161 protein-coding genes, 1 tRNA gene, 6 pseudogenes and 2 riboswitches (2 of these 170 cut by a window edge) are annotated in these 230,686 nt (G+C 71.3%); of the genes and pseudogenes, 92 read left to right on the top strand and 76 right to left on the bottom strand.

Going from position 1 to position 230,686, the window contains the following annotated elements:
* On the bottom strand, positions 1-3,588 hold the 5' portion of the coding sequence (locus ACQP1S_RS12845) for an SDR family NAD(P)-dependent oxidoreductase (protein ID WP_432906561.1). It extends 2,706 nt beyond the left edge of the window; only the first 3,588 of its 6,294 coding nucleotides appear in the window; its start codon is at positions 3,586-3,588; its stop codon lies off the left edge, out of view.
* Positions 3,589-3,807: 219 nt separating this feature from the next.
* Here ACQP1S_RS12845 and ACQP1S_RS12840 point away from each other — a divergent pair, with 219 nt between their 5' ends.
* From ACQP1S_RS12840 to ACQP1S_RS12815, 6 genes are all read left to right on the top strand, one after another.
* Positions 3,808-4,623 (top strand): AfsR/SARP family transcriptional regulator, encoded by an 816-nt coding sequence (locus tag ACQP1S_RS12840; RefSeq protein ID WP_432906559.1) that lies wholly within the window; start codon positions 3,808-3,810, stop codon positions 4,621-4,623.
* 176 nt (positions 4,624-4,799) lie between these two features.
* Complete coding sequence (locus ACQP1S_RS12835; protein WP_432906557.1) at positions 4,800-5,621, top strand: glycosyltransferase domain-containing protein; 822 nt, start codon at positions 4,800-4,802, stop codon at positions 5,619-5,621.
* Positions 5,618-6,316 carry a class I SAM-dependent methyltransferase gene (locus ACQP1S_RS12830; protein WP_218108228.1) on the top strand — a complete coding sequence of 233 codons (699 nt, stop codon included), beginning with the start codon at positions 5,618-5,620 and terminating at the stop codon, positions 6,314-6,316. Before ACQP1S_RS12835 ends, ACQP1S_RS12830 begins: the two co-directional genes overlap by 4 nt.
* A gap of 136 nt (positions 6,317-6,452) precedes the next feature.
* Positions 6,453-7,307, top strand: coding sequence for a serine hydrolase domain-containing protein (locus tag ACQP1S_RS12825; protein ID WP_432907989.1), 855 nt, complete (start codon positions 6,453-6,455; stop codon positions 7,305-7,307).
* Positions 7,308-7,428: 121 nt separating this feature from the next.
* Positions 7,429-8,379 (top strand): hypothetical protein, encoded by a 951-nt coding sequence (locus tag ACQP1S_RS12820; RefSeq protein WP_432906555.1) that lies wholly within the window; start codon positions 7,429-7,431, stop codon positions 8,377-8,379.
* Between the two features lie 121 nt (positions 8,380-8,500).
* Entirely contained in the window at positions 8,501-9,370 is an 870-nt protein-coding gene (locus ACQP1S_RS12815) for an NAD(P)-dependent oxidoreductase (RefSeq protein ID WP_432906553.1), read from the top strand.
* A gap of 79 nt (positions 9,371-9,449) precedes the next feature.
* Here the strand turns inward: ACQP1S_RS12815 and ACQP1S_RS12810 are convergent, their stop codons facing one another.
* The 5 genes from ACQP1S_RS12810 to ACQP1S_RS12790 all read right to left on the bottom strand — a co-directional run bounded on the left by ACQP1S_RS12810 (position 9,450) and on the right by ACQP1S_RS12790 (position 14,106).
* Complete coding sequence (locus tag ACQP1S_RS12810) at positions 9,450-10,124, bottom strand: hypothetical protein (protein WP_432906551.1); 675 nt, start codon at positions 10,122-10,124, stop codon at positions 9,450-9,452.
* 169 nt (positions 10,125-10,293) lie between these two features.
* Positions 10,294-10,713, bottom strand: coding sequence for a hypothetical protein (locus tag ACQP1S_RS12805; protein WP_432906549.1), 420 nt, complete (start codon positions 10,711-10,713; stop codon positions 10,294-10,296).
* 300 nt (positions 10,714-11,013) lie between these two features.
* Complete coding sequence (locus ACQP1S_RS12800) at positions 11,014-11,826, bottom strand: fructosamine kinase family protein (RefSeq protein WP_432906547.1); 813 nt, start codon at positions 11,824-11,826, stop codon at positions 11,014-11,016.
* A 176-nt stretch (positions 11,827-12,002) separates the two neighbouring features.
* On the bottom strand, positions 12,003-12,584 hold the full coding sequence (locus ACQP1S_RS12795) for a TetR/AcrR family transcriptional regulator (protein WP_432906545.1): 582 nt from the start codon (positions 12,582-12,584) through the stop codon (positions 12,003-12,005).
* A 13-nt stretch (positions 12,585-12,597) separates the two neighbouring features.
* Positions 12,598-14,106, bottom strand: coding sequence for an MFS transporter (locus tag ACQP1S_RS12790; protein WP_432906544.1), 1,509 nt, complete (start codon positions 14,104-14,106; stop codon positions 12,598-12,600).
* Positions 14,107-14,237: 131 nt separating this feature from the next.
* Between ACQP1S_RS12790 and ACQP1S_RS12785 the strand changes: the two genes are divergently transcribed.
* Complete coding sequence (locus ACQP1S_RS12785) at positions 14,238-14,630, top strand: YybH family protein (RefSeq protein ID WP_432906543.1); 393 nt, start codon at positions 14,238-14,240, stop codon at positions 14,628-14,630.
* Positions 14,631-14,751: 121 nt separating this feature from the next.
* Here the strand turns inward: ACQP1S_RS12785 and ACQP1S_RS12780 are convergent, their stop codons facing one another.
* Positions 14,752-15,441 carry a FadR/GntR family transcriptional regulator gene (locus ACQP1S_RS12780; protein ID WP_432906541.1) on the bottom strand — a complete coding sequence of 230 codons (690 nt, stop codon included), beginning with the start codon at positions 15,439-15,441 and terminating at the stop codon, positions 14,752-14,754.
* A 290-nt stretch (positions 15,442-15,731) separates the two neighbouring features.
* On the opposite strand from ACQP1S_RS12780, the gene leuA reads away from it, so the two are divergent.
* Both leuA and ACQP1S_RS12770 read left to right on the top strand, forming a co-directional pair.
* Positions 15,732-17,429 carry a 2-isopropylmalate synthase gene (leuA, locus tag ACQP1S_RS12775; protein WP_432907986.1) on the top strand — a complete coding sequence of 566 codons (1,698 nt, stop codon included), beginning with the start codon at positions 15,732-15,734 and terminating at the stop codon, positions 17,427-17,429.
* A 20-nt stretch (positions 17,430-17,449) separates the two neighbouring features.
* Positions 17,450-18,226 carry an ABC transporter ATP-binding protein gene (locus ACQP1S_RS12770; RefSeq protein ID WP_218108229.1) on the top strand — a complete coding sequence of 259 codons (777 nt, stop codon included), beginning with the start codon at positions 17,450-17,452 and terminating at the stop codon, positions 18,224-18,226.
* Between the two features lie 326 nt (positions 18,227-18,552).
* Here the strand turns inward: ACQP1S_RS12770 and rpsD are convergent, their stop codons facing one another.
* Positions 18,553-19,161, bottom strand: coding sequence for a 30S ribosomal protein S4 (rpsD, locus tag ACQP1S_RS12765; protein WP_091247159.1), 609 nt, complete (start codon positions 19,159-19,161; stop codon positions 18,553-18,555).
* A 72-nt stretch (positions 19,162-19,233) separates the two neighbouring features.
* On the opposite strand from rpsD, the gene ACQP1S_RS12760 reads away from it, so the two are divergent.
* Positions 19,234-19,968: a DUF2470 domain-containing protein gene (locus ACQP1S_RS12760; protein ID WP_432906539.1), complete on the top strand. Its 735-nt coding sequence runs from the start codon at positions 19,234-19,236 to the stop codon at positions 19,966-19,968.
* A gap of 153 nt (positions 19,969-20,121) precedes the next feature.
* Here the strand turns inward: ACQP1S_RS12760 and ACQP1S_RS12755 are convergent, their stop codons facing one another.
* The 10 genes from ACQP1S_RS12755 to idi are packed head-to-tail and all read right to left on the bottom strand — an operon-like array spanning position 20,122 to position 32,573.
* The gene (locus ACQP1S_RS12755) at positions 20,122-21,423 is read right to left on the bottom strand and encodes an FAD-binding oxidoreductase (RefSeq protein WP_432906537.1); all 1,302 of its coding nucleotides are present in this window, start codon (positions 21,421-21,423) and stop codon (positions 20,122-20,124) included.
* Positions 21,423-22,232 (bottom strand): hypothetical protein, encoded by an 810-nt coding sequence (locus ACQP1S_RS12750; protein ID WP_432906536.1) that lies wholly within the window; start codon positions 22,230-22,232, stop codon positions 21,423-21,425. The genes ACQP1S_RS12755 and ACQP1S_RS12750 overlap by 1 nt, the downstream gene beginning before the upstream one ends.
* Complete coding sequence (locus ACQP1S_RS12745; protein WP_432906534.1) at positions 22,216-23,031, bottom strand: class 1 isoprenoid biosynthesis enzyme; 816 nt, start codon at positions 23,029-23,031, stop codon at positions 22,216-22,218. Before ACQP1S_RS12745 ends, ACQP1S_RS12750 begins: the two co-directional genes overlap by 17 nt.
* Positions 23,016-24,281 (bottom strand): hypothetical protein, encoded by a 1,266-nt coding sequence (locus ACQP1S_RS12740; RefSeq protein WP_432906533.1) that lies wholly within the window; start codon positions 24,279-24,281, stop codon positions 23,016-23,018. Before ACQP1S_RS12740 ends, ACQP1S_RS12745 begins: the two co-directional genes overlap by 16 nt.
* 28 nt (positions 24,282-24,309) lie before the next feature.
* Positions 24,310-26,439, bottom strand: coding sequence for a geranylgeranylglyceryl/heptaprenylglyceryl phosphate synthase (locus ACQP1S_RS12735; protein WP_432906532.1), 2,130 nt, complete (start codon positions 26,437-26,439; stop codon positions 24,310-24,312).
* Positions 26,409-27,245, bottom strand: coding sequence for a radical SAM/SPASM domain-containing protein (locus tag ACQP1S_RS12730; RefSeq protein ID WP_091247173.1), 837 nt, complete (start codon positions 27,243-27,245; stop codon positions 26,409-26,411). Before ACQP1S_RS12730 ends, ACQP1S_RS12735 begins: the two co-directional genes overlap by 31 nt.
* Entirely contained in the window at positions 27,242-28,447 is a 1,206-nt protein-coding gene (locus tag ACQP1S_RS12725) for a hypothetical protein (RefSeq protein ID WP_432906530.1), read from the bottom strand. The genes ACQP1S_RS12730 and ACQP1S_RS12725 overlap by 4 nt, the downstream gene beginning before the upstream one ends.
* Positions 28,448-28,464: 17 nt before the next feature.
* Complete coding sequence (locus ACQP1S_RS12720; RefSeq protein WP_432906528.1) at positions 28,465-30,240, bottom strand: ATP-binding cassette domain-containing protein; 1,776 nt, start codon at positions 30,238-30,240, stop codon at positions 28,465-28,467.
* 1 nt (position 30,241) lies between these two features.
* Positions 30,242-31,981, bottom strand: a complete 1,740-nt coding sequence (locus ACQP1S_RS12715; protein ID WP_432906526.1) for an ABC transporter ATP-binding protein — start codon at positions 31,979-31,981, stop codon at positions 30,242-30,244.
* Between the two features lie 4 nt (positions 31,982-31,985).
* The gene (gene idi / locus ACQP1S_RS12710; RefSeq protein ID WP_432906524.1) at positions 31,986-32,573 is read right to left on the bottom strand and encodes an isopentenyl-diphosphate Delta-isomerase; all 588 of its coding nucleotides are present in this window, start codon (positions 32,571-32,573) and stop codon (positions 31,986-31,988) included.
* Between the two features lie 344 nt (positions 32,574-32,917).
* Between idi and ACQP1S_RS12705 the strand changes: the two genes are divergently transcribed.
* The 3 genes from ACQP1S_RS12705 to ACQP1S_RS12695 are packed head-to-tail and all read left to right on the top strand — an operon-like array spanning position 32,918 to position 35,792.
* A complete protein-coding gene (locus ACQP1S_RS12705) occupies positions 32,918-34,003 on the top strand; it encodes a polyprenyl synthetase family protein (protein WP_432906522.1) in 1,086 nt (361 codons plus the stop codon).
* A 44-nt stretch (positions 34,004-34,047) separates the two neighbouring features.
* A complete protein-coding gene (locus tag ACQP1S_RS12700) occupies positions 34,048-34,995 on the top strand; it encodes an NAD-dependent epimerase/dehydratase family protein (RefSeq protein ID WP_432906520.1) in 948 nt (315 codons plus the stop codon).
* Positions 34,995-35,792 (top strand): glycosyltransferase family 2 protein, encoded by a 798-nt coding sequence (locus ACQP1S_RS12695; RefSeq protein WP_091247189.1) that lies wholly within the window; start codon positions 34,995-34,997, stop codon positions 35,790-35,792. Before ACQP1S_RS12700 ends, ACQP1S_RS12695 begins: the two co-directional genes overlap by 1 nt.
* 41 nt (positions 35,793-35,833) lie before the next feature.
* On the opposite strand, the gene ACQP1S_RS12690 is transcribed toward ACQP1S_RS12695, so the two are convergent.
* Together ACQP1S_RS12690 and ACQP1S_RS12685 are read right to left on the bottom strand one after the other, a co-directional pair.
* The gene (locus ACQP1S_RS12690; protein WP_091247192.1) at positions 35,834-36,532 is read right to left on the bottom strand and encodes a hypothetical protein; all 699 of its coding nucleotides are present in this window, start codon (positions 36,530-36,532) and stop codon (positions 35,834-35,836) included.
* Positions 36,529-37,209 carry an ABC transporter ATP-binding protein gene (locus ACQP1S_RS12685; RefSeq protein WP_432906517.1) on the bottom strand — a complete coding sequence of 227 codons (681 nt, stop codon included), beginning with the start codon at positions 37,207-37,209 and terminating at the stop codon, positions 36,529-36,531. Before ACQP1S_RS12685 ends, ACQP1S_RS12690 begins: the two co-directional genes overlap by 4 nt.
* Before the next feature lie 203 nt (positions 37,210-37,412).
* Between ACQP1S_RS12685 and ACQP1S_RS12680 the strand changes: the two genes are divergently transcribed.
* The 5 genes from ACQP1S_RS12680 to ACQP1S_RS12660 all read left to right on the top strand — a co-directional run bounded on the left by ACQP1S_RS12680 (position 37,413) and on the right by ACQP1S_RS12660 (position 41,007).
* Entirely contained in the window at positions 37,413-37,976 is a 564-nt protein-coding gene (locus tag ACQP1S_RS12680) for a hypothetical protein (protein ID WP_432906515.1), read from the top strand.
* Positions 37,977-38,056: 80 nt separating this feature from the next.
* Complete coding sequence (locus ACQP1S_RS12675) at positions 38,057-38,452, top strand: Imm7 family immunity protein (protein WP_432906514.1); 396 nt, start codon at positions 38,057-38,059, stop codon at positions 38,450-38,452.
* A 94-nt stretch (positions 38,453-38,546) separates the two neighbouring features.
* Positions 38,547-39,083 carry an ATP-binding protein gene (locus ACQP1S_RS12670; protein ID WP_432906512.1) on the top strand — a complete coding sequence of 179 codons (537 nt, stop codon included), beginning with the start codon at positions 38,547-38,549 and terminating at the stop codon, positions 39,081-39,083.
* Positions 39,084-39,473: 390 nt separating this feature from the next.
* Entirely contained in the window at positions 39,474-40,052 is a 579-nt protein-coding gene (locus ACQP1S_RS12665; RefSeq protein WP_432906510.1) for a hypothetical protein, read from the top strand.
* 274 nt (positions 40,053-40,326) lie between these two features.
* Positions 40,327-41,007, top strand: coding sequence for a lytic polysaccharide monooxygenase auxiliary activity family 9 protein (locus tag ACQP1S_RS12660; protein ID WP_176739015.1), 681 nt, complete (start codon positions 40,327-40,329; stop codon positions 41,005-41,007).
* Positions 41,008-41,283: 276 nt separating this feature from the next.
* On the opposite strand, the gene ACQP1S_RS12655 is transcribed toward ACQP1S_RS12660, so the two are convergent.
* The gene (locus ACQP1S_RS12655) at positions 41,284-41,814 is read right to left on the bottom strand and encodes a cellulose binding domain-containing protein (protein ID WP_432906508.1); all 531 of its coding nucleotides are present in this window, start codon (positions 41,812-41,814) and stop codon (positions 41,284-41,286) included.
* 313 nt (positions 41,815-42,127) lie between these two features.
* Here ACQP1S_RS12655 and ACQP1S_RS12650 point away from each other — a divergent pair, with 313 nt between their 5' ends.
* Positions 42,128-43,156, top strand: a complete 1,029-nt coding sequence (locus tag ACQP1S_RS12650; RefSeq protein ID WP_432906506.1) for a hypothetical protein — start codon at positions 42,128-42,130, stop codon at positions 43,154-43,156.
* A gap of 115 nt (positions 43,157-43,271) precedes the next feature.
* Here ACQP1S_RS12650 and ACQP1S_RS12645 read toward each other — a convergent pair whose 3' ends face one another.
* The 3 genes from ACQP1S_RS12645 to ACQP1S_RS12635 are packed head-to-tail and all read right to left on the bottom strand — an operon-like array spanning position 43,272 to position 45,694.
* Positions 43,272-43,736 (bottom strand): hypothetical protein, encoded by a 465-nt coding sequence (locus ACQP1S_RS12645; RefSeq protein WP_432906504.1) that lies wholly within the window; start codon positions 43,734-43,736, stop codon positions 43,272-43,274.
* Positions 43,711-44,352 (bottom strand): RNA polymerase sigma factor, encoded by a 642-nt coding sequence (locus ACQP1S_RS12640; protein ID WP_432906502.1) that lies wholly within the window; start codon positions 44,350-44,352, stop codon positions 43,711-43,713. Before ACQP1S_RS12640 ends, ACQP1S_RS12645 begins: the two co-directional genes overlap by 26 nt.
* A 28-nt stretch (positions 44,353-44,380) precedes the next feature.
* Positions 44,381-45,694 carry a S8 family peptidase gene (locus ACQP1S_RS12635; RefSeq protein WP_432906500.1) on the bottom strand — a complete coding sequence of 438 codons (1,314 nt, stop codon included), beginning with the start codon at positions 45,692-45,694 and terminating at the stop codon, positions 44,381-44,383.
* A 185-nt stretch (positions 45,695-45,879) separates the two neighbouring features.
* Between ACQP1S_RS12635 and ACQP1S_RS12630 the strand changes: the two genes are divergently transcribed.
* Complete coding sequence (locus tag ACQP1S_RS12630) at positions 45,880-48,492, top strand: CHAT domain-containing protein (RefSeq protein WP_432906498.1); 2,613 nt, start codon at positions 45,880-45,882, stop codon at positions 48,490-48,492.
* 53 nt (positions 48,493-48,545) lie between these two features.
* Here the strand turns inward: ACQP1S_RS12630 and ACQP1S_RS12625 are convergent, their stop codons facing one another.
* Positions 48,546-49,328: an inositol monophosphatase family protein gene (locus tag ACQP1S_RS12625; protein WP_432906496.1), complete on the bottom strand. Its 783-nt coding sequence runs from the start codon at positions 49,326-49,328 to the stop codon at positions 48,546-48,548.
* Positions 49,329-49,588: 260 nt separating this feature from the next.
* Between ACQP1S_RS12625 and ACQP1S_RS12620 the strand changes: the two genes are divergently transcribed.
* From ACQP1S_RS12620 to ACQP1S_RS12605, 4 genes are all read left to right on the top strand, one after another.
* Positions 49,589-51,298, top strand: coding sequence for an aminotransferase class V-fold PLP-dependent enzyme (locus ACQP1S_RS12620; protein WP_432906494.1), 1,710 nt, complete (start codon positions 49,589-49,591; stop codon positions 51,296-51,298).
* A gap of 61 nt (positions 51,299-51,359) precedes the next feature.
* Positions 51,360-51,530 carry a hypothetical protein gene (locus ACQP1S_RS12615; protein WP_432906492.1) on the top strand — a complete coding sequence of 57 codons (171 nt, stop codon included), beginning with the start codon at positions 51,360-51,362 and terminating at the stop codon, positions 51,528-51,530.
* Positions 51,531-51,802: 272 nt separating this feature from the next.
* Entirely contained in the window at positions 51,803-52,171 is a 369-nt protein-coding gene (locus ACQP1S_RS12610) for an MmcQ/YjbR family DNA-binding protein (RefSeq protein WP_432906490.1), read from the top strand.
* 104 nt (positions 52,172-52,275) lie between these two features.
* On the top strand, positions 52,276-52,917 hold the full coding sequence (locus tag ACQP1S_RS12605; protein ID WP_432906489.1) for a DUF4291 domain-containing protein: 642 nt from the start codon (positions 52,276-52,278) through the stop codon (positions 52,915-52,917).
* A gap of 190 nt (positions 52,918-53,107) precedes the next feature.
* Here ACQP1S_RS12605 and ACQP1S_RS12600 read toward each other — a convergent pair whose 3' ends face one another.
* Positions 53,108-54,475 carry a hypothetical protein gene (locus tag ACQP1S_RS12600; protein ID WP_432906487.1) on the bottom strand — a complete coding sequence of 456 codons (1,368 nt, stop codon included), beginning with the start codon at positions 54,473-54,475 and terminating at the stop codon, positions 53,108-53,110.
* Positions 54,472-55,026: a hypothetical protein gene (locus ACQP1S_RS12595; RefSeq protein ID WP_363670281.1), complete on the bottom strand. Its 555-nt coding sequence runs from the start codon at positions 55,024-55,026 to the stop codon at positions 54,472-54,474. The genes ACQP1S_RS12600 and ACQP1S_RS12595 overlap by 4 nt, the downstream gene beginning before the upstream one ends.
* Positions 55,027-55,206: 180 nt before the next feature.
* Between ACQP1S_RS12595 and ACQP1S_RS12590 the strand changes: the two genes are divergently transcribed.
* From ACQP1S_RS12590 to ACQP1S_RS12545, 10 genes are all read left to right on the top strand, one after another.
* Positions 55,207-55,542: a hypothetical protein gene (locus tag ACQP1S_RS12590; RefSeq protein WP_432906485.1), complete on the top strand. Its 336-nt coding sequence runs from the start codon at positions 55,207-55,209 to the stop codon at positions 55,540-55,542.
* A 1-nt stretch (position 55,543) separates the two neighbouring features.
* The gene (locus tag ACQP1S_RS12585) at positions 55,544-57,976 is read left to right on the top strand and encodes a DUF4132 domain-containing protein (RefSeq protein WP_432906483.1); all 2,433 of its coding nucleotides are present in this window, start codon (positions 55,544-55,546) and stop codon (positions 57,974-57,976) included.
* A complete protein-coding gene (locus tag ACQP1S_RS12580) occupies positions 57,973-58,113 on the top strand; it encodes a hypothetical protein (RefSeq protein WP_432906481.1) in 141 nt (46 codons plus the stop codon). The genes ACQP1S_RS12585 and ACQP1S_RS12580 overlap by 4 nt, the downstream gene beginning before the upstream one ends.
* 299 nt (positions 58,114-58,412) lie before the next feature.
* Complete coding sequence (locus ACQP1S_RS12575) at positions 58,413-59,441, top strand: LacI family DNA-binding transcriptional regulator (RefSeq protein WP_245722579.1); 1,029 nt, start codon at positions 58,413-58,415, stop codon at positions 59,439-59,441.
* A gap of 86 nt (positions 59,442-59,527) precedes the next feature.
* Positions 59,528-60,832, top strand: coding sequence for an ABC transporter substrate-binding protein (locus ACQP1S_RS12570; RefSeq protein ID WP_432906479.1), 1,305 nt, complete (start codon positions 59,528-59,530; stop codon positions 60,830-60,832).
* Between the two features lie 71 nt (positions 60,833-60,903).
* On the top strand, positions 60,904-61,875 hold the full coding sequence (locus ACQP1S_RS12565) for a carbohydrate ABC transporter permease (RefSeq protein ID WP_432906476.1): 972 nt from the start codon (positions 60,904-60,906) through the stop codon (positions 61,873-61,875).
* 1 nt (position 61,876) lies between these two features.
* Positions 61,877-62,752, top strand: a complete 876-nt coding sequence (locus ACQP1S_RS12560) for a carbohydrate ABC transporter permease (RefSeq protein ID WP_432906474.1) — start codon at positions 61,877-61,879, stop codon at positions 62,750-62,752.
* Positions 62,749-64,989: an alpha-xylosidase gene (yicI, locus tag ACQP1S_RS12555; RefSeq protein WP_432906471.1), complete on the top strand. Its 2,241-nt coding sequence runs from the start codon at positions 62,749-62,751 to the stop codon at positions 64,987-64,989. Before ACQP1S_RS12560 ends, yicI begins: the two co-directional genes overlap by 4 nt.
* Positions 64,986-66,386 (top strand): GH1 family beta-glucosidase, encoded by a 1,401-nt coding sequence (locus tag ACQP1S_RS12550; protein WP_091247246.1) that lies wholly within the window; start codon positions 64,986-64,988, stop codon positions 66,384-66,386. The genes yicI and ACQP1S_RS12550 overlap by 4 nt, the downstream gene beginning before the upstream one ends.
* An 87-nt stretch (positions 66,387-66,473) precedes the next feature.
* A complete protein-coding gene (locus ACQP1S_RS12545) occupies positions 66,474-66,776 on the top strand; it encodes a hypothetical protein (protein WP_432906468.1) in 303 nt (100 codons plus the stop codon).
* A gap of 82 nt (positions 66,777-66,858) precedes the next feature.
* On the opposite strand, the gene ACQP1S_RS12540 is transcribed toward ACQP1S_RS12545, so the two are convergent.
* The gene (locus tag ACQP1S_RS12540; RefSeq protein WP_432906465.1) at positions 66,859-67,182 is read right to left on the bottom strand and encodes a nuclear transport factor 2 family protein; all 324 of its coding nucleotides are present in this window, start codon (positions 67,180-67,182) and stop codon (positions 66,859-66,861) included.
* Between the two features lie 119 nt (positions 67,183-67,301).
* The gene (locus ACQP1S_RS12535) at positions 67,302-68,168 is read right to left on the bottom strand and encodes an SDR family NAD(P)-dependent oxidoreductase (protein ID WP_432906462.1); all 867 of its coding nucleotides are present in this window, start codon (positions 68,166-68,168) and stop codon (positions 67,302-67,304) included.
* A 58-nt stretch (positions 68,169-68,226) separates the two neighbouring features.
* Between ACQP1S_RS12535 and ACQP1S_RS12530 the strand changes: the two genes are divergently transcribed.
* Positions 68,227-68,883: a TetR/AcrR family transcriptional regulator gene (locus ACQP1S_RS12530; RefSeq protein WP_432906459.1), complete on the top strand. Its 657-nt coding sequence runs from the start codon at positions 68,227-68,229 to the stop codon at positions 68,881-68,883.
* Between the two features lie 212 nt (positions 68,884-69,095).
* On the opposite strand, the gene ACQP1S_RS12525 is transcribed toward ACQP1S_RS12530, so the two are convergent.
* Positions 69,096-71,255 carry a hypothetical protein gene (locus ACQP1S_RS12525; RefSeq protein WP_432906456.1) on the bottom strand — a complete coding sequence of 720 codons (2,160 nt, stop codon included), beginning with the start codon at positions 71,253-71,255 and terminating at the stop codon, positions 69,096-69,098.
* A 52-nt stretch (positions 71,256-71,307) separates the two neighbouring features.
* Positions 71,308-71,436, bottom strand: a tRNA-OTHER gene (locus ACQP1S_RS12520).
* Positions 71,437-71,906: 470 nt separating this feature from the next.
* Here ACQP1S_RS12520 and ACQP1S_RS12515 point away from each other — a divergent pair.
* From ACQP1S_RS12515 to ACQP1S_RS12480, 8 genes are all read left to right on the top strand, one after another.
* The gene (locus ACQP1S_RS12515) at positions 71,907-72,332 is read left to right on the top strand and encodes a hypothetical protein (protein ID WP_432906453.1); all 426 of its coding nucleotides are present in this window, start codon (positions 71,907-71,909) and stop codon (positions 72,330-72,332) included.
* Positions 72,333-72,761: 429 nt separating this feature from the next.
* Entirely contained in the window at positions 72,762-73,919 is a 1,158-nt protein-coding gene (locus ACQP1S_RS12510; RefSeq protein ID WP_432906450.1) for an acyltransferase family protein, read from the top strand.
* The gene (locus ACQP1S_RS12505) at positions 73,916-74,485 is read left to right on the top strand and encodes an RNA polymerase sigma factor (protein ID WP_432906448.1); all 570 of its coding nucleotides are present in this window, start codon (positions 73,916-73,918) and stop codon (positions 74,483-74,485) included. The genes ACQP1S_RS12510 and ACQP1S_RS12505 overlap by 4 nt, the downstream gene beginning before the upstream one ends.
* The gene (locus ACQP1S_RS12500) at positions 74,482-75,261 is read left to right on the top strand and encodes a hypothetical protein (RefSeq protein WP_432906445.1); all 780 of its coding nucleotides are present in this window, start codon (positions 74,482-74,484) and stop codon (positions 75,259-75,261) included. The genes ACQP1S_RS12505 and ACQP1S_RS12500 overlap by 4 nt, the downstream gene beginning before the upstream one ends.
* Positions 75,262-75,677: 416 nt before the next feature.
* Positions 75,678-75,881, top strand: coding sequence for a transcription antiterminator/RNA stability regulator CspE (cspE, locus tag ACQP1S_RS12495; RefSeq protein ID WP_013283833.1), 204 nt, complete (start codon positions 75,678-75,680; stop codon positions 75,879-75,881).
* Positions 75,882-76,225: 344 nt separating this feature from the next.
* Positions 76,226-76,507 carry a hypothetical protein gene (locus tag ACQP1S_RS12490; protein ID WP_432906439.1) on the top strand — a complete coding sequence of 94 codons (282 nt, stop codon included), beginning with the start codon at positions 76,226-76,228 and terminating at the stop codon, positions 76,505-76,507.
* A gap of 545 nt (positions 76,508-77,052) precedes the next feature.
* On the top strand, positions 77,053-77,580 hold the full coding sequence (locus ACQP1S_RS12485; RefSeq protein ID WP_091247274.1) for a DUF6244 family protein: 528 nt from the start codon (positions 77,053-77,055) through the stop codon (positions 77,578-77,580).
* Between the two features lie 294 nt (positions 77,581-77,874).
* Positions 77,875-78,096 (top strand): SitI3 family protein, encoded by a 222-nt coding sequence (locus tag ACQP1S_RS12480; RefSeq protein ID WP_432906436.1) that lies wholly within the window; start codon positions 77,875-77,877, stop codon positions 78,094-78,096.
* Positions 78,097-78,146: 50 nt separating this feature from the next.
* Here the strand turns inward: ACQP1S_RS12480 and ACQP1S_RS12475 are convergent.
* Both ACQP1S_RS12475 and ACQP1S_RS12470 read right to left on the bottom strand, forming a co-directional pair.
* A pseudogene (locus tag ACQP1S_RS12475) lies at positions 78,147-78,458 on the bottom strand (dihydrofolate reductase family protein); the annotation flags it as partial.
* Positions 78,459-78,771: 313 nt separating this feature from the next.
* A complete protein-coding gene (locus tag ACQP1S_RS12470) occupies positions 78,772-79,740 on the bottom strand; it encodes a hypothetical protein (protein WP_432906433.1) in 969 nt (322 codons plus the stop codon).
* Between the two features lie 223 nt (positions 79,741-79,963).
* Here ACQP1S_RS12470 and ACQP1S_RS12465 point away from each other — a divergent pair, with 223 nt between their 5' ends.
* Positions 79,964-83,092, top strand: a complete 3,129-nt coding sequence (locus tag ACQP1S_RS12465; protein ID WP_432906430.1) for a BTAD domain-containing putative transcriptional regulator — start codon at positions 79,964-79,966, stop codon at positions 83,090-83,092.
* A 245-nt stretch (positions 83,093-83,337) separates the two neighbouring features.
* Positions 83,338-83,787 (top strand): annotated as a pseudogene (locus ACQP1S_RS12460) (IS6 family transposase); the annotation flags it as partial.
* Positions 83,788-83,830: 43 nt separating this feature from the next.
* On the opposite strand, the gene ACQP1S_RS12455 reads toward ACQP1S_RS12460, so the two are convergent.
* Entirely contained in the window at positions 83,831-85,099 is a 1,269-nt protein-coding gene (locus tag ACQP1S_RS12455) for an amidohydrolase (RefSeq protein WP_432906427.1), read from the bottom strand.
* A gap of 152 nt (positions 85,100-85,251) precedes the next feature.
* Between ACQP1S_RS12455 and ACQP1S_RS12450 the strand changes: the two genes are divergently transcribed.
* The 11 genes from ACQP1S_RS12450 (at position 85,252) to ACQP1S_RS12400 (ending at position 101,970) form a co-directional block, all read left to right on the top strand.
* A complete protein-coding gene (locus tag ACQP1S_RS12450) occupies positions 85,252-85,446 on the top strand; it encodes a thiazolylpeptide-type bacteriocin (RefSeq protein ID WP_091247400.1) in 195 nt (64 codons plus the stop codon).
* 499 nt (positions 85,447-85,945) lie between these two features.
* Positions 85,946-87,718 (top strand): BTAD domain-containing putative transcriptional regulator, encoded by a 1,773-nt coding sequence (locus ACQP1S_RS12445; RefSeq protein WP_432906424.1) that lies wholly within the window; start codon positions 85,946-85,948, stop codon positions 87,716-87,718.
* Positions 87,718-89,823: a TOMM precursor leader peptide-binding protein gene (locus ACQP1S_RS12440; RefSeq protein WP_432906421.1), complete on the top strand. Its 2,106-nt coding sequence runs from the start codon at positions 87,718-87,720 to the stop codon at positions 89,821-89,823. The genes ACQP1S_RS12445 and ACQP1S_RS12440 overlap by 1 nt, the downstream gene beginning before the upstream one ends.
* Entirely contained in the window at positions 89,820-91,688 is a 1,869-nt protein-coding gene (locus ACQP1S_RS12435) for a TOMM precursor leader peptide-binding protein (protein WP_432906418.1), read from the top strand. The genes ACQP1S_RS12440 and ACQP1S_RS12435 overlap by 4 nt, the downstream gene beginning before the upstream one ends.
* Before the next feature lie 9 nt (positions 91,689-91,697).
* Positions 91,698-93,344, top strand: coding sequence for a nitroreductase family protein (locus ACQP1S_RS12430; RefSeq protein WP_432906415.1), 1,647 nt, complete (start codon positions 91,698-91,700; stop codon positions 93,342-93,344).
* A 7-nt stretch (positions 93,345-93,351) separates the two neighbouring features.
* A complete protein-coding gene (locus ACQP1S_RS12425) occupies positions 93,352-96,114 on the top strand; it encodes a lantibiotic dehydratase (RefSeq protein WP_432906412.1) in 2,763 nt (920 codons plus the stop codon).
* Positions 96,107-97,153, top strand: a complete 1,047-nt coding sequence (locus ACQP1S_RS12420) for a lantibiotic dehydratase C-terminal domain-containing protein (protein ID WP_432906409.1) — start codon at positions 96,107-96,109, stop codon at positions 97,151-97,153. Before ACQP1S_RS12425 ends, ACQP1S_RS12420 begins: the two co-directional genes overlap by 8 nt.
* Positions 97,150-98,385, top strand: coding sequence for a peptidase M50 (locus tag ACQP1S_RS12415; RefSeq protein ID WP_432906406.1), 1,236 nt, complete (start codon positions 97,150-97,152; stop codon positions 98,383-98,385). Before ACQP1S_RS12420 ends, ACQP1S_RS12415 begins: the two co-directional genes overlap by 4 nt.
* The gene (locus ACQP1S_RS12410) at positions 98,382-99,305 is read left to right on the top strand and encodes an ABC transporter ATP-binding protein (protein WP_176739024.1); all 924 of its coding nucleotides are present in this window, start codon (positions 98,382-98,384) and stop codon (positions 99,303-99,305) included. The genes ACQP1S_RS12415 and ACQP1S_RS12410 overlap by 4 nt, the downstream gene beginning before the upstream one ends.
* Positions 99,302-100,057 carry an ABC transporter permease gene (locus ACQP1S_RS12405; RefSeq protein ID WP_432906403.1) on the top strand — a complete coding sequence of 252 codons (756 nt, stop codon included), beginning with the start codon at positions 99,302-99,304 and terminating at the stop codon, positions 100,055-100,057. Before ACQP1S_RS12410 ends, ACQP1S_RS12405 begins: the two co-directional genes overlap by 4 nt.
* A complete protein-coding gene (locus tag ACQP1S_RS12400) occupies positions 100,054-101,970 on the top strand; it encodes a TOMM precursor leader peptide-binding protein (protein ID WP_432906400.1) in 1,917 nt (638 codons plus the stop codon). The genes ACQP1S_RS12405 and ACQP1S_RS12400 overlap by 4 nt, the downstream gene beginning before the upstream one ends.
* 10 nt (positions 101,971-101,980) lie before the next feature.
* On the opposite strand, the gene ACQP1S_RS12395 is transcribed toward ACQP1S_RS12400, so the two are convergent.
* From ACQP1S_RS12395 to ACQP1S_RS12380, 4 genes are all read right to left on the bottom strand, one after another.
* Positions 101,981-102,655 carry a LuxR C-terminal-related transcriptional regulator gene (locus tag ACQP1S_RS12395; RefSeq protein ID WP_432906397.1) on the bottom strand — a complete coding sequence of 225 codons (675 nt, stop codon included), beginning with the start codon at positions 102,653-102,655 and terminating at the stop codon, positions 101,981-101,983.
* A complete protein-coding gene (locus ACQP1S_RS12390) occupies positions 102,643-103,830 on the bottom strand; it encodes a sensor histidine kinase (RefSeq protein WP_432906395.1) in 1,188 nt (395 codons plus the stop codon). The genes ACQP1S_RS12395 and ACQP1S_RS12390 overlap by 13 nt, the downstream gene beginning before the upstream one ends.
* Positions 103,831-104,269: 439 nt before the next feature.
* A complete protein-coding gene (locus ACQP1S_RS12385; protein ID WP_432906393.1) occupies positions 104,270-104,977 on the bottom strand; it encodes a VOC family protein in 708 nt (235 codons plus the stop codon).
* 26 nt (positions 104,978-105,003) lie between these two features.
* Positions 105,004-106,791, bottom strand: coding sequence for a putative bifunctional diguanylate cyclase/phosphodiesterase (locus tag ACQP1S_RS12380; protein WP_432906390.1), 1,788 nt, complete (start codon positions 106,789-106,791; stop codon positions 105,004-105,006).
* Between the two features lie 621 nt (positions 106,792-107,412).
* On the opposite strand from ACQP1S_RS12380, the gene ACQP1S_RS12375 reads away from it, so the two are divergent.
* Positions 107,413-107,661, top strand: a complete 249-nt coding sequence (locus tag ACQP1S_RS12375; protein WP_432906387.1) for a hypothetical protein — start codon at positions 107,413-107,415, stop codon at positions 107,659-107,661.
* A 17-nt stretch (positions 107,662-107,678) separates the two neighbouring features.
* Here the strand turns inward: ACQP1S_RS12375 and ACQP1S_RS12370 are convergent, their stop codons facing one another.
* Together ACQP1S_RS12370 and ACQP1S_RS12365 are read right to left on the bottom strand one after the other, a co-directional pair.
* Entirely contained in the window at positions 107,679-107,909 is a 231-nt protein-coding gene (locus ACQP1S_RS12370) for a DDE-type integrase/transposase/recombinase (protein ID WP_432906384.1), read from the bottom strand.
* A 110-nt stretch (positions 107,910-108,019) separates the two neighbouring features.
* On the bottom strand, positions 108,020-108,499 hold the full coding sequence (locus tag ACQP1S_RS12365) for a phosphopantetheine-binding protein (protein WP_432906381.1): 480 nt from the start codon (positions 108,497-108,499) through the stop codon (positions 108,020-108,022).
* Positions 108,500-108,818: 319 nt separating this feature from the next.
* Here ACQP1S_RS12365 and ACQP1S_RS12360 point away from each other — a divergent pair, with 319 nt between their 5' ends.
* A complete protein-coding gene (locus ACQP1S_RS12360) occupies positions 108,819-109,127 on the top strand; it encodes a phosphopantetheine-binding protein (protein ID WP_091247348.1) in 309 nt (102 codons plus the stop codon).
* 851 nt (positions 109,128-109,978) lie between these two features.
* Positions 109,979-112,840, top strand: coding sequence for a BTAD domain-containing putative transcriptional regulator (locus tag ACQP1S_RS12355; RefSeq protein ID WP_432906378.1), 2,862 nt, complete (start codon positions 109,979-109,981; stop codon positions 112,838-112,840).
* Positions 112,841-112,856: 16 nt separating this feature from the next.
* Here ACQP1S_RS12355 and ACQP1S_RS12350 read toward each other — a convergent pair whose 3' ends face one another.
* Positions 112,857-114,314 (bottom strand): AMP-binding protein, encoded by a 1,458-nt coding sequence (locus ACQP1S_RS12350; protein ID WP_432906375.1) that lies wholly within the window; start codon positions 114,312-114,314, stop codon positions 112,857-112,859.
* A 379-nt stretch (positions 114,315-114,693) separates the two neighbouring features.
* Between ACQP1S_RS12350 and ACQP1S_RS12345 the strand changes: the two genes are divergently transcribed.
* The 3 genes from ACQP1S_RS12345 (at position 114,694) to ACQP1S_RS12335 (ending at position 118,585) form a co-directional block, all read left to right on the top strand.
* The gene (locus ACQP1S_RS12345; RefSeq protein ID WP_432906372.1) at positions 114,694-116,463 is read left to right on the top strand and encodes a condensation domain-containing protein; all 1,770 of its coding nucleotides are present in this window, start codon (positions 114,694-114,696) and stop codon (positions 116,461-116,463) included.
* A gap of 11 nt (positions 116,464-116,474) precedes the next feature.
* Positions 116,475-117,446 (top strand): TauD/TfdA family dioxygenase, encoded by a 972-nt coding sequence (locus ACQP1S_RS12340; RefSeq protein WP_432907984.1) that lies wholly within the window; start codon positions 116,475-116,477, stop codon positions 117,444-117,446.
* A gap of 419 nt (positions 117,447-117,865) precedes the next feature.
* Positions 117,866-118,585 (top strand): thioesterase II family protein, encoded by a 720-nt coding sequence (locus ACQP1S_RS12335; protein ID WP_432906369.1) that lies wholly within the window; start codon positions 117,866-117,868, stop codon positions 118,583-118,585.
* A gap of 95 nt (positions 118,586-118,680) precedes the next feature.
* Here the strand turns inward: ACQP1S_RS12335 and ACQP1S_RS12330 are convergent, their stop codons facing one another.
* Both ACQP1S_RS12330 and ACQP1S_RS12325 read right to left on the bottom strand, forming a co-directional pair.
* On the bottom strand, positions 118,681-119,319 hold the full coding sequence (locus ACQP1S_RS12330) for a helix-turn-helix transcriptional regulator (RefSeq protein WP_432906367.1): 639 nt from the start codon (positions 119,317-119,319) through the stop codon (positions 118,681-118,683).
* Positions 119,316-119,918 (bottom strand): response regulator transcription factor, encoded by a 603-nt coding sequence (locus ACQP1S_RS12325; RefSeq protein ID WP_432906364.1) that lies wholly within the window; start codon positions 119,916-119,918, stop codon positions 119,316-119,318. Before ACQP1S_RS12325 ends, ACQP1S_RS12330 begins: the two co-directional genes overlap by 4 nt.
* Before the next feature lie 681 nt (positions 119,919-120,599).
* On the opposite strand from ACQP1S_RS12325, the gene ACQP1S_RS12320 reads away from it, so the two are divergent.
* From ACQP1S_RS12320 to ACQP1S_RS12290, 7 genes are read left to right on the top strand one after another with little or no spacing between them, the layout of a single operon-like run.
* Positions 120,600-121,586 carry a class I SAM-dependent methyltransferase gene (locus tag ACQP1S_RS12320; RefSeq protein WP_432906361.1) on the top strand — a complete coding sequence of 329 codons (987 nt, stop codon included), beginning with the start codon at positions 120,600-120,602 and terminating at the stop codon, positions 121,584-121,586.
* On the top strand, positions 121,583-122,398 hold the full coding sequence (locus tag ACQP1S_RS12315) for a 2-keto-4-pentenoate hydratase (protein ID WP_432906358.1): 816 nt from the start codon (positions 121,583-121,585) through the stop codon (positions 122,396-122,398). The genes ACQP1S_RS12320 and ACQP1S_RS12315 overlap by 4 nt, the downstream gene beginning before the upstream one ends.
* Before the next feature lie 31 nt (positions 122,399-122,429).
* Complete coding sequence (locus tag ACQP1S_RS12310) at positions 122,430-123,329, top strand: acetaldehyde dehydrogenase (acetylating) (protein WP_432906355.1); 900 nt, start codon at positions 122,430-122,432, stop codon at positions 123,327-123,329.
* Positions 123,326-124,390, top strand: a complete 1,065-nt coding sequence (gene dmpG, locus ACQP1S_RS12305) for a 4-hydroxy-2-oxovalerate aldolase (RefSeq protein ID WP_432906352.1) — start codon at positions 123,326-123,328, stop codon at positions 124,388-124,390. Before ACQP1S_RS12310 ends, dmpG begins: the two co-directional genes overlap by 4 nt.
* Entirely contained in the window at positions 124,383-124,610 is a 228-nt protein-coding gene (locus ACQP1S_RS12300; protein ID WP_245722571.1) for an acyl carrier protein, read from the top strand. The genes dmpG and ACQP1S_RS12300 overlap by 8 nt, the downstream gene beginning before the upstream one ends.
* On the top strand, positions 124,603-125,130 hold the full coding sequence (locus ACQP1S_RS12295; protein ID WP_432906349.1) for an aminotransferase class I/II-fold pyridoxal phosphate-dependent enzyme: 528 nt from the start codon (positions 124,603-124,605) through the stop codon (positions 125,128-125,130). Before ACQP1S_RS12300 ends, ACQP1S_RS12295 begins: the two co-directional genes overlap by 8 nt.
* On the top strand, positions 125,127-126,059 hold the full coding sequence (locus tag ACQP1S_RS12290) for an LnmK family bifunctional acyltransferase/decarboxylase (protein WP_432906346.1): 933 nt from the start codon (positions 125,127-125,129) through the stop codon (positions 126,057-126,059). Before ACQP1S_RS12295 ends, ACQP1S_RS12290 begins: the two co-directional genes overlap by 4 nt.
* A 168-nt stretch (positions 126,060-126,227) precedes the next feature.
* On the opposite strand, the gene ACQP1S_RS12285 is transcribed toward ACQP1S_RS12290, so the two are convergent.
* From ACQP1S_RS12285 to ACQP1S_RS12250, 8 genes and pseudogenes are all read right to left on the bottom strand, one after another.
* Positions 126,228-127,508 carry an MFS transporter gene (locus ACQP1S_RS12285; RefSeq protein WP_432906343.1) on the bottom strand — a complete coding sequence of 427 codons (1,281 nt, stop codon included), beginning with the start codon at positions 127,506-127,508 and terminating at the stop codon, positions 126,228-126,230.
* Between the two features lie 5 nt (positions 127,509-127,513).
* Positions 127,514-134,668: an amino acid adenylation domain-containing protein gene (locus ACQP1S_RS12280; protein ID WP_432906340.1), complete on the bottom strand. Its 7,155-nt coding sequence runs from the start codon at positions 134,666-134,668 to the stop codon at positions 127,514-127,516.
* Positions 134,665-141,105 carry an amino acid adenylation domain-containing protein gene (locus ACQP1S_RS12275; protein ID WP_432906337.1) on the bottom strand — a complete coding sequence of 2,147 codons (6,441 nt, stop codon included), beginning with the start codon at positions 141,103-141,105 and terminating at the stop codon, positions 134,665-134,667. Before ACQP1S_RS12275 ends, ACQP1S_RS12280 begins: the two co-directional genes overlap by 4 nt.
* Positions 141,102-142,112 carry a 2,3-diaminopropionate biosynthesis protein SbnB gene (gene sbnB, locus ACQP1S_RS12270; protein WP_091247366.1) on the bottom strand — a complete coding sequence of 337 codons (1,011 nt, stop codon included), beginning with the start codon at positions 142,110-142,112 and terminating at the stop codon, positions 141,102-141,104. The genes ACQP1S_RS12275 and sbnB overlap by 4 nt, the downstream gene beginning before the upstream one ends.
* Positions 142,106-143,116 carry a 2,3-diaminopropionate biosynthesis protein SbnA gene (sbnA, locus tag ACQP1S_RS12265; RefSeq protein ID WP_432906333.1) on the bottom strand — a complete coding sequence of 337 codons (1,011 nt, stop codon included), beginning with the start codon at positions 143,114-143,116 and terminating at the stop codon, positions 142,106-142,108. The genes sbnB and sbnA overlap by 7 nt, the downstream gene beginning before the upstream one ends.
* A gap of 166 nt (positions 143,117-143,282) precedes the next feature.
* Positions 143,283-144,170: pseudogene (locus ACQP1S_RS12260) on the bottom strand (threonine ammonia-lyase); the annotation flags it as partial.
* The gene (locus ACQP1S_RS12255; RefSeq protein ID WP_432906330.1) at positions 144,167-145,639 is read right to left on the bottom strand and encodes an amino acid adenylation domain-containing protein; all 1,473 of its coding nucleotides are present in this window, start codon (positions 145,637-145,639) and stop codon (positions 144,167-144,169) included. The gene ACQP1S_RS12255 and the pseudogene ACQP1S_RS12260, both read right to left, overlap by 4 nt.
* Positions 145,636-146,583, bottom strand: a complete 948-nt coding sequence (locus ACQP1S_RS12250) for an ornithine carbamoyltransferase (RefSeq protein ID WP_432906327.1) — start codon at positions 146,581-146,583, stop codon at positions 145,636-145,638. Before ACQP1S_RS12250 ends, ACQP1S_RS12255 begins: the two co-directional genes overlap by 4 nt.
* 176 nt (positions 146,584-146,759) lie before the next feature.
* Here ACQP1S_RS12250 and ACQP1S_RS12245 point away from each other — a divergent pair, with 176 nt between their 5' ends.
* The 3 genes from ACQP1S_RS12245 (at position 146,760) to ACQP1S_RS12235 (ending at position 148,926) form a co-directional block, all read left to right on the top strand.
* Positions 146,760-146,957, top strand: coding sequence for an MbtH family protein (locus ACQP1S_RS12245; protein WP_302738941.1), 198 nt, complete (start codon positions 146,760-146,762; stop codon positions 146,955-146,957).
* A gap of 51 nt (positions 146,958-147,008) precedes the next feature.
* A complete protein-coding gene (gene ectB / locus ACQP1S_RS12240) occupies positions 147,009-148,259 on the top strand; it encodes a diaminobutyrate--2-oxoglutarate transaminase (protein WP_432906324.1) in 1,251 nt (416 codons plus the stop codon).
* A gap of 280 nt (positions 148,260-148,539) precedes the next feature.
* The gene (locus ACQP1S_RS12235) at positions 148,540-148,926 is read left to right on the top strand and encodes a hypothetical protein (protein ID WP_432906321.1); all 387 of its coding nucleotides are present in this window, start codon (positions 148,540-148,542) and stop codon (positions 148,924-148,926) included.
* Between the two features lie 91 nt (positions 148,927-149,017).
* On the opposite strand, the gene ACQP1S_RS12230 is transcribed toward ACQP1S_RS12235, so the two are convergent.
* Positions 149,018-149,176, bottom strand: a complete 159-nt coding sequence (locus tag ACQP1S_RS12230) for a hypothetical protein (protein WP_432906319.1) — start codon at positions 149,174-149,176, stop codon at positions 149,018-149,020.
* 372 nt (positions 149,177-149,548) lie between these two features.
* On the opposite strand from ACQP1S_RS12230, the gene ACQP1S_RS12225 reads away from it, so the two are divergent.
* On the top strand, positions 149,549-149,848 hold the full coding sequence (locus tag ACQP1S_RS12225; RefSeq protein ID WP_432906316.1) for a helix-turn-helix domain-containing protein: 300 nt from the start codon (positions 149,549-149,551) through the stop codon (positions 149,846-149,848).
* Between the two features lie 596 nt (positions 149,849-150,444).
* Here ACQP1S_RS12225 and ACQP1S_RS12220 read toward each other — a convergent pair.
* From ACQP1S_RS12220 to ACQP1S_RS12205, 4 genes and pseudogenes are all read right to left on the bottom strand, one after another.
* The gene (locus ACQP1S_RS12220; RefSeq protein ID WP_432906313.1) at positions 150,445-150,906 is read right to left on the bottom strand and encodes a cupin domain-containing protein; all 462 of its coding nucleotides are present in this window, start codon (positions 150,904-150,906) and stop codon (positions 150,445-150,447) included.
* Between the two features lie 14 nt (positions 150,907-150,920).
* Positions 150,921-151,874 (bottom strand): helix-turn-helix domain-containing protein, encoded by a 954-nt coding sequence (locus ACQP1S_RS12215; RefSeq protein WP_432906310.1) that lies wholly within the window; start codon positions 151,872-151,874, stop codon positions 150,921-150,923.
* A 119-nt stretch (positions 151,875-151,993) separates the two neighbouring features.
* Positions 151,994-152,191 (bottom strand): annotated as a pseudogene (locus ACQP1S_RS12210) (NAD(P)H-dependent oxidoreductase); the annotation flags it as partial.
* A gap of 506 nt (positions 152,192-152,697) precedes the next feature.
* The gene (locus tag ACQP1S_RS12205; RefSeq protein ID WP_432906307.1) at positions 152,698-153,621 is read right to left on the bottom strand and encodes an AEC family transporter; all 924 of its coding nucleotides are present in this window, start codon (positions 153,619-153,621) and stop codon (positions 152,698-152,700) included.
* A gap of 929 nt (positions 153,622-154,550) precedes the next feature.
* Here ACQP1S_RS12205 and ACQP1S_RS12200 point away from each other — a divergent pair.
* The 3 genes from ACQP1S_RS12200 to ACQP1S_RS12190 all read left to right on the top strand — a co-directional run bounded on the left by ACQP1S_RS12200 (position 154,551) and on the right by ACQP1S_RS12190 (position 156,360).
* Positions 154,551-155,060: an AAA family ATPase gene (locus ACQP1S_RS12200; RefSeq protein ID WP_091247375.1), complete on the top strand. Its 510-nt coding sequence runs from the start codon at positions 154,551-154,553 to the stop codon at positions 155,058-155,060.
* Positions 155,061-155,402: 342 nt separating this feature from the next.
* Positions 155,403-155,960 carry a dihydrofolate reductase family protein gene (locus ACQP1S_RS12195; protein ID WP_432906304.1) on the top strand — a complete coding sequence of 186 codons (558 nt, stop codon included), beginning with the start codon at positions 155,403-155,405 and terminating at the stop codon, positions 155,958-155,960.
* 37 nt (positions 155,961-155,997) lie between these two features.
* Positions 155,998-156,360 (top strand): hypothetical protein, encoded by a 363-nt coding sequence (locus tag ACQP1S_RS12190; RefSeq protein WP_176739029.1) that lies wholly within the window; start codon positions 155,998-156,000, stop codon positions 156,358-156,360.
* A gap of 316 nt (positions 156,361-156,676) precedes the next feature.
* Here ACQP1S_RS12190 and ACQP1S_RS12185 read toward each other — a convergent pair whose 3' ends face one another.
* On the bottom strand, positions 156,677-158,452 hold the full coding sequence (locus ACQP1S_RS12185; protein ID WP_432906300.1) for a BTAD domain-containing putative transcriptional regulator: 1,776 nt from the start codon (positions 158,450-158,452) through the stop codon (positions 156,677-156,679).
* Between the two features lie 263 nt (positions 158,453-158,715).
* Between ACQP1S_RS12185 and ACQP1S_RS12180 the strand changes: the two genes are divergently transcribed.
* Entirely contained in the window at positions 158,716-159,087 is a 372-nt protein-coding gene (locus ACQP1S_RS12180; RefSeq protein ID WP_432906297.1) for a peptidase inhibitor family I36 protein, read from the top strand.
* A gap of 95 nt (positions 159,088-159,182) precedes the next feature.
* The gene (locus ACQP1S_RS12175; protein WP_432906295.1) at positions 159,183-160,049 is read left to right on the top strand and encodes a hypothetical protein; all 867 of its coding nucleotides are present in this window, start codon (positions 159,183-159,185) and stop codon (positions 160,047-160,049) included.
* A 24-nt stretch (positions 160,050-160,073) separates the two neighbouring features.
* On the opposite strand, the gene ACQP1S_RS12170 is transcribed toward ACQP1S_RS12175, so the two are convergent.
* A complete protein-coding gene (locus tag ACQP1S_RS12170) occupies positions 160,074-160,283 on the bottom strand; it encodes a hypothetical protein (RefSeq protein WP_091254702.1) in 210 nt (69 codons plus the stop codon).
* A gap of 269 nt (positions 160,284-160,552) precedes the next feature.
* Here ACQP1S_RS12170 and ACQP1S_RS12165 point away from each other — a divergent pair, with 269 nt between their 5' ends.
* On the top strand, positions 160,553-163,807 hold the full coding sequence (locus ACQP1S_RS12165) for a fibronectin type III domain-containing protein (protein ID WP_432906292.1): 3,255 nt from the start codon (positions 160,553-160,555) through the stop codon (positions 163,805-163,807).
* Between the two features lie 213 nt (positions 163,808-164,020).
* Here the strand turns inward: ACQP1S_RS12165 and ACQP1S_RS12160 are convergent, their stop codons facing one another.
* Together ACQP1S_RS12160 and ACQP1S_RS12155 are read right to left on the bottom strand one after the other, a co-directional pair.
* Positions 164,021-164,860 (bottom strand): hypothetical protein, encoded by an 840-nt coding sequence (locus tag ACQP1S_RS12160; RefSeq protein ID WP_432906289.1) that lies wholly within the window; start codon positions 164,858-164,860, stop codon positions 164,021-164,023.
* A 193-nt stretch (positions 164,861-165,053) separates the two neighbouring features.
* A complete protein-coding gene (locus ACQP1S_RS12155; RefSeq protein ID WP_091254712.1) occupies positions 165,054-165,602 on the bottom strand; it encodes a hypothetical protein in 549 nt (182 codons plus the stop codon).
* A 416-nt stretch (positions 165,603-166,018) separates the two neighbouring features.
* Between ACQP1S_RS12155 and ACQP1S_RS12150 the strand changes: the two genes are divergently transcribed.
* The gene (locus ACQP1S_RS12150; protein WP_432906285.1) at positions 166,019-169,489 is read left to right on the top strand and encodes an AAA family ATPase; all 3,471 of its coding nucleotides are present in this window, start codon (positions 166,019-166,021) and stop codon (positions 169,487-169,489) included.
* 190 nt (positions 169,490-169,679) lie between these two features.
* Here the strand turns inward: ACQP1S_RS12150 and ACQP1S_RS12145 are convergent, their stop codons facing one another.
* From ACQP1S_RS12145 to ACQP1S_RS12100, 10 genes and pseudogenes are all read right to left on the bottom strand, one after another.
* Positions 169,680-170,276, bottom strand: a complete 597-nt coding sequence (locus tag ACQP1S_RS12145) for a hypothetical protein (RefSeq protein WP_432907982.1) — start codon at positions 170,274-170,276, stop codon at positions 169,680-169,682.
* Between the two features lie 198 nt (positions 170,277-170,474).
* Positions 170,475-170,885 (bottom strand): annotated as a pseudogene (locus ACQP1S_RS12140) (nitroreductase family protein); the annotation flags it as partial.
* A 37-nt stretch (positions 170,886-170,922) separates the two neighbouring features.
* Positions 170,923-171,121, bottom strand: a riboswitch (cobalamin riboswitch).
* Positions 171,122-171,161: 40 nt separating this feature from the next.
* Positions 171,162-171,326 (bottom strand): hypothetical protein, encoded by a 165-nt coding sequence (locus ACQP1S_RS12135; RefSeq protein WP_432906282.1) that lies wholly within the window; start codon positions 171,324-171,326, stop codon positions 171,162-171,164.
* A gap of 66 nt (positions 171,327-171,392) precedes the next feature.
* Positions 171,393-172,217: a 5-deoxy-glucuronate isomerase gene (gene iolB / locus ACQP1S_RS12130; RefSeq protein WP_432907980.1), complete on the bottom strand. Its 825-nt coding sequence runs from the start codon at positions 172,215-172,217 to the stop codon at positions 171,393-171,395.
* Positions 172,218-172,263: 46 nt separating this feature from the next.
* Positions 172,264-173,448: a glycoside hydrolase family 88 protein gene (locus tag ACQP1S_RS12125; protein ID WP_432906279.1), complete on the bottom strand. Its 1,185-nt coding sequence runs from the start codon at positions 173,446-173,448 to the stop codon at positions 172,264-172,266.
* Positions 173,449-173,532: 84 nt separating this feature from the next.
* A complete protein-coding gene (locus ACQP1S_RS12120; RefSeq protein WP_091254730.1) occupies positions 173,533-174,210 on the bottom strand; it encodes a hypothetical protein in 678 nt (225 codons plus the stop codon).
* 5 nt (positions 174,211-174,215) lie between these two features.
* Positions 174,216-175,112: a carbohydrate ABC transporter permease gene (locus tag ACQP1S_RS12115; protein ID WP_432906275.1), complete on the bottom strand. Its 897-nt coding sequence runs from the start codon at positions 175,110-175,112 to the stop codon at positions 174,216-174,218.
* Positions 175,112-175,975 (bottom strand): carbohydrate ABC transporter permease, encoded by an 864-nt coding sequence (locus tag ACQP1S_RS12110; RefSeq protein ID WP_432906273.1) that lies wholly within the window; start codon positions 175,973-175,975, stop codon positions 175,112-175,114. The genes ACQP1S_RS12115 and ACQP1S_RS12110 overlap by 1 nt, the downstream gene beginning before the upstream one ends.
* 117 nt (positions 175,976-176,092) lie before the next feature.
* Positions 176,093-177,397, bottom strand: coding sequence for an ABC transporter substrate-binding protein (locus ACQP1S_RS12105; protein ID WP_432906270.1), 1,305 nt, complete (start codon positions 177,395-177,397; stop codon positions 176,093-176,095).
* An 11-nt stretch (positions 177,398-177,408) separates the two neighbouring features.
* Positions 177,409-179,439, bottom strand: a complete 2,031-nt coding sequence (locus tag ACQP1S_RS12100; RefSeq protein ID WP_432906267.1) for a DUF2264 domain-containing protein — start codon at positions 179,437-179,439, stop codon at positions 177,409-177,411.
* Between the two features lie 654 nt (positions 179,440-180,093).
* Between ACQP1S_RS12100 and ACQP1S_RS12095 the strand changes: the two genes are divergently transcribed.
* Positions 180,094-181,233 carry a substrate-binding domain-containing protein gene (locus ACQP1S_RS12095; protein ID WP_432906264.1) on the top strand — a complete coding sequence of 380 codons (1,140 nt, stop codon included), beginning with the start codon at positions 180,094-180,096 and terminating at the stop codon, positions 181,231-181,233.
* Between the two features lie 380 nt (positions 181,234-181,613).
* Positions 181,614-182,816, top strand: coding sequence for a serine hydrolase domain-containing protein (locus ACQP1S_RS12090; protein WP_432906261.1), 1,203 nt, complete (start codon positions 181,614-181,616; stop codon positions 182,814-182,816).
* A 509-nt stretch (positions 182,817-183,325) separates the two neighbouring features.
* Here the strand turns inward: ACQP1S_RS12090 and ACQP1S_RS12085 are convergent.
* The 3 genes from ACQP1S_RS12085 to ACQP1S_RS12075 all read right to left on the bottom strand — a co-directional run bounded on the left by ACQP1S_RS12085 (position 183,326) and on the right by ACQP1S_RS12075 (position 192,278).
* Positions 183,326-186,184 carry a glycosyl hydrolase family 95 catalytic domain-containing protein gene (locus tag ACQP1S_RS12085; RefSeq protein WP_432907979.1) on the bottom strand — a complete coding sequence of 953 codons (2,859 nt, stop codon included), beginning with the start codon at positions 186,182-186,184 and terminating at the stop codon, positions 183,326-183,328.
* A gap of 234 nt (positions 186,185-186,418) precedes the next feature.
* Positions 186,419-189,292, bottom strand: a complete 2,874-nt coding sequence (locus tag ACQP1S_RS12080; RefSeq protein WP_432906258.1) for a glycosyl hydrolase family 95 catalytic domain-containing protein — start codon at positions 189,290-189,292, stop codon at positions 186,419-186,421.
* Between the two features lie 277 nt (positions 189,293-189,569).
* Positions 189,570-192,278 carry an RICIN domain-containing protein gene (locus ACQP1S_RS12075; protein ID WP_432906255.1) on the bottom strand — a complete coding sequence of 903 codons (2,709 nt, stop codon included), beginning with the start codon at positions 192,276-192,278 and terminating at the stop codon, positions 189,570-189,572.
* A 604-nt stretch (positions 192,279-192,882) separates the two neighbouring features.
* Between ACQP1S_RS12075 and ACQP1S_RS12070 the strand changes: the two genes are divergently transcribed.
* The gene (locus ACQP1S_RS12070; RefSeq protein WP_432906253.1) at positions 192,883-193,965 is read left to right on the top strand and encodes a LacI family DNA-binding transcriptional regulator; all 1,083 of its coding nucleotides are present in this window, start codon (positions 192,883-192,885) and stop codon (positions 193,963-193,965) included.
* Positions 193,966-194,197: 232 nt separating this feature from the next.
* Here ACQP1S_RS12070 and ACQP1S_RS12065 read toward each other — a convergent pair whose 3' ends face one another.
* Complete coding sequence (locus ACQP1S_RS12065; protein WP_432906250.1) at positions 194,198-194,587, bottom strand: hypothetical protein; 390 nt, start codon at positions 194,585-194,587, stop codon at positions 194,198-194,200.
* Between the two features lie 744 nt (positions 194,588-195,331).
* On the opposite strand from ACQP1S_RS12065, the gene ACQP1S_RS12060 reads away from it, so the two are divergent.
* Positions 195,332-196,534, top strand: a complete 1,203-nt coding sequence (locus ACQP1S_RS12060; RefSeq protein WP_432906247.1) for a bulb-type lectin domain-containing protein — start codon at positions 195,332-195,334, stop codon at positions 196,532-196,534.
* Positions 196,535-197,166: 632 nt separating this feature from the next.
* On the opposite strand, the gene ACQP1S_RS12055 is transcribed toward ACQP1S_RS12060, so the two are convergent.
* A complete protein-coding gene (locus ACQP1S_RS12055) occupies positions 197,167-197,832 on the bottom strand; it encodes a TetR/AcrR family transcriptional regulator C-terminal domain-containing protein (protein WP_432907977.1) in 666 nt (221 codons plus the stop codon).
* A 68-nt stretch (positions 197,833-197,900) separates the two neighbouring features.
* Here ACQP1S_RS12055 and ACQP1S_RS12050 point away from each other — a divergent pair, with 68 nt between their 5' ends.
* The 4 genes and pseudogenes from ACQP1S_RS12050 to ACQP1S_RS12035 all read left to right on the top strand — a co-directional run.
* Positions 197,901-199,388, top strand: a complete 1,488-nt coding sequence (locus ACQP1S_RS12050) for an FAD-dependent monooxygenase (RefSeq protein WP_432906244.1) — start codon at positions 197,901-197,903, stop codon at positions 199,386-199,388.
* 105 nt (positions 199,389-199,493) lie between these two features.
* Positions 199,494-199,706: riboswitch (cobalamin riboswitch) on the top strand.
* A 116-nt stretch (positions 199,707-199,822) separates the two neighbouring features.
* Positions 199,823-200,434 (top strand): hypothetical protein, encoded by a 612-nt coding sequence (locus ACQP1S_RS12045; protein WP_432906241.1) that lies wholly within the window; start codon positions 199,823-199,825, stop codon positions 200,432-200,434.
* 57 nt (positions 200,435-200,491) lie between these two features.
* Positions 200,492-202,129, top strand: a complete 1,638-nt coding sequence (locus ACQP1S_RS12040) for an ABC transporter ATP-binding protein (RefSeq protein WP_432906238.1) — start codon at positions 200,492-200,494, stop codon at positions 202,127-202,129.
* Positions 202,126-202,836: pseudogene (locus tag ACQP1S_RS12035) on the top strand (ECF transporter S component); the annotation flags it as partial. The gene ACQP1S_RS12040 and the pseudogene ACQP1S_RS12035, both read left to right, overlap by 4 nt.
* 105 nt (positions 202,837-202,941) lie before the next feature.
* Here ACQP1S_RS12035 and ACQP1S_RS12030 read toward each other — a convergent pair.
* Positions 202,942-204,291 carry a lysine N(6)-hydroxylase/L-ornithine N(5)-oxygenase family protein gene (locus ACQP1S_RS12030; protein ID WP_091253994.1) on the bottom strand — a complete coding sequence of 450 codons (1,350 nt, stop codon included), beginning with the start codon at positions 204,289-204,291 and terminating at the stop codon, positions 202,942-202,944.
* A gap of 127 nt (positions 204,292-204,418) precedes the next feature.
* Between ACQP1S_RS12030 and ACQP1S_RS12025 the strand changes: the two genes are divergently transcribed.
* The 4 genes from ACQP1S_RS12025 to ACQP1S_RS12010 all read left to right on the top strand — a co-directional run.
* Positions 204,419-205,363: a methionyl-tRNA formyltransferase gene (locus tag ACQP1S_RS12025; RefSeq protein ID WP_432906235.1), complete on the top strand. Its 945-nt coding sequence runs from the start codon at positions 204,419-204,421 to the stop codon at positions 205,361-205,363.
* A gap of 139 nt (positions 205,364-205,502) precedes the next feature.
* Positions 205,503-209,909, top strand: a complete 4,407-nt coding sequence (locus ACQP1S_RS12020; protein ID WP_432906233.1) for an amino acid adenylation domain-containing protein — start codon at positions 205,503-205,505, stop codon at positions 209,907-209,909.
* Positions 209,906-220,342 (top strand): amino acid adenylation domain-containing protein, encoded by a 10,437-nt coding sequence (locus tag ACQP1S_RS12015; protein WP_432906230.1) that lies wholly within the window; start codon positions 209,906-209,908, stop codon positions 220,340-220,342. The genes ACQP1S_RS12020 and ACQP1S_RS12015 overlap by 4 nt, the downstream gene beginning before the upstream one ends.
* Positions 220,339-230,686: the 5' portion of an amino acid adenylation domain-containing protein gene (locus ACQP1S_RS12010; protein WP_432906227.1), read on the top strand. The gene runs 422 nt beyond the window's last position; only the first 10,348 of its 10,770 coding nucleotides appear in the window; its start codon is at positions 220,339-220,341; its stop codon lies off the right edge, out of view. Before ACQP1S_RS12015 ends, ACQP1S_RS12010 begins: the two co-directional genes overlap by 4 nt.

The raw sequence follows: 230,686 nt of genomic DNA, 5'->3' as shown, positions 1-230,686 counted from the left end.
GCGGCGGTCGCCCGGCCGCGCCACGTCGGGCAGCGCCGGCAGTGGCTGCCACCGCAGCTCGTGGAACCAGCCGTCGGGGTCACGTACCGAGTCCGGCGGCTGGAGGTACTGCAGGCGCAGGCCGTTGATCTCCACGATCACCCGGCCGTCCGCGTCGGACACCACCAGGTCGCCGCAGACCGAGTCGGAGCGCCAGGCGGTGACCGCGACGGCGTGTGCCCACGCGGGCGTGCCGGGATCCGGGTGGATCGACAGCTCGTCGATGCCGCCCAGGACGAACGCCGACGACCGGTCGGCGGCCGGGATCAGCGACGCGAGCACCTGTCCGCACGCGTCCAGCAGCGCCGGGTGGCAGGTGTACCCGGTCGGGTCGACCCCGGCGGGCACCTGGATGCGGCCCAACGCCTGACCGTCGCCCACCCAGAGCTCCGCGATGCCCTGGAACGCGCCCCGCCACTCGTTGCCCCGCGCGGCGAAGCGCCGGTAGAAGTCCGCACCGGTGAGGTGGTCGGGGCAGGCCGCCCGGATGGTGTCCAGCGGCAGCGCGCGCCGCCCGGCGGGTGGGGTCCGGGTCACCGTGCCGGTGACGTGTGTCGCCTCCGCACCGGTCACCGCGAAGTCCCAGGTGTCCGGCCCGCGCGGGGTGAACGTCGTGGACAGGGTGGGTGCCGGCTGGTCCGGGCGCAGGAACAGCGCGTCGACGTACCGGATGTCGCGCAGGACGGGCGTCTGCCCGCCGCAGATCCCGTCGGCGGCGGCGTGCACCATCTCCGCGTACGCCGTGCCGGGCACGACCACGGTGCCCTGCACCTGATGGTCGAGCAGGTAACGCTCGCGGGTCAGGTCGACGACCCGCTCCACCCGGTGCGGGGCCGACCGGCCGGCTGCGGGCGGGACGAGCCAGTGCCGCTGGCGCTGCCAGGGATAGGACGGCAGCCGCACGTAGCGGGGCGGCGGCCCGCCGGACACCCGGTGCCAGTCGACGGGGCACCCGGCCCGGTGCAGGGCGCCGACGGTGTCGAGCAGGCTGGCCCGTTCCGGCTCGTCGCGGCGCAGGCAACCGACGGCGACACCGTCGGACCCGGCGAGCGCCAGGGCCTCCCGGATGGCCGGCAACAGGATGGGGTGCGGACTGATCTCCACGAACACCGTCCCGTCCCGCCCGGCCAGGTGCGCCACCGCGTCACCGAAGCGCACCGGTTCGCGCAGGTTGCGTACCCAGTAGGCCGCGTCCCACCCGGAGCCGTCGCACGGCGCGTCGTCCACGGTGGAGTGCAACGGGGTACGCCCCGCGCGGGGCGCGATGTCGCCGAGGCTGGCCAACAACTCCTCGCGCAACTGCTCCATCTGCGGGCTGTGCGAGGCGACGTCCACCTTGACCTGGCGGCAGAACACACCGCGTTCTTCGAGGCTCGCGACGATGGCGGCCAGGGCCTGCGGATCGCCGGAGAGGACCGTCGAGCCGGGGCTGTTGCTCACCGCCACGCCCACCAGGTGCTCGTGGCCGGCCAGCGCGGCCTGCGCGTCGGCGACGGACAGCTCCACCGAGTACATGGCGCCCTGCCCGGCGACCGTCTTGAGCAGCCGACTGCGCCGGCAGATCACCGCACCGGCGTCGGCGAGGCTGAGCGCGCCCGACGCGCACGCCGCGGCCACCTCGCCCATGCTGTGCCCCACCACATGGTCCGGCTCGACGCCCCAGTCGCGCAGCAGCGCGCACAGGGCGGTCTCCATCGCCCACAGGGTCGGCTGGATCGTGTCGATCGACGCCGGGGCGTCCGCCCCGCCGGTCAGCCGGTCCAGTAGGGACCAGCCGGTCTCGGCCCGGATCACCTCGTCGCAGCGGGTGAGCATGTCGCGGAAGACCGGCGAGCCGGCCAGCAACTCGCGACCCATGCCGTCCCACTGCGAGCCCTGGCCGGGGAAGACGAAGACGACCGCCGGCCGGCCGCCCTCCACCGGTGCCGACGCGGTGACGCCCAGCCGGGGCCGGGACTCACCGGCGGCGTACGCCCGCAGCCGCTCGGCCAGCTCGTCCGGCGACGTGCCGACGGCGGTCAGTCGGTGCTCATGGTGGTCGCGCCGGGTGGCCGCGCTGAAGCACACGTCGCGCAGCGGCAGTTCCCGCCCGGCACCGTCCGGTTCGAGAAAGCGCGCGTACCCGGTGGCGAGCGCGGCGAGCGCGGCGGGGTCGGGTGCGGAGAGCACCAGCAGCTGCGCCTCGTCCCCGTCGGCGCGGACCGGTGCGGGTGCGGCCGGTGGGTACTCACCGAGCACCACGTGCGCGTTGGTGCCGGAGATGCCGAACGAGCTGACCCCGGCCAGACCCGGCCGGTCGGCCTGCGGCCACGGGGTGCGCTCCCGCACCAGCCTAAGCCGCAGTCCCGCCCAGTCGACCGCGCCGGTCAGCTCCTCGGCGTGCAGGCTCGGCGGGATCTCCCGGTGCTGGAGGGCGAGCACCGCCTTGATGACCCCGGCCAGCCCGGCGGCCGCCTCGGTGTGGCCGATGTTCGTCTTGACCGAGCCGACCAGACACGGCGACCGCCCGTCGCGGCCCTCGCCGGTCACCACGCCGAGGGCACCCAGCTCCACCGGGTCACCGGCCGCGGTCCCGGTGCCGTGCGCCTCGATGTAGTCCACCAGCCCGGCCGACACGCCCGCGTTGGCGTACGCCGCACGCAGCGTCTCTTCCTGACCCGGCTGGGACGGCGTGAGCAGGTACCCGCCGGACTGGCCGTCGTTGCCGACCGCGGACCCGTAGATCACCGCGTGGATGGCGTCGCCGTCCGCCTCGGCCCGGTCCAGCGGTTTGAGCACCAGCACGGCGACACCCTCGCTGCGGACGAAACCGTCCCCGTGGGCGCTGCCGAACTTGCACCGGCCGTCGGCGGCGAGCATCCGGGCCGCGGAGAACGGGATGGTCTCCTCGGGTGCGAGGACCAGGTTCACCCCGCCGGCCAGCGCCAGTTGGGTCTCCCCGTTGCGGACGCTCTGGTAAGCCAGGTGCAGCGCCGCCAGGCTGGAGGAGCAGGCGCAGTCCACCGCCATGCTGGGGCCGCGCAGGTCGAAGGCGAACGACACCCGTCCGGCCAGGAAGCTGCGTGCGCCGCCGGTCGCCGCGTGCAGGTCCAGCACCGACGCATCGCTCAGCAGGTGCCCGTAGGCGGAGGACATGCCGCCGATGTAGACGCCGGTGCGGGTGGTGGACAGCCGGTCGCGGGTGAGGCCGGCGTCGGCGAGCGCCTCGGCCGCGGTCTCCAGCAGCAGGCGCTGCTGGGGGTCCATCCGCTCCGCCTCCCGGGGCGCCACCCCGAAGTAGCCGGCGTCGAACTGGTCGATCTGGTCGAGGAAGCCGCCCCGGCGGCTGATGATCCGGTTCGGCGTGCCCGGGCGCGGGTCGTGGTAGGCGTCGATGTCGTACCGGCTGGCCGGCACCTCGGTGATCGCGTCACCGCCGCCGCTGAGCAGTTGCCAGAGCTGCGCCAGCCCTTTTGCCCCCGGGAAGCGGCAGCCGATGCCGACCACGGCGACCGGAGTCCCGGTCGGTTTCCCGGCCTGCGACTGTGCCGACTCGCCCCGTCCGGTCATCCGGCCCGCCTCTCTCGGCGTCGTGTGATGGCTGCGTCCCGAGTCTTCCGGCCACCACTAGGAAGCGGCTTGAGAAACTGCGGACATCGATGGGCAGACACGCTAGCCTCTCGGTCGGGACCATCGGCGTGAGGTCCCATTTCCCCTTTTTTGCGGGTGGATATGGAAATTCGAATCCTCGGTCCACTGGTCCTCAGCCACGCCGGTCGCACCGTTGCGTTGACAGCACCCAAACCGCGCAGTGTGCTGGCACTGCTGCTGCTCAACGCGGACCAGGCGGTGCAGGCATCGACGCTGATCCAGGACCTCTGGGGTGCGAATCCGCCGGTCAGCGCGCGGACCACGCTGCAGACCTATGTCCTGCAGGTCCGCAAGTGTCTGGGCCGGCTGCTGGACGCCGCGGTGACCGAGGTCGCCCGACGCCTGCTGGTCACCGTGCCCGGCGGTTACCGGCTAGGGCTCGACGCCACCGATTTCGACCTGCGGACCTTCGAGCAGCTCGCCACGACCGGGCGGCGCTCCCTCGCGGCCGGCGAGCACGTCGAGGCGGCGGCGCTGCTGATGCGCGCCCGCGACCTGTGGCGGGGCCCCGCGCTGGCGGACATCCGGGCCGGTGCGGTCATCGGGCCGCGGATCAAGGCGCTGGAACAGGTCCGGCTGCACACCGTCGAACAGTGCATCGAGGCGCGGATGCGGCTCGGTCACCACCGGGACGTGCTGGCCGAACTCACCGCGCTGATGGCCGAGCACGAGCTGAACGAGAACCTGTGCGCGCAACTGATGGTGGCCCTGCACCGCAGCGGGCGACGGCAGGAGGCGCTGCTGGCGTTCCACCGGCTGCGGGTGACGATGGTCGACGAGTTGGGCCTGGAACCGTCCACCCGGCTGCGCCTGCTGCAGCGGGCGATCCTGGCCGACGATCCGGTGCTGGCGGTGACGCCGAGCGCCGACGGACCGGCCCGGATCCTCGACCACCTCGTCCGTCGAGCGGCCCACGGGCGGTGGCCCGGGAAGGCCGATGACCACCGCGCTTGAGAACGGCTCGACAACAGCTCTCGTGGGAGGCAGGGACGGGTGGTGCTGCTCGACAGCGACCACCATGGATCGATAGTTTGGCAGCCGGTCGACCCCCGCCACGGCTCGGGCACCTGTCCGGCGCGCATCCGGTGTGGTCCAACGGCACGAGCCGCCAGCACGATTGGACGCCGCACATGAGGGTCATCACCATCGCCACCGACCTCGACCATCCCTTCCTGCGCAGACTGCTGGCGCCGTCCTGCGAGGCGGCGGGACTCAGGCTGGACGTCCTGGAGGGGAACCAGAAGGGCTTCCGGCCGAGGGACAAGCGCGCGTTGCTGACCGAATACCTCGCCGCGCAGGTGGCACCGGACGAGCTGGTGATGTTCACCGACGCGTACGACACGCTCTTCCTGCGGGGGGCGGACTACATCCGCACCACGTACGCGGGCTTTGCGCAGCGTGTCGTGTTCAGCGCCGAGTCGAACTGCTGGCCGCTGGGCAACGTCGGCCTCGCTCTGCACGACGGCCCGCCCGTGCGGCCGTACCCCTATCTCAACAGCGGTGGCTTCATCGGGCCCGCCGGTGACATCGTGGCCCTCAACGCGAAGTATCCGACGCCCCCGAGCGAGCACTTTCCCCTCCTGGGTCGGCTGGGGACGCACGGCGTCGACACGGACCGGTTGCACGGAGCGAGTGACCAGTACCACTGGACGCTCGTCCAACTCCTGGAGCCGGACACCGTCGGGCTCGACCACGGCGCGGTCCTGTTCGAGAACTTCGCGCCGACGGTCGCGAACTTCTGTGAGCTGTCCCGCTGGACGAGCGACTTCCGCGCCCACGGCCGGCAGGCGGCCAGCTATCGACGGGAGCGTACGAGGCTCGAGTCGCGGTTGCAGTCACCCAGCGGGGCCGCCCAGGTGCACTTCGCCTCCGCCCTGGCCAAGACGGTGGTGCTCGACCTGCTCGACGAGGGGCAGCTGCCCTCCTGGTTGACGGAGGTGTTGCCGCGGTGAACGCACGGCCGGAATACGAGGAGCGGCACCGCCCGTCGCTGCAGCGCAACGAGCTCCAGCGCAACGACCTGCTGGCCATGCAGGCACTGGCCCCGCTGTCGCTGACGTACCTGCCGTGGAGCGCGAGCGCCATGCGGCCGAGCGGGGTCGTCGCGGTGCTCAACGAGATCCTGGTGCACCAGCGTCGGTCCGTCGTCGAGTTGGGCAGCGGCGTCTCCACCTTCTACATCGGCCGCCTGCTGCGCCAGCGCGGCGGGCACCTGTGGACCGTGGAGCACGACGAGCGCTGGGCGAAACTGCTCGGTCGGGAACTGGCGAACGAGGGCCTCGGCGACGTGGTGACCGTGGTGCACGCCCCCCTGACGCCCGCTCCGTCCCGCTGGCCGGGCGAGGAGTCGACCTGGTACGAGCAGCGCGGCCTGACGGAGATGACCGCGGGTCGGACCATCGATCTGCTCGTCGTCGACGGGCCCCCCGCCTACCAGGCCACCCATGCACACTCGCGGTACCCCGCCGGTCCCTTCTTCGCTCCGCTGTTCGCCGAGGACTTCGCCGTCGTGCTCGACGACATCGACCGGCGTGGCGAACAGGACATCATGCAGCGCTGGGAACACGAGCTCGGCGTGACGTTCGAACACCGCCCCACCAACGGCCGGATCGGCATCGGCCGGCCCGGCCCGGCGTTCACCGTGTAGAGACCCCGCACGCTGATCCTGGCCGCAGACGCAGGCGCAGGTGACGACCGGCGCCCACGCCGGACAGGCGTCCGGGCACTAGGGTCGGCCCATGGTGCGGACGGAGATTCTGGTGCGGCAGGGCGAGGACTTCATCGTGCACGACGCCACCCGGACGCGATACCAGCTGGCCTCGGTGAGCAAGCAGTTCACCGCGGCCGCCGTGCTCCTGCTCGTCCAGGACGGCAGGCTGCTCCTCGACGATGTCGTGGGCCGGTGGATCGACGGGTGCCCGGACGATTGGCGGGACATCACGCTGCACCAGTTGCTCACCCACACCTCGGGCCTCGGCCACTGGGACGACTATCCGATGATCGACCTGGCCCGGTGGGTCGAGCCCGACGAACTGCTGAAGACCTTCCACCGCGTGCCACTGCGCTGTCCGCCGGGCGGAGGCTGGCGCTACAGCAGCCCGGCGTACGTGCTGTTGGCGCACGTCGTCGAACGGGCCGCCGACACGCCCTACCGGGTCTTCCTTGCCGATCGCCTCTTCGGTCCGCTCGGCCTGACCAGGACGTTCGCGGGCACCGGCGCGGGACAGCCCGACCTGGCGCCCGGCCATGACGCCGAGGGCCGGCCGTTGCCGACCTGGGAACTGGACGTCGTGGGCATGGGGGCCGGAGACGTGTGGTCGACGGCCGAGGAGGTGTTGACCTGGACCGATGCCCTGCAGGACGGCCGGCTGCTGGGCGAACCGTACCGGACGCTGATGCTCACCGAACGGGCGCGGACCGGCAGGGGACCCGAGGAGAGTGGTTACGGCTACGGCGTCTTCGTCGGCGAGCACGACGGCCGACGGTGGTGGCACCACAGCGGCCACAACGCGGGTTTCAAGGCGTTCACCGTCAACATTCCCGACCTGGGCCGTCGCGTCGTGGTCCTCAGCAACACCGAAGCGACGGACGCCGGCACCGTGACGCCGCTGCTCACGGGCGGCAGGCAACGCGAGTGACCGGTCGTCGCGATCCGGCGGAGTCCGCCGAGGGCGGCGGGCGGGACAGTACCCACCTGCGGATGCCGGACGCCGACACACGCCGGGAAACACCGTCGGTCGGGTTGGTTAGCATCGCCCCATGATCGAGGAGCTGGTCCGGAAGGTGTCCGCCGGTGACGACGACGCGGTCGAGGAGTTGTCCCTGATCGCGGACACCGATCCGGGCAGGTTGACGCCCTACCTGGGCTCGCTGCTCGACCGGGACGTGCTGTGGCCGGGAAAGCTGTACCGGGCAGCGGACGCCGACGTGGTCCGTCGGATCGTCGAGCGCATCGACGGTGGCCGCACACCGGAGCAGCTCAACCATCTGCTGGTCGCTCTGGCGCACACCGCCCACCCGCTGGCCGAGAACGCCGTGCGGCGCTGGTCGGTCCAGCCCCCGGCCGGCGCGGACACGCTGCACGTCGGTGCCCTGGACTACGCGCGCGAAGGGGGCTGGACGGTCGACCCGCAGGGCCACCGACGGGACCTGTGCGGTGACACCGCGTACCGGTGGATCCTGCACGCGACGCCACGCCGGGCGGGCGCTCCCCCCTGTCCGTGGTGCGCCTCGCCGCAGTGGACCGCCGTGGACCTCGACACGGCGGACCCTGCCGTCGGCGTCGCGCTGGCGCACACCGGCTGGTCCGGCCGGCTGGTGATCGAGACCTGCCATTTCTGCGCCTGCTACACGACGCTGTACAGCCGGGTCACGCCGGCCGGCGGCACCGACTGGTGGAGCGGCAACACCCGCCCCGACCACCTCGGCCCCGCCGGGACGGAGGACCCGCCCGCGCTGGTGCCGGTCCCCGGGGAGGTCCGGCAGAGCCCCTACCAGGCCAGCGCGTGGGACCGGGGCGGCTCGACGTTGGGCGGCCGGCCCGACTGGATCCAGGATGCCGACCACCCCGACTGCCCCGGTTGCCGGCAACCGATGGACTACCTGGGTCTGCTCGGCGGCGCGGACCTGGACGACTACGGCGAGGGCGCGTACTACCTGCACCTGCACCAGCCGTGCGGGTTCGCCGCGGTCAACTACCAGCAGAGCTGACCGCGGTCGGGACGAGCATCGACTCGGGCCGCTGCCGGAACGTCTGACGCCCCGGCACACCGCCGGGGGCAGCCCGGTACGTCCGGTCCTGCGGGGGCCGACCGTGGGCGAGGATGGCCCCATGACCGATGAGTTGACAGTAGGCGTGCTGGGCGCGGGCATCATGGGTGCCGCCATGGCCCGCAATCTCGTCCGGGCGGGGCACGCCGTACGCGTGTGGAACCGGTCGCCGGACAAGGCGGCGGGGACCGGCGCGACCGTGGCGGACACCCCGGCCGACGCCGTACGCGACGCCGACGTGATCATCACGATGCTGTACGACGGTGCGACCGTTCGCGACGTGATCGGGCGGGCCGCACCCGGACTCAGGGCGGGCGCGGCCTGGCTGCAGACGACCACCGCGAGCCTGGCCGATGCGGCCGCGCTCGCCGAGGTCGCCGCCGAGCACGGGGTGGCGTTCTATGACGCGCCGGTGCTCGGCACCCGGCAGCCCGCCGAGGCCGGCCAGTTGACCGTGCTCGCCGCCGGGCCGCAGACCGGCCGGGAGAAGCTCGCTGCGGTGTTCGACGCGATCGCGGCCCGGGTGGTGTGGCTGGGTGAGGACGGCGCGGGGGGTGACGGCACCCGGTTGAAGCTGGTGGCGAACAGTTGGGTCCTGACGGTGACGCACGGCGCGGTGGAGTTGCTGGCGCTGGCCGAGGCGCTCGGCGTCGACCCGGACCGCTTCTTCGAGGTGATCAAGGATGGTCCGCTGGATCTGGGTTACCTGCACACCAAGACCGATCTTGTGCGGCAGGGCCGGTTGTCGCCGGCGAGTTTCGCGGTGGAGACCGCCGAGAAGGACGCCCGGCTGATCGTCGCGGCCGGTGCGGACCACGGGCTACGCCTCGATGTCCTGGCCGCCGGGGCGGAACGGTTCCGGCGCGCGACCGCGCAGGGTCACGGCGGCGAGGACATGGCGGCGTCCTACTACGCCAGTTTCGTCCCGTGACGCCGGCGGGATGGCGGGTCGTTGCGGTGGTCCCTGCGGGTGACGGACGGATGATCGGTGCTGCCCGGCCGGGCACCGGTCACCCGCCGGAGCCCTCCTCCGCACCGTCGGGGGTGAGGGCGCCATCGTCGTGGTCGCCCTCCAGGTAGACATGCTGGTGACCGTGGCCGGCATCGACGTTGATCTGATCAAGCTGGGTGGCGGCGACCGACCAGGCAGTGGCGGCCTCGGTGGCCTGCCGCTTGGCCAGTGCCGTCAGCGCGGCCCGCTGGGTGGGCGGCCCGGTGACGGCGAGCAGATACGACTCGACGGCCAGGGACGCCTGTTCCACGGCGCTGCGCAGCCCACCACGCGCCACATTGGTCGCGGTCGTGCCCGACGGCGGGTTGGCGAACGGCTCCGCCGCCCGCAGCAGGGTCTGCTGCCACTGGCGGACCTGCTGCGGGTCGGGTTGCCGGTCGGCGGGCGGGTCGGCCCGCAGGGCGGCGAGAACCGGGGCGACCTCCTCCCGGAGGCGGCGGGCCGTCGCCGTCAGCTCGGCGATCTGCTGGGTGTCCCGCTTCGCCTCGGCCTGGCGGATGTCGGCGATGGCCGACTCCGTGGCGTCCGGTCGACCGGCCGCGTACCCGACGATGCCACCCAGGAGAGCAGCCGCCAGCCCGACCGCCGCGACGACAACGGCGAGACGCGTCGGACGACGGCGTGGTTCGGGCGCGGACAGTTGGTACGAGGGCCTACCGGTGCGGCGCGACACGACATCTCCCTGCCTCTATGAAGCCTGGTCGAAGCCTAGCCTTCCGTTCCCACGCCGGTCGACACCCGCGCGCCGCCCACCGTCGCCTCGCGTCAGCGGCGCCGCCGCCGCGACCGGCCACCGGGCGCCCTGTCGCCCGGGGGCCGGCGTCGGTTCGGCCCCGGGCAAACTACCCGAGGTCCGGCCGGACGCCGACGTGGAAGTTGAAGACCGCACCGTTTCGGGTGAGGACGAGGTTCCACTTCCCGCCGTTCTTGAGCACCACCGGATTGGACGTCGGATACCGCTGGAGGAACCAGTCCTCCAACCGCTGCGCCTCCGCAGCGAAGAGCACCCCGATCTCCCCCACTTCCGCCGCGTGGTGCGGCTGCGGGTTGCAGCCGGCGTTGAACCGGTAGCTGGTGTCCCGGTTCCACCGGCCGCAGCCGAGCATCGCGACCGTGACCGGGCCGGACTGCTGGAAGGCCAGCTGCGGGACCGCAGGATCGGCGACGACCACGTCGGGTGGCGTCTCCAGGGACGGGAACGGCACCGCCACCGTCTCGATGACGGCCTGCGACGCCCAGTTGAAGTCGACCTCGAATGACATGCCCGTTCTCCTGCCCGCAGTGCCCCGCCCGCCGGTCTGTCGCGACGGCACGTCGACGTGACCCATCATCGGCCGGACCCGACGCCGGACAGCGCCGTTGTCCGCGCCCGGACACTGGCGGCCAACCGACAGCGCCCGGCGCGGAACCGGAACGGTGGGCCTGCCCGGGGCCGCCACACCGGCCCGCCCCGGGAGCGTCCGACGCGGGCTCGACAGCGACTCACCGCCGACCCCGGGTGGCCCGCCGTCCCGAGGGACCGGCCGGAGAGCCGTCGGTTCACCTGACCGACGACACCCCGGTCAGGCCCTCGCCCGGAACGGCCTCAGCGTGGCCCGGATCGTCTCGGCGGCGCCCCAGTCGTCGTCGAACTGGGCCAGCACCGCCAGGTGCTGTCGCAGCTGGATGACCGGCATACGGGCCGGCCAGTCGTCGTCGAGACCGGTCAGCTCGGCATAGACGTCGAAGAACCGGCGCGACTCCGGCGGCGCCGTGGTCCAGAGATGGGCCAGGTCCACCTCGGCCCACGTGTACGACACCGCCGGGTCGATCAGCGCCGCCCGCCCGTCCGCAGTGGCCAGCACGTTCTGGGCCCACAGGTCGCCGTGCGTCAGGCAGGCCGGCCGGTCCGGCAACAGTTCGGGGAGCCGGGCACACAACCGTTGCAACGCGGCCCGGTCGGCGGGTTCGAGCGCCGACTCGACCCGAGGCTCGGAGAGCCAGCGGAGCAACCGGTGCTCGGCGAAGAAGGCGAAACCGTCGTCGGCCCAGGCGTTGATCTGCCGGCAGCGTCCCAACCAGTTGTCACGGTGCCATCCGAAGCGGCGATGGACGGTGCTGGTGTGCAGGTGGGCGAGCGCGTGGGCGAACTGCTCCCAGAAGGTCCGGTCGGGTGGCCTCGGGTGCAGCACCGACAACACGAGCACCTCGTGGTTCGCCACGATCACCTCGGGTGTCGGCACCCCGGCGAGGTCCCGCAGGGCCGTCAGCCCCTCGGCCTCCGCGACGAAGGCGGCGTCGTCACCATCGGGCGCTTCGGCGAAGGATTTGACGAAGACCGGCGGCGCGTCCTGGCGGTGGGCTATTCCGGCGAGCGCGGCAAGTCCACCGCTCACCGGCACAACGGTGACGACGTCGCGAATCCCCGCCCGCGACAACCGCTGCGCCAGAAGCTCTGTCGGGGACGTCGACAGTGGCCTCCTCCGGCCCGGGGCGCCTGCCGGACCTTGCGGATCCATGGGACCATCCCAGCACATCGGCCCCGTCGGGAGCGCTCGTGGGTGGTGCGGCCTCACGGGACGACGGTCTCCCACAGGTGCGGGTGCCGGGTCAGGTGCACCAGCCGCTCTGCCAGCCGTCGATGGGCGAGCGTATGCGTCGGGGCACCCCACAGGGGCGCGGTGCTCATGCCGTCCGCCGCCGCCACCACGAGCGCCAGCACATCGGCAGGCAATCCGTCAGCGGCGAGTGCCGCTTCCAGCCGTTCCGCGTCGGCGCGGGCGAGTTCGGCGACCGCGGGCAGCGTCATGAGTTGAGTGACCAGCGCCAACGACTCGCGTACCGCGGCGTCGTCGTCGGCGGGCCCCACGGCCGCGCGGAGGTAGGCCCGGGTCAGCCTTCCTGGTGCGGTGTCCGCCGGGTCCAGCGCGGCGTCGATGCTGGCCTGGAAGGCGGCGAGTTGATCGCGGGCCAGTTCCAGGATCAGCTCCTCCTTGCTGGCGAAGTGGTAGATCAGCCCACCCTTCGACACGCCGGCGAAGCGGGCGATGTCGTCCAGCGAGGCGTGGATCCCCCGGGCGCGGACGGCGTCTGCGGCCGCGTCCAGCAGGGCGCGTCGGGTGTCCTGCGGCGACCGGCCGGCTGTGCGTCCCACGGCGACACCGTACCTACGGCCGCGGCGTGCGCGGCGACGGGATCAGTGCCCAGGCCAGCACCGCTGCGGCGAGGGTCAGCACCGCCGCGACCGACGAGGTGACCTGCATGCCGGTGATGAACGCGTCGCGCGCACCGGTAGCGGCCTGCGGCGGCAGCACCTGCAGCGCCGAGCCCAGCGAGTCACGGACCCGGGCCGCGTCCCCGGCGGGCAGTCCGGCCGGCACGCTCACGTGGTGGCGGTACACCAGCGACAGCAGGGAGCCCAGCACCGCGATGCCCAGCACCACTCCGAGTTCGTTGGCGGTCTCGGTGATCGCGGAGACGGAGCCGGCCTTGCGTGGTGGCGCGGCCGAGATGATGGCGTCGCCGGTCAGCGTCATCGCCAGCCCGATCCCGAGACCGATGGGCACGAGCGCCAGACCGAGCCACACGTACGGCGCGTGCGCGGCCGCCGCCACCGCTGCCAGCCCTGCGGCGGCCAGGACCAGGCCGAGCGCGATGGCCCGGCCCCGGCCGAGCCGGGCCACGACCAGCGCGATGATCACGACCACGACGATCGAGGCCAGGGTGGCGGGCAACTCGGCCAACCCCGCCTGCAACGGGCTGAACCCGCGGGCGAACTGGAGGTACTGCGAGAAGAAGAAGAGCAGCCCGACCAGCGCGAAGATGGCGATGACGTTGGCGACGACCGCCCCGAAGAACGCCGCGTTGCGGAACAACTCGACGTCGAGCATGGGCTGTGCCAGTCGCCGCTGGCGTCGTACGAACAGCACACCGGCGGCCAGGCCGGCCAGCAGGCACGACACGGTGACGCCGTCGATGCCGGCACCGACGACGTGCTTGATGGCGAACACCAGGGGCACGATCGCCGCCATGGACAGCAGCGCGGAGAGCACGTCGAAGCGACCCGGTTGCGGGTCGCGGGATTCCGGCAGCAGCAGCAGGCCGGAGACCACCACCAGGATCATCACGGGTACGTTGATGAGGAACACCGAGCCCCACCAGAAGTGCTCCAGCAGGAACCCGCCCACGAGCGGGCCGATCGCCGATCCCGCCCCGAAGGCGGTGGACCAGATCGCGATCGCCCGGGTCCGTTCGCCGCTGTCGGTGAAGATGTTGCGGATCAGGGACAGCGTGGACGGCATCAGCGTCGCGCCCGCCACACCGAGCAGCAGACGCGCCCCGATCAGCGCCTGGGCGCTGGGGGCGAACGCGGCCAGCAGCGACGCCGCGCCGAAGGCCACCGAGCCGATCAGCAGGACCCGTTTACGGCCGAACCGGTCGGCCAGGTTGCCCATCAGCACCAGCAGCCCCGCCAGGGTCAGCGAGTAGATGTCCCCGATCCAGAGGACCTGCTCCGCGGTCGGTGCCAGGCTCGCGGTCAGCGCCGGCACCGCCAGTGAGAGCACCGTCCCGTCGACGGCGAGCAGCAGCACCGCCGCGGCCAGCACCGCCAGGGCCGCCCACCGCCGTCGGGTCGACAACACCGGCCCTGCCGCCGCGGTGGGAACGGAGATCATGGCAGAACTGTACCGACCAGCCGGTACAGTTCGTCAGGGTGAGCTGCGGCACCACCTGCGCCGCAGAAAGGCCCGTCAGCACCGGGGGCGATCCGGCGACGCGCCCGCCGGGGGATGGCAGGGTGTGGGGCATGGACAGGACACACGTCGACCGTTGGCTCGCCGGCTACGAGCAGGCGTGGCGGACGCCGGGCACGGACGCGCTGGTCACTCTCTTCACCGAGGATGCGAGCTACCAGCAGGGGCCGTACTGGACGCCCGTCGTGGGCCTGCCGGCCATCGCCCGGATGTGGGAGAAACAGCGCGAAGGCCCCGACGAGGTCTTCCAGCTGACCGGCGAGATCGTCGCCGTCGACGGCGACACCGCCGTGTCGCGGCATGAGGTCCGCTACGGCGACCCGGTCGCGCAGGAGTACCGCGACCTGTGGGTCATGCGCTTCGCCGACGACGGACGCTGCCGGTCGTTCGAGGAGTGGCCGTTCTGGCCGGGACAGCAGCCGGCCAACCCGCCGGACGGGTCGTGACGCCTCCCCGCCGGGCGATCGAGCCGACGCGACGCGGCCCCACCCCGACAACCAGGTCCGGAACCACCCGCCGTGAGGCATGGTTCGCCGTCGCGTCCGCACCCGCGCTGCGGGGACGAGTTCAGAGGGAATGGAGCAGGGCGAGCGTCTGCATGAGCTCGTCCCGCAGCGCCCGACCGGCCGCCCCGGCATCCCCCTCCGCGATGGCGCCCACCAGCGCGGCGTGCCCCTCGTCGCCGTGGTTCGGGTCGTCGGAACGCAGGCTGAGCAGTTCCACCAGGTCGAGCAGCCGCCGCTGCAGCACCGGCACGAACTCGGTGAACAGGCCGGTGAGCACCGGGTTGTGCGCTGCGGCGACCACCGCCTCGTGCAGGGCGATGTCGGCCGCGACGAATTCGGCGTTGCCGGCGTTCGCGGCAGCACGACGACGGGCCAGGGCCTCGTGCAGGGCGGTGACGTCGTCGTCCGTCCGACGCTGTGCGGCCAGCTGCGCAGCTTCGACCTCGACGAGCATCCGGACCTCGTAGACATCGGTGATGGCCGCCTGGCGGAGCCGGGTGGACCAATCCTGCCGGGGTGTGGTCGCGATGACGAACACACCGGATCCCTGACGCGCCTGCACCAACCCTGCCCCGGAGAGGGCTCGCAGGGCCTCCCGGACGGTCGAACGCCCCACACCGAGGGACTCGGCCAGGGTGGTCTCGCCGGGGAGCTTCGTCCCCACGGCCCACGCACCACCGGTGATCTGCTCGCGTAGGCGGTCGGTGGCCTGCTCGACCAGCGGGGACGGCCGCAAGGCGCCTAGCGACATGTGAGATCCACCCTTCCATACCTCTCAGGTTGTCTGAGGACCTGAGCTGTTGCTACAGTACGGCACATGTTGCCGTACGAGCATCTCCTCCTCGGCTGCCGCTGCGGGGCCTGACACGACCGGCACCCCGTAGCGGGGCACCGGGCTGCGCCGGTCGCCGGATGGCCGACCGAAAGAAGTTTCGCATGACAACCTGCCACTCTCGGGGCGTGGCGTTCCCCACCCTGCGCACCCCCTCCGGTGACGTCCCGGCGGACGCGGCGCGCTGGAATCCCCAGCGCCCGAGCGCGATGCCACAGCACCGCTACCAGCCCGCGCACGAACGGGTCGCCCTGCCGCTCACGGACCGGACCTGGCCCTCGCGCCGGATCGGGCGGGCCCCGCTGTGGGTGCCCGTCGACCTGCGGGACGGCAACCAGGCGCTGGCCGAACCGATGGACACCGAGCGCAAGCGCCGGATGTTCGACCTCCTGGTCACCATGGGCTTCAAGGAGATCGAGGTGGGCTACCCCTCCGCCAGCCAGACCGACTTCGACTTCGTACGCCAGCTGGCCGACCACGGCGACGTCCCCCGGGACGTCACCATCTCCGTATTCACCGCGGCCCGCAGGGATCTGATCGACCGGACCATCGCCTCCGTCGAAGGGCTCCCCCGCACTCTCGTGCACCTTTACACCGCGACCGCACCCACGTGGCGCAACGTCGTGCTCGGCCGTTCCCGCGCCGAGGTCCACGAGTTGATCCGGGACGCCGCCACCCATCTGCTGCGTCGTGCCGAAGAGCGCCCCGGTGCCGACATCCGGTTCGAGTTCTCCCCGGAGGTCTTCAACCTCACGGAGCCGGACTTCGTCCTGGAGGTCTGCAACAGTCTGACCGCCCTGTGGGAGGCGAGCCCGGACCGGCCGGTGGTCCACAACCTGCCGGCGACGGTAGAGATCGCCACCCCCAACGTGTACGCGGATCAGATCGAGTACATGGACCGCCATCTGGCCCGCCGTGAGTCCGTGATCCTGTCGGTCCACCCGCACAACGACCGCGGCACCGGTGTGGCCTGCGCCGAACTCGCCGTCCTGGCCGGGGCGCAGCGGGTGGAAGGCTGCCTGTTCGGAAACGGGGAACGCACCGGAAACGTCGACCTGGTGACCCTGGCCCTCAACCTGTACGCGCAGGGCGTGAACCCGATGATCGACTTCTCCGACATCGACGCGGTGCGCGAGGTGGTGGAGTACTGCAACCGGCTGCCGGTCCACCCCCGTCATCCCTATGGCGGCGACCTCGTCCACACGGCCTTCTCGGGCACCCACCAGGACGCCATCGCCAAGGGCCTGGTCCAGCACGCCAAGCAGGCCGCCGAGCTGGGCGTCCCCGCCGAGGAGGCCCCGTGGGCGGTGCCGTACCTGCCCATCGACCCGGGCGACATCGGCCGCACCTACGAGGAGGTCATCCGGATCAACTCCCAGTCCGGCAAGGGAGGCATCGCGCATCTCCTGCGCACCCACCACGGCCTGGACCTCCCCCAGGCCCTGCGCCCGGACTTCTCCCGCGTCGTACAGCAGGTCACCGACGCCACCGGCCAGGAGCTCACCCACCAGGAACTGTTCGCGCTGTTCCGCACCACCTACCTCACCCCGGCCCTGGACGGCCCGGTCACCCTGGTTTCCTGGACCACCAGGGAAACCGCGCCCGGCACGCACCAGTTCACCTGCACGCTGCGGATCGACGGGCGGGAGCACTCCTGCCGGGGCACCGGCAACGGGCCGCTGTCCGCCCTGTCCGAAGCCCTCCGTACCGTCGGCTTCACGATCGACATCCTCGGCTTCACCGAGCACTCCACCACCCCGGGACCGGGCAGCCCCGCCGTCGCCTACGCCGAGTGCCGCGTGGACGGCGTCACGTGCTGGGGCGTCGGCGGGGACACCTCCGTCCTGACCGCGTCGGTGCACGCGGTCATGGCCGCCGTCAACCGCTGCACGCGGGCCACCTCGTGACCGCGCCCCCGGTACTGCGCGTGACGGATGCGGCTGTCGTCCGCGACGGCAAGCCGATCCTGTCCGAGGTGTCACTGACGGTACGGGCCGGCGAGCACTGGGCGCTGCTCGGCGCCAACGGGGCGGGCAAGAGCACGCTGCTCAGCCTTCTCGGCGCGGTCGCGCACCCTACCCGTGGCACCGTGGACGTGCTGGGCCACCGGTTGGGTCGGGTCGACATGCGGGAGTTGCGTTCCTACGTCGGCCACGTCAATCCGCGGCACGATCTGCGTTCGCCCCTCACGGTGCAGGACGTCGTGCTGACCGGGCTGACCAACACCAACGAACGCGTTCCCCGCTGGGAGCCGACACCGGAGCAGATCGCGACGGCCGATCGTCTGATCGGTCTGCTCGGCCTCGGCGAGCGCCATGCGGCACGGTGGCCGACCCTGTCACAGGGGGAACGGGGCCGTGCGCTGATCGCCCGGGCGCTGATGCCCAGTCCGCGACTTCTGCTGCTCGACGAGCCCGCGACCGGTCTTGACGTCGCGGGCCGGGAACAGCTCATCGAGCGGCTCGACACGCTGCAACACACCTACCCGGAGCTCGCGTCCGTCCTGGTCACTCACCACCTGGAGGAGCTTCCTCCCGGAACGACCGATGTGATGCTGCTACGTGACGGGCGCTGCCTGGCGTCGGGTCCCGCTGACGAGGTGCTCACCAGCGACCAGGTCAGCAAGTGTTTCGACCATCCCATCCGGCTCACCCGCGCGGACGGGCGGTGGAGCGTACGGGCGAACCGACCGGCCAGACCGTGAGTGGAGGTGGTGGTCGCGGTGGTGCGCGCCCGACCGGCGTGCACCACCGCGACCGGAACCTCAGGTCAGCGACTCCTCCGCCTTCTCGACGGCACCCTGGGCCTGATCCCAGTCCCCGTCGAAACGGAACAGGGCACGATCGTCGAGGGCGGCCCGCACGCCGACCTGGTCGACGCGGGTGGGAACTACGCCCGGCTGTGGACGGCGTGGGCCGACCGCGCCACCGCCGGCCCGGGGCCGACCCGCAGGGGGCGCACGGTGGACAGCGGCGGCCCGTCGACACCGCAACCGCGGCACGGGCGGTGGACCGGACCGCCGCTGACCGCTCAGCGGGAGTAGAACTCCACCACGAGCTGCTCGTCGCAGATCACCGGCACCTCGTGCCGGGCGGGCTCGCGCAGCAGCGTGGCGCTCAATCCGCTCAGCTCCACCGACAGGTACGGCCGGGGTCGGTCATCGGCGTGCGCGCCGGCGGCGGCGAGCTGGAACGGTGGCAGGGCGCGGCTGCGCTCGCGCACCGCGACCACCTGGCCGGGCCGCAGCCGGTACGAGGGCCGGTCGACCTTGCGGCCGTCCACGGTGAAGTGGCCGTGCCCGACGAGCTGGCGTGCCTGGTAGATGCTGCGGGCCAGCCCGGCCCGGAGCACCAGCGCGTCGAGTCGCCGTTCCAGGAGCGCGACCAGCGACTCGCCGGTCTTCCCGGCGCCCCGGGCGGCCTCGTCGAACGTCCGGCGCAGCTGGGCCTCGCTGACGTTGTACTGGTGGCGCAGCCGCTGCTTCTCCAGCAGCCGCACCTGGTAGTCGGAGGTCTTGCGACGGTTGCGGCCGTGCACGCCCGGCGGGTAGGGACGCCGCTCGAAGTACCGCACGCACTTGCGGGTCAAGGGGATGCCGAGCGCGCGGGAGAGCCGGGCCTTGGGTCGGGGGTGGTTCACGTCGACGTCTCCGATCGAATGGTCTAGCCTGCAACTTAGGCAAGGCTAACCTACATTGAGGAGTTCGGGATCATGCGACCCAGCCCGGCGGAGATCGTGCGTACCCTCGTCGCGGGCCGGCTGCCCGCCCTCGCCCACCTGGCCGGCAGCACCGGCCCGCACCAGGTCCGGCACGCCACCGACCCCGACGGCCGGGTGCTGCTGCTGGTGCCGGCGCTCAGCGACCTCGCCACGGCGCTCGCGCCGCCGGCCGGGGACACCGACGTCGCCACCGCCCTCGACGTGCTCGACCTGCCGCCCACCGCCGGCGCCCCCTCGCTCGGCCGGGCCTGGGTCTCCGGCTGGGCCGAACGTCTCGACGGCGACGAGGCACGTCAGGCCGCGATGGACTTCGCCACCACCCAGCCGACCGGCGACCTGCTCGACGTGGGCAGCCGGTTCCAGCTGCACCGGTTCGAGGTGGCCGAGGCCCGCTGGGAACACACCGGCGGGATGCGCCCGATCGACCCGCAGGCGTACGCGCAGGCCGAGCCCGACCCGCTGCACGCGGCCGAGGCGGGATTGCTGGCCGACCTCGCCGACCACCACGCCGAGCAGGTCGCGGGCCACCTGCGCCGGCAGTTGAAGCTCTCCGGTGCCGAGTCGCCACGGGTGGTCCGGATCGACCGGTACGGCCTGCTGGTCGCGTACGGCCGGCCCGGTGCGACCCGACGGGCGAGGGTGAGCTTCGCGGGCCCCGTCGCCGACGTCGCCGAGTTGTCCCGGCTGCTGCACCCGATGCTCTGCCCCCGGCAGGCGGCCGCCTGAACGCGCCACGACCGGCGGCCCGTCACGCCCGGCGGTCGGCACGGCCCTCGGGTCGTCGTTGTGCCGCACCGGCCCCCGCCACCCTGGGGTTCGATCCCGCGCCACACGGGCTTCCCGGCGGGCGGCCCGCACCCGTCCGGGCTGAGCGGCGGCTCAGATCGGGAGCTGCGGGCCGAGCACGGCGCCCGGGTCGTAGCGGCGCTTGACCTCCCGCCACCGCTCGACGGTGGGCCCACCGAACTGGGCCCGGTAGAAGTCCCGCTCCACCCGGTGATAGCCGTGCAGGTACTGCCGGCCGCCGAGCTCGTGACAGAGCGCGCCGGCGGCGTCGAAATGCTCCCGGTACTCGTCGACCCGCTCCGGCGGCACGATGCAGTAGAAGCCGAACGTGCGTACCCGGTCGGCGTCGGGCAGCGGACTCAACGGCAGCCGGGGCCGGTCCCCGGCGCGCAGGAACGCGCCGTTGACCACCGGGACCACGGCGGGATCGGCGAACCGGTCGCGGACCCCGGCGAAGAAGGCGTCGGCCTTCTCCATCGGCAGGAAGAAGTCGCTCCACAGCCGGCGCGCCTCGGTCTCGTCCGTCAGCAGACCCGCGGCGATCTGGCCGCGGGCGATGCCGACGGAGAAGCCCGCCTCCGCCTCGAACAGCCGCTGGTGATAGTCGGCGACCAGGGCCTCGTCCGACTCGGCCGCCGCGTCGCGCGCCGACCGGCCGACCTCGACCTTCCACCGGCGCGCGGCGGTGGAGTACACCGCGCGGCACAGACGCAGCCGCTCGTCAGCCCACACCTGCTCCGCCACCGTGGCGAGGTCGTCGCCGTCGAGCCGGCGGACCAGGACGGCCGGTTCCGCCGGGACCACCCGCAGCTCGGCCCGGACGATCAGACCCACCTGACCGAGGCCGCAGAGCGCGTACGAGAACAGCTCCCGGTGCGGGCCGTCGGCGGTCGCGTGCACGAGTGCGCCGTCACCCGTGACGACCTCCAGGGCCACCACCTGATCGACGACCGCGCCGACGAAGGGTGACGTCGGCCCGAAGCCGCCGACCGACAGCGTCCCGCCGACCGAGGCGTGCTCGTTGCTGGTCACGACCGGCAGCGCGAGGCCGTGCTCGTGCAGCCAGCGGTGCAGTGTTCCCCAGCGCACCCCGGCCTCGACGCGCACTGTCGCCGCCCCGACCAGTTCGATCCGGTCCAACGCGGCGGTGTCCAACTGCAGGCCGTCGGTGAGGCTCTGCCCGTTGCTGCTGCACCCGTTGCCCCGTGCGACGACCGCCAGGCCGCCGGCGAGCGCGTAGCGCACCGTCTCCTGCACGTCGGCGACCCTGGCGGCGAACACGACCGCCTGTGGCTCCTGGCAGCGGAGCCGGCCGAAGTCCCGCTGCCACCCCTCGGGTGCCGGATCGACCAGCTTCCCGGCCAGCAGCCGGGCGAGCGGTTGATGTGGCGTCATCAGACGATCGCCGCCGTCCGGCTGATCAGGCCCTTGAGCTTCGCCGCGAAGTGGTCGAAGAACGGCACCAGGTCGCAGACCGGGTCGCCCTGCCGCACCGCCGCGACGGCCCGGTCGCGCCACTCGTCGATCGCGGCGGCGACGTCGGCCAGGTCGGCCGCGCCCGAGGCGACCAGGTGGGCGAGGTTGCCGTCGCGCTCGCCGATCTCGTCGAAGTCGACCGCGTCGTCGCCGATCATGTACAGCACGCCCAGCGCCTCACCGAACTCCCGGGCCGGCGTCACCATCTCGGGAACCCCACCGGCCAGGCAGTTGACCGCGGCGTAGTTCGCGAGCATCACCCCGGCCTTGATCCGGGCCGCCGCGATCCAGGACTCGACAGTGGCCGGTCGGGGCGCGCTGACCTCCACGATCTCCTGCCGCCAGATGTCGCGGTAGTCGTCCTCGAGCGTCCTGAGCACCTCGACCGGCCGCTGCTGGCTGGCCAGCAGTGTGGTGCCGACCGAGAGCAGTTGGACCCCGAAGATCTGGTCGCGCGGCGAGAGCGGCTGGTCGTCGTCGATGAGGTCGTCGATCAGCTTCACGCCGACCGCGTGGATGGAGACCCCGGCGCCGAGATCGGCGCGCACCCGCGGGTCGCGCACCCACAGCGTCGTGTAGTACGGCGTACGCGGGTAGCCGGGGAGGTCACGCACGAAGTCCAGTCCCTGCCGGGACATGCCCAGACTGGTCAGCTCGGCGAGACACCGTTGGACCACCCGCGCCTGACTGTCGTCCATCTCGGCCTTGAACTCAGGAAACGTCAGCACGGTCGTCCTCCAGGAGAAAGGTGATCAGGCGGTCGGCGAAGTCGGCCATGAAGCCGGCGATCGGGAACTCCGGCGGGAACTCCGCCAGGGCACGCAGCGCCTCCGCGCGCCACCGGCGGGTCGCCGCGACGGCCGCGTCCCGGCTCACCTGCCCGGTCCGGATCAGGTGGCACAGGTTTCCGCCGGCCTCACCGAGGTCGCGGTGGTCACGGATGTCGTCGCCGATCATGAACAGGACACCGAACGCCTCGCAGAACGCGCGCGCGGCGGGCAGCCGCTCCACGACATCGGCGGCCAGGCAGGCGGCGGAGGCGTAACACATCATCATCCGGCCCGACTTGATGCGGGCGTAGTGGATCCAGCTGTCCAGGTCGTGGGCCGGACGTTCCGCCTCGTTGATCTGCTCCCGCCAGATCACCTCGTAGTCCTCGTCGAAGACGCGCAGCACCTCGGCCGGCCGGTGGTGGGCCCCGAAGGTCGCCGTGCTGCTCTGGGTGAGGAACATGCCGAGGATCTGGTCCCAGGGCCGGATCGGTTGGTCGCCGTCCATCAGGTCGTCGACCAGTTTGATCCCCATCGCGTGGGTGCAGATCGCGATCCCCAACTCCTGGCGCTGCACCGGGTCCGGCACCCAGAGCGAGGCGAAGTACGGAATCCGCGGATAGCCCTTCATCTGGCGGACGTACGCCACCCCGTCCGGGGTCATGCCGATCCCGGCGAGCCGGTCGGTGACCCGCTCCAGCAGGACGCGCTGCGCGACCGCCCACTCGTCGTCCAGACCACTCACTCCGGAGAGCACGTTTCCTCCTCGTCGATCCGCAGCGGCACCCCGTCGAGCACCGCGGCGACCGCGGCGACGGTCTGCCGCCGGGCCCGGTCCGGGTCGAGCAGCGTACGGGCGAGGGCCATCGCCCGGCGGCGGCGACGGGGCAGCTCATCCGGGTCACCCACCCAGCGGACGGCGACCTCGACCAACTCCTCCATCCGGTCGAAGCCCCGGCCGACGCCGTGTTCGGCGAGGAACGGGCCGACCCACTCCTCCATCGGCAGGCCAGAGCGCACCAGCAGTTGCGGGACGCCGAAGTAGAGCCCCTCCAACATGGAGTTCGGCCCGGTCTTGGAGATGAACAGCGGCGCGTCGGCGGCGTGAAGCCAGGCCAGGTACCGCAGGTAGTCCCCCTGCGCCAGCCGGTCGAAGGTCTGCCAGGCCGACCGGCCCAGCGCGGTCAGCAACTCGGCCGCCTCGGCGGCCAGCGCCGGGTTGTTGTACGCGATGAAGACCAGCGCCGCCTCGGGATGCGCGCGGGCGATCCGCTCCAGGGCGGCGAGATACTCCCGGCCGCCCCGGTTGGACAGGATCAGGATCCGGGTGCCGGCCGCCGTCAACGCCGGATCGGCGGCACCGACGGCGTCGGCGTCCCCGATGCCGGCGGCGGCGCCCTCGAAGACCTGGGCGGCCTGGGCCTGGGCGAGCAACCGGCCGACCGGCACGACCCGCTCGGGCCGGTAGCCGTGCTCGCGGACGAGATAGTCCTTGGCCCGGTCGAACTGCACCAGGTGGACCGGCAGGTGGGGCGCCCGGTGCACCGGCAGCCGCAGCAGCCCCTCGTTGGTCACGTAGTTGACCACCGGGGTCGGCAGGTCCGCGATCCGCAGCGCGGCGTGGCTCAGCCGGGAGATCACCCCCTTGGTGCCGATCACCAGGTCCGGTTTCGTCTGGGCGAAGTGGTCGGCGACGGGTGCCAGCCGATCGACGGTCGCCGCGGGCAGCGGGTCGTCGTCCAGGCCCGCCGGTAGCCGGTCGGTGAAGTCCGTCATGAGGCGCAGGTATCCGGCCCGCACCTCGTCGGCGGGCAGCCGGGCCGCCACCAGCTCACGAATGGCGGCACCGGCCTCGGCGAACTGCGGGAAGAGCGTCTCCGCCTCGACGACGGTGACCTCCGCATCGTCCAGACCGGCGGCCAGGGTCGCGGCGAGCGTCCGGCCGGCGAGGAGATTCCCCAGCTCACCCCAGGTGCGCATCGAGATGACCTGCACGCTGCGGGTCATGCCCACTCCCTCCGTCGCGCTCGTGGTGTCATGCCAGCAGTCCCGGGTTGAACAGGCCGTGCGGGTCGAGTTCCCGGCGCAACCGGCGTACGGCGGCGAGGTCGGCGCCGTACATCGACTGCAGGTCCGCCTCGTCCAGGTCGTACCAGCCGGCCAGGTAGGGCCGGCCGCCCAGCGCGAGGCACTCGGCCAGCACCTGACGGTGCAGCCCCTGCACCCGTGCGACGCCGGCCCCGTCCCCGCGCGGGACGCTGAAGTACAGCCCGAAGCCGACGGCCAGGCCCCGTAGTCCGGCCGCCGGGGTGAACGGCACCCCCGGGCGTTGCTCCGGGCGGTGCACGCCGAGCATGAGCAGCCGGCCCGCACCCTCGCGGTAGCCGGGGCTCGGCAGGATCTCCGCGTCGAGGAACCGGGCGAACTCGGCTGCCGCCGGCAGCGACAGGCAGTAGTCGGCCCAGATGAAGTGCACCGACGGGTCGGCCGGATTGCGCCGGGACTCCCGCATGGACCGCAACGGCCAGTCGGCCTCGACGCGGGTCTCGGTCTGTCGGCGCAGTTGCGGCGGCAGTGGGCCGTCGCCCCGCATCCCGTACGTGGCGATGAAGCCGCCCTCGTAGTGCTGGGCGGAGAAGAGGTCGACCGGCGACCGCTGCTCCTCGGCCAGCCACCCGATGCTGCCGACCAGGGCGGTCAGGGAGGGGTGCCGCCGCGTCGCGATGGTGGTGTGCCGCTGGTAGTCGACCGTACGCAGGACCACCCGGTCCAACACGCCCAACTGGCCGAGCGCGCCGATGCCGTACCGGAACAGCTCGGGCGACTCGACGGGCGAGCACCACCGGGCCTGCCCGTCGGGCAGGATCAGCCGGAACCGCTCGACCAGGTCGACCTGGCCGCCGTACCTGATCGTGCCCTCGCCGTACCCGCCGACCGACAGCGTGCCACCGATCGAGACGGTCAAATGGTTGGTCAGCACCGGAATGCTGCGCCCCCGGGCGTTCAGGGCCATCTCGGCGGCGTACCAGGGTGCCCGGGCGGACACCTCGGCGGTGCCTTCGTCGCGCAGCCGAACCGCGGGGTCCCCCGGCTCGCCGACGATCAGCACGCCACCGTCGGACAGGCCCTGCAGGCCGAAGGAGTGTCCGCTGCCGCGCACCGCGACGGGTGTCCCGGCCGTGCGGGTGGTCCGCAGGACGTGCGCGACCTCCTCCGCTGAGGTCACCGGGGCCACCACGGCCGGCAGCAGCTCGTGCAGACGGCCCACGTTCGTGGCGTACGCCTGCCGGCCGGGCAGATCGGTGCGCACGGGCCGGCGCAGCCCGCGCTGCAACTCGGCGGCGAGTGTCGGGTGGGCAGCGGGGTCACCGGCCCGGTCGCCCGGCCGGCCGGACAACCTGCGCAGGGTCTCCCGCCAGTCGGCGGTCTCCAGGCCGTTGCCGACGACGACCCAGTCGACGCCGCAGTCGTGATACTCGCGGACCTGGCGGTACGAGGTCACGCCACCGCCGACGAACAGCAACTGCTGGGGTGCCAGGCCACGCCGGTAGGTCCGTAGCACCGCCTCCGGGACCCGGCCGTGCCGGTAGAGCAGGTAGGCGAGGTCGAAGTCGGCGGCGGCGACCGCCGCCACCAGCCGGGGCAGTTCCGCGCCGTCCTGCACCGTCGGCGGCGCACCGACCGCCTCGTGGGTCTTGCCGTCGCTACCGAAGGCGAACGACGCCGATCGCAGCAGCTCGGGCCGGTCCTGCCCGAGCGCCGTCGCGGCGCGGACGGTCGCGGTCAGGCCGCCGGAGACGAAGAAGGACCGCACCGAGTTCGGTACCGCGTGCACCAGCGCCGCGTCGGCGCCCGGACACAGCGGAGCGCCCCGGCCGGGTATCGACGGGAAGTGCAGGACGAGGGGCAGGTCGGTCCGCTCGCGCAGTTCGGCGACGTAGGGGACCACCTGTCGGTCGAACGCGGCGTTGTCGGTGCTGCCGACGAGCAGCGCGGGGTGGCCGAGGTCGGCCACCGCCCGCGACTTCTCGACCGCCTCGGCCAACGGCACCTTGTACGGGTCCACGACGTGCAGCAGCCCGGGGGCCTGCGCCCGCAGCGCCGTGAGCACCGGGGCGGCCGTCGGGACCGTGCTCAGATTCCCGGGAAGTCGCACTTCGCGCATAGGTCGGTCCGTTCCTTTCGCAGCAGGCTCGCGCGGCGGGCGGTGTACTTGTCGTTGTTCCAGATCTCCTCGATGGTGTTGTCGTTGACGTTGCCCATGACCTCCTGCACGCTCCAGTCCTGGCAGCACAGGACCACCCGGCCGTCCTGGGTGATGTAGAACTCGTTGAACGGCCGTACGCAGAACTGGTTGAGCAGCACGGTGGGACGGCCCAGCACGTTGCCGGCGCGGTTGGTGAGGGTGGCGTCCGGATCGCGGTCGACCAGCACCAGCTCGGGCCGGGCCGGATACCGGCGGACCTTTTCCAGCACCGACAGGTCGGTGGTGTAGTCGTTGACGACGACGGTGGCGTACCGGGTCAGCTCGTCGGCCAGTTCCTCGGTGAGCTTGGAGCCATTGGTCTGGATGGAGATCGACGCCTTGGTGCGCTCCTTGGCCATCCGCACCATCGCGGGCAGCCGCCGGTCCAGCAGCGGCTCGTTGAACAGGTACGGGTGAATGACGCCGGTGAAGTCGGCGAGCTGGTCGAGCAGCGACTCGTAGAGTTCCATCGACATCTGGCCGGACGGCATCTTGAGGGTGCCGATGGGGCAGAACGAGCAGCGGTAGTTGCAGCCGCTCATCGTCTCGATCGCGATCATGCTGAACTGCGGTGGCGTACGGCTGGACTTCTGCTTGAGCCAGGCGGCGTCGCTGAGCGCCTTGGTTCCGGTGCCGTGGAAGTAGGTGCGGGACACTCCGCTGAGCACGTTGAGGACACCTTTGCCCTGCGCGCGTTGCTTGATGTACTTCGCGATGTCTGTCATGCGCGTTCCCCTCGGGAGATCTTGGGAGACAACGGGACCGACGAGGCCGTTGGTTTGGCGTGCCGGGTGTATGCCGACCACGGGATCTCACGTCGGGGCCGGCCGACGACGCCGCGTACCGCGAGCCCCAGTGCCACCCGTGAGAACCAGCCGAAGTGGATCGATTTGAGCAGCCACTTCTTGGCCGCGAAGTGGAGGCCCTGGCCGCGGGCTGCGGGCGCCAGCGGCCACAGCCCGTAGAAGTACATGCGCCAGTACCGGCCGGCGACGTCGGCGGGGAAGTCGGCCATCAGCACCGCCGCGGTCAGCAGCGAGCGGTTGACGCGGTGTCTGATCTCGCCGGCCGGTCCGCCGGTCAGGTGGTAACTCACGGCGTCCGCGACGATGTGCGTGCGGTGCAGCGGGTTGTCGTGCCGGGGGTCGAGCAGGGCGAAGCAGAAGTAGTCGTCCTCGCAGGTGTAGCGGTCCGGGATGCCACGGGCGGCGAGTTCGGCGTCGATCACCATGCAGCAGCCGTGCGGGTAGCCGAACTTCGGCGTCTTGGTGATCTGCTTGCCCCGGTGCAGCAACCGGGCCGCCGCGTACGGGTTGGGCTGGGGCACCTTGCTCGCCCCGGCCGAGCCCCGCGCGCCCCGGTCGAGAAAGTCCTCCAGCAGCCGTCCGATGCAGCCGGCGCTGAACGTCACGTCGTCGTCGACCCACGCCACGCCCGCCAGGCCGAGGCCGGTGGCCACCTCGAACGCGGCGTTGAGCATGCGGCTCTTCCCGGCCTGCGGCATCGCGATCCCGACGAAGGTCAGCCCGCCCCGGGAGGCGGCGATCTCGCTCAGCTGCCCCAGCCGCGCGATCGCCTCGTCGTGCTGGTCGTCGCGCCACTGCATGCCGACGACCAGCACCAGTGGGCGGGCGGCCACCGTCGGTGGGAGGTCGGTGAGCTGGGTGACGAGTTCCTCGACGGTCTCGCGGTGGCTCGACAGCGGCGCCCGGCCCACGTAGGTCGGCAGGACCAACGCCAGCCCGCCGCCGAAGCCGTCGCCGAGTTCCGCGGCGACCGCCGGGACCGCCGGGACCGCCGTCGCGGCCCGGACACCGGCCGGACCGGGACGAACCACGATGCACTCTGTGGGCGGTGGATCGCCGTCGGCGGGCTGGTAGCCGCGCCGGATCGCCCACCGGACGGGCCGGGTCAGAAGCTCGAGCATCGGTTCCTCCGCATGGGTCAGTCGGTGGCTACGGCGGACCAGAGCCGGCGTATCTCGTCGGAGCTCTCCAGCAGGTCGTCCAGGGCCCCGACCGCCTCCAGCCGGCCGTCGCGCAGGACCACGACGAGGGCGGCCCGGCGCAGTACCTCGGGCCGGTGGGACACCGCCAGCACCGTGCTCCCGCCGTCGCGCAGGATCCCGTCCCACAGGGCTTCGCTCGTCGGGGGATCGAGTGCGCTGGAGACGTCGTCGCACAGCACCAGCGGGGTGCGGCGGACGAGCATCCGTGCCACGGCCACCCGTTGCGCCTGGCCACCGGACAGGCGGAGCCCACGAGGCCCGATCACCGTGTCGAGCCCGTCGGCCATCGCCGTCAGGTCGGCGTCGAGGGCCGACCGGGACACCGCCTCGCCCAGCCGGTCGTCCGGCAGCCCGAGCAGGATGTTCTCCCGGATCGTGCCGGTGAACAGTCGAGGCACCTGCGGCGTGTACGCACACCGGGGCGGCACGAGCACCGCCCGACGGTCCGCGGGCAACGGGACGTCGTCCCAGCGCACCTCGCCGGTGGCAGCCGGCAGTTGGCCGAGCAGGGCGCGCAACAGTGTGGTCTTGCCCGAGCCGACCTGGCCCACCACGACGGTCAGCCGGCCGGCCGGCATCGTGAAACCGATGCCGGACACCCCGTTGGCGGCACCCTCGTGCCGGGCGGTGAGGTCGGTGACCGTGATCGTCGGCGGGTCGCCGGCGGGCGGCGGGGGCGAGCGGCGCGGCGAAAGGTTGATCATGGAACCGGGCCGGGCATGGTCGAGGTCCATCCCGTGCCGGGGGTGCAGGCGGCCACCCGTGATCGCGGTCATCCGGCGCAGCGCGACGAGCACCCGCTGCAACTGGACGGTGAGCACGCCGAGCGAGGCGAGCGTGTCGACGAGCAACTGCAGGTAGAAGGTGAACAGCACCATGTCGCCGATGGACAGCCGGTTGCTGCTGATGGCCGGTGCGGCGATCAGCAGCACGATGCCGGTGCCGAGCGGGGCGGCGTTCAGCAGGGTGCTGCGCTGCACCGCGACCGCGAGTTCCTCGGAGATGGCGACCCTGGCCCGAACGGCGTTGAGCGCGTCGAGACGCCGGCCGACCGCGTCCTCGGCGCGCGCGGCCTGCACGCCCAGCGCCACCCCCATCACCTCGCGCAGCGCCTCGCTGACCAGTGCGGTCTGGGCGCGGCTCTGCTCGCGGTAGGCCATCATCCGCCGGTGCACCAGGCGCATCACCGCCACGATCACGACGAACAGCCCGAGGATGCTCAGGGTGATGAGCACGTCGATGCGCAGCATGATGGTGATCGCGGCGACCGCGAACACCCAACGGGCGATGTTGATGGGCGACCACACCACGAAGAAGCCGGCGTCCGCGGCGTCGGCGCCGACGGTCGCGACCGCCTCGCCCGCGCTGGTGTGTCCGGCCTCCGGTGGGGGGTCGATCAGCGACTCGAAGAGCGACAGCCGCAACGCACCGACGGTGTGGTACTGCATCCGCGGTTCGAGCCACGGCACGACCGTGCTGAACTGCAGGGAGATGCGCGCGGCCTCGATGCCGGCGACGAGTGCGACGACAGTCCACAGGTTCAGGCCGGCGGCCGACTCGCCGCTGAGGGAGTCGAAGGCCATCTGCATCAGCAGCCCCAGGGCCAGCATGCCCAGCCGCAGCACCGCCCACACGGCGGCGAGCACGGCGTAACGCCGGCCACGGCCGGCCAACAGCAGGCGTGCCCGGGCGCCTCTGGTCGTCGTGGTCACGTCAGGACCGCCCGGCGGGGAACAGCCGGACGGCTGTCTCGTCACTGCCGCCCGTCAGCTCGGACCGGGGCGCCAGGCGGACGACCCGGCCGTCCTCGACCACCATCACGTCGTCGACGATGGAGAGCGTCTCGGGCCGGTGGGCGATGATGAGCGCGGTACGACCCTCGATGAACCTCTCCATCGTTCGGCGCAGCCGCCGCTCCGCGTGCGGGTCGAGCCGGGCCGACGGCTCGTCGAGCAGCACGATGTCGGGGTCGGTCAGCAGTGCCCGGGCCAGTGCGAGCAGCTGCTCCTCACCGGCGGACAACCCCGCTCCGCCTGGCCCGATCCGCGTGTCGAGGCCATCGGGCAGGGCGGCGTACCAGGTGTCCAGACCGACCTCCTCGACCGCCCGGCGCAGTTGCTCGTCGGGCCACCGGTCGTCGAAGAAGGTGAGGTTGTCCCGCAGGGTGGCCGCGATGACGTGCACGTCCTGGGTGACCAGCGTGATGCGGGAGCGCAGCGCGGCGACGTCCAACTGCCGGACGTCCACGCCGCCGATCGAGACCGAGCCGGCCTGCGGGTCGTACTGGCGGAACAGCATCCGCAGGATGGTCGACTTGCCGCCGCCGCTGCGTCCGACCAGCGCGACCCGCCGGCCCGCCGCGATCGTGAACGACACGTCCGACAGCACCGGGCGTTCGTCGTAGGCGAAGGTGACGCCGGTGAAGCTCACCGCGCCGCGGCCCGGCGGGAGGGTGCCACCGCCGTCGGGGACGATGTGGGCCTCGCCGAACAGTTCCTCGATGCGGCGGACGCTGCCCAGGACGTTCTCCATGTCCTGGAAGCGTGAGGTGATGCTGACCAGGGGCATCCGCAGCAGGATCGCGTACGACAGGCCGGCGAAGACGGTGCCGACGCTGGCGCCCCGGTGCTGGCTGAGCCACACACCGGTGGCCAGTGCCGCACAGAGGTTGACGGCGGTGAGCGCCTGGACCGCCGCCGGCCAGGTGACCGTGGCCCGGGCGGCGCGGCGGGCCAGCCGGTAGTGGTGCAGGATCCGTTGCCAGGCGCCCTCCAGGGCGTGCGCCGTCCCGCCGTTGGCGTTGAGGTCCTCCCGCCCGGTCAGGTTCTCCTCCAGATAGCCGAGCAGGCTCGCCTCCGCCCGCTGGCGGTCGGCGATGAGCGGCACCGCGCGGCCGAGCAGGCGTCGCAGCAGGAGCAGCATCACCACCGCGAGCGGGGTGAAGAGCACGCCGTAGCGCCAGTCGAGCAGAAACAGCGCCACGACGATGCCGATGATCAGCAGCAGTTGGACGGCGATGTCGAGCACCAGCTCGGACAGGAGCTTGGCCAACCGGGTGACGTCGCCGTCCATCCGGTCGACCAGTTCCCCGGGCGGGTGCCGAAGGAAGAACTTCGGCCCCTGCCGCAGGACGTGCGCGAGCAGGTCGCGGCGCACCCCGTTGGTCGTACGCCAGGCGACCCGGCCGGAGACCCAGCCGGTGCCGACCGACAGCACCTGCCGTACGACTGCGAGCACCACGAAGACCATGGCGTACCCGGCCAACTCGCCCTGTGGCCGGCCGCCCACCGCCGCATCGATGAACCGGCGTACGACCTGGGGCGCCACCAACTGGGTGCCGACGTCGAGCGGTATCAGCGCGGCCAGCAGCAGGAACCAGCGCCGGTGACTGCGGACGTAGCCCACATAGCGTGCCCAGTTCGTCGCGGCTGTCCGCGGCTCGGGGGACGCCATCTGGTCAGCCGTGCCCGGCGACTGCGACCCGGGCTGCGGGTGGCAGCTCGGCGGCGTCGCCGGTGGGCCACCGGCCCGGCACGGGTCCGATCCCGGCCAGCTCGTCGACCTGCAACCGGCACCACGGCGAGAGGGTCCCGTCGGTCCGGGTCCGGTCCCGGAACGACTCCCAGTCGACCCACTCGACCCGGTCCACCTCGTCCGGGTTCGGCACCGGTGCGTCCGCTGCCCGGGCCACGTAGACGGGGCACATCTCGTTCTCGACCACACCGTCGAGTTCGGCCCGGTAGCGGAAGCGGGGCAGCACCAGACGGAGGTCGCTCAGCGTGAGGCCCAGCTCGGCGGACGCCCGTCGGTGGACGGCGTCGGTCATCGGCTCACCTGGGCCGGGATGGCCGCAGAAGCTGTTGGTCCATATACCTGGCCACGTCTTTTTCCGCAACGAACGGCGCGACATTAGGAACTGCCCGCTATTGCTGAAGACGTAACAGGAGAATGCGAGATGCAGCGGCGTGTCGCCGTCGTGAACGATGCGTTTGTCCTGCTCACCGACGGCGTGGCCATCGTGGTCGAGTAGCACGACCAGCTCCATACCGCTCCCCCACCATCCGGATCGGCCAATTTCGCTCGCACAACAATCCACTGCGAATCGACTCCAGTCAACCCCCTAGAGGAACAAAACGCCCACACGGGAAATTGCGGATGCACGAAGTAGGGGGCGCCGGATCTCCACGGATCGGTTACAGTTGATGCGCAACCAGCCACGGGGGGTCACGTAAATGCGGGCCCATCCGGCCTTCGTTATTACTGACAGTGACCACTTTCCGTCGACGTCCGGCCGCGTTCTGCCGCATTCAGCCTGCGCGATCGTTCACCCGGCGGCACCGGACGCCGGTGACCTGCCGTCAAAGTCGCCCTCGATCGGACGGAGGACAGATGACCGCCACCAGCGAGACCACCCGAGGCGTGCCCGGCCTCGCCGGGCCCGCGCTCAGAGCCGAGGTGGAGCGCACGATCGACAGCTTCCTGACCGCCCGGCGGGACATGGACACCACCCCCGAGTGGCGCGACGGGGTCGACGCCCTCCGCGCCCTGGCACTCGCCGGAGGTAAGCGCACCCGACCGACGTTCTGCTGCCTGGGTTGGCGCGCGTTCGGCGGCGGGGATCACCCCGGCATCGTCGTGGCCGCCACGGCGCTGGAACTGTTCCACCTCTTCGCCCTGGTGCACGACGACATCATGGACGACAGCGATGTCCGGCGGGGGAACCCGACGTTGCACGTGACGATGGCCGAGGCACACCGCCGGCTCGGCTGGCGCGGCAACCCGGAACACTACGGCCGCAACACGGCGATCCTCTGGGGCGACCTCTGCCTGACCTGGTCAGACGAGGCTTTCCACGGCTGCGGTCTGGCACCGGAGCGGGTGTCGGCGGCCGCCGGGTTGCTCCATCGCATGCGCGTCGAGGTGCTGCTCGGGCAGTACCTCGACATCCGCGGCGAGGCTGTCCGGGCAGACCTGACCGACTGCCTGACGATCCTGCTCTACAAGTCGGCGAAATACACCGTGGAGCGCCCGCTGCAGATCGGCGCGATGCTGGCCGGCGCGGCCCGACCCGACGTGGAACGGCTCTCCGGCTTCGGCGTCCCGATCGGTGAGGCATTCCAGCTGCGCGACGACGTCCTCGGTGTCTTCGGCGACGACGCCGTCACCGGCAAGTCGATCCTGACCGACCTGCGCAGCGGGAAGTCCACCGTACTCATGGCGCTGACCCGGGAGCGGGCGAACGCCACCCAGGCCGCCGAGATATCCCGGTGGCACGGCAACCCGGGCCTCGGCGAGCGGGAAGCACAACGGCTGCGGCACATCGTGCGGGACACCGGCGCCCTGCGGACGGTCGAGGAGATGATCCACGCCCGCACCCAAGAGGCGGTGGCGGTGCTCGACTCCCTGCCCATCGTCGGGGAGGTGCGGGTGGCGCTGACCGAGCTGGCCCACACGCTGTCGGTCCGACGCAGCTGAGAGTCCACCCTGCACGCACGTCCCACGACCAGGAGGGCACGGGAATGACGGTTCACGACCCCCGGCGCACGGTGCTGGTGACCGGTGCCGCCGGGTTCATCGGGCGACACCTGGTCGAGCACCTGAGCAGCCGGGACCACACGGTGATCGGTGTCGACCTGCGCCAGGCGCCGCCCCGGCCGGCAAACGCGGCAGCCGGCCGGCACATCGTCGCCGACCTGCGCACCACGGACATCCGCCCGCTGCTCGACGGGGTCTCCTCGGTGGTCCATCTCGCCGCGCTGCCCGGGGTACGGCCGTCGTGGGATCGCTTCGACGACTACGTCGAATCCAACGTGCTCGTCACCCGGCGGCTCCTGGAGGCGGGTGCGCAGACCGGTCTACGACGGCTGGTCATCGCCTCCTCGTCCAGCGTCTACGGCAACCAGCGGGACGGGGCGATGAACGAGGACCAACCGCCCGCCCCGATCTCCCCGTACGCGGTCACCAAACTGGCTGCGGAACACCTCGCGCTGGCCTACGCGGCCCGCCCTGCCTCCGTGCTGACCACCATGGCCCTGCGGTTCTTCACCGTCTACGGCCCCCGGCAACGGCCCGACATGCTGATCTCGCGGATCATCTCGGCGGTCCAGGACGGCCGGGAGATCCGGGTGTTCGGCGACGGATCGCAGCGTCGCGACTTCGTCTTCGTCAAGGACGCGGTGCGCGCGGTGACGGCGGCCATCGACGCGCCGGGCCCGAGCCGCGTATGCAATGTCGGCACCGGTGAGCAGATATCGGTCACCGGGATCATCGCGCTGATCAGTGAGCTGATGGGCCGCCCGGCGAACGTCCGGACCGAACCCCACCGGGCAGGTGACGTGGTGTCCACGCGTGCCGACACCGCCCGCACGGCCGAGGCGCTCGGCTTCCGCGCGTCGGTCTCCCTGCGGGAAGGGCTCCGGGAGCACATCGACGCGGTACGCAGCGAGTCAATGCCCGTCGGCGCCTGATGGGCCGGGGACCCGTGCTGACCGTCATCGTGCCGCACTTCCGCTGCGCCACCTACCTGGCGGAGTCGGTCGCCTCCGTACTCGGGCAGACCCATCGGGACCTGCGGCTCGTGGTCGCCGACGATCACTCGCCGGACGACGACTGGATCACCGCCCTCGCACCGTGGCGGGACGATCCGCGGCTGACCCTGCTGCGTGCGTCGCGCAACGTCGGGCCGCTGCGGCTGAAGAACGCCGTGGTCGAGTCGGTCTCCACGCCGTACATCGGCTTCCAGGATGCCGACGACGTGAGCGAACCCGACCGCTTCGCCCGCCAGCTTGCCGTGCTGGAACGGGGCCGCGCCGATCTGGTCGGCTGCGGCTACCGCATCATCGATGCGCGGGGCAACCCGCAGGGGGTACGGCACATGCCGCGCAACGGCAACCTGGTGCACCGGTTCGGCCGCAAGACGGTCGCGCTGCATCCGGCGACGGTCGTGCGCCGCGAGGTCTTCACCCGACTCAACGGCTTCGACGGCACCGCGGCTTTCGGTTCCGACACCGACTTCCAGCTGCGGGTCGCCTGGCTCTACCGGATTCGCAACCTGCGCAGGCCGCTCTATCGCTACCGTGCCTGGGCAGCCTCGCTGACCGCAGCCCCGGAGACCGGCTTCGGATCACCCGCCCGGGACGAGTGCATGCGGCGGATGGCCGAGTTGGAGCAGCGCCGCCGGCAGGCGCGCAGCCGCGCGGATCGGCTCCCGTTGCTGGTGGCACCGCCCAACGACGTGTCGTTCGCGCTGCACGAGGTGGCGTGAGTCCGCTGCGGGCGTGGTGCGCCACGCCCGCAGCGTCGCCCCTACTGCACGGCCGCCCTGATCTGCATGTGCTTGCGCCGCCGTAGCCGCACACCCGCCAGCACCGCCGTGACCAGCATGAGGCCGATGCAGTACAGGGCACCGTGCAGCAGGCCCTTGCGCAGGAACTCCGGGTCGCCACCGTCGAGGCCGTAGAGCCCCACCTGCTGAGTCGACCAGAACGGCAGGGCCTTGCCGAGCTTCTGCTCCGGATCGACCAGGAACTGCAACCCGGTGATCGAGATCAGGACGAGCGTGCCCTCCAGATCGTGTGGGGCCACGGCGCTGATCAGCAGGCCCAGCGGGGCAGCAATCACGATCGTGAGCCCGAACTCGATGGCGACGGCGCCGGGCCGCTGCAACGTGTCCTGGTCGACGTAGATGAGCACCCAGTACACCGCGGCGAGCACGGCACCCAGCGTCAGCAGCGCGGTGAGCGTGCCGAGGTAGAGGTGCGCCGGCCGATAGCCGATTTGGCGTAGCCGCCGCTCCACCGCCTTTGTGGTGTTGCTCAGGAACAACCCGGCCGTGCTCACCGCCCAGGCCAGACCCAGGCCGGCGAAGCGAATCGCCTTTTCCGGATTGGCGTCGTGCCGGGCGATGTAGAACAGCAAGGGTACGAACGCGAGCAGCGCGAGGGCTACCCGCCGCCGGGCGAGGTCCCGACCCATCATCTCCGCAACGGTGAAGAGCTTGGTCATGAGTCGGCGGCCGCCTTCGCTCCGAGGTCGAGAACGGCGTCGACCCGATCGAGTGAATTCAACATGTGGGTGATGACGAGGGTCGACTTGCCGGCGTCGCGCCGCTGTAACACCCAGTCCCAGAAGTCGACGTAACTGCCCCGGTCGAAACCCTGATAGGGCTCGTCGAGGAGGAGGATGTCGGGGTCGGAAAGCGCCGCGAGAATGAGGTTGAGCTTCTGCTGGGTGCCACCGGACAGGTGCCGGGCCTGCGTCGACATGCCGCCGTCCCAGGCCAGGCTCTTCGCGAGCTGCCGGCCGGTCGCCTGGGCCTCGCCCCGGCTCATCCCGTGCCCGGCACCGAACAATGCGAAGTGTTCGTCGGCGGTCAGGAAGCCCATGAGCCCGGCCTGCTGGGGGCAGTAGGCCATGCTCTCGTCCACTTCCACCACACCGCCGGACGGGCTGACCAGACCCGCGCAGATCTTCATGAGCGTCGACTTGCCGCAACCGTTGGCGCCGATGATGGCGACCACCTCGCCGGCGCGTACGGTGAGGTCGACACCCTTCAGGACGTGATTCTTGCCGTACCGCTTGTGAATGTTCGAAGCATGGAGTCGAATCGGTGTCGACGAGTCACCCTCCGCTGGACCGGGCCTGGTAGCCGTCACTTCCGAAGCGGTGTCACTCAGATCCATAGGAGCACCCTAGTACACGGTCACGCTCTGCTGCGATCACGCTCACACGGGATCAACATGGTGATCCCACGGTGCCCTTCTCCCGTGAGCCGGCCAGGCGGCCCATCAGGTCGGGGGAGAACGCCCGCCACGCCACGGCCGATTCGGCGGATCGGACGACTGCGGGGTTTCGCCGGTTGCCGGTTGCGGGTAGCGAATGGACCGTGAACCGCAATCTCGTCACGGCGTTACAGGCCGCCTGGGGACTACCGGAGTTCCGCAACGGGCTGCGTCACATCATCGACCTCGACGAGGTGGCGGTGCTCCTGGCCACGCTCTCCGTCCCGGACCACGACCACGAGGTGGACCGCAGCCTGCTCAGACTGCTGCGGTCCAGCCTGGAGACGGGCGAGATCCGGGAGGCGGTGTTGCTGCTGCTGGAGCAGGACGAGGTACGCCGACCGCTCGTCGCCGCAGTGGTGCCACCCCGGGCCGACCGACCGGGCCAGGCTGCCGCCATCACCGCGGCGTCCGAGGACCCCGCAGTGCGGCGTGAGGTACGGACGGCACTGGACGACGCCCGGGTGCGCGCACTGCTCTGGCAGGCGATCGAGGCCCAGGTGAACAACGACCGGGGCGGCCTGGTCCGCCGCGCCGCGGTGCTGTTCATACGGCATCCGAGCGTGCCGCGCCTCGCCTGGGCCCTGCACCGCCACGGCGTGCTCCGCGAGCTACGCCGCCCCTCCACGTCGGCCCCGGCGGAGGGCAACGGACAGCCGCAGGCGTAGGTGAACTTCACGTTGCCCGACGACCGGCCGGCGCACGCGGGGCCGCAGCGGCCCCGACGATCTGGTCCTACACTCCTGCGATGTTCGAGTATCACGGGTGGATCACCCTCCGCTCGACAGCGGATGCGGTCGACGACGACCCACCCCTTCGCCTCGACGAGATCCAGGACCTGGTCAACGCGTTCACCGGGTACGGGCTGATGGACCTTCGCCCGGCCAACGGCGCACACCACGTACACCTCGGCGGTTTCCCCAACCACCGGGGCACCCGGGGGGCCGACGTTGTCGATCTGTTCACCAGGATCGGTCATCTCGCCCCCGGGTCCTACGGGCTGCTGTACGTCCACGACGACGAGGATCCCGAGCACGAACTGGCGTTCCGTGTCCACCGGCTGGTCCGCGGAACCGTCTCCGAACACACCGACCACCTGCTCTCGCCGGTGATCCCCACCCTCGAAGACGAGTACCTCGACTGACTGTGAGGCTGGCCTAGTCGGAGGGGTTTTCGCGCCACGCTCCGCCCGCGACGGCGGACGTACGCGATGATGGGGTGTCGTCCGGAGGGTGCTGATGGGAAGACCGACGCTGTTCCTGACCGTGGGACTCCCCTGCACCGGGAAGACCACGGCTGCTCGGCGCATCGAGATCGAGCGGAAAGCCCTTCGTCTGACGAAGGACGAGTGGGTGAAGGCGCTCTACGGTCCCGAGAATCCGCCGGTGGCGGGGGACGTGATCGAGGGGCGGCTCATCCAGATCGGGCTGCGCGCTCTCGCGCTCGGCACCAATGTCGTGATCGACTACGGCCTGTGGGACCGCAACGAGCGTTCCGCCCTGCGCCAGGCCGCGGTGGACCTCGGCGCGAGGGCGGAGTTGTGCTACTTCGCACTGACCCCTTCCGCGCAGCGGAGACGACGTGACCAGCGCCAGGCCGAGGCGCCACACACCACATGGCCCATGTCCGACGCGGAACTCGTCGAGTGGGCGACCCGCATGGACATCCCCACGCCGGGTGAACTCGACGGCAGCGAGCCCATCGACGGCCCACCTGCGGGCTTCACGACGTGGGACGAGTGGCGCAGCCATCGTTGGCCGCCGTCGGTCCACTGAGACCTTCTGGTCGGACACGCGCGGTACGGCGATCGGTACCGGCATCCCCACCAGCCCGCTGACCGGGCCGCACCTGCACTGACGCTCGCCAATGTTGCAGAGTGCATCCAGACGTGTTGGAATGGCTCATATCGCCGCAGCGCGGGGGCAACCGTGCTGAGAACGGCCAGCACGGGAGCACCACGGTGTCGGCAGCGCGCCGCCTTGACGGACGCCTGCACGCCGCGCCGCCGGGCCATCGCCCTGCTGGCGGGAACCCTGCCGGGCAGGCACTCCCGTCCGCCATACGCACCCCTGGCACGCGCCCCGACGGCCGACGCGCCGACGCCTGACAGCGGGCGTGCGATTCGGTCTGCCAGCGCACCACAACCGGCGACGAGGTGAGAAGCGATGATTTCCGGACGGAGTTTCGCGGGGTGGTACCGCCACCGCCTGGTGTGGGTGGCGGTGATCCTGCTGGCGGTGTCGGCCGGCACGGTCGTACTGGCCAACCGGGCCGGTCCGAAGGCGGAGCCGGCGGATCTGCAGGCGCAGATCGTGGCCCGGATGCGCACCACGCTCGAACAGGCGGACCCGGGGCAGCACCAGCACGCGGGCCACGGCACCCCGCAGGGTGCCGGCACGGAGAAGCCACCGGTGATCTGCGGGGTCCGCGTCTACGGCTTCGAGCCGGCGGGGGCCACCGCGTTCGCCGACGTCCGGAAGATCTACGGCTTTCACCTCTGCGGAATCGCCGAGCAGAAGCGCCCCTGGGACGTGGCGGTCAAGCTGGCCGGCCCATTGATCATGGACATGTCCACCGATCCCCCGGGCATCCAGGTCGTCGAGGCGACCGCCGAGGTCAGGTTCGTCGACCGGCTGCGGGAGATGTTCCCGCCCGCGTACGCGACGATGGCGCAGCAGGAGGCGTTGGGCGCCTCGGAGATGGCCGACCTGCGTCGCCGGTACGACACCGCGGCCAAGTCATGAGCCGGCCCGACGGCCGGCACGGCGTCGCACCCGGCCAGGCCGACCATCGGGCCGAATCCCCCGGCCAGCCGACCCGACCTGCGGCGATGCTGCGGCCGTGACCCCGCACGCGCGTTGTTGATCCGGCAATCTCGGACACCTCGCTCCACATCCGACAGCTCGATCCAATCCGACTAAATATCGATCAACATTGATATTTGTCCTCATCGGTGCCACAGTGGATTAGGGAGCATTGGCAACCCGATGTCCCGTACCGACGAATGGAGGATGAACAGTGCGTTCACACAGGTCCGACCAATCCGGCGGACGGCCCCGGTCGACCGCCCGCCGATCCCTCCAGGCGCTCGTCCTGATGTTCGCCATGGTGGTCGGCACGCTGCCCGTGACCGGCGCAGCCCAGGCGCACGGCACCATCATCAATCCGGCGACCCGCGCCTACCAGTGCTGGAATACCTGGGGCAGCCAACACACCAACCCCGCCATGCAGCAGCAGGACCCGATGTGCTGGCAGGCGTTCCAGGCCAACCCGGACACCATGTGGAACTGGATGAGCCAACTGCGCGACGGCCTCGCCGGCCAGTACCAGCCCAGCACCCCGGACGGGCAGCTGTGCAGCAACGCCCTGTCCCGGAACAACTCGCTGAACCAGCCCGGGGCGTGGAAGGCGACCACCGTCAGCCGCAACCTCACGGTCCAGATGTACGACCAGGCCAGCCACGGTGCTGACTTCTTCCGGGTCTACGTCACCAAGCAGGGGTTCAACCCCGCCACCCAGAAGGTCGGGTGGGGCAACCTCGACCTGATCACCACGACCGGACGGTACGCGCCGGCACAGAACATCTCGTTCAACGTCTCGATCCCGTCCTCGCGCAGCGGAAGCCACGTGCTGTTCTTCATCTGGAAGGCGTCCCACGCCGACCAGACCTACATGTGGTGCAGCGACATCAAGATCTGATCGGCGACACGGCACCACTCCGGCCCAGGACGTTGACGTCCTGGGCCGGATCTCACTCTCGCGGGACGTGGCTGGTCAACGCGCCCGGTGGTGGGTTCGACGCGGTCGTCGCCGCACGGAGAGCGCCTTGGCGGGGTCCGCGCGTCCGAACGGTGCTCCCGGAAGGCGGATGCTCCGGGCACCTCGTAGGCTTCTTCACCAGTCGGCCCCGGTGCGGGCGCGTCGGGCCTCCGGGCAGGTGCGCGGTGATCGTCCGGGCCCACGCCGATCGTCGGCTCAGCCCAGCGAGCAGGATGTCCCGTTCAGGGTGAACGAGGACGGGCTGCCGGTGCCTCCGGTGTGCTCGGCCACGAACCCGATGGCGATCGACGCGCCCGGCCCGATGATGACGTGGTCGTCCAGGCCACGCGCCGTGACGTTGCCACTGGATGGCGAGTACACCGCGTTCCAGCCGGCGGTGATGCGTTGTCCGGCGGGCAGCGGGAACGCCAGCCTCCACGAGGTGATCGTGGTGACGCCGGTGTTGGTGATGGTGATGCTGCTGGTCAGGCCGGTGTCCCAGGTGTAGACCGAGTACCGGACGGTGCACGCGGCCCCGGTCGGCGGCGGGCTGCTCGGTGTCGAGTCGCTCGGTGTCGGGCTGCTCGGTGTCGGGCTGCTGGGCAGGGCGGTGCCGGGCGGCGGGGCGGTGCTGGGGGACGGGGTCATGCCGGCCGGCGCCGTGGTCGACGCGCTGGCGCCGTCGATGGCGGCGGCCAGTGTCACGGCCGCCGCAGCGACACCGAGAAGGCTGCTCTTCAGTCTCATGGCGGCGGCGATTCCTCCGGAGGCGGGCGCACGGCGGTGCGGCGGAGCGGGGCCCGTCGGCACGGTGCGCCCTCGCGCACCCACATTAATTGATCACCGTCAATTGTCAAACGGCCGCCAACACCGCCCCGACCACGCCGACGCCCCAAACGCATCCACGCCTGCCTCTTTTGCCGGTCCTGGCGTCATCTGACGGCAGGCCCCCCGACGGTATTTCCCGGCGCATTCACGGCTCTTCCACTATGTCATCGCGCCGACACGGCATCGCAACACGCCGGACTCGGCGTCCCCCGCCGATGGGAGAAAACCTGTCATGGGCAAGGTAGGAATGCGCGTCCGCCGCTCGACGCTGGCCGTACTCACGGGCGCGGCGCTGGCCGGGCTGCTGGCGGTCACCGCAGCCGCCGCGGCACCCGGCGAGGCACCGCAGGGCAAGGCCGCTGCGGCGGCCCGGACCGACGTCTATCTCAAGGACGTCGCCGCCGACACCGGCGTCCAACCACACTCGTACGGCCCGTTGTGGGCCAGCCCCGACATCAAGGTCTGCCCGACGGCCGTGGAGTGCTCCGTCAGCCAGAACCCGAGGGTCGGGGTCACCAACTACCTGTTCGTGAAGCTGCGCAACGCCGGCCCGTACGGATCGGGCGTCGACAACGGAGTGCTTCGGGTCTACCGGACGACCCCGGGCGGCGGCGCCACCTGGCCGACGCACTGGACCCAGATCGGCGCGGTCAGCGTGCCCGTCTACGCGGGCGTCACCACCGTGACGATCCCGTGGACCGGGGTGCCCGGACCGGGTCACTTCTGCCTGCTGGCGCGCTGGGTGTCGCCCACCGACCCGATGACCTTCGAGGGCCCGAGCACCAGCGTCAACACGCAGTACAACAACAACGTCGCCTGGCGCAACGTCGACTCGGTCCGGCTCGTCTCGGGCGGGCCGCGGGTCGTCCGGCCGTTCGCCATCGGCAACGTGACCGCCGCGGAGACCAAGAACGAACTGGTCTTCACCCAGCCGGCGGAGCAGGCCCGCGGCGCCCGGGTCTTCGTCGACCTCGGTCCGACCCTGTTCGCGCGTTGGCAGTCCACCGGCATGGTCGGTACGGGAGTCCGCCAGGTCGGCAGGACCGAGCTGGAGATCGTGGAACCGACCAAGGCCAGCCTCAGCGGGCTGGTGTTGAAGCCCGGTGAGCGCCTCGAGTTCTCCCTGTCCTTCTCGGCCGACACCGCCCTGGCCAAGGAGACCGCGTTCAACGTGACCCAGTTCGGGCCGGACGCCGACGGCACTGCGCGCGCCGACCTCGGTGGGGTGCAGTACCTGCTGGCGGGCGAGCAGCGGGGGTAAACGCGGGTCGTCGCCACCTCCGGGTGGGGCGCGGGCCATCCGGCCCGCGCCCCACCTTCGTCGGTCGGGCCGAGGCCGGCCGCCGGGTGCGCGTCGCCGGGGGGCGGGCCGCCGGTCAGCGCAGACAGACCCAGGCGGTGGACACCGCAAACCCGACGGTACGCGCGCACAACTGGACCAGCCCCGGCGGCGGGACGCCCAACGAGAAGAACCCCACCGCGTCCACCGGCGCCTCGTCGTAGGTGCCGGAGGCCGTGCGGGCACTCACCCGTCCACCACCGGACGGGGAGAGCTGCCCGACGATCCCGGTGTCGCTGACCTCGATCTCCACCACCACCGACCCGCTGCGGAAGGACAGTGTCCGCACGGGCGCGGCGGACCGGGTCATCCCCACCAACTCGGCGTCGACGGCCGAGTCGAACGTCAGCTCGGCGACGGCCAGTTCCGCGTCCGCGGTACGCCAGGTGAACGCTGCCAACGCCGCGCTCAGGTACGCCTCCGAGACCGGCCCGGTGTCCCACAACGCCGCGCCCAGCTCCGTGGTCAGTGCATCGTCATCGACCGGCGGCCACGGCTCCATCCGGTTCACCCCCGTTCGTACCGATGGTGGACGCTCCGAGAAACTCGACGATCGCCGGACATGCCCGCAGCCTACGCAGGCAACGGGCCTGGGTGGGGCCGATGCTGCCGACTGGCATGCCCAACCGCTCGGCGACCTCCCGGTAGCGCACCGGCGGGTCGGCCGTCAGCAGCGCCAACAACGCCTGGCAGCGTGGCGGGAGCTGCACGAAACCCTCGCGCAACGCCTGTCGCCGCTCCGCGCGCAGCAACTCGTCGTCCGGGGCCGGAGCCATCGCGGCCAACTCCCGGGAGAACCCGTGGTACGGCTCAAGCGACTGGTCGTACGGGTCGACGGGTTGGGCCCGGCGGCTGAGGCGGGACAACCGGTAGCACTCGCGCCGGGTCGTGGTGGCCAGCCAGCCCGGCAGCGCCTCAGGCTCGCGTACCCGGCCCAACTGCTCGACCAGGCGGAGCCAGACGGTCTGGTTGACATCGGCCGCATCGGCCCTGCTGAGGTCGTACGCCCGGATGACCGAGTACACGATCGGGGTGTACCGGTGCACCAGTTCGGCCCAGGCCGACTCGTCCCCGCCGGCGGCGGCGGACAGCAGGGTGGTCACGCTGGCACCGGTCATCGGGTTACCGCCCGACTGCTGACCCGGCTCATCCGACGAGCACCCCGTAGTCGGGATGCCAGCGGGGAGCGGCGAGCAGGGTGGTGCGCGCCTGGTCCGCGTTGAGCCCTCCGGCGGTCATCAGAGCGGCGAGCCGCCCGGAGACGTGGGCGGTGGCGAACGAGGTGCCGGCCCAGATGGCGAACCCGTGGAACTGCCGTACCGGTCGCCCGGGCAGCGGCAGCTGTCCCTCGACGTAGGTGCTGTGCCGCTCACCCAGGGCGCAGGCGTCCACCCAGGGCCCGTAGCAACTGTCGATCGCCGGCACCAGACCGCCGGTCGTCTGGCTGACCGCCGCGACCGCCAGCACCCGGTCCAGGGCGGCGGGCCAGAGCGGACGACTGGTGCCGGCGTTGCCGGCCGCCGCGACCACGGCGCTCGTCGCCGGCAGCGCGGCCAGCGCGTTGGCCAGTGGCAGCGATGGTTGATCGTCCAGGGTGTATCCGCCCAGCGAGAGGTTGAACACGGAAACCTGCGGCGCGAGCCGGCTCAGGGCGGCCACCACCGTCGCCTCGTCCCCCACCCCGGTCGGGTCCAGGGCCTGCTCCGGGTCGACGCGTACGCCCGGCGCGGCCTGCCGGACCACTCCCGCGACGAAGGTGCCGTGCCCGCCCTGCGAGGCGAGCACGTCGGTGTGGACGTAGAGCGGGTCCTCGTCGTCGAGCTGCGGCAGATAGGTGCCGCCGAGCCACTGGGGGTGACAGCTGCCGGCCTGCCGCCAGATTCCGGTGTCGCAGATGCCGACGGTGACACCTGCGCCCTCGCCGAGGCGGGTCGGGTCGGGCGGCGGCAGCGCCGCGGCCGAGCGGGGTGGGGTGCCCGGGTTTCCCATGATGTTGCCCAGGCCGATCAGCACGTGGTGCGGCTGCACCGCCGGCACCGGCTGGCCGGGCCACTGTCGGGGGTCGCGCAGCTTTCCCACGACGACGGGGATGTCGGTTTCCCGATCGAAGAGCAGCCGGGTGACACCGGCGAAGCCGGCTCCGACGGTCACGGGATAATCGTGGTTACGCAACCAGGTGGCAACCCGTTTGACGTCGACGTCGGCGGCGAGCAGTTGCCGGGGCCGGTAGAGGATCTCCCGGCCCGGCGCGGTGTACCGCCGGACGTTCTGGTTGGCTGCCAGCGCCGCTTCGAACGCCTTCTGGTAGGCGTCGGCATCCGTGTCGCCACCGGCAGCCGGGGTGGGGCGTGGCACGACACCGAACGGGACCGCCGCTGCCAGTGCGGACAGCGCCAGGATCCGCCGTCGGGACAGCCGGCCGCCCGGACCCGGCACGGTGGGGTGGTCAGACGGCGGCACGGATCCTCCATGCTCTTGAGAGAAGCGCGCCCACCGATGGCGGGCGCGGCGAATTCCCCGACCGCCAATTATTCCGGACCATCGCCGGTTGTCAATTGCGCCACCAAGCAGGACACCCATTGGCAGTATTCCCGCGACGGATTTTCGACGTTGACTCGCGGCGGTCCGTCGTGGACTCTCTAGGCATGCCCGACAGCACCGGTTCCGGTGCCGCGGCGGCCCAGGCGGCGCTCGACGCCGTCCAGCGCTACCCACCCGAGGCGATCACGATCGCCCAGCAGGTGCTCGCCGGCCAGACCGCCGACGACGACGAGCGCTCCACCGCCGAGCGGGCCATCGGCCTGGCCCTGCGCGAGCTCAACGACCTGACCGGCGCACTGCGCCACCTCCGCCGGGCGGTACGGGCCGCCGGCACACCCCGTACCCAGGCACTGGCCCGGATGAGCCTCGGGTACGTGCTGGCCAATGCCGGTCGTACCGCTGCGGCGCTGCGGGCGGTGACCGCCGCGCTGCCCCAGCTCACCGGTGCCGACGCCGGCCGCGCCCGGATGCAGCGCGGGGTGGTGCTGCACTACCGCGGACGCTATGCCGAGGCGGTGCGCGACTACGGCATCGCCATCGACATCGCCCAACGCGAGGACGACCCGTTGCTGGAGGCCCGCGCCCGCAACAACCGGGGGCTGCTCAACGCACACCGGGGTGCCTCCGGCGGCACCGACGACGATCTCTCCCGGGCGGCGGCGGTCTTCCGCCGGCTCGGACTCGACCTCGCGGCGGCGGACGCCCGCTGGAACAGCGGCATCGCCGCCGGGCAACGCGGCGAGATCGCCGTGGCGCTGCGTTGCTTCGCCGACGTCGACGAGGAGTACCGGCGGCTCGCCGTTCCCCGTCCGGCGCTGCTGCTGGACCGGTTCGAGCTGCTGCTGTCGGTGCCGCTGCTCGACGAGGCGGTCGAGGTCGCCGCCGCCGCGGTGCGGGAGCTGCACCGCCGGGGAATGGCCTCGGACCTCGCCGAGGCGCTGCTCGCCCAGGCGCGAGCCGCGCTGCTGGCCAACGACCTGGACACCGCGACCGCGGCTGCCGTCCAGGCCCGGGTCAGGTTTCGGCGTCAGGGCCGCCGCATCTGGGCCGCGTTCGCCCGGCACGTCGAACTGCGCGCGGAGTTCCGCCGGGGCACCCGCACGGCGACCCTGCTCGCCGCGATGGTGCGCACGGCCGGCCAGCTCGACGCCACCGGGTGGGCGGGCCCGGCGCTGACCACCCGCATCGAAGCCGGTCTGCTGGCCGCCGCCTCGGGTCGCGTCGACCGGGCCGTGGCACTGCTCGACGTGGCCGCCCAGGCCCGCCGGCGGGGCACCGCCCCCCGCCGCGCCCAGGGTTGGTACGCCCTGGCCCGGTCGCGTCGGCTCACCGGTGACGACGCCGGTGCGGCCCGGGCACTGCGCCGGGGGCTGGCCGTACTCGACCGGCACCGCACCTCCCTCGGCGCCACGGAGTTGCGGGCCCACAGCGGGACGTACGGGCAGGAGCTGGCCGCCGAGGGCCTCGACATCGCGGTCCGTGCCGGTTCCCCGGCCCGGACCCTGGCCTGGGCCGAACGCTGGCGGGCCAACACCCTGCGGATGCGGCCGGCGCTGCCCCCCGACGACCCGGAGCTGTTCGCGGCGCTCACCGAGCTCCGGCTCGTCAGTAGCCTGCTGGAGGACACGGTGCTGGCGGGCCGGCCGGCCCACGCCCTGCGCAGCCGGCAGGCCCGGCTGGAACGGCGCATCCAGGACCTGGCCCGACGGGTGCCCGGCGGGATCGGCGTGCTGACCCCGCCCGGTGTGGGCGTGCTCGCCGGGCGGCTCGGCTCCCGCGTGCTGGTCGAGCTGGTCGCCCACGGCGACCGGCTCCGGGCGGTGCTGGTCCGCGACGGCCGGGCCAGCCTGCACGACCTCGGCCCGCTCGCCGAGGCGGTGCACCTGGCCCGGTGGCACCGGTTCGCCCTCCGCCGGCTGGTCACCACCGGTGACACGCCCACCGCCCGGGCCGGGGCCAGGCACGCCGCAGCCGCGCTGGACCACCAGCTCTTCGACCCGCTGCGGCCGCACCTCGGCGACCGCCCCCTGGTGATCGTGCCGGTCGGGGCCCTGCACGCCGTGCCGTGGTCGGGGCTGCCGACCTGCGCCGGACGCCCCGTGACGGTGGCCCCGTCGGCCACGGCCTGGCTCAGGGCGGACGGCCGGCAGCCCTCGGCCGGGCCCTCGGTGTTGGCCTGCGGGCCGCGCCTGCCGGCCGGCCGGGCCGAGGTACGCCGACTCGCGCAGGTGCTGCCCGGAGCCACGCTGCTCACCGGTGCGGACGCCACCGCCGACACGTTGACCGCGGCGCTGGACGGGGCCGGTCTGGTCCACATCGCCGCCCATGGCACCTTCCGGGCCGACAATCCGCAGTTCTCCACCCTGGAGCTGGCCGACGGACCGCTGTTCGCGTACGAGTGGGAACGGGTCCCCCGGCCGCCCGGCTGCGTGGTGCTCTCCGCGTGCGACTCGGGGCTGACCGGGGTGCGTCCCGGCGACGAGGTCATGGGCTTCACCGCCGTGCTGCTCGCCCTGGGCGCACGGTGCCTGATCGCCACCGTGCTGCCGGTGCCGGCCGACCCCACCACCGCGCTCATGCTGGACCTGCACCGCCGGATGCGGGCCGGTGTCCGCCCGGCGCAGGCTCTCGCCGACGCCCAGCATGCCTTCGTCACTACCGGTGACAGCACCGCCGGGGCCACGGCGGCGGCGTTCGTCTGCCTCGGTGCCGGCTGACGAACGCCGTCGGCTGCGGGTGGCCCGGGGCGTCACCTGCAGGACGGGCTTGGTCAGCCCAGCGCCGCGACCCGGGGACGCAGGCCGTCGATCAACTCCGGTGGGGCGGCGAGCACCCGGCTGCCGCTCACCTCGACCGCGGCGCCGGCCTCGACGGCGATCACCAGACCGGCCGCCCAGTCCCAGCGGAACGTGCGGTCCTCGACGTACGCGTCGCAACGGCCCGCGGCGATCCAGGCCAGGGCCAGCGCCGTCGAGCCCAGCATCCGCACCCCGCGCACGTCGCCGGCCAGGTCGGTGACCACGGCCGCCTGCACCTTGCGGTGGGCGACGTCGTAGGCGTACCCGGCGGCGAGGACGACCTCGCCGAGCGCGACGCCGGCGCGCCGGACCAGCGGCGCGTCGTTCAGGAACGCACCCCGACCCCGCACGCCGCAGAACGTCTCGTCGTGCACCGGATCGTGGACCACCCCGACGACGGGCCGCCAACCGTCCGGTGTCTGCTGCTCGCAGGCCACGCTGACGCACCAGAACGGCATCCCGGCGACGTAGTTGACGGTGCCGTCGAGGGGGTCGAGCACCCAGCGCAGCCCGGAGTCGCCGACGTGGTCGCTGCCCTCCTCGGCGAGGATGCCGTCGCCGGGCCGGCGGGCGCGCAGCAACTCGACGATGCGGGCCTCGCTGGCCCGGTCCGCCTCGCTGACCAGATCGGTGGAGGCGGTCTTGTAGTCGACGCGGCCGTGGTCGCCGAAGCGCCGCAGCAGCTCCCGACCGCCGAGGCGGGCCGCCTCCTCGGCGACCCGCCGGCAGTCGTCCAGCTCGGCACCGGTGGCCATCGCGCACTCCTCGGGTCGTCGGCAGGGCCGGTCGAGATCGTCGCACCCGGATGGGCGGGAACACCAGGTGCCGACCGAGGGTGCACCGCCACCGCCGCCCCGCGCGGGCGCGGGTGCCGACGTCGTCGTGCCGGACACCGGAGGGCAAGCGGCGTGGCCGGCCGGTCGGGCACACTGTGGACAGCGGTCGGGACACCGACGCTCGCCGACGCGCCGTCGACCTGCCCCGTCGCCTGGGGAGGCACTGCGGCATGGGTACGGTGGGTACGTCCAGGGTGGAGCGGCTGCTGGCACGGATTCGCGACGGGGTCATCGGCGAGGGTGAGGTGCTCGACGGCCCCTACGGGCCGCGCCGGATCACCTACGCCGACTACACCGCCTCCGGCCGGGCGCTGGACTTCGTGGAGGACACCGTCCGGGACCGGGTGCTGCCCCGTTACGCCAACACTCACACCGAGAGTTCCGCCACCGGCCGGGCGACGGGGCGGCTGCGCGAGGACGCCCGGCGGACCATCCTCGACGCCGTCGGTGGCACCGACGACCATGTGGTGATCTTCTGCGGTTCGGGGGCCACAGCGGCGATCGACAAGCTGATCGGGCTCCTCGAACTGCGGCTGCCCGCCGGGCCGGCACGCCGCCACGGCCTGCTGGACGGCATCCCCGCGCAGCAGCGCCCCGTGGTCTTCGTGGGCCCCTACGAGCACCACTCCAACGAGCTGCCGTGGCGGGAGACGTACGCCGACGTGGTCGTCATCGGCGCGGACGACGACGGGCACATCGACCGGGCCGAGCTGGCCACCCGGTTGGTCCGGTACGCGGACCGGCCGCTGCGTGTCGGCAGTTTCTCCGCCGCCTCCAACGTCACCGGCATCCTCTCCGACACCGACGCGATCGCGGCGCTGCTGCACACCCACGGGGCGCTGGCGTGCTGGGACTACGCCGCCGCCGGCCCGTACGTGCCGATCCGGATGGGTGAGTCGACGCCGGGAGCGGCGGACGACAAGGACGCGGTCTTCCTGTCCCCGCACAAGTTCGTCGGTGGCCCGCAGACCCCCGGGGTCCTGGTGGTGCGCCGGGACCTGATGCGCAACCGGGTCCCGACGGTGCCCGGTGGCGGCACCGTGGCGTTCGTCGACCCCGTGGGGCACCGGTACCTCGACGATCCGGTGGCCCGCGAGGAGGGCGGCACTCCGGCGATCGTCGAGTCGATCCGGGCGGGCCTGGTGTTCGCCCTCAAGCAGTCCGTCGGCGCGGACGTCATCCAGGCCCGCGAGGAGCGGCTGTGGTCGCGGGCGCTGCGCCGCTGGTCGGCGAACCCGGGGATCGTCGTCCTGGGCAACCCCCGGGCGCGGCGGCTGCCCATCGTGTCGGTGCAGATCCGCCACGGCAGCCGCCACCTGCACCACAACTTCGTCGTCGCGCTACTCAACGACCTGTTCGGCATCCAGGCCCGGGGCGGGTGTTCCTGCGCGGGCCCCTACGGGCATCGCCTGCTGGGCATCGACGAGGAGCACTCCCGGGCGTTCCGGGAGCAGATCGCCCTGGGCTGGGAGGGGATCAAGCCCGGTTGGACCCGGATCAGCTTCGGCTACTTCGTCTCCGACCTGGTCGCCGACCATCTGATCGACGCGGTCGACCTGGTCGCCCGCCTGGGGCACCGCCTGCTGCCCGACTACCGCTTCGACGCCCGCAGCGGTCTGTGGCGTCACCACCGGGGCCCGGGCCCGTCGCTGCGCCTGGCCGAGCTGGCCCGCCTGTTCACCGGCGACGACCAGCCGGCCCTGCCGCGGCGGTGGGCCGGCGAGGACGCCCTGGCCGGCCACCTGCACGAGGCACGGGAGATCCTGGCCGGGCGTGGGGACCACGTCGACGAGGGGCCCACCGGCCTGCCGGCCGGCGTGGAGGCGCTGCGCTGGTTCCACCTCCCGCCAGCCTGCGCAGTCGGCCTGGATGCGCCGTCGTCGCACTGACCGGCGACGAGTGGGCCGAGGTAGACGTGCGCGAGGTACGGCCGTGCCGGATAATTGCCCGATGACAAATCCTGACCTCGATCCCGATGTCTATCCGCCCCTCGACCCTCGTGAGCCCGTGCCGGACGACGTCGGCGAGCTTCTTCCCGACACACCCGACGAGTTGCCGGAGGCACCGGTCGAGCCGATGCCCGACGACGGCGAGCCGGGAGCCGTGCCCGAGCCGGCATGACTCCCGGCCTGGCGGAGGCGGCGATCAGCGGTCCTGGAAACGGGCGCTGGCGACGATGCGGGCACGGAGTTGTTCGGCGCGTCGCGCCGCATCCGCGCGCAGCGCCAGAGCCTCAGCAAACTTCATGGGCACCGGTATGACCAGCGAGGATCACCCGCCGCCGCCCCAGTTCGTCGGGCGACGAGCGGAGGCAGCAGCAGGCACGGTGCCCGGGAACGGAGCGCCGGCCGAGTCCCGGGCAGGAGGATCGGGCGCCGTTGTAGCCTCTGCGGATGGCTGATGCCGACGATGTACGCCGTCTGGCGCTCGCGTTGCCCCACGCGGTGGAGATTCCCAGCGACGGCTTCGACTTCCGCGTGGAGAACAAGGGTTTCGTCTGGTCTTATCCGGAACGCGTGCCGGGGAAACCGCGGGTGATCCGCACCGATGTCGCGGTGCTCCACGTCGGTGATGAGGGGGAGAAGCAGGCGCTGCTCCTCGGCGAGCCCGCCCTGTTCTTCACGACGGCCGGCTACGACGGGCTGCCCCTGGTGATGGTGCGCCTCCCCGAGGTGTCAGTCGAGCGGCTGGCCGAGCTGATCACCGATGCGTGGCGGATGCGGGCGCCCGCCGAACTGCAGGAGAGCCTGCAGGACGGATGATCCCCGCGCCGCCGTGGCCGCACGCCGCGTCCTGACGCCGTGACGATGGCGTGGCGGCGGAATCCGGGTGGACCGGCCGGGTCTTGATCGTCGAGGATCGACGGGTGTCCGTTCCCGTACGCCAGATCCGTGCTCGCTATTCGACCGCGACCATCACCATGTACCAGGCGTATCCGCCGGAGATTGCGCTGCCGGCGGTGTCGGCCGGTCGTTTCGTGGCCCCTTTCAAGCGGGACCGGATGACGTGGATCAAGCCGTCCTTCCTGTGGATGATGTACCGCTGCGGCTGGGCCACGAAGCCCGGGCAGGAGCGCGTGCTGTCCATCGACATCACCCGGGAGGGGTTCGAGTGGGCGTTGGCACGGGCGTGCCTGAGTCACTACCACCGGGGCCTGCACGGCGACGCGGCGAACTGGTCGCGGCAGTTGAAGGCCAGCCCGGTCCGGGTGCAGTGGGACCCCGAGCGGGCACTGCGCCTGCACGCGTTGCCGTACCGGTCGTTGCAGGTCGGCCTGTCCGGCGAGGCCGTCGACCGGTACGTCGACGACTGGATCGTCGCCGTCGCGGACATCACCCCCACCGTCGAGCGGGTGCGGGACCTGCTGCGCCGGGGCGACGAACAGGCAGCCGCAGCGCAGCTGCCTGTCGAGCACGTCTACCCGCTCCCGGATCGGATCGCCGCCCACCTGGATGCCAGCCCGGACACCGCTCCCACCGAGCACCCCGAGCGGCGGCACCGGCACTGACCGGCCGCCCCTGACCGCCGTGCCGCGGCAGACACCGCCGCGACGCGGCAGAACAAGGCCCGTCGCCGACCCGGATCTCGACGGCGCGTCGGGCACCGTCGGGCCGGGCGATCCGGCTCGGGGCGCACCGTGCCCTGCCCCGGGCCACCCGGCACCTGGTCAGGTGATCACCGGCGGTCACTCGGTGGGCTCAGGACGGGAAACCCGGTGGCCGGGGCCACTGCTGCGCCTCCGGATCGGGCTGGTAGCCCGGCGGGGGTGCCGGTGGCGTGGCGGGCCGCGACGACGCTGCGGTCACTGCGGGCGGCAGGTGGCCGGCGGGCTGCGGTCCCGGACCGGAGATCGCCGGTACGGTCGTCCTGGGTCGCCAGACCGGCTCGCCGCCGACCAGGCCACGGAAGTCGAACTGACACTTCGGGCAGGTACGCAGCGCGGTCTCGGCCCGGCGGTCACCGCACCGTTGGCAGTAGGTCACCACCGTCTCGTCGGCGTCCATCCCCTGGCAGCGGGGACAGGCGAACTTCGGGCCCTTGTTGTTGAGCTGCACCAGCCGACCGGCGAGCACGTAGGGCGTGACCAACCCGCCGATGCTGCTGGCCAGGTCCCGGGTGCGCCGGGTGCGCTCCTGCATGCGTTCCATCTCCGGGTTGGCGACCTTCTCCAGCCGGCAGGTGGTGCAGGTACGCAGCGTCCGCGCCGGCAGCAGGCCGCGCAGCCGCGCCTGCTGGTGCAGGAAGGTCACCGCAGGCACGTCCGCCGGCTCGACGGTGAGCCGGTCGGTCCCACCCGCCGCGAGGCGCTCCTCGACCCGGAACACCAGCGACTGCACCTGCGCGACCAGCTTCGGCGGCATACCGTCCGGCCGGCTGACGATCAGCGTGCCGACCATCAGCATGCCGTCGGCCAGTTCGGCGGGGACCTCGGCGACGGCGTCGGCCGTCTCGAAGGTGAAGGTCGCACCGCCGGTACGGGTGACCACCGCCTGCCGTTGCGCCTGCCCGTCGCCGTCGAGCAGCCGTCCGGCGTGCCGGGAGAGCGCGGCCTGCGCCCGGTTGGCCAGGCCGGCGGCGTGCTGCATCATCGCCACGTCGCCCGGGCCCGTCTGCCGCCACCAGGGGGCGAACGAGGCCGCCCCCGCCGGGTCGAGCCGACCGAGGACGGCGTCGACCGTACTCAGCACGGACTCGAAGAGGCCGACGTACACCGAGGTCACCCCCCAGTTCCGCCCCAGCTTGCCCGGCCAGCGGTCGACCAGCAGCACGCCCACCCGCACACCCGGGCCGTCGGCCTCCAGGGTGACCCGCAGCAGCACCGGCACCTGGGCCGGCGAGAGGGTGACGCCCCCGAAGCGGGAGCCGCGTACCGCCTCCAGGAGGCTGAGCTGCTCGACCTTCAGCTCGAACGCGAGTTCGCGGACACTGCGCAGCAGCTGCTGGCGGGCCACGCTCGGCGGGACGCCGAGCCGTCGTTCCACGCCGGCCGCCAGCCGGCCGGGCTCCAGCCCGGCCGCGGCGGCCGGCGGCACGGCACCGGGTCCACCGGCGTCAGCCCAACTCATTCCGCTACGTCGTACGAGGTGCTGGTGTCGAAGCTGGACGCCGTGGCGTCGTAGCCCCCGGCGTCGTACGACGTGCTCGTGTCGTACGAGGTGCTCGTGTCGTAGGAGGTGGTGTCGTAGGAGGTGCTGGTGTCGTACGAGGTGTCGGTCAGGGAGGTGTCGGTGCCGCTGGTGGCCCAGTCGACCTCGGCGGCGGCGGTCTCCACGTGGTCGACGACGGCGTCGGAGTAGTCGTCGGAGACCGTGTAGTTGTTCTCGGCGATGTTCGCGTGGTCGGCCGCCCGGGCCATGGCGCTCTCGGCGACCTCGGTGTTGCCGGCTGCGGCGTTCTCCACGGCGTAGTCGGCCCAGTCCTGGGCGGAGTCGGCCCAGTCGTCGCCGCTGTCCGCGTGCCAGTTCGACCAGTCCTGGTCGTCGACCGCGCCGCTGATCTCGCTCTCCACGATGGACGCCGCCGGCTCCGGCAGCGCCGCCACCGCCTCGGTCAGGGTGGTGTCCCCGATCGGCGTGTCGGTGGTCAGGAAGTCTCCCCAGTCCGAGTCGGCATTCATGCTGATTCCCCAGATTCTGCTGAACGTTGCGGTAAGCGGGTCGTCGTCCGAGCGATCCGGGCGAACGACCAGAACTGTCCCACGCCCGCGCCCGGGGGCGCGCGGTCGCCGCGGTGGGACCGGAGGCGCCGGCCGAGGTCACGGCAGGTCCCGGCCGGGAAGGGCGGCGATACTGTCGACATGTCGACAGCTACGGCCGGTGGCTGCGCCGGCGGTACACGGCTGCCGGCGCACTGCTGCGCGCGGCGGCACCGCTGCAACGCCGACCAGACGGACCTCTTCCGGGGTCTGGTGCGGCCGACCGACGCGGAGTCGACGTGGAACGGCTACCGGGTCGGTCAGGGTCGGCGGCTGGACTGGGAGCGCCAGGCGGACGCCGCCTGTGCCGCCTTCGCCCGTAACGGCTTCGTGCTGCTGGTGGGTGACCGCCAGGTCGAGGACTTGGACGAGGAGATCGACCTGCTCGCGGAGCCCGAGGTGGCCTTCGTGCGGCTCGTTGCCCTGGTGGGTGGCTGAGGTGGCCGACTGGACACGGCTGCTTCCCCCGCTGAGCGCGGCGGATCGCCAGCGGGTGGAGACCGGGGTCGCCGAAGCCGATGCCCAGGTTCGGCCACTGCTCCGGCGGGCCAGCACCTACCACCGGACGTCGTCGGTGACCCACACCCCCGAGTGGGCCGCCACCGGGTCGTGGCCGGCCGAGCTTCGCCGCTGTGCCGCGCTGGCCATGCACCTGGAGGTGGTGGCCAGTTCGATGCCGTCGGCGCTGAACGACGTCGTACGGAGTCTCGCCGACGGCGAGCATGACTGGACCCGGGCGGATCTTCTGTGGTGTCTGGAGGCTGTCGGACAGGGGCTCGACTACGACCTCGGCGTCCGCCTGGAGTTGCCGGCGACGATCGCCGCGCACCTGGCTCCCGCCGACCTGGCCGATCTCGCGCCGGCGATCTCGGGCCTGTTCGACGAACTCGCCGCGAGCAACGTCCCGACGGCCGGCCCTCGACGTCGGGTCGTCACGCTGATCGGGGAGGCGCTCGACCGTGCCACGGATCGCCGCGTGCCGTCCTGGTTGCTGCACCACGGGGATGAGTTCGGTCCGCTCGTCCGCGCCGGCCTGGGGGGCGTCCTCGCCGCGCCGGGCGTGCCCGAGTTGCTGGTGCACTGTGCCTCACTCGACAAGCCGGCGGCGTCGGCGACCTGGCTGCGCGGCCTGGACCAGCAGCTCACGACCGCGACCGACGGGAGGAAGGCGGTCCGTACGATCCTGGAGGTGTTCGCCGCCCACCGGCACCCGGTGCACGACGACTCGGACCGCCTCCTGCGTGGCCTGGTGTGGGCGCTGTCGCGGGAGTCGGACGAGGCAGCGACGGACCTGCTGACCCGGGTCACCGCCGCCGCCTCGGCAGCGCCCCGCCAGGCGGCGGGTTTCCCCCACGCCCAGCGCACCGCGATCGCGGCCGTGCAACTGCTCGCCGGGCGCGACGGTGAGGCGTCGGTGCGAACCCTGGCGCGGCTCGCGGTGACCGTGAAGAACAAGGCGGTACGCAGTCGGGTGCACACCGCGCTGACCCGCCTCGGCGCTCTGCGGGGGTGGTCACTGAGCGAGGTGCTGGAACTCGCCGTCGACGACCACGGGCTCGACCCGGCCGGGACCCGGCGGACCCCCGTCGGCCCGTACGAGGCGACGGTGCGGGTCGAGGGTGAGAAGGCCCGCCTGACCTTCGCCCGCGGCGACGTCGGGCTCAAGGGCGTTCCCGCGGTGCTCAAGGAGACACACGCCGGCGAGCTGAAACAGCTGCGCGACTCGGTGAAGGCCATCAACGCGACGCTGACCGCCGAGCGCCAACGGGTGGAGGCGTTGCTGTCCGAGGAGCGCACCTGGGCGTACCCGGACTGGGTGTCCCGCTTCCTGGACCACCCGGTCACCGGGACGTACGGGCGGCGGCTGCTCTGGGAGACCAGCGCCGACGGGTGCGACTGGTCGGCGGGCCTGCCCCGCGAGGACGCCGACGGGTGGGTGATCGTCGGTCTCGACGGGCGGCCGGTCCGCGGGGGCCGGGTCCGGCTGTGGCACCCCGTCCGCGCCGGGATGGACGAGGCCCTCGCCTGGCGTGACCAGGTGCTCGGCACGGGCCTGACGCAGCCGTTCAAGCAGGCATTCCGCGAGGTCTACCTGCTCACACCGGCCGAGGAGCGGACCGGTTCCTACTCCAACCGGTTCGCCGCGCACATCCTGCGCTACCGCCAGGCGAACGCGCTCATGCGCGCCCGCGGCTGGCAGGCCGGCTACCTGGGCACCTGGGACGGCGGGTACGACAGCGAAGCCACGAAGCTCTTCGGCGGCGGTGCGTGGCGGGCGTCCTTCCACCACCAACTGGTCGGCACGGACGATCCCCAGAGCTACGACGTCGACCACTGCGCCACCGATCAGGTGCGTTTCGCCCGATCCGACGGTGCGACCTGGCAACCCGTCCCGGTCGCGGACGTGCCACCGCTGGTGTTCACCGAGGCGATGCGGGACGTGGACCTGTTCGTCGGCGTCACCTCCATCGCCACCGACCCGCAGTGGGCCGACCGGGGCGAGGACCGGTTCCGGGACTACTGGCACCGCACCGTGGTCGGGGCACTGACCCCGTCGGCGGAGATACGCCGCGACGCCCTGGTCCGGCTGCTCCCCCGGATGGCCATCGCCGACCGGGTCACCCTCACGGACCGCTACCTGCACGTACGCGGGAACCTGCGCGGCTACCGGATCCACCTCGGCTCGGGCAACATCCTGATGGAGCCCCACGACGCCTACCTGTGCATCGTCCCCGCGCGCGGGGGCACCGGGCGGCTGCACCTGCCGTTCGAGGACGACCCCATGCTGTCGATGATCCTGTCGAAGGCGATCATGCTCGCCGCCGACGACACGATCACCGACCCCACGGTGGTGGCACAGTTCGCCCCGTGACCGGCGGGGCGCGACCGCACGTCCCGCTCCGTGGTGTCGACACGGCGTTCCACCTGGTCATGCGGGGCAACCGCCGCCTGCACCACCTCATCGGTGATCACGTGCTGGCCGCTTCGTCGCCGAAGGCGGCCGGTTGATCAGCCGCTTGCGCTGTTGCGTGGACGAGGAAGCCCAGCACGCGGCGCCCGCCTGACGGTTCGCCGGGCACGCACCTGACGGTTGGCTGACGTTCCCGGCCCCCACCGACATCCGGCCGGGTCGCCGCGCCCACCCGGCCGAGGGGCTCGGGCACGACTGACGTGACTTCCTTCGACATCGGCTATTGACGTCGATGTAACAGGGGGCTTAGCGTCTGTCGAACCGCTTCGTCGAACCGCTTCGACGACCACCCGGATGCGGTTGCCTGCCTGGCCGGAGGAGGTGCGCGGTGGCCACCATGCATGACGTCGCCCGCCTGGCGCAGGTCTCGGTCAGCACCGTGTCCTACGTCCTCACCGGTGCCCGGCCGATCTCCCAGGCCACCCGGGCCAAGGTGCTCACCGCCATGGCCGAACTCGACTACCAGCCCAACGCCATGGCCCGTGGCCTGGCCAGTCGGCGCAGCCGGATCCTGGGCCTGCTGCTGCCGATGGACGAGCGCGGCCTCGGCGCGACCGAGACGGCGTTCGTCACCGGGGCCGCCGCGGCGGCCAGCGCCGTCGGCTACCACCTGGTGTTGTCGCCCGTCGGTGGGGGCGGTGACCTCGACGGTCTGCGCCGGCTGGCCAGCCAGCGGATGTTCGACGGCGTCGTGCTGATGGAGGTGCAGCTCGCCGACGAGCGGGTCACCGCGCTCCAGCAGGCCGGTGTGCCGCTGGTGCTGATCGGGCGCACCGGGGACACCGACGGGCTCTCCTACGTCGACATCGACTTCGCGCAGACCGTGCGGGAGGCGGTGGCGCACCTGGTCGGCCTGGGGCACCGGCAGATCGTCTACGTCAACCACTCGGCCGAGACCCTGGCCAGCGGTTACGGGCCGGCGCTGCGTACCCGGGACGCCTTTGTCACGGCCATGACCGGCCACGGCCTGGAGCCGGTCATGATCCCGGCCCAGGACAGCGCCGCGGGCGGGCGGGCCGCGCTGGCCGCCGCCTTCGCGCGGACGCCGGACCTGACGGCGGTGCTGGCCATGAACGAGACGGCGGTCTTCGGCATCCTCGGCGAACTGACCGCGCGGGGGCTGGCCGTGCCCGACGACGTGTCGGTCGTCTCGATGGTCACCTCGCCGCAGGTCGCCGAGCTGGCCACCCCGGCGCTGACCACGATGACGTCGCCCGGGTCGGCGATGGGCCGGATCGCGATCGAGGCGCTGGTGCGCCATCTGGACGGGGCCGGTGACGAGCGCCACCAGCAACTGCTGCCGTGCGCGCTGGAGATCCGGGGATCGACCGCAGCACCACGAAGCCGCCACACCGATGGGGGCTGACCAGGAGAAACGGTCCGTCGCCGCGCGGCAACGCGACGACGGACCCAGTGAACTGCCGGGCTCGATACTCGACGAGGAGGATAGCAATGCAGCGATTCCGCCGGATCGTCGCCGCGATCGCCCTGGCGGCGACCGCGACGACCACCGTGGCCGCGTGCGGCGACGACGACAGCGGTGACGACAGCGGCGCCAAGACCCTCAAGCTCTGGCACTACGAGGGCGAGAGCAGCGCGATGGGGGTCGGCTGGGACCGGGCCATCGAGATCTTCAAGACCGAGCACCCGGGCGTCGAGGTGCGCTTCGAGCGCAAGGCCTTCGAGCAGATCCAGCAGAACGCCGGCATGATCATCAACTCGTCCGAGGGCCCGGACATCATGGAGTACAACAAGGGCAACGCGACGGCCGGCCTGCTGTCGTCCCAGGGTCTGCTCACCGACCTCAGCGACGAGGCGGCGAAGCGCGGTTGGGCCGACAAGCTCAGCCCCAGCCTGCAGACCACCGCGCGCTACAGCGACAAGGGCGTGATGGGGTCGGGCAACTGGTTCGGCGTGCCGAACTACGGCGAGTACGTCACGGTCTACTACAACAAGGACCTGTTCGACCGTAACGGCGTCACGGTGCCCACCACCATGGCGGAGCTGACCGCCGCGATGGACACCTTCGTCGGCAAGGGCATCACCCCGCTCGGCACGGCCGGTGCCGAGTACCCGGCCGGGCAGCTCTTCTACCAGCTGGCCCTGTCGAAGGCCGACCGGCAGTTCGTCGACAACTACCAGCTCTACAAGAACCCGGTCGACTTCCGTGCCGACCCGCTGAAGTACGGCGCGGACACCTTCGCCGACTGGGTGCGCAGGGGCTACGTGGCCAAGGACTCGGCGAGCCTCAAGGCCGAGGACATGGGCACCGCGTTCATCGCGGGCAAGACGCCGATGATCGTGTCGGGCAGCTGGTGGTACGGCCGATTCAAGGCCGAGATGAAGGCCAACTGGGACACCTTCCTGTTCCCGGGCAACACCCTCAACGCCGGCTCGTCGGGCAACCTCTGGGTCGTCCCGGCCAGCAGCAAGGCCAAGAGCCTGGCGTACGACTTCATCGACATCACCCTGCGTCCGGAGATCCAGGACCTGATCGGCAACAACGGTGGCATCCCGGTGGCCGGCGACCCCGCCAAGATCAGCGATCCGAAGGACCGCAAGCTGATCGGGGACTTCAACACGGTCAGCAAGCAGGACGGTCTGGCGTTCTACCCGGACTGGCCGGTGCCCGGCTACTACGACGTGCTGGTCGGCGGGTTCCAGAGCCTGATCAACGGGTCCAAGTCCCCCGACCAGGTGCTCGACACGATCGCCAAGCCGTACGCCGATGGCGTCAAGGAGATCACCGGCAAGTGACACGGCGAGCGGCGGGCGCGACCGGCAGCACGGCCGACGCGCCCGCCCACCCCCGCCGGGAAGGATCCTCCATGGCAGTCCCCGACACCGTCGCCGGCACACCCTCGGCGGCGACCCGCACCCCCGCGCCCGCGCCCCGCCGCCGACCGGGGGGCCGCGGCGCGGCGTACTGGCTCTACCTGCTCCCCGGAGCGGCGCTGTTCATCCTGGTCATCGGCGTGCCGCTGGTGGGTACCGGTTACCTGTCGCTGACCCGGTGGTCGGGCGTCGGTGACCCCACCTTCGTCGGGTGGGACAACTACCAGCGGTTGCTGTCCGACGAGGTGTTCTGGGCGTCGTTCCGCAACACCGTGGCGATGATCGTCGCGATGGTGGTGGTGCCGACCCTGCTCGGGCTGCTGCTCGCCTCGGTGCTCTTCGACGTCATCGGGCGTCGGTTCAGGCCGCGTACGGCGGCGGCGTTGCGGGCCGCGTTCTATCTGCCGCAGGTGCTGCCCGTGGTGGTGGCGGGCATCGTCTGGGGTTGGATCCTGCGCCCCGACGGCGCATTCAACAGTCTGCTCGACGCGGTCGGCCTCGGGGCGCTGCGCCACGACTGGTTGGGCGACCCGGACACCGCGCTGCCGGCGGTGATGGCGGTGATGATCTGGGTGCAGATCGGTTATCCGGTGGTCGTGTTCATGGCGGCGTTGCAGCGGGTCGACCCGGAGCTGTACGAGGCGGCCGAGGTCGACGGGGCGAGCTGGCGGCACCGGTTCCGGGCGATCACCCTCCCGCAGATCCGACCGGAGACCTTCGTGGTGGCACTGACCTGCACCATCGCCGCCCTGAAGGTGTTCGGGCCGATCTACGCGCTGACCCGGGGCGGCCCGGAGAACGCCACCAACGTGCCGTCGTACTTCGCGTACTACACGTTCTTCAAGAAGCTCCAGGTCGGGTACGGGTCCGCGATCTCCACCGTGCTCACGGTGATCATCGTGGTGGTGGCCGTGGCCTTCATCGCGGTGCAGGCCCGCAGCGAACGCCGGGACCGGGGGTTCTGAGATGGCCGTCACGATCACCGAGGTTCCCCTGCGCCGGCGGGTGCGCGACCGGCACCACCGGGGCGTGCGCCGTGGGGTGGTGCTCGCACTGGTCACCGTGGGCGCGCTGGTCATGCTGGTGCCGTTCGCGTTAATGCTGCTCAACGCCTTCAAGTCGCCCGGTGACTACTCGTCAGGCGGGCCGCTGAGCTGGCCGACGGAGTTCTACACGTGGGGCCTGCGGACGTACTGGTCCGAGGTGGACTTCCCGCTCAAGCTGTGGAACTCGGCGCTCATCGCCGGGTCCGTGGCGGTGCTCGGCGTCGTCGTGTCGCTGCTCAACGCGTACGCCCTGGGCATCGGCCGGGTCCGTGGCCGGCTGTGGATCGTCGGGTTGTTCCTGCTGGCCAACATGTTGCCGCAGGAGGCGTTGATCTACCCGCTGTACTACGTCGCCAAGGAGATCGGCCTCTACAACACCCGACTGTCGGTGATCATCATCTTCACCGTCATCCAGAGCGCGTTCGGCACGTACCTGCTCGCCTCGGTGCTGGGCACGTTCCCCCGCGCGCTGTTGGAGGCCGCGGCGCTCGACGGCGCCGGCACGTGGACGGTGCTGTGGCGGGTGGTCTTCCCCCACCTGCGGCCGACCCTGGCCGTCCTGCTCATCTTCTTCTTCATCTGGACCTGGAACGAGTTCCTCATCCCGCTGGTCATGCTGATCGACAACCAGACCCAGACCATCCCGGTCGCCCTCGCGTCGTTGCAGGGTGACCGGCTGATGGACGCCCCGACGACCAACGCCGGCGCGTTGATCAGCCTGGTGCCGGCCATCCTGTTCTTCCTCATCTTCCAGCGCACCCTGGCGCGCGGCATCACGGCAGGAGCCGAGAAGTGAAGTTCACCGACGGGTACTGGCAACTGCGCCCCGGGGTCAGCGTGCTGCGCCCCGGCACGGTCGAATCGGTCGAGCCGGACGACCGCGGCTTCACCGTCTTCGCGCCGGCCGGTCAGATCAACGGTCGCGGCGACACGCTCAACCGGCCCGTCGTCACCGTCCGCTTCTTCTCCCCCGCGCCCGGCGTGGTCGGGGTCACCATCGGGCACCACAGCGGCGGGCTGCCCCGCGAACCCCACTTCGGGTTGCACACCGACGACACCCACCCGGTCACCGTCGACATCACCGGGATCAGCGCGTCGCTGACCACCGGCGAGCTGACCGTGCGGGTCGCGCTGATCGACGGCTGGCGGGTCGAGTTCCGGCACGGCGACCGGCTGGTCACCGCGTCCACCGGGCGCAGCGTCGGCATCGTCACCGACGGCGAGGGCCGCCGGTACGTGCACGAACGGCTCGCGCTCGGCGTCGGCGAGACGGTGTACGGGTTGGGCGAGCGGTTCGGCCCGTTCGTCAAGAACGGTCAGACGGTCGACGTCTGGAACGCCGACGGCGGCACCGCCAGCGAGCAGGCGTACAAGAACGTGCCGTTCTATCTCAGCAGCGCCGGCTACGGGGTGTTCGTGGACCACCCGGAGCACGTGTCGTTCGAGGTCGGCTCGGAGGTCGTCGCGCAGACCCAGTTCAGCGTCGAGGGCCAGTCGCTCACCTACCACGTCATCGACGGGCCCACCCCGAAGGACGTGCTGCGTCGCTACACGGCGCTGACCGGCCGACCGGCCCGGGTGCCCGCCTGGTCGTACGGGCTGTGGCTGTCCACGTCGTTCACCACGTCGTACGACGAGAAGACGGTGACCGAGTTCGTCGACGGGATGGCCGAGCGGGACCTGCCGCTGTCGGTGTTCCACTTCGACTGCTTCTGGATGCGCCAGTTCCACTGGGTCGACTTCGTGTGGGACCCGGCGACCTTCCCCGACCCGGAGGGCATGCTGCGCCGGCTGCACGAGCGGGGCCTGAAGGTGTGCGTGTGGATCAACCCGTACATCGCGCAGCGCTCGTACCTGTTCGAGGAGGGCCGCCAGGCCGGTTACCTGGTGCGCAACCCGGACGGGTCGGTGTGGCAGTGGGACAAGTGGCAGGCCGGCATGGCGCTCGTCGACTTCACCAACCCGGACGCGACGGCCTGGTTCACCGGCAAACTCAAGGCGCTGCTGGACATGGGCGTCGACTGCTTCAAGACCGACTTCGGTGAGCGCATCCCGACCGACGTGGTGTGGCACGACGGGTCGGACCCGCAGCGGATGCACAACTACTACTCCCACCTCTACAACAAGGCGGTCTTCGCGCTGCTGGAGGCCGAGCGGGGCGAGGGCGAGGCGGTGCTGTTCGCCCGCTCGGCCACCGCCGGCGGCCAGCAGTTCCCGGTGCACTGGGGCGGCGACTGCGAGTCGACGTTCGTCGCGATGGCCGAGTCGCTGCGCGGCGGGCTGTCCCTGGCGTCGTCCGGTTTCGGCTACTGGAGCCACGACATCGGCGGCTTCGAGGGCACCCCCGACCCGGCGGTGTTCAAGCGGTGGATCGCGTTCGGCCTGCTCTCCTCGCACTCGCGGCTGCACGGCTCCGGCTCGTACCGGGTGCCGTGGGCGTACGACGAGGAGGCCGTGGACGTGCTGCGCCACTTCACCCGGCTCAAGCTCAGCCTGATGCCGTACCTGGCGGCGACGGCCGAGCAGGCGCACCGCGACGGTATCCCGATGATGCGTCCGATGATCGTGGAGTTCCCGGACGACCCGGCCGTGGCGCACCTCGACCGGCAGTACATGCTCGGCCCGGACGTGCTGGTCGCGCCGGTGCTCAGCGCCGACGGGCAGGTCACCTTCTACGTGCCCGCCGGCACCTGGACCCACCTGGTCACCGGCGCGCAGCTCACCGGCCCGAGGTGGGTGACCGAGAAGCACGGGTACGACAGCCTGCCGGTGCTCGCCCGGCCCGGCGCGGTCATCGGGTTCGGGGCGCGCTGCGACCGGCCCGACTACGACTGGGCCGACGGGGTGGAGCTGCGGCTCTACGCTCCGGCGGAGGGGCAACGGCAGCGGGTACGCATCCCGGCGCCCGGCGAGGGGCCGGGCGCGCAGTTCGAGGTGAGCTTCCGGGGCGGGGTGGCGACCGCCGAGCTGGTGGCGGGCGAGTCGTCGGGGTACCACTGCGTGGTGGCCGGCGCGGAGAGGGCGGGACGATGACGGCACGGAACTTCCCGGAGAGCTTCGTCTGGGGGTCGGCCACGGCGGCGTACCAGATCGAGGGCGCGGCCACCGAGGACGGTCGTGGTCGGTCCATCTGGGACACCTACAGCCACACCCCCGGGCGGACCCGCAACGGCGACACCGGTGACGTGGCCGCCGACCACTACCACCGGTGGCCGCAGGACCTGGACCACCTCGCCGAGCTGGGGCTGGGCGCGTACCGTTTCTCGATCTCCTGGCCCCGGGTGCAGCCGGGCGGCTCCGGGCGGTTCCACTCCGCCGGCCTGGACTTCTACTCGCGGCTGGTCGACGGCCTGCTGGAGCGCGGCATCCGACCGGTCGCGACCATGTACCACTGGGACCTGCCGCAGGAGCTGGAGGACGCCGGCGGGTGGCCGGCGCGGGAGACGGCGCTGCGCTTCGCGCAGTACGCCGCGGGGATCGTCGGCGCGCTCGGCGACCGGGTGCACACCTGGACCACGCTCAACGAGCCGTGGTGTTCGGCGTACCTGGGTTACGGCTCCGGTGTACACGCGCCCGGTCGGACCGAGCCGGCGGCCGCGCTGGCGGCGGTGCACCACCTGAACCTGGCGCACGGCCTGGCCGGGCGGGTGGTCCGGGAGCTGGTGCCGAGCGCCGAGCTGTCGGTGACGCTGAACCTGCACGTCGTGCGGGGCGCATCCGACTCGGCCGCCGACTGCGACGCGGTCCGGCGGATCGACGCGTTGGCGAACCGGGCGTTCCTCGGCCCGATGCTGGACGGGGCGTACCCGGCCGACCTGCTGGCCGACACCGCCGCCGTCACCGACTGGTCGTTCGTGCGTCAGGATGACGAGAAGCTGATCGCGGTGCCGCTGGACGTGCTCGGGGTCAACTACTACTCCAGCACCCTGGTCCGCGCCTGGGACGGACACTCGGCCCGCTCCGACGCCGACGGGCACGGCGCCTCGGCCCACTCGCCGTGGGTGGGCGCCGAGGACGTCGACTTCCTGCCGCAGCCCGGCCCGTACACGGCGATGGGGTGGAACATCGACCCGCCGGCCTTCACCGAGCTGCTGCTGCGGTTGCGTCGCGAGTACCCCGGCCAGCCGTTGATGATCACCGAGAACGGCGCGGCGTTCGACGACGTGGTGTCGGCCGACGGGCGGGTCCACGACGACCGGCGGATCGACTACCTGCGCCGGCACATCGGCGCGGTGGCCGAGGCCCGCGCGCAGGGCGCGGACGTCCGGGGCTACTTCGTCTGGTCGCTGCTGGACAACTTCGAGTGGGGCTACGGCTACGACCGCCGCTTCGGCATCATCCGCGTCGACTACGACACCCAGGAGCGCACCTGGAAGGACAGCGCCCACTGGTACCGCCACCTGGTCGCCAGCGGCCAGCTGGACGACTAGGTTCGCGGTGGGCCCGTCGTCGGCGGGCCCACCGCGGTCGAGGCGGCGCCGGACTTCGCGCTGCTGGCCCCGGCGACGCTCAATGTGGTGTGTTTCCGTTACCGGCCGCCGGGTGTCACCGACGAGGAGGCCGACCGGCTGAACACGGCGCTCGGGTCCGCCGTTCTCGACGACGGTGGCGTCCACCTGGGCACCACCCGGCATCGGGGCCGGGTCGCCTTCCGCCCGGCTCTCGTCACCTGGCGGACCACGGCGTCGGACGTGGCTCAGTTGCCGGCGTGCTGCGGCAGCTGGCCGGGCAACTCGATGATCTGCCGCCTGCGCCGTCAGGCCACCGCAACAGCGTCGCGGACGCTCGCCCCGCTGCGGCGAGGTCCGACCGAACATTGAGCCCTGACCGGGTGTCGGCTGCCGGCCACCGCGACCTTCGTGGGCTGGGGCGGCACCTCGGGCCGCCCCAGCCGGTGACGGATCAGACAGGGGCGATCGCGAGGTCGGTGACCTGGTCGTCCTTGATGCCGAACACGAACGAGAAGGACAGCGGCCCGCCGGGGAAGTCGCCGTCCCCGGAGGCCACCAGCCGGTCGTCCGCGAACGAGGTCGGCGTGAGCACGATCTTGGGGATGATCAGATGCCCCTGGATCCACTCGCGGATCTCGGTCTCGCCGGCCCAGGTCTTCCCGTCATCGCGCACGGTGGCCCCGTCGCCGAAGACCGCGGCCAGCGCGTTCGCGTCGTGCGCATTGGTGGCTGCGATGAAGTTCTCGACAGCGTCGGGCAGCGTGATGTCATTCATGTCTACTCTCCGGTTTCTCGGGTGCCAGGACGCGGGGGCGTGCTGGTAGATCTCTGCGGTTCCTCAGCAGCACGATGCCGATGAGGCGGCGGCCCGTCACGGGCTGCGCCGCGCGGTGATCAGCTCAAGGCGCCGACACCACTGTGGTGACAGGCGCAGAAGTCCGCACTGCGTGAGAGCTTCTCGTTCGCGCGCAGCTCCGCGAGTGCGTTCTCGTGCATCGCGACAACGACGTCGTAGCCGGAGTTGCCGAGCACGATCCGGTGCGGTGGAACGGGTGCGTTCATCGCGCTGATCACGGCCTGCACGCCACGAACAGGGTCACCTGCCTGCTTGCCGTTGGCGTCCACGAACGCCGCCTTGACGGCCTCGACCATCGGCACATAGGCGTCGACGGTCTCGTGGACGGGCTCGTTCTGGAAGTAGGAGAAGGCACTGGTACGGAAGGCTCCCGGCTCTACGGCGAGCACGCGTACACCGAACGGCTCGACTTCCTGGCGCAGCGTCTCGGTGAGTCCTTCGATCGCGAACTTCGCCGCCGCGTAGTAGCCGAACCCCTGTGCGCCGACGAGGCCGGCCACCGACGACATGTTCACGATCCAGCCGTCGCCGCGTGCCCGCATACCCGGGAGGACCGCGCGGATCACTTCGACGACGGCGAACAGGTTGAGGTCGAACGTGCGGCGGATCGTCTCGTCGGGGGCCCCCTCGATCGAGCCGTACCAGCCACGGCCCGCGCTGTTGACGAGCACGTCGATTCCGCCGAACCGTTCCTCTGCCGTCTTGACCGCCGCACGCACCTGGTCGGAATCGGTGACATCGAGCTGGAGAACCAGGACACGGTCGCCGTACGGTTCAGCCCATTCCTGCAGTTCATAGGGTCGACGCGCGGTCACCGCCACCTGGTCTCCCTGGGCCAGTGCAGCCTCGGCATAGACCAGGCCGAACCCTCCGGGCGTCCCACCAGTGACGAACCAAGTCCTCATGGGCTTCTCCTATCGCTATAGAGAGCAATGTAGCGCTACATGGGTTACCATAGCAAGCGTGAAGAACGCACGGGATCGCCTCCTGCTCGCCACGGCGGAGTTGCTGGAGAGCGGCGCTACGGTGTCCACGAGGGCGGTGTGCGAACGCGCCGGGGTGCAGGCCCCGACGCTGTACCACCACTTCGGCAGCAAGCAGGGCCTGATCGATGCCGTGGCAAACCACGGCTTCACCCAGTACACGGCCGTCGAGAACTCGGGCGACCCGCTGGACGACCTGCGCAAGGGCTGGGACCGGCACGTGCAGTTCGGGCTGGAGCACCCGTCGTTCTACGGGTTGCTCTACGGCCGCGCCGAGCCGGGAAAACCCTGCGCCGTCACCGCTCCCGCGCACGCCGCGTTGCGTGAGCGGTTCACCGCCGCAGCAACCCAGGGCAGGCTCAAGGTGCCGGCGGACGACGCCGCCGAACAGGTGTTCGCCGCCAACGTCGGCATTACGCTCACCTTGATCAGCCAGACGGAGCCGGACTTCGGGCTGTCCGGACGCGTGCGTGAGGCCGCGCTGGCCGGAGTCCTGCACGCACCCTCCGCCGCCGCCCCCGCGACCCGCGCAAGCGCTGCATTGACGTTGCGTGCGCTGGTCGACAACGACCCGGGCGACCTCACCCCCGGCGAACGCGGACTACTCGACGAGTTGCTGGAGCGCCTGGCACGCTAGTAGTTCTTCGTTCGGTTTGGTGGCTTTTGTTGCGTTATCGCGGTTTCACGGGTCAATGGCAGGTGATGCAGGCGCCGGTCCAGGTCGCGACGGTGAGAGTGACCGGACGTCGAGGAGAGCGCGGGGGCTGAATACCAGATCCTCCGCTTGCGCGGAGATCCCGAATCGAACGGAATAGCAGGAAGCACCCGCATGGCCTCGACTGCGGCCGGTTACTCAGGGATCAACTCGTGGAGTCGACCCAGTGTGAATGCCTCCGATCCGTCCGGCAGGTTCTCCGGCGCCTCGATGCCGACGAAGGTGACCGGCTCGTCCGGCAGCAGACCGTTCCACATCGTCACCTCGGTTCGCGCGCGCCACCGATCGACCAGGTAGGACACGGTGAGGTACCGCCGTTCCATCAGTGCGCGTACCCGGTCGGCCGTGGTGAACGTGTTCTCCTCCACCCGGTTGAACGACGGCCGGCCCCGCAGGTACAGGTGCAGCCACACCGCCTGCCAGCCACGCTCGTCCCTGGCGAACACCATCGGCAGCGCGACCCGACCCTGGCCACGCAGGTGCGACCGCGCCCGGACGGTCCGCGCGTCGAACGGCGCGCCGCCCTGGTCCCGCGCCCGGGTCTGGTAGCCGAACATCGACTCGGCGACCTCGTCGAACGACTCCCCCGCATAGATGTTGACCTGCGGAACCACGTAGTGCCCGCGGGCGGTCAGGGGCACGTCGACGAACTCCGTCGCACCGTTCGTCGCGTCGGTGATGTCGCCGGAGTGCACCACGCCGTCGTGCTGGTAGTTCGTCCATGACACCTGGCCCGCACTGTGGAAGTCGTCATCGAGCAGCAGCAGCGACAGGTCGTAGTCGGTGCGGCGGCTGGTCTGACGCCAGTAGGTGAAGAAGCGCAGCAACTCACCGGAGACTGACGCCCGCGAGCCCCTGGGCATGACCGCGAAACCGCCCTCGGTTGCCTTGCCGGACAGCGGCAGCGCGACGTCGAGCACCTCCGGATCCACCACCAGCGGTCGGTGCGACTGCGGCAGTCGAGCGCTGATCTCGGCGTCGAGTAGCGATGACAACTCGGCCACCAACCCGGCCGGCAGCGGTGGACGCTCGTCGGGACCGACCCACGCGGTGCGCGAGCGGCTCGCATACATCCGGGCCGACGCAGGGGTCAGCCGGTTGTCGACATGCTCCCGCAGCGACAGGAGCACCCGACCCGACGCCGAGCCGAGCGCGCCAGTGACCGCGTCGACGACCGTGGTGCGCTCCGGCGCTGACGCCAGCCGCAGCAGCCGGTCAGCAGACCGCAGGAGCAGGCCCGGCGCAGCCGACAGCACCGATGCGGCCGGACCGATGGCACCGGCGCGGATCGCCGCCTCCGCGCGGCCGGCGAGGTGGTGCACCCGCCGCTCGCCACGCGCCACCGTGAACACCTCCTGCGCGTGCGGCCACTGGTCGTACTCGTGCGGGTGCAGCCGTTCCCCGAGCCGCTTCCAGCGCTCCGCGTAGCGCGCGACATCACCGAGCTTGTCCTGGTTTGCCGCGACGACCTCGTTCAGCGCGGCCAACAGCATCCGCCGCTCCGGGCGTCGGAAGGCACGAAACCGCGTGGGTGCCGCCAGCGAGACGTCCCCGCCGGAAACCTGGCAGGCGAGGCGCAGCACGTCGGTCGTGGTGTCCACGCCGACCAGCGGCCGGCCGAGGACGAGTCGGATCCCGTTGAGGACGGCACGGTTCTCCCGTACCGGGATCTCGGCTGGCTGCGCGCCATCCGCGCAGGCGACCGCCAGCTCGCTGAGGATCGCGAGATCGGCCTCGCCGTGCGGCGTCGAGCTGCCGGCCAGGGCCAGATAGAGCCGTGCGGCCTCCACCTCGGCGGCGTCACCGAGACGCAGCAGGGTCACCCGGTCACCGGCCGCGGTGACCAGCGTGTCGTGCGCGGCCAGCAGCTCCGGATAGGTGTGCTGGTAGGTGCCGTAAGCCGGCAGGTCGAGCAGGTTCACTGCGCCCGAGACGGCGGCGTCCCGCAGCTGCGCGTCGGTCGCCGTGTGCCCGCCGGTCAGCACGGCTGCCCGCAGCCGGTCGACCCAGAACTCGATGGTGTCCGGCACGTCGTGCGGGAATCCGATGAAGTAGGCGTTGTGCTGGACATGGTCCCCGACCAGCTCGCGCACCGCTGAGACGACCGTAGCGGCGAGATCCATCGCCGGCGCGGGGGCCAGGGTGCCGATGTGCGCCAGCAGAGCCCGCGAAGCCGAGAACCCGACATCGAGCAGTGCCGCGTCCAACTGCCGGGCCACCGCCGTGCCGTCACCGGCCGCAGCCGTGCTCGCCGGTACGCGCAGGGTCTTCTGGATGATCAGCTTCTCGAGCACGTGCTCCTCCGTTCCGGTCGGCGCTGGCAGGTGGCGGCGCGCAGTGGCGCAGTGGGTCGCCGGGGACTCGAACCCCGAACCTTCCGATCCAACAGGGAGAAGGAAGCGCACCCATCGCCGCACGAGCGGATGGCGGACGCGCTACACAGTCGGATGCTCTAGCCAGTTGAGCTAACGACCCAGATGTCGATCATCCATCAGCCGGGTCGACCTGGCTACCGGGATTCGACGTCACCGCCGGGTCCTTTCGGACAGGGAAGGCGGCCGGGCGGTAACCGTAGTGCCCGCGAACCCGTCGGCCTGGAAACCTCTACGGCTGAGGGCAGCGGTCATCTGCCGTCGACCGTGCCCCGTGCCTTGTCTGGGTGTGGTGGGTGAGCGTCGGCATGCAGCAGTGGAACGCCAGCTACGGCGATCAGCCCGACAGCTTCGCGTACCGGCCTGATCTGGGACCACCTGCTCGACGGCACCGGGCCACACCCGTGGGTCGAGACCCTGCGGGGGCGGGCCGCCGAGGCGACCGCAGGGGCCGAGAAGGCCCGCCGGCTCCAGGCCGCACAGGAAGCCGCGCGGTGGGGAGGTCCTCCCCCGTCGGATCGGGTCCGCAGACTCTTCGGACACGCGCAGTCCCTGGCGCGGATCGACCGCCGGTTGCTCGACCGCATCGACGCGCTGCCCGCCGATCGGCAGCGGGAGGTGGCCTGCTGGGCGGCCCGCCGCGCGATGCGGGTGGCCGGGCTGGAGCAGCTCGGCTGGATCGCCGATGCTCTCGCCGCCGCCGAGGACGGCCGCCCACTGCCCCGCGCCTTCACCGAGCAGAACGGTGCCGCCGCGTACGGCCGGCTGATGTCGGACCCCGAGGTGCCCCACACCACCATTCCCCTCACGCCGGACCCGGCGTTCAGGGCGTTCGGTGTCGCCGAGGTGCTCCAGCAGGCTGTCGCATTCCCCGCCCTGGTCGCGCTGGCCAACCATGACCCGCTGGCCGCCGCGATCGATGCCGTCCGCGACGCGGCGATCGCCCACGGCGACGACCGCGACCGCTTTCTCACCGAGGCCCATGCCGCTCTAGCCTGAGCGACTCACCATCGCGGCAGTCCCGACGTCGTCAAAGCTCAGCCTTGATCACCGTCCGGGCAGGCAGACCAGCGAGGCTGCTCACTGCGCCGGCGGTACGGCACCTGAACTGCCCCCGAGCGACCGGTCCCAGCCGGGTGGCAACGTTCGCCAACTGCGGTGCGCTGCCTTTGACCTCCACGGACATCAGAGGTACTTGTCGATCGTTCCCGGTCCGGGTCCCTCACCCCCCTCACCCCGGCATGCCTTACTGTCCGCCCGTTTCGCCCTGTTGATCCTCGCCGGGCGCGGTGGCCGGGCGCAGCCTGTCGGGCACCCCGGCCACCTACCAGGTCGAGGGTGAGTCGCAACGTACCTGTAGCGATGGAGCCTGGCCTGCACATGTGTGACCGGACGCGGTAACACCGCCGGGATCACCAGGAGCAACAGATGACGACAGCCACCCTCGCCCAGACGGCTCTGCGAGGTGACTCCGGTCCTGCGCCGAAACGCAAGCCTCGGCTGTACGCGCTGGACGGATTGCGGCTGGTGTGCGCGCTGGCGGTGGCCGGCTATCACTTCGGGGACTCCTGGCGGTTGGACGGGGTGCACCCGCCCGCGTACTTCCTGCCGGACGCAGCACCGGTGTTGATCTACGGTTTCCTGGGCGTCGAGGTGTTCTTCCTGATCAGCGGATTCGTCATCCTGATGAGCAGCTGGGGACGCACCGTTCGCGAGTTCGCCGCCTCCCGCGCCGCCCGGCTCTACCCGGCCTTCTGGGCCTGCGTACTGATCACCGCCGTGGTCAGCACGGTGCTGCCCATCAGCGGCGGAGTGCCGTTCCCGCCCCTGCCGGGCGGCCCGGACGTGCTGATCAACCTGACGATGCTGGCGGAGCCGTTGAACAGGCCGCTGGTCGACACCGTGTACTGGACGCTCTGGTGTGAGTTCCGGTTCTACCTGATCATCATCTGCATGCTCGCCGCCGGACTCACCGACAAGCGGGTGCGGCTGCTCGGCGCAGGATGGCTGGCTGCCGCCGTGCTCATGCCGGCCTTCCCGGGAGCGCCGCTCCACCAGGTCGTGATGCCCACCTTCGCGCCGTACTTCATCGCGGGGATGACCATGTTCCTGCTGCGCCGTGACCGCTCCGACCGGTGGTCCTGGGCGCTGCTGGCCGCCTGCTGGGTGGTCAGCCTGCACCACGTGCACGGGCGGGCGTCGGACCTGCGTCCCGGCTTCGAGGTCCCTGTCTGGCCGGCGCTGGTGCTGCTCACCATTGCGTACGGCGTCCTGCTCGCCATTGCCCTCGGCGTCACCGACCGGATCAGCTGGGGCTGGCTGAGCACGGCGGGCGCGCTCACGTACCCGTTCTACCTGCTTCACCAGCGGGCCGGCTACAGCCTTGTCCGCACCTTCCACACCGCCACCGGGCTGCCCGCGCCGATACTGATCGGGGGAGCCATCCTCGTCCTGCTCACCGCGGCATGGCTTGTCCACCGCTTCGTCGAGCGTCCGCTCGCACCCCGCGTCCGTAGTTTCGTGCAGGGCCGGTCGACGACGACCGATCACCGCAGATCGAGCGACGCGAGCGTGAGGGAGTCATGAACCGGGCGACGGCGGATGCTGAAGCCGCCTTCCGTGAGCTCTTCGAGGCCGCGTACGACGATCTGCTGGTGTTCGTCGAGCGCCGTACGGACTTCGCCCTGGCTGACGACGTCGTCGCGGAGACGTTCCTGGTCGCCTGGCGGCGTCTGGACGACGTGCCGGGCTCCCTCGACGCGGCCCGTGCCTGGCTGTTCACCGTCGCGCACAACCTGCTGCGTAACCGGCAGCGCAGCGAACAGCGGCAGCAGAAACTCGTCCTGCGTATCCTGCGGGAACCAGCGGGCTACACCGGCGGTGACGCCGACGCTGTGGCAGCCCACGTCGACCTGGCCCGGGCCTGGCAGCATCTGTCCCCCGCCGATCAGGAAGCGCTCACGCTCACCGCGATCGAGGACCTCACCGGGCCTCAGGCCGCTCACGTGCTGGGCATCTCCCGGACGGCGTTCAGTCTGCGCCTGCTGCGTGCCCGCCGCCGTCTGCGCCAGCACCTGCGCCAACAGCAGGAACCCGGACCTGCCCCCTCTCCCGCTACTGCCCGCCCCGCATCGTCCGGAGGCCCCGCATGACCAGCGACGAACTCGACCACGCCATCCGTTCCGCCGCCAGCCCGGTGCCCGCCCGCGTCACCCAGGCTCGGGCCCGGGAACTGCTTGAGAGCATCGTCACCACCGACCGGAGGGCAGGCTTCGCGCCGGCCGCACCCCGGACCCGGCGCGGTCTGAAGATCGGCAGCGTGGCGACGGCGCTCGCCGCTGGGGGCGCGGTGATCGTCGGTCTGGTCGCCGGCGGACCCGCGTACGCGTCCTGGACCCCTGATCCGGGGCCCGTCTCGGCAGCCGAGGCCCGTGGCATCGTGGTCAGGTGCGTGCCGGCGCAGGAGATCGGCGTTGCGCGGATTGTCGTCGGTGAGACCCGCGGTGACTACGCGTACGTCAATGCCGTGACGCCCAGCGGAAGCCGGACCTGCTTCCGCGACCACAACGGGGACGTGACAGAGTCCAGCATCCTCACCGTGCTCACCAGCACCGCACAGTTGGGCGCCACCGGCGTCGAGCTGTACGCCTGGAGTCAACTGCGCACCAACGAGGGCTACATCCGGCTGATGGCGGGACACCTCGGCTCCCAGATCACCGATGTCGACATCACCGTACGCGCGGGGAATGGCACCTCGTCCCGAACGGCGCACGCCACCGTCCGCGACGGCTACTTCGCCGCCTGGTATCCGGAAGGCCGCGACGAGGCCAGCGGCAACATCACCACACTGACCCTTCGCCTCACCGACGGCAGCACCGTCGGCAACCTGTCTGCCAGACAACTGTACGAGCATCCAAAGCTCGACTAGGGCGTGTTTCGTGGCGGTTTGCGGCGTGGCGGCGGTCGCTGATGGGGAAGGTCTGTGGTGCCGCCTGCTGCTTCGTCGTCTGTGGGCCCGGTGGACCGCTGATGGCGACCCGCGCCCCGCTCCCCCGCCGACGCGGCCTCGGTCCCGTCGGCCGCCCCACCCTGCCCCCCCCCGAGGTCACCCGGAGTCACACGGAACGAGCGACACCGCTCACCGGCATGGGCTCGACGGTGGATCATGTGCTACGGTAGCCGGGTTGCAGTTTTGATTTCCTTAGACGTTTTCCAGCGCCTGATGGGGTATCTGAAACCCATCCAGGCGCTTCTCGTTTTTCGTGTCGTTTCGACGCGGGTGATCAACGCGGCGGCGTGCGGGTCCGCACAGTGCGGTCTCCAACAGCCTGCGAAGGAGCAGACATGACTACAGGTACCGTGAAGTGGTTCAACGCCGACAAGGGCTTCGGCTTCATCAGCCCGGACGACGGCGGCGCCGACGTCTTCGCCCACTTCTCCGCGATCTCGGCGAGCGGCTTCCGCAGCCTCGACGAGAATCAGAAGGTGGAGTTCGACATCACCCAGGGCCAGAAGGGCCCGCAGGCGGAGAACATCCGCCCGCTCTGATCCACATTTTCTGAACGGCGGCCCGACTGGTTCAGCGGGCCGCCGTTCGGCATTCCATACGCTTACCACGGCATCGCGAAAATCCCCCTGATCGGCAGCAGACCGGTCCGCTCGGTGTGGAGCCAACTCAGCATTGCCCCCGTGTTCTCCACCTGGATCGATGCGGACCTCGGGTGCCAGTCTGCCAAGCATCGATCCTTGTCCCTTACGAGCCGAATGCCGCGCCACCGCCGCCCTGACGGTCGAGGCACGTACGGTCGCGGTCAGGTGGAACACCATCCTGATGCCTGTCAGACCTACCGGCCCCGGCGTGCACGGCCCTAACTGCTGAAGGGTTGATGACCATGACGACGACCTACTCCGGTCCTGCGAGGCTGATCCTGGTCGACGGCGCCTGCATCTCCGGCATGGCGTCCCTCAGCACCAACCAGCGCGGAGGACTCAACGGTTGGGGCGGCACGTTCCGTCCGGACGAGATCACGACAGAACTTCGCAACGCAGCCCAGGGACTGCAGTTGGAGCTGCCCTACGACCGGGTGGGGACAGTCACCGTCACCGGCATACGCAAGCTACTCGCCACGCAGGTGTTGATGTCGTTGGCAGGCCTCGGACCCGCACCGTTCTGATCGTACGCCGCTACATTCCCGCCGCGGTGCGGTCAATGTGCTTCGACGCAGCGACAAGGGCGGGGCCGTGTGAGTCGGTAGGCGCTGCCAGGAACCGTCAACTCTCTCACCGCTGACCGGAGCGTTCCGGGTGCGGCACGAGGGTGCGGCAGCGACCAGTCGTTCCTTCCCGAGTGAGTGCGCGGACCTGGCTCCGCCGGCTCCGCCGGATCGATGACTCCGTGGTTCGGCTGCCCCAACCTCCCACCTCCGCATTACCGCGCTGTTCCCATTGCGGCGCTTTCGGAGATTTAGTGTGATAGCTGGCATGAACGGGCCCCGCTTCGATCAATGCCCTTGGGTCCAGTTCGACCACGATCGGGAGGTGGTCTGACAACGCTCGGGCAGTGAGCGTCAGGATGGCGCGCGACCTCACCGCCGACGGCCGAGGCCGGCACATCTGTTCGTGTGGGTCGGGCGACTGCTGCTGTCTCTGGTGAGCCTGGGGCGCCTTCGGTAGCGTCAGGTGCACCCGTTCACCGTCTTCGATTGGGGATGCCGCCTCCGTGTCACACATCGAGAAGATCACCGGGGAACTCCGTGCCCTGCTGGCCGGTGTCGAGCGGGCGCAGGGGTTGACGACCGCCGCCGACCGGCAGGCGCAGCAGGTGGCGCTACGTGCCGCAGGTGCCGGCTTCCTCGCTGTCGCCGCAGGCGTGGCCCGGGTGCGAAGCGCCCTCACGGACATCCAGGGCGGCCTGGGAAAGCTCGGGGGATCGATCGGTGACGCGACGAAGGCCGTCGCCGCCGTACCCCAGCAGGCCACCCCGCAGGAGACGATCGCCGCACTGACACCCGTACAGAGCGCCGTCGGCGCCGCACGCGGCGCGGCGGGCGGCGTCATCACCCAGATCGGTGAGACGCAACAACTCGTCACCACGATCCTCCACGGCGGACAACCCGGACCCCTGCTACAGGCCCTCGACGGCATCAAGCAGGTCCTGATGCAAGTCCTCGCCCGCACCAGCGGCGCACGACAGGCCATCGAAGCCGCGATCGCCGAGGCACAACGCGTGGGATCAGCGGGAAACTGACCGGGGCTGGAGGGCACCCACCGACCATCCCCAGCCCAATCACCATCGGCCGCACCCACAACCCTCGGCATGGACGCCGTCTCACCCGCCCCTGGGGCCGGGTCCGCGTGGAGCAGGCGTCCCACCGGCCTGCTTCAAGGCTCGCCTATCGGTCCTCGCACCCGGATCTCCGCGAATGAGAAACCACGGGAACGCCGAGCCCTGGAGCTGGAGCTGGAGCTGGAGCTGGAGCTGGAGAACGAGTGTGCCGACAGGGTCGCTGCCGCAGGGTACCGGGTTCACCAGAACCCCACCATGCTGGCGACCGTTGCCATGATCCTCGCCGGCACGACCGAGGACGCCGCACTCACCCTCAATGGCGACGTGCTGATGCTGACCCGCCTTGCGGGAACCACCCAGCTACCCCACACCGACGGCTGGTACGACGAAACCTACGAGACGGTCCTCCCCGCTGACGCCATCACCCGGGCTACACCTCGTGCACCCGGCGCATGCTGGCGGGACGCTGCCCGGTGACGACGTACTCGACGACGGCGCAAAAGCCGCCGACGCCGCCTGATCATCGGTCAACGGCGCACCCGATAACGCAGATGAAGCACCCGGTCGCCCGGAATGACCACGTCAGGGTCCTCCAGCAACTGCTGCGCGTGGACCGACCCGAAGTAGCGTTTGCCGGAGCCGAACACGACAGGTATGACGTCCATGCGCACCTCGTCGATCAGGCCGGCGGCAAACACCTGGCCACCGACGTCGCCGGCGGCGACCTCGACAATGCGGTCACCCGCGAGTTCTCGCGCCTTGACCACGGCTGCCTCGATGCCGTCGACGAAGTGGAACGGGGCGCCAGGGTCCCCGCCCTCGGGCGCCGGCCGGTGCGTGCCGGGTCAGCTGCCCGAAGCGCGAGTGCCCGGCGACCTCCGCGACCGGTAAGCGGGCGGCCGTCGGCAACGTGACCCAGGACGCCGACCTCTACTGCGGCGGCTTCAAGGTGGCCCACTACGGCCGGCACGTCGTCGCTTCCAGGTGCCATTTCCACGGCAGCCGGGGCCGCCTCACCAACCTGTGCTCCTACCGCAACGGGATTGTGTCGAAATCTCCATGCAGTCCCGGGGAAGAGTGGCGGCGAAAAGGGCGCGGCCACCGGGCGACAACGGTGGTTGTCGCGCGATGACCGCGGGGACGGGTGCGGGATCAGGCCGCGATGGTTTGCAGGTAGGCGGTTCCTCCGCAGGACAGCGTGCTGAGGTTCTTGAACCACATCGCGAGCTGGCGCTGAGAGGATCCGTCACTGTTGATGCGCTGGATGTAGACCACGCGCGTGACCTCGAACTGGCAGTAGGTGGGGAAGCTGCCCTGGGGCGACGGGCCGATCACGTAGGCCGAGGTGACCGGATTCGCGTTGTTCCAGGTCGTGGACCAGGTGCCGCCGGGGCCCACGGTGGCCATGGAGAACTGCGAACCGATGGTGGTGGAGCCGAGCCGGATGTCGGCCTGGCAGGTGATGGTCCCCACGTTCTTGACCTCCACCCAGATCTGGCGGAGCGAACTGCCCGGCTGCACGGTCCAGACGCGTGTCACCTGGAACTGGCAGGCTGCCGAGCTCGTGGCGCCGCTCGGGTTGAGAGCGGCCACCCAGATGGTGTTCCAGGGGACGTTCCAGAGGCTTGTCTGGGTGCCACCCGGGCTGACGCCGCCGGTCGAGGCAAGGACCGAACTGGTCACCGCCGTGAGTTGCACCGTCGCACCACAGGCGATCGAGCCGACGTTCTTGAGGGTGAACTGGTATTGGCGCTCCCCACTGGGCAGTTGGACGTACCGGCTGTTGATCGTCTCGAACTGGCACGTGGCCGAGGTGGTGGCGCCGGCCGGGTTGTAGCCGACCACGTAGGCGGCGTCGGCTGGGGCGTTGGTCCAGGTCCAGCCCTGTGTGCCGCCGGCCGAGAGGGTGCCGGTGAACCAGGTCGCGGCGATGCCGATCCCACCCTTCGCGGCGTGGCTCAGTCCGCCCGACGCCGCTGCGGCGGCCCGTGCGTCGCGCAGTGACGACTGCGATGACTGCGATGGCTGCGACGACTCGTCGGCCTGCGCGACCCCGACCGACGCGACGACCATGCTGAGCGTCGTCACCGCGAGGAGAGCCGCGCGGATTCTTCGTCTCATTGAAGCTCCTTTACCCCATGTTCCGGGCCATCCGCCCGGCTCCATCAGGCTGCGCGGCCCGGCTTGCCATCGGCTAGCCATCCGATAGCCGCCCTGACGGCGACACATAGGATCAAGTGCGATACATCGATGTGGGGGTCGGATGACATGGCGGTTACTCGGCCCGGTTGAGGCCGTGGTGCGGGGCGAGCGAGTGCCGCTGGGGCGACCCCAACAACGCGCTGTGCTGGCGTATCTGTTGCTCAATGCCAACGTGGTGGTCTCGGCGGAGCAGTTGACCGAGGCGCTGTGGGGCGGAGCTCTCCCCACCCGCGCACGAGCACAGGTCCAGGTCTGCGTCTCCCGGTTGCGACAACTGACGCGCGCGGCCGGTATACCCGAGACAATCTACTCGGATTCTGGGGGATACCGCCTTGAGTTGACCGGCGACGAGTTGGATGTGGTGGTCTTCTCCGGGCTGACCGAAGCTGCGCGTCGGTACGCCGACTCCGGCGAGCACGAGCGGGCCACCACCCTGTTGCGGCAGGCGTTGGCGTTGTGGCGTGGCCCGGCACTCGCGGGCGCGTCCGCCGCGTTCGTGCCGGCGGCCGCCGCTAGCCTGCACGACAAGCGGCTTGCCGCGTCCGAGGACCTGTTCGACGCCGAGTTCGCGCTCGGTCGGCACGCCGCCGTGGTGGCGCCGTTGCGTGAGTTGGTCACCGGGAACCCGTGGCACGAGGGTCTCGCCGTGCGGCTGATGACGGCGCTGGCCGGATCGGGGCACCAGGCCGAGGCGCTGCAGGTGTTCGAGCGGATCCGCCGCCTACTCGCCGACGAGTTGGGCATCGAGCCGGGAGCGCGGCTCGCGGAGGCCCACGTACGGGTGTTGCGGCAGCAGTTTCCGCCGAACAGGCCCGCGCCACCGGTCCGGGAACCCGGATCTGCTCTGCGTCCCGCCCAACTGCCCGCCGGTCTTTCGACCTTCACCGGCCGTGGCAACGCACTCGCCGCGATGGACACGATGCTGAGCCAGGCTCGGGGAAGCGACGCCCTCGCGGTCATCGCGATCATCGGGACGGCCGGGGTGGGCAAGACGGCGCTGGCGATCCGGTGGGCACACCAGGTACGGCCACTCTTCGACGATGGGCAACTCTTCCTGGACCTGCGCGGATACTCACCCGGAGCGGCGATAGCGCCGCTGGACGCCTTGTCGCGCTGCCTTCGCGCGCTCGGTGTGCCGCCCGCACGGGTGCCAGACGACATCGACGAGGCAATGGACCTCTACCGCAGCGTGCTCGCCGACCGGCGGGTGCTGGTTATGCTCGACAACGCCCGCGACACCGCGCACGTCCGGCCACTGTTGCCCGGCGGCGCCGGCTGCCTGGTGATCGTCACCAGCCGGGACCGCCTCGGTGGGCTGGCCGCTCGGCACGACGCGCAGCGGCTGTCGTTGGACGTGCTCCCGCCGCAGGAGGCCACCGAGCTGTTGACCCGCGTCATCGGCGCGGAACGGGTCGCCGAGCAGCGGGACGCTCTCACGGAGCTGGCCCATGACTGCGCCCACCTGCCACTGGCCCTTCGTATCGCCGCAGCAGACCTGCACGGCCGCCCCCACGAGATGGTCAGCGGGTACCTGGCGCGGCTTCGCGCGGGCGGCCCGCTGACCGTGCTGACTGTCCGTGACGACGAACAGGCCGCGGTGCGTTCGGCGTTCGCCGTTTCGTACCAGGCGCTGCCACCGCGACTCCAGCGGCTATTCCGGCTGTTCGGCCTGGTGCCCGGCTGCGACATGACAGCGGAAGCGGCCGCCGCGATGCTGCGGTGCGGAGCCGGCGAGGCGGCGGACATGCTCTCTCGTATCGCCGACGCGCACCTGGCACAGGAGCGGATGCCGGGTCATTTCGGCACACACGACCTGCTCGGCCGGTACGTGACCGAACTGGCGACGATGGAGGACAATCGGGAAAGCCTGGGTGACCTGCTGTCCTGGTACCTCTTCAGCGTGTACGCCGCAGCCGACCGACTGTATCCCCAGGTGTTACGCGTGCCCACGCAGCTACCCGCGCCCGCTGGGCCACCGATGCGATTCGCCACCCATGTCGACGCTCTCGCCTGGCTCGACGCGCACCGGCACAACCTCGTCGCCGTGACACGCCATGCGGCGCACCAGGAACTGCACACCTTCGCCTGGTCGCTGGCGGACGCGCTGCGCGGATACCTGTGGCTGGGAATGCACACCACGCAATGGTCCGAGGTCGCGAGGATCGGCCTCTCCGCGAGCCAGGCAGAACGGCACGAACAGGCCGAGGCAGCGGCCCGGCTGAGTCTCGCCGCCCTGCACTGGCGGCTGGAACGGTTCCCCGAGGCGATCGACGACTATCAGCTGGCGCGGCTCTCGGCGAACCGTGCAGGATGGCGCGACGGCGAGGCAGCCGCGCTGGGCAACCTGGGCCCGGTCTTTCGGATGACCGGCCAGCCCCGTGAAGCCCTGCGGGTCATGGAGCAGGCGCTGGAGTTCAACCGGCGCAACGGCCGGACCGCGGGCGTCGCCGTCAACCACAACAATCTCGGATTGGTCTGCGCCGACCTCGGACGGCTCCGCGAAGCCGCGGACCATCATCACGCGGCGCTCACCCTCGCACACCAGGGCGGGGCAGCCTCCAGCCGGGCGCTCATCCTGAGTAACCTGGGCGTCGTCCACCATCTACTCGGCCGGTCCGACGATGCGCTACGGACACTGACCGAGGCACTGGAACTACATGAGCAGATGGGCAGCCGGGGCCGTGCCACCACCCTGTGTGCGCTGGCTCGGGTCCACTGCGATCGTGGCGACCATCCGCACGCGGCCAGCCTCGCCCGGCAGGCACTCGACATGGCGCGCGCGCCGGCCGAGCCCCGGGTCGAAGCACTCGCTCTCCACATCCTGGGCATCGTGGAGAGGAAGACCGGCACCCTGTTGGATGCGTTGAGCACTGCGCGCACCACCGCGGATCGGTATATCGAGGCCGATATCACCGTCAGCCTCGCCGAGATCGACGAGCCTGCGGCACCTTCCTGGTGCCATGCGGCGCTGTCCATCACGCGGCAGTGCGGCTATCTGTTGCTCGAAGGCCGGACGCTCGCCGCCCGCGCCACAGCCGAGTACTCGGCTGGTGACGTGGCCGCCGCCTGGCGCAGCGCACGGCTGGCGGCACAGTCGCACGCCATGACCGGCCACCGGCCGGGCACGGAGCGAATCGAAAAGCTACTCGCCCTCCTCGCGTCGGATTCCTTGCCTGAGCACCGCGTGCAGGCTAGCCGTCAAGCACCAGTGACCCGACCACGAAATAGCAGTTCAGCACCCGTGCGAGCCAAGCATGAATACGGAAAGTGACGGCACTCAACATGGCATCCACGCGACACTCACTGTCTGACAGGGACGATCAACAGAGGATGTACCACCGCGTATGGGTCTGCTGCACCGATAGGTGACAGGTGTAGTCACGCGGCCTGACTGGCCGGTGGGGTCATGATGGTCTCGTACCCGATAGGGGTCAACCGGGCTCTGTTCCATTGGGCAGAGGCATGATCGACTTCAGCTTGGCTGGTGTGGTCTGCTGGGTCGGTGAGGTCGTCGTGTACCGGGATGTGGAGGAGTTACTGGTCGAGCGGGGTGTCGAGGTGGATCACGTGACGGTCTACCGGTGGGTGCGGCGGTTCACCCGCTGCTGGCCGACGCCGCCCGGTTCGCTCGCCCCTGTCCTGGTGACCGTTGGTTCGTGGACGAGACCTACGTCAGAGTCAACGGGATCTGGCGGCACGTGTACCGGGCCGTCGACCAGCACGGGCAGGTCATCGACGTGCTCGTCTCGAAGCGTCGGGACGCCGACGCGGCCCGGCGGTTCTTCCACCGGGCGTCGACCACGTTGAAGGTCGTGCCCACCGAGGTGGTCACCGACGCGAACCCGGTCTATCCGAGGGGTGCTCGACGACCTGGTCCCGGCGGCGTGGCACCCCGTCGAACGGCACGCCAACGATCCGATCGAGGCCGATCACCGCCAACTCAAGCACCGGCTCAGACCGATGCGCGTGCCCACCGATCCGCCAACGCAACAGCGCCGCGGCGTTGCCGCTAAGGCTGGCGGAGCCAGACAAGCGCCGCTGTCGTCAACGCCTGGATCCCGGTGGGCAGGGCGAGTGCGGCGTACGGGGCGTACCTCGACGAGTGGTTGGCCGGAATCTGCGCGATCTTGGCCGCGGCGGTGCCCTCGGCGGCGCGCCACTGGGCCGGCCCGATCGTGCCCAGCATCCAGTAGCCGGCCGGCACCCCGTCGGTGGCGAACAGGGGGAAGTCCTCGGCGGCGAGCGACGGCGGCCAGCCGGCCACCCGGGCGGTGCCGAAAGCCTCGGTGTGTGCCGCCCGCAGGTCTGCGGTGACCTGCGGATCCGGGCGGTTGACCGGAGACTGCGCGACCACGGTAATCCGGGGCTCGCCCGGAGTGCCGGCGGCCGTGCACGCCGCCCGGACGACACGTTCGACAGCCTCTCGCATCCTGGTCAGGGTCGCGGCCGAGTACGCCCGCATCGTGACGCCGATGATCGCGCTCTCGGCGACCACGTTGGCGCGGGTGCCGGCGGAGATTCGGCCGACGGTGAGCACGGCCGGTTCGGCGGGGTCGACCTGCTGGGTGCGGATGGTCTGCAACTGCACCACGATGAGGGCAGCGGTGACGATCGGGTCGACGCACAGATGGGGCATCGCGGTGTGCCCGGCACGGCCCTCGATCGTGATGTCCAGGGTCAGGCAACCGGCGGTCATCAGGTCGCCGTGTGCCACCATCCCGGCGGGTAGCGGCGCACAGTGCTGGGCGAGGGCGACGTCGGGCCGACCCCATCGACGGTAGAGCCCGTCGTCGATCATGGCTGCTGCGCCCTTGAGGGTCTCCTCGGCCGGCTGACCGACCACCAGGAGCGTTCCCTGCCAACCCCGCCGGTCGGCGGCGAACCCCTCGGCCGCACCGGCGAGTGCGGCCAGGTGCAGGTCGTGTCCACAGGCATGCATGACCGGGGTACGGAGACCGTCCCCGGTCTGAGCGACCACCTCGCTGGCGTACGGCAAACCGGTCCGCTCGGCGATCGGCAACGCGTCCAGCTCGGCGCGCAACAGGACGGTCGGTCCGTCACCGTTGCCCAGCCGACCGACCACACCGTGTCCACCGACACCGGTGGTGACCTCGAAGCCGACGTCCCGCAGCTTGGCCGCGAACGCTGCGGCGGTCCGTTCCTCCGCCCCCGACAGCTCAGGATAGCGGTGTAGCTGCCGGTAGAGCTTCAGCGCCTCCCGGACGACGTCGTCGCGCACCGGCCCGGCTACCGACTGCTGCGCCGAGCGTGCATCCATCCCGGCAGCATGATGCGCCGCGCTCACAGATCACTGACAGCGGCTGCCAGCGTCGTGTAGCCGATCCGTGAGCGGGACCGGCTGCACTGGGGGTGGCCCGAACCGCCGGGCTCCCGGTCCAGCCCGGTCGGGATGACACGAAGGAGCACAACATGAGTGGTCAGGCAGATCTCGACCTCATCGCCCAGGAGATCCTGGAGCTGGAGACGGAGACCTTCGCGATCTCCGACTACACCGACGTCACCGAAGCGGTCCTCGCCTCGACGTCCAGCTCCGCCACCACCTCCACCACCAGCAGCACGACGTCGAGCACGAGCACGGCTTCCTCCACGTCGTGCTGCGGCTGACCTGCCTGCCGGCACGGTGATCGGCACGGTGACCGCTGCCGCTGGCCGGCGGCGGTCACCACCACCGCACCGCCGGGTGGCCTTTCGGGCGAAATTCACCAGACGGTACGGAAATTGGCGCAGCACGGGCAAGGGTAGACGGTTCTGCGTACTTGACCGTTGATCAATACGTCCAGAAGATGTTGTCCATGAATTGCTCGGTCGACACTTCGAGCTGGGCCACCGATTTTGGCGCTTCTTTAGGCTCGAATTACTCCCCCGGGGTCGCGGCGGTGAGCGGGCCTGCAGAAAATGCTCGACAGCGCCCTGCAGCGCGAATGTCGCGCACCATTGTGATGGCCAGGGAAATTGACTGCGCCCGGTTCGCGAGCAGTTCCGCCAGAAGCGGAGGACGGCAGGTCACCCCGGCGGCGGCACCGAGGGTCCCCGGCCGCGCCAGCCGTGCGGGCCGCCGAGGATCGAAGCTTGGGACGGCCTGCCAGCCGCAGGGTTGCTCGAAGTGATCTTCCGGGTGCTCGGTCCGCTGGCGCTCGCGCAGGGCCAGGATTCCGTCGTGCTGCCGCCTTCCAGGGTGACCACGATGCTGGCAGCCCTGCTCGTGCGCTCCAACGAGGTCGTCTCGGTGGGTGCCCTGCAGGAGGCGATCTGGGGGGACGAACAGCCGCTGGCAGCCAAGGCTGCCCTGCACACCTGCGCGATGCGGCTACGTCAACTGTTCGTCCGCCATTCGATCATGGCATCGTCGATCGAGACCGTGCCGGGCGGCTACCGCTTCAACGCTTCCGGCCAGACGGTGGACCTGGTCCGGTTCCGCGAGATGGCCTCGGCTGCGGAGTCCGAACCGCAGGCCGACCGGCAGTTGGTGCTGATGGAGGGCGCGCTGTCGCTCTGGCGCGGCCCGGTGCTGGCCAACGTGCCGTCGGAGAGCCTGCACCGCGACGCCGTGCCCCGGCTCAACGAGGAGCGGTTGTGGGTGCTGGAGCGACTCTGCGAGCTGAAGATACGGCTGGGTTTCGCCGCGTCGGCCATCGTCCCGCTCTGGGAGGCCACCCGTTCGAACCTCGGCAACGAACGGCTGACCGAGCTGCTCATCGAGGCGCTCTACCGGACCGGGCGGCAGCCCGAGGCGCTGGCCGAATACCGCCGGGTGAAGGACTTCCTCGCCGACGAACTGGGGGTGGACCCCGGGCCGCGGCTGCGTCAGCTCGAACTGAGCATCCTCAACGGTGAGGGCCGGACGGAGCCGCCCCCGCTCGCCGGGGCGAGGGCGGTGGCCGCAGCACCGGCCGGCCTAGTCGCGCTGCCCGCGATAGCGTCGCCACAGGGGTTCGTGGGCCGTCGCGCACTGGTCGACGCCGTCGCCACCCGGCTGCGGGCCAACGCGGGTGTGCTGGTGCTCACCGGTCTGCCCGGCGTCGGCAAGACCGCGCTCGCCCGTCGGGTGGCGTCGCTGGTCCAGAGCGACTTCCCCGCCGGCCAGTTGCTGATCGGCATGCGAGACGCCGACGGCCACCCGTTGAGGGCGGCCGCGCTGGCCGAGCAACTCGAACGTTGGCCCCGCGCCGACCCGACCCGGCGCGGCCTGCTGATCCTCGACGACGTCGCCGACGTCCAGCAGGCGCTGGCCAGTGCACCGCTGTGGACCCCGGGGGACGCCGTCCTGCTGACCAGCCAGTTCGGCCTGGGCGGGGTGGTCGCGCGGTTCGGTGGCTGGATCGAGCGGGTATCCGGGCTCAGCGCGGCGGAGGCGACGGCACTCCTGGGTGCCCTCATCGGAGCGGAACGGGTCGATGCCGAGCCGGCGGCGGCGACCGCTCTCGCCGAGCTCTGCGGTCATCTGCCGTTGGCTCTGCGTATCGCCGCTGCCCGGCTACTGACCAGGACGACGAGCCTGGCCGAGTCGGTCACCTGGCTGCGCGAGAACCCGATCGCCAGGCTGGCGCTGCCGGGTGACCCGGACATGGCGCTGCTCGGCCGACTGGACACGGCGGTGAACCGGCTGGAGCCACCGCTCGTGGACGCCGTCCTGCGCCTCGGCGCCCAGGAACTGGATCCCCTCGACCTGTCCACGGTGGCCCGACGGCTACAGGTCGCCCCGCACGTGGCGGAGGTGATCCTCGACCAGCTCGCCGACGCGAGCCTGCTCGACGAGCACGCCGGGGAATACCGGATGCTCGATCTGTTGCGGCTCTATTCTCGTGGCGCCATCAACGGTCGACGCCCGATTGTCGACGCCAGTACCACTCTTTCCGCGTCCGGAACGGAGTTCTGATGAGCAGTGTATTTGAATCGGTTGCCGCCGCCCGGCCACGGATCCACCGGGATGTGCTTTTCACTGCGGCGCACGACGGTGTGCTGTTCCACAATTCGGGGGGCGGCTTCAAAATCACATCGCCCAGCGCCTACCGGCTGGCCAGCCTGCTGGTGCCGGTCCTCGACGGGCGTCGGACGGTGGCCGAGCTCTGCGCGAAACTGCCCGACCCGCAACGTGCCATGGTGGGTGAGCTGGTCAGCGCGCTACTGTCCCGCAGCTTCGCCCGGGACGTCCCGGCCGACGAGGTGGATCCGGCGACCGTCCTCGGGGCGGCGGTGGCGAAGCGGTTCGCCAGCCAGATCGGTTACCTCGACCACTACGCGGCGGGTGCGCCGCGACGATTCGCCGCTTTCCGCGACAGCACCGCGGTGGTCGTCGGCAGCGGACCGATCGCCCACATGTGTGCGGTGAGCCTGATCCGCAACGGGATGGCCCGGGTTGCGATCGTCGGTGACAGCGACGGAGCAGCCGCCGCGGAGGCGGCCGAGCTGGACGCCACCGGCGTACCGTCCGCCGTACTCGACTGGCGGCCCGCCGGAGACGAGCCCACCTGGGCCGATCTGGCCGGTGCCGACATCGTGCTGGTCGCCGGCGGTGACGGCGCTGCCCGGCTGACTCACCGCCTGCTCGCCGCCGGCGTTCCCGAGGGAAAGACGCTGGTGCCGGCCTGGACGTTCGGCCGGTGGGCCATCGTCGGGCCGGCCGGCGGCACCGACCGCAGGGGGTGCTGGTACTGCGCCATGCTGCGGCTCAGCGCCAACGACTCCACTCCGGCGGCGGCAGAGGTGTGGCGGGGTGTCGCGGTCGCCGGTGCACCGCCGGCCGGTCCGGCCGGCCCGACGGGGCCGTTGGCCTCGATGATCGGCAACCTCCTGGCGTTCGAGGTGTTCCGGCTCACCACCGGCGCCCTGCCCGCCGAGACCGACGGCAAGGTGACCGTCCAGGACCTGGAATCGCTCGACGTGGTCAGCGAGCAGTTGTCCCCGCACCCCCGCTGTGTCTACTGCCGCCAGGAGCCGACCCCGATCGCGCTGGACACCGCCGCCCTGGACGCCGCACCGCAGCAACCGCCGGGGCCCGACGCGGCGACCGACGCGGCAGCGGCGCAACTGTCGGCCCGGGACGGGTTGGTGCAGCCGCACACCGGGATCTTCCGGCGCTACGACGACGAGGACTGGGACCAGACGCCAGTCAAGATCGGCACGGTGTTGTTCACCGATCCGGCCGGACGGCGACGACGGGTCAGCGCTTTCGACGTACACCACGTGGTGGGGGCCCGGACGAGGGCGCTGGCGCGTGCCGCCGTCGCCTACGCCGACCAGCTCGGAGCCGGGGCCGGCAGCGTCGGGGCGGTCACCGGTACGTCGCTGGTCACCGGCCGTCCCGTCGAGGTGCGCAGGGCGGCGGTGGAGCCGTTCGGCGCCGCCAACGCCGACCGCCTGGTCGAACCGACGGCGGCCGGAGCCGGAGCGGGTTTCGACCCGACGGCGGCGGTCCGTGACGGGCTCGCCTCCGCCCTGGCGTTCGTCGCGTTGCGAGGTGCCATCGCGGGTGCGCTGCCCTCGCGGGTGCCGCTCGACACCTGCGACGACGATGCCGAGCTGCGGTTCCTGACCCGGTCGGCGGCGAACCTGGGGACCACCGTCGAGCTGCTGGACCTGGGTGCCAGCGTACCCGCGGGGGTGCACGCGCTGCTGGCCCGGTGCACCGAGCCCCGCAGTGGGGAGAAGCTCTGGACGATCGCCGCCGACCCGTCCTGGCGCACCGCCGCCGTGCGGGCGCTGTGCGATCTGGTCGGCCAGGTGCAACTGCGGCAGCAGTCCACCGATCCGCAGGCCGCCGACGGCACCGACCCCGTGCTGGTGGACTACCACCCGGACACCCTCGCCGTGGCCGGCACCGCCGCCGCGCGGACCGCTGCCGACGGAAGGTGGCAACAGGTGCTGGCCGGGCTGGCCGAGGCCGGCACGGACGTCGTGGTGGTGCCGATCGGAGGCTCCGACCTGCCGGCTGGTGGCCTGTTCACGGTGCGCGTGGTGCTCCAGGAACGGTCGCGCGGATGAGCCTGCCGGTCATCGATCCGGGGCGTCGGATCACCGAGGCGCTCGGCGCGTTGCTGACCGCCCCAGACGAGCAGCCCCTCGCGGTGCATCCGCTCGGGGTGCGCGACGAACGGGCCGTCGACGTCGCGGCGCCACCCGCTCGGGTGCTGGTCTACGGCCGGCACGCGCTGCTCGCCCCGCAGCCGGGCCGGGCCGGGTGCGCCTGCTGCCTGGCCCGCCGGTGGCAGGCGGTGCGGCCGCCGGAGATGCGCGACGCGCTGGAGCTGGGCGGTGAGACGACGCCCGTCGGTGACTGGCCCTACGCCATCCCGTTCGTCGGCGACGCCCTGCGGGCGCTGACCGCCGCGGTCGACACCGCCGGACCCGACACCGGCCCACCGGCCGTCTACCACCTCGACGTGGACACCCTCCAGGTGGGCCGGGTGCTGTTGCTCGCCGATGCCGACTGCCCGGTGTGCGGCCAGGTGGAATGGGACGCGGCCAGGGCACCGGAGCTGGCGGCCAGCCCCAAGCGGGCACCGGACTCGTTCCGAGCCCGGGACGCGACGGAGTACCCTCTGTCGCCGACCACCTTCGTCAACCCGGTCTGCGGCCCGCTCGGCGCAGCCCTCTGGCCGGACCTCACCTCGACCTCGACATCCCCGGTGCACGGCGTCTTCCAGCCGAGATCGGGGAAGTTCCTGCGCGAGATGCTCTTCGGCGGCCACGCCGACGGGTACGCGCGCAGCGTACGGCTGGGGCTGCTGGAAGGGTTGGAGCGGGCGGCCGGCCTGCGGCCCGTGCGCAGGCGTACCGCCGTGGTCGCGACCCTCGACGAGTTGGGTGCCGACGCGCTCGACCCCCGGGTGTGCGGTTCGTACACCGACGAGTTCTACCGGGTGAACCGCCACATCAGGCGATTCGCGCCGGACCGGGCGATCGCCTGGGTCTGGGGCTGGTCGATGCGCGACCAGCGGCCGATCCTCGTGCCCGAAGTCCTGGTCTACTACCACAGCGCGCCGCTGCAGGAGCGCTTCGTGCAGGAGAACTCCAGCGGCTGCGCCTCGGGCGGCAGCCTGGTGGAGGCGATCTACCACGGTCTGATGGAGGCGGTCGAACGGGACGCCTTCATGCTCGCCTGGTACGGCAGACGCCCCCTGCCGGAGATCGACCCCGCCACCAGCAGCCGCCTCCAGACCCGACTGATGGTGGACCGGCTGGCGATGTACGGCTACCGGGCCAGGTTCTTCGACACCAGGTGCACCTTCGATTTCCCCGTCGTCACCGGGGTGGCCGAGCGGGTCGACGGTGGCTTCGGCACGTTGGCGTTCGGTGGCGGGGCGAGCCTGGATCCGGAGACCGCGCTGGCCGCCGCGCTGTGCGAGATCGCGTCGGACTCGGTGCTGGCCGGAACCCGTGCCGCAGCGGACGAGCCACGGCTGCGCGAGATGGTCGACGACTACGACAAGGTGTGGCGGCTGCACGACCATCCGCTGCTGTACGGGCTGCCGGAGATGCGCCGGCACACGTCCTTCCTGCTGGACTCCGGCACACCGGCACGCCCGGTGAGCGAGGTCTACGCGGGTCTGCACGCTGTCCACCCGCTCGGCGACGACCTGCGCGACGACCTGGACCGCTGTGTGCGGACGGTCGCGGCGTGCGGCTTCGACGTGATCGTGGTCGACCAGACCACGCCCGAGCAGCATGCCCTGGGTCTGCACACGGCCAGCGTCACGGTGCCGGGACTGCTACCGATCGACTTCGGCTGGCAGCGGCAGCGGGCGCTGAACATGCCCCGGCTGCGGACCGCCCACCACCGGGCCGGGCTGGTCGACCACGACCTGCGCGACGACGAAATCCACCTGGTCCCACACCCGTACCCCTGAGGTGAGGCGATGAACACCACGACTGACAGCTACGCCCACGAGTACGCCTCGATGATCCTGCGACGCAACCGGGTGCCGCTGCCGCCGGCCGACTTCGTACCCAACTGGGCGGACAAGCCGCGGCCGACGAAGCACTATCCCGGTGCCCTGGCGTTCCCGCTGCCCGACGCCCCACCACCGCCGTCGGCGACGCTGGACGCCGGCATCGCTGCGGCGCGGCCCGGCGACGAGGCCGCCGGCACCGGTGTGGCGCAGCCCGGCGACGAGCCGTTCGACCTGCCGGTGCTGGGTGCCATGCTGCGCGACTCGTACGGGCTGGTCGGCCGGCGGCTCGCCATCCAGGCCAACACCGACGTGCACGGCTACCCGTGGTACGCGCGGGCCAACTGGCACCGGGGCACCGCCTCCGGTGGCGGCCTCTACCCGTGCAGCATCTACTGGGTCGCCGGGCCCGGGGCGGGCCTCTGCCCGGGGGTGTACCACTACGCCTGCCGGCCGCACGCGATGCAGCGACTGCTCGCCGGCGACGTCACGGGCCGGGTACGCGCGGCCCTGCGCCTGCCGACCGATGCGACCCAGTTCCTGGTCATCGGCGTCAAGTACTGGGCGAACGCATTCAAGTACAACAGCTTCGCCTACCACGCCGTGTCGATGGACGTGGGCACGCTGCTCCAGACCTGGCGGCTGTGGGCCGGCAGTCAACAGCGGCGGATCCAACCCCATTTCTGGTTCGACCAGGCAGCGCTCGGGCGGCTGCTCGGGCTGCCGGCCGACGAGGAGGGCCTGTTCGCGGTGGTGCCGCTGTCCTGGGCGCCACCCCCGGCGCACCACGCGCCACCCCCGCCGCAGGAGGTCCCGGACGATGACGCCGTCGCGGTGCGGCGACGTGACCAGGAGAAGTCACGGGTCGTGCTGACCTTCGAGGCGACCCGACGCATCCATCGGTCGACAGCGCGGGCGGCCACCGACCGGCCGGCCGTCGGCGCGCTCGCCGACGCGGCGGCCAGCGCGACGCCGGAGGGTGGTGACCGGGTCGCCCTGCCGCCGCCGAGCCCGCTGGCGATGCCGGTCCGCGCCGCGTTGCGCCGCCGCCGCAGCAGCTTCGGCCGGTTCGACGGAAGCACCCCGCTCGGGACCGCCGACCTCGCGGCCCTGCTCGCGGCCACCCACGGCGCGCAACTGCCCACCGAGGTCGCGGACGTGGCCGACGGGGCGCTGACGAAGTTGTACGTCTTCGTCAACCACGTGCAGCAGACAGCTCCGGGCAGCTACGAGTACGACCCGGCCCGCCACCAACTGCGCGCCTGCCGGCCGGGGCCGCCGGGCATGTTCCTCCAGCGGAACTACTTCCTGCCCAACTACAACGTGGAGCAGGCGGCGGTGGTGGTGGTACCTGCCATCCGGGTCGGTGCGGTGTTGGACGCGGCCGGCCCCCGGGGCTACAACGTGGTGAACGCCACTATCGGTGCCGTGGCGCAGACCTTCTACACCGCTGCGGCGGCGCTCGACCTCGGCTGCGGGGTGGCACTCGGTTTCGACGGCGTCTCGTACGTCGAGGAACTTGAGCTGGCTGCGGCGGGTGAGGTCCCGCTGCTCATCATGCTCGCCGGCCACGAGCGGGCACTGCCCAGCGACTACCGGCACGAGTTGCGGTGAGGCGACGATGACCATCCTTCCCAGCACCGCCGAGCGGTCCAGCACCGCCGAGCGGCCCGCCACCACCCAGCGGTCCGGGTTGCCGGCGCGACGACTGGGCCGGTACTTCGCGGTCCGGGTCGGTGGCCTGCCGTACGACACCGTGACGGGGTTGCGGTGCACGCGGGCCGCCGAACGGGCCGACGAGGTCCTCGATCTGGAAGCCGCCCTCGCCGCGGAGGCCACCACCCTCAGCGACCTGTTGCACGACCTCGTCGGAGCCAACGAGGACGGTGACTCGCGCCGACGTCTGCTCGCGTTGCGGCGACAGGTCTTCAAGGGGTCGCTCCCGGCCGACCATGATGCCGCGCTCGCCACGGTCGCCGAGGTGGCCCCGACCACGGTTGCCCCGCTCCGCGACTGGCTGACCCGGCGGCAGCAGTTGGCGCAGCGGCTGCGAGAGCTCGACGTGCTGCTCGGTGAGGAACTCGCCAGGTCCCGCACGGAGCTGTGGCGGCTGTCCGGCGATCCCCGGCTGCGGGCGGGCATGCAGGTCGCCTCACCGGCGCTGGACCAGCAGTTGGTGTCCTTCGCGGGACGCGACGGCGCCCCGCCGGCGGCGAAGAAGCTGCGCCGGGTCGAGCGTTCCGTCCTGTCCTACCTCTACCGCACCGCGTGCAAGACGAGCCCGTTCAGTTCGTTCACCGGGATCGGGGTGGGCGAGTTCACGGCCGGCGCGACCGAGGCGGACCTGCCCGGGGCGGGGCCGTGGCACGGATATGCCCGACTCAACGTGGTGGCGCTGACGAGGATCGTCGAGGCCGTCTGCGCTGACCTCGACCGGCGCGGCGACCTACCGGTGGCGCTGAGCCCCGGCCTGCGGCAGGACCCGGAGCGGGTGCGGTACGTGCGACGGTGGATCACCCCCGGTGACGACAGCGCCTCGGTCAGCTTCGACTCCATCCAGGACGGGCTGTTCTACCTGCGCCGCAGCGGACTGCTCGACCAGCTCACCGGCCTGCTGCAGGGCGGCACCCGGCGCTGCGCCGAACTCGCCGGCTGGCTCCATGAGCAGACCCAGGCGAGCCCGCAGCGGTGCGAGGAGTACCTGACCATCCTGCTCCGGCTGGGCATCCTGCAGATCGACGGTTTCGCCGTCGACGTGCACACCCCCGACCCGCTTCGGCAACTGCACGACTTCCTCACCACCCTGCACCGGGCCTGGGCCGACGACCTGGCCCTGCGGCTGGCCGAGCCGATCGCCCTGGTGGAGACGTTCCGGCAGGGCGACCTCGCCGACCGACGCCGCGCCATCCAGCGGCTGCGGGAGTCACTCCACGACATCCAGGTGCACCTCGGCGTCGAGTCGGCGTCCCTGCCGCAGGCGTTGCTCTACGAGGACTGCCGGATCGACCAGCGGCTGACCGCACCGGAGGATCCCTGGCAACGGCTGGTCGGGCACGACCTCGCCGCCGTGGAGGCGATCCTCCCCGCCTTCGACCTGACCCTGCCGCACCGGATCACGTTCCACGGCTTCTTCCTGGCCCGCTACGGCGTCGGTGGGCGCTGCGACGATCTGCTGCGCCTGGTCGAGGACTTCCACGAGGACCTGTACGACCAGTACCTGGCCACCACCGCCGACCGGCGACCGTACGCCGACGACGGTTCCTACCAGCCGGAGGAGAACTGGCTCGGCCGGCCGGAGCTGTCCGAACTTGACGGCCTCCGGCAGGACCTCACCGCGAACCTGCGGGCGGCCGTGCACGCGGCACCCGATGCGGCAGAGATCCGGCTCGACGTCGAGGCACTGCACGGGATCGGGGACCGGCTGGGGGACCTGCTCGGCGGATTCCGGCCGCAGAGCCACCTCGTCCAGGTGGCGCAGAGCCCGGACGGGCCGCTGGTGGTCGTCAACCAGTCGTTGGGCGGGTTGTCGTTTCCGTTCAGCCGATTCACGCACTGCTTCGACGACACCATGCCGCCGCTGTCCGGGCAGCTGCGTGGCCAGGCCACCGAGGTGTCACCGCCGGGTGCGGTGTTCGCGGAGGTGACCGGTGGCCCGGCTACCACCAACCTGAACCTGCACGCGCGGCTCACCGAATACGTCATCGTCTGCCCCGGTGAGACGAGCCTGGTGCCGGAGGAGAACCAGCTTCCGCTGGCCGACCTCTACCTGCACCACGATGTCGACACCGACCGGGTGGTGCTGCGCTCCACCCGGCTGGGGCGCGAGGTGATCCCGGTCTACCTGGGCTACCTGGTGCCGATGGCGCTGCCACAGCTGCACCGCGCGCTGCTGCTGCTGTCACCGACCTCGATGGCCGTGGTCGACGTGTGGCGCGGCGTGCCCGAGTCGCCGGACGCCGACGGGGTCACCCGACGCCCACGGGTGCGGGTCGGTGACGTCGTGGTCAGCAGGCGGAGCTGGTCGATGACGGGCGTGGCTCTTCCGCGTCGCACCGAGGGCGACACCGATGCCGCCTGGTTCCTCGGCTGGCAGCGGTGGCGGCGGGCGCACGGGCTGCCCGCGCGGCTGTTCGCGACGGTGCACGCCGGTGCCGGCGGCCGGGTGGCGGGCCGACCCAAGCCGCAGTACGTCGACTGCGACAGCTACCTGTCGCTGCTCGCACTGGAGGCGCTGGTGACCGACGGTGACCACCGGGTGGTGTTCCGCGAGATGTTGCCGTCCGGCGACGGGCTGACGGCGGGCTCGGACCACGGTCGGCACGTCACCGAGTTCGTCATCGAGACATTCCCCCCCACCCCGACGCTCGGAGCTGTCCATGACTGAGCAGTCCGCCACCGCCGAACCGGGTCAGTGGCTAGGTATCCACATCTTCTACGGCGCCAACGCCAGACCGATGGTGGTCGAGTGCATCCGACCGCTGGTCGACGAACTGACCGCCCAGGGCCTGCTGGACTCCTACTTCTTCATGAACTACTGGATGGAGGGCCCGCACGTCCGACTGCGGCTCAAGCCGCGCACGCCCGCCGACGAGCCCACCGTACGGGCCACCGCCGAGGCGGCGATCGGGCGTTTCCTGGCCGACCGGCCGGCGCTGTACGAAATGGATGCCGGTTTCCGTGGCGAACTGCACGAGCGGCTGTTCCAGTTGGAGTACCCGCAGGGCACGCCGGACGGGCTGACCGGCCCGGACGGCCGGGCGAAGATGCAGCCGAACAACTCCTTCAGCTATCGACCCTACGAGCCGGAGTACGGCAAGTACGGCGGTGCGCGGGGGGTCGCCCTCGCCGAGTGGCACTTCCGCTACTCCAGCGACCTGGTCATCGCGATGGTGCGGACCATGAACCTTCACCTGCGGCCGGTGACCCTGGGCATCGCGGCCCAGCTCATGCTGGTGATGGCGGGCACGTTCCTGCCCGACCGCGACGCCCTGGTGGCGTTCTTCGACTCGTACCACCAGTTCTGGCACCGGGCGTTCGGCGGGGCCGGCTTCGTCGACAACATCGACTACGAGCGGATGTACGAGCGGATGTCCGGTGACCTGGATCGCCGGTTCCGGCCGATCCTGCACGCGCTCGACCACGGCGAGCAGCATCGGTTGCCGGTCTTCCTGCGTGGCTGGGCCGAGCACGCCGAGGAGTTGCGCGGCAGGGTGTCGGCCCTGGCCGAGTCGGCCGCGCTGACGTTCGCGTACCCGGAGGGCGCCGTGCCGGTCACGGTCACCGACGCGCACGAGGCTTCGGTACGACTGCTCTCGCCGTACCTGCACATGACCAACAACCGGCTGTACATCACCCTGCGTGACGAGGCGTACCTGGCGTACCTGGTGGCTCGGGCGCTGCGCGAGACGTTGGCAGCCCGGTGACCGACAGCACGACCACCGATGTCGCGTCGTACCTGTCGACCGTCTTCGGCGACCGGCCCCGGGTCCGGCCCGACCTGCTGATCTCCCGGGAACTGGGCCGTGGCCCGGACCGGATGCACCTGTTGAAGGCACCCGGCGGCAGGACGTTCGAGGTGACGGCGAAGGAGTGCTTCCTGATCCGAGGGCTCGACGGGAGTCGGTCGCTGACCGAGCTGGGCACGGCGTACGCGGCGCGGTTCGGCCGCCGGCTGGGGGCGGCGCAGTGGTCGCAGTTGCTCTGGCTGCTGCGCCAACGCGACCTGCTGGAGACGGCCTCCCCGGCGGGCACGGTGCCGGCGCCGGCCGCACCGGCCACCGGGCCGGCGGCCCTCCCCGCAGGCTCGCCGGCGGGCGGCTTCGGGGGCGGGATGCGGCGGCTGGCCGCCGCCTTCGGCTGGGCTTTCTCGCTTCCGGCCGGTGTCGCCGTCGGACTCGGCCTCGCAGCGATGTACGCCTGCGTCGCGGCGCAGTTCCCGACGCTGTGGCAGGACGCCCGTCCGGTGTTCGGCGACTGGCGCTGGCTCGCGGGGATCGTCGTGATCAGCTACCTCAGCGCGATGCTGCACGAGTTGGCGCACGGCGTGGCGGCCGTCCACTTCGGCTGCGCCGGCGTCCGGATCAACCTGGTGGCGCTGAGCTGCCGGGTGGACGAGTACCAGTTCCTGTCCTCACGCGTCCGGCAGGTCGTCATCGCGGCGGTGGGCGGGGTGCTGAACAGCCTCGTCGTCGCGCCGTTCCTGCTCGCCTGGTTGCTCGTCACGCCCGGCTCGGCGGTGCACCGGTTCACCGCCGCCGTGGTCCTGGTGGGCACGGTGCAGAGCCTGGCCAACTACGTACCGATGGCGCCGCTGGACGGCTACAAGATGCTCAGCCACCTGCTCGGCATGGTGGCGCTCGCTGCGGAGAGCCGCCGGTACCTCTGGTCACGACCGCGCCGGTGGGTGTTGCGGCACGGCGCACCGTATCCCTGGCGGGCCCGGCTCGCGCTCGGGCTCTACGGCGTGGGATGGCACGTGGCCACGGCGGCGACCGGGGTGGGTGTCGCCTACGCCGGTGGCCGGCTGCTCGAACCCTCGTGGGGTCGTGTCGCGTATGCCGCCTCGGCTGCCCTGGTCGTGCTGACGATCACCCTGTGGCTCGCCGGCCGCCCCCGCCGTCAGCTCCGGACCCCACCACATCAACCAACCACATGAGAGGCGAGGCGATGCAGGACAACGCAGAACCAGCTATTGAGGTCGATCGGCTGAGCAAGTCGTACGGGGCGGTGCGGGCCGTGGACGGGGTGACCCTGACGGTGCCGCGTGGCGAGTTCATCGGACTGCTCGGGCCCAACGGCGCGGGCAAGACCACCCTCATCGAGATCATCGAAGGACTGCGGACCCCCGACACGGGGACCGTGACCGTGCTCGGCCACCACCCGCATCCCCGTAACCGGGCGCTGCTGCCGCTCATCGGGGTGCAGACCCAGAAGTCGGCGTTCTTTCCGCACCTGACCGCCAGCGAGCACCTGGAGACGGTGGCCGCGTTCTACGGGCTCGACCGGCAGGCCGCACACCGGGCGTTGGCGCAGGTCGGGCTGACCGACTCCGCCGACGCCCGGGTGACGAAGGTCTCCGGCGGTCAGCGGCAGCGGCTGGCCATCGCCACGGCGCTGGTGCACCAACCCGAGGTGATCTTCCTGGACGAGCCGACCGGAGCACTGGACCCACAGGCCCGGCGGGACCTCTGGGCCGTGCTGCGCCAGCTGAAGGGCGCCGGCAAGACCATCGTCTACACCACCCACCACCTCGAGGAGGCCGAGGCCCTCTGTGACCGGGTGGCCATTCTCCACCGGGGCCGGGTCGTGGCGCTGGACACGCCCCGTGAACTCATCAGCCGCGCCGCGGTCGGCACCCAGGTGTTGCTCCCGGTCGGTCAGATCGCTCCGGAGCAGGCCAGCAGCCTCGACGGGGTCGACTCGGTGACCGTCGACAACGGCACGCTGACGCTGCACACCCAGCACCTGACCAGGGTCCTGGCGGCCCTCGGCGCCAGCACCGACCTGGACGGGGTGCAGACCAGAGCGGCCACCTTGGAAGACGTCTACCTGGAACTGATCGGAGCGCAGTCATGACCGTCTTCACCGCCCTGACCCGGGCCTCCTACAAGGCGAACACCCGCGACGCGGTCACGATCTTCTTCACCTTCGCCTTTCCGCTGGTCTTCCTGGTCATCTTCGGCCTGATCTTCAAAGGGCAGGAGGTGGTGGAGACCGGAAACGGATACATCGACTTCATCGCTCCCGGGGTGCTGGCCTGGGGGCTGGCCAACGCCGCCGCGTTCGGGGTCGCCTTCACGCTGATGCAGTGGCGCCGGGACGACCTGCTGCGCCTGATCCGGCTCACGCCGGCCCGGATCTCCGAGGTGGTGCTCGCCCGCCTCGCGGTGGCCGTCTGCATCGGCGTGGCCCAGTGCCTGCTCTTCATCGGGGTGGCGACGATTCCCCTGTTCGGCATGAACGTCGCCCCGCGCTGGCCGCTCGCCCTGCCGGTCATGCTGCTGGGCATCGCCACCTTCCTGGGGGTCGGGCTGATCATCGGGGCGATCTCGAAGACCCCCGAGGCGGTGAGCGCCATCGGCAACTGCGTGGTGATCCCGATGGCGTTCCTGTCCGGCGCCTTCATTCCGGTGGAGCTCATGCCGGACTGGTTGCGCAGCGTCTCGTACGCGATGCCCCTGCGCTACATCCTCGACGGCCTGGTCTACGCCCTGGCCGGCGCGGGTGAGGTGGGTGACTACTGGCGCGCGTGCCTGGTGCTGGTCGGATTCGCCACGGTCTTCACCGCGATCGGTCTGCGGTTGTTCACGTGGAGCAACGACGAATGACCCGGTCAGCGGCAGCCGGCGCGGGTGTCCCCATGGGTGCCGCCGCCGGCCAGCTCCAGCGGGACCTCGACGCCCGCTGGTCGGCGGCCCCGCCGGCCGGTGGGCGACCGCCGGTCGTGGTGACGCTCGGCGCGGCCGACGTGATGGGGACCGCCGACCCGGCCCGACGCCGCGCCAACGTGCACCTCTCCGCCCGCGCCGTGTTCCTCGGGCCGTGGGGCGCGGCCGAGGGCCGGAGCGAGCCGTGCGGACACTGCTTCGCCGTCCGGTGGCAGCGGCTACGGGGACGCACCGAGCGCGACGCGCTGGAGGTCGGCGGCGGGCTGACCGCGGTGAGCGGCTGGCCCGAGCTGCCGGAGTGGGTCGTCGACGCGGTGTGGTCGGCGTTCCGCGTCGTGGCGCAGGCACCGCCGACGGTCGGCGTCCTTCTCGACCCGGACAGCGCGGCGTTGAGCCGGATGACCTCGGTGGATCTGGGCAGTCTGCGTGCCCTGACCGTGCCGATCATGCCCGAGCCGAGGTGCCCGAGCTGCGGGACTGTCGTACCGGACGAGCCGACGGTCTTCGAGGCACCCCGACCACGCCCCAAGCCGGCACCGGACCGCTACCGCCTGCACGGCGTGCACGACTACCGGTTACCGGTCGGCGCGCTGGTCAACCCGCTGTGCGGCGTGATCGGTGCCGGGGCCCTGTTGAATCCGACCCTGCCCACCACCGCGGCGGTGACCGGCGGGGTCTTCATCCGGGGCTACGCGGGTCTGCTCGACGTCGCCTGGAGCGGGCACGCCAACGGCTTCGCCGACAGCCTGCGGCTGGCCTACCTGGAGGGGCTCGAACGCTACGCGGGCACCCACCAGCGCCGCGCTCGCGCCCCCGTGGTCGCCGCCTATGCCGACATCGCCGACCAGGCCCTCGACCCGACCAGTTGCGGCAGCTATCCCGACGGAACCTACGACGCCGATCCGCTGGTGCAGCCCTTCGACCCCCACCAGCCGATCCCCTGGGTGTGGGGGCACGTGGTCGGCAGCGGCGAACCGATCCTGGTGCCCCGGCGGCTGTGCTTCTACAGCTCCGGGGCACCCGGCGACAATTTCGTGCTGTCCTCGTCCAACGGCTGCGCCACCGGTGGCTGCCTGGAGGAGGCGTTCCTGTTCGGGTTGCTCGAACTCATCGAGCGGGACGCCTTCCTCCTCGGTTGGTACAGCCGGGACCGGCCGCGCCGCATCGACCTCGACTCGTGTGCCGACGCGGCGATCCGGATGATGGTGGACCGGGGCACCCTCGCCGGCTACGAGGTCCTGGCCTTCGACAGCCGTACCGACCTGTCCGTGCCGGTGGTGACCACGCTGGCGGTGCGCCACGACGGCGGGCCCGGTCTGCTGGCCTTCGCGGCCGGGGCGCACCTGGCCCCGGAACAGGCGGTCGCCGCCGCGCTCTCCGAGACCCTGTCCTACATTCCGCTCAAGGCCGGGAGGACCCGGCAGCGGTGGGACGAGCTGCGGGCGATGGCCGACGACTACTCACGGGTCCAGACGGTGCACGACCATGCCGACCTGTTCGGCCTTCCGCAGATGAGAGCGCACGTTGAGGAGTATCTCGCCGACCGGCCGCTGGAGTCGATGACCGAACTCTACGGTGCGCCGCCGCCCACCGAGGACCTCCGCCAGGACCTACAGGGTGTGCTGGACGAACTGCACGCCAAGGGCCACCGCGTCATCGTCGTCGACCAGACCACACCGGAGCAGCTCACGATGGGGCTGCGGACGGTGGCGACGATCGTGCCCGGCCTGGTGCCGATCGACTTCGGCTGGCTGCGCCAGCGTGCCCTGACGATGCCCCGGCTGCACGAGCGACTCCGCGCGCAGGGGCGGGCCGACGACGGGCCACGGCCGGTGCCCCATCCATTCCCGTAGCACGCCTGCGCTACCCGCCGACGGGTGGGTGGTTGCCCGGCCCGCGTAGCCGTTCCCGGCCGAGGGCGTCCTCCCGGATCCGTTCGCCGTACTGGCCCCGGTGTCGGATCGGCCGCCCGACGTCGGCGTACTTCTGCTTTGCCCGCTCCAGGTGGGTGCGGACCGTGCCGGCGGCGATGCCCAACTGCCGGCCCACCGCGTCCACGGTCATCCCCCGGCCGTACGCCACCAGCACCTCGTGCTCACGCGGCGTCAGCTCCGGCCGGTCCGGGCGGTTGTCGCGGCCCAGCCAGAAGGCGTGCTCGATGGTCAGCGGGGAATCGCCGCGTGCCACCGCTCGGATGACGTCGGCCAGCACGGTGAGGTTCGCGGTCTTCGAGACGTACGCCACCGCGCCGGCCTCGGTCGTCGCCAGGATGTACGACAGGTCCGGCACCACCGTGATCACGATGACGGTGAACCCGGTGTCGACCAGGGTCGCGACGTTCTCCACCGGGTCGGTGAAATCCTCGAGGTTGAGGTCGAGCAGCACGATCCGGGCGGTGACCGTCTGGCTGAGGAAATCGGCGACCGACCGCGCGGTGGCCGTCAGCCGGATGTCCGGCACCGAGGCGAGCCAGGTCGCCATACCCTCCAACAGCATCTGGTCGTTGTCTATCGCGGCGACCTCGATCAGTTGCTCCACGTTACCTCCACCACCGTGCCGTGGCCCGGACTGGATGTGACGTCCACGGTGCCACCTGTCTCGATCACGCTGTGGCGCAGTTCGCGTATCAGCCCCCGGCCGGTGGGCACCGCTTCCTGCTCGAAACCGACCCCCCGGTCCACCACCACGATCCGCACCCCGTCGCCCTCGCCCACCGCGGTCAGCCACGCCTCGTCGACGTTGGCATGCTTGGCCACGTTGGTGAGCGCCTCCCGGGTCGCCCCGAGCAGCATCGACGCCGCTGCCGGGGGCAACGTGGCCGGCAGGGCGTGGAACTGCGAGTTGACCCGGAGGCCGAGGGCCTGCTTGTCGCGGACCACCCCGGCCAGCGCCCCCACGAAGTCACTCGGCCCGGTCTCGGCGGCCCCGCTCATCAGACCGCGCAGGAACTCGGCGTCCCGGGCACACAGCGCGCGGACGGCCTCGTCCCGGTGGTCCAACCCGCCCCGCGCGATCTTGCTCAGCGTGCTGAGCACGGTGTGGTGCAACACGTCGTACTGCCGGGTCCGCTCGTCGTAACGGGCGCGGGCGGTGGCCTCGCGGGCGCGTGCCTCGATCGCCTCGGCGGTGGCCAGGTCGACCTGCCGGGCGGAGGAACGGAGCATCCAGGCGCACAGCCAGGCCAGCAACGCGAAGCCCAGCATGAAGAACACATTCACCGCCACCGAGCCGAGGGCGTCCGGCGCCGGCATCCCGGACCGGCTCACGTGCTCCCAGATACCCAGCACGTACGCCCCGACCACGACGAGCGTGCCGACGGCCGCGATGCCGATCTGGATGAAGACCATGGCCAGGATGATCGATCCGATGGCGGACGGCACGGTCCACAGTTGCCAGCCGCTGGCGCAGGAGGTGACACACATCTGTGGGACGGTGATCAACCACATCGCCGCGAGGGCCAGATCGACCAGCACCCAGGCCAGCGAGACCCGTCGCCGGCGCAGCATCACGGTGAACAGCACCGCCGACCAGGCGACCGCCGACAGGTGGCTGCCGACGATCGCGGTGGTGGAGCGGAAGTCGTCGAGTCCGCCGAAGAGCAACACCGGCAGGCCCACGGAGAGCTGCACGGCACGGAGCGCGCCGGACGCCTGGATGAGTAGCAGCTCTGCCCGACCGCGTGCTCCGTGGACCGTCTCCGCTGGTGAAAGCACGTATAAAACCTCGCATATCGATGCAGGTCCGGGGTAGTACGCAGAAGTGACGACTAGCGCCAGCGGCAGACAGGCTTCCCCGGTCGAGGCCGGTTCACCTGCCAGGAGCCGCACGGTCGCGCCCACCGGACATCTTCCTGCCGGACAGTTGATTGATGGATACCGTTGCAGAGTTGACCGTTGTCCGTCACGGGCAGAGCGTCGCCGAGGGCACGCGCGTGGGCAGCACGGCTGGACCTGTGGATGCCGAAAACCCATTCTCGGCAGGTACAGGGCTGCGGCGGCGGGCGGCCCGTCGTTGACCAGACCCCCGCTCCCGCGATCGCGGCACATCCTCCGAGGGGATCCCTGAACGCGTGGCAGGCCGGGTCCCGCCGTGCCTCGGTGTCGGTCTCGGGACGCCAGGGTGACGACGACCTGTGGGAGAGACGCCTGGCAGTCAGCTACCGGTGCGGGCCGGTCGAATGACGGTGAAGACGGCTCCCGCCGGGTCGGCGAGCGCGCAGACCCGACCGGTCACCACGTCGCGCGGCGGCACCAGCAGTCGGCCACCGCCCCGCTGGGCCCGCTCGGCGACGTCGTCCGGGTCCGTCACGGCCAGATAGACCATCCAGCCGGCGGGCAGCAGGGTATCCAGCGGCGGAGGCGTGGCGAGCCGGCCGGCGACCGGCGCGACGTCGCCGACGAGCAGGGCGTACGAGTCGTCGGGGGCGCCGGGTGGCACGCTGGACCGCAGGCCCAGGGCGGCGGTGTGGAACCGGTCCGCTCCGGCCGGGTCGGTCGTCATGTACTCGTACCAGCAGGGCCGACCGAGGCCCGGGACCACCGGGGCCGGTACGGTGCGCAGCCGGAAACTCCCGCCCAGCGGGTCGTACACCTCGTCGCCGGTCAGCCGGGCGCCGGCCGCGCCGGCGGCGGCCCGGACGGTGGCCTCGTCAGCGGCGCCGAAGACAGTCCACCAGCGGGCCGGGGCAGGACCGAACCGCAGATCGGCGGCGGGAACCCCGTCGGCGGACGCGGTGCAGCCGTCGGCGGTGGCCTGGTACGTCCAGCCCAACAGGTCCTGGTAGAAGCTACGGGCAGCGTCGAGATCGCTCGTGACGAGTTCGGCGCCGGTGGGGAACGGCCTTGTCCGGGGTGCGTTCACCTGAGTCTCCAAACCGGGACGGTTGATCAGGGTTCAGGATGCCCCACGACTGTCCCGGCCGCCCCGCCGCCCTGCCGCGAGTCGAACGTTCGACCGAGTAGTTCGTCCAATGGGGCCGGTCGGCCCAGGTGGTAGCCCTGGCCGGCGTCCACGCCCAGCATCCGCAGCGCCGGCACCAGCGCGGCGCGCTCCACCGACTCGGCGACGGTTCGCATGCCCAGGCCGTGCGCGGCGCGGACGACCGCGTCGATGAGCACGGGATCGGCGCCGCCGTGATCCGCCTGGCGGACGAAGTCGCCCGCGATCTTGACCGTGCTGAAGGGCAGGTGCTTGAGATAGGCGAACGAGCCGAACCCGGCGCCGAAGTCGTCCAGGCTCAGCCGGCAACCGGCGTCGCGCAGGGTGCTGGCGAGGTGCCGCACCGCGGCGACATTGGTGATCGCCGCGGTCTCGGTGATCTCCAGGCCGAGCCGGCTCGCGTCGATACCGGCCGCGCGCAGGGTGCGCACCACCCAGTCACCGAAGCCCGGCGATTCCAGGGAACGAGCCGAGATGTTGACGTCGAAGCACATTCCCGCCGTCATGGCCTTGGGGTGGGCCAGCGCCTCCGTGGCGGTGGACACCACCCACCGGTCGAGCTCACCGATGAGGTCGTCACGTTCCACCGTCGGCAGGAACTCCGCCGGTGACAGGCTGGGCTCGCCGCCGTCCCGCAGCCGGATGAGCAGCTCGCGGCTGACCACTTCCCCGGTCGACAGGTCGATGATCGGCTGGGCGTCCAACCGCATCCGGTTCTCGTCGAGGGCCTTGCGGACCCGGGTCACCACGTTGACGCGCTGCACGGCGTGCCGGTACTGCTCCGGCAGGTAGAGCCTGGCCCGGTTGCGGCCGGCGTTCTTCGCCTCGTACAGGGCGAGGTCGGCGTGGGCGAGCACGGCGTCGCGGGTGTCGCCCGGTTCCAGCGAGGCGGCACCGATGCTCAGGGTCACCCGCAGTCCGGTGCCGGCCAACGGCACGGGCGTGCGGACACTGGCGTCGCAGAGCCGCTCGGCGACGGCGAGGGCGTCCTCGGCGTACGCCCCCGGCAGGACGACCGCGAACTCGTCGCCGCCCAGCCGGCCCAGCACCGTGCCGTCGGGCAGCTCATGCAGCAGCCGCCGCGCCAGGACGCGCAGCACGTCGTCGCCGACCGCGTGCCCGTGCACGTCGTTGATGTCCTTGAAGTTGTCGATGTCGATCAGCAGCAACGCCGCGGACCGTTCCCGCAGCTCGGCGATCAGGTCGTCGAGGCGGGACAGCAGGGCACGGCGGTTCGGCAGATCGGTCAGCGGGTCGCGTTCGGCCAGCTTGGTCAGCTCGTCCTGCACCCGCCGCATCGCGGTGATGTCGTGGGCGGTGCCCAGGACGCGCGCCGGCGCCCCAGCGGCATCGGGGAAGACCTCGCCGTAGCACTCGAAGACGCGCAGTGTCACGCCGTCGGCGAGGTACATCCGATGCGTGTAGGAGAACGAGCCGCCGTCGCGCAGGGCCTTCTCCAACGTCCCTTCGATCACCGCGACGTCGTCCGGGTACAACATCTGCCGGTAGGAGTCGTAGTCGAGGTGCGCATCAGCAGCCAGACCGAACATCTGCAGCAGCACGTCGCTCCAGACGACCTCACCGGTCAGTACGTTCCACTCCCAGGTGCCCACCTTGGCGAGTTGCTCGAGGTGGGCCAGCCGCCACCGGTAGTTGCGCCCACGGTCGCGTTCCTGCCGCTCGGCGCTGACGTCACGCAGCTCGTACAGGCGCAGCGGTTGCCCCTCGTGCTCCATGCCGTGACATCGCACCCGTAACCACCTGGTGGCCCCGTCGGCACCTCGCACCGGGTGGTCCACCGCGGGCCCGTCGGGCCCGATCTGCCCCAGCGGCAACTCTGCCAGCCCGACACCCAACCGGTGACCGGCCGGGTTGCACCAGAGAAAGCGGCCGTCCGGGGCCATTATCGCCAAGGCGGTGGAGGCGGTGTCCGCCGCGAGTCCCGGCAGCGTGCTCACCTGGGGCCACCACTTCCCTTCGCCGAGCAGGGCGCAGCACGGCCACGGCTGACAGACGGTCATCCTATCGCGACGGGCAGTCTAGCGGCCGTCCGGACGGTCCGCTCAGGGCGTCGGCGGCGAGAGCGGCGGGACCGGTCGCGATGCTGGTCGATCGGGCTCGTGGTGACGGGTTGAAGCTGACCGGTGAGGGCGGGCTGTTGCCGCAGTTGACCAAGCCGGTCCCGGAGTCGGCGTTGGACGGACGGTCGCGTGACCGTGCCGCTGGTCGGTGCCGTACCGTGCCGGTGATCATGAGGGGGCACCTCATGGTGGTCGGCCGATGGCACGTCCGACGGTTGGCTCGCGCAGGAGCGGGCGTTCCGCGCCTTCCCGCAGCGCAACCGTGAGGACTGGGCGGTGGTCTGGACCCCCTGGCTGGTCCGCGTCCGGCTCACCATCGCGTTCGCTGACACCGGCGACGGCGTCGCCGCAGACAACCTGGACAGGGTCCTCGAACGGGCGCTGTTGCGTTGGCGGATCGGCGGGCACGCCGAGCCGCGTCAGCGGTATTGGTCAGTCATCGGTATTGGTCAGATCGCTCGTGCGAGTTCGGTGAACGCGGTGGCCACCCGCAGCGAGGGCCAGACGTCAGTGGCGAGTTCGTAGTGCCCGCGTCGGAGGTTCTACACGAAGGCATGGCCGGCGATGATCGTCCGGGCGGTGCGGTCGGAACGTAGTCTGCGCATCGGTCTGAGCCGGTGCTTGAGCTGGCTGTGGTCAGCCTCGATCGGATTGTTCGCGTGCCGCTCGACGTGGTGCCACACCGACGGGACCAGGTCGTCCAACACCGTGACGCAGACGGGCGCGGCGTCGGTCACGACCTCGCACCGCCGGAGTCCCGAAACGTGTGCCACAGACGTGACTCACCAAACCCCAGGGATAGTCATCCGGCTGTCTCCCCTGGTCAAGTTGGTGCGCCCAAAGGGACTCGAACCCCTAACCTTCTGAGCCGTAGCCGAACGCCTCACCCGTTCACTGTCTGTTGCAGTGCCCGTGGGCCACGCAGCAGGCCGGCGACGCCACGGATGCTGTAGGTGCCCATGAAGTCGTAGACGTCGAGCGCTTCGCCGAACTCGTCCTCGATTTTCGAGAGGATCTCGACCGCCACCATCGAGTCGCCGCCGAGGTCCAGGAAGTCGTCGTGCACGCCGACCCACCTCAGGTTCATGGCGCTGCCCCAGATCGACAGGAGTCGCTCCTCGACATGATCGACCGGCCCTTCGAACAGGGTGCACGTGCCGGCGATGACGGCGGACCGGACGTACTCGATGTCGAGCGCGTCACCGGTGAGCGGCATGGCGTCGACGAGTAACACGCCGTCCAATCCGCAGTCCGCACCGAGCCGGTCCCACACGTAGCTCCGAAGCTCCGGCCCACTCACGTACTGGGAGAACTCGACCACGCCGATCGTGACGTCCCGATCGGCGTGGCGTATCGCCGTCACCTGAGCGTGACGCACGGCCGAATGCCCCCGCAGGGTGGATGTGAGCTCTGCCAAGCCAACCATCAACCGCTCCTTCATTAACGGCGGCAGTCCGAGCCGTCGCACGGATCGACAACAGTCGCCAATGTGTCACGGAAGCCCGAGTGGTTGCAGAGACGGATCGGCAGAAATTCCGGAAGGGGCCGACCGCCGTTACTTCTTCCCGCTCCCTCTTGCCGACTGCTCTCGAATATGACCACAATTCACGCCGACGGGTGGCGAGTCGGCGGCCGATCGCTATTCGACGTCACATTGTCGTCGACCCAGGGGGTTGTGCACGATGAACGAAATCAGCCACGCACAGTCATCGCTCGTCGAGGAGGACGTGCCGAGCACCGCTACGGAGCGGACCATCGCCGAGGTGTGGACCGAGGTACTGAACCTCGACGAGGTCGGACGGCACGACAACTTCTTCGACCTCGGAGGTCACTCGGTGCTGGCGACGCAGGCCGTGGCCAGGTTGTGCGTCGCTCTGAGCCGGCAACTGCCGGAACGAGCCCTGTTCGACTGGCCGACCGTCGCGACCCTGGCCTCGGCGCTGCCCGACTATCCCGTCTCCGACCAGAACAGCCGCATCACGCGCAGGTGAGCGGCCGACCCGGTGGAACGCCGGGGCCGAAGGAGAACTGCTCCGCGGCCCGAACGGCACGCCTGTGAGCGCGTACGGGAATGCGCGGCGGGTGCGCCTGACGCCCGGTTTCTCCCGGGCGCCGGCGGCGGCGTGCCCGCCGGTCGGTCGGTCACCACCGTCGCCGGCTGCGCCTGGACCAGGGTCACCGCGTTGTCGGACAGGCGCTGTTCACGGCGGCAATGAGGTGGTGTGGGCGGCGGTTGGCGCGTCGGATGGGGCGGGCGATGTTGACCGCCACCGTTGGTGTGGTGGTAGCCGGTCGAGGTGTGGCGCAGGGTGGCCAGGACGGCGGGTCCGGTGCCGGTGCCGGTGCGGGCCTGGTGGCAGGTCTTCACGGGTCGCGACCTGCTCGGCGTGGGCGGTGCGGGTGTGCCGCGCGTCGGCGATGAACAGCAGGCCGGTCCGCCCGGGAGGAGCCCGCTCACCCGCGACGCAGGACACCCGACCCGCACCTCGGCGGACAAAACGATCATGCCGGAATCTCACGACATCGATCGACAGGAAAGCATTCGATGTATTATCGCGAGATTTCGCCCGCATGCCGTGGCAATAATGGTATTTATGTGTCGACACGCTATTACCTGACGAACTGAGGCTATGGCCCGACAGGCAAGCCGGCGCCCCCACTCTTGCCACCCGAACGACGGCCAAGCAAAATGGGATTGACGTCCGTCGTTCGCAAGATCCCGTATGCTACCAACATGGTACGAATCGAGTTCCGGGTTCTTGGAACATTGGAAGCCGTGGTCGATGGTTCCCCCGTGCCGATAACCTCACCGCGACAGCGTATAGTGCTGGCCAATTTGCTGATGGCCGCCAACCATGTCGTGACCGTCGAGAAGCTGATCGGTGCCGTATGGGACGCTTCCCCGCCGCCCAGCGCGCGTGGTCAGATCCAGATCTGCATCTCCGCGCTGCGCCGGGCTCTCGGCAGTCCGGAGATCATCGACACCAACTCGCTCGGGTACTCCCTCCGGGTGGCCCGCGAGCAGCTCGACCACCTCATGTTCGACGACGCCCTCGCCCGGGGCCGGTCCGCCGCGGCCAAGGGAGAGCTGGACGAGGCGCTGGCACACCTGGACCGTGCGATCGGCATCTGGTCCGGCCCGGCGTTGGGCGGAGTGCCCGGCCGGGCCGCGGAGGTCGCCGCCCACCGTCTGGAGGAGCGACGGATCATGGCGCTGGAGGACCGCGCCGAGATCCGTCTGCGCCTGGGCGGTCACCGCGAGCTGGTCGAGGAACTGGTCGCGTTGACCACGGAGTATCCCCTGCGGGAACGCCTGTGGGGGTTCCGGATGCTCGCCCTCTATCGTTCGGGACGACAGGCTGAAGCGCTGGCGACGTACCGCACGGCCCGCACCAACCTCGTCGGCGAACTGGGCATCGAACCGAGCCAGTACCTGCGCACGCTGGAACGCGCGATCCTCAGCCAGGACAGCAGCATCAGCGGCGACGTGGACGACGGCGGCGCGGGGACGGCCACCAGCGTGCACCGGCCGCAGGAGTTGCCCGCCGATCTGCCGGACTTCGTCGGCCATGCCGCGCTGATCGACGCGCTGACCGCCACCCTGACCAGCGAAGACACCACGCAGGTACCGATCGCGGTCACCACTGGCGCACCGGGCTGCGGCAAGACCTCGCTGGCCCTGCACGTCGCCCACCTGTTGCGCGGCAAGTTCGTCAACGGCAGCCTCTACGCCTGCCTGTACGGGAGCACCGCGCAGCCACGTTCGACCGACGCGGTGCTCAGCGACCTCCTGCACGGACTCGGCGTTGCCCCGTCGGCGATTCCGGTCGCGCTCGGGCAGCGGATCAACCTGCTCCGCAGCCAACTGGCGGCCCGACGGCTGCTGATCGTGCTCGACGATGTCGGTAACGAGGAGCAGATCGCCGACCTGCTCCCGGGCGTGCCCGGTCCGGCGGTGTTGATCACCAGCCGCCGCAGGCTCGCCGGCATCCCGGGTGCCCACGCCGTCGATGTCGACATGATGTCGGCCGACGAAAGCCTGACCCTGCTCGGTCGGATCTGCGGGGAGCAGCGGGTCGCTGCGGCACCCGACGCCGCAGTGGAGCTGACCCGGATGTGCGGCGGCCTGCCCCTGGCGGTGCGGATCGCCGCGGTGCGACTGGCTGCGCACCCGCACTGGGCGGTGGGCACGCTGGTGGACCGGCTACGCGACGAGCGGTCTCGGCTGGACGAGCTCTCGCACGGCGATGTCGCGGTCCGGTCGCTGCTCGCTGACGTGTACGAGTCACTCACCGCACCGGCGCAGACCCTGTTCTGGCTCCTCAGCTCCCTGGAGATACACGAGTTCAGCGCGTGGACCGCGGCGGCCCTGCTGGACTGCGAAACGAGACAGGCGGCGGCACTGCTCGACGAGCTGGCGGACGTCCGGCTGCTGGAGGCCCACCTCTCCGCGCTCACCAGTCAACCCCGCTACCGGTTCCACGAGCTGGTACGGGTGTTCGCGACCGAGCTCCGGTTGACGCATGGCGACCAGAAGGTATGCACGGAGGCGGTCACGCGGTCGATGGGTGCCCTGCTCGCCCTGGCCGAGGAGGCTCATCAACGGATCTACGGGGGGCGTTTCGCGGTGCTGCACGGGACGGCGCCCCGGTGGGCCGGCGCACGTGCCGAGTTCGACAGGTTCCTCGGCGATCCGACGGCCTGGTTCGACGAGGAGCGCATCACGCTGGGGGTGGCGATCCGGCAGGCGGCGGAACTGGAGTTGGACGAGCTGTGCTGGGAGCTGGCCATCGTGTCGGTCACCATGTACGAGAGACGCGGCCTGTTCGCCGAGTGGCGTACGACGCACACCATCGCGCTGGAGGCCACCAGCAGGGCCGGTAACCGCCGGGGCGAAGCCGCCATGCTGGCGTCGCTCGGTTCGCTGGGCGTCGCCCAACACGCCGAGGACGACGGCGAGAACCTGCTGCACGCCATGGAGTTGTTCGATGCGGCAGGTGACGAGGCCGGCTCGGCCCTGACGCTGCGCAACCTTGCTCACCTGGACCGGATCCAGGGGCGGCCCGCCCGGGCGGTGCTGCGTTACGAGCAGGCCCTGGAGAAGTTCCGAAAGGTGGGCGACCTTGGCGCACAGGCACACGTCCTGAGTGGACTCGCGCGCTGCCAGCTGGATCTCGGTTCCCCGGAACGGGCTGAGACGCTGGCGAAGGAGTCGCTCGCCCTGGGCGAGCAGCTCGGTAACCGGCGTCTTCAGGCACAGGCGCTGTACCGGCTCGGTGAGGTCTTCGCCGACTCCGGCCAGTCCTCGACTGCCAAGGCCGTCTTCCAGTCGGCGCTGGATCTGGCCCGGGCGCAGGACGACCGTGTCGGCCAGTCCTACGCCCTCAACGGCCTCGGCACGGCCTTGTTGGAGCAGAGCGAGTTCACCGCGGCCGAGATCCATTTCAGTGAGGCGGTCGAGCTCTGCCGGGTGACGCACGAGCGGAACGTGCACGCGCACGCCCTGTTCGGGCTCGGTCGGGTATACCTGGGCCGGGGTGAGTTCGACACCGCGGAACAGTTCTTCGTGCAGGCCGCGAACGCATTCGCCATGCAGGAGAACACCCCGTGGCACTCGCGTTCCATCGAAGAGCTGGGCGCGTTGCGTCAGGCTGCCGGCAGGCTACCTGCGCGGGGTGGCAACGAGCCGACGGCAGGGAGGTGAGAACCGGTCCGCGAGCTCAACCCCGTTGGCCGGCCAGCCGCCAACGTTCGAGTTTCCCGGCGGACGAGCGTGGTACCTGGTCGACGAACGTCACCCGGGTCGGCACCTTGTAGTTGACCAGACCGGCCCGGCAGTGCGCCATGAGCTCACCGCTACTGACCGAGGCTCCCGGCCTGCGGACGACATAGGCGCCGACAGTGGACCCGAGCACCTGCTCCTCGGCTGCCACCACCACGGCGTCCAGCACTGCGGGGTGCTCCAACAACTGGGCCTCGACCTCGTTGGGATAGACCTTCTCGCCGCCCACGTTGATCACGTCGTGCCGCCGGGGGGCGAGGAACAGATAGCCGTCCTCGTCGAGCCAACCGAAGTCGCCGACGCTGGCGAAACCGTCGGTTGTCGTCTCCAGCAGTTGGCTGCCCAGGTATGCGTCTCCTCTGGAGACCCGACCGGCGCGCATGAACACCTTGCCGGTCTGTCCCGGGCCGAGCCGGTTCCCGGCGTCGTCCCTGATGCTGATCTTCGTGAAGAACCCGCGACCCACCGTCCCGGGTCGCTGTAGCCACTCGTCCCCGCGCACCAGGGTGCCGCCGATGTTCTCGGTCGAGCTGTACACCTCGTACAGATGCTGGGGCCCGACCAGCTCGATCCACCGCTGCTTGGTGAACGAGTCGCACGATGCGGCCGTGTGCATCACCGTGCGGACGCTGGCGAAGGACGCCGGGTCGGGCTGGAGAAGCAGCAGGATGGTGCGCATGTGCGCCGGGGTGAGCTGGATCCACTCCACTGCGTGGCGCTCGACCAGCTCCACCGTCCAGGCCGGCAGGAAGTACGGCGGCAGAATGGTGGTGTTGCCGTCGAGGAGCCCGTCCAGCAGCGTGGTGAACGGGGCCGCATGGTGCAGGGGGCCGAGGATCAGTTGCCGCTGACCGGACCGCCAGCCCGCGCGGCGGCGCAACGGCAACGGCACCTGGTGCGGATCGTAGGTGAGCGGCCCGGGGCGGATCGCGATCTTCGGGTGGCCGGAACTGCCGCCGGTCGGCAGCAGATAGCCGATCCGGCTGGCCGGCGACGCCGACGACCACCCCGGCCGATCCGCGTCGGCATCGGCATCGGCATCGGCATCGATGAGCCGAGCCCGGCCGTACGTCCGGCGGATGAAGGTGAGCAGCTTGTCCCGCTCGGGTCCGGGCGAGGCCGGGTTCAGCGGCAGCAGCGGCAGCTCCGCAGAGAGGACGGCCACGATGTCGACCACCGTCTGGATCGTGTTGTTCGCCTCCACCGCGACCGCTTCCGGGCCGGTGCGCCGGGCGGCGGCGGCCACGAGTGCGGCCGCCCGCCGGCCGCTCCGCTCGGCCAGTTCCCGCCACGTCAGTACCTGCTCGACGCAGTTCTCATCGAAACCGACGACCGCGGGTTGGTCGCTGGACGTCGCCGCGATATCGGTGATCCGCTGGCGGATCGATACGCTCATTCGGGCCTCCCACGATCGAGTGCGTCGTCATCCATCCGGCGGTCGACGACCGGCCGGACAGGCCTGCCGGCCGGAACGCGGGCCCGCATGGCAGACCTCGGGGCGCACACCTGATGGACGCCTGACGATGATGTCCGGTAGGGCCCGGCGGCCGCAGGGAACAACAGGCAGAACAACGCACACGATCCGACCCGTGAGTCGCTGCCGGTCCTTCCCTACTGCCCGGCACGGGCCGCTCAATAACGTGGCGCACATGGTCTCACCAGGGCACGTCGACAGTGCCGCGTCGAGCAGTCGGACGACGCCGACCCGCCAGGCAACCCGTACCCGCGGTCTCCTCCGCCGGGGGCGGTCGGTGGGTCTGCTCCCACGACCATCGGTGACCGTGCGGTTCAGTGGGACGCGATCGGCCGAGGGGCCGCTCAACATCGGCCAGTACAACATCCTGCAGTGGCTGCGCGGCGAGTCGGAGCAGTTCTTCGCGGCCGTCGCGGGGGAACTCGACGTTCCTGCCGCAGCCGTGGTCGACGATGTCGCCGAGGCACTTGCGGTCCTGATCGGACGACACGAGGGACTGCGTACGACGTACGTCGACGGCGTCACGCCACGGCAGATCGTGCACGCCACCGGTGACCTTGTCGTGGAGGTCTACGCGATCGAGGCCGCGGAACCGCAACTCGTCGACCGGGCCGGCCTGTCCAGGGACCTCACCCGGCGGCTGCGTGCCGCGGGCGCCTACCGCATCGGCGAGTTGCCGGTCCGGGCCGCCCTCGCGGTGCTGCCGGGTGACGCGTCCACCAGCTCCGCCCCGGTGGTGCAGGCCGCGGTGCTCGGCTGCTCCCACCTCGCTGTCGACTACCAGGCGATGGAGATCGTCAAGCGGGAGTTCGCGGACCTGATCCGGGGTCGCACCGCACCGCCGGCGGGCGGACCTCCGATCCAGCCGTTGGACCTGGTCGCCCTGGAACGCACACCCAGGGCACTGCGGCATGAGGAATCGGTGCTGGGCTACTGGGGCGACCGGTTGTCCCGCATGCCGCAGTGCCTGTACCCGGTCCCGCGACGCACAGCCAGCAGCGAGCCGCCCCCGCGGGGCACGACCGACTCCGGATCGGTAGCCGTCGAGCTGACCTCCACCGCGGCCGGCATGGCGTTGCGGGCGGTGACGGCACGCACCAGGACGAGCCGCGCCAGCGTCGTGCTGGCGGCGATCGGCGCGGTGCTCTCGCACCGGACCGGCACCCGGGATCTCGTGCTCCCCACCCTGTCCGCCAACCGCTTCGAGCCGTACCTCAGGCACCACGTCGGCAGCCTCGCGCAGCTCGCGTTGATCACGCTCACCATCGGTGACACCACCTTCGACCGGCTGGTCCGGCAGGCGTGGACCGCAGTGGTCGCCGCGAGCAGGCACGGACGCTACGACGTGGACAGGCAGCGTGCCGTCGCGGGCCGCGTCGAACACGAGCGCGGCATCGTGTTCGACTGCGAACCGTTGTTCAACAACCTCGTCATCGAGTCGGGTCCGGCGACCGGCAGGGCCACGGCACCGGTACCCACGCCGGGTGAACTGGAGGCCGCGCGGTGCGCGACGCAGGTCCGGCGGCAATCGATGCCGGTCGGGACCACGCTGATCCGGTTCGATCTCTACGGGACCGACGGAGAGCTGCGTCTGGGCTGTTGGAGCAGCGACACCGACCGCATCTGCGACGACGAGGCCGAATCGCTGCTCCTGGCGGTCGAGAACCTGCTGATCGCGGCGGCATCCGGTGACCTCGACGCCCGGGGGATCCGCGGCTCGATCCCGCTCAACCCGGTGGAGCGGGGCCCCGGCTGGCTGTTCGTGGACGGCTGCTGGGTCGAGGTGGCCGAGGTACAACGGCTGCTCGACGACGCGCTGGCGTCCACCGGTGCCAGGGTCTTCACCGCCGTGCACGGCGTACCGCTGGCCGCTCATCTGGCACGGACCGGGGCCGTAGGCACACCCGGACAGGCCCATGCCGCCTGCATGGCGGCGCTGAAGGCGTATCCGACGGCAATGGCACCACAGCACTACGTCATCTGCGAGCGCATCCCGGGTGACCCCGACGACCCGGCCGCGTGGATCGACGTGTGTTGTCAGGGATCCGGCCGAGAGGGAGTCGACAGTTGACCACCAGCAAGATCACATCCCCACGCCCCGTTCCCACGACGACAGCCGACGGGTCGGCGCTGCCCGCCGTGCTGACCGCGCCCACCGGCGGCGAGCCGGCTGCGAGCTATCTCGCCGGGGTCCGGGATTCGGTCCGTCGGCAGCTGCGCACCCACGGCGCGGTCCTGCTGCGCGGCTTCGACATCGGCGACGTCAGCGGCTTCGAAGGAGTTGTCCGGGCGATGTCCGGTGCACCGCTGTCCTACGCTGAGCGGTCGTCACCGCGCAGCACCATCGCGGGCCAGGTCTACACGTCGACGGATTACCCGCCGACCGAGGAGATCTTCCTACACAACGAGAACTCGTACCAGGCGACCTGGCCGTTGACGTTGTTCTTCTACTGCATCACCCCGCCCGACACGCGGGGTGCCACTCCGCTCGCCGACACCCGTCGGGTTCTACGGTCGATCGACCCGAGCGTACGGGAGGAATTCACCCGGCGCGGCTGGACCGTGGTCCGCAATTTCACCGAGGGTTTCGGCGTGCCGTGGCAACAGGCGTTCGGCACCACCGACCGGGCCGAGGTCGAACGCTACTGTGCGCGCAGCGGTGTGGAGGTCACGTGGATCGGGCGCACCGGCCTGCGCACGACGGCCCGCCGACAGGCGGTGCATCAGCACCCGGTGACCGGCGAGTCCGTCTGGTTCAATCACCTCACGTTCTTCCACGTGACCACGCTGCCCGAAGAGGACTGCGAGGGCTTGCGGGAGATGTTCGACGAGGCGGACCTGCCCACCAACACGTACTACGGAGACGGCGCGCCGGTACCCGACGAGATCGTGGCGCACCTGCGCGACTGTTACCGCGCCGCCCAGCGACGATTCGACTGGCAGCGGGACGACGTGCTGATCGTCGACAATATGCTGTCCGCTCACGGCCGTGAGCCGTTCACCGGATCACGCAGAATCGCCGTGGCGATGGCCGAACCGTTACCGGGCGCGTAGCACCCGGTAGGTCGCGGAGGGCCACCTCCGTGGTGGCCCTCCGCGACCTACCGGGGAAGCGACTCTTCAGCCCCACGGAGTATCGCCGGGGACGGCGACCACCGAGGTCGACGGCATGGTGATCGGGCGCGAACCGGAAATCAGTGACGCTCGCAACTCGGTACCCCTTTCCTGCTTCGACTATCGTGCCGGCGGCCGCCGACAGAACGAAGCTATTGCCGGCCGTTTTCGGCTCCCCATCATGTTGCTTTACCCGCCGGCCGGGACACGCCCTGCCGGTGATAGTGACATGGAGGTGCCTGGAACGACGATCGAGCAAGAAGTGCCACTCTCCGTCAACGAAGGCGACCTTCCTCATGGCCTCATGGTGGGACCCACGGACCGATACGCCGCACGCCGACACCACGACGCTGATCTGCATGCCCAGCGCAGGCAACGGCGACCTCCAGTTCGACAGGTGGCCCGACACCGTCGGCCCGTGGTGTGTCGTCCGCACGCCGACGATGGGCGGCCCGGGCGGCGAAGCGGTGGCGACGACCTCGGCGGGCCCGGCCCCACCGGCACCGGCGGGGCTGCCGGAGCGGGCCGCGGAACTCGTGACCGACCTGATGCGCCGGGGGATCGAGAGGTTCGCGTTGTTCGGCCACGAGAGCGCCGCGCTGCTCGGCTACCAGGTCGCGGTCGAGTTGAACCGGCGGGGCGCGCCGGCGCCCCTGCGCTTGTTCGTGTCAGGTTGTCCCGCACCCCACTATCTCAGGCGATATGCCGGCGCAGCACACACCGAACCGACCGACGACGAACTGACCGATCGCGTGCTGGCGACCACGATGGCCATGGGCGGCAACCCGATGCCGTGGGTCATCGCGACCGGCGTGCGTGCACTCCGGACCGAACTGGCCACGTTGCGGGCCTACCGGATACCCCGCCCGACGCCGCTGCGCTGCCCGTTGACCGCGATTCGGTGGCTCGACCAGGACATCGCACCGGAGGCGCTGGCCGGCTGGTCGGCGTACGGGGACACCGAACTGGTGCAGTTGCACGGATCCAGGTTGAGCTATGCGACCGAGCCGGCCGACCTGTTGCGGGTCATCAGCGAGCGGGCGACGGCCGATGACCGCCGGCGGTCGGCCGAGGGGTGACGGCGGCCGACCGGACCGACCCGGGCGACGGGCGTCGTCGGCCCTCCCCCACCCGGTCGTCGCGCCCCACCGGTGGCCTGCCGCGGACGACCGACTCAGATCAGCCCGGCCGCTACCCCGCAGGCCACGGCGTGGGCGCGGTTGCGTACCTGTAGTCGCCCCATCATGTCGTAGATGACGTTCTTCACCGTGTGGTTGGAACACAGCAGCGACCGGGCGATCGTCGCGTTGTCCTGGCCCTCGGCCATCAACGCGAGCACCCTCGTCTGCCGGGGCGTCAGCGGTGACCGGCCGGCCACCCGGGACGTCCCGGCCGGGTCCGGCGTACCGGCGCCACCGAGCACCCCTACCAGCACCTCGTGCGGCAACCGCACCTCGCCGTCCCGGGCAGCCTGCAACGCGGCGGCCAGTCGGCTCGGTGTGGCGTCGGTGAACCGGAGCATCACCAGGATCCCCGAACGTAGTACCCGTGCCACGTCCGTCGGCGAGAAGCGGTCCGCGATCACCAGCGTCCTCCGCGGCCCGGACCACGGCTGCGGCGGGCATGCCACGAGCGCCTCACTCACCGCCGCGACCGCGGTGACGACGACGGTGTCCGGTGATCCGTGCGGCTCGGGCACGGACGTGACGCCGGCCCGCCGCAGGACGGCCAGCACCTCGGCCCGGATGGCCGCGTCCGGGGCTACCAGGTGTGCGGTCGGGAACGCCGTGCGCCCCTCCTGTTCGCCGTTCACAACATGCCGGCCCGTAGGGCGAAGGCCACCGCGTGGGCCCGGTTGCGCAGCCGGAACCGCCGCGTGATGTCGTGCACGACACTCGTCACGGTGCGGGTCGAGTAGCACAGCTCCTGCGCGATCTCGCCGGTCTCCCGTCCGTCGGCGAGCAGCCGCAGCACCGCGCGCTCGCGTTCGCTGATGTTCGACGCGAGGGTCCCGGCGGGAACGGTCGGCGCGGCGAGCAACCGGTCGAGCATGTCCGGCGAGACCGTGCAGTCCCCCTCACCGGCGGCCAGCACGGTACGGGTGAGTCGGTCCGCGGTCGCCTCGCGGCGCCGGAGCAGGCCGCGGGCACCGGCCGCGATGGCCCACAGCGCCTCGGCCGGCTCCACCTCGGGCACGACGAGCACCACCTCCGGCCGGTCCGCCCCGGCGCGCACGGACCGCACCGCGTCCAGCGCCTCCCGGCCCAGATGCTCGACGACCAGGACCGTGACCACGGCCCTCTCCCGCGTCGTCACCACGGCGATGTCCGGACACCCGAGCAGCGCGCTCGTCACGCCCGCCTCCAGCACGGGGTCGGTCGCCACGACGTTGACCCACATCGGTTCGCCCATCACGCCTCCTTCGTCGCCGCGCCGTGGCGTGGCGTGGCGTCCGGAATATCCTGGGCGTACGGTTCCGCGACGAGCTAACTGGTCACTGTCGGCGTGCTGTCAGCCGGCGGTGGCTGCCGATAGTGGACTATCGACTCGCTATCGTCGGGTCGCGCCGGTCGTCCCGCCCTGTGCCGACCGGCCGGCCCGGTCGGCAGCCGGCCCGGTGGCCGCAGTTCGTCCCAGGGTGGTCGGCCGGGTCGCGCCCACCATCCGGCGGCCGACCGGTCCGCCGGGCGACTCCCTGCCCGCGACCCGACCGACGAACGGGCAGGCGACCGGAAGCAACGACGACCGACGCCTCTCACAGGTCTGCCGATTCTTCTCTGCAGTCGACAGGGCTCCCGTGGAACATTGACAACCGTTGCAGATCCGTGCCGGAAAGGCGGATCGCCGCCGTGACCGAAGGAGCGGCTGATGAACGGCTCGGCAGGGCTCGCATCCACTCTGACAGCGTGTCCGATCCCCCCTGCCTGACCGCGTCCCGCCCGCCGGTCACCTCGGGAAACGAGGGGGCGGGCCGAAGCTCCGCGGCTCGACCCCACCCGCAGGACCCGGCTTCCTGTGTGGACGGAAGCGGAGCGAGAACAGCAAGGGCCGTTACCGGACAATCGCCGAACCGGCGGGACGTGGGGTGCACAAGTGATCAGTTCTGATGTCAGTGGGATCGCTGCGGATCTTGCTGCGAACGCCACTCTTCTGGAGATCGCCGAGAATCTGGGGCTCTCCCCGCTTCTCGATCGTGGGATGCCGTTCACGCTGGCCGAGGCGACTACCGCGGCCGACGTCGCCGAAGCGCGCATCCTGCCCTTCCTGCGCGCCACGGTCGCCGCCGGTCTGCTCGAGCACGACGCCGGGACCGGGCTGTTCGCGCCCTGCGCCGAGTTCGCGGCCCGCAGGTACGAGGCGGGCTACCTCTCCTGGTCGCTCAACGCGAACCGGCCGTACATCGATCACGCCGCGCAGTTCCTGCGCGAGCCGGAAGCGGCCGGCGGGCAACACCAGCGCGACGGCCGACGGGTGGCGGTCTCGTCCCGCTGGATCGGCTCGCGCGGCTTCTATCCCGGGGTCTTGTCGGAGATCATCCACCGCAAGCCCCGACGCATCGTCGATCTCGGTGCCGGCGCGGGCGCGCTGCTGATCCGGCTCCTGACCGAGCTGCCCAACAGCACCGCCGTGGCCCTGGACCTCAGCTCGGGGGCGTGCGCGGAGGCCGAACGCGCCGGTCGCCGCGCCCAGGTGGACGATCGTCTCACGGTGGTCAACCGGTCCGTCGAGACACTCGTCAACGACCCCGGTCCGCTCGCCGGCGCGGACATCGTCCACGCCGGCTTCGTCATGCACGACGTCGCCCAGACTCCCGAGGTCTTCGCGGGTGTCCTGCGGACGTGCCGGGAGCAGCTCTCCGACGGCGGTTGCCTGGTGGTCACCGACGCGGTGCCGTACGTGAACACTCCGGGCGAACGTGCCTTCAGTGCCCTGTTCAGCTACCTCCACGAGAGTTCGATGGGCGTGCGGCTACCGGCCGAGGAGCAGTGGTGCGGGCTTTTCCGGCAGGCCGGCTTCTCCGACGTGACGAGCACCCCACTGCCGATGCCCGGCAGCCGCCTCTTCGTGGCCACCCGATGAGCGGAATCGAGGGATCACCCGCCCTGGCGGAACACGACACCGAGCAGATGGCCATGGCCCTGTACCAGGCGCGGCGGAGACGCGTACCGATCGCACCGTTCACCGATGCCCGTCCTACGCTCGACGCGGTCGGCGGATACGCCGTCCAGCGTCGGCTGACCGACCTGCTGGTCTCCGACGGCGAGCGGGTGATCGGTTACAAGGCGGGACTCACCTCCGCCGCGATGCAGGAGATGTTCGGGGTCGACGCCCCGGACTACGGCCCGGTGTTCGCCTCGACCGTCCGTCCGGACGGTACCCGTGTCGCCCGTGACGACTTCATCTCGCCGAAGGTGGAAGCCGAGATCGTCTTTCGGCTGGCGAGCCCGTTGGCCGGTCCCGGCGTCACCGTGGAGCAGGCCCGCGCGGCGATCGGAGAGGTCGTCGCCGGTCTGGAGGTGGTCGACTCCCGGATCACCGATTGGCGTATCCGGCTGGGCGACACGATCGCCGACCTCGCCTCGAACGGCGCCGCCGTGCTGGGACGCCCGATCCGGGCCCGCCCGGACCTGGACTACCGGCTCGTGCGTATGGCCTTCCGCCGCAACGGGGAGCTGGTCGCGTCCGGCCAGGGTTCCGACGCCCTGGGCGACCCGGTGGCGGTGGTGGCGTTGCTGGCGAACCTGCTTGGCGAGAACGGCGTCACGCTGGAGGCCGGGCAACTGATCATGACCGGTGCCCTGCACGCCGCGGTCCCGTTGCGTCCAGGCGACACCTACACCGCCGAATTCGATCATCTGGGTGCGGTCACTCTGCACGTGGCGCATGAGTAGTCACGACCCGGACAGGAAGGCGATCCCCTCGATGAAACCAGAACGACGGCTGTCAGTTGGGGTGCTCGGCGCCGGGCTCATCGGCGTCGACCTGGCGGTGAAGGTCGAGCGGTCCGCCGCGCTGGCCCTCCACCTCGTCGCCGGCCGGACGGCCGAGAGCCCGGGGCTCAAGCGGGCCGCCCGGCTGGGCCTGCCGGTCACGAGCCGGGGCCTACCCGCACTCGCCGACCTCGACGAACCGCTCGACGTGGTCTTCGACGCCACCGACGCCGGCTCGCACGCCGAACACGCCGAGGCGCTGGCACCGCTCGGCACGCTGCTCGTCGACCTGACGCCGAGCCGGATCGGACGCATGGTCGTCCCCACCGTGAACGGCGCGGACGTCACCGGCCACCGCGACCTCAACATGGTGAGCTGCGGCGGACAGGCGTCGGTGCCGATCGTACGGGCGCTCGCACGGGCCCACCACATCGACTACGTCGAGGTGGTCGCGACCGCCGCCACGCTCAGCGTCGGCCGCGGGACCAGGCTGAACCTCGACGAGTACGTGGAGACCACCCAGGACGCGCTCCGCGAGTTCACCGGCGTCGGGGACGTCAAGGCCATCCTCAACATCAGCCCCGCCCGTCCTCCGGCGACCTTCCGGGTGGCCATCTCCCTGATCGGCGAGGGGCTGACCTCCGATTCGGTACGCGCCCTCGTGGCGGAGGCCGCCGCCGACGTCCGTGCCTTCGCCACCGGTTACACCGTGACGAGTTGCGTCGTGGAGGACGACAGCAGGGCATTCATCGCCGTGGAGGTGACCTCCACCGGCGACCAGATACCCGCCTATGCGGGCAACCTCGACATCATCAACTCCGCAGCGATCCGGGTCGCCGAACGCTGTGCGGTGCAACGCCGACCGACCGAGGTCATGGAGGTGGCATCATGAGCCAGCAGGCCGCGGCGGGTCCGCCGGGACGACCGATCCTGATCCACGACCCGACGTTGCGCGACGGGCACCACGCCGTCCGCCACCAGCTCGGGCGCAAGCAACTGCGGGCGTACGCCGAGGCCGCCGACGCGGCCGGGATACCCGTCGTCGAGGTGGGGCACGGCAACGGCCTGGGCGCCTCGTCCCTCCAGGCCGGCCGCGCCCTCCTCAGCGACGCGGCGATGCTCTCGGTGGTCCGGGACGCGTTGTCCACCAGCAAGCTCGGTGTGTTCATGCTGCCGGGGTGGGGCACGACCGAGGACATCCGGCAGGCCGTCGCGCACGACGTCGACCTGGTCCGGATCGGCACCCACTGCACCGAGGGCAACCTGGCCGAGCGGCACCTGGGGCTGCTGCGCGATGCGGGCGTCGACGCCCACGGCGTGCTGCTGATGAGCCACATGGCGACTCCCGAGCGGCTGGCCGAGGAGTGTGCGCAGCTCGTCGGGTTCGGCGCGACCGGAGTGGGCATCCTCGACTCCTCCGGCTACTACCTGCCGACGGACGTGACCACACGCATCGCGGCCATCCGGTCCGCCGTCGACGTGCCGGTGATGTTCCACGGGCACAACAATCTCGGTATGGCGGTGGCGAACTCGATAGCCGCCGCCGAAGCGGGCGCCACCATCCTGGACGCGTGCGCCCGGGGGTTCGGCGCGGGGGCCGGCAACACGCAGCTGGAAGTCCTCGTGCCCGTGCTCGAACGACTCGGCTACGACACCGGCATCGACTTCTACCGGCTGCTGGACGCGGCGGACATCGCCGAGCGGGAACTGATGCCCGCGCCGCCCACCATCGACTCGATCGGCGTGGTGAGTGGTCTCGCCGGGGTGTTCTCCGGATTCAGGAACCGGGTGCTGGACGTCGCCGCCCGCGAGGGAGTCGATCCACGCGACGTCTTCTTCGAACTGGGCCGCCTGCAGGCGGTGGCCGGGCAGGAGGACCTGATCGAGGACGTGACGCTCACGTTGCGGGCCGGGTCCACGGGGCGGGACGAACGGACGGCGAGCCATGTTTGACCAACTCAAGGCCATTCTGGTCGAGGATCTGCAGATGCGGACCGAGGACGTCGTCGCCACGGCCGATCGCGCCGAGGTGGGCCTCGACTCCCTCACCGTGGTCGAGTTGTCGGCCCTGCTCAGCCAGCGGCTGGACATCCAGGTCTCCGACTACGAACTGCTGGAACTCGCGACCGTCGGCGACATCGCCGATCTGGTCGCGGAGCGCTGTCGTGCCTGAGGGCGCGGGACCGACCGCCGGACCGTCGCACGCCGTCACGCGGGCCCTGTCGCGCAACGAGTCACCACACGATCCGTCACCCGGGATCCTCGCCACGGTCGCGGCGAGCGGCCGGATCGTCAACCGCTATCCCGACCCGGCCTGTGCCGACCTGATCCTGGCGCCCGCACACCGGCACGGGGTGGAGCCCGACCGCCTCACCGCCACCACCCGGCTGGTCGTCACTGGTCATCCCCACAACCCCACCGGCACGCTGGTCGGCCCGGACGAACTACGCGCCTTCCTCGACCGCACCCCGCCGACCTGCCTGGTCGCCCTCGACGAGGCGTACTTCGAGTACGTCGACGAGCCCGTCGGAACCGGCGGCCCCGCCCTGTGCGACGAGTACCCGAACCTGGTGGTCCTGCGCACCTTCTCGAAGGCGTACGGCCTGGCGGGGCGCCGGGTCGGCTACCTCGCGGTACGCCGGCGGCGCAACCGCGGGGCACCGCAATTGCTCACGACTGGAGCGGTGGGATGATGCCGGAGAACACAGCCCCTTCCCGGAAGGTGGTCGTCGCGCCGGGGATGTGCAGCGGTGGCTCGCTGATCTTCGGGCGGATCGGCGACTGGACGTGGGAGTCGGTGGCCGAGGCCTGCGGCACCAACGTGCACGCCGCCCGTACCGCCGAGGGCCAGCCGACCTACCTGTCCTTCTACTACTACCGGGTGCGCGGCGGGAAGGTCGTCCACCCGCACGGTTTGACCTTCGGCGACGAGCTCGACGTGACGTCGAGGGTCTTCCAGTTCGGCGGCGGCTCGGTTCTCACGTTGCACCGGCTCGCCCCCGCCGGTTCCGGCCTCGGCACCGCGGTCCTCGATCCGGCGGAGGTCTACGAGACGCCGGACCCGGAGTGCATGTACGCGGAGACGCTCAACCGGTGGATCGCCCGTGGCCGTCCGGACAGCAACCGGGTCCTCACCGAAACGGTCCCCCACGATTTCGCGTACGCCGACCTGCCGCGACTTCCCAACCAGTTCTCACCGCGTACGCTCGTCGGCCGCGCCCGTCATGCGGGCAGCTTCTGCGTTCCGGGGCCGCCCGGATTCACGGTCGCCGGGGAGGAACGGTCCTTCACGTACGCGCTGGACGCCGTGCGGGACATCAACGGCGCCGGACTGGTCTACTTCGCCTCGTACTTCTCGATCTTCGACACGGCGCTGCTGCGACTGTGGCGCGGGCTCGGCCGCAGTGAACGGCAGTTCCTCCAGCGGCGGGTGATCGATCAAAAGGTGGGCTTCTTCGGCAACGCCGACCTGGGCTCGCTCTTCACCATCACCGCGCGGAGATGGCAGAACGTCGCCGACCCGCTGTCCGAGATCGCCGACCTGGAACTCCGCGAGTCCACCACCGGTCGGCTGCTGGCGGTCGCGGCGATCGAGACGGAGACGCCGTCGACGCCGGCATAGGAGGCGGTGTCGGTCCGGCACGGCACGGCACCATCGCACGGGTACGGTCGCGAACCGGCGACCGTACCCGTGCTGTCGTGGCTGACGTGGCGCACCGTGCGGTCGCGACATCCCCGGTGGCCGCACCGGATCGCATCGTTCCGGCTCGGTCACCGGGCCCGAAGCGGGCTATCGGGCCGCTGTCGCCATCGGCTGTTCGCTGGTCAGCGTCGCCGGTCCGAACCGCCGCAGTGCCACCACGAGGTTGACCGCCGCGAGGGTGGACAGGACCGCGAGGACGAGCAGCGTCGCCGTCACCCCGAAGCGGCCGATCGCCATTCCGCCGGCCATGAAGCCCAACGGGCCGGCGATGTTGCTGATGGTCATGACCGCCTGGATCACCTTCGCCCGGATGTCGGCCGCGAACCGGGTGGCCAGGATGCTGAAGAACGGCGCGTTGGACAACGGCAGCGCCGCACCGGACACCGCGAGCGCGCCGACCAGGACCGGCACCGGCACGTCGAACAGCAGCACCCACCAGGGAAGGACGAGTTGGAAGGCGGCCAGGCCGAAGACCAGCATCGGGGACAACCGGCTGCCGATCAGGTAGCTGACCGCCGCCCCGGCGATGGCACCGGCACCGAAGCCCGAGAGCAGCAGCCCACCGACCTTCGCATCGCCGCCGAAGCGGTCGAACGCCAGCAGCGGCAACGCGAGCATCAGGACCCGCATGAGGAAACCGAAGCTGACGGTCGAGACCATCACCCGTCGGAGGAAGTCGTCCCCGAGCACCGCGCGGACCCCGGCCAGGACTCCCGTGTGGGTCGCGCTCTGCTGCTCCTGCCGGGCAGGAGGCGGCAGTTCCGTGCGCGGCGTGCGGGGGACGAACCACCACAGCAGCAGGCCGGACAACGCGTAGGTCGCGGCGTCGAACCACAGCACCTGCTCCGCACCGAGCGTCGCGATCAGCACACCCGCCACGGCCGGACCGGCGAGCGCGGCGACGTTGAAGCACCCTTCCAGCACGCTGTTCGCCCGCATCAGTGCCTTCGGGTCCGGACCGACGAGTTCGGTGGCCAGGTCGCGCTGTGCGGCGAAATAGGGCACCCCGAGCACGCCGATCACCGCCACCACCGCCAGGATCAGGGGGAAGCCGAGTAGGTCCAGCGCGGCCAGCACCGGTATCGCCGCGATGGCCACGGCCTGCGCGAAGTCGGCGACCACCATGGTCCGGCGGGCGCCGAAGCGTTGGATCACCTCGCCGCCGGCGAATCCGAGCAACGCCATGGGCAACACCGACACGGCGAAGACCAGACCTGCCCGCGGCGCCGAATCGGTGCTCTCCAGGACCAGCCACGGCAGGGCGAGCATCGTCATCTGGCTGCCGAAGGCGGAGCCGCTGCCGGCGACGTACACCGCCGCGAGTGCCCGTCGGGCGGGCGCAGGCCCGGGCGGTGGCACGGTGCGCACCCCGCTCACCGTCGCCCGGCCGGCTCGTCGATCAGCGCCGTCACGATGCGGGCGAGGTCCGCCACGTACTCCTTCATGACCGAGAAGTGTTCGCCCTTCATCCGGTGGACCGCCACCCCGGCGGTCCGTTCCCGCCACCGCTGCAGGTAGTCGTCGAAACTCTGTCCGGAACTGACGACCTCGTGCGCGCCGAGCGCCAACTCGTCGCTGACGATCAGATCCAGGTGACCGGCGTACGGGCGGTCACGGTAGGACAGCACCATCTCCATGACCTCCTCCCACATCCGCGCGGCGGGCAGCCACATCGTTCCCGCGCCACGCTCGGGCAGCGTGATCCCGTCGTTGCCGACGATGTCGTCCACGATGTGTTCGAGCAGCGCCAGGGTCTCCTGCCGAAGTTCCGAGGTGTCCTCGTCCGGCGCCGCCGCATCGAGCCCCTCCAGGTTCGTCACACACTTCTTGATCAGGGCGTACTCGTCCCAGAGGTGCTCCTTCTGCCAGGCGTCCTGCCCCGGGTCGAGCAGGATGAAGGTGACCTCCTCGCCGTCGTTCCTCAGCCTGGTGGCCATCTCGCTGCTCACCCCGCCGCCGCCACACCAGCTGAAGATCCGGTACGGCCCGTGCGGGACGGCCGCCCGTAGCTCCGCGACGTAGCGGGCCGCCATCTCCTCGGTGGACGCGACCGCGTCGGTCGACGGGTCACGGCCCGGCCACTCGAACGCGACCACCGGCAGGTCCGGGTCGAGGTGCTCGGCCAGCCGCCGGTACCAGTGCGCGCTGCCACCGCCGGGATGCACGCACACCAGCGGGGGCTTGTCACCGGTACGGCGCAGCCAGAGCAACGCCGTGGCCGGTCGCCGCCTGTGATCGATCGACTCGGCGAGCGCCGCGAGCGTGCGGTGCTCGACGAAGGACCGCACGGTGGTCTCGATGCCGTGCCGGTCCCGCAGCATCGCGATCGCCCGCAACGTCAGCAGTGAGTGCCCACCGAGGTCGAAGAAGTCGTCGTCCCGGCCGACCCGGGGCAGGTGGAACAGCTCGGTCCAGACCTCGGCAACGGCCAGTTCCGCCGGCGTGCGCGGCGCGCTGTACTCCCGTGCCGACGTTCCCGCCACCGGCCGGGGCAGCGCGCTGCGGTCGAGCTTGCCGTTGTTGTTCAACGGAAGCCGGTCCAGGCGCACCCAGGCCGTCGGGACCAGGAAGCCGGGCACCCTGCTCCGCATCTGGTCGCCGAGCCGGGCGGGGTCGGCCGGGCCGTCCCCGTCGAGAACGACGTAGCCGACGAGCTGCTTGATCCCGTCGACGCCCTGGTACGCCGCCGCCGCAGCGGCCCGTACCGAGGGCAGCTCCGCGATCGCGACCTCCACCTCGCCCAGTTCGACGCGGTGTCCGCGGATCTTCACCTGGTGATCGCGCCGCCCGACGAAATGGACCGTGCCGTCCGGGTCCTGGCGGACGATGTCCCCGGTGCGGTAGAGCCGGGCCCCCGGCGTGTCTCCGGACGGGTCCGGTACGAAGCGTTCGGCGGTCAGGTCCGGGCGGCCGTGGTATCCCCGGGCCACGCCCGGACCGCCCAGCAGCAGCTCACCCGGCACACCGAACGGGACCGGGTCGAGGTTCCCGTCGACGACCCGCACGTGGGTGTGGTGGATCGGCTTCCCGATCGGGATGGCATCGGTGAGCGCGGGCAGCGGGATCCGCGGGTGGACGGTGGCGAACGTGGTGCTCTCGGTCGGGCCGTACCCGTTGCTGACCAGCACGCCGTGCGCCATCGCCGTACGCACGTGCAGCGGCGACAGCACCTCGCCACCGACGACCACCTCGCGTACCCCGGCCAGCGCCTGCGGCCGGACGTCCAGGATGGTGGTGAAGAGGCCGGTGGGCAGGCACAGCACGGTCACCCCGTGCCGGCTCAGGATCTCCTCGAACTCAGCTGCGGTCGGCGTCTGCGGGGCGACGACCAGCCGTGCCCCGTTGCACAGCGCGCCCCACACCTCGAACGTGGACGCGTCGAAGGCGAGCGTGCCGGCCTGCAGCAGGACCTGGTCGGCGTCCAGCCGGGCGTAGTCCTGGCCGTGCACGAGCCGTACGACGCCGCGGTGCGGGACCTGCACGCCCTTCGGGCGTCCGGTGGATCCCGACGTGTACGTGATGTAGGCGAGGTTCTCCGGTGACAGCGTCACCTGTGGCGCGGTGGTCGGCCGACTGCTGTCCGACCACCAGCCGGGGTCCAGGCTCAGCGTGGTCAGCCCGGGACGCGCCGCGAAGCGGTGGGCCTGGCCCGGCCCGCCCAGCATGAGCCGGGCGCCGGAATCGTCGAGGAGGTACTCGATGCGGCTGTCCGGGTACTTCGGGTCGAGCGGCAGGTAGCAGGCGCCGGCCTTGAGGATGCCCAGCAGCGCCACCACCGCGTCGATCCCCCGGTCCATGCAGACCGCGACGGGCGTCTCCGGGCCGGCGCCGTGCTCACGGAGCGCCCACGCCAGTTGGTTGGCCCGGGCGTCGAGCTGACCGTAGGTCAGGCGCGACTCGCCGTACTCGAGCGCGACGGCGTCCGGCCGGGCACGGACCTGGGCGGTGAACAGGTCGGTGATGCACACCTCGGGCAGCGCGGGCCAGTCCTGCTGCGGCGCGGTGAACCGGTGCGCCGGGGTCGCGTCGAGGGCCACCGGGTTGGTGCCGTCGTCGGCGACCATCGCGGTGAGCAGTGCGAGGAAGGTCTCCCCCAGGGCGGTCAGCCGCTCCTGCGTCGCCCAGCCGGCCCGGCACTCCAGTCGCAGCTCGCCCGGGAAGGTCAACGTGACCAGGGTGAACTCGTTGGGGCTGTCGTCGACGACCGCGCCGAACACGTCCTGCTGCGCGTCGAGGACGTGGAAGTCGAGGTAGGAGAAGATGGCGCTGATCAGCGGTGTTCCGCCGCCCCAGGCCCGTTGCATCGCGGGGATCGGGTAGCGGCGGTGCGGCCAGACGGCGAGTTCCTCGGCGAACACGGCGCGCACGAGGTCACGCCAGCGGGGCGTGCGCAGGTCCACCGCGAACGGCACCGTGTTGAGGTACATCCCCATCACCTCGTCGCCGCGCAGCAGCTCGGGCCGGCCGTTGACGACCAGACCGCTGAAGAACCGCTGCTGGCCGGTGATAACGCCGAGCATCGCGAGGTGCGCGGTGTGCAGCACGGCCTTGAGGGAGGTCTGCGTCCGCGCGGCCAGTCGACGTAGCTGCGGTTCGAGGTGCCGCCAGGACATCCGCAGCTCCGGTACCGCGCCGTGGCCGGCCGGGGCGGTGTCCGCAGGCAGGGCGACCCGGTCGTGGCCGCCGACGCGGTCCCGCCAGAACCGTTCGTCCGTCCCGGACGACAGCGATCGCCGTTCCCACCTGACGAAGTCGGCGTAGCGTCCCGGGGGCGGGGGCTTGAGCGCATCGCTGTCCGAGTCCCGGATCGCGCGGTAGGTGTCCCGCAGCTCACCGATGAGGGAGTGGTGGCTCCAGCCGTCCAGGATGGCGTGGCACTCCGTGTGGGTCAGCACCCACGTCCGCTCCCCGGTGCGGTGCACGTGCCAGCGCAGTTGCGGGGCGTGGTCGATGGGCAGTCTCGTGGAGTGCATCGTGTGCCGGTACTGCGCCAGGACGTCCTGCTGCTCGGTCTCCGGGAGCCCGCGCAGGTCGTCGAAGCCCATCTCGACGCGTGCCGTGGCATGGACGAGTTGCATCGGCTCGGAGTAGCCGGACACGTCGAACGTGGTGCGCAGGATCTCGTGCCGGTCGACCAGCCACTGCCCGGCGGCACGCAACGCGGCCAGGGAGAACGGGCCGTCGTCGACGATGTCGAAGCTGGTCACGTTCTGGTATGCCGGGTGCGAGTTGTCGACGAGCATCTCGTACACCATGCCGGCCTGCACCTGGCCCATCGGGTAGGCGTCGACGAGGCCGTCCGGGAGCCGCTCGCGGTCGCCCGGACCGAGTTGCTCGAACGGGCCGACCAGCGGGTCGTCCGCGCCGGCCGTCGACCGGCCGGCGAGCGTCGCCAGCTGCGCCGCGGTCTGGTGGGTGAAGACGTCCTGCACCGACAGGCCCAGCCCCGCGCGGCGCAGGGCCCCGATCGCGCGGATGGCCCGGATGGAGTCGCCGCCGATGTCGAAGAACCGGTCGTGCACCCCGACCCGTTCGACGCCCAGCGCCGCGCCGAGGGCGTCGGCGACGACGCGTTCGGCTGCGGTACGGGGGGCGACGTATTCGCCGGTCGCCCAGGCGCGACCGGGCGTCGGGGCCGGCAGCGCGCGGCGGTCCGTCTTCCCACTGGTGGTCAGGGGCAGCGCGGAGAGCAGTTGCCAGTGGCTCGGGATCATCGCCTCGGGCAGTCGACGGCGCAGGAACGACGCCACGTCGCTCACGTCGACGTCGGTGCCCGGGTCCCGGGCGACGAGGTAGCCGACGAGCTGGCCGTCGTGCACCGTGACGGCGACCGCGGACACGCCCGGGTGCCCGGCCGTCACCGCCTCGATCTCGCCGAGCTCGATGCGGTGCCCGCGGATCTTCACCTGATCGTCGAGCCGGCCGAGGTAGTCGATGCGACCGTCCGGCAGGTATCTCGCGAGGTCACCGGTGCGGTAGAGCCGTCCGCCGGAATCCTCGAACGGGTCGGGAACGAACCGCTGCGCGGTGAGCTCCGGACGGTTGAGGTAGCCGCGGGCCAGTTGCACGCCGCCCAGCAGCAGCTCACCCGGCACGCCGACCGGGACCGGTCGCAGGCTCCCGTCGACGATGTAGGTGCGGGTGTTGGCGATCGGCCTGCCGATCGTGACCGGCGTCCCGGGCTCGCACAGGGTCGCGGTGACGTCGACGGCGGCCTCGGTCGGCCCGTAGAGGTTGTACAGCCGGCCGTCGATCCGCTCGTGGACGGCGTCGGCCAGGTCGGCCGGGAGCGCCTCGCCGCTGCAGATCATCCGGCGCACCGACGGCAACGGCCCGGACGACTCGGCCAGGAACGCCCGGAGCATGGACGGCACGAAGTGCAGGGTCGTGACCTGCTCGGTGGCGACCAGTTCGGCCAGGTAGTGCGGGTCGCGGTGGCCGTCGGGCCGGGCGACCACCAGGGTGGCTCCGGTGACCAGCGGCCAGAAGAACTCCCACACCGACACGTCGAAGCTGTACGGGGTCTTCTGCAGCACCCGGTCGGTGGCGTCCAGCCGGTACGCGTCCTGCATCCACCGCAGCCGGTTGACGATCGCGCGGTGCGTGACCACGACCCCCTTGGGCTGGCCGGTCGAGCCGGACGTGTAGATCACGTACGCCGGATGGTCCGGCCCTGCCGGGACCGGCCCCGTTGGCATCGGCCCGGTGTCGGCGACGACCGGTTCGGTGTCGGTGAGCACGATCGTGGCACCGGCGTCGGCGCACATGTAGTCACGGCGCTCGGCCGGGTACTCCGGGTCCAGCGGCAGGTAGGCGCCGCCGGCCTTCTGGATCGCCAGCAGCGCCACCACCAGCCCGACGCCACGCCGGCGGCACACACCGACTATCGACTCCGGCCCGACGCCCGCGTCGACCAGGTACCGCGCCAGCCGGTCGGTCCGCCGGTCCAGCTCGGCGTAGGTGACGTCCTCGCCGTCGAAGCGGACGGCGACGGCGTCCGGGGTACGGGCCACCTGCTGTGCGAACAGCTGCGGCAGCGTGCCGGTCGGGTACGCCACGGCGGTCTCGTTCCACGTCCGCACCACCAGCCGCCGCTCCGCCGGTGGGGACTCGGCCAGCCGGCTGATCGGTGCGTCCGGCATGCGCGCGATGGTGCCGACGAGGGTGGTGAAGTGGGCCGCGAACCGCTCGACGGTGTCCCTGTCGAACAGCGCGGTGGCGTAGTTCAGGAACCCGGTGAGGGTGCCGTCGGGCTGGTCGACGACCACCAGGGTCAGGTCGAACTTGGCGTCGCTCTCGCCGACCGGCAGTTCCTCGGCGCGCAGCCCGCCGACGCGGTGGGTCCCGGAGTCCCCGCTGGCCCACAGGAACATGGTCGAGAACAGTGGTGTCCGGGAAGCGTCGCGCACGGGGGCCAGCTCGTCCACCAGCCGTTCGAACGGGAGTTCCTGGTGGGCGTAGGCGCCGAGCGCCGTCTCCTTCACCCGCCGGAGCACCTCGTGGAAGGACGGGTCACCGGACAGGTCGGTGCGCAGGACCAGCGTGTTGAGGAACAGCCCGATCAGGTCCTGCACCTCGGGCCGGTCGCGGCTGGCCACCGGGGTGCCGACGGTGACGTCGTCGCTGCGGCCGAATCGGCCGAGCAGGATCGCGTACCCGGCCAGCAGCACCATGAACGGCGTCGCGCCCGCCTGGCGGGCGAGTTCGTGCAGGGCTCGGGCGTCCGACGCGGGCACCGCGAACGGGACCAGGTCGCAGGTGCTGTCCCGGACCTGTGGGCGCGGTCGGTCGAGCGGCAGTTCCACCGGGGTGGCACCGGCCAACGTCTGCCGCCAGTAGTCGAGCTGGCGGTCCAGCACGGCACCGGACACCGCACCGCGCTGCCAGGCGGCGAAGTCGGCGTACTGCACCGGCAGTGGTGCCAGCGGGGACGGTCCACCGGTCAGAGCGGCGGTGTACAACCGGTCGAGCTCACGCCACAGCACCTGCTCGGACCAGCCGTCGAAGGCGATGTGGTGCAGGGTCACGACCAGCGCGTGCTCCTCGTCGGCCAACCGGGCGAGGGTTCCGGTCAGCACCGGCCCGGTCGCGAGGTCGACGGGCACCCGGTCGTGGGTCAGCCAGCCGGCGATCCGCGCGTCCTGCGCGGCGGGGTCGAGGTCACGCAGGTCCACCTCGTGCAGGGTGGCCGGTGCCGGGGGGTCGATCACCTGGCGCGGGTCGCCGTCGACCACCACGTAGTGGGTGCGCAATATCTCGTGTCTCGCCACGATCCCGTCCAGCGCCGCCCGCAGTGCGTCGGGCTGCAGCGGCCCGAACAGTCGGAGGCCCGCACTGACCAGGTACTCCGTGCCACCCGGCCGGAGCTGGTCGAGAATCCACAGCCGGCGCTGCGCGAACGACAACGCCGACGGCGTCCCGCGCGGCACCCGGGCGATCCCTTCGTCCGGCGCGGCGGCCGCGGCACCTGCCAGCCTGCGCCGGAGCAACTCGGCGCGTAGACCTGCTCGATCGATCGTCTCAGTCACTGGGCACCATCCCGGGAAAGCAGTTCACTCAGCTGGGCGTCGGTCAGCTCGTCGAGTTCCGCCATGATCAGGTCGGTCACCACCACCGCCAGCTCCGCCACGGTGGTCGCGTCGAACAGGCAGCGCAGCGGGATCTCGACGGCGAGGGCCGCCCGCAGCCGGGCCAGGACCCGGGTGGCCAGCAGGGAGTGCCCGCCGAGGGCGAAGAAGTCGTCGTCGACGCCGATCCGGTCGACGCCGAGGATGTCGGACCAGATCCCGGCGATGGTCTCCTCCGCCGGGTTGCGCGGTGCCACGTACCCGCGGGCGCCGTCGAGCTGGGGCGGGGTCGGATCGGGCAGCGCCGCCCGGTCGACCTTCTTGCTCGGTGACAGCGGCAGGGCCGCGACGGTGACCCAGGCCGACGGGATCATGTACGAGGGCAGCGACTCCCGCAGGTACGCCCGTAGCTCGTCAAGGTCGGGCCCGGTGTCGTGGGGCGACTCGAGGTAGGCGACGAGCCGTTTGTCGCCGGGCCCGACGTCCTTGGCGACGACGGCGGCTGCGGACACCGCGGGGTGCTTGGCCAACACGGCTTCGATCTCGGCGAGTTCGATGCGGAAGCCACGGATCTTCACCTGGGTGTCGAGGCGGCCGAGGAACTCGACGGTGCCGTCCGGCCGGTGCCGGACCAGGTCACCGCTGCGGTAGAGGCGCCCTCCCGGTTCGGTCCCGAACGGGTCGGGCACGAACCGCTCCGCGGTCAGCTCGGGCCGGTCGTGATAGCCACGGGCCAGGCGCACGCCGCCGATGCAGAGTTCACCGGGAACCCCCACCGGAAGCGGACGCAGGCCCGCGTCGAGCACGTACACCCGGGTACCGGCGACCGCGCGGCCGATGTGCAGGGTGGCCGTGCTGCGCTCGTTGGCGAGGTCACCCGACACCGGGTTGAGCATGCAGGTGACGCTCGCCTCGGTCGGCCCGTAGTTGCAGAGGAACCGGCCGGACAGACCGGTCGCCGCCCACCGTTGGGCGTCGGCGACGGTCACCACGTCCGAGCCGACGTTCATGAGTTTCAGGCCGGCGAGCCGGTCGACGCCGGACTCCAGCATCTCGCGGTAGTACGCGGGGGTGATCTCCATGATCGTCACGCCGTACTGCTCCAGCTTGGGCGGCAGCTCGCTCGGCGTCCAGAAGACCGGGTCACTCACCACGATCGTGGCGCCGGCGGCCAGGGTGGCACCGATCTGATCCATGGCGACGTCGAAGGTGAGCGCCGAGAGCAGGATGACCCGCTCCCCGGGACGCACGCCGTAGTAGTCGGCGATCACCCGGCAGTGGTGCGCGTACGACCGGTGCGAGATCATCACGCCCTTCGGGCGGCCGGTCGACCCGGACGTGTAGATGATGTACGCGAGGTTGTCCGGCACGGTCACCGGTGCCGGGTCGTCCGACGGTGGGTCACCTGCCCCGTCCCCGTCGTCGACGACGAGCACCGGGCGTTCGTGTCCGGCGAACCGGTCGGCGAACCTGCCGGTGGTCACCACGAGGTGCGCCCCGGCGTCGGCGAGCATGTAGCGCAGGCGCTCCGGCGGATGTTCCGGGTCGAACGGCGCGTACACCCCGCCGGCCTTGAGCACCGCCAGCAGCACCACGACCGGTGCGAACCCGCGTTCGAGGCAGGAGCCGACGACGACCTCCGGGCCGACGCCCATCGCCCGGAGGCGGTGCGAGAGCGCGTTGACCCGCACGTTCAGCTCGGCGAAACTGAGCTGCTCGGCCCCGAACACGACGGCTGTCGCGTCCGGAGTCCGGGCCGCCCACCGTGCGAACAGCTCCGGTACCGACAGGTGCCGTTCGTCGGGCGGGTCGAGCCGGTCCAGCCGGTCCGCGTCGGGGTCCGGCCACCGGTGCACGATCGTGTGGCGTTCGTCGGCGGACAGCAGATCGAGTTCGCTGATCCGGGTGTGTGGGTCGGCGACCATGCCGCTGAGCAGGCGTAGGTACTGGCGGGCGAGGCGTTCGACCGTCGCGCGGTCGAACAGTGCGGTGGCGTACTCGAACCAGCATTCCAGCCGCCCGTCCGGCTGTTCCATCACGGACAGGGTCAGGTCGAACTTCGCCACGGCCACGCCGCTGCCCAGGCCGACCGCGGTGCACCCGGCGAGGGCGGCCGGCGAGGCATCGGTGCTGTGCTGTACCTCGAACATGATCTGGAACAGCGGGTTGCGGGACAGGTCGCGGTCCGGTTGCAGGGCGTCGACGAGGTGTTCGAACGGCACCTCCTGGTGGGCGAACGCCTTCAGGGTGGTCCGGCGGATCCGGTCGATCAGGTCGAGGGAGTTCGGATCGCCGCCCAGGTCGGCCCGGACCACGAGGTTGTTGACGAAGAAGCCGATCAGATCCTCGCTCTCCGGCCGCGTCCGTCCAGCGACCGGGGTGCCGATCGCGATGTCGGTGCGGCCGGTGTGGCGGCCCAGCAACACGTCGAACGCGGCCAGCAGCACCATGAAGAGGGTGGCGCCGGTCCGGTTGCCCAGCTCGCGTGCCGCCACCGCGGTGTCCTGCGGAACGTCGACGATCAGCAGGTCGCCGCGGAGGTCACGCCCGGGCTGGCGGGGCCGGTCGGGGGTGAGCTCGACCGGCACGAGCCCGGCGAGCTGGGTCCGCCAGTACTCGATCTGGCTGCCGAGGGTGCCGTCGGCCTGCCGGTCGCGCTGCCAGGCGGCGACATCGGCGTACTGCACCGCAAGCGGCTGCGTCGACCACCGGGCACCGGCGAGGCCCGCCGCGTACGCCTCGTTCAGCTCGCGCAGGAAGATGCCCAGCGACCAGTTGTCGAACGCGATGTGGTGCAGGGTGATCGCGACCAGGTGTTCGTCGGCGGCCGTGTGCACGACCGTGACCCGCAGCGGGCGCTCGGCGGTGAGATCGAACGGTCGGGCGCTCGCCGCCTCGATGATCGCCCTGGCACGCGGTGCGGCATTCGCGGCGCCGGCCAGGTCCACCACGTCGAAGGCCACCGGGCCGGGGGGGTCCACGACCTGCAGCGGGATACCGTTGTCGGCGACGTAGCGGGTGCGCAGCACCTCGTGTCGGGCGCTGACCTGCTCCACCGCGCGGTGCAGGGTCGCGGTGTCCAGCGTTCCGGTGAGGTGGTACACCATCGGGACCAGGTATTCCGCGCTGCCCGGTTCGAGCTGGTCGAGGAACCACAGCCGTTGCTGACCGTACGAGGTCGGCAGGGCGCCGGTGCGGGGTACGGGCACGATCTGCGGCCCACTGTCGGGTGTCGTGCCCGCGTCGATCGCGGCGGCGACCCGCTCCACGGTCCGTCCGTCGAACAGGGTGGCCACCGTCAGTTCCAGCCCGAACCTGCGGCGCAACCGGTGTGCGAGCCGGATCGCCAGCAGCGAGTGCCCACCCATCGCGAAGAAGTCGTCCGCCACGCCGACCCGCTCGACCCCGGTCAGTTCGCCCATGACGGTGGCGACGGCCCGCTCGGTGGGCGTTCGTGGCGCGACGTGACCGGGGTCGTCGTCGCGGGGCCGGCTGTCGGGGGCCGGCAGCGCCGACCGGTCGACCTTTCCGTTGGGCAGGGACGGGAGCTCGGCCAGCGGGATGATGCTGGCGGGAACCATCGCGGCGGGCAGCCGGGTGGCGAGGAATCCGGACAGCTCGTCGGGGTCCACCGTCGCCCCGGCGGCCGGCACCACGTAGCCCGCGAGTTCCAGGTCACCGGCACCGGAGCGGTAGGCGGTGACCACGGCCGCCGCGACCGCCGGATGTGCCCGGAGCGCAGCCTCCACCTCACCGGGTTCGACGCGTACCCCACGTACCTTGACCTGTGCGTCGAGGCGGCCGACGAACTCCAGCGTCCCGTCGACGCGCCACCTGACGAGATCCCCGGTGCGGTACCACCGCTGACCCGGCCGGCTGGCGAAGGGGTTCGGGGTGAACCGTTCGGCGGTGAGGTCGCCGCGCCTGGCGTAGCCACGGGCGAGGCCGACGCCGCCGATGCACAACTCGCCGGGTACGCCGATAGGGGTGATCCGGTCGGCGGAGTCCACCACATACAGGTCGACGCCGGGCAGTGCGGCACCGATCGGGACCGTGCCGTCTGTCCCGTCACGCGCGTAACGCCACGCGGTCGCGTCGATCGAACACTCGGTCGGGCCGTAGGTGTTGTACAGCTCCACCTCGATCACCCCGAGCAGTCGCTCGCACAGTTCGGCCGGCAGCGGCTCGCCGGCGGAGCACACCAGTCGCAGTGCCGTGCACGCGGCCAGGTCCGGCTCGTCCACCACGGTCCGCAGCACGGACGGGACGAGCTGCACCACGGTGATCCGGTGCTCCGCGAGAGCACCGACCAGCACGGCGGTGTCGCGGTGCGCGTCCTGCGGTGCCATCACCACGCATCCGCCGGACACCAGCGGCGCCAGGAACTCCCACACCGAGGCGTCGAACCCGATCGTCGTCTTCTGTAGTACGCGGTCGGTGCTGGTGAGCTGGTGCTGGCTCACCGCCCACAGCACCCGGTTGCGGATCCCGCCGTGGGTGATCACGACGCCCTTGGGCTGACCTGTGGATCCGGACGTGTACATGACGTAGGCGGCGTTCGTGGCGTCGAGCGCCACCGGGGACGGTGGCGTGGCGCGGGTGACGTCGGCCCACTGCTCGTCGAGCGCCACCGCCGGTACGCGCCGGGGGATTCGCTGTCGCAGCGCCGTCTCGGTGAGCACCAGCTCGATGCCGGCGTTGTCGATCATGAAGTCCAGCCGGTCGGCCGGCAGGTCGGGTGCCAGCGGGACGTAGACCGCGCCGGCGATGAACGTCCCGAGCAGGGCGGCCACGACATCGGTACCGCGGTGCATGGCGACACCGACGGCCGTCTCGACGCCGATTCCGCGGGAGTGCAGGAAGCCGGCCACCCCGTCCGCCCTGGACATCAGCTCGGCGTAGGTCAGCTGGACGTCACCGCAGACCACGGCAACCGCGTCCGGCGTGGCCTCGGCCTGGGCCCGGAACAGGTGCGGCAGCAACGCGTCGGGCACCTCGCCCGGCCCGGGGTTGCCGCCGAGCAGCCGCTGCCGTTCCACGGCCGTCACGGTCGGCACGGCACGCAGCGGCAGCTCAGGCGTCGCCGCGAGGTTCTCCAGGAGCGCCAGATAGTTGTCGGCCATCCGCTGGATCCGGCCCCGGTCGAAGAGCACGGTGGGATAGGTCAGCCGGGCGACCCACGACCCGTCCGGCTCCTCGACCATCTGCAGCGACATGTCGAAGGTGGCGCTGAGCACCGGGGTCGGCACCCAGTCGACCCCGATGCCGGGCAGGCGCAGCGGCTCCCCCTGGCCGTTGAGGACCCCGAACCCGACCTGAAAGAGGGGGTTACGGGACAGACCGCGGTCCGGTGCCAGCTCGGCGGCCAGCCGTTGCAGGGGTACGTCCTTGTGTGCGAAGGCGTCCAGTGCCGTCTCGCGGACGCGGGCGAGCAGCTCGACGAAGGTGGGATCGCCGGACAGGTCGGTCCGCAGCACCACCGTCTGGGCGAGCGAGCCGATCACCGGCTCCAGCTCGATCCGGTTCCGTCCACTCGTCGACACCCCGACACCGAAGTCGAGCTGGTCGGCGTATCGGCTGATCAGGAGTTGGTACACGGCCAGGAACACCATGAACGGGGTCGCCCGGGCGGTGCGTCCCACGGCGGTGATCCGGGCCGACAGCGGCGCCGGCACGGCGAACGCGACCACGTCGCCGGCCGGCTCCCAGACGGCGGGGCGCTGCCGGTCCGTGGGCAGCTCCAGTGGGGTCAGTCCGGCCAGCCGCCGCCGCCAGTAGTCCAGTTGCCGCAGGAGCGCCACATCGTCCGCGCGCCACCGGTTCCGCTGCCAGTCGGCGAAGTCGGCGTACTGAAGCTCCAGCGGTGCCAACGGCTCCGGCGGTGGTTCCGCGCCCCGGACATGGGCCGCGTAGAGCGCACCCAACTCCCGGGCGAGGATGCCCAGCGACGGGCCGTCGAAGGCGATGTGATGCACCACGATCATCAGGATCGTGTCACTCGGGGAGAGCTGGACGGTGGTCAGCCGCCAGGGCGTGCCCGCGTGCAGGTCGATGGGTGTGGTCACCGCGACCTCACCGATCTCCCGTACCCGTCGGTCCTGCTCATCCGTCGGGTATTCGCTGAGGTCCACCACCGTGATGTCGGCCGGTGCCGGTTCCTCGACGATCTGCACCGGCTGTCCGTCGATGGTCGCATAGCGGGTACGCAGGATCTCGTGCCGGCTGACGATCTCCGTGAAGGCGGCGGTCAGGGCCTCCCGGTCCAGCGGCCCGCGCAGCCGGAAACCCCAGTGCAGCAGGTACTCCTGGGCACCGGAGCGGACCTGGTCGAGGAACCACAGCTGCTCCTGCTCGAACGACAGTCGGAACTGGTTGTCGGTTTCGAGGATGTCGGTCATGCGCGCACCTGCTGCTCCGTCGGTAGGAAGTTCTCCAGGGTGGTGCCCAGGCCGCGGGCCGACGCCGCACGCCGGACCAGGTCGGCCACCGCCAGGTCCAGGCAGCCGAGGCCGAACGGAGAGAACACCGTCACGGCGTCGTCGCTTCTGACGTACCGCTCACCGGTCACCAGGATCTCGCCCAGCGAGGAGGAGATGAAGTCGCGATGGCCGGCTTCCTGCTGGGCCAGATCCAACGACGTCGCGGCCCGGCAGACATGGTCGGCGTCGTCGACGACGTTGACGCTGGAACGGATCGAGTCGGGGGTGAGGTCACGCAACGACAGATGCAGCACCAGCGTTCCCGGGCGGCAGTGCTCGGTACCCAGGTGCGGGGCGGCCGCCGTCGTCGCCAGGCAGACGAGTCTGTGGCGGGCCAGGGCGTCGGCCGCGCTCCCGGCCACGTCGACCTGCAACGTCGGCCAGACCGACCGCGCCTCGGCGGCGAAGGACCGTGCCCGGTCCGCGCTCAGGTCGTACAACGTCACGGTGTCCACCGTCGGCAGCACGGCCCGCAGATACCTCAGCACCTCGAAGGCGATCGGGCCGCAGCCGACCAGCGTCACCGCGGTTTCCGGGCGGGACGAGGAGAGGGTGGCCGCTGCCAGGGCGGCGCTGGCGGCGGTACGGCCCGCCGAGATCGCCGACGCTTCGAGGACCGCCTCCGGCACACCGGTGTTCACCGAGTTCAGGAACATCACGGCCGACGCGCGGTGCATCCCCCGGCTGAGGTTGTCGGGGAAGGACGACACCCACTTCACCCCGCAGACGGGCGTGGCACCACCCAGAAAGGCCGGCAGCGCGATGATCCGCTCACGCTCTCTGTCCGGGAAGCGGAGGAAGACCGACTGCGGTACGCGCGTCTGGCCCCCCGCGTGTGACCGGTATGCCGCGTCCACCGCGGCCACCACCTCGCGCTCGGCCCCGTCGAGGACGGCTCGGACCTCACCTGCTCCGAGAATCAACACGGCGCCACCTGCACGTCGGGCTTGTTCCACAGATGCGACACGTCACCGAAGTACGTCATGACCCAGTCGTCGTCGTAGATGGTGTCCAGGTAGCGCTCGCCGCGGTCGGGGAAGACCATCGCGCAGGTGGCCCCGGGGCGGATCTGGTCACGGATCTGCTCCAGGCCCGCCACGACGGCGCCCGACGAGCCACCGACGAGGATCGCCTCGCGGGCGGCCAGCCGACGGCAGGCTGCGATCGCGTCCACGTCGTCGACGCGGACCACGACGTCGGCCAGGTCGCTGCCGTACAGCTGCGGGCGCACCGATGCGCCGTGGCCGGGCAGCATCCGCCAGCCGACCGCCGGGCCGAAGATCGCACTGCCCAGCGCGTCCACCGCCACGATGGTCACCGGCAGCTGGTGCGTCCGGATGTACTCGGCGCACCCCCGCAGGGTGCCGCAGGAACTCGTGGCACAGAACAGGTAGTCGACCTCGGGCAGGGCACGCACGATCTCCTGCACGGTCGTGTGGTGTGCCCGCGGGTTGAGCGGGTTCGAGTACTGGTCCGGGCAGTACGCGTGGTCGATCGTCGCGACCAGCTCCCGAACCCGCCGGATACGGACGGGCAGGTATTCACCGGTGGCCGGGTCGACGTCGGTGACCTCCTCGACCTGCGCGCCGAGGGCGCGCATGACGGCGATGTTGTGCCGGTTGGTACGCGGGTCGACCACGCAGATGAAGCGGATTCCGTAGTATCCGCAGACCTGTGCGAGCCCGATTCCGAGATTGCCGGAACTGGACTCGACCACCACCGACCGTCCAGGTACGAGCCGCCCGTCGCGGATGCGCTCGCGCAGCATCTCCAACGCCGAGCGGTCCTTGATGCTGCCGCCCGGGTTGTGCGACTCCAACTTGGCGAACATCCTGAACGGACTATGTGGGTCGAGCTTCACCAGCTCGACGATCGGTGTCGCCCCGACTGTCGCCAGCACTCCTGACCCGGGGGATGTCTGTTCGGTCATAGAGCCGCTCCTCGAGTTGCATCCGCTCCGCGATGCGCCTACCACGAGACTCCTCCGCACGACCGGATCGGTGCAGGGAAGAACATGCAGACTCACCGGTTGACGCCGGCAGCAGTTCTGCCGGAGGTTCTTCTGTCGTGCTGGTGCTGCCGTCGCCGGCCACGCCGTTTCCACCGGACACGATGACCACCGCGCGGCCGGCGGATCCGCGCCGTAGCGCGCCGGCCAGTGCCACCGCGCCGCTCGGCTCCGCGCTGACACCGGCACGGCGGAGGATGCCCAGGGCGTGGATGATCGCGTCGTCGGTCACGCCGATCAGGTCGTCGACCCGGTGCCGGATGATCGGCCAGGGAACCGCACCGGGTCGTTGCCCCCGGAGGCCGTCGGCGATCGTCATGGACGGGGGCAACTCCGTCGGCGCACCCCGGGCTACCGACACGGCGTACCGGCGGGCGGACATCGGCTCCACCCCGACGACCCGCACCGGCCGGGACAGCGCCGACGCGGCGACGCACACGCCGGCCAGCAGGCCTCCACCGCCGGCCGGTACGAAGATCGTCGACACGGTCGGCACCTCCTCGAACACCTCGAGCCCGACGGTGCCGGCCCCGGCCACCACCAGTTCGTGGTCGGAGGACGGCACGAGGACCGCTCCGGTCGCCGCGGCGATGTCCTCGGCCCGGCGGTCACGCTCGGCCACCCCACCGGCCACCTGCACCACACCGGCGCCGAACGAACGGATCACCTGTGCCTTGCCGTCGCTGGCACCGGCGGCCATCACGATGGTCACCCTGATGCCCAGCGCGGCGCCGAGCATGGCGACGGCGATGCCGTGGTTACCTGACGAACCAGCGACCACCTCGCCCGCATACCGTGCGAGCATCGCGTTCGCCGCGCCCCGGACCTTGAACGACCCGCCGCGCTGGCGATGCTCGGCCTTGAGCAGCACCCGCGAATCGAGGGCCAGCAGCGGCGTGCGGTCCACCAGGCCCGTGATCCGCGCGGCAGCCGTCCGCACGTCAGCGAGCGTGGGCCCGACACCCGTCGTCCTCATGGTCCGTCCGCGGTGATCGCCCGGCGGTCGGTCTTGCCACTGACGGTGGTGGGTAGCCGGTCGATCCGGGCGAATCGTCGCGGGATCATGTGGCGGGGCAGCGTCTGCGCGAGATGTGTCCGCAGTGCCGAGTCCGTCACCTGCGCCGCCGCGCCGGCGACCTGGGCGATCAGGAAGACCCGGCCGTCGACGTCGGTCCCCGCGGTGACCTGCGCACCAGCAACGGCGGGGTGTGCCAGCAGGGCGCCCTCGACCTCGGCAGGGTCGACCCGGTATCCACGGACCTTGATCTGCCTGTCGATTCGTCCGAGGTACACGAGGTCGCCGTCGGGCGACCTGCGCGCCAGGTCCCCGGTGCGGTACAGGCGCGCGCCCGGCGCACCGTGGGGGTCCGGCACGAACCGGTCCGCGGTCAACGCCGGCAGGCCGCCGTACCCGCGTCCGACACCACAGCCACCTATGTACACCTCGCCGACGTCGCCGTCGGGCACGGTGCGCAGAGCGTCGTCGAGCAGGTGCACGTCGACGCCGTCGATCGGTGTCCCGATCAGGTCGACAGTGGTGTCGGGGACCGGTGGCACGTCGAAGCGGGTCGAGGTCATCGTGGCCTCGGTCGGACCGTACTGGTTGATCATCCGTCCGCGCACGCCGTCCCGGCCGCCGGCGATGAGGAACGGCCGCAGCGACTCGCCGCTGGACACGGTCAATCGCAGGTCGGGCAGCTCGCTGTGCCGCAGCGACGTCAGGAACGTCGGGGTGGCCGAGAGGATCGTGTTCACCCCCCACTCCCGCACGGCCGCGACGAACTCACCGGCCCGCAGCAGAGTGGAGCGCGGCACCAGGACCACCTGCCCGCCGGCGACGAGCGGGGCGAACGTGTCGCGGATCGAGGCGTCGTATCCGAACGGCGCGAGTTGCAGCACCACGGTGTCCGGGCCGAGTCCGTAGTCGTCGACGATGAACCGCAGGTAGTTGGTGACGCCGCGGTGCTCCAGCAGTACCGCGTTCGGCGGTCCGGAGGAGCCGGAGGTGTGACTCACGTAGGCGAGCGAACGGGGCGCCAACGGTCGCAGGGTGGCCGGTACGTCAGGCGCGTCGACGAACACGGTCGGGCCGTCGACGGGGAGGCCGGGCCGCCCGGCCCGGGACGCAGTGGTGACCAGGATGCTGGCCTGCGCCGTGCGGACCATGGCCGCCAGCCGCTGGTCGGGCAGCTCGGTGTTGAGGGTGAGGAAGGCACCGCCGGCCCGGAGCACGGCCGCCATCGCGATGACGGCCTCGGGGCTCCGGTCGACCAGGACCGCACACACCTGCTCCGGTCCGACGCCCCGGGCGACCAGCGCGCGGGCCAGCCGATCGGTGCGGGCGGCGAAATCCCCGTAGCACACGACGCTGTCCGGGGTGACGATCGCCGGTGCGGCGGGCCGGGTCGCGGCGTGGGTGGAGATGTCGTCGAGAAAGGTGGTCACCGCCCCGCTCCGCCGCTCGGCCGGCTGGCGACACACCACTCCAGGACCGCCCGGGCGCTGTGGTACTTGTTCTCGGCCTGCGTGAAGGCGATGCTCCTGGGGCCGTCGAGTACCGCCGCGGTCACCTCCTCGCCCCGGTGTGCCGGCAGGTCGTGCATGAACACCGCGTCCGGGGCGGCCGCCATCAACGCCTCGTTGACCTGGAACGGGGCGAATTCGGAACGCCAGTGGGGCGTCGGCTTCGTCGATCCCGTGGTCTGCCAACGGGTGGTGTAGACGACGTCGACCGGCGGCAGGCCGGACAGGTCGTGCCGCTGTTCGACGCGCGCGCCGCTGCGCCGGGCGGACGCCGCCGCCTGATCGAGGTACCTCTGTTCGACGCCGTACCCGGCCGGGGTACGCAGGTGCAACTCGGTGCCGGGGTAGCGGGACAGGGCGAGCGTCAGCGCGGAGGCGGTGTTGTTCCCCTCCCCCACGTACAGCACCCGTACGCCCTCCACCCGACCGAAGTGCTGGACGATCGTGGTGAGGTCGGCGAGGGCCTGCGTCGGGTGTTCGACCGCGCTCATCGCGTTGATCACCGACATCTGCTTCTGGCCGGCATACGCCCGCAGTTCGGCCTCCGGCCCGGCGGTACGGGCGACCAGGACGTCGAGCATGCCGGACAGCACCGCTCCGGTGTCCTCGACGGACTCGCCGGTGGCCAGCTGCAGGTCGGCGGGGCCGTAGGTGACGAGTCCGGCGCCCAGCCGCAGCGCACCGGCGGAGAACGCGGTCCGGGTCCGGGTGGACGTCTTACGGAACAGCACGCCGACGACCGTCCCGGACAGCGGCTGGGTGGCTCCCCCGGTACCACGGGAGTACTCGACGCCGCGCTCGACGATCCAGCGCAGCTCGTCGTCCGAGAGGTCGTCAATAGAGATCAGGTGGCGTCGCTCGGCCATGTCGAGCCCCCTTCCGGTTGGCGGTTCGCCGTGACCAGAGCCTGCGCGACGCAGGGGACCGCCGAACAGGGACGGGACCGCACGACGCGTCTGCGCGTTCGTCTCTATGGACGGTGCGGGTTTGCCCGGCAGGATCGGGCCCACCTACTCGGATAACCCGACCAGCCGGAGGGGCCATGACTGACGACGGTGTCTACCGCGTCGTACGCAACGACGAGGAGCAGTACTCGATCTGGTGGGCCGACCGGGAGCTGCCGCCGGGCTGGACCGCCGAAGGGACGTCCGGGTCGAAGCAGGAGTGCCTGGATCACATCGCGGTGGTCTGGTCGGACATGCGGCCGCGGAGCCTGCGTGAGCAGATGGCGCAGGCCTGAGGGACTGACGAGACCGTGGTGGACGGGCAGCGCCAACTCCGAGGAGACATCATGATCGCCCCGACAATCGAGTCCGAGGTCCGTAGCTACTGCCGGAACTGGCCGGTCGTGTTCGACCACGGGCGGGGCAGTCGGCTGTTCGCCCGCGACGGCCGCAGCTACCTCGACTTCTTCGCCGGTGCCGGTGCCCTCAACTACGGCCACAACCACCCGGTGCTCAAGCGGGCCCTGCTGGACTACCTCGAGCAGGACGGGGTCACCCACAGTCTCGACATGCTGACCGCCGCCAAGCAGGACTTCCTCACCGAGTTCGCCGCGCGGGTACTCGGCCCGCGCCGTTTGGACTACCGGGTGCAGTTCCCCGGGCCCACCGGAGCCAACAGTGTCGAGGCCGCCCTCAAGCTTGCCCGCAAGGTGACCGGACGCCACACCGTCGTGGCCTTCACCAGCGCCTTCCACGGCATGTCGCTCGGCGCACTGGCCGTCACCGGAAACGCCGCCGTGCGCGCCGGCGCCGGTGTCCCGCTCGGACATACCTGGCGCATCCCGTACGACGGCTTCGCCGACGGCCGGGTGTCCGGGCTCACCCTGCTCGACACCATGCTCGCCGACAGCAGCAGCGGAATGGACCTGCCGGCCGCTGTCATCGTGGAAACCGTGCAGGGTGAGGGCGGTGTCAACCCGGCCCGCGCCACCTGGCTCGCCGATCTCGCCGAGCTGTGTGCCCGTCGCGAGATCCTGCTGATAGTCGATGACATCCAGATGGGCTGTGGCCGCACCGGTCCGTTCTTCAGCTTCGAGCACGCCGGCATCACCCCCGACATCGTCTGCCTCTCCAAGTCCATCAGCGGATACGGCCTGCCGATGTCCCTCACTCTCTTCCGCACCGAACTCGACGTGTGGCAGCCCGGCGAACACAACGGGACCTTCCGCGGCAACAACCCCGCCTTCGTCACCGCGACCGCCGCCCTGAAGGAGTTCTGGACCGACAGCAGGCTGGAGAAGCAGACAGCGGAACGGGACATCCTGTTCGATGAGCACCTGACGGAGTTCGCCGGGCGGTACCCGGCGCAGATGGCGGCGTCACGTGGCCGGGGCCTGGTGTGGGGTCTGACCTTCCGGGAGCCGCACACGGCGGGCCAGGTGGCCCGGGAGGCGTTCTCCCGTGGGCTGCTGGTGGAGACAGCCGGCTCCGTCGACGAGGTGGTGAAGCTCATGCCGTCCCTGACATCGACCGACGAGGAGCTGTCCGAGGGCCTCGGCATCCTGGGGGAAGCGGTGGCGGCAGCGGTCGGCTGCTGAGCGACGTCGGCACCACGCCGGGCCCCGGCCGCGCTCTGTCCACCCATGATCGGCATCCGTCCCCCTCACCGCGCCTGGGCACACCCAACGGCGACCGGAGTCGGAAAGGCGACCGAATGCCGGTGGCTCTCCGTGTCGACGCCTAGCCTCACTGTCCTGTGTGGGTGGCCGACGGGTGTCTTCCGGAGAGCGGTTCCGTGACTGAGCCGGTAACGCTTGCCCTGGTGGGTGGGGCTCTGCTCACCGAGGGGCCCGCTTTCTCTACGACCAGGCGGGCGAGTTGCTCCGGCGGCGCCGCGAACGGCGGGACGCGGACCCGACCCGGGAGCCGGTCGCGATCGAGCTACCGGCGGCGGTGTTCGACGGCCAGTTGGTCGATCCCGCCCTGGACGACGCCCGCCTGGCGCAGGTCGAGCCCGCGTTGCGCGACGCCTGGGCGCAGACGGCCGGCTACGCGCAGGGCATCGATCCGGTCGAGGTGACCGACCGGGCGGCCCTGGTCCGGATCGACCAGCTCAGAGTGGCCCTGGAAGCCGCTCTCGGTCAGCGCATCACCTTCCGGGGCGAGCGGCGGGAGTCCTCCGGCGTACGCATCACCCTGCGCATCGACGAACTGTGGGCAGCGCTCGGACCGTCGACGTGGGCGTACTCAAGGGCGACCTGGTGATCGACGAGACGATCGGGCGGGCCACCGGTGACATCGTCGTGGTCCGCGCCGACCGCATCGAGAACTGAGCCCGTGAGGATCCGGTAGTGATCTACTCGGCGCTGTCGGCCGTGTCCTCGCCCGAGCGTACCCAGCTGCGGCAGTGGTGGAACGAGCCGATCGGCAAGGTGCCGCCGGTGCTCGCGCTCACCGGCGAGGCCACGTCGGAGAAGGTGGCGATCCTCGACGACTTCGTGCTCGCCACGGTCACCGCGAATCTGACAGCGGCCCCCGAGGCGCGGATCGACTGGGCCCGCCTGTATGCCGACGGGTCGGTCGCCAGCGGTGGCGACGAACCACTGGTGTCCCTCGAACGGCTGCTCGCCGCCACCCTGCCCGGTTCGGCCGCCGAGCCGGCCCCGTACCGTCCGGTCCGGATCCTGCTCATCGACGACTACGACGCCCTGGTGGCGGGCCAGGCAAGCCAGGCGCTGCGGCTGCTGCAGGCGATGGTCGGCGGTGACCGGCTGGATCGCGCGGGTCTGCGGGTCGTGGTCGGTGGCAGACACGGCACCGTGACCGGCTCGCCTCGCGGACACGCCGTCGCCGGATCGGAGCAGGTGCCAGGCACCGGTTCGGGTTCGTGGATCGACTGCTGGCCACGCTGGTCCATCTCCGTCACGGGCTCACCCACGACGGAATCGCGACCTGGATCGGGGTGCACCGCTCAACGGTCAGCCGCAGCATCGCCGAGATCAGCCCGCTGCTGGCCGATCGCGGCTGCCGGCTATGCGACGGCCTCCGGCTCCCGACCCTCTCCGACATGGTGGCCCACCTCCGACACCACCCCCAGGCGTTGACGGACGCCACCGAGTGCGGGTGCGCCATCCGGTCGCGGGCCAAACGGGCCAGGACCGGTTCGTGTCTGGCAAAGCCCGGCTGAACACGATGAAAGTCCTGGTGATCAGTGATCCACTCAACCGACTGTTGTTCTGCGGCGAGACCCGCCGGACAGTCCGTTCCACGCGATAGTCGTCGAGGTCGAAACCGTCGTACGCGACGGCATCGAACGTGGCAGGTTCCGCGATGTCGGCGACGTGCACCTCGCGGTGGAGTTGCTCTCCGGTGTCATGCGCGCGGGCGCGGAACGCATCGGCCGGGGCCCGGCCAGCTACTCCCCCACGGTCCACGCCACCCGGGATCTCATCCTCGCCTCTCTCCACTGGGGTCGACCGGCTCCACGCCCGGGTCGCCGTGCTGCTGATCGACCTGGCGCAGCAGCGGGGGTTTCGGGGCTGGCTCCGGTGCGGCCTCCGCGTGGCGACGCGAAGGCCGTCCCGGGGCAGGCCAGGTCAGTGTCTACCAGTTGCCGAGTACGAGGCGGCCGGCGACGTTGGTGAGGTTGAACGGCCCGCTGCTACGGCGATGGGCAGGCGCAGGGTCCCGGCCGAGGCCAAGAAGAGCAAGCCTGGCGCGCTGGCTCGCACTCCGCGAGCCGCATCACCTCCGGTCCGCCGTGGCGGTCGTACTGACGGCGCTTCACGAGGCGTACTCGTTCGAGATCTCGGTGGCGTAGTTCTTCCACAGCGGTTTCATGGTCTCGGCGTTGACCGGCTGCCCGGAGTCGATCATGGCCTTGAAGTCACGGAAGTACTGCACGTACAGGTCCGGCGTGAACGTGTTCAGCATGACCGCGTTCTCGTTGCCGACGTTGGCGAACGTGTGCGGCGCTCCGGTCGGCACGATGACCCAGGTGCCCGGCCCGGCGTCGTACTGCTCCTCGCCGACGGTGAACCGGAACGTTCCCGCCAGCACGTAGAAGCCCTCGTCATGCTGGGCGTGGCGATGCGGCAACGGGCTCGGGGTGCCCGGCGGAATGGTGACCTCGGCGAACCCCAGCCGATGGTCGGTGTGCTCGCCGTTTTCCAGGATGCGGATCTGCTGCGCCCCGCTGCCGAGGATCTCGCCCTCACCGGGGCGGACGATGTTGACCTTCGCCACGACTTCTCCCATTCCTATGGCCTGCCTTGGTGACCACCATCCTGTTCCGGGCCGGTCGTGCGCGTCTTGGTCGTCTGCGCACGGTTGCTGGCAACCAGTGCACGGGCGTTGTAGCCGTAGGTCGTCTTGAACAGCTTGCTGAAGTGGGTGGGATCGGAGAATCCCCACCGGGCGGCCACGGCGGTGACCGTACGTCCGCTCCCGGTCAGCTCGGCCCGGCAGCGCTCCAGGCGGCGATGGCGGATCAGGGCCGCGACAGTGAGCGGCTGGTCCTCGAACAGCTTGTGCAGCCGGCGTACGGAGATGTGGTGAGCGGCGGCGATACCTGGCGGGGACAGATCGGGATCGGCCAGCCGGGCCTCGATGTAGCCGGCGATCCGGTTCCGCAACGACTCGTCCGGGGCCGGCTGCTCGTCACCCAGCCGGGCCTCCAGTGCGACCGCGATCAGCTCGATGACGGCCGCCGCCGACCGCAGCGCCGCCGCCTCACGGAACTCCGTCGCCGACCGCGCCGACTCCCGGGCCAGCACGGAGACGAGAGCACCCGGACCGTGGCTGCCATCGATGCGTACGCCGATGAGCCGGTCGATCTGCGCGGGCCGGATCCGAAGCTCCCGGCGCGGAACCAGGATGGTGACGTGCGCCGAGGCGGTGCTCTCGAACCGGAGCGTACGCGTGGGATCGAGCAGCACCAGGTCGCCCGGCCCAAGTTCGGCGGTGCCGCGCCCCTGGTCGATCCGCGTCCGACCCCGGGTCATCACCTTGACCGCGAGGTTCTCGCCGTCGGAGGCGTCGCGCTCCCGCCCGATACAGGAGCTCTCGGGCGTGTCGAGGGATACCAGCCGCAGCGGCCCGAGGTCGCAGGTGGCGACCCGGCCTCGGAAGCCGGTCCCGGCCAGCTGGTTGACCAGCGGCGGAAATCCACTGGCGGCCAGCTCGTCCTGGAACGTCTCAAGGTTGCCGGTCACCGGTCAACGGTAACGGCGGCTCTTCCGCTCGGGCACGGTGTCCGGCTGGGGTCCCAGCGGCACAGGCAGGCGTCTGCCCTACCGACGTCATCGGCGGTGGGTCGCATCGGCACGGGCCGTCAATCTCGCACGTGCAGGGTGAAACCCCTGCGGCCGGGAGCCTCCAAGCCCTCCTTCAATCGTAGTGACGGGATCTCGTAGTCGCCGAGGTTCTGCCGCCGGAACGCGATGGGCGCGGTTGTCTCCAGCGTCAGCAATCGTTGCTTCCACCTTTTCGTGACGTCCTCGAATTCGCCGTCGGATATCCGGTCGGCGCCCGGCACGGAGGACGAACCCGACACGCCTGCCCGGCGGGCTGGAACATCGAACGACCCTGACGCTCGGTCGTCTTCGATGCATCCGGTGCCGCGGTCGACGGTGTCCAGGAAGCCACGGATGTTCGTGGTGTGCTCGTCAGGCGACAGGTTCGCCGTCGGGCTGACGCCGAAGCCGTAGCCGGAGTTCGGCCCACTGGGCAAGGTGTAGTCGGTGTCACCGAACGCGTTCGCGCGGAGAAGAAAGTCTCCCCATCGACCTCACGCAACCATCATCGTGGGTCCACCCACCCGGCGTACGCATTCGGCCGCAGACCGGATGTCACGGTGAAGGTACCGGGGCAGGCCGACCGTCAGGTCGTGCCGAACAGAGAGGCGGTCAGCGTGTCCGGACCACACCGGCCGGCTGCCGGGGCCGCCCTCCCAGGCGACGATCGAGGGCCTGACCGCCAGCGCCACGGTCGATGTCACTCACCATGGTTGCGGGACGCGTCCACTGACGGACCGACCTACCTCAGCAGGGCCGCCGCCGCAGCCAAGGTGGCCAGCGACAGCGTCGTGGTCAGCACCACCGCCCGGCTGGTCACCGCCTCACCGACACCGTACTCCTGGCCGAAGATGAACGTGTTCTGCGCCGTCGGCAGGCCCGCGCACACCACCACCGCGAGCAACTGCGGCGCAGGCAGCTGCAGGGCCAACCCCACCGCGTACGCGACGCCCGGCTGCACGACGAGCTTCAGCGCCGTGATCACCACCAACTCCACCGGCGCGGCCCGGTCGTCCCGCGACGGCGACGTGCGGTGCAGCGACGCACCGAGCGCCACCAGCGCGGCCGGAACCGCAGCGCCCGACAGCAGGGTCAGCGTCGCATCGGCCGCCGACGGCAACCGCAGGCCCGCAGCGGAGCAGGCGACACCGAGCAGCGACGCCAGGATCACCGGGTTACGTACCGGCAGCGAGGCGATACGACGGGCCCGCACCCGCCCGACCGGATCGCTCTGCCTGTCCAGGGCGAGCAGGATCACGGGTGCCACCACCAGTACCTGCAGCAACACCACCTGCGCCAGGAACGCCACGTCGCCGAGTACCTGGGTGGCGATGGGGATGCCGAGGTTCGCCGAGTTGACGTACCCGGCGGCCATGGCCCAGATCGGCCGCTCGCCGGGCGCGCGGCCGAACAGCCGGCTTGCACCGAACCACCCGAACCCGACCACCGCAGCGGTGCTCGCCGCGAAGGCGAGCAGCGGGCGGGCGGCGAACCCGGACAGCGGCATCCGGGACAGTGCCAGGAACAGTGCGGCCGGCATCGCCAGCTGGAACACGAACCGGCCGAGCACCGCCGCCCCCGCCTCGCCCAACAGACCCCAACGACAGGCCGCATAGCCGACCACGGTGAGAATCCAGATCGGTACGAACGCCGACAGCAGGCTCATCCGGGTGTCACCGGCGGGCGGACGTCACGCCGATCCAGGAACCGGCGAGCGTTCGGGGCGGACGAGCCGAGAAACCCGATCTCCGCCCGGACGTGGGTGTCATCGACCTGCCGCAGGGTGCAGCCGGTCCCCTGACACTCCACCACTCTGTCACGGTCGTCAGAGACACCGACGCATCCACGGCCAGGCAGCCGCCGGGCAGCCCGAAGCTGCCCACGTGCACGTCGATCGGGAGACCATGCCTTCAGCGTCGCATCCCGTCCGGACCGGGCAAACATCCCACTCGTCCGCAGCTCCACGAGGCATCACCTACGTGCACGCCTGCCGGACAACGCCCGCTACTCGTGCCGCCGAACCGACCGTTCCCGCCTCGGTCGTGGCCGAGGTCAAGACGCATTCGACGCCTCAATGATGGTGGCCGTACCTACCGTAGGCCGACCCTGCGCCCTGCTTTACGGGCCGGATTCAGTCGGACTCAACCGGGGTCCGCGACCTCGTGCGCGAGCTGCACCCCGGCCACCAGATGACCCCGATCCGCGGCTCCCTCGGTGACCACAGCTATCCACCGGTCGACACCACCTACGCGACCACCCTGGGAGACGCCGATCCGCCAACTCGTCCACGTGCCGGGCTGCGGCCCCGGCCGGGGCCAGGTGCGATGCCGCGTAGCTGCCCGGCTGTTGGTAGCCGTCGGCGGTGCCGGAGGTCGCGGCGTTGGTGACGGGGATCCACCGATCGGGCGAGGTGGCCGCCGCTTTCGGTGGCGATGCCGCGTCCCCGGCGAGCCTTCGTCGGCTCGGTCAGCAACGCGCTTACCGCCGCCCCCGTCTGCGCGTTAAGGCGTGGCCGCATGTCATGCGACCCGTGTCGCCACGGTGGATCGCGATGAAGCTCCTGTCGTCGGTCGCGCTGCCCGCTATCGTACGGACGTGGCGCGGGTACTGGTGACCGGCATGTCGGGCGCGGGCAAGACCACGGTCCTCGACGCGCTTCGCCTGCGGGGTTTCCGCACTGTCGATACGGACTACGGCGGGTGGGAACTGCCCGACGGGACCTGGGACGAGCCGCGGATGAGCCGGTTGCTTGACCGGTACCGCGATCTGATCGTGTCCGGGACGGTGGAGAACCAGGTCCGCTTCTACCACCGCTTCCACCACGTCGTTCTGCTCAGCGCACCGTTGGAGGTTCTTCTCCACCGAGTCACCGGCCGAACGAACCCCTATGGAAGAACTCCCGAACAGCAGGCGGAGATCGCGCATTACGTCCAGACCGTCGAACCACTGCTCAGACGGGGAGCCACCATCGAACTCGACGGACGTCGGAGAGTCTCCGACCTGGCCGACACCATCGAAGACCTGGTCAGGGAAGGGCACCGGTCTGCCGCGAACGGGGCGCTACCCACCTCGTACCCGCCGGGGCCGGATCGGGCACCACAGTGAGGTCATGGGCCTGTGGGCGCGTCCCGTGCCGACGCTTGGCCTCGGGGACGCATCGAGATGGACCAGCAGCGTCGCGCCCGCGACGGCTGTCGCGCCATGCGGTGAGCACCTGCCGACACCGGTGGGGCGTACGATCCCATCCAAGACCACGTGGTATTCGTAGTTGAGGGCCGCGCGAACCGTCTGTTCGATCAGGGCAGTTGCGAGGCAGTCGGGCTTGTCTCATTCCCGCAGCACACAGCACCTCGTCGATTGACGACTCTTGTCATCACCTCCGGCGCTGTTCTCGAATTGCATGTCGCGCCCGGAGAGCCACGTCAGTGGCGATTAGACTCGCCGGCCATGGGACTGCTCACCTTCGGCCTCAACATCACCCTGGACGGCTGCGTCGACCACCAGGAGGGGGTCGTCGACGATGAGACGCACGCCTTCTTCACCCGGCTCATGGACGAGGCCGGGGCGATGCTGTGGGGTCGGGTCACCTACGAGATGATGGAGAGCGCCTGGCCGGCCGTCGCCCGCGGTGACCAGGAGGTGCCGCCGGCGATGAAGGAATGGGCGGCCAAGCTGGAGGCCAAACCCAAGTACGTGGTGTCGTCGACGCGTACGGACTTCCCGTGGACCAACAGCCACCACATCGCCGGCGACCTGCGCGAGGGCGTGCAGAAGCTCAAGGACGCAACTCCGGCCGGGGTCCTCCTCGGCAGCGGCAACCTCGCGACCGAGCTGGACCGGCTGGACCTGATCGACGAGTACAGGATGCTCGTCCATCCCCGGATCGCCGGTCACGGCCCGACGCTCTACCAGGGCGGGCTGCCCGGCACACGCCGACTCGAACTGCTCTCGGCGAAGCCGCTCCGCAATGGTGTAGTGGCCGTGCATTACCGCCGCGCAGGCTGATCACCAGAGTCCCCAGGATCGTCCACCGCCACCCTGCGTGGCCGAGCGCGACGACCTGGACTCGAAGCTGCCGCCCGGGCTGGCCGAGGTGACCGGCAAGGAGTTCGGCGCGAACCTGAGCCGAGAGCGCACCGACATGCTCGACACCGGCGTGCTGATCTGGTTGGTCGACAGCTACGACACCGACCGGGCGAAGGTGCAGGCCGACCCGCTCTACAGCAGGTTGAAGGTCAAGACCGAGGGTCGCGACATCTACCTGGAGAACGAGGAACTGGTCGGGGCCGCGACCTCGTTCATCACCCCGCTGAGCCTGCCGTTCCTGCTGGACAGGCTCGTTCCGCAACTCACCGCGGCGGTGGACGGCAACCCCGCCACGGCGGTGCAGCGCGCCGCCACATGACGATCCGGCGGGGAACTGCTCCAGACCGGACAGTTCCCCGCCCGGCGATCCCGGGCCAGCGACCGGCTTCGCCCGACGTCCGGTGCCGACCGGGCCGGAGCGGTATGCGACCCTCGCGCTGCCAACCCGGCCTCGACCGCCGAAGGATCTACCAGCGAACTGAAGCCGCCACGAGTGGACTCGGCGCTCTGGGTGCTCGTCGCGCACCGCCTGCTGAGTGGAGGCGCGTCCACCCCCAGCGGTGGACGGCGTCGAGCGGGCCACCGGTGGAGCCGACCGGCACCGCGTCGGGGGCGTACGGGCCGAGGTTCGCCGGTCAACTCTGCTCGGCGGCGAACGCGCCGAGCAACGCGTAGGTGTGGTAGCGACCCGGGCTGCGCTCGGCAAGCAGGTTGGCCTGGGTGAGTTCGGCCAGCAGCCGGTGGGTCTCGGGCAGCGGCCGGGCGGCGAGGCTGGCCGCCGTCGACACCGAGAAGTCCGTGCCGGGGTGTCGCCCGAGCAGGCGGAACAGCCTCGCGGCGGCTGGGGCGAGGGTCCGGTACGACCAGGAGAACACCGCCCGGACGGGGCCGGCCGGATCGCCCGCGTCGAGGGCGTCCAGGCGGCCCGCACTGGCGAACTCGGTGGTCAGGCTGTTCAGGGAGAAGCCGGTCTGCCGGGCCCGGGCAGCGGTGACGACCAACGCGAGCGGCAGCCGGGCACAGGCTCCGATGATCACGTCGGCCGCCTCGGGTTCGGCGGTGGTCAGCAGGGCGGGCACCCGGTTGACCAGCAATTGCCTGGACTCATGGAGGGAGAGCACGTCGAGGGTAAGCGGATGGGCCGCGTCCCCCGACACCAGCGCGGTGAGCTGGTCACGGCTGGTCACCACGGCCATCGCGGTGGGCGTGCCCGGCAGCAGCGGCCGGGCGTGGTCGGCGTCGCGGGCATTGTCCACCAGCACCAGGACGTGTTTGCCAGCCAACAGACGCCGGTAGAGCGCCGCCTGCGCGTCCACCGTGGGCGGGATCCGGGCGGCCGTGACGCCGAGGGCGTCGAGGGCGTTGCGCACCGCCTCGGCCTGGCCCAGCCGGCAGCCGGAATCGAAACCCCGCAGGTTGACGTAGAGCTGCCCGTCGGGGAAGCGGGCGGCGGCCCGGTGGGCCCAGTGCACGGCGAGGGCCGTCTTGCCCACCCCCGCCGTGCCGGTCAGGGCCACGATGACCGACTCGCCGGAACGGTCACCGGTGGCCACCAGATCGTCCAGCGTCGCCAGCTCGCGGCGGCGGCCGACGAAGCCCGACACCTCGGCCGGTAGCTGGGCGGGCACCTGGACCGCCCGCCGCGGCGCCACCCCACCCGGCAGGTCGACGCCGCGCAGTATCGCCGTGTGCACGTCCCGCAGATCGCTGCCCGGGTCGACTCCCAGGTCGTCGACGAGCCGCTGCCGGAACCGACGGTAGACCCGTAGCGCGTCGGCCTGGCGTCCCGCCTGGTGCAGGGCCAGCATGAACTGGGCGGTGAGGCGTTCCCGCTGCGGATGCTCGGCGGCCAGCACGGCCAGCTCACCGACCAGTTGGCGGGCCCGCCCGCAGTCGAACTCGGCGTCGATCATCTGCTCGGTCGCGGTGATCCGCAGCTCGGTCAGCTCGGCCCCGATCCGCTCCCGGAGCCGGTCGGAGGCGTCCGCCTCCAGGACGGCGCCTCGCCACATCGCCAGGGCGTCGCGCAGCACTTCGGCTCGGGCACCGGGCTCGGTGAGCCGACCCGCCCGGCCGACCAGGATCCGGAACCGATGCGCGTCGACGAGCCAGGGGTCCACGTCCGCGCGGTACCCGCCGTCCCCGCCGCGCAGCCGCAGCTCCGACGGTGCCACGCCACCGTGCCTGAGGTCGGCGCGCAGCCGCGCCACGTTACTGCGCAGGCTGGCGCGGGCCGAGGCGGCGGGTCCACCGTCCCAGAGCAGGTCCACCAGGCGGTCGACGGGCACCGACCGACCGGCTTCCAGCAGCAGCAGCCCCAGCAGGCACCGTTCCCGACGACGGCCGAATCGCACCGGGTGCCCGCCGTGCACCAGATCGAGGCGTCCCAGCAGTCGGATGTCAGCAGCCATAGCTCGCAGAATCCGCCGTTGCCGGGGGGGCCGTCTACCCGTATGACCACACCGGACAGCGGCCCACCCGCCGCGCGGCGCGACCACCCGGACCGCGACGGCGGCAACGCCGACGGCAACGCCGGTGGCAACCCCGGGTCCGCATGCTTGGTCGGAAGGCCGCCGGCATCGATCGACACCAGAGTCTGGCAGGCGACGCGGAGGGAGCGAAGCGCGCCGGATGGATCGACGGCACGGCAGGCCCGACGAGCTACACCCCCAGAATGGAGACACATCCAGTGAAGCACAAGATCGTGGCGGTGCTCGCCACCACCCTCATGTCCGCCCTGTCCGTCGGCGCCGCCGCGACTCCCGCGGCCGCCGACTGCGGCGCGGACCGGTTCTGCCTCTACCAGAGCGCGGGCTACGCGGGTTCGGAGTACAGCTACACCCCCGGCTCCAGCTGCACCGACCTGGGAAGTGGCATCAACAACGACGCGAACGCGATGCGAAACTACCGCAACCACGCCGTGATGCTGTGGGACCTACCCGGCTGCGGCGGTTCCAGCACCTACCGGGCGAACGCCTTCTCCTACGACTCGGACTTCGGCAACAACGGCTTCTCCAACAAGGCCAGCTCGCTGAAGCGCATCTGAGACGTCGGCCGGACAGGCGCACCGATGCGCACCCACGGGTGCCGGGACACCGGAGTTCGGTGTCCCGGCACCCGGCAACGCTGGAGTGAGCAGACATGACATTCCGAACGGCACGCATCCTCGTCGCGGCCCTGGTGCTGGCCGGTTGCGCGACGCCCGCACCGCGCCCGCAGGAGCGCGCCGAGCCCTTCCCGCCCACCGAGCAGGTCGAGGACCTGCGCCTGCCCTTCGATGCCTACACGCTCTCGCTCAGCGGGCTCTACACCGTCGCCAACGCCCAGGACCTGCTCACGCGGGAGTGCATGGCGGCCAGAGGCGAGGCGTGGGAGATCATCGAGCGGCCCACCGACCTGGCGGACCTGAGGAACCGCCGGCGGTACGGCGTGATCGAGCCGGGCATCGCCGAGCACTTCGGCTATCACGTCCCGGTGGGACTGCTCACCCCCCGCGACGTCGAGCAGCGGTACGACGCCCGGGACAGCGGGCTCAGCGAGACCCAGAAGACGGCGCTTTCCGGTGCCGGGGGCTGCACGGCGGAGGCGGTCATCCGGCTCCGGCCGGCCCGGAAACCGGACCGGAAAGTCGACCAGGGCCTGGTGGAGCGCCTGAGCCAGCGGTCGCTGGCGGATGCCCGGGGCCGGCCGGAGGTCGCGCAGGCGCTGGGGGACTGGCGGGACTGCCTGCGGGAGCTGGGCTTCAGCTATCCGGACCCCTTCGCCGCAATGGCCGATACCGCCTGGTGGCCGACGGAGACCGCGCCACCGTCGGCACCGGAACGGGCGGTGGCGGTGGCGGACGTACGCTGCAAGGAGCGGACGGGTCTCGTGGCGCGGTGGTACGCCGCCGAGACGGCACTCCAGCAGGCGGAGATCCGACGCCGCCCGGCGTACTTCCAGGCCCTCGGCCTCGGGCTGGCCGGCGAGCTGGCCGCTGCCAAGGCAGTGTTGCCACCTGCTCGGTGAGCCGCCCCGGCGGCGGGTCGGAAGTCAGCCGCCGTCGCCGCCCAGACCGGCCCACAGGATCAGCCCGAGGAACAACACCGTGCCCGCCGCGATGGCGATCCGGGTCACCCACAGGTTGACCGTCGGACGGGTGGCGACGGAGTGGGTTCCCACGGCGAACACCCCCAGGCCCGAAGCGAGGATCGCCACAGTGATGATCCCGAACAGTGCGGTGTCACTCGGTGACGATCCCATCGCTACCTCCGGTCGTCCGCCCTCATCTGCAGCCAACCGCCTCCCCGCCGGGCGGTCGCCTCCCAGCTCGTGAACAGCGGATGACCATCCGGACCAGGCCCGCGACGCGGCCGGGGCGGCGGCCGGGCCGAGCGTGGTCACCGGTGCGTCAGCACCGAGCCGGGCCAGGCGCGGCGTCCACCGGCGGGTGGACCTCGGTTACCCCAATAGCCCCATAGGAGATTTATAGCCCGATAAGGTACAGAAACCGACAAAGAGGAAAGTGGACCATGATGGCTGTTCGGTGTCGTCCTCGCGCGCTACTCGCCGGTGCGCTCGCCCTCCTCCTCACCACCGGAGCGCTGGTGCTGACCGCCGGGCCGGCGCTGGCGGTTGGCACGACGCTGTACAACGAGTCGTTCCACAACAACACGGTGGCTCCGTCGACCCTGTTCCTGCCGGCCGCGCCCCCCAGCCGGACCAACTCCGCCTGCCTGTCCGCGGCGGGCAACTCCACGGTCGGGCCGCTGCTGAGCTGCCCCACCTCCACCGACCCCAACGGTGCAGGCAAACTCCGGCTGACCAGCAACACGACCGCGCAGTTGGGCGGCGTGTTCGGCGCGGGAACCCTGCCGACCTCGCAGGGCCTGGACATCAGTTTCAACACCTACCAGTACGGCGGCAACAGCCCCGGCGCCGACGGCCTGGCCTTCGTGCTGGCCGCCGCCGATCCGACCGCGCCGATGCCGCCCGCAGTGCTCGGCCCGAGCGGCGGCTCACTCGGCTACTCGGCGGCCTTCAACGGCGGAACCGCCGGCCTGACCAACGGGTACCTCGGCATCGGGTTTGACACCTTCGGCAACTTCAGCAGCAGCACCTACCAGGGCTCGGGCTGCACGAATCCGCCGTACATCGGGGCCCGGATCCCCGGTCAGGTGGTCGTTCGCGGGCCGGGCCGCCTCGGCGTCGGTTACTGCGGGATCAACAGCACCGCGACGACCAGCACCTCGCCGCCCCTGGCCCTGCGCGCCGCGACCAGGGCGGCGTCCGTGGTACCGGTCCAGATAGTGATCAACAGCACCCCTTCACCGTTCACCACCGCCTCGGGGATCACCGTGCCCGCTGGCGAGTACCGGGTCCGGTTCACCCCCGTGGGAGGAGCGCCGTCCACCCTGGCCGGCCCGCTGCCGGCGGCTTCGCCATCGCTGTACCCCTCGCCGAACTGGGTGAACGCGAACGGCATCCCGAGACAACTGGCCTTCGGAGTGGTGGCATCGACCGGGTCGGTGACCGACTTCCACGAGGTCGACAACGTGGTGGCGGTCAGCTTCCTGCCGGTGCCCGACCTGAGCGTGGCGCAGACCAGCTACACCGGACCGTCGCCGCAGCCCGGCGACCCGGTCAACTACACGATCACCGCGGGGGTCAACCCCGGCGCGAACGAGACGTCGCCGATCTCGGTCAGCCAGACCCTACCCGCCGGCGTCGTACCGGTCGGGGCCTTTGGCACCGGATGGGTCTGCGGTACGCCCGTCGGTCAGGCCATCACCTGCACCAACAGCAACGGACCGTTCGCCAACGGCACCACCCTGCCACCGGTCTCGGTGGTCGCGATCGTCACCGGCACCGGGGTCACCCCGGCGACGATCCAGAACACGACGACCGCGACCGCCTCGTCCAACGACGCGAACCCGGACTTCTCGCCGTCCACGACGCCGGTTGCCCCACCCGTCGCACCCAGCGGCATCACCGTCACCCCGGCGACGAGCCCGATCGCCGGCGGCATCGCGGTCACCGTCGGCGGCACCAACCTCGCCGGCGCGACCGCGATCGAGATCGGCACCACCGCCGAACAACAGGCCGCCACCCCGGTGGTCCTGCTGCCCTGCCCGGCCGGTCCCGCCGCCGGCTGCTTCACCGTCAATGGCGACGGCACGCTCGGCATCTCCTCGATGCCCTCCCGGCCCAGCGCGGCGACCGTGAAGGTCACCGTCGTCACCCGGGGAGTCGCCGGTTCGGCGAGCTACGTCTACACCTCCGCGCCGGCCGCACCCGCCGCTCCCACCGCCACCGCCGGCATCACCAGTGCGACAGTGACCTGGGTCACCCCGGCGGACAACGGCAGCCCCATCACCGGGTACGTCATCACCCCGACCCGCAACGGCGTCACCCAGCCGACGCAGTCCTTCGACGCCTCCACCACCACCCGCACCCTGACCGGGCTGACCGCCGGCGCCTCCTACACCTTCCGGGTCGCGGCGGTCAACGCCCTCGGCACCGGCCCGAACAGCCCCGCCTCGACGGCGGTGATCCCGTACACGGTGCCGTCCGCGCCGACGATCACGACGGTCAGCGCGGCCAGCGAATCCGCCGTCCTCAGCTGGACCGCTCCCGCCAACGGGGGCTCGGCGATCACGGGTTACATGGTCACGCCGTACGTCGCCGGGGTCGCCCAGACGCCCCAGGCCTTTCCGGCCTCCCCCACCACCCAGACCATCACCGGGTTGACCGCCGGCGTCACCTACACCTTCCGGGTCGCCGCGATCAACGCCGCCGGCACCGGCCCGGCCTCCGCCGAGTCCGCCCCGGTGACCGTCAACGCCGCGCCGAGCCTCTCGTTCCCTCCGCCACCGCCCGGTGAGATCGGTGCCGCCTACTCCTACCAGCTCACCGTCACCGGCGGGACCGGCCCGTTCACCTGGGCGGTCAGCGCCGGCACCCTGCCGCCCGGACTCACCCTCAACCCGACCACCGGCCTGCTCTCCGGCACCCCCACCACCGCCGGCAGCTTCCCTTTCACCATCCGCGTCACCGACGCCAGCTCCCTGACCGCCACCCAGGCCGTCACCATCGCCATCGCCACCGCACCCACCCTGACTTTCCCCCCGCCTCCGCCGGGCAAGGCGTACGACGCCTACTCCTACCAGCTCACCGTCACCGGCGGGACCGGCCCGTTCACCTGGGCGGTCAGCGCCGGCACCCTGCCGCCCGGACTCACCCTCAACCCGACCACCGGCCTGCTCTCCGGCACCCCCACCACCGCCGGCAGCTTCCCCTCCACCATCCGGGTCACCGACGCGTTCGCGCAGACCACCAGCCAACCGGTCACCCTGGTGATCAATCCGCTCCTCGGCCTCTCGATCACCGTGCCGCAATCCGCCGACCTGGGCACCGTCGGCTCGGACGCCGCCGCGATATCCGGACGGCTCGGCCCGGTCATCGTGACCGACGACCGTGGACCGGCCTCCGGCAACTGGATCGCGACCGTGTCCGTCACGGACTACACCACCGGCTCGGGCTCCGCTGGCGAGACCATCCCGAACGACAACGTCGGTTACTCGTCCGGGCCGGCGATCGCGACGTCCGGGGACGGCACCTTCGTACCGCAGACCGGTGCCGTACTCGGTGAACCGCGGACCGCCGCCCGATGGTTCGGCGCGGCCGGCGCGAACGCAGTCGGATGGAACCCGACCCTGATGGTGACGTTCCCGCCAGGTCTGGTGGTCGGCACCTACACCGCTGTGGTGACGCACTCGGTGCTGTAGCGCCGGCAGGCTCTCCCCGTACCTCCACGCTGCCGGCACCAGCCACCAGCTCCGGCGGCAGGACCGACCGGGCGGGTGCCGGGCACGACCACCCGAGCGAGACCTGCCGGATGTCTCCGGTCGGCCACGACGTTCTCGCCCGGGTCCTGTTCCAGGATCCGGGCGAGAGGGACTTCGTCGTTGGCCAGTTGGGTGTGAGCACCGCCGGCCGGCTCAGGCCGGGCGGGCACCACCCCGGAGACGGTTGCGCTCCCGACGGACGAGGTACCAGGCGACCGCCGCGATCACCAACACCAGCGTGGCCGCGCCGCCAACCGAAAGGGAGAGTACGAGCGGACCCCATGCGTCGGACTTCACCGGTGCGGCGACCGCACCAGGCAGGATGACCTGTCCCTCACCGGTCCGCTCCACCGTGCCGCTGAACAGCGTCATCCGGGCGTTCCACCGGCCACCGGCCAGCGGCTGGTCCACTAACGCGCTGACCTGACCGTACTGGCCGGGCGGGATGGTCACACCGGTCCCGACCGCAAACGGCCCGGCCTTGACCGTGCCGGATCCACTCGACAAGGTGAGTGTGCCGCCCACGTCGATGGCCCGGCCCCCCGTGTTGTGTACCTGCGCGGTGACCATCGGCCGCTCGCCGCTTCCCGGCACCGTTTTCAGGCCGTCGATCCGGAAGTCGGTCGGTGGTTCGCCACCGGGGCCGATGTCGAGGTACATCCGGATCCCGACCCGGTGGATCTGACCGACGTTGTCCTGCTGCGTCGGCGGTCTGCTGATCTGTGCCCAGATGACGCCGTACCGCTCGCCCTTCGAGGCGGCCTTCGGTACGGCGACGGTGGCTTTCACCGCCGTCCGCTCCTGCGGGGCCAGATCGACGCTGGCCGACTCCAGGCTCACCCAGCCACTGAGCTCGTTGCCCGCGCGCCCGTCGGAGGCGGTGAAGGCGCTCCCCTCGATGGCGGCCGCGCCCGCGTACAGCTCGATGTGTTGATCCTTCTCCGAGCTGTTGCGGACCTCGACCCGGCGCTGAAACGTCGTACCGGGTCGCACGTGGTCGATGATGTACGACCGGGCTCGCGGGTCCTCGGCACGGCTGACCGGGACTTCGATCAGCTGGATACCGAACCCGTCGGCCCCGCCGGCCGGGTCCGGTAACGACACTGGTTGCGCGCCGGCTGGTGCCGGCGGCCCCCCAATCGCCAGGATGGCGACGGAGGCCAGCAGCACCAGCCGGCGAGGGCGGTCAGAGCACCGAATGTGTCACCGTCCCGGTGTACGTGCCACCCACCGCGGCGGACGGGATGGCGACCGAGACAGTGGGATTCCAGATCGCGAAGTTGCTGCCGGTCCCACCGGTGTGGCTGAACGCGGTCCGCGGGACGTTGATGATCACCGCGTCACCGGCGGTCGGCTGGCCGGGCGTGAAGGTCCCGGTGCCTGCGGTGGACGTGGCAGGGCCGGACCAGTAGGTCACGTTGATGGACGGGATCGTCTCCTCGGAAGTGGCGCCACCTGTGGTGAAGTCCGACCCGCTGACGGTGGCGACCCAGTTCGGGGTCAGCGACGCCCGCTGATCGATCACCGTGACCGGCCCCAACTGTCCGGACACCGTCGCGCCAGCCGTCCCGGAGCCGAGGTTCACGTTCGCCGGGACGGTGATGTCGAGGCCACCCGCACCGGTCACGGTGAAGGTGACGGTGGTGGTGCCGGTGTCTGCGGCCTGCGCCGGCGTGGCCAGGCCGGCGACCAGTGCGAGGCCGGTCAGGCCAGCGGCAAGAAGTCTCTTCCTCATGCATCCCCCATGTCCGAAAAAGTTATAAAACGCCGTAACTGAGCTTATCGAACGGGAATCGCCACAAGAGCGGCAAGGGGGTTTTTCCTCACCTCTTGTCGCGTACGGGAACGGTGTCCCGTGCGACCCCCGGTGGCCGCCTCCCCCGCCGGGGTGCCCGCGGAGATGGGTCACCGGAGCACCGCGGGAGAACCTGCCGCTCCCGCCGCCTCGGCCCACACCCCGGTCAGACCCGGGCGAGATCCCGAACAGCGGCCGGACAGCGCCCACTGCCGCCAGGTGACGCTCGCCGGGCGACACCGGCACCGCCGCCGCGCACGCCCGCACCGTGCTGGCGTACGTCCGTCACGGCTCGCACATGGACGAGGCGACTCGACGGCCCACGGTAGGCTGCGCCGGGGATCGGAGGAACCTGGATGTCAGAGGTAGATAAGTATCTGTCGATACTCATCGCCTTCCACGGCCGACCGGACCCCTCCCGGGTCAGGTTCGCCCCGCCCGCCACCGCGCGGCAGCTCGCCGGCTACCGTGCCGCTTTCGGGGAGGATCTTCCCCCCGGGCTGGCCGAGGTGTACGCCGTGATCGGTGGCGGGCCGTTGCTGGACAACGAGTTCCTCAGCATCGAGCAGGTCATCGCGGCTCGCCGGTCGTGGGCGGGTGTCCCGGCCGGATCGGATGACACTGGCGACCGCCACGAGCCGGTCACCACGCTGACCCCGGCCGCGGTGTCGGCCAACTACCGCAAGCCCGGGTGGGTCCGGTTCACCACGGATGGGGGCGGCAACGGCTTCGCGGTAGACCTGGCACCCGAGCCCGGCGGCACCGTAGGCCAGGTGATCAACGTCGGTGCGAATGACGGCTTCCGTGCTGTCGTCGCGGCATCGGTGGCGGACTTCTTCGCCCGTATCGCCCGGCTGATCTGCTCCGGCCAGGCCCGCATCTCCGACTCCGGGCAGGTGGAGATCGGCGCGGGCGACCTGCTGCTGACCGCGCTCCGGAGGCAGAACCGGGACCACGGCCAGGCGCGATCGCCGAGCAGGCCCGCCCCCGCGCCGGTCGAATCGCGACCGACCAGTGGCCGGATCGACCTGCCCGACGATCTGGTGCCGCTGCTGACCGGATCGCCGCACCTCAACGTGTTCGGGCCGACCAGCCCGTGGGTGCCGCCGAAGGGGTGGCTCGAGGAGACCCGCGCCCGACTGATGGCCGTCGCCTCGCGCGAGGGGCTCACCGACCTGCCCGCCCGGGCGGCACGACTCAGGCCCGGCACATCGATGGCGGTCGAGGAGGTGAAGTGGCTGGCGCAGGGCGCGCTCGGCGCGTCCACAAGTGTGTCGGGTTCGCTGTGGCGACTCGGCGATCTCCTGGTGGCCGACCACCTGCAGGCACCGCTCAATCCGACGACGGACCCGGAAGTCACCTGGCAGACCCAGGTCATGCCCGCAACGCCCGGCCGCCTCTTCGCGGACTCCGACAGCCCCGAGCGCCGCGACCGCATCCTGCGCTACTACCGCGACTGTCTCGGGGTGCTCGTCGAGGCACCCCCGTTCGCGGACCGCGGGCAGGCACTGGCCGCGCTGTACGCCCGGATCGCCGACGATCCCGCGCTGCGGGAGCAGCACCGGACCGGATCGAGGCGGCAACTCGCCGCCCGGTGGCGGTCGGACCTGCTCAGCGATGCCGAACGCGCCGCCCTGCCCGACTACGCCGGACCAGCCGACTACCTCTCCTGGGCCCTGACCGGCCTGCGCGCCAGTCACCAGCGCTTGGTGGACGCGGTGGGCGCCGAGGCCGGCGACTTCGACGAGTTGGTCGCCGCCATGCTGCTGAAGCTCGGCAAGCCGGTGCCCACAGTCATCGCCACAACCGGGCTGGGCCCGGACGGTTACCACGCCATCCTCCGCGCGTTCGACAGGCTCAGGTCCCGCTTCGACTACGATGCCTGGGCCAACGGAGTGTTCCCGTGGTTGGACCGCGCGATCATCGGGGGCGAGGCGGAGACCGCGCGCATCTGGGTAGGACTGGAGTGGAGCTGCGCCACCGCGCTGAACGGCTGGCCGGGCCCGCACAAGGACGTGACGAGCGGGCTCTTCTTCTGCCTGCGATACCTGCGTAGCCTGCGAGCGCTCGGTCAGCCGCGGCCCGCCGTCGTCAACCCGCTCGTATCCGCCCTCGGCGATGCCCCGAGACTGGCGCGGCCCGCCCCACCCCGGCCGGCCCTCTCCGGCGTCGCTCCGAGCGAGCACCCGGAGCAGGTTGCCGTGGGCCTCCTCGACGGCATGGTCGGGTTGTCCCCGGTCAAACAACGCGTCGCTCGGCTGAGTGCCGAGGCCAGAATCGAGGCGCTACGCCGCGAGTCCGGTCTACCACCGGCCCGCAACCGGCGGCACCTGGTGTTCGCCGGAAATCCGGGTACCGGAAAGACCACCATCGCCACGATCATCGGCCAGATCTACGCCGGGTACGGCGTGCTGACCTCCGGCCACCTGGTCGAGGTCGCCAGGGCAGAGCTGCTCAACGGCGCCAAGGTGACAGCTGCCGTGCTCAACGCGCGCGGTGGCATCTTGATGATCAACGTGGGTCGGGCGATCCAGGAGAGCCCCGCCTCGCGCGAGGCCGTTGCCACGCTGACCAGGATGGTCGAGGAGCACCGCGAGGACCTGGTGGTCATCATCGCCGGCCATCCCAGGAACGTCGCGGAGTTCCTGTCCAGCGAGGCCGGCCTGGCGGCGCGGTTCCCGAACACCTTCAACTTCGTCGACTTCACCGATGACGAGTTGGTGCGGCTCTTCGCGCTGGAGGCCGGCGCGTCGGGGTTCACGCCCGCCGACGGCGTGCTCGACCGGGTCCGGAGCCTGGTCACGCGGATGCCGCGCGCCGCCGGCTTCGACAACGCCTGGGTGGTCCGCAACCTCGTCGACGAGTCCGCGTCGCACCAGGCGATGCGGATCAGCCGGTCGGCGACCCCCACGGTCGAGCAGCTCACCGAGCTGCGGGTGGAGGACATCACCGCACCGGCGTCCATCGTGCTCGCGCCCGCCCGCAGCGGCGACCCGCTGGTCGAGCTGGACGCGCTCATCGGCCTACGCGACGTCAAGGCGCAGGTGCGCCTGCTGGTCGCGGAGGCTCGGGCCGAGAGCCTGCGGACCCGGGCCGGGCTGGCGGTGGGGGGAGGATCCCGGCACCTGGTGTTCGTCGGCAACCCGGGCACGGCGAAGACCACAGTGGCCCGGATGATCGCCCGGATCTACGCCGACCTCGGGTTGCTCGGCTCCGGCCATCTGGTCGAGGTGACCCGGACCGACCTGATCGGCCCGTACATCGGGCAGACCGGCCCGCGCGTCCACGCGGCGTTCGAACGGGCGCTCGGGGGCGTGCTCTTCATCGACGAGGCGTACTCGTTGTCGATGTCCGACTCGCCGAAGGACTTCGGCCACGAGGCGATCGCCACGCTGCTCAAGCTGATGGAGGACCATCGCGACGACCTGGTGGTGATCGCAGCCGGCTACGACCGTGAGATGCGGCGGTTCCTCGAGTCGAACAGCGGACTGGCATCTCGTTTCCCGAAGATCCTCGAGTTCCCCGACTACGACCTCGACGAACTGGTGCAGATCTTCACCGTCCTCGCCGACGACGCCGGCTATCAGCTCGCTGACAACGTACGGGACCGGGTACGAGCGACGCTGGCCCGCCTTTCCCGAGGGCCGTCGTTCGGCAACGGCCGCACCGTACGCAACCTGCTGGAGGCGACCATCGCCAAGCAGGCGACGCGGATCATCGAGCTGACCGACGCGCCAGCGGAGGTCGTGCGGAGGCTGCTGGCAGAGGATCTGCCGACTGAGTTCGGCGACCAGGACACACCGCCTGCGATCGGCCAGTATCTGTGAGGGACCACCTGGATTCCCGCTGATCGCACGGCTGCCTGACTCGGAACGCTGATCGCGCGGCGGCCTGCCTCGGAACCAGGCCATCACCCATCCGGGCGGCAGTTGGTCATGGTGGTCTTCCGGCTGTTCTGATACGGCGATGGCGGCATCATTTTGTCGGTGCCGCCACCGCCGCCGGTGTGGCTGTCGGTCACTTGAGCCAGGGCAGGCGGCGGACGATGGGAAGCCTGCCCCACATCCCGCCGAACCCGAGGGTGTCACCGGCGGCCGTGAGGGCGAGCAGACCCAGCACCCCGACGTAGATCAGGTGGTCGTCCATGAAGGGGTTGTTCTCCGGAGGCAGTACCGCGGTCCACATCAGCACGAGCAGCAGGCCGCCGGCGGCAGCGGCCAGGCGCATGCCCACACCGAGGATCAACGCGGTCCCGATCGCCGCCAAGCCGATCATGAAGAGCCAGTCGGCCCAGGCCGCACCGGCGATGCTGTGGTAGATCCCCTCGAAGGGGCCGGCCACCGCGTTGCCGAGGAAGCCCTTGGTCGGGCTGCCGCCGTTGATCCAGGCACCCTTGTCGGGGGTGGCAAGACCAAGACCGAAGAGCTTGTCGATGAACGCCCACAGAAACACCCAGCCCAGCGCCAGACGCAGACCAGCGAGCGCGTACCGGGTGGCCCTGTTCCTGGTCGTCTCGGTGATCGTGGCGCCGGTCGCGCCGATGGTCACCATCGCGCCGCCGCGCTCGGTGGTGATCTGGCCCTGTTCGTTGGTGGGGTGCTGGACGACGGTCATCGCGTCCACGTCCTTCCTCGTCGTTGTTGCACCCCTATGCCACCGAGAATCCGTGTCGAGGAGCAGTGCCACCATGCCGCACCTCGCGGGACCTTCGGCCCCCGAAGCCACCAGCGAACTGCGCGGGCAGCGACCGTCGCCACTCAGGGAATCGCGCCCGCGAGGTCCCTCAGCCGTGCTGCGGCCGGGATGGGTCTCGGTGGCGGCGAGCCAGAGGTTCTGGATGGCCAGGCAGACCGAGTAGAGGCCGGCGTCGGCGATCGCGTGCCGCCCGAGCACGGCCGGGCCCCCGCGCTCCGGGTCGTACGTGACGACGACCGACAGCGTCGACTCCCGCACCCCGTCGATCTTGATACGCGCGAACCGTTCGGCCGCCGCGCCGTCCAGGGTGGCGGCGAACCTGACCCGCTCGGCCTGCACGTGCCGGTGGAACCGGCGACGGACGGCGGGGTCACGGACCAGGACGAAGTCCCACGGCTGCGAGTAGCCGACGCTGGGCGCGGCGTGCGCGGCGTCGAGGATCCGGTGCAGGGTGTCGGCCGGCACCGGCCCCCCGGTGAACTGGGCCCGCACGTCCCGGCGGCGATGGATGGCATCGTAGAGTTCCACAGGCAGGCTCCCGCTGCGCTCGGCCCACCCCCGACGGGTGGGCGGTCGACGCGAGGCCGGTCTTCGGACTCCCGGATCGATGCCAGCCCGTCCGCCTTCCCAGCCCTACGGCCAGTGGCTGCGCTCCTCGCGCATGGACGGTCGCTCCCCGGTCACCGCGGCGGGCCCGTGCCGGATTCACACCGGCTTCCCGATTCTCCCCGCACCCGCGGGGCACCTCGCATGGTCATGCCGCCGCCGATGCCAACTCGCGTCAGCGGCGCAGGTCGGCGACGCCTACCAGTCCATGCTCGCCTGGGCGCTGGCGCGCATGGACGAGGGCGCAGAGTCGGCACCGACCCGGTCGATGCCCGGAGCGTCGGTGTGGTCGCCGTGCGTGCCGAGTCGGTCCGCCGCACCGGGCGAGGTCAGCGCCGGCCTGGTCGCGATGGTCTGGCCCATCCCACGGTTGTCGATGGTGACCATCGCGACGCGGCCGTCGAGGTGAGAAGGCGCCCAGGACCGTCGCTACAGGCCCAGGCTGCGCAGGGTCGGCACGGTCCGACCCACCCAGGCGAGATCGGCATCTTCGCGGGCACCCTGGGTGCGTTGCGTGCCGGCCAGGAACCACAGGAAGTAGGTCGTGTAACCGGGCGCGCTGACCACGGTGTGGTAGCCCTCGGGCATCATCTGCATCACGTGCTCGCGGATGGTGACGTTCTCCTCGTACCCGTCGTCGGTGTAGACCCGGCTGATACCGAACCCGTCCGCCGGGTTGACGCGGTAGTAGTACATCTCCTCGTGTGCGGCCTCGGCGGGCAGGTCGTCGACCCGGTGCCGGTGTGGCGGGTAGGTGCTCCAGTTGCCCGAGGGCGTGTAGGTCTCACCGACGATGAGCCGGCGGGCGGGCAGGTCCGGTTGGGCGATCTCGGTGAGGATCTGGTGGTAGTTGCGGCCGAAGTTGGCTGCCCCCCAGCGGCCGGTCGCGACCTGCTCCGGCACGATGACGTAGGGGTCGGTGGCCAGATCGCTGGGGGCGCTGGGGAGGGCGACCTCCACGTCGGTGACGGCCTCCACGGTGATCGAGGAACCGGCCGGGAGGTAGACCGAGTGCGGTTTGCCGGAGAACACGTCCGGGCGTCGGCCGACCTGCGGGAAGTGGTGGCCGGCGACGGTGAAGTCGGCGGTGCCACCGAGGATGACGGCCAGGATCTCCCGGTCACCGGACTCGCCGGTCCAGGACTCGCCAGCCGACAGCCGCAGCAGGGTGAAGTCCAACAGCCGACAGGGGTTGAAGGGCAGCGTGTTCCGGCCGACGGCGGCGGGAATGGCGCAGTGGTAGCGGTAGTCCATGGTCACCTTTCGTGGGATGCGGGGCAGTGCGGGTCGGTCGCGGTGATCACCAGGGGCTGGTCCAGCCCGGGATGGTGGCGCGGGTGAGGGCTTCCAGGTAGAAGTAGTCGCCCCACAGGGTTCCCTCGTCGACGCCGACACCCTTGGGTTTGTCGTAGACGCCGTGCAGGATCAGCGCGTTCGAGACCGGCTGGCCACCGGTGGAGTAGTGGTCGATGAGCGAACGCAGGATCTCGGCGGCGGCGGTGCGGTACCGGCCGGCGCTGGCCGTGTCGGTGAGGTTGTCCGCGAGTTCGTACAGGCCGCAGACGGCGATGGCCGCGGCGGAACTGTCCCGTTCCTGGCCGCTGCCGTCGCCGAACTCCAGGTCCCAGTACGCGACGCGGTCGGCGGGCAGGTGGGCGAGGAAACGGTCGGCGCAGGCGCTCGCGGCGACGAGCAGCGCGGGATCGCCGATGTGCCGGTGGTTGAGGCTGAACCCGTAGATGCCCCAGGCCTGCCCGCGGGCCCAGCAGGAGTTGTCGGCGTGGCCCTGTTCGGTTTCGCCGCGCAGCGGCACACCGCTGTCCGGATCCCAGTAGAAGGTGTGGAAGGTGGTGCCGTCCGGGCGCAGGATGTGCTGGCGCAGTTGGGCGGTGTGCCGGCGGGCCGCGGCGGCGTAGCGGTCGTCGCCGGTGGTGTAGCTGGCCCAGAAGAGCAGCGGCGTGTTCATGAGGCTGTCGATGATGGTGCGGCCGCGTTGGCGTGGATCGTCGAGGTCGCCCCAGGCCTGGATGATTCCGGCGGGTTCGAGCACGCGCGTCATCAGGTGGTCGGCGGCGGCGAGCGCCGCGCCCCGGGCCTGCGGGTCACCGGTACGGCGGGCCGGGTTGACGCAGGCGAGGGTGTAGAGGAACCCGAGGTCGTGGGTGCCGAGGTCGATGCCGTGGTTCACTCGCGACGCGAAACTGTCCACGTGGGACAGGGCGGCCCGCAGGTGACGGTCGTCACCGGTCAGGTCGTACGCCAACCAGAGCATGCCGGGCCAGAAGCTGGTGGTCCAGCCGACGTTGGCGCCCTCCGGTTGGCCGACGCCCGGTGGTCGGAGCGGGTAGCGGTTGGCGTCGGTGGTGTCCGCGGGGTACCGGTCGCCGAAGGTGGCGATGTTCGCGTCGATGGTGCGTATCGCCGCGGCCACCGCAGCCGCCACGGCCTCTGCGTCGGAGTGGGGACGGACGTTGGTTGCCGTCATGGATGCTGTTCTCCCTCGTGGGTCCGGTCCGGTGCCGGGCAGGTGTGTCATCGACGTCCCCGCTCGGTGGCCGGAACGTGGTGGTCAGGTGCGCTGGGCTGCGGCCGTCGGTGGGTCGAGGACGGCCCGCAGGGTGAAGCGGCTGTTGGCCCAGACGACGTAGAGCAGCGGCGCGGCGGCGAGGCCGAGGGCGAGCGCGGGGCGGGCCGCCAGGAGCTGGACGAGCAGCGCGAGCACGAGCAGAGACGCAACGGTGAGGTACCACCGGCGCACCGCCAGAAATCCGCAGGCACGGGCCACGTCGCGCAGCGGCGCGGTGGGTCGCTCGGCGACGGTCACCAACCCGAGCAGCGTGGTCGCCACGGTGAGGACGATCAGGGTCGCCAGTACCGGCAGGGCGAGTGCCCCGACCCGGTGGCCCCACGCGGCGCGGGCGTCGACGGCGAGCACGACCAGGGCCGCCATGGCTGCCGCCGTCCAGAGCATCGCCGGCCGGGCGGTGGCCCGCCAGGCGCGACCGTAGGTGCGCAGCACGCCGCCGGAGTCGCCCGTGGAGTAGGCGGACATGACCGCGAAGGCCGCACAGAGTCCGGGCGCGCAGAGCGGGGCGGTCAGCGCGTAGAGCGGCCAGGAGCGCGCCGCGTCGGTGGTGAACGCCAGGGTCACCAGGGGCAGGCAACCGAGCACCAGCAGCAGGTTGGTGACGAGCGCTACGTGGATCCCGTCGAAGACGGCGGCGATGGTGTGGTGGCGCGATCGCATCGGCCTCACCCCTTCAGTCCGGTCGTGGCGATGCCCTCGATGAAGTGGCGTTGGCCGAGCAGGAAGATGACCGCGACGGGCAGCACGGACAGCACGGAGCCGGTCATGATCAGCGCGTACTCGGCGTTGTACTGGGAGATGAAGGTGTTCAACCCCAACTGGACGGTGCGCAGTTCCGGACTGCGCAGGTAGATCAGCGGGCCGAGGTAGTCGTTCCAGGTGGTCACGAACGTCAGCAGGGCCAGGCTGGCGAGCGCCGGCCGGGACAACGGCAGCATGATCCGTCGGTAGATGCCGAACTCGCTGAGCCCGTCGACCCGCGCCGACTCGCTGAGTTCCTCGGGGACCGTCTCGTAGAACTGCTTCATCAGGAACACGCCGAACGCGCCGAACGCCTGTAGCGCGACGATCGACCACAGGGTGTTCGACAGCTGCAGCTTCGACATGAGGATGAACTGCGGGATCATGTACGACTGCCAGGGCACCGCGATCGTCCCGACGTACGCCAGGAAGAGCATGTTGCGGCCGGGGAAGCGGACCCGGGCGAAGCCGTAGGCGGCGAAGCTGCCGGTGAGGACCTGGAGGAAGGTGACGACCACCGACAGCAGCAGGGTGTTGCGCAGCCACGTCGTCATGTCCGAGCGCTGCCAGATGTCGAGGTAGTTCCGCCACACCACGGGATCGGGCAGCCAGGTGATCGGGATGGTGAAGACGTCGTTGTTGGTCTTCAACGACGCCACCACCATCCAGTAGAACGGCAGCAGCAGCCCGACCGCCGCGAGCACGAGGGCGGCGTACCCGAGGAGCCGCCAACCCCGGAACCCGCCACGCCGAGCGGGTTTCCCGGGATCGCCGGGCGCGGCGACGGCCGGCGGGGGCATGGAGAGGTCGGTCGCGGTCATCAGCTGTTCCCTCGCTTGTTGACCATGAACTGGATGACCGTGATGCCGAAGCAGATGGCGAACAGGACGATGGAGACCGCCGAGGCGTAGCCGAACTGGTTCTCCTCGAAGCCCTTCTGGTAGATGTACTGCGAGAGCACCAGTGTGGACTGGCCCGGCCCGCCGCCGGTCATCAGGAGGATGAGGTCGAAGACCTTGAAACTCTCGATGGTGAGCAGCACGGTGACGAAGAAGGTGGTGTGCCGCAGGCCGGGGATGGTCACGTGCACGAACCGCTGCCACGCCGAAGCGCCGTCGGTCTGGGCGGCCTCGTAGAGCTGGGCCGGGATGGTCTGCAGGCCGGCCAGGAACAGCAGCATGTAGTAGCCCATGTAGCGCCAGGTGCCGACGATGATGACCGCCGGCATCGACCAGGTCGACGACGTGGTCCAGCCCGGCGGGTCGTCCACCCCCACGGCGCGCAGGAGCGCGTTGATCGGCCCGTACTCCGGACTGAACAGTTGGTTCCACACGATCGCGATCGCCACGATCGAGGTGACGTAGGGGAAGAAGGCGACGGTACGGAAGAACCGCACGCCGCGCAGTTTGCGGTTGAGCAGCAGCGCCAGCCCGAGTGCGGCCACGAGGGTCAACGGGATGTGGAAGGCCGTGTAGTAGACGGTGTTGCGCAGCGCGGTCCAGAAGCTCGCGTCACCCCACATCCGCCGGAAGTTGGCGGTGCCGGTCCACTCGGCCACCCCGAAGACGTTCCAGCTGGTGAAGGCCACGTAGAACAGCACCGCGACGGGTAGCAGGGTGAGCACGGCGAAGCCGATGAAGTTGGGCAGGATGAACGACCAACCGGCGACCGTGTTGCGCCACACCAGACGCCGGTTCCTGGGTCGCGTGCGCGGCAGTGTTGCCATAGGGAGTCTCCGGGGGTCGTTCGGCGTGGCGGCGGGTCCGGCAGGCGGCTCAGGCGCGCCGGGCCCGCCGTGAGCTCACTGGTTGAGGACCTCGTTCTTGGCGCGGGTCTGCGCCTCGGCCAGCGCCGCGTCGACGCCCTTGCTGTTGGACAGGATCGTCGAATGCGTCTCGTTGAGGAGATTCTGCAGACCGGCGGTGTGCTTCGACACCGGGTTCTCCGGCTTGATCGTGTGCTTGGTGTAGGCGAACTTCGACAGCTCGTCCTGCGGTACGCCGTCCAACCCGAACAGCGTCGCGGTGACCGCGTCGGTGACCTGGGCCGGGGTGATGCCGATCCCGGCCAGCGCCTTGCCGGCATCCGGGCCGGCCGCGTACTGGAGGAAGGCCTTGGCCGCGGCGGTCTTGGACTTGCTGATCTTCGGGTTGATCCCCAGGCCGGTCGGGTCGCCGAAGGTGACCGGTGTGGCGGAGGTGCCGGTGGTGGACTTGTCGAACTGCGGCGCCGGGGCGATCCCCCACGGGAACTTGTCGGCGTCACCGCTCTTCTGCTGGTTGAGCAGCGTGGCCACGTACCAGGTGCCCATCGGCAGCAGCGCCGCCTGCTGCTTGCCGAACTGCGCCTGGTAGGTGAGTTTGTTGGTCTTCGCGGTGCCGAAGGTCGGCTGCGCGCCGGCCGCCTGCAGGTCCAGCGACCGCTCGTAGTACGGCTTCAGGTAGCCGAAGTCCCCGGAGAGCAGGTCCGCGCCGGGGGTCTGGGCGAGCGCGAATCCCTGCACCGTCGACTGGAAGGTGTGCTGGTAGGCGCCGGTCGCCTTCGAGCCGGCCGCCTTCAGCCCGGTGTGCAGCCGCTTCGTCGCGTCGGTGTAGTCGTCCCAGGTCCAGCTGCCGTCCGGCGGCGTCACCTTCGCCTTCGCGAACAGGTCCTTGTTGTAGAACAGCACCCACGAGTCCTGCCGGTACGGCACCGCGTACGCCTTGCCGTCCACCTGGAACGACGCGAGCGCCGGACCCGAGCCGAGACCGGAGGTGGCGTCGGAGACGTCGAGCAGCTGACCACCGCTCTGGTACGTGTAGAAGTTCCTGAGGTTCTTCATCACGTAGACGTCCGGAGCGGTGCCGGCGGCCAGGTCGGTGATCATCTGGGTGTCGTAGTCGTTGCCGGGGGCGTACTCCTTGAGCTCCACCGTCACGTTCGGGTGGGTCGCCTTGAAGCCGTCGGCGAGCGTCTTGAACTCGGGCGTGGACGACAGGCTCCAGCCGGCCAGGGTGATCGTCACGGGGGCGTTGGGGTCGACTGGCTCGTCTCCGCCGCCGCAACCGGCGAGAACAAGCGTCAGGGCCGTCGCGGCGCTGATGACGGCAGGTATCGCGCGCTTCATCCCTTTCTCCTTCAGGTCAGGGGCCCAGACGGGCCCGCACTGCTACCAGGCCGGGTGGGCCCGGCATGCTCGGTGTCCAGCCGGGTCGACGTGCTGATCCCGTCGGGCCAGTCGACTGCCAGGTGGAGGCCTTCGGCGTCCTCGTCGGCCACGACCCGGCATGCCTGCCCGGCCGTGGCTGCCGGCACCGTGGACAGCTCGATGAGGGCGACGACCCAGGCGCCCGGCCGGACGGGGTGGTCCAGCCAGGGCACGACCAGGTCGCCGGCCAGCGGCCCGCCGTGCGCAACAGTGGCGGTACCGGCCGTCGCGCCGCCGTGGACGCTTTCGAGCCTGCTGGTCCGGCCGGCCCCGGTCACGACCGTCACCCGGTCGCTCACGGTCGCCGTCGCGTTCCCGGCGACGGCCCAGCCGCCGATCCGTAGCCGCAGCGCAGCCGCCTCGACACCGTCGGCGAGGTCGTCCACGCGGGTCAGCCGCAGTTCCCAGGGGCCGCGCACCAGCGAGTACACCGTGAGGTGCCCGGCCGGTCGGGACCGGCCCCGGCGGCCGCCGCCGTGATCGCGCTGGTCGGGATCCGGGTCGAGCCAGTGGACGAGGGCACGCGATCCGGCCACCCCGACGCCGTCGGTGTCGACGTGCACGGTCAGCAGGCGCATGCCGGTGCGGTGGGTGACCCGACCCGCGTCGTCGACGAGGGTGACGGACTGGTCGAGCGGGTTGACCCAGCCGCTGTCGTCGAGGACGGGGCTGGTGGCGGTGGAGTAGCCCAGCCGGGCGTAGAGCGGGGAGTCTCCGCCGGTGGCACCCTCGACGGCGTGGTCGGTGCCGTGGTTGACGACGCGGACGATCCCGTCGGCGCGGGTGCCGGAGACCAGCCAGCCCGGCGCGGGTATCGCCCGCACCGTGTCCCGTTCCTCGACCGGGAGCGGCTCTTCGGGGGTCGTCCAGACCGGATGGTCGGCGGGCAGCGCGATGCCGAGCAGACCCTTGCTGGCCCAGTACGGCGATCCCGGCCCGGAGTACGACTGCGCCAGTCGCGGCCACGGCCCGTGCCAGCCGAGGGTGAGCAGGCCGCGTTCGTCCGGGGCGCCGTTGGCGACGAAGTGGCGCACGATGCGGGTGGCCGCGCGGCGCAACTGGCCGGGGCTGACCGAGGGCACGCCGGCGATGGCCCCGACCCAGAACGGCGCTGCCGCGGCGAAGCGGTAGATCAGGCTTCGTCCCTGGATCAACGGTGATCCGTCGGCACCCACCAGGGCGACCGCGTCACCCAGGAAGCGGTCGAGGCCGGCCAGGTCCCGTTCGCGGCGCTGCTCGGCCAGGCCCGCGGCGCCGGCCATCCGTGCCCACAGCGTCGGATACAGGTGTAGGGCCCAGCCCACGTAGTGGTCGTAGGCGCGGTGTGGCCCGTCGGACATCCAGCCGCCCCCGCGGGTGAAGCCGTCGTGCGTGCGCAGGTCCTCGGCCATCTCGTCGAGCGAGTGCGGCCCGCCGACCGAGCGCAGGAACGTCTGGACGACCAGCCGGAACCAGACCCAGTTGATCCGTGGGTACGTGTCGTCGCCGACCGCCGGGCGCAGATAGTCCACCACCCGCTCCCGCACCGCGGACGGCAACCGGTCCCAGATCCATGGGCCGGTCAGGTCCAGGACCAGCGCGATGGAGGCGGCCTCCACCTTCGCCTGGGGGTGCTCGTCCAGGCGCACCCAGCGGTCCGGGGAGCTCGGGTCGGTGCCGGCGGCGATGCCGGTCGCGTACCGGTCCACGAGCTCGTCCACGCCCACTCCCCGGGCGCCCGCGATGCGGAAGCCGGCCAGCAGGAAGGTGCGGGCGAACCCCTCCAGGCCGTCGACGGCCCGCCCGTAACCGCCCTCCGGCCCGGGAAAGGTGACGAGGGCGTGGCCGGGCGACGCGAACGGCCGGGCGGCGGCGAGCATCCGGTCGGCGAGGACCAACCAGTCGTCCCGGTGCCAGGTCGCGGCGGCAGGGGCAGCCGGGTTCTTCCCCGGTGCCGGCCGGCCGGCCGTCCCGAACGTCATCCGAGGTCCTGTCGCATCGAGCCGTCTCCGTGACATGTCGCGAGCGGGGCGTTGCCCATGAATGTGACGTACAGACATCCGCCGGGTTTCCGAAGTAAAACGCTCACATCAGAGCAAGTCAATGCCCTTCTCACACCGATGTGGACATGATCGATCGGGAGAGCACACGACACCGCCTGGATGCGCTAAGTGATCTGATACGATCACAATCGTTCGCATCCGCTCCACCGTCCGAGGGGTCATGACCGCCGCAGGCCGCTTCGCAGACCCGCTGGCTGCGGCGTGGCCCGGTCACCGGACGGAACCACCGGCACAACTGCCCGCGTCACCGGACGGCACCCGGGATCCCGGCCCGGGCCAGACGACCTCGCCGCCCCACGTCCACCTGCTCGTCCCCGGTCAGACACGGCTCGGCCACGGCCGCGCCGTGGCCGCCGCGCTGGGCGGCGTCGGCCGGCTCGACCTCGGCCGGCAGCCGGGTCCGGCACCGTGCGCCGCGACTTCCCGACGGAGCACGGCTCCTCTGCTCTCCGACGGATGGGGAGATCAGCTGATCCGGCTCGCGACCGATGTCACCGCGTTCGACCCGGCCGGCGAACCCGTCCGTACCCCGCAAGAGCGCTCGCCGCACCACGCGGCCCCCGGAGGTCGCCCATGACCAAGGACAGTCCCGTCGCCGCCACGGCGGAGGGCTCCCGAGGACCGCTTCAGGTCGCCCGCCGCCAGCAACTGTTGGCAGCCCTGCAACGGGACGGCGCGATGCGCATCTCCGACCTGTCCCACGCGCTGGGCGCCGCGCCGGTCACCATCCGGCGCGACATCGCGGAACTGGCCACCGAGGGTTTGGTGCGCCGCGTCCACGGTGGGGTCGCCCTGATCCTGCCCGACGATGCCCCGGCAGCAGACGAGGCACCTGTCACCGGCCTGGACCCGCTGGTCGGGCGCGCCCTCGGCATGCTCGTGCCCTCGTTGGACTACTACTGGCCGGACGTGGCTCGCGGCGTCGAGAGTGCCGCCCGCGAGCTCGACATGCGCGTGGTGCTGCGCGGCTCCTCCTACGACACCGACGACGACCAGCCGCAACTGGTCCGCCTCGTGGAACGGATGGGCGTCGACGCGCTCATCATCGCGCCGAGCATGGACGCGCCGAACGCCGAGCGCACCATCGAGTGGCTCGACCGGGTCGGCGTCCCGGTCGTCCTGCTGGAACGCACCGCCACGGTGGGCAGCCACCACGCGGTCATGGAGTCGGTGGTCACCGACCACGCGCTCGGTGCGGCCATGGCGGTACGCCACCTCACCTCGCTCGGACACCGCAAGGTCGGCCTGGTGCTCGACGCCAACAGCCCCACCAGCCAGCACGTGCGACGCGGCTGGTTCGACGCCACGACCGGGTGCGGCCTCGACCCGGACGCGACGGTGGTGGCCGTGGTGCCCGACGCGCGGTCACCGGAGCGGGACACCGTACTCAACGACGTCCTCGACCGGTGCCGGGCGACCGGGACGACGGCGCTGCTGGTGCACGCCGACGCCGAGGCCATCGCGCTGGTACAGCATTGCGAGGAGCGGCACCTCTCCGTTCCCGGCGACCTCTCCATCGTGGCGTACGACGACGAGGTCGCCGGGCTCTTCAGCCCCCCGCTGACCGCGGTCCGACCGCCGCGACGCTCGATCGGACGGGCTGCCGTGCGTCTCGTCGCCGACCGGCTCGTCGACCCCGACCGCCCCACCCACCGGATCGTCATCAGCCCGTCACTACGGATCCGGGGATCGACCGCGCCGCCACCCGGGTAGACCACCACCGACGGCTCCGGAGTTCACCAGCCGACCAGCCTGCGCGCAGGCGTACCAGTTCGCCACCGACCAGCCCCACTGGCACTCGGAGACCGTTCTCGCCGGCCACACCGTGCTGCTGCCCGAGCACGACACACTGGTCGACCGGTGCCCCATGGGAGCCCGGCAGGTGTCCCAGGTGTGCCCGCCCACCGTGGCCCCGGGGCCCGCCCGCCGGCCGGCGGACCGACCGGGCCGTGGTCGCCCCGAGGGCACCGGGGCCGCCGACCTGCACGGGTAGCGCAGGCTGTACCGCAGGACGGCGGCTGGCGGGATCGCCCCCGCCCGGCGGTTGCCGAAACATGGTCGGTGTCCAGCGTCACCGACATCGAGGAGCCATCATGCCCCGGACAGTGCGCCGTTCCACCAGCAGCCGTCGGACCGTGCGGGGGGTGGCCGGCGTGCTGGCCGCCGTCGTCGCCGGCACGGCCCTCACCGGCCCTTCCGCGTTCGCCGGCACCGGGACCGGCGGGCACGTCGGCCCGAAGGACGCCGTCCAGCGGCAACTGGACCGCCTGGTCGGCGAGGGCGGCTTCCCCGGCGCGCTCGCCTCCGTGCGGGGGGCCGACGGGCGGGTCCGCGACTACACCGCCGGGACCGGCGATCTCCGGACGCACCGCCCGGTGCCCCGCGACGGCCAGGTCCGCATCGGCAGCAACACCAAGACCTTCACCGCCGTGGTCGTCCTGCAACTGGTGGGTGAGGGCCGCATCGACCTGGACGCCCCGGTCGAGCGCTACCTGCCAGGCGTCGTGCGCGGCCGCGGCAACGACGGTCGCAAGATCACCGTACGCCACCTGCTCCAGCAGACCAGCGGCCTGCCCGACTACGACGACGTGCTGTTCACCAGGGCCGAGGACCTGGTCGACAAGAGCCACTCGTACCACGAGCCGCGCCGGCTGGTGGACGCCGCGCTCACGGCCGCCCCGCACTTCGCCCCCGGGACCACGTGGGAGTACAGCAACACCAACTACGTCCTCGCCGGGCTCATCGTCGAACGGGTCACCGAACGCCCGATCGGCGAGGAGATCACCAACCGCGTCATCACGCCGCTCGGCCTGCACCACACCTACTGGCCGGGGGTCGGGGAGCAGCGCCTGCGGGGCATCCATCCGCGTGGCTACGTGGCGGTGGCTCCGGGCGCCCCGTGGGTGGACGTCACCGACATGGACCCGTCCCTGGGCTGGGCCGCCGGGCAACTGGTGTCCACCCCGGACGAGCTGCGCACCTTCTTCGAGGCGCTCCTCGCCGGCAAGCTGCTCCGGCCCGCGCAGCAGGCGGCCATGACCAAGACCGTGCCCGCCCCCGGCTTCGAGCCGGCCGGGGACTTCGAGTACGGGCTGGGCGTCGCCCGCCACGAGCTGCCCTGCGGCGGCTACGCCTGGGGCCACGGCGGCGACATCCAGGGCTTCGAGACCCGCAACCTGGTCACCCTGGACGGCCGGGCCGCCGTCGTGGCCGTGACCGGCCTGCCGACCTCCGAGCAGATGCTCACGAAGGTGAACGGGAGCGTCGACGCGGCGCTGTGCGGCACCGACCGCTGAGGCGGCCCCGACCGCAGTGTCGCGGCTCCTGGAACACTCAGGGCCGCGCCGGGCGGCAGTGGGGCGAAGGTCCTCGGGCACCCGGGGCCAGGGCCGGGCCGCGTGGGCGGGTGACGGCGGCGGCGCCATCCGCATCCGCGCCGAGCGGTCCTCGACCATGCGGCGCAGGTCCGCCGCGGCCAGCTCGACCGCGAGCACCAGCGCGGCACGCACGTCCGCTGCGGGGTCCTGGGCGAGCGCGCCGCGCTGGATGGTGGTGGTCCGCGGGTTGCGGGCGAGCCCTTGCGTACGCGGGAGGTGCCGAGGCCCTGGTAGCCGGCGTCGGCGAGGATCGGCACGCGTCTGCTCCGATCCGGCGACGGCAGGTCCGCGCGGCGAACCGGTCATGGTGCTGTGCCCGCCGTCGCGGTGCCGCCTCGGTGACCAGGTGGTCAATCACGGAACGGGGCAGGCCCGTCAACCGCGGTGACACGCGCTCATCGTCGTGCCACCGCCCATACCCCAGGTCGTCAGATTCGTTGAAGTTGGAATCGCTGGTTGGCACCGGTGCCGGGTGTCCACTGGGAGATGCGGGCACCGTCGGCGGTCGAAGCCTGCCACACGTCCATTGCCAGGCCGCTTTGCCGGTTGATGAGTCTGACCACCCCGCCGCCCTGGTCGTCGACCCGCCATTGCTGGCTGGCGGCGTTGGATGCATCGGGTTGCTGGGTGATGTCGGCGCCGGTGCTGTTGTTGGCGGCCTGCAGGAACAGGCCGCTGTGCCGCGCCCTGATCCGGAAGTGGCCCCCGTCCGCCGACACGAACTCGAACTGCTGGTTCTGTCCGCTGGAGCTCTGCCACTGGATCAGCAACCCGCCGGCGGCGGTGGACGCGCCGTTGATGTCGGCGGCCTTGCCGCTGTGCTGGACCACGAGCCGGTAGTACGCACCAACCTCGACCGGCCCCGAGTTGACCCCGGATGCGCGGTAGGTGTGGCCGGCCTGCCCGGTGAACTCCACAAGATCGGCCTCGATCCGTGTCGGCTGGACGGCGCTGCCGCTCGTCTCGTCGCGCAGTTCGAAGGTGCCGGCGAAGATCCGGTTGCGAACGCGGACGGGTCCGGCGCGGTCGGGAGTGACGACGAGTTCGACTCGGCTGCTGCTCCAAGCGGCACCGACGGTGTATCCGCCGCGGCCGCGGAGGCCGGTGACCTGCCCGGTTGGCCAGGCGGATGGTAGCGCGGGCAGGAGGTGCAGTTCGCCGGCGTGGCTGTGGAGCAGCATTTCGGCGATGCCGGAGGTGGCACCGAAGTTGCCGTCGATCTGGAAGGGCGGGTGCAGGTCAAACATGTTCGGCGCGAGCCGGTCGGTGCGTACCAGGTCGCGGAGGAGCTTGTGGGAGCGGGTGGCGTCTTCGAGTCGCGCCCAATAGTTGATCTTCCAGGCGAGTGACCAGCCGGTGCCGTCGTCGCCGCGCAGTTCCAGGGTCTGTCGTGCCGCCTGGTGCAGTTGTGGTGTGCCGCGTTTGGTGATCTGGTTGCTGGGGTGTAGCCCGTACAGGTGGGAGACGTGCCGGTGGGCCCGTTCGGTCTCCACCCAGTCGGCGAGCCATTCCTGGATGTTGCCGCGGGACCCGACACGCGTCGGCGGCAGCCGGTCCCGGGCAGTCAATACCTGGGCGCGGTAGTTGGCATCCACATTGAGGACTTCGGCGGCCCGTGCGACGCCATTGAACAGGTCACGCAGGATCTGGTTGTCCATCGTCGGCCCCGCGCAGACGCTGGCGTTCGTGTGGTGACGCAGTTCGGGCGAGTTTGACGGATTGGTGACGAGGTAGCCGAGCGTCGGGTGGCTGACCAGCGTGTCGAGGAAGAACTGGGCAGCGCCCTTCATGGCCGGGTAGTTGGCGCGCAGGAACTCGACGTCTCCGGTGAACTGGTAGTGGTCCCAGATCAGGGTGGCCAGCCAGGCGCCGCCGGTTTGCCACATTCCCCACAGGGCTTCGTCGACCACCGACGAGCCGCGCCACGCGTCGGTGTTGTGGTGGGTGACCCAACCCCCCGCGCCGTACTGCACCTGAGCAGTGCGGGCACCGGTCACCGTCAGATCTTTGATCATGTCGAAGACCGGCAGGTAACACTCGGCCAGGTTGGTGGTGTCGGCCGGCCAGTAGTTCATCGGCAGGTTCGCGTTGATGGTGAACTTCGAATCCCAGGAGGGAGCCATCTGATCATTCCAGATCCCCTGCAGGTTCGCCGGCTGGCTGCCCGGCCGTGAGGAGGAGATCAGCAGGTAGCGACCGTACTGGAACAGCAGCGCGGAGAATTGCGGATCGTTGACGCTCGCGTGCTGCGCGATCCGTACGTCGGTGGTTTGGTCGGCCGCCGTCGTGCGTCCCAGATCGATCGACACCCGGTTGAACAACGCCTGGTAGTCGGCCACATGCCGCCCGCGCAACTGGTCGAAGCCGACGGTGCGGGCCGCGTCGAGGTGCCGCCGCGCGATGCCCTGGTAGTCGCCGTTGACGGTCCGGTAGTTGACGTAACTGGAACCGATCGACACCAACAGGGTGACGCTTGTCGCGCCGGAGACCCGCAGCGTGCCACCGGAGCTGCTGACCGTGCCACCGCTCACGGCGGCATTGGCCAGGGCAAGGAACCGCACCTGGCCGTTGATGCCCTCCATGTTGTCGGAGACACCGTCGAGGCCGATCGTGGCGGCGTCCGGGCTGGACACGGTCGTCCGTTGCGGGCTGCCGAACGTGGCGGTGAAGGTGATCGCGTTTGCCCGGTCGGCGGTCAGCCGGATCACGATCACCTGGTCCGGTGCGCTGGCGAACACCTCACGCTGAAACCGCACCCCGTTGAGCAGGTAGCTGGTGGTAGTGGTGGCCGTGGTCAGATCGAGGGTCCGCTGGTACTGCGACGCCCCGCTGGCACTGCCAAGAGCGAGCCGCAGGTCACCGACCGGCTGGTAGGCCAACTGCCCGACCGGACTGCCCAGCATGGTCTGGTTGATCAGATCCTGCGCCTGCGTCCACTGATCAGCGAAAACCCGCCGCCGAATCTCCGCCAGGTTGGCCGCACCGCGGGTGTTGGCCGAGTCGTACGGGCCGCCGGCCCACACGGTGTCCTCGTTGAGTTGCAGCCGCTCGGTGTCGACATTCCCGAACACCATCGCGCCCAACCGGCCGTTGCCGATCGGCAGAGCCCGTAACCAATCCGTACCCGCCGGCTCGTCGTACCACAACGCCATGTCGTCGGCTGCCAGCACGTGTGGGGGTGCGACCGAATCGGCCCGCGCGGCTGCGGTCCAACCCGCCGGCAGCAGCATGGCCCCAGCCCCGGCCGCCCCGGCTCCGAGGAGTTTCCTTCGTGTCACTTCAGACATCTTGTCTCCTTCATGCAGCCGAGCGACGCGGCAGCGGCCCCAGCCGCCCCGGTCGAGACGATCGCAGGGCAGGAGAAGCGCAACGTTGACGAGGACATCGCCTGATTCCTTCGAGGGTGTCACGGCGTCCAACATTCGTCAGACGTCGCACGTTAGACCGATTGATTGAATATGGTCAATGTGTTGCTGTGGGACCAGATGCGATGCTGTTGTCCCGACGTGTGCCCTCCTGCCTCAGGCGTCAAGGAGCTGCCACTCCTGGCTGATCTCACTGCTGACCGGTTGCTGGACCGCCCTGGCGCCGTCCGCGGTGGAGCCGCCTTCGATCCCGACACACCAGCCATTGCCCACGTTGACGAACCGGTAGTACCCGCTGGTCGTCGCCGGGACGAGATTCCACCACTGGTTACGTCCGCCGTTGTCGGCCCACTGCACGAGTGCCGCGCCCTGGCCCGAGCCACCTGGGCTGTCCAGGACCTTCCCGCTCTTGACACCGGACAGCCGGAATGAGCCATCGCTGTTGGGCAGTAGTCGCCACTGCTGGTTGGCGGCGCCAGTCCACGGCCACTGGACGACAGCTGCCCCGTCGGCGGTGGAGCCGCCGTTGACGTCCAGCACCTTTGCGCTGCGCCGGTTGACCAGTCGAACGACGCCGCCGGCCGCCGCTGGCAGACTTACGACAACCTGTGTCTGTTGCCCGGCCGTCAACGAGATCACCCGGGCGTGCGGGCCGAGCGGGGAGGGGGCGACCGTCGCGGAGGTGGTGATGGATGCCATCCCGCGCCGGCTGAGGAGGGTGATCGCCTGGGTGATCGTCGAGGTGAGTGCCACGGTTACCGACCGACCAGGCAGGTCCCAGGAGAGGCTGTGAATGCGGACCTGGTTGCGGCCGCGGACCCCGGTGATGGTGCCCCTGGCGAGTTGGCCGGGCAGGGCGGGCAGCAGCTCGATGACGCCGGGCCTGGTGTACACGAGTGCTTCGCTGAGCACGGCCGGCAGTGTGTTGGCCGCATCGGCGTTGTAGGTCTCCAGGTTCGGGTTGTGTGCTGTCATCAACGACCGGAAGATCATGTTGTTGCCGACGATCTTCCGGAGGTTGCCGTAGACGCCGGCGGCGTCCTTCAGCCGAGCGGAGGCGAGGGCCCGATGCAGGCTGCCGTGGGCCGAGGTGTTCTCGTCACCGCGTAGCGCCAGGGCCTTGAGCGCGGCGGTGACCAGGGCGGGCGCCTCCTCGGGATTGATCTCGTGCAGGGGCCACGCGCCGTACAGGTGATGGACGTGCCGATGGTTGTAGCGGTCCGTGAGTCCCGGCCAGGACCATTCGGCGAGGGCGCCGCTGCCGTTGACGGTGTACGACGGCAGCTTCGCCAGCAGGGCTGTCCAGCGTGCCACGCCCTGGCCGGCGCCCTGTTCGATACCGAGCGCGTTGGCAGCCTCGACAGCCACCCGCAGGGCGTGTCTGCCGGCCTGGATGTCGCCGGTGGCGTTGATCGCCAGCAGGACGTTCGTGTTGGCCGGCGAGTTCTCCATCGAGAACGACGGTACGAACACCACGCGGCCGGCCGAGTCGGTGCGGGTCAGGAAGTCCTCGTAGAACAGCGCCAGCTCCATCAGCGCCGGTCCCAGCTTCTCGGTCAGAAACATCCGGTCCCCGGTGACCTGGTAGTACTCCAGCAGCGGATAGAGCAGCCAGTCCGCGCCACCGGTCCAGCACTGGCCGGGGAAGCCGGGGTCGAAGTGCAGCATGTAGCCGTACTCGCCGTCGGTCCGCGATGGCGCCAGGAAGCCGCGGGCGCCGTACAGGTTGCGAGCGTTCGTGCGCCAGTGGGCGAGCTGACCGAGGATCAGGTTGAAGTAGCCCTGCATGGCGTCGGTGAGGTCGAGAATGTTGCCGCCTGCGACCTGCAGGTTGATGTTGGCGTCGGTGGTGAAATCGTCGGCCCAGGCGCCGTTCCAGGTGCCGGCCCAGATTCCGGTCAACCGCGGCGGCAGCACGCCGCTGGAGCTGATGAACAGGTAACGGCCGCTGTCGTAGAGGCGTTCCAGCAGGGCCACGTCGATGGTGGTGCGGTTGGCGTTCTGCCGGGCGATCAGCTGGGTGGTCGACAGTTGCCGGTCGGCGGCGGAGACGTTCAGGTCCAGGCGGGAGCGGTCGTACATCGCCGAGTGCAGGGTGACGTGCCGGGCCCGCAACTCGGCATAGTCGGCGCGGACTGCGGCCAGCGCCGCGTGCAACGGCCTGCTGTCCCAGGCGGTGGACGACTCGTAACGGTCGAGTTTGGTCAGCAGGAGAAGCCTGGTTGCCGCAGTGACGACGATGGTCGACCCGTTCGCGGCAACCGTGCCACCGGTGGCGACGACCCGGGTGACGCCCTCGAAGCCGAACGCGCCCTGCCCGGACGGGTAGGCGCCGCGCAGGTTCAGGTAGCCGGAGCCGTCAATGACGCTGGCCTGGGTGGTGAAACGGACCGAGCCGGGGACGCCCGCGAGGGACGTGTTGGCGCTCAGCGTCGCGTCGATCGATCGGCCGGATGCCGGAGTCAGTTCGTGTACGACGACGTTGTCAGCTCGGGAGGCGAAGGCGCGGCGAGTCCAGGTGCCGTTGCCGTCGGTCCAGGTGGAGGTGACCTCCCCGGTCCGGAAGTCGGTGATCCGGGCGTAACCGTTGGCCGTGGTCATACCGGGAGTGCTGATCTGCAACTCGAAGCCGGGGTGGTAGGTCTGGGTCCAGCGCAGGCTCCAGCCGGCCGCGAAGTCCGTGTTGGCTCCGCTGTAGTTCCCGGCCAGCGCCTTGTCCCGCACGCCGGCCAGCCGCCCGGAGATTACCGGCGGGGTCACACCCCGGCTGCCGTTGGGCATCACGAAGCGGTGGTGATTGAAGATCACCTTCTCGAGGGCCGGCGTCCCGTAGAGGACGGCACCGTACTCGCCGTTGCCGATGAGGAACCCGTCTGTCCAGGCTGTCGCCGCGGTCGCGTCGTAGATCCCGCGCTCGGGCAGCGTGACCTGAGGCGCAACGGCCGCGGCCCGTCCGGCGCCCACAGTCGGGACCAGGGCCGCCGAGCCGGCGGTCAGCGCGGCGGAGACGAGCAGGCGCCTACGACTCACGGGCAGGTCTGACATCAGAAGTTCCTCTCGACACCGAGGCTGAAGGTGGTGCGTCATATCGTCCGGCCCTCGCAACCCGTCGGGTCGGGGTGAAGGACGACGGATCTGCATGGTCGAATCGATTCGAGATGAGTCTCGTCTGCATTGATGCATGCCAGTTGGGTCGAGATCGGGTCGTGGTCTACTCGGGCACGGGGAACCCCGTGCCCGAGTAGACATCACGACGATCGTCAGCTGGTCACCGGCGGTCGGGCTCGACATCCACCTCTGGTGCTGGTCAGGCGGGTGCGAACTGCCACTGTTGGTTGGTGCCGCCGTTGGCGGTCCACTGCACGACCTGCGCCCCGTCGCTGGTCGAGGCGCCGGAGACGTCGGCGGCCAGTCCGCTGCTGCGGCTGACGATGGTGTAGTAGCCGTCGCCGGTGGGTCGCAGGTACCACATCTGGTTGGCGCCGCCGTTTGCCGACCACTGTTGCAGTTGCAGGCCCTGGGTGGTGCTGCTGGCGTTGACGTCGAGCATCTTTCCGGAGGCGGTGTAGCGCAGGGTGTAGGCGTCCTGGGTGGTGCTGATCGTCCAGGTGGGGGTGCCGCTCTGCTGGACGGTCTTGGCGCCGTCGGCGGTGGAGTTGCCGGCGATAGCGAGGGGCTTGCCGCTGTTGCGGTTGACGATGCGGTAGGTGCCCGGTGTGGGTCCGGTCCCGCTGCCTCCGCTGAGGTTGAAGTACTCGACCGAGTCGGTGAAGACGGGGCTGCCGGCCTTGGTGGTCGACAGCTGCAGGTACACGCGGCTGCCGGTGTTGGGGGTGGTGAAGGACACCGGCTGGGTGACCCGTGAGCCGAGTGGGACGGTCAGGTTGGTGCTGCCGGTCGCGACGACCGCGCCGGTCGGGCTGTCGAGCCGGGCGGTCCAGGTGAAGCCCACCGAGGTGTCGGCGAAGTCGTCGTTGAACACGGTGATGTTGCGGGTGACCGTGGCGTTGCGGGCGTAGCTGGGTACCGCCTGCGGCAGCGGGAAGGTGCCGTTGGAGTCCGAATTGCCGGAGGCGGACCAGAAGGGAAGGTCGACCGCGGCCACCGGGTTGAACGCCGCCTGTACGCGCTGGATCTGCGGGTTGCTCCACGGGTCGGGCAGGTTGTCCACGCCGTAGATGGGGTGACCACCCTCCTCCGGGGTGAAGTCGGTGCTCCGCACGCCGGGCACCACGCTGGCCCAGGCGGACAGCAACGTGTACGGACGCAGGTCGGTGGCGCCCTTGCCGCGCTTGGCCAGGGTTGCCGTGGCGAACCACTCGAAGCCCTGCTTGTTGTTGCAGGCGGGCCAGATGTACTCGCCCTCGCCGTCGGGCCGCCCATTCACGGTGATCAGGCCCTCCCCGTACCTGCCGAAGCCGTCGACGTAGTGTGGGATCACCGCGAAGTTGGCGTACGTCATCCCGGGATACAGACTGACATTCCCGCCGACGCCCACCTCGGCAATGATCGGCCGGGTGCCGTCGGCACCGTTCATCGCCGCGTACAGCTCCTTCTCGAACTGTTCGGAATCCTGGCCGCTCTGGTTCGGCTCGTTGTTCTGACTCCAGCGGATGATCGCGGGGTGGTTGCGGTCGCGCAGGACCAGCGCGCGGGCGTGGTTGACCATGTTGTCGTGCCCGACGGACTCCTTCCACTCCTGCGAGGATTGGGAGCCGCGAATCGCGACCTCGTCGATGATCATCAGGCCCATCTCGTCGGCGACATCCAACATGTACGGGCTTCCGGGCTCCTGGTGGATGCGCACCACGTTGTAGTTCAGCCGCTGGTAGTTGTCCACCGCCTGCGGCCAGCCGCCGTTGCCGGACGACGGGGGCAGGAAGCCGGGCAGGGTGTGGTACGCGTCGCCCTTGCCGCCGTTGTTGATCCGGTCATAGTCGGCACCCTGGAGGTTGTCGCCGCGGAAGTTCACCCGCACGCCGTTGAGGTAGTAGTAGTCACCGTTCTGGGTGGCCTCCCGGAACCCGAACCGGTAGTCGGCGTCGCTCGTCCGGCCGTCATCGGTGACGGCATGCACCGCCAGCCCGTGCAGCTGCGCCCGGTACCCCGACCGGTACGGCACGTTGGGCCACCAGTACGAGGTGCTGTCGAGGTTCCACGCGACCGGCCCGACGGTCACGACCGCGGTCGAGCGGGCCGCCACGGTGACCGTACGGCTGGGCAGGTCCGGGTAGCTGAAAGCCGTTCCGTTCTTGGACGACAGCGACCCGGTCAACGTCACCGATCGGGAACTGCCCGACGTGTTACGCACCGTCACGTCGTAGGTCAGCGTCTTGTTCGCCACCGACGTACGCACGAACGTGTCGCTGACGTACACCGCCGGGTACACCCGCAGGAACGCGGACCCGAAGATCCCCTGGGGGACCGCCTCGGACCAGGTGGCGGCGTCGGGCACCAGGTACCGGCCGTTGGATGCCTTCAACGCGCCGCGGCCCTTCACGTTCACCGTGATCGTGTGGGTGGTGCCGGGCGCCGCATAGGCGCTGATGTCGAAGTTCGACGGGGTGAACGCCGTCGTCTGGGTGGCGACCACCCGGCCGTCGACCGACAAGGTCGCCTGGTGGTTGACCGCGCCGAACTCGATCCAGGCCGACTGCGGCTGCCCCGAGTCCGGCACGGTGATGCTGCGCGAGTACACCGCCTCGTTCACGGTGGTGAAGCCCTGCTTGTACCAGCCGCCACCGGGCACCGCGATCGTGGTCGCCGCCCGGCCCGCGGGCGTGAAACCCCAGGTCCCGCTCAGGTCGACCGAGGCGATGGCGGCGTTCCCGGCCGCCACACCGTCAACACCGGCGGCCGCCACGGCCCCCGTCTCGCCCGGTGCGGCCAGGGCCGGCCCGGGGTTCGCCAGGGGCAGGCCACCCAGCGTCAGGGTCAGACCGAGCGCCACGGTCGCGGCAAGCCCTCTGGCCGACGCCGACAATCGGCCACCCCAGTGGACGTTCGTACGATGCACGGTTACCTCCTGTGACTCGTGCGCCAGCTCCGCTACACCGGTTCAGGGCGCAGCTTCAAGGCCGACACTCGAACCGATTCGACAAATCTGCCGGCGTCGCCGACCACCCGGGAAGGGTGGCTGCAGCCCGGATACATAGATATGTATTAATGCGTGCGGTGAGCATGAAGTCAAGGTTTCGAGACGGTTACTTCCTGCTCCTGACGCCTTGCAAACGTCGAGCGGCCGCCGATGAGTACGACCCTTCCGGAATACCAGGGCATCGCGCTCCGGCATTCCGCGCCGCCGGTCCACCGACGCGGCACCGGTCGATTAGCGAACCGATTCGCCTCCATGGCACCCGGCCGCGTGGAGACGTCGAAGGCGTGGACAGCACTGCCGTCCTCGGCGAAGTCGGCAGGCGCCCCGGCCCGCCCTGTTCGATTCGAAACTGGGGTTAGGGTGTTGACAAGGAACGTGCTTCGCCAGCCTCACGGGCGGGTTACGGATTCTTTACGGTGATTGCGTAGACATGACAGCGCAATCATACAGGACTATGGCCGGCGATGGGGGTGCCGTGACGCGACTGGCGAGGCCGGGTGGAAGCCCTCCGACGCCGCGCAGCGTGGACGTCGCGCGGCTGGCCGGCGTCTCCCAGAAGACGGTGTCCAGGGTCCTCAACGACGAGCCGTATGTCTCGGCCGACGTGCGCCGGCGGGTGCTGGACGCCGCCGAGGAGCTCGGCTACCGGCGCAACCAGGCGGCCCGGGCGCTGGCCTCCGGGCGGACCCGGTCGATCGGCGTGGTGACGCTCGGCAGCGCCTTGTACGGGCCGGCGTCGTGGCTCATGGGCATCGAGCGGGCCGTCCGGAAGATGGGCTACACGCTTCGGGTGGCCACCACGATCGAGGGCGACCCGGGCGGCATCGCGAGCGCCCTGGCGTCGCTGCTGGACCAGGGCGTGGACGGCGTCGTCATCTCCGAGCCGATCGACGAGGGCGTCGGCATCATCAGCGTGGACGTGCCGGTCCTGGTCCTGGGCGCGCCGCCCACCTTCACCGCGCCGCAGGTGGTGACCGCCAGGGTCGGCGCGGGCCGGCTCGCGCGGGCCGCGACCGAGCACCTGCTGGAGTTGGGGCACGCGACCGTCCATCACCTGGCCGGCCCGCAGCGGTGGTATTCGGCACGGGACCGCCTCGCCGGCTGGCGCGAGGCGCTGCGGGCCCACGGCGCGGACGAGCCGCCGGTCGTCGAGGGCGACTGGTCGGCCGCGTCCGGCTACGCGGCGGGCCGGGAACTGGCCGGCGACGGCACCGTGACCGCGGTGTTCGCCGCGAACGACGACATGGCGATCGGTCTCATCCGCGCGCAACTCGAGGCCGGGCGCCGGGTGCCCGAGGACATCAGCGTCGTCGGGTTCGACGACATCCCGGTCGCCGCCTACGTCACTCCCCCGCTCACCACCCTGCGGCAGCCGTTCGACGCCGTCGCGCAGCAGGGCCTCGCGCTGCTGGTACAGGTCATCGAGAAGCCGGGCGTCGAGCTTCCACCGGCGGCCGACCAACCGGTCGAACTCGTCGTCCGCGCCTCGACGGCGCCACCACCGCCCCGGCCGATCCCGGAACAGGGCCGCCGTGCGACCCCCCACCCCCACGGTGGCCCGCACGGTCAGCCTGCCGGCAGCGAAGTCCCCTCCACCCGGCCCTGATCAGCGTCGATCGTCCACCTACCGCGGCACGTCACCGAGGCCCGCACCAGCCGTCGCTGACGAGCGGCGGTAGCCCCCGCAGACGCGCACCTCTCTCGATCCCCCCGTCCCCCGCACTCCGCTGCCCGGCCCTCCTGCCTTTTGACGGGAGTTCGCCATGCCACATCGCCCCCGCAGTTCCCGGTAAGCCGCGGCGGCGGTGTTCGCCCAGTTCACCAGCGGGTCCGGGCGACTACGGTGAGGGCTTGAGCGCCTCCAGCGCGCGGAGCACCAAGCGCCGGCCAGCCTCCCGGTTGCGTGGTTCGTTGGAGTCGACCGGGTGTTGCAGCACCCGCCGTAGCACCACCCGCACCGGGGGCAGCACCCCGCCGAAGTGCTCGGCCAACTCCGCTCGGACGCCCGACTCGACGTGTTCACAGCACCACGCGGCCAACTCGTCGTCGTGGAACGCGCCGGGCCGCTCCTCGAGCGCGACCACGAAGGCGAAGCCGTCCGAGGGGTCTGGCTGCGGCTCGAAGTCCGCTACCGCGCGGGCGAAGCCGCTGCAGTTGGTCTGAGAGCCAGCGGTGGCCTGGACGTCGCGGACCGGGGTGCGCCAGGCGGGGGTGCGGACCGGGGCCATGCTCGCCAGGCTAGCAGCCAGCCATCTCCTCGTTGCCGGGTCAACCGTCCACCCGGTACGAACCGGATCTGGCCGAATCGGCAGCTGACCAGCCAGGGAGGCCAGGCGGCCAGCCTGGCGAAATGGACACCAGTCAGGCCCTGACGCATCCCCAGCTATGGCTTGGCGGCATCGCGCTCAAGTGACAGATGTACATGTATTGTGTGCCCGGCGCTGGACGCTCCTGCGTCGTTGGACTCGTCACACAAGGGCGGCACCGTCCGACCCGGCAAGGGACCGAATGATCAATCCTTTGACAGGCTCAGCCGGTGGCCGGGCGGAGTCCGAACGGCCGGTGGCTGTGGCGCGGCTCGACGCGAACCCGCCGCCGCAGGGCCGGTAGGGCAACCGCACCGCCAGCCGAGGTGCGCCACTCGGGCCGATGGCACAGGACTTCCACGGTACGTCCGGCCTGGGCGGCGGCGACCGTGCCGTCCTCGGCCGAACGTCCACCGAGCCATCCTCGCCCTCAGCCGGGACCTCTGCCGGCTGCCACAGGGCAGCGACCCCGGTTGACCGACGCTCGGCGACCATATCGATCAGCTCGAATCCGGGCTCGACGCGCTCCATCAGAATCGACGACCGCGCCGACACCTCCACGGGTGCCGGCGGCGGACGCGGACCGGACGCACCGCCAGACCCTCGCCGCAGAACCGGTGAGACCACGTTCCGGGGCAGCGGCCCGGATCCCTGAGGAGACGAACAGTGACAGCAGCACGATGGCGGCGCGCGATCGCCGGAGCCGTGTCGGCGGCAATCATGACGGTCGGCGTGATCGCCGCCGCCGCATCGCCCGTCCAGGCGGCTCACGGCACCCGCCTGTTGGGCCCTGGCGAACGACTCACCGGCGGGCAGCATCTGCTCTCCGGCAACCGGCAGCACAGGTTGGCCATGCAGACCGACGGCAACCTGGTCCTCTACCGGCCGAACGGCTCATACTCGTGGCAGACCGACACCGACGGCCATCCAGGCGCCTACCTGGACATGCAGACCGACGGCAACCTGGTCCTGTACCGGGCCAACGGCACGTTCATCTGGCAGACCAACACACCCGGCCGGAGCGGAGCCCGCCTCGAACTGCAGGACGACGGCAACCTCGTGCTGCTGCAGTCCGGCCGGGTGCTGTGGCAGACCGACACCTGGATCCCCAAGAGCGTCCTGTCGCCGGGCGAGCGGTTGACGCCCGGTCAGGACATGTACTCGGCGGACAGGCGCCACAAGCTGGCCATGCAGACCGACGGCAACCTGGTCCTCTACCGGCCGAACGGCTCATACTCGTGGCAGACCGACACCGACGGCCATCCAGGCGCCTACCTGGACATGCAGACCGACGGCAACCTGGTCCTGTACCGGGCCAACGGCACGTTCATCTGGCAGACCAACACACCCGGCCGGAGCGGAGTCCACCTCGTACTGCAGAACGACGGCAACCTCGTGCTGTACCAGGGCGCCACGGCGATCTGGTTCACCAACACCGTCGTCGGGCAGCACTCGCTTCCGCTGCCGCGTAGCGCCGCGCCCCGCAGCAGGTACGACGACCCGCATCATGACTACCCGGCCGTCGACATCGGGGTCCCGACGGGAACGCCGGCCCTGGCCGTGGCGAGTGGCACCGTCCAGACATTCTACAACGCCAGCTGCGGCAATGGCGCCACGCTCACCGCGCTCGGCGCGATCTTCACGTACTGCCACTTCTCCGCCCACCGTGTCGGGTCCGGCGCGCAGGTGTCCGCAGGTCAGCAGATTGGCGACACGGGCAACACCGGCAACTCCACCGGACCACACCTGCACCTGGCGATCCAGGTGGGCGGCGGCAGCCGCTGTCCCCAGCCGTGGCTCCTGGCCGTGTACGACGGGGCCGCGCCCCCGCCGGTGACCAGCCTGCCGACTTCGGGCTGCAGCTACTGACGAGCGGCGACGCGAACGCCACGGCTCCCGGCCCTGGCGTTCGCGCCACCGACTCGCCCGGTGAGCCGGAGAGCTACCGGGGCAGCCCGCCGTGGGTCTCCCCCGCTTGATGGAGCGGTGGCTACCTGCTGCCGGTTCGTGCACACGGCCGCGGCCATCGGCAAGAGCGGATCCGCTGGTGGATGCCTTGAGTGGTGCCACGACGGCCAGCAGCGGCACGATCAGCGCGAGCGTGCCCGCGCACGGCACGGTGGTCTACCGGGTCAGCGGCGGCGTCACCGGCGATCCGCAGACGCCGACGCCGACGCCGACCAGCCTGGTCAGCATCTATCGGGCGCTGCCTCGACGTGCCGAGCAGCAACACCGCCAACGGCACCCCGCCGGTCGTCTGGGACTGCACCCGATCCCCTGCCTCGGCTCGGCCCGCGCTCCACCCCGGCGGCGATGCCGGCCGGGGACCTTGTGTGGCCGCCGCCGTCGGGGATGTTGCCGAGTTGTCTGACGTCGACGTGGACCAGTTCGGCGCAGCGGCCAGCCGCCGATGACGACACCGAGCCAGCCGTAGCCTGCCGGAAGGTCCCTCACCTCGGCCTCAGCCGACCACTGTCATGCCCAGGACAGGGATTCCCGGCCTATTTTCGGAGCCCGACACGTAGGCCGTCGATCAGGGCTGTGAGCCCGAATTCGAAGTGGGTGGCGAAGCCGGGATCGGTCAGTGCCGCACCGGCTGCCGCCAACGCGGGATAGGCCCCGGGATCCAGGGCCCTGCGCAGTTGGGTCAGGTCGGCCAGGTCGCCGGCGGCCGCTTGTTCCTCAAGGGTGTGCCCGATGGTGAAGTGCACGATCGAGAACATCGCACGTGCGGCGTCGTCGGGCGCGAAATCCGCCTCGATGAGCGCCGCGACGGCGGCCTCGGCGAACCCCAGGGTGTTCGGCCCGATCGAACGGGTGCCGGCATAGACGCGGGCGCCGTCGCGGTGGGCGAGCAGGGACGCGCGCAGCCGATGGGCGAGAGCCGTGACGGTCTGCGCCCAGTCCGGGCCGTCGGCGTCGTCTGCGCATCCGGTGAGCATCCGTTCGGCCATCGCGGTGAGCAGGTCCTGTTTGGTGGCGAAGTACCGGTAGAGGGCTCCGGCCTGCGCGTTCAGCGCCTCGGCGAGACGGCGCATGGTCAGCGCGTCCAGCCCGCCCTCGTTCAGCAGGCGCAGCGCCTCGTCGATGGTGCGCTCACGGTCGAGCCTGGGCGGCCGACCTCGGGTCGGACCTGATTTCGGTTCGGGGGTTGCCTCAGCGCCCATGGTCAGCACTATAGTGAACCACGTTCACGTGAACGATGTTCATTAATCATGCGGGATGGGAGTATCGGATGGATGCCGAGGTGATCGTGGTGGGAGCGGGCCCCACCGGGCTGATGCTCGCCGGGGAACTGGCCCTGGCCGGGGTCCGCGTGCGGGTCATGGAACGGCGCGACTCGCCCCAGCGCCACTCGCGGGCGCTCACCCTGCACCCGCGAAGCGTCGAGGTGCTGGACCAGCGCGGGCTGGCCGGCACATTTCTGTCGCAGGGAAAACCTGTGCCCGGATGGCACTTCGCGGGACTACCGACCCGGCTGAACTTCGCCGCGCTGGACAGCCGGCACGGGTACACGCTGTTCCTCGCCCAGGCGCAGACCGAGCGGCTGCTGACCGAATGGGTGCGGGGCCTGGGCGTACCGATCTCGCGTGGTGCAGCGGTAACCGGGGTCTCCCAGGACGCCGACGGTGTCGCCGTCACGGTCGGCGACACCGTGCTGCGGGCCATGTATGCCGTCGGCTGCGACGGTGGCCGCAGCGTGGTCCGGGAAGCAGCCGGGATCGAGTTTCCCGGCACCGACGAGACCCTCACCGGCCTGCTCGGCGACTTCGCCGTCGTGGACGCCTCCACCCTGGGCCGGGCCGAATCCGGTGGGGTGCTGGCCGTCCCGCTCGGCGACGGGACGACCCGCTTCGTGGCCGTCGACCCGCAACGGATGCGGGAGCCGTCGTCAACGCCGGTGACGCTCGACGAGTTCCGGGCCTCGCTGCTGCGGGTCTGCGGAACGGATTTCGGGGTCGCCGAGCCCCGCTGGCTCTCCCGCTTCGGCAACGCCACCCGACTCGCCGCACGATACCGGGCCGGCCGCGTCCTGTTGGCCGGCGACGCCGCGCACATCCACTTCCCGGCGGCCGGGCAGGGCCTCAACACCGGGCTGCAGGACGCGGCGAACCTCGGCTGGAAGCTGGCCGCGGCAGTGCACGGGTGGGCACCGGACGGACTGCTCGACACATACCACGACGAGCGGCATCCGGTCGGTGCCGCCGTCACCGCCAACACCGAGGTGCAGACGCTGCTGCTAGAGCTGACGCTCGTCGGACAGTACGAACGGCCGGCGACCGCCCTGCGCGCGTTGCTCGACGATCTGCTCGGCATCGACGTCGTCAACCGGCGGATCGCCGGCGCGGTCTCGGCACTCGACACCCGGTACGGCACGTCTGCGGAACCACTGATCGGTGCCCGCATGCCCGACGTTGCGCTGACCTCGCACGCCAGCGTCTACGAACTGCTGCGCGGAGGCTCGTTCGCACTACTCACGTTGACCGACGCCGGCCCGGCGACGGGTGAGGTGGCCAGCTGGGCCGACCGCGTCGTCCTCGGGGCAGCCTCGGCCGGATCGCACCCGGCCCTGGCCGGCGTCACCGAGATCCTCGTTCGCCCCGACGGCCACGTTGCCTGGCTCAGCCGCGACGACCAGCCGGCGAGCGAACGCACGAACGCGCTGACCGTCTGGGCGGGCGAGCCCGCTTCTTCCACGGTGAAGACCACCCGTGGGGGTTAACGTGTCCGAGCTGGTCACCCATGACCCGAACAGCGGCGGTACGCCTGTGGCGAGAACCGTGTCCCGCGCCTCGGACACCGGCCACGGCAGGCGGCGGTGGGGCGCACGATCGCGGACGGTGCTGGTTCGCCTCTCCCGTCCTCGGGCGAGGCGTCGTAAGAGGGAACCCGGTGCAAGACCGGGACTGCCCCGCAGCGGTGAGTGGGAACGACCGCCGTCAACAGAGCACTGGACCGCAAGGTCTGGGAAGCGACGGCCAGTAGGCGACCCTGTGTCACGCCCACGAGTCCGAAGACCTGCCAGCACTGCGCGTACCACCGGTACGCGCCGTCGGCGGCCTCTCGGGAGGGCCAGGGCGGAATGTCGGCTACGCCGTGGCGTAGCCGTCTTCCTCTCTCGCGTGGTCGCCGGTCACCGCGAGGGAAGGACCACCTGTGACCACCTCATTCGGGCAGAGCACCGTGCTCGGCTACCCCCGGATCGGCGCCCACCGCGAGTGGAAGAGGGCCGTCGAGGCGTACTGGGCCGGCACGCTGGATGCCACCGGCCTGGAGGACATCGCCACCGGGCTACGCGCCGACGTGTGGCGGACGCTGCGCGACGCCCGGCTCGACGCCATCCCGTCCAACACGTTCTCCTACTACGACCACATGCTCGACACCGCCGTCGCAGTCGGTGCGGTCCCCCACCGCTTCGCCCGGCTCGGCCTCGGTCAACTCGACACCTACTTCGCCATGGCCCGTGGCGTCGATGCCGCACCCGCGCTGGAACTCACCAAGTGGTTCGACACCAACTACCACTACCTGGTGCCGGAGATCGACCCCGACACCGTGTTCGCGGCGCATCCGGAAAAGGCCCTGGGCGAGTACGCGCAGGCGCGTGACCTGGGCATCAGCACCCGACCGGTGCTGGTCGGGCCAGCCACCTTCCTACTGCTGGCCAAGGGCGACAATCCGTTCGCCCGGCTCGACGACCTGGTCGACACGTACGCCCGGATCCTCACCGCCCTGGCCGACGCGGACGACGGTGGCCGTGCCGGTCAGTGACGCCATGGCGTCCACCCGCGCCAGCGACCCGGTGACGCCCCTACCCGGAGGTCGCGCGTGATCACCTTTGACCGGGTGACCGTCCGCTACACCGACGACGGTCCACCGCCGCTGCGCGAGGTGACACTGCGGGTCGATGAGGGCGAACTGTGCCTGGTCGCCGGTCGCACCGGGGCCGGCAAGTCGACGCTGCTGCGGGCGATCAACGGGCTGGTGCCGCACTTCACCGGCGGCACCCTGTATGGCAGCGTCATCGTCGACGGCCGGGACACCCGTCATCATCCGCCCCGCGACCTCGCCGACATCGTCGGCGTCGTCGGCCAGGACCCGCTGTCCGGATTCGTCACCGACACCGTCGAAGAAGAGCTGGCGTACGGCATGGAGCAGTTGGCCCTGCCAGCGGCGGTGATGCGCAAACGGGTGGAGGAGACCCTCGACCTGCTCGGCATAGCCGAGCTGCGACACCGGCCGCTGCGGACCCTGTCCGGCGGGCAGCAGCAGCGGGTCGCCATCGGCGCGGTCCTCACCACCCACCCCCGGGTGCTGGTGCTCGACGAACCCACCTCCGCCCTGGACCCCACCGCGGCCGAGGACGTCCTCGCCACCGTCACCCGGCTGGTCCACGACCTGGGCGTGACCGTGGTCCTGGCCGAACACCGCCTGGAACGGGTCGTGCAGTACGCCGACCGGCTGCTCTACCTGCCCGGCGACGGCCGGGTGGTCGACGGGGAGCCGGCGGCGGTGCTGGCCGATGTCGATCTCGCGCCGCCGCTGGTCGAGCTGGGCCGCCTGGCCGGCTGGGCACCGCTGCCGCTGTCGGTCCGCGACGCCCGCCGACGGGCCGCCGTCCTGCGTCAGCAGCTCGCCGACACGACGCCTCCCGACCCGACGTCCGCCCCGGCGACCACCCCGGCGCTGACCGCCCGGAAGATCGTCGTGCGGTATCCGGGCACCGTCGCCGTGGCCGGCGTCGACCTCGACCTGCATGCCGGCCGGGTCGTCGCGTTGATGGGCCGCAACGGCTCCGGCAAGTCGAGCCTGCTCTGGGCGGTGCAGGGCAGCGGACCCCGCCACACCGGCACCGTCACCGTCCCCGGTGGGGGCGGGCGGGATACCGTCGATCCGAAGAACCTGTCGGCGGGTCAGGCCCGCCGGCACGTCGGACTCGTCCCGCAGACCCCGGGAGATCTGCTCTACCTGGAGACGGTGGACGCCGAGTGCCGCCAGGCCGACCGGGAGACCGCCGCGTCGGCCGGCACCTGCCGCACCCTGCTCGACCGGCTCGCCCCCGGTCTGCCCGGCGACCGGCACCCCCGGGACCTCTCCGAGGGGCAGCGGCTGGCGCTCGTCCTCGCCGTCCAACTCACCGCCGCCCCACCGGTGGTCCTGCTCGACGAGCCGACCCGTGGCCTGGACTACCTCGCCAAGCGGCAGTTCGTCGCCCTGGTACGAGGGCTGGCTGCCGCCGGCCACGCGGTGGTGGTCGCGACACACGACGTCGAACTCGTCGCGAACCTCGCCGACCGGGTGATCGTGATGGCCGACGGGGACATCGTGGCCGACGGCACCACGGCCGAGGTCATGCTCGCCTCACCGGCGTTCGCCCCGCAGGTGGCCAAGGTCCTCGCCCCGGCCCCGTGGCTCACTGTCGAGCAGGTCACCGCCGCGCTGGGGCCGACCAGGGAGCCGGCATGAGCGTGCTGCGGATCGCGCCGCGCACCGCCGTGGTGCTGGCCCTCGCCTCCGCCGCCGCGTTGGCCACCTTCACCTGGCCATTCTTCATTCCCGCCCATCCCGAGAGCACCGCCCGCACCGGCGAGGCCCCACTGGTCTTCCTCGTCATGCTGCCGGTGCTCGTGGCGGTCGTCCTGGCCGAACTCAGCTCCGGCGGCATCGACAGCAAGGCCCTGGCGATGCTCGGCGTACTCGCCGCCGTCAACGCCGCGCTGCGCCCCCTCGGTGCTGGCACCGCCGGCATCGAAACCGTGTTCTTCCTGCTCGTCCTCGCCGGTCGGGTCTTCGGGCCGGGCTTCGGGTTCCTCCTCGGCTCGACGTCGCTGTTCGCCTCCGCGCTGCTCACCGCCGGGGTGGGCCCATGGTTGCCGTTCCAGATGCTGTGCGCCTCCTGGATCGGGCTCGGCGCCGGCCTGCTCCCCACACGGCTACGCGGCCGGACCGAGGTGGCCGTCCTGGCCGGATACGGGGCGTTCGCCGCCTACGGCTACGGCCTACTGATGAACCTGTGGTTCTGGCCGTTCAGCCTTGGCGCGGACACTCAACTCTCCTACGTCGCCGGTGCGCCGGTGCTGGACAACCTGCACCGCTTCGCCGTGTTCACCGCCGCAGTCCGGAACGCCGGTGGCGGCACCGCAGCCCGGCCCCGACGTGCGTGCCGGCTGGTCAGGCGGTGCACCTCCCGGGGAGGGATGAACCATGCACGGGAGCGCCACACCCACCTGACGGGCACCGGCCACGGCGGCCGGATACTCAACCTCATCGACTCCGCGTCAGTCCGGCACGCCTGCGGTCACCGCGACGCGGGTGGCCATCGGGCGGTCATCGGTGCGACGGCCGACGATGGAGCCGAGAATCTCGCCGGCGCGTACGGCCGCGTTGGACAGCAGCGAGGCGCTGATGCCGTGCGAGTGTTCGGTGCCCCCCTGCAGGTAGACGTTGGCCAGCACGGAGGCGTCCGCCCGGATGCGGTAGTCGCGCTGCACCACGGCCCGGCCGAACTCGTCCCGGTGGTAGTACCGGGCCGCGTCGTCGAGCAGCGGGAACGGATCGACCGGCTGGTAGCCGGTGGCGCAGATCAGGACGTCGGCGTCGAGGACCGTCACCTCGCCGGTGGTCAGCGTCTCGACGGTGACCGCCACCCTGCCGTCGCGCTCGCGGGCTCCGGTCAGCCGGGACATGTTGAGCAGGCGCAGCCGCTGAACGCCGGTCACCTTCTCCTGGTAGGAGCGCCGATAGAGTTCCTCGATGAGGTCGGCGTCGACGACCGCGTAGTTCGTGTTGCGGTGGTAGTTCATCAGCATCGTCTTGACCTCGGACGGCGCGGTGAAGTAGTCGTCCACGGCGGCCGGGTCGAAGATGCGGTTGGCGAACGCGCTGTCGTCGGCCGGGCTGTAGCCGTACCGGGAGAACACGCCGCACACCTCGGCGGTCGGGAACCGCTCGTGCAGGAACGCGGTGACCTCGGCGGCGCTCTGGCCGGCGCCCACCACGACGAACCGGGACGGGTCGGTGCCGTCGAGCCGGTCGACGTTGGTCAGCAGGTCACGGCTGTGCCAGATCTGGTCGGAGACCTCCACGCCGGCCGGGGTCTGCGCAAGCAGCCCGGTCGCGATGACGAGATTGCGAGCGCGGTACGAGCTGACGCCGTCACTGTGGCGTACCAGCACGTCGAAAGCCTCGACGACGCCGTCGCGGAGCACCGGGACGACCCTGGTGACCTCCTGGCCGTAGCGCACCAGGTCGCCGACCTTGGCCGCGGCCCACTCAAGGTAGTCGTGGAACTCGACGCGCAGCGGGAAGAAGCTCTTGTGGTTGACGAAGTCGATCAGCCGTCCGTGGTCCTGTAGGTAGCACAGGAAGCTGAACTCGCTGGTGGGGTTACGCAGCGTGACCAGGTCCTTGAGGAAGGACACCTGCATGGTCGCGTCCGCCAGCAGCATGCCACGGTGCCAACCGAACCGGGCCTGGCGCTCCAGGAACACGGCGGTGAGCGGGTCGGCCGCGCCGGGGCCGCCGTTGTGCTCGTGCACGGCGACCGCCAAGGCCAGATTGGACGGACCGAAGCCGATTCCGAGCAGGTCGTAGACCGGTGTGGCGCCGTACGGAGCGGCCTGTGACATCGGCGGTCCTCATCGTCAGGTCGAGCGTGTCGACATCCTGCGCATGAAAGAGCCGCCCCCCAGGGACGGCAGAAAGCTAGGTTAGACTAACCTAACTTTCGCCGAGTTGGATGGGCCAGGAGGAACCGTGCGGGTAGTCATGTTCGGGTACCAGACGTGGGGGCATCGGACCCTGCAGGCGTTGCTGGACTCGGAGCACGAGGTCGCTCTCGTGGTCACGCATCCACCGAGTGACCACGCGTACGAGCGGATCTGGAGCGACTCCGTCGCGGACCTCGCGGCGGCGCACGGCGTTCCGGTCGAGGTCCGCGACCGGCCCGACGACGATCTGCTGGTCCCGCTGGAGAAGGCCGATCCGGACGTCATCGTGGCGACCAACTGGCGTACCTGGATCCCACCGCAGATCTTCGAGCTGCCCCGGCTTGGCACACTCAACGTGCACGACTCGTTGCTCCCCGCGTACGCGGGCTTCTCGCCGTTGATCTGGGCTCTGATCAACGGCGAGAAGGAGGTCGGGGTGACCGCGCACATGATGGACGCGGAGCTGGACGCCGGAAACGTCGTGTTGCAGCGGTCGGTGCCGGTCGGCCCACGGGACACGACGACCGATCTCTTCCACAAGACGCTGGAGCTGTTCGGGCCGATCACCGTCGACGGTCTCGCGCTGATCGCCTCGGGCAAGACCGACTGGACGCCGCAGGACCGCTCGAAGGCCAGCTTCTTCCACAAACGGTCCGATGAGGACAACCGCATCGACTGGACCTGGTCGGCGGAGGAGCTGGACCGGTTGATCCGGGCGCAGTCCGACCCCTACCCGAACGCGTACGCGTTCCACCAGGGGCGGCGGCTGCGCATCACCGCCGCGTCCGTCTCGCAGGGCAACTACGGCGGTACGCCCGGTCGGATCTTCATCCGCGAGAACGACGCCGTCGTCATCGTGGCCGGCGCCGAGGCCCGCCGCGGCAGGAGCCGTGGCCTCGCCATCGAGCGGGTCCGCCTGGACGACGGCACCGAGCTGACCGCGACCGAGTACTTCCGCACCATGGGCGGCTACCTCACCAGCCACCCGTGACGCCCGGGCGCTGATTCGTACGGGCCTGCGGGGCTCGCGCCGATGGGCCGGGCCCCGGGTCCGTCGCGCCTCGAATCCGCGCATTTAGGGCAGGCTTACCTTACTGACTCCGACCGCCCCGGCCCTCAGGAGCGACTGTATGCAGATCATCGGTGGCAGCACCGGCGGCACCGTGGCGGACCGGGAGGCGTACTCCAGTGGCGGCCCGTTGACCGTCGCCCCGACCACACTCCCGGACGCCTTCGCGGAGATGGCGCGACGTCGCCCCGACGCGGTGGCGGTGGTCTTCGAAGACACCGAGGTCAGTTACGCCGAGTTGGACGCCAGGGCCAACCGGCTGGCGCACGCGCTCGTCGCCCGGGGGCTGGGCCCGGACCGGGTGGCCGGGCTCGCCGTGCCGCGCTCGGTCGACATGATCGTGGCGGAGCTGGCCGTGCTGAAGGCCGGCGGCGCCTACCTTCCGCTGGACCCGGCCGACCCGGCCGAACGGCTCGCCTACCTGGTCGGCGACGCGCGACCGGTCTGCCTGGTCACCACCTCCGAGTCGGCGGACCGGCTGCCCCGAGCCGACGGTGTGCCCCGGCTGCTGCTCGACGCCCCCGAGGTGGTGGCCGAGCTGGCGGACGCGCCGACCGACGACCCCGAACGGCCCGGCCTGCGGGTCGAGCACGCCGCCTACGTCATCTACACCTCGGGCTCGACCGGCCGACCCAAGGGCGTGCTGCTCACCCACACCGGCGTGGCCAAGCTGCTCTCCACCCAGTTCGAGCGGTTCGGGCTCACCCCCGACGTCCGGGTCCTGCACTTCGCCTCGCCGAGCTTCGACGTGGCGTTCTGGGATCTCTGCCTGGCCCTGCTCTCCGGTGGGCGGCTGGTCATCGTCCCCGCCGACCGCCGCGTCGCCGGGCCGGCACTCACCGAGTACGCGACCCGGCACCAGGTCAACTTCATGATTCTGCCGCCTGCGCTGCTGGCCGCGCTGCCCCCGGAGTGTGACCTGCCACCGGGCATCCTGTTGGCCGGCACCGAACGGGTGTCGCCGGAACTGGTCGCCCGCTGGGCGCGGGGTCGCCGCATGTTCAACGCGTACGGCCCGACGGAGGCCACCGTCAACTCCACGCTGGGCGAGTGTGACCCGGAGCGGATCGACAGCTCCTCGGTGCCGATCGGACGCCCCGACCCGGGCACCGACGCCTACCTGCTCGACGACGCGTTGCGGCCGGTCGGGCCCGGGGTGCCCGGCGAACTCTACCTCGCCGGTCCGGGCCTGGCCCGCTGCTACGTCAACCGCCCCGACCTGACCGCCGAGCGGTTCCTCGCCGACCCGTACGGCCCACCCGGGCAGCGGATGTACCGCACCGGTGACGTGGCAAGCTGGCGGGCCGACGGACGGCTCGACTTCCTCGGGCGGGTCGACGACCAGGTGAAGGTGCGCGGATACCGCATCGAGCTGGGTGAGATCGAGTCGGTGCTGGCCCGCCACCCGAGCGTCGGCCAGGTCACCGTGCTCGCCCGCGAGGACCGCCCGGGTGACGTACGGCTGGCGGCCTACGTCGTCCCGGGCGCGGACGACGCACCGCAGGAACGGGCCGACAGTCAGGTCGCCGAGTGGAAGGAGCTGCACGAACTGCTCTACCAGGCCGGCCGGGTCGAGCGCTTCGACGAGAACTTCACCGGCTGGAACAGCAGCTTCGACGGCTCGCCCATCCCGTTGGCGCAGATGCGCCAGTGGCGGGACGCCACCGTCGACCGGATCCGGTCGCTGCGGCCCCGGCGGGTCCTGGAGATCGGCGTCGGTAGCGGACTGCTGCTGTCGCGACTCGCCCCGCAGTGCGAGAGCTACTGGGGGCTGGACCTCTCCGAGCAGGCCATCGACACGTTGCGGGCCGCGGTGGCGACGATCCCGGGGCTCGACGAACGGGTCACGCTCCGCGCCCAGCCGGCCCACGACCTTGCGGGGGTGCCGGCCGGCTGGTTCGACACGGTCGTCATCAACTCGGTGGTGCAGTACTTCCCGAGCGCCGACTACCTGACCCGCGTGCTGCGCGCGGCAGCCGAACGACTCGCCCCCGGTGGGGTGATCTTCGTCGGTGACGTCCGCAACCTGCGCCTGCACCGGATGTTGCACGAGGCGATCCAGACCAGCCGGGGCGTGGCCGCCACCGAGCGGGACGCCGCCGTCGAGGCGGCGGTCCGCACCGAACGCGAACTGCTGCTCGACCCGGACTACTTCGCCGCGCTGCCGACCGGGACGATCCGGGGTGTCGAGGTGTGGGTCAAGCGGGGCGACTACGACAACGAGCTGAGCCGCTACCGCTACGACGTGGTGCTGACCACCGCGTCCGGGCCCGCGCCCCCGCCCGAGACGACGTACGCCTGGACGGGGCGCCTGGACGGCGTACGCGACCAACTGGCCCACGGCCCGCAGCGGCTGCGGGTCACCGGGGTGCCGAACGCGCGCCTGGGTGGAGGACCCGCCCCGTCCGTCGAGGACCTCCACGCACTGGCCGACGCGTCCGGCTACCGGGCCGCGGTGACCTGGGACGGCTCCTCGACCGGCGGGGACCTGGACGTCGTCTTCCAACGCGGCGCGGAACCCCGCCACGTCTACCGTCCCGGCGCGGCGGTCGCGCACGCCAACACCCCGGCCGCGGTCGCCGACCCGGCGGCGCTGGTGAAGGCGCTGCGCCTGCACGCCGAGTCCTGGCTGCCCAGCTACATGGTGCCGACCGGCTTCGTGCTGCTCGACCGGCTGCCGGTGCTGACCAGCGGCAAGCTCGACCGGGCCGCACTGCCCGCACCGGACTACGCCGCCCAGGCCACCGGCACCGCGCCCCGCACGCCCCGGGAGAAGGTGCTCTGCGAGCTGTACGCGGACGTCCTGGGCGTCCCCGGGGTGGGCATCGAGGACGACTTCTTCAGCCTGGGCGGGGACAGCATCGTCTCCATCCAGTTCGTGCTGCGCGCCCGCGCGGCGGGGCTGGTGTGCACCTCACGCCAGGTGTTCGAGCTTCGGACGGTGGCCGCGCTGGCCGAGGTCGTCACCGACCTCGACACCGGGACCCGGGACCGGCCCGACGACGGTGTCGGCGACGTTCCGTTCACGCCGATCCTGCGCTGGCTCGACGAGACCGGCGGCCCGATCGACGCGTTCAGCCAGTCGATCGTGCTCGCCACTCCGGCGGGAGCCACCGAAGCTGACCTGGCCGCCGTGCTGACCGCGCTCACCGACCGGCACGACCTGCTGCGCGCGCGGCTCGTCCGCGCCACCCCCGCGACGCCGGGCCGGCTGCACGTCGCGCCGCGCGGCACCGGTCGCCCGTGGCTGCGGCGGGCCGCACCCGGCGCGGTGATCGAGGCCGAGGAGCAGGCCGCCGCCGGCCGGCTCGACCCCGAGCGGGGTGTCATGGCCCAGGCCGTCTGGTTCGACCGCGGGCCCGCCGCGCCGGGCCGGTTGCTGCTGGTCATCCACCACAGCGTCGTGGACGGCGTCTCCTGGCGGATCCTGCCGGCCGACCTCGCCACCGCCTGGGAGCAGCGGACGGCGGGGCGTACCCCGGTCCTGGAACGCACCGGCACGTCCTTCCGGCGGTGGGCCACCGACCTCACCGAGGCGGCCCGGCGACCGGAACGCACCGCGGAACTGGCGCTGTGGCAGGGCATCCTGACCGGCGCGGACCCGGCGTTGACGCCGCGCCCGCTGCGGCCGGTGGACGACCTCGCCACGGTCGCCCGGCACACCGTGCGGCTGCCCGCCGCGACCACCGAGCCGGTGATCACCACGGTCGCCGCCGCCTTCCACGCCGGCATCAACGACGTGCTGCTCACCGCGCTCGCCCTGGCGATGATCGACTGGCGGACCCGGCGCGGAAAGGGCACCGAGCGCTCGGTGCTGATCGCGTTGGAGGGGCACGGCCGGGAGGAGCAGGTCGTCACGAATGCCGACCTCACTCCGGCGCTCGGCTGGTTCACCACCGTCTTTCCCGTCCGCCTCGACCCCGGTGACATCGACGTCGCCGACGCGCTGGCCGGTGGGCCGAGCGCCGGCACCGCGCTGAAGCGGCTCAAGGAGCAGCTGCGGGCCATCCCGGACCACGGCATCGGGTACGGGATGCTGCGCTACCTCAACCCGGACACCGAGCCCGAGCTGGCCGCCCGCCCCGCGCCGCAGGTCAGCTTCAACTACCTCGGCCGGTTCACCGCCTCGTCCGGCGACGGCGGGAACTGGACGCCGGTGGCGGGGCACGGCATCCTGGCCGGCGGGTTCGACCTCGGCATGCCGGTCGCCCCGTACACCCTGGAGATCAACGCGTACGTGCAGGACACCACGGCCGGCCCGGAGTTGGGTGTGACCTGGGCGTACCCGCGTGACCTGCTGGACGACGCGGCGGTGGCCGACCTGGCCGCGACCTGGTTCGCCGCGCTGGAGGCGCTCGTCGTGCACGCCCGTGGCCCGGCCGCCGGCGGGCTCACCCCGTCCGACCTGACGCTGACGCTCAGCCAGGACGAGATCGACGAGTTCGAGGCCGAATGGGAGCTTTCGTGACCGCGACCGCCACCCCCGGGCAGGCCTCCGGGATCGCCGACATCCTGTCGCTCACCCCGCTACAGGAAGGGCTGTTGTTCCACGCGCAGCTCGCCGCGGACGGCCCGGACGTCTACACCGGGCAGTTGACCGTCGCCCTGGACGGACCACTGGACGCCGAGCGGCTGCGGGCCGCCGGACAGGCTCTGCTCCACCGTCGGCCCAACCTGCGGGTGGCCTTCCGCCGCCGCAAGAACGGGCAGTTCGTGGCCGTGGTGCCGCGGGACGTCCCGCTGCCCTGGGCCACGCTGACCCTGACCGAGGACGATCTCCCCGGGTTCCTCGACACGGACCTCGCGACCCGGCTCGACCCGGCGACCGCCCCGTTGCTGCGGATGACCCTGATCCGCCTCGGTCCGCACCGGCACCGGCTCGTGATCACCCACCACCACCTGCTGCTCGACGGGTGGTCGGTGCCGTTGCTGCTGGACGAGCTGATCGCCCTCTACCGGGGCGGCCAGCTGCCGGCGCCGGCCGACTTCCGCGACTACCTCGCCTGGACCGCCGCCCAGGACCGCCCGGCGGCCGAGGCCGCGTGGCGCGAGGCACTGGCCGGGCTGGACGGGCCGACCCTGCTGGCCGGCCGTCCGCCGGCCCACGCGGTCGTCCCGGAGCGCCTGGTGCGTGACCTCCCGGTCGCACTGACCGCTCGGCTCACCGCCCTCGGCCGGGCCCGTGGGCTCACCCTGAACACGGTGGTCCAGGGGGCCTGGGGAATCGTGGTCGGGGCGCTGACCGGACGCGACGACGTGGTGGTCGGGGCCACCGTCGCCGGTCGACCGCCGGACCTCCCCGGTGCCGACACCATGATCGGCCTGTTCATCAACACCATCCCGGTACGCGTCACCCTGGACCCGGCCCTACCGGTGGCGACCGTGCTACGCCGCCTGCAGGACGGGCAGGTGCGGCTGATGGAGCATCAGCACCTCGGGTTGGCGGAGATCCAACGGCTGGCCGGGCACGGCGAGCTGTTCGACACCCTGACGGTCTTCGAGAACTATCCGCTGGGCGAGTCGCTGCCTGCGCCGGCCGACGGGGTACGCGTCACGGGCGCGGCCGTCCGTGACTGCGCGCACTATCCCCTGACCCTGACCGCGCGTCCCGGCCACCGGCTGCACCTCGATCTGGAGTACCGCGCCGACCTGATCGACCGGGACGCCGCCGGGACGCTGCTGGACCGGCTGACCCTGGTGCTGACCCGGATCTGCGACACCCCGGACGCGCCCCTCGCCACCGTCGACGTGCTGACCCCGGTGGAACGGGACCGCGTCCTGCGTGACTGGAACGACACCGCCAGGCCGGTGCCCGACACCACCATCAGTGCGCTGTTCCACGAGCAGGCGACCCGGACGCCCACCGCTGTCGCTCTCGTCGCGGACGGACGCGAGTGGACGTTCGCCGAGGTGGAGCGCTGGGCCGCCGGACTGGCCGGGGCGTTGCGCAGGCGCGGCGTCGCGCCCGGCGATCGGGTCGCGCTCGCGCTGCCCCGGGCGCTCACCGTGCCGGCGGTGCTCGGCGTGCTCGACAGCGGTGCGGCGTACCTGCCGCTGGACGCGTACCAGCCGACCGACCGGGTCGCCGCGATGCTGGACGACGCCCGGCCGGCGATCCTGGTCACGACCGGCGACGTCGATGTGCCGTGGACCGGTCCCCGGCTGGTGGTGGGTGCGGCGGTGCCGGAGGCGGAGCCGTTCGTGGGCGCGCCGTCGGCGGACGATCCCGCGTACGTGATCTTCACGTCAGGGTCGACGGGGCGACCGAAGGGTGTGGTGGTGCCGCACCGGGGCATCGTGAACCTGTTCGCCTCGCATCGGGAACGGTTCATGACCGGCCCGAAGCGCCGGGTCGCGCACGTCGCGTCGTTCACCTTCGACGGGTCGTGGGAACCACTGATCTGGCTGCTCGACGGGCACACCCTGCACGTCGTCGACTCCGATGTCTACCATGACGCCGCCGCACTGGTCAGCTACCTGCGTCAGCAGCGGATCGACGTGTTGGACGTGACGCCCACGTTCCTGCGGGAGCTGGTGGCGGCGGGTGTGTTGGACGCGGGTCTGAGTGTGCTGTTCGTCGGTGGTGAGGCGATCGACGGGCAGCTGTGGCAGCGGGTGTCGGCCACGCCGGGACTGGCCTGTCACGACCTGTACGGCCCCACGGAGGCGTCCGTGGACGCCTACGGGTGGGACGGTCCGGGCCGGTCGGCGTACCGGTTGCGCAACGTGCGGACCTATCTGCTCGACGCCGGGTTGCGGCCGGTGGCACCGGGGGTGCTCGGCGAGTTGTATGTCGCCGGGGCCGGGCTGGCGCACGGCTACCTGCACCGGACGGGGTTGACGGCGGAGCGGTTCGTGGCCGACCCGTTCGGCCCGGCAGGCGCACGCATGTACCGCACCGGAGACCTGGCCCGATGGAACCCCGCCGGGGTACTGGAGATCGCCGGCCGCGCCGACGGACAGGTCAAGATCCGCGGCTACCGCATCGAACTGGGCGAGATCGAGGCCGCCCTCGGCCAGGCCGGCGTGGGTCAGGCCGCCGTCGTGGTCCGCGACGCCCGGCTGGTCGCGTACGTGGTGGGTGGGCCGGTCGACCTCGACCGGTTGCGGGCGACGGTGCCGGACTACATGGTTCCCTCGGCGTTCGTCGAGCTGGATGCGTTGCCCCGGACGGTGGCGGGCAAGCTCGACGTGGCGGCGTTGCCGGCTCCGGACTTTGCCGGATCGGGAATGGGTCGGACCGCCCGCAACAGCCGCGAACAACGCCTGTGTGACCTGTTCGCCGAGGTGCTGGGGCTGCCGTCGGTGGGCATCGACGACGACTTCTTCGCGTTGGGCGGCCACTCGTTGCTGGTGATGCGCCTCGCCGGCCGGGTGCGCGCCGTCCTCGGCGTGGAGCTGCCGGTCCGGGCCGTGTTCGACACGCCGACGGTCGCGGGCCTGCTGCCAAGGCTCGTCGCGTCGGGCCGGACCCCGTTGGTGGCAGGGCCACGACCGGATCGGGTGCCGCTGTCGTTCGCCCAACAACGGCTGTGGTTCCTCTACCGCCTCGAAGGACCGAACCCGACCTACAACATCCCGATCGCCTGGCGACTGCGCGGTCGCCTCGACGCCGACGCGTTGATCGCCGCCGTCGGTGACGTGGTCGCCCGACACGAAGCCCTCCGCACCGTCGTCAGCGATCAGGACGGCGGCGAGCCGTACCAGCGGGTCCTGCCCGCCGAAAAGGTCGCGGTGCCGGTGGCGGAGATCGCCGAGGCGGACCTCCCCGCACGGCTCGCGGAGATCGGGGCGTACGGATTCCGCCTCGACCACGAGCCCCCACTGCGCGCCCGGCTCTTCCGGATCGCCCCGGACGAGCACGTGTTGCTCCTGCTGCTGCACCACATCGCCGGCGACGAATGGTCGGATGTGCCGCTGCGCCGGGACATCGTGGCCGCCTACACCGCCCGCTGCGCCGGACTGGTGCCCGCGTTCCCGCCCCTGCCCGTGCAGTACGCCGACTTCGCGCTGTGGCAGCGCGCAGAGTCGGGCACGCTCGCCGCGCAGGTCGACGGATGGCGGGATGCCCTGGCCGGGCTGCCCGAGGAGTTGGATCTGCCGGCCGACCGGCCCCGCCCGGCGCAGGCCAGTCACCGGGGCGACGTGGTCGGCTTCACGCTGCCCGCCGAGGTGGCCGAACGGCTGCGGGTGCTGGCCCGGTCGACCGGGACCTCCATGTTCATGGTGGTGCAGGCGGCGGTGGCGGTGCTGCTGTCACGCCTGGGCGCAGGCACCGACGTACCCCTGGGCGCGCCGGTCGCAGGCCGACCGGACACCGCCCTGGACGACCTGGTCGGCTTCTTCGTGAACACGCTGGTGCTACGCACCGACACCTCGGGTGACCCGTCCTTCCGGGAACTACTGGCCCGGGTACGGGAGACCGACCTCGCCGCGTTCGACCGCCAGGACGTACCCTTCGAGCACCTGGTCGAGGCACTGAACCCCGCACGGTCGCTGGGCCGGCACCCGCTGTTCCAGACGATGGTCTCCTACCTCGGCGAGGCCGACCGCACCTGGCACCTCGGGGCGCTGCGGGTGGAGACCGAGCGGGTGCGCCAGCACGTCGCGATGTTCGACCTGTCCTTCGACTTCTTCGAGACCCGCACTGGCGTCCGTGGCGAGCTGGAGTACGCGACCGACCGGTACGACCGGTCCTCCGCCCAGACGCTGGTCGAGCGGTTGCAGCGGGTCCTCGCCACGGTCGCCGCCGACCCGGCGGCGGTGGTCAGCCGGATCGACGTGCTCGCCCCGGCCGAGCGTTCCCGGCTGTTGGCCGTGGAGCCCACCGCACCGATCCCTGCCTGCTCCATCGTGGAGCTGTTCGTCGCGCAGGCAGTCGCCAGCCCCGACGCGGTGGCCCTGGTCTCCGGCGGACGTACCTGGACGTTCGCCGAACTGGACGACTGGTCGTCGCGGCTCGCCGGCGCGCTGACCCCGTACGCCGGCGGCCTCGTCGCGCTGGCCACCTCCCGCCCGCTCACCGTCCCGGCGATTCTCGGCGTGCTCAAGGCGGGTGCGGCGTACCTGCCGCTGGACGCGTACCAGCCGACCGACCGAGTCGCGGCGATGCTGGACGACGCCCGGCCGGCGATCCTGGTCACGACCGGCGACGTCGATGTGCCGTGGACCGGTCCCCGGCTGGTGGTGGGTGCGGCGGCGCCGGAGGCGGAGCCGTTCGTGGGCGCGCCGTCGGCGGACGATCCCGCGTACGTGATCTTCACGTCAGGGTCGACGGGGCGACCGAAGGGTGTGGTGGTGCCGCACCGGGGCATCGTGAACCTGTTCGCCTCGCATCGGGAACGGTTCATGACCGGCCCGAAGCGCCGAGTCGCGCACGTCGCGTCGTTCACCTTCGACGGGTCGTGGGAACCACTGATCTGGCTGCTCGACGGGCACACCCTGCACGTCCTCGACGACGACGAGTACCGCGATGCGGGTGCGCTCGTGTCGCGGCTGCGTGAACAGCACATCGACGTGCTGGACGTGACGCCCACCTTCCTGCGGGAGCTGGTGGCGGCGGGTGTGCTGGACGCGGGTCTGAGTGTGCTGTTCGTCGGTGGTGAGGCGATCGACGGACAGCTGTGGCAGCGGGTGTGCGCCACCCCGGGGCTGACCTGCCACGACCTGTACGGCCCGACCGAGGCATCCGTGGACGCCTACGGGTGGGACGGTCCGGACCGGTCGGCGTACCGGTTGCGCAACGTGCGGACCTATCTGCTCGACGCCGGGTTGCGGCCGGTGGCACCGGGGGTGCTCGGCGAGGTGTACGTCGCCGGGGCCGGCTTGGCACACGGGTACCTCAATCGGGCGGGGCTCACCGCCGAGCGGTTCGTGGCCGACCCGTTCGGTCCCTCGGGTGCACGCATGTACCGCACCGGGGACCTCGCCCGGTTCAACCGGGACGGGGTGCTGGAGTTCGCCGGCCGCGCCGACGGGCAGGTCAAGATCCGCGGCTACCGCATCGAGGTCGGCGAGATCGAGGCCGCCCTCGGCCAGGCCGCCGTCGTCGTCCGTGACGGCCGACTCGTCGCGTACGTGGTGGGTGGACCGGTCAACACCGACCGGCTACGGGCCACTCTGCCCGATTACATGATCCCGTCGGCATTCGTCGAGGTCGACGCGTTACCCCGCACCATCGCCGGCAAGCTCGACGTGACCGCACTGCCCACCCCGGACTTCTCCACGCTGGTCGGCGGCACCCCCGCCCGCAACAGCCGCGAACAACGCCTGTGCGACCTGTTCGCCGAGGTCCTGGGCCTGCCGTCGGTCGGCATCGACGACGACTTCTTCGCCATGGGCGGTCACTCGTTGCTGGTGATGCGCCTCGCCGGCCGGGTGCGCGCCGTCATGGGCGTGGAGTTGCCGGTCCGGGCGGTGTTCGACGCGCCGACCGTGGCGGGTCTGCTGCCGAGGCTGGTCGGATCGGGTCGAGCGCCGTTGGTGGCACGGCCACGCCCGGACCGGGTGCCGTTGTCGTTCGCCCAACAACGGTTGTGGTTCCTGTACCGCCTCGAAGGACCGAACCCGACCTACAACATCCCGATCGCCTGGCGACTACGCGGCCGGCTGGACGCTGACGCGTTGGTCGCGGCGGTCGGTGACGTGGTCGCCCGGCACGAAACCCTCCGCACCATCTTCCCGGACGTCGACGGGACCCCCTACCAGCGCATCCTCCCGCCGGATGCCGTCCCGGTCGCGTTCCACGAGGGCGGCGACGTCGACGCCGCCGCCGCGCACCCGTTCGCGCTCGATCGGGAGCCGCCGCTGCGGGTCGACGTGTTCCGGGTGGCGCCGGACGCGCACGTGTTGCTCCTGCTGCTGCACCACATCGCCGGCGACGAATGGTCCGACGAACCGCTGCGCGCCGATCTCACCACGGCGTACGAGGCACGCCGCGCCGGACACGCCCCGGCGTGCCGACCGCTCCCCGTGCAGTACGCCGACTTCGCCCTCTGGCAGCGCGAGCAGTCCGCGGGCCTGGCCGAGCAGTTGGAGGCGTGGCGGGAGGCTCTGGCCGGGCTGCCCGACGAGCTGGATCTGCCGGCCGACCGGCCGCGCCCGGCGGAAGCCAGTCACCGGGGCGACCTCGTCGACTTCACCCTGCCCGACATGGTGGCCCGCGACCTGCGCCGCCTGGCCCGCTCGACCGGGACCTCCATGTTCATGGTGGTCCAGGCAGCAGTCGCGGTGCTGCTGTCACGCCTGGGCGCAGGCACCGACGTACCCCTGGGCGCGCCGGTGGCGGGCCGACCGGACGCCGCCCTGGACGACCTGGTCGGCTTCTTCGTGAACACGCTGGTGCTACGCACCGACACCTCGGGTGACCCGTCGTTCCGGGAACTGCTGGCCCGGGTACGGGAGACCGATCTGGCGGCGTTCGACCGGCAGGACGTGCCGTTCGAGCACCTGGTGGAGGCGTTGAACCCGGAGCGGTCGCTGGGCCGGCACCCGCTGTTCCAGACGATGGTCTCCTACCTGCCCGCCGGGGGCGACACCTGGACGCTCGCCGAGCTGACCGGGCGACCCGAACCTGTCGGACACCGTACGGCGATGTTCGACCTCTCCTTCGACTTCGCCGACGCCCCGGACGGCGGCATCGGGGGAAGCCTCGAATTCGCCACCGACCGGTACGACAGCGCCACGGCCCAGACCCTGGTCGAGCGGTTGCAGCGGGTCCTCGCCACGGTCGCCGCCGACCCGTCGGCGGTGGTCAGCCGCATCGACGTCCTGAGCCCGGAGGAACGGGATCGGCTGCTCGACGTCGACGCCAGCGGGACCGTCCCGCCGGGGTCCATCGTGGACCTGTTCGAGGCACAGGCATCGGCCACGCCCACGGCGGTGGCGCTGGTCTCCGGTGGCCGGTCGTGGACGTTCGCCGAGCTGGACGGGTGGTCGTCCCGGCTGGCCGGGGTGCTGGCCGGGCACCGCGTGGGCCGGGGGGACCTGGTCGCGCTCGCGGTTTCCCGCCCGCTCACCGTCCCGGCGATCCTCGGCGTGCTCAGGGCGGGCGCGGCGTACCTACCGCTCGACGCGTACCAGCCGGCCGACCGGATCGCCGCGATGCTCGACGACGCCGCGCCGACGCTGGTGCTCACCACCGGCGACACGCCCCTGCCGCCCGACCCCGCCCACCTGCTGCTCGACGAGCCCGCCCTCTTCGAGGGCCCGATCGGCAGCCCCGCCCGCCCCCGGGCGGACGATCCCGCGTACGTGATCTTCACGTCGGGGTCGACGGGGCGGCCGAAGGGTGTGGTGGTGCCGCACCGGGGCATCGTGAACCTGTTCGCCTCGCATCGGGAACGGTTCATGGCCGGCCCGAAGCGCCGGGTCGCGCACGTGGCGTCGTTCACCTTCGACGGGTCGTGGGAACCACTGCTCTGGCTGCTCGACGGGCACACCCTGCACGTCCTCGACGACGACGAGTACCGCGACGACGCCGCCCTGGTCGGCTACCTCCGCCGCCACCGCCTCGACGTGTTGGACGTGACACCCACCTATCTGCGGGAACTGGTCGCGGCAGGTGTGCTGGACGCGGGTCTGAGTGTGCTGTTCGTCGGTGGTGAGGCGATCGACGGGCAGCTGTGGCAGCGGGTGTGCGCCACGCCGGGACTGGCCTGTCACGACCTGTACGGCCCGACCGAGGCGTCCGTGGACGCCTACGGGTGGGACGGTCCGGGCCGGTCGGCGTACCGGTTGCGCAACGTGCGGACCTATCTGCTCGACGCCGGGTTGCGGCCGGTGGCACCGGGGGTGCTCGGCGAGTTGTATGTCGCCGGGGCCGGGCTGGCGCACGGCTACCTGCACCGGGCCGGGTTGACGGCGGAGCGGTTCGTGGCCGACCCGTTCGGCCCGGCAGGCGCACGCATGTACCGCACCGGAGACCTGGCCCGATGGAACCCCGCCGGGGTACTGGAGATCGCCGGCCGCGCCGACGGACAGGTCAAGATCCGCGGCTACCGCATCGAACTGGGCGAGATCGAGGCCGCCCTCGGCCAGGCCGGCGTGGGTCAGGCCGCCGTCGTGGTCCGCGACGGCCGACTGGTGGCGTACGTGGTCGGTGGACCGGTCGACCTCGATCGGGTGCGGGCCGGGCTGCCGGACTACATGGTCCCGTCGGCGTTCGTCGAGGTGGATGCGTTGCCGCGCACCGTCGCGGGCAAACTCGACGCGGCGGCGCTTCCCGCCCCGGACCTCTCCGAACTGGTCGGCGGCGCGCCCGCCCGCAACAGCCGCGAGCAGGCTCTGTGTGACCTGTTCGCCGAGGTGCTGGGACTGCCGTCAGTGGGCATCGACGACGACTTCTTCGCGCTGGGTGGCGACAGCATCGTCTCGATCCAACTGGTCAGCCGGGCCCGTGCGGCCGGCCTCGGCATCAGCCCACGGGACGTCTTCCGGCACAAGACCCCGGCCGGGCTCGCCCAGGCCGCCACCGTCGACACCACGGTCACCGAGGACCCGCGAGAGGCGTACGGGAACGCGCCGCTCACCCCGGTGATGCGCTGGCTCGCCCAGGTCGACGGCCCGACCACCGGCTACAGCCAGTCGATGCTGCTGCACGCCCCGGCCGGGCTCACCGCCGCCGGGCTGGCCGAGCTGCTGCAGGCGCTGGTCGACCGGCACGACCTGCTGCGCGCCCGGGTGACCGCCGACGGTGTGGAGATCCCCGAGCCCGGCGCGCCGGTCGACGTCGTGCGGGTGGCCCCGTATGACGGGGAGAACCTGCCCGCGATCGCCGCCGCCGCCCGCGACCGGCTCGACCCCGCCCGTGGCGTCATGCTCCAGGCGGTGCTGCTCGAACCCGGGCACGTGCTGCTGGTCGTGCACCACTACGCGGTGGACGGGGTGTCGTGGCGGATCCTGCTGCCCGACCTCGCCGCCGCCTGGGTGGCCGTGCGGGCGGGCCAGCCGGTCACCCTCCCGCCCACCGGCACCTCGTTCCGCCGCTGGGCCCGGGCACTGGACGGGCTCGCCCGCGACGCGAAGACCACGGCGCAGTTGCCGTACTGGACCGAGGTGCTGGCCGGGCCGCGCGCCGTGCTGGGCAGCCGCCCCCTCGACCCGGCCCGCGACCGCACCGGCAGCTGCGACGAGATCACCCTCGAACTGCCGCCGGAGGAGACCCGGCCGCTGCTCACCACGGTGCCCGCCGGCTTCCACGCCGGCGTCGGCGACGTGCTGCTGACCGGTCTCGCGTTGGCGCTGCGACACTGGGCCGGCGGCGCCGGCTGGCTGGTCATGCTGGAGGGGCACGGCCGCGAGGAACACCTGGTGACCGGTGCCGACCTGTCCCGCACGGTCGGCTGGTTCACCAGCGAGTACCCGGTCCGGCTGGACCTCGGCACCGAGCACCCCGGTGACGCCCTGAAGACGATCAAGGAGCGGCTGCGGACGGTGCCGGACAACGGCGTCGGCTACGGCCTGCTGCGCCACCTCAACCCGCAGACCGCCACCGTGCTCGCCGGGTACGACCAGCCACTGATCGGCTTCAACTACCTCGGCCGGTTCGCCGCCGGGAACGCCGAGGAGGGGCCGTGGGAACCGGCCGGCGAGGGGTGGGGTGGCGGCGCCGACGACGGCATGCCCGCCGACTACCCGCTGGAGATCAACGCGACCGCCGAGGACCACGCCGACGGGCCCCGGCTCGTCGCGACCCTCACCTGGCCGAGGGACCTGCTCACCGAGGAACAGGTCCGCGACCTGGCCGGCCACTGGCAGGCGGCGCTGCGAGCGCTGGCCGCCGATCCGGGATCCGGGGGTTACACCCCGTCCGACCTGAGCCTGGTCGAACTGAGCCAGGCCGACATCGACGGCCTTGAGGCCGAATTCGCCGACCTTGCGGCCGAGTGGGAGACGCAGTGACCAAGAAGACCGGGCTCGAGGACGTCCTGCCGCTGTCGCCGTTGCAGGAGGGGCTGCTCTTCCACGCGCTCTACGACACGGACTCCCCCGACGTCTACACCGTGTCGACCACGTTGGAACTGACCGGGCCGCTGGACACCGTCCGGCTCCGCGACGCCGGCCAGGCGCTGCTCGACCGGCACGCCAACCTGCGGGCCGGGTTCCGGCGTACGGCCAAGGGCACCACGGTCGCCGCGATCCCCACCCGGGCGCGGCTGCCCTGGGCCGAGCACGACCTGAGCGGCCTGCCCGAGGCCGGGCGGATTGCCGAACTCGACCGGCTCGCCGTCGCCGACCAGCGACGACGCTTCGACATGGCCCGGCCGCCGCTGCTGCGGATGACGCTGACCCGGCTCGGGAACGACGTCCACCGGCTCACCGTCACGCACCACCACATCCTGCTCGACGGCTGGTCCGCGCCGCTGCTGGTGCGGGAACTGCTCGACCTGTACGCCAGGCCCGGCTCGCTGCCGCCGGTCACCCCCTACAAGGCGTACCTGGCGTGGCTGGCCCGCTGGGACCGGGACGCGGCCACCGCCGCCTGGCGGGAGGCGCTCGCCGGGCTGGACGAACCGACCCGGATGGCGCCCGCCGGCACCACGCCCGAGCCGGTCGTCCCCGGTTCGGTGGAGACCGCGCTGCCGGCCGAGCTGAGCGGCCGGCTCACCGACCTCGCGCGTACCCTCGGCGTCACCCTCAACACGGTGGTGCAGACGGCCTGGGGTCTGCTGCTGGCCCGGCTCACCGGCCGCGACGACGTGGTCTTCGGTGCCGTCGTCTCCGGGCGGCCACCGCAGCTGCCCGGTGTCGAGTCGATGATCGGGCTGTTCATCAACACCGTGCCGGTACGGGTCCGCGTCGACCCGGCCGAGCCGGCCGGCGACCTGCTCGTGCGCGTGCAGGACGAGCAGGCCGCGCTGATGGAGCACCAGTACCTCGGGCTGGCCGACATCCAACGGCTGGCCGGGCACGGTGAGCTGTTCGACACGCTCACCGTCTTCGAGAGCTACCCGGACGACCCGGACGCCGCCGAACCGGTGCCGGGCCTGCGGGTCACCGGGGCGCAGGACGAGGACGCCACCCACTATCCGCTGGTGCTGGTCGCCGAGCCCGGCCCCCGGATCAACCTGGAGATCCGGCACCGCGCCGACGTGTTCGACGCCGACGCCGCCCGCACCATCCTCGACCGGCTGATCCGCGTCGTCACCGCGATCGCCGCCGATCCGGCCGCCCCGGTCGGCCGGATCGACATCCTCGACCCGGCCGAACGCGCTGCCGTCCTCACCGAGTGGAACGGCAGCACGGACGGGATCGTCGCCACCACCTTCCCCCGACGGTTCGCCGACATGGTCGCGGCGTATCCGGAGAACATCGCCGTGATCTGCGAGGACGAGCAGGTCAGCTATGCCGAGCTGGCCGCGCGGTCGGACCGGCTGGCCCGGGCGCTGGCCGCCCGTGGGGTCGGCCCCGGTCACGTCGTCGCGGTGGCCCTGCCGCGCTCCGTCGACCTGGTCACCGCGCTGGTCGGCGTGCTGCGCTCCGGTGCCGCCTACCTCGCGCTCGACCTGGACTACCCGGCCGACCGGCTGCGCTACATGCTGGCGGACGCCGCGCCGACCTGCGTCGTCAGCCGCGCCGACCTGGCCGGAACGCTGCCCGGCGACGTTGCCGTGGTGGACGTGGCCGCGTCCGGACCGGACGTGACGCCGATCGAGCCCGCCGTCTCGGACGCCGCGTACGTCATCTACACGTCCGGTTCGACCGGGCGGCCCAAGGGCGTCGTCGTCACCCACGAGGGCGTCGCGAAGTTGCTCGCCACCCAGCAGCGCCGGCTCGGTGTCACGCACACCAGTCGGGTGCTGTTCTTCGCGTCCCCCAGCTTCGACCTCGCCTACTGGGAGCTGTGCCAGGCGCTGCTGTCCGGCGGCGCGCTGGTGGTGGTCCCGACCGAACTGCGCGTTCCCGGCGCGCCGCTGGTCGACTACCTCACCAAGCACGAGGTCACCCAGCTGGCGCTGCCGCCGTCGGTGCTCAGCGCCCTGCCCGCCGACTGCCGGTTGCCGCTCGGGGTGTCCATGCTGGTCGGCACCGAGGAGGTGCCGGCCCGGCTGGCCGAGCGGTTCGCCGCCGGCCGGCGCATGTTCAACGCGTACGGGCCCACCGAGACCAGCGTCAACGCGACCCTGTGGGAGTGCGCGCCGGTCTCCACCGGCACCGTGCCGATCGGCTATCCGGATCCCGGCCAGTTGGCGTACGTGCTGGACAGCGGGCTGAACCCGGCCCCGCCCGGTGTCGTCGGCGAGCTGTACCTGGGCGGCCTCGGCCTGGCCCGTGGCTACCACCACCGGCCCGGACTGACCGCCGAACGCTTCCTGCCCGACCCGTTCGCCGCGCCCGGCGACCGGATGTACCGCACCGGCGACCTGGTGCGCTGGACCCCGGACGGGGCGTTGGAGTTCGTCGGTCGCGTCGACCACCAGGTCAAGATCCGTGGTTTCCGGGTGGAACTCGGCGAGATCGAGGCTGTCGTCGCTCGCCAGGAGGGCGTCCGGCAGGCCGCAGTCGTGCTACGTACCGACGGTGGCGTCAAGCGGATCGTCGCGTACGTCGTCGGCGACACCGATCTCGGCCGGTTGCGGACGGGCGTCGCCGCCACGCTGCCCGACTACATGGTCCCCGGCGCGTTCGTCGCCCTGGAACGGCTGCCGGTCTCGGTCAACGGCAAGCTGGACCGGGCCGCCCTGCCCGCCCCGGAGTTCACCGCCGACGGCGGCGGGCGTACGCCCCGGACTCCCCGCGAGAAGCTGCTCTGCGACGTCTTCGCCGAGGTGCTGGGGGTGCCCACGGTCGGCATCGACGACGACTTCTTCGCCCTGGGCGGGGACAGCATCATGTCGATGCAGTTGGCCGGCCGGGCCCGGGTCGCCGGACTGGTGGTCTCCCCGCGCCAGGTGTTCCACCAGCGCACCCCGGCCCGGCTGGTGGCCGTCGCCGGCACCGTGACCGGCGTCGACGCGGTCCCGTCGAGCCTGTCCCTGGTGGCCCTCACCGAGGCCGACCGGCGCGAACTGGCCGGCCTCGGCGTCGATGTACGCGAGGTGCTGCCGCTCTCGCCGTTGCAGACCGGCCTGCTGTTCCACAGCCTGCTCGACGACGTCGGCCCGGACGTCTACACCGTCCGCATGGTGGTCGACCTGACCGGGCCGATCGACGCCACCCGCCTGCGCGCCGCCGGTCAGGCGTTGCTCGACCGGCAGGCCAGCCTGCGCGCCTCGTTCCACCACCTCGCCTCCGGCACGGCGGTCAGCGTCGTCCCGGCCACCGTCACCGTGCCGTGGACCGAGGTCGACCTGTCCGGGTTGGACGCCGACGCGAGCCGGGACGCCTGGCAGCGGCTCCTCGCCGAGCAGGGTCGTCGCTTCGACCCGACCATGGCACCGTTGCTGCGCCTGGCTCTGGTGCGTACCGGCGCGAACTCCCACCGGCTCGTGCTCACCCACCACCACCTGCTGCTCGACGGCTGGTCCCGGGGGCCACTGCTGGCCGAGTTGTCCGCGCTGTACCGCGACGGCGATACCGTGCCGCCGGCCGGCCGGCCGTTCCGGGACTACCTCGCCTGGTTGGCCGGGCAGGACCGGCGGACCGCCGAGCACGCCTGGGCCGCCGCGCTCGACGGCCTCGCCGAGCCCACCCGCGTCGCACCCGTCGACGGGCACCGCGCCGCGCTGGCTCCCGAGGTGGCCCAGGTGGAGCTGCCCGAGGACCGGACCGCCGCGTTGACCGCGGGCGCCCGCGCCCGGGGTCTCACCGTCAACACCGTCGTGCAGGCCGCCTGGGGCCTGCTGCTGGCCCGGCTCACCGGCCGCGACGACGTGGTCTTCGGTGCCGTCGTCTCCGGGCGGCCACCGCAGCTGCCCGGCGTCGAGTCGATGATCGGGCTGTTCATCAACACCGTGCCGGTACGGGTCCGCATCGACCCGGCCGAGCCGGCCGGCGACCTGCTCGCGCGGCTGCAGGACGAGCAGGCCGCGCTGATGGAACACCAGTACCTCAGCCTCGCCGACATCCAGCGGATCGGCGGGCACGGCGAGTTGTTCGACACGCTGCTGGTCTTCGAGAACTACCCGGACGGCGACGCCGACGACGACGGGTTGCCGGTCACCGGCACCGACGGGCACGACGCCACCCACTATCCGCTCACGCTGATCGCCGAACCCGGCCCGCGCCTGCACCTCGCCGTGGAGTACCGGCCCGACCTGTTCGACTCCGGGTACGCCACCCGGCTCGTCGAGGCGCTGGTCACCGTCGTGGACGGGCTCGTCGACGGGCTGGACGCCCCGGTCGGCCGGGTCGGCCTGCTCGACCGGGCCGGGCGCGCGGCGATCCTGGCCGCCGGGACCGGTGAGATCCACGAGCTGCCCGGGGCGACCCTGCCGGAGCTGGTGGCCGCACAGGTCGCGGCGACCCCGGATGCGGTCGCGCTGGTCGGCCCGGACGGCGTCGGCGTGACGTACCACGAACTGGACGCGCGCAGCGAGCGGTTGGCCCGGGTGCTGGCCTCCGTCGGCGTCGGACCGGAGACCGTGGTGGCGCTGGCCCTGCCGCGCTCGGTCGAGTTGGTGGTGGCGATCCTCGCCGCTGGTCGGGCCGGAGCCGCGTACCTGCCGCTCGACCTCGACCACCCGGACGCCCGGCTGGCGACGATGCTGGCCGACGCGCGGCCCGTCGCGGTGCTCGCCGTCGACGACACCGCACCGCGCGTCGCCGGGCTGCCGCACGGGGCCGCCCCCATCGTGCTCGACGGACCGCTGGACGACCCGGACGTGCGACTCAGCCCGCCCGGACCACAGCATCCGGCGTACGTCATCTACACCTCCGGCTCCACCGGCGCGCCCAAGGGCGTCGAGGTCGCGCACGCCGGCATCGTCAACCGGCTGCGCTGGATGCAGCACGAGTACGCCCTCGGCGCGGGCGACCGGGTGCTGCAGAAGACCCCGGCCGGTTTCGACGTGTCGGTCTGGGAGTTCTTCTGGCCGCTGGTCACCGGGGCCACCCTCGTCGTCGCCCGGCCGGACGGCCACCGCGACCCGGGCTACCTCGCCGAGCTGATCCAGCGGGAACGGGTCAGCACCGTGCACTTCGTCCCGTCGATGCTCGCGGCGTTCCTCGCCGCGCCGGGCGCGGCCGGTTGCACCACGCTGCGCCGCGTCCTGTGCAGCGGCGAGGCGCTGCCCAGCGTCCTCGCCGACCGGTGCCGGGAGGTGCTGCCCGGTGCCGCCCTGCACAACCTGTACGGCCCGACCGAGGCGTCGGTGGACGTCACGGCGTGGCCGGCCGAGCGGGGCACCGGCACCGGCACGGTGCCGATCGGTGGGCCGGTGTGGAACACCCGGGTGTCCGTGCTCGACACCGCGCTGCGTCCGGTGCCGGTGGGGGTGCCGGGTGAGCTGTACCTCTCCGGGGTGCAGCTGGCCCGGGGTTACCGGGGCCGGCCCGACCTGACCGCCGGCCGGTTCGTCGCCGACCCGTACGGCCCGGCCGGCACGCGCATGTACCGCACCGGTGACCAGGTGCGGTGGTCCGCACCCGGGGTGCTCGACTTCCTCGGTCGGGGCGACGGCCAGGTGAAGATCCGCGGGCTGCGCGTCGAACTGGGCGAGATCGAGGCCACGCTGGCCGGGCAGCCCGACGTGGGTACGGCCGTGGTGCTGCTGCGCGAGGACCGGCCGGGGGTGGCGCACCTGGTCGCCTACCTCACCGTGGCCGGCGCGCTGGACACCGCCGCGCTGCGCGTCCGGCTCGCGGCGCTGTTGCCCGACTACATGGTGCCGTCCGCCTTCGTGGTCCTCGACGCGCTGCCCGTCTCGGTCAACGGCAAACTGGACCGGGCTGCCCTGCCCGCGCCCGACTTCGCCGGCGCGGGCACCGGCACGGCCCCCCGCAACCCGCGCGAACAGCTGCTCGTCGCGCTGTTCGCACAGGTGCTGGCGGTGCCCACGGTCGGCGTCGAGGACGACTTCTTCGGCCTCGGCGGCGACAGCATCATCTCGATCCAGCTGGTCGGTCGGGCCCGTGCCGCCGGTCTGTCGCTGTCGCTGCGGCAGGTGTTCCAGCTGCGGACACCGGCCGCGTTGGCCGCCGCCGCCGAGTCGGCGTTCGTCACCACCACCGGCAGCGGCGCGCTGGTCACGCTCACGGACGAGGAGACCGCCGAGGTCGCCGGGCTGGGCCTGGACGTGGTCGAGGTGCTGCCCCTCGCACCGTTGCAGGCCGGGCTGCTCTTCCACGCCGCGTTCGACGCCGACGGCCTCGACCTCTACACCGTGCAGATCGTCTTCGACCTGCCCGGCGGCGTCGATCCGGCCCGGCTGCGCGCCGCCGGGCAGGCACTGCTGCAGCGGCATGCCAACCTGCGCACGTCGTTCCACCAGCTCGACTCCGGCCGACCGGTCGCGGTGGTGAACCGCGGTGTCACCCTGCCCTGGGCCGAGGCGGACCTCTCCGACCTGCATGACGACCGGCGCGAGGAGGCGTGGCAGCGCTGCCTCGCCGAGGAGGGCCGACGGTTCGATCCGGCGGTCGCCCCGCTGCTGCGGATGATGCTGGCGCGCACCGGTGACGCCTACCGGCTGGTCCTCACCCACCAGCACATGCTGCTCGACGGCTGGTCCCGTGGGCCGCTGATGGACCAGCTCTCCGCGCTGTACGAGGCGGCCGACGGCGGCACCGCCCCGACGCCGTACCGTGACTTCCTCGCCTGGCTGGCCGGGCAGGACCGGCCCGCCGCCGAGCAAGCATGGCGGGCGGCGCTGGCCGGGGTCAGCGACGCCACCCGGCTCGCCCCGGCCGACCCGCAACGGGCACCGGCGGTGCCCGAGCTGGTCGAGCAGGAGCTGACGGAGGCCGTGACCGCGCGCCTGACCAGCCTGGCCCGTTCCCGGGGGCTGACGCTGAACACGCTGGTCCAGGCCGCCTGGAGCATCGTGCTGGGCCGGCTCACCGGCCGGGACGACGTGGTCTTCGGGGTCACCGTCTCCGGCCGGCCGGCGCAGGTGCCCGGGGTGGAGTCGATGATCGGGCTGTTCATCAACACCCTGCCGGTGCGGGTGCGCATCGACCCGGCCGAGCCGGTGGCGGGGCTGCTGACCCGGTTGCAGGACGAGCAGTCGGCGCTGCTCGACCACCAGTATCTCGGGCTGGCCGACATCCAGCGGCTGGCCGGGGTCGGGGAGCTGTTCGACACGCTGCTGATCGTCGAGAACTACCCGGAGCGCTCCGGCGACGGGCCGGAGAGCCTGCTCGCCGCCGTCGACGCGGGTGGGCGTGACGCCACCCACTACCCGCTGACCTGGGTCGTCGACCCCGGTCAGCGGCTGCGGGTGGGCCTGGAGTTCCGGACCGACCTCTTCGCCCCGCCGGTCGCCCGGAGACTGGTCGGCGCGCTCACCGCCGTCCTGACCGCGTTCACCACCGATCCGGACCGCGCGGTGGGCCGCCTCGATCTGGTGTCCGACGAGGACCGCACCGGCGGGACCCCGCCACCGCCGGCCAGCGGCGACGACCCGACGGTGGCGGCCCTGTTCGAACGGCAGGTGGCCGAGTCACCGGACGCGCCCGCCGTCGTCTGCGGCACGGTCCGCTGGACGTTCGCCGCACTCAACGATCGCGCCAACCGGCTGGCCCGGCTGCTGGTCACCCGTGGGATCGGTGCCGAGGACGTGGTGGCGCTGGCCCTGCCGCGCACCGCCGACGCGATCACCGCGATCCTCGCGGTGCTCAAGTGTGGTGCCGCCTACCTGCCGCTGGACCCGGCCTACCCACCGGCCCGGGTCGCCGCGATGCTCGCCGACGCGCGACCCGCCGTGCTGGTCACCGCCGCCGGGGTCGGGGTCACCGCGGACGGGACCGACCACGTCCTGGTCGACGACCCGGCGTTGAGCACGTTCGCCGGGCACGACCTGACCGACGGTGACCGGGTACGCCCGGCCCGCCCCCAGCACCCGGCGTACGTCATCTACACCTCCGGCTCCACCGGACGCCCGAAGGGCGTGGTGGTGACCCACCGCAACCTGGTCAACCTGTTCCACAGTCATCGCGCGCAGCTGCACCTGCCCGCCCGCGCCGCCACCGGCCGCCGTCACCTGCGGGTCGGGCACGCCTGGTCGTTCGCGTTCGACGCCTCCTGGCAACCGCAGCTGTGGCTGCTCGACGGGCATGCCCTGCACATCGTCACCGAGGAGCGGCAACGCGACCCGGAACAGCTCGCCGCGCTGATCCGGGCCGAGGGGATCGACTTCATCGAGCTGACCCCGTCGCACTTCGCGCAGCTCGCCGACGCCGGCCTGATCCGCGACGGGCGCTGCCCCCTCGCCGTGGTCGGTGTCGGTGGCGAGGCGGTGCCGCCCGCGCTCTGGCAGCGCCTCGGCGCGCTGTCCGGCACCGAGGCGTTCAACCTGTACGGTCCGACCGAGGCGACAGTGGACGCGCTCGCGGCCCGGATCGGCGACACCGCGTCCCCCGTGATCGGCCGGGCCGTCGCGGGTGCCCGCGCCTACGTGCTGGACCGGGCCCTGCGACACACCCCGACCGGTATGGCCGGCGAGCTGTACGTCGCCGGAGCCGGCCTGGCACGTGGCTACCTGGGCCGGCCCGACCAGACCGCCGAGCGGTTCCTCGCCGACCCGTACGGCGCGCCGGGTGAGCGGATGTACCGCACCGGTGACCTGGTGCGGTGGACCGAGGACGGTCGGGTGGAGTACCTCGGCCGGGTCGACGAACAGGTGAAGATCCGCGGCTTCCGGGTGGAGCTGGGCGAGATCGAGTCGGTGCTCGCCGCGCAGCCCGGCGTCGCCGAGGCCGTGGTGGTCGCCCGGGAGGACCGCCCCGGGGTACGCCTCCTGGCCGGTTACGTCGTCGGTGCCGAAGGGCTCGACCTGACCGCGTTGCGTGCCGCGGTCGCCGCCGAGCTGCCCGACTACATGGTGCCGTCCACCCTGCTCCGCCTGGACCGGCTGCCCACCCTGGCCAACGGCAAACTGGACCGGGCCGCGCTGCCCGCGCCCGACCTCGGCGCGGCCGGCGGCGGCCGGGCGCCCCGCTCGGACCGGGAACGCGTCCTGGCCGAGGTGGTGGCGGCCGTGCTGGGTCTGCCCTCGGTGGACGTCGAGGCGGACTTCTTCGCGTTGGGCGGCGACAGCATCGTCGCGATGCAGCTCGTCGGCCGGGCCCGTGCGGCCGGCCTGCGGCTCACCCCCCGGCAGGTCTTCGCGGAGCGGACGGTGGCCGGGCTGGCCCTGGCCGCGACCGCCGTCGACCGGACCGGTGGGCGGGCCGCCGACGGGGTCGGCTCGTTCCCGTTGACCCCGGTCATGCGCTGGTTGCGCGAGGTCGACGGCCCGATCGACGGGTTCAACCAGTCCGCGGTCGTGCAGGTCCCGGCGGGTCTCGGGTGGGAGCCGCTGCTGGTCGCGTTGCAGGCCGTCACCGACCGGCACGACCTGCTGCGGGCCCGGCTGGACCGGACCGGCGACTGGTCGGTGACGGTGCCGCCGCCGGGTTCGTCGCGGGCCGCCGACTGGACCGTACGCGTCGACGTGACCGGCCTCGACGAGCGTGGCCTGTGGGACGCGGTCGTCGCGCAGGCGGACATCGCGCAGGCCGGGCTCGACCCGGAGCGCGGGGCGATGATCCGGGCCGCCTGGCTGGACGCCGGCCCGCACCGGCCGGGTCGCCTGCTGCTGCTGGTGCACCACCTGGTGGTGGACGGCGTCTCGTGGCGGGTGCTGCTGCCCGAGATCGGTGCCGCCTGGCGGGACGCGGTCGCCGGCCGTACGCCGCTGACCGCCGCGACCGGCACGTCGTTCCGGCGCTGGGCGACCGGTCTCGCCGAGCGGGCGGCGGACCCGGCACGGGTGGCGGAGCTGCCGAGGTGGGAGCAGATCGTGGGCCGGGGCGACCCGCTGCCGGTCCGCCGTCCACTCGACCCGACGCTCGACGTGGCCGGCACCCTGCGCGACATCACCCTGACCCTGCCCACCGACGTCACCGAGGCCCTGCTCACCCGCGTTCCGGCCGGGCTCGGTGCCGGGGTCAACGACGTGCTGCTGGGCGCGTTGGGGGTGGCCGTCACCCGGTGGCGGGCCGGGCAGGGCGACGCGGGCGACGCGGTGCTCGTCGCGCTGGAGGGCCACGGGCGGGAGGAGCACCTGGTGGACGGGGCCGACCTGTCCGGCACGGTCGGCTGGTTCACCAACATCTTCCCGGTCTGCCTGGACACCGCCGGGATCGACGTGTCGGGCGGTGGCG

It is taken from the genome of Micromonospora matsumotoense, from assembly GCF_050951065.1.
Taxonomy (GTDB): Bacteria; Actinomycetota; Actinomycetes; order Mycobacteriales; family Micromonosporaceae; genus Micromonospora; species Micromonospora matsumotoensis.
This window is presented reverse-complemented; position numbering and strand designations above follow the sequence as displayed.

Excerpts from the sequence above, each read along its gene's own strand:
- ACQP1S_RS12085 (WP_432907979.1), bottom strand. The coding sequence starts at position 186,184 with ATGTCTGAAGTGACACGAAGGAAACTCCTCGGAGCCGGGGCGGCCGGG.
- ACQP1S_RS12650 (WP_432906506.1), top strand. The coding sequence starts at position 42,128 with ATGGGCAAGGTAGGAATGCGCGTCCGCCGCTCGACGCTGGCCGTACTC.
- ACQP1S_RS12705 (WP_432906522.1), top strand. The coding sequence starts at position 32,918 with ATGACCGCCACCAGCGAGACCACCCGAGGCGTGCCCGGCCTCGCCGGG.
- ACQP1S_RS12700 (WP_432906520.1), top strand. The coding sequence starts at position 34,048 with ATGACGGTTCACGACCCCCGGCGCACGGTGCTGGTGACCGGTGCCGCC.
- ACQP1S_RS12675 (WP_432906514.1), top strand. The coding sequence starts at position 38,057 with ATGTTCGAGTATCACGGGTGGATCACCCTCCGCTCGACAGCGGATGCG.
- ACQP1S_RS12570 (WP_432906479.1), top strand. The coding sequence starts at position 59,528 with ATGCAGCGATTCCGCCGGATCGTCGCCGCGATCGCCCTGGCGGCGACC.
- ACQP1S_RS12180 (WP_432906297.1), top strand. The coding sequence starts at position 158,716 with ATGGAGACACATCCAGTGAAGCACAAGATCGTGGCGGTGCTCGCCACC.
- ectB (WP_432906324.1), top strand. The coding sequence starts at position 147,009 with ATGATCGCCCCGACAATCGAGTCCGAGGTCCGTAGCTACTGCCGGAAC.
- ACQP1S_RS12470 (WP_432906433.1), bottom strand. The coding sequence starts at position 79,740 with ATGAGACGAAGAATCCGCGCGGCTCTCCTCGCGGTGACGACGCTCAGC.
- ACQP1S_RS12835 (WP_432906557.1), top strand. The coding sequence starts at position 4,800 with ATGAGGGTCATCACCATCGCCACCGACCTCGACCATCCCTTCCTGCGC.
- ACQP1S_RS12490 (WP_432906439.1), top strand. The coding sequence starts at position 76,226 with ATGACGACGACCTACTCCGGTCCTGCGAGGCTGATCCTGGTCGACGGC.
- dmpG (WP_432906352.1), top strand. The coding sequence starts at position 123,326 with ATGAGCCAGCAGGCCGCGGCGGGTCCGCCGGGACGACCGATCCTGATC.
- ACQP1S_RS12640 (WP_432906502.1), bottom strand. The coding sequence starts at position 44,352 with ATGACCGGTGCCAGCGTGACCACCCTGCTGTCCGCCGCCGCCGGCGGG.
- ACQP1S_RS12405 (WP_432906403.1), top strand. The coding sequence starts at position 99,302 with ATGACCGTCTTCACCGCCCTGACCCGGGCCTCCTACAAGGCGAACACC.
- ACQP1S_RS12610 (WP_432906490.1), top strand. The coding sequence starts at position 51,803 with ATGGCTGATGCCGACGATGTACGCCGTCTGGCGCTCGCGTTGCCCCAC.
- ACQP1S_RS12325 (WP_432906364.1), bottom strand. The coding sequence starts at position 119,918 with ATGGGCGAACCGATGTGGGTCAACGTCGTGGCGACCGACCCCGTGCTG.
- ACQP1S_RS12535 (WP_432906462.1), bottom strand. The coding sequence starts at position 68,168 with ATGAGGACTTGGTTCGTCACTGGTGGGACGCCCGGAGGGTTCGGCCTG.
- ACQP1S_RS12730 (WP_091247173.1), bottom strand. The coding sequence starts at position 27,245 with ATGACAGACATCGCGAAGTACATCAAGCAACGCGCGCAGGGCAAAGGT.
- ACQP1S_RS12400 (WP_432906400.1), top strand. The coding sequence starts at position 100,054 with ATGACCCGGTCAGCGGCAGCCGGCGCGGGTGTCCCCATGGGTGCCGCC.
- ACQP1S_RS12245 (WP_302738941.1), top strand. The coding sequence starts at position 146,760 with ATGACTGACGACGGTGTCTACCGCGTCGTACGCAACGACGAGGAGCAG.
- ACQP1S_RS12805 (WP_432906549.1), bottom strand. The coding sequence starts at position 10,713 with ATGTCATTCGAGGTCGACTTCAACTGGGCGTCGCAGGCCGTCATCGAG.
- ACQP1S_RS12120 (WP_091254730.1), bottom strand. The coding sequence starts at position 174,210 with ATGCGATCGCGCCACCACACCATCGCCGCCGTCTTCGACGGGATCCAC.
- ACQP1S_RS12785 (WP_432906543.1), top strand. The coding sequence starts at position 14,238 with ATGGACAGGACACACGTCGACCGTTGGCTCGCCGGCTACGAGCAGGCG.
- leuA (WP_432907986.1), top strand. The coding sequence starts at position 15,732 with ATGCCACAGCACCGCTACCAGCCCGCGCACGAACGGGTCGCCCTGCCG.
- ACQP1S_RS12815 (WP_432906553.1), top strand. The coding sequence starts at position 8,501 with ATGACCGATGAGTTGACAGTAGGCGTGCTGGGCGCGGGCATCATGGGT.
- ACQP1S_RS12310 (WP_432906355.1), top strand. The coding sequence starts at position 122,430 with ATGAAACCAGAACGACGGCTGTCAGTTGGGGTGCTCGGCGCCGGGCTC.
- ACQP1S_RS12030 (WP_091253994.1), bottom strand. The coding sequence starts at position 204,291 with ATGTCACAGGCCGCTCCGTACGGCGCCACACCGGTCTACGACCTGCTC.
- ACQP1S_RS12630 (WP_432906498.1), top strand. The coding sequence starts at position 45,880 with ATGCCCGACAGCACCGGTTCCGGTGCCGCGGCGGCCCAGGCGGCGCTC.
- ACQP1S_RS12740 (WP_432906533.1), bottom strand. The coding sequence starts at position 24,281 with ATGACCCGCAGCGTGCAGGTCATCTCGATGCGCACCTGGGGTGAGCTG.
- ACQP1S_RS12755 (WP_432906537.1), bottom strand. The coding sequence starts at position 21,423 with ATGACGCCACATCAACCGCTCGCCCGGCTGCTGGCCGGGAAGCTGGTC.
- ACQP1S_RS12510 (WP_432906450.1), top strand. The coding sequence starts at position 72,762 with ATGACGACAGCCACCCTCGCCCAGACGGCTCTGCGAGGTGACTCCGGT.
- ACQP1S_RS12560 (WP_432906474.1), top strand. The coding sequence starts at position 61,877 with ATGGCCGTCACGATCACCGAGGTTCCCCTGCGCCGGCGGGTGCGCGAC.
- ACQP1S_RS12050 (WP_432906244.1), top strand. The coding sequence starts at position 197,901 with ATGGATGCCGAGGTGATCGTGGTGGGAGCGGGCCCCACCGGGCTGATG.
- ACQP1S_RS12250 (WP_432906327.1), bottom strand. The coding sequence starts at position 146,583 with ATGGCCGAGCGACGCCACCTGATCTCTATTGACGACCTCTCGGACGAC.
- ACQP1S_RS12135 (WP_432906282.1), bottom strand. The coding sequence starts at position 171,326 with ATGGGCCAGACCATCGCGACCAGGCCGGCGCTGACCTCGCCCGGTGCG.
- ACQP1S_RS12670 (WP_432906512.1), top strand. The coding sequence starts at position 38,547 with ATGGGAAGACCGACGCTGTTCCTGACCGTGGGACTCCCCTGCACCGGG.
- ACQP1S_RS12205 (WP_432906307.1), bottom strand. The coding sequence starts at position 153,621 with ATGAGCCTGCTGTCGGCGTTCGTACCGATCTGGATTCTCACCGTGGTC.
- ACQP1S_RS12335 (WP_432906369.1), top strand. The coding sequence starts at position 117,866 with ATGCCCAGCGCAGGCAACGGCGACCTCCAGTTCGACAGGTGGCCCGAC.
- ACQP1S_RS12125 (WP_432906279.1), bottom strand. The coding sequence starts at position 173,448 with ATGACGGCAACCAACGTCCGTCCCCACTCCGACGCAGAGGCCGTGGCG.
- ACQP1S_RS12145 (WP_432907982.1), bottom strand. The coding sequence starts at position 170,276 with ATGACCGTCGTCCAGCACCCCACCAACGAACAGGGCCAGATCACCACC.
- ACQP1S_RS12600 (WP_432906487.1), bottom strand. The coding sequence starts at position 54,475 with ATGAGTTGGGCTGACGCCGGTGGACCCGGTGCCGTGCCGCCGGCCGCC.
- ACQP1S_RS12760 (WP_432906539.1), top strand. The coding sequence starts at position 19,234 with ATGCGACCCAGCCCGGCGGAGATCGTGCGTACCCTCGTCGCGGGCCGG.
- ACQP1S_RS12500 (WP_432906445.1), top strand. The coding sequence starts at position 74,482 with ATGACCAGCGACGAACTCGACCACGCCATCCGTTCCGCCGCCAGCCCG.
- ACQP1S_RS12425 (WP_432906412.1), top strand. The coding sequence starts at position 93,352 with ATGACCATCCTTCCCAGCACCGCCGAGCGGTCCAGCACCGCCGAGCGG.
- ACQP1S_RS12355 (WP_432906378.1), top strand. The coding sequence starts at position 109,979 with ATGGCCGCCAACCATGTCGTGACCGTCGAGAAGCTGATCGGTGCCGTA.
- ACQP1S_RS12065 (WP_432906250.1), bottom strand. The coding sequence starts at position 194,587 with ATGGCCCCGGTCCGCACCCCCGCCTGGCGCACCCCGGTCCGCGACGTC.
- ACQP1S_RS12685 (WP_432906517.1), bottom strand. The coding sequence starts at position 37,209 with ATGGATCTGAGTGACACCGCTTCGGAAGTGACGGCTACCAGGCCCGGT.
- ACQP1S_RS12695 (WP_091247189.1), top strand. The coding sequence starts at position 34,995 with ATGGGCCGGGGACCCGTGCTGACCGTCATCGTGCCGCACTTCCGCTGC.
- ACQP1S_RS12565 (WP_432906476.1), top strand. The coding sequence starts at position 60,904 with ATGGCAGTCCCCGACACCGTCGCCGGCACACCCTCGGCGGCGACCCGC.
- ACQP1S_RS12480 (WP_432906436.1), top strand. The coding sequence starts at position 77,875 with ATGCTGGCGACCGTTGCCATGATCCTCGCCGGCACGACCGAGGACGCC.
- cspE (WP_013283833.1), top strand. The coding sequence starts at position 75,678 with ATGACTACAGGTACCGTGAAGTGGTTCAACGCCGACAAGGGCTTCGGC.
- ACQP1S_RS12150 (WP_432906285.1), top strand. The coding sequence starts at position 166,019 with ATGTCAGAGGTAGATAAGTATCTGTCGATACTCATCGCCTTCCACGGC.
- ACQP1S_RS12055 (WP_432907977.1), bottom strand. The coding sequence starts at position 197,832 with ATGGGCGCTGAGGCAACCCCCGAACCGAAATCAGGTCCGACCCGAGGT.
- ACQP1S_RS12290 (WP_432906346.1), top strand. The coding sequence starts at position 125,127 with ATGATGCCGGAGAACACAGCCCCTTCCCGGAAGGTGGTCGTCGCGCCG.
- ACQP1S_RS12095 (WP_432906264.1), top strand. The coding sequence starts at position 180,094 with ATGACCAAGGACAGTCCCGTCGCCGCCACGGCGGAGGGCTCCCGAGGA.
- ACQP1S_RS12455 (WP_432906427.1), bottom strand. The coding sequence starts at position 85,099 with ATGGATGCACGCTCGGCGCAGCAGTCGGTAGCCGGGCCGGTGCGCGAC.
- idi (WP_432906524.1), bottom strand. The coding sequence starts at position 32,573 with ATGGAGCTGGTCGTGCTACTCGACCACGATGGCCACGCCGTCGGTGAG.
- ACQP1S_RS12665 (WP_432906510.1), top strand. The coding sequence starts at position 39,474 with ATGATTTCCGGACGGAGTTTCGCGGGGTGGTACCGCCACCGCCTGGTG.
- ACQP1S_RS12550 (WP_091247246.1), top strand. The coding sequence starts at position 64,986 with ATGACGGCACGGAACTTCCCGGAGAGCTTCGTCTGGGGGTCGGCCACG.
- ACQP1S_RS12450 (WP_091247400.1), top strand. The coding sequence starts at position 85,252 with ATGAGTGGTCAGGCAGATCTCGACCTCATCGCCCAGGAGATCCTGGAG.
- ACQP1S_RS12435 (WP_432906418.1), top strand. The coding sequence starts at position 89,820 with ATGAGCCTGCCGGTCATCGATCCGGGGCGTCGGATCACCGAGGCGCTC.
- ACQP1S_RS12790 (WP_432906544.1), bottom strand. The coding sequence starts at position 14,106 with ATGATCTCCGTTCCCACCGCGGCGGCAGGGCCGGTGTTGTCGACCCGA.
- ACQP1S_RS12360 (WP_091247348.1), top strand. The coding sequence starts at position 108,819 with ATGAACGAAATCAGCCACGCACAGTCATCGCTCGTCGAGGAGGACGTG.
- ACQP1S_RS12090 (WP_432906261.1), top strand. The coding sequence starts at position 181,614 with ATGCCCCGGACAGTGCGCCGTTCCACCAGCAGCCGTCGGACCGTGCGG.
- sbnA (WP_432906333.1), bottom strand. The coding sequence starts at position 143,116 with ATGACCGAACAGACATCCCCCGGGTCAGGAGTGCTGGCGACAGTCGGG.
- ACQP1S_RS12655 (WP_432906508.1), bottom strand. The coding sequence starts at position 41,814 with ATGAGACTGAAGAGCAGCCTTCTCGGTGTCGCTGCGGCGGCCGTGACA.
- ACQP1S_RS12590 (WP_432906485.1), top strand. The coding sequence starts at position 55,207 with ATGTCGACAGCTACGGCCGGTGGCTGCGCCGGCGGTACACGGCTGCCG.
- ACQP1S_RS12185 (WP_432906300.1), bottom strand. The coding sequence starts at position 158,452 with ATGGCTGCTGACATCCGACTGCTGGGACGCCTCGATCTGGTGCACGGC.
- ACQP1S_RS12595 (WP_363670281.1), bottom strand. The coding sequence starts at position 55,026 with ATGAATGCCGACTCGGACTGGGGAGACTTCCTGACCACCGACACGCCG.
- ACQP1S_RS12105 (WP_432906270.1), bottom strand. The coding sequence starts at position 177,397 with ATGAAGCGCGCGATACCTGCCGTCATCAGCGCCGCGACGGCCCTGACG.
- ACQP1S_RS12645 (WP_432906504.1), bottom strand. The coding sequence starts at position 43,736 with ATGGAGCCGTGGCCGCCGGTCGATGACGATGCACTGACCACGGAGCTG.
- ACQP1S_RS12175 (WP_432906295.1), top strand. The coding sequence starts at position 159,183 with ATGACATTCCGAACGGCACGCATCCTCGTCGCGGCCCTGGTGCTGGCC.
- ACQP1S_RS12625 (WP_432906496.1), bottom strand. The coding sequence starts at position 49,328 with ATGGCCACCGGTGCCGAGCTGGACGACTGCCGGCGGGTCGCCGAGGAG.
- ACQP1S_RS12315 (WP_432906358.1), top strand. The coding sequence starts at position 121,583 with ATGAGCGGAATCGAGGGATCACCCGCCCTGGCGGAACACGACACCGAG.
- ACQP1S_RS12165 (WP_432906292.1), top strand. The coding sequence starts at position 160,553 with ATGATGGCTGTTCGGTGTCGTCCTCGCGCGCTACTCGCCGGTGCGCTC.
- ACQP1S_RS12440 (WP_432906421.1), top strand. The coding sequence starts at position 87,718 with ATGAGCAGTGTATTTGAATCGGTTGCCGCCGCCCGGCCACGGATCCAC.
- ACQP1S_RS12575 (WP_245722579.1), top strand. The coding sequence starts at position 58,413 with ATGCATGACGTCGCCCGCCTGGCGCAGGTCTCGGTCAGCACCGTGTCC.
- ACQP1S_RS12300 (WP_245722571.1), top strand. The coding sequence starts at position 124,383 with ATGTTTGACCAACTCAAGGCCATTCTGGTCGAGGATCTGCAGATGCGG.
- ACQP1S_RS12540 (WP_432906465.1), bottom strand. The coding sequence starts at position 67,182 with ATGAATGACATCACGCTGCCCGACGCTGTCGAGAACTTCATCGCAGCC.
- ACQP1S_RS12505 (WP_432906448.1), top strand. The coding sequence starts at position 73,916 with ATGAACCGGGCGACGGCGGATGCTGAAGCCGCCTTCCGTGAGCTCTTC.
- ACQP1S_RS12020 (WP_432906233.1), top strand. The coding sequence starts at position 205,503 with ATGCAGATCATCGGTGGCAGCACCGGCGGCACCGTGGCGGACCGGGAG.
- ACQP1S_RS12780 (WP_432906541.1), bottom strand. The coding sequence starts at position 15,441 with ATGTCGCTAGGCGCCTTGCGGCCGTCCCCGCTGGTCGAGCAGGCCACC.
- ACQP1S_RS12100 (WP_432906267.1), bottom strand. The coding sequence starts at position 179,439 with ATGACGTTCGGGACGGCCGGCCGGCCGGCACCGGGGAAGAACCCGGCT.
- ACQP1S_RS12715 (WP_432906526.1), bottom strand. The coding sequence starts at position 31,981 with ATGGCGTCCCCCGAGCCGCGGACAGCCGCGACGAACTGGGCACGCTAT.
- ACQP1S_RS12735 (WP_432906532.1), bottom strand. The coding sequence starts at position 26,439 with ATGCGCGAAGTGCGACTTCCCGGGAATCTGAGCACGGTCCCGACGGCC.
- ACQP1S_RS12430 (WP_432906415.1), top strand. The coding sequence starts at position 91,698 with ATGAACACCACGACTGACAGCTACGCCCACGAGTACGCCTCGATGATC.
- ACQP1S_RS12420 (WP_432906409.1), top strand. The coding sequence starts at position 96,107 with ATGACTGAGCAGTCCGCCACCGCCGAACCGGGTCAGTGGCTAGGTATC.
- ACQP1S_RS12275 (WP_432906337.1), bottom strand. The coding sequence starts at position 141,105 with ATGACCGACATCCTCGAAACCGACAACCAGTTCCGACTGTCGTTCGAG.
- ACQP1S_RS12615 (WP_432906492.1), top strand. The coding sequence starts at position 51,360 with ATGACAAATCCTGACCTCGATCCCGATGTCTATCCGCCCCTCGACCCT.
- ACQP1S_RS12410 (WP_176739024.1), top strand. The coding sequence starts at position 98,382 with ATGAGAGGCGAGGCGATGCAGGACAACGCAGAACCAGCTATTGAGGTC.
- ACQP1S_RS12350 (WP_432906375.1), bottom strand. The coding sequence starts at position 114,314 with ATGAGCGTATCGATCCGCCAGCGGATCACCGATATCGCGGCGACGTCC.
- ACQP1S_RS12380 (WP_432906390.1), bottom strand. The coding sequence starts at position 106,791 with ATGGAGCACGAGGGGCAACCGCTGCGCCTGTACGAGCTGCGTGACGTC.
- iolB (WP_432907980.1), bottom strand. The coding sequence starts at position 172,217 with ATGGACTACCGCTACCACTGCGCCATTCCCGCCGCCGTCGGCCGGAAC.
- ACQP1S_RS12115 (WP_432906275.1), bottom strand. The coding sequence starts at position 175,112 with ATGACCGCGACCGACCTCTCCATGCCCCCGCCGGCCGTCGCCGCGCCC.
- ACQP1S_RS12195 (WP_432906304.1), top strand. The coding sequence starts at position 155,403 with ATGGGACTGCTCACCTTCGGCCTCAACATCACCCTGGACGGCTGCGTC.
- ACQP1S_RS12820 (WP_432906555.1), top strand. The coding sequence starts at position 7,429 with ATGATCGAGGAGCTGGTCCGGAAGGTGTCCGCCGGTGACGACGACGCG.
- ACQP1S_RS12725 (WP_432906530.1), bottom strand. The coding sequence starts at position 28,447 with ATGCTCGAGCTTCTGACCCGGCCCGTCCGGTGGGCGATCCGGCGCGGC.
- ACQP1S_RS12155 (WP_091254712.1), bottom strand. The coding sequence starts at position 165,602 with ATGAGGAAGAGACTTCTTGCCGCTGGCCTGACCGGCCTCGCACTGGTC.
- ACQP1S_RS12170 (WP_091254702.1), bottom strand. The coding sequence starts at position 160,283 with ATGGGATCGTCACCGAGTGACACCGCACTGTTCGGGATCATCACTGTG.
- ACQP1S_RS12690 (WP_091247192.1), bottom strand. The coding sequence starts at position 36,532 with ATGACCAAGCTCTTCACCGTTGCGGAGATGATGGGTCGGGACCTCGCC.